210 protein-coding genes and 1 pseudogene (1 of these 211 cut by a window edge) are annotated in these 226870 nt (G+C 71.6%); 118 read left to right on the top strand and 93 right to left on the bottom strand.

The window, feature by feature from the left end:
• The 4 genes from ACLJQE_RS18690 to ACLJQE_RS18675 form a co-directional block, all read right to left on the bottom strand.
• Positions 1-590, bottom strand: partial view of a TetR/AcrR family transcriptional regulator gene (locus ACLJQE_RS18690; RefSeq protein WP_410640529.1) — the 5' portion only. The gene continues 100 nt to the left of window position 1, outside the view; only the first 590 of its 690 coding nucleotides appear in the window; it begins with the start codon at positions 588-590; its stop codon lies beyond the left edge, outside the window.
• A 63-nt stretch (positions 591-653) separates the two neighbouring features.
• Positions 654-1580 carry a phosphotransferase enzyme family protein gene (locus tag ACLJQE_RS18685; protein WP_410640528.1) on the bottom strand — a complete coding sequence of 309 codons (927 nt, stop codon included), beginning with the start codon at positions 1578-1580 and terminating at the stop codon, positions 654-656.
• 11 nt (positions 1581-1591) lie between these two features.
• Positions 1592-2785 carry a pyridoxal phosphate-dependent aminotransferase gene (locus ACLJQE_RS18680; protein ID WP_410640527.1) on the bottom strand — a complete coding sequence of 398 codons (1194 nt, stop codon included), beginning with the start codon at positions 2783-2785 and terminating at the stop codon, positions 1592-1594.
• Between the two features lie 20 nt (positions 2786-2805).
• Positions 2806-3714 (bottom strand): hypothetical protein, encoded by a 909-nt coding sequence (locus ACLJQE_RS18675; RefSeq protein ID WP_410640526.1) that lies wholly within the window; start codon positions 3712-3714, stop codon positions 2806-2808.
• A 212-nt stretch (positions 3715-3926) separates the two neighbouring features.
• Between ACLJQE_RS18675 and ACLJQE_RS18670 the strand changes: the two genes are divergently transcribed.
• The 3 genes from ACLJQE_RS18670 to ACLJQE_RS18660 all read left to right on the top strand — a co-directional run bounded on the left by ACLJQE_RS18670 (position 3927) and on the right by ACLJQE_RS18660 (position 5718).
• The gene (locus ACLJQE_RS18670; protein ID WP_410640525.1) at positions 3927-4226 is read left to right on the top strand and encodes a YciI family protein; all 300 of its coding nucleotides are present in this window, start codon (positions 3927-3929) and stop codon (positions 4224-4226) included.
• A gap of 179 nt (positions 4227-4405) precedes the next feature.
• A complete protein-coding gene (locus ACLJQE_RS18665; RefSeq protein WP_410640524.1) occupies positions 4406-4984 on the top strand; it encodes a dihydropteroate synthase in 579 nt (192 codons plus the stop codon).
• Positions 4981-5718 carry a dihydrofolate reductase family protein gene (locus tag ACLJQE_RS18660; protein WP_410640805.1) on the top strand — a complete coding sequence of 246 codons (738 nt, stop codon included), beginning with the start codon at positions 4981-4983 and terminating at the stop codon, positions 5716-5718. The genes ACLJQE_RS18665 and ACLJQE_RS18660 overlap by 4 nt, the downstream gene beginning before the upstream one ends.
• A 210-nt stretch (positions 5719-5928) precedes the next feature.
• Here the strand turns inward: ACLJQE_RS18660 and ACLJQE_RS18655 are convergent, their stop codons facing one another.
• The 4 genes from ACLJQE_RS18655 to ACLJQE_RS18640 all read right to left on the bottom strand — a co-directional run bounded on the left by ACLJQE_RS18655 (position 5929) and on the right by ACLJQE_RS18640 (position 8755).
• The gene (locus ACLJQE_RS18655) at positions 5929-6330 is read right to left on the bottom strand and encodes an NUDIX hydrolase (protein WP_410640523.1); all 402 of its coding nucleotides are present in this window, start codon (positions 6328-6330) and stop codon (positions 5929-5931) included.
• A gap of 15 nt (positions 6331-6345) precedes the next feature.
• Positions 6346-8016, bottom strand: a complete 1671-nt coding sequence (locus tag ACLJQE_RS18650; protein WP_410640522.1) for a hypothetical protein — start codon at positions 8014-8016, stop codon at positions 6346-6348.
• 76 nt (positions 8017-8092) lie between these two features.
• Positions 8093-8458 carry a VOC family protein gene (locus tag ACLJQE_RS18645; RefSeq protein WP_410640521.1) on the bottom strand — a complete coding sequence of 122 codons (366 nt, stop codon included), beginning with the start codon at positions 8456-8458 and terminating at the stop codon, positions 8093-8095.
• Between the two features lie 30 nt (positions 8459-8488).
• Positions 8489-8755 (bottom strand): hypothetical protein, encoded by a 267-nt coding sequence (locus tag ACLJQE_RS18640; protein WP_410640520.1) that lies wholly within the window; start codon positions 8753-8755, stop codon positions 8489-8491.
• Between the two features lie 267 nt (positions 8756-9022).
• Here ACLJQE_RS18640 and ACLJQE_RS18635 point away from each other — a divergent pair, with 267 nt between their 5' ends.
• The 3 genes from ACLJQE_RS18635 (at position 9023) to ACLJQE_RS18625 (ending at position 13377) form a co-directional block, all read left to right on the top strand.
• The gene (locus ACLJQE_RS18635) at positions 9023-10162 is read left to right on the top strand and encodes a serine hydrolase domain-containing protein (RefSeq protein WP_410640519.1); all 1140 of its coding nucleotides are present in this window, start codon (positions 9023-9025) and stop codon (positions 10160-10162) included.
• Positions 10163-10489: 327 nt separating this feature from the next.
• Positions 10490-10675 carry a hypothetical protein gene (locus ACLJQE_RS18630; protein ID WP_410640518.1) on the top strand — a complete coding sequence of 62 codons (186 nt, stop codon included), beginning with the start codon at positions 10490-10492 and terminating at the stop codon, positions 10673-10675.
• A 92-nt stretch (positions 10676-10767) separates the two neighbouring features.
• Entirely contained in the window at positions 10768-13377 is a 2610-nt protein-coding gene (locus tag ACLJQE_RS18625; protein ID WP_410640517.1) for a CHAT domain-containing protein, read from the top strand.
• A 23-nt stretch (positions 13378-13400) separates the two neighbouring features.
• Here ACLJQE_RS18625 and ACLJQE_RS18620 read toward each other — a convergent pair whose 3' ends face one another.
• Positions 13401-14366, bottom strand: a complete 966-nt coding sequence (locus ACLJQE_RS18620) for an aldo/keto reductase (protein ID WP_410640516.1) — start codon at positions 14364-14366, stop codon at positions 13401-13403.
• A gap of 1 nt (position 14367) precedes the next feature.
• Entirely contained in the window at positions 14368-15153 is a 786-nt protein-coding gene (locus ACLJQE_RS18615) for an SDR family oxidoreductase (RefSeq protein WP_410640515.1), read from the bottom strand.
• Positions 15154-15358: 205 nt separating this feature from the next.
• Between ACLJQE_RS18615 and ACLJQE_RS18610 the strand changes: the two genes are divergently transcribed.
• Genes ACLJQE_RS18610 through ACLJQE_RS18590 form a run of 5 tightly spaced genes read left to right on the top strand, consistent with a single transcriptional unit; the run spans position 15359 to position 27240 of the window.
• Positions 15359-21265: an SDR family NAD(P)-dependent oxidoreductase gene (locus ACLJQE_RS18610; RefSeq protein ID WP_410640514.1), complete on the top strand. Its 5907-nt coding sequence runs from the start codon at positions 15359-15361 to the stop codon at positions 21263-21265.
• Positions 21259-25086 (top strand): beta-ketoacyl synthase N-terminal-like domain-containing protein, encoded by a 3828-nt coding sequence (locus ACLJQE_RS18605; protein ID WP_410640513.1) that lies wholly within the window; start codon positions 21259-21261, stop codon positions 25084-25086. The genes ACLJQE_RS18610 and ACLJQE_RS18605 overlap by 7 nt, the downstream gene beginning before the upstream one ends.
• Positions 25083-25373 carry an acyl carrier protein gene (locus ACLJQE_RS18600; RefSeq protein ID WP_410640512.1) on the top strand — a complete coding sequence of 97 codons (291 nt, stop codon included), beginning with the start codon at positions 25083-25085 and terminating at the stop codon, positions 25371-25373. The genes ACLJQE_RS18605 and ACLJQE_RS18600 overlap by 4 nt, the downstream gene beginning before the upstream one ends.
• The gene (locus tag ACLJQE_RS18595; protein ID WP_410640511.1) at positions 25361-26137 is read left to right on the top strand and encodes an alpha/beta fold hydrolase; all 777 of its coding nucleotides are present in this window, start codon (positions 25361-25363) and stop codon (positions 26135-26137) included. The genes ACLJQE_RS18600 and ACLJQE_RS18595 overlap by 13 nt, the downstream gene beginning before the upstream one ends.
• The gene (locus ACLJQE_RS18590; RefSeq protein WP_410640510.1) at positions 26113-27240 is read left to right on the top strand and encodes a glycosyltransferase; all 1128 of its coding nucleotides are present in this window, start codon (positions 26113-26115) and stop codon (positions 27238-27240) included. The genes ACLJQE_RS18595 and ACLJQE_RS18590 overlap by 25 nt, the downstream gene beginning before the upstream one ends.
• 98 nt (positions 27241-27338) lie before the next feature.
• Here ACLJQE_RS18590 and ACLJQE_RS18585 read toward each other — a convergent pair whose 3' ends face one another.
• Together ACLJQE_RS18585 and ACLJQE_RS18580 are read right to left on the bottom strand one after the other, a co-directional pair.
• Complete coding sequence (locus ACLJQE_RS18585) at positions 27339-28172, bottom strand: ABC transporter permease (RefSeq protein ID WP_410640508.1); 834 nt, start codon at positions 28170-28172, stop codon at positions 27339-27341.
• Positions 28169-29101, bottom strand: coding sequence for an ATP-binding cassette domain-containing protein (locus ACLJQE_RS18580; protein ID WP_410640506.1), 933 nt, complete (start codon positions 29099-29101; stop codon positions 28169-28171). The genes ACLJQE_RS18585 and ACLJQE_RS18580 overlap by 4 nt, the downstream gene beginning before the upstream one ends.
• A 251-nt stretch (positions 29102-29352) precedes the next feature.
• Here ACLJQE_RS18580 and ACLJQE_RS18575 point away from each other — a divergent pair, with 251 nt between their 5' ends.
• The 12 genes from ACLJQE_RS18575 to ACLJQE_RS18520 all read left to right on the top strand — a co-directional run bounded on the left by ACLJQE_RS18575 (position 29353) and on the right by ACLJQE_RS18520 (position 41911).
• Positions 29353-31677, top strand: a complete 2325-nt coding sequence (locus tag ACLJQE_RS18575) for a DUF6801 domain-containing protein (protein ID WP_410640505.1) — start codon at positions 29353-29355, stop codon at positions 31675-31677.
• The gene (locus ACLJQE_RS18570) at positions 31674-32468 is read left to right on the top strand and encodes an MlaE family ABC transporter permease (protein WP_410640504.1); all 795 of its coding nucleotides are present in this window, start codon (positions 31674-31676) and stop codon (positions 32466-32468) included. Before ACLJQE_RS18575 ends, ACLJQE_RS18570 begins: the two co-directional genes overlap by 4 nt.
• Positions 32469-33284, top strand: a complete 816-nt coding sequence (locus ACLJQE_RS18565; RefSeq protein ID WP_410640502.1) for an MlaE family ABC transporter permease — start codon at positions 32469-32471, stop codon at positions 33282-33284.
• Positions 33281-34477 carry an MCE family protein gene (locus tag ACLJQE_RS18560; protein ID WP_410640501.1) on the top strand — a complete coding sequence of 399 codons (1197 nt, stop codon included), beginning with the start codon at positions 33281-33283 and terminating at the stop codon, positions 34475-34477. The genes ACLJQE_RS18565 and ACLJQE_RS18560 overlap by 4 nt, the downstream gene beginning before the upstream one ends.
• A complete protein-coding gene (locus tag ACLJQE_RS18555; protein ID WP_410640500.1) occupies positions 34474-35490 on the top strand; it encodes an MCE family protein in 1017 nt (338 codons plus the stop codon). The genes ACLJQE_RS18560 and ACLJQE_RS18555 overlap by 4 nt, the downstream gene beginning before the upstream one ends.
• Entirely contained in the window at positions 35487-36482 is a 996-nt protein-coding gene (locus tag ACLJQE_RS18550) for an MCE family protein (RefSeq protein WP_410640499.1), read from the top strand. The genes ACLJQE_RS18555 and ACLJQE_RS18550 overlap by 4 nt, the downstream gene beginning before the upstream one ends.
• Positions 36482-37522 carry an MCE family protein gene (locus tag ACLJQE_RS18545; RefSeq protein ID WP_410640498.1) on the top strand — a complete coding sequence of 347 codons (1041 nt, stop codon included), beginning with the start codon at positions 36482-36484 and terminating at the stop codon, positions 37520-37522. The genes ACLJQE_RS18550 and ACLJQE_RS18545 overlap by 1 nt, the downstream gene beginning before the upstream one ends.
• Positions 37519-38490 carry an MCE family protein gene (locus tag ACLJQE_RS18540; protein WP_410640497.1) on the top strand — a complete coding sequence of 324 codons (972 nt, stop codon included), beginning with the start codon at positions 37519-37521 and terminating at the stop codon, positions 38488-38490. The genes ACLJQE_RS18545 and ACLJQE_RS18540 overlap by 4 nt, the downstream gene beginning before the upstream one ends.
• Entirely contained in the window at positions 38490-39596 is a 1107-nt protein-coding gene (locus ACLJQE_RS18535) for an MCE family protein (RefSeq protein ID WP_410640496.1), read from the top strand. Before ACLJQE_RS18540 ends, ACLJQE_RS18535 begins: the two co-directional genes overlap by 1 nt.
• Complete coding sequence (locus tag ACLJQE_RS18530) at positions 39593-40090, top strand: hypothetical protein (protein ID WP_410640495.1); 498 nt, start codon at positions 39593-39595, stop codon at positions 40088-40090. The genes ACLJQE_RS18535 and ACLJQE_RS18530 overlap by 4 nt, the downstream gene beginning before the upstream one ends.
• On the top strand, positions 40087-40695 hold the full coding sequence (locus ACLJQE_RS18525; protein ID WP_410640494.1) for a hypothetical protein: 609 nt from the start codon (positions 40087-40089) through the stop codon (positions 40693-40695). The genes ACLJQE_RS18530 and ACLJQE_RS18525 overlap by 4 nt, the downstream gene beginning before the upstream one ends.
• 82 nt (positions 40696-40777) lie before the next feature.
• Positions 40778-41911: a KR domain-containing protein gene (locus ACLJQE_RS18520; protein WP_410640493.1), complete on the top strand. Its 1134-nt coding sequence runs from the start codon at positions 40778-40780 to the stop codon at positions 41909-41911.
• A 107-nt stretch (positions 41912-42018) separates the two neighbouring features.
• On the opposite strand, the gene ACLJQE_RS18515 is transcribed toward ACLJQE_RS18520, so the two are convergent.
• The 4 genes from ACLJQE_RS18515 to ACLJQE_RS18500 form a co-directional block, all read right to left on the bottom strand.
• Complete coding sequence (locus ACLJQE_RS18515) at positions 42019-43212, bottom strand: helix-turn-helix domain-containing protein (protein WP_410640492.1); 1194 nt, start codon at positions 43210-43212, stop codon at positions 42019-42021.
• A gap of 26 nt (positions 43213-43238) precedes the next feature.
• On the bottom strand, positions 43239-44594 hold the full coding sequence (locus tag ACLJQE_RS18510) for a helix-turn-helix domain-containing protein (protein WP_410640491.1): 1356 nt from the start codon (positions 44592-44594) through the stop codon (positions 43239-43241).
• A gap of 216 nt (positions 44595-44810) precedes the next feature.
• Positions 44811-45743, bottom strand: coding sequence for an alpha/beta fold hydrolase (locus ACLJQE_RS18505; RefSeq protein WP_410640490.1), 933 nt, complete (start codon positions 45741-45743; stop codon positions 44811-44813).
• 699 nt (positions 45744-46442) lie between these two features.
• The gene (locus tag ACLJQE_RS18500; RefSeq protein WP_410640489.1) at positions 46443-47687 is read right to left on the bottom strand and encodes a helix-turn-helix domain-containing protein; all 1245 of its coding nucleotides are present in this window, start codon (positions 47685-47687) and stop codon (positions 46443-46445) included.
• 147 nt (positions 47688-47834) lie between these two features.
• Between ACLJQE_RS18500 and ACLJQE_RS18495 the strand changes: the two genes are divergently transcribed.
• The 3 genes from ACLJQE_RS18495 to ACLJQE_RS18485 all read left to right on the top strand — a co-directional run bounded on the left by ACLJQE_RS18495 (position 47835) and on the right by ACLJQE_RS18485 (position 50633).
• A complete protein-coding gene (locus tag ACLJQE_RS18495; protein WP_410640488.1) occupies positions 47835-49031 on the top strand; it encodes a helix-turn-helix domain-containing protein in 1197 nt (398 codons plus the stop codon).
• Between the two features lie 127 nt (positions 49032-49158).
• Positions 49159-49869, top strand: coding sequence for a GNAT family N-acetyltransferase (locus tag ACLJQE_RS18490; protein ID WP_410640487.1), 711 nt, complete (start codon positions 49159-49161; stop codon positions 49867-49869).
• A 164-nt stretch (positions 49870-50033) separates the two neighbouring features.
• A complete protein-coding gene (locus ACLJQE_RS18485) occupies positions 50034-50633 on the top strand; it encodes a hypothetical protein (RefSeq protein ID WP_410640486.1) in 600 nt (199 codons plus the stop codon).
• On the opposite strand, the gene ACLJQE_RS18480 is transcribed toward ACLJQE_RS18485, so the two are convergent.
• Positions 50634-51818, bottom strand: a complete 1185-nt coding sequence (locus ACLJQE_RS18480) for a lipase family protein (protein ID WP_410640485.1) — start codon at positions 51816-51818, stop codon at positions 50634-50636.
• Entirely contained in the window at positions 51815-52378 is a 564-nt protein-coding gene (locus ACLJQE_RS18475) for a hypothetical protein (protein WP_410640484.1), read from the bottom strand. The genes ACLJQE_RS18480 and ACLJQE_RS18475 overlap by 4 nt, the downstream gene beginning before the upstream one ends.
• 334 nt (positions 52379-52712) lie before the next feature.
• Here ACLJQE_RS18475 and ACLJQE_RS18470 point away from each other — a divergent pair, with 334 nt between their 5' ends.
• The 3 genes from ACLJQE_RS18470 (at position 52713) to ACLJQE_RS18460 (ending at position 56420) form a co-directional block, all read left to right on the top strand.
• Positions 52713-53918 carry a DUF6801 domain-containing protein gene (locus ACLJQE_RS18470; protein WP_410640483.1) on the top strand — a complete coding sequence of 402 codons (1206 nt, stop codon included), beginning with the start codon at positions 52713-52715 and terminating at the stop codon, positions 53916-53918.
• A 63-nt stretch (positions 53919-53981) separates the two neighbouring features.
• Positions 53982-55049 carry a DUF6801 domain-containing protein gene (locus tag ACLJQE_RS18465; protein ID WP_410640482.1) on the top strand — a complete coding sequence of 356 codons (1068 nt, stop codon included), beginning with the start codon at positions 53982-53984 and terminating at the stop codon, positions 55047-55049.
• Positions 55050-55082: 33 nt separating this feature from the next.
• Positions 55083-56420, top strand: a complete 1338-nt coding sequence (locus ACLJQE_RS18460; protein ID WP_410640481.1) for a DUF2252 family protein — start codon at positions 55083-55085, stop codon at positions 56418-56420.
• A gap of 6 nt (positions 56421-56426) precedes the next feature.
• Here ACLJQE_RS18460 and ACLJQE_RS18455 read toward each other — a convergent pair whose 3' ends face one another.
• Complete coding sequence (locus ACLJQE_RS18455; RefSeq protein WP_410640480.1) at positions 56427-56783, bottom strand: hypothetical protein; 357 nt, start codon at positions 56781-56783, stop codon at positions 56427-56429.
• Positions 56784-56979: 196 nt separating this feature from the next.
• On the opposite strand from ACLJQE_RS18455, the gene ACLJQE_RS18450 reads away from it, so the two are divergent.
• From ACLJQE_RS18450 to ACLJQE_RS18430, 5 genes are read left to right on the top strand one after another with little or no spacing between them, the layout of a single operon-like run.
• Complete coding sequence (locus ACLJQE_RS18450) at positions 56980-58182, top strand: PP2C family protein-serine/threonine phosphatase (RefSeq protein WP_410640479.1); 1203 nt, start codon at positions 56980-56982, stop codon at positions 58180-58182.
• Positions 58172-59764, top strand: a complete 1593-nt coding sequence (locus ACLJQE_RS18445) for a sensor histidine kinase (RefSeq protein ID WP_410640478.1) — start codon at positions 58172-58174, stop codon at positions 59762-59764. Before ACLJQE_RS18450 ends, ACLJQE_RS18445 begins: the two co-directional genes overlap by 11 nt.
• Positions 59761-60201 carry a response regulator gene (locus tag ACLJQE_RS18440; protein WP_410640477.1) on the top strand — a complete coding sequence of 147 codons (441 nt, stop codon included), beginning with the start codon at positions 59761-59763 and terminating at the stop codon, positions 60199-60201. The genes ACLJQE_RS18445 and ACLJQE_RS18440 overlap by 4 nt, the downstream gene beginning before the upstream one ends.
• A gap of 34 nt (positions 60202-60235) precedes the next feature.
• On the top strand, positions 60236-60592 hold the full coding sequence (locus ACLJQE_RS18435) for an STAS domain-containing protein (RefSeq protein WP_410640476.1): 357 nt from the start codon (positions 60236-60238) through the stop codon (positions 60590-60592).
• On the top strand, positions 60589-61011 hold the full coding sequence (locus tag ACLJQE_RS18430) for an ATP-binding protein (RefSeq protein WP_410640475.1): 423 nt from the start codon (positions 60589-60591) through the stop codon (positions 61009-61011). Before ACLJQE_RS18435 ends, ACLJQE_RS18430 begins: the two co-directional genes overlap by 4 nt.
• Before the next feature lie 104 nt (positions 61012-61115).
• On the opposite strand, the gene ACLJQE_RS18425 is transcribed toward ACLJQE_RS18430, so the two are convergent.
• From ACLJQE_RS18425 to ACLJQE_RS18405, 5 genes are all read right to left on the bottom strand, one after another.
• Positions 61116-62738 (bottom strand): phospholipase C, encoded by a 1623-nt coding sequence (locus ACLJQE_RS18425; protein ID WP_410640474.1) that lies wholly within the window; start codon positions 62736-62738, stop codon positions 61116-61118.
• Between the two features lie 33 nt (positions 62739-62771).
• Complete coding sequence (locus ACLJQE_RS18420) at positions 62772-63965, bottom strand: Dyp-type peroxidase (RefSeq protein ID WP_410640473.1); 1194 nt, start codon at positions 63963-63965, stop codon at positions 62772-62774.
• On the bottom strand, positions 63962-65119 hold the full coding sequence (locus ACLJQE_RS18415) for an EfeM/EfeO family lipoprotein (RefSeq protein ID WP_410640804.1): 1158 nt from the start codon (positions 65117-65119) through the stop codon (positions 63962-63964). The genes ACLJQE_RS18420 and ACLJQE_RS18415 overlap by 4 nt, the downstream gene beginning before the upstream one ends.
• 232 nt (positions 65120-65351) lie before the next feature.
• Entirely contained in the window at positions 65352-66128 is a 777-nt protein-coding gene (locus ACLJQE_RS18410) for an ArsR/SmtB family transcription factor (protein WP_410640472.1), read from the bottom strand.
• A 43-nt stretch (positions 66129-66171) separates the two neighbouring features.
• Complete coding sequence (locus ACLJQE_RS18405) at positions 66172-66513, bottom strand: hypothetical protein (protein WP_410640470.1); 342 nt, start codon at positions 66511-66513, stop codon at positions 66172-66174.
• 1 nt (position 66514) lies between these two features.
• Here ACLJQE_RS18405 and ACLJQE_RS18400 point away from each other — a divergent pair, with 1 nt between their 5' ends.
• The 3 genes from ACLJQE_RS18400 to ACLJQE_RS18390 all read left to right on the top strand — a co-directional run bounded on the left by ACLJQE_RS18400 (position 66515) and on the right by ACLJQE_RS18390 (position 69675).
• Positions 66515-66784: a hypothetical protein gene (locus ACLJQE_RS18400; RefSeq protein WP_410640469.1), complete on the top strand. Its 270-nt coding sequence runs from the start codon at positions 66515-66517 to the stop codon at positions 66782-66784.
• A 354-nt stretch (positions 66785-67138) separates the two neighbouring features.
• Entirely contained in the window at positions 67139-67933 is a 795-nt protein-coding gene (locus ACLJQE_RS18395; RefSeq protein ID WP_410640468.1) for a hypothetical protein, read from the top strand.
• The gene (locus tag ACLJQE_RS18390) at positions 67930-69675 is read left to right on the top strand and encodes a serine/threonine-protein kinase (RefSeq protein WP_410640467.1); all 1746 of its coding nucleotides are present in this window, start codon (positions 67930-67932) and stop codon (positions 69673-69675) included. The genes ACLJQE_RS18395 and ACLJQE_RS18390 overlap by 4 nt, the downstream gene beginning before the upstream one ends.
• Here ACLJQE_RS18390 and ACLJQE_RS18385 read toward each other — a convergent pair.
• A complete protein-coding gene (locus ACLJQE_RS18385; RefSeq protein ID WP_410640466.1) occupies positions 69653-70075 on the bottom strand; it encodes a hypothetical protein in 423 nt (140 codons plus the stop codon). The genes ACLJQE_RS18390 and ACLJQE_RS18385 overlap by 23 nt on opposite strands.
• 272 nt (positions 70076-70347) lie before the next feature.
• Here ACLJQE_RS18385 and ACLJQE_RS18380 point away from each other — a divergent pair, with 272 nt between their 5' ends.
• The 4 genes from ACLJQE_RS18380 (at position 70348) to ACLJQE_RS18365 (ending at position 75161) form a co-directional block, all read left to right on the top strand.
• A complete protein-coding gene (locus tag ACLJQE_RS18380; RefSeq protein WP_410640465.1) occupies positions 70348-70905 on the top strand; it encodes an AAA family ATPase in 558 nt (185 codons plus the stop codon).
• Positions 70906-71365: 460 nt separating this feature from the next.
• A complete protein-coding gene (locus ACLJQE_RS18375) occupies positions 71366-73138 on the top strand; it encodes a chitinase (protein ID WP_410640464.1) in 1773 nt (590 codons plus the stop codon).
• 44 nt (positions 73139-73182) lie between these two features.
• Positions 73183-73938: an IclR family transcriptional regulator gene (locus tag ACLJQE_RS18370; RefSeq protein ID WP_410640463.1), complete on the top strand. Its 756-nt coding sequence runs from the start codon at positions 73183-73185 to the stop codon at positions 73936-73938.
• 71 nt (positions 73939-74009) lie between these two features.
• Positions 74010-75161 (top strand): 4-hydroxybenzoate 3-monooxygenase, encoded by a 1152-nt coding sequence (locus ACLJQE_RS18365; protein ID WP_410640462.1) that lies wholly within the window; start codon positions 74010-74012, stop codon positions 75159-75161.
• Here the strand turns inward: ACLJQE_RS18365 and ACLJQE_RS18360 are convergent.
• From ACLJQE_RS18360 to ACLJQE_RS18345, 4 genes are all read right to left on the bottom strand, one after another.
• Positions 75140-76903 (bottom strand): sensor histidine kinase, encoded by a 1764-nt coding sequence (locus ACLJQE_RS18360; protein ID WP_410640461.1) that lies wholly within the window; start codon positions 76901-76903, stop codon positions 75140-75142. The genes ACLJQE_RS18365 and ACLJQE_RS18360 overlap by 22 nt on opposite strands.
• Positions 76893-77588 (bottom strand): response regulator transcription factor, encoded by a 696-nt coding sequence (locus tag ACLJQE_RS18355; protein WP_410640460.1) that lies wholly within the window; start codon positions 77586-77588, stop codon positions 76893-76895. The genes ACLJQE_RS18360 and ACLJQE_RS18355 overlap by 11 nt, the downstream gene beginning before the upstream one ends.
• Positions 77589-77641: 53 nt before the next feature.
• A complete protein-coding gene (locus tag ACLJQE_RS18350; RefSeq protein WP_410640459.1) occupies positions 77642-79285 on the bottom strand; it encodes a DUF885 domain-containing protein in 1644 nt (547 codons plus the stop codon).
• Between the two features lie 61 nt (positions 79286-79346).
• Positions 79347-81938 (bottom strand): glycoside hydrolase family 3 protein, encoded by a 2592-nt coding sequence (locus ACLJQE_RS18345; protein WP_410640802.1) that lies wholly within the window; start codon positions 81936-81938, stop codon positions 79347-79349.
• Positions 81939-82854: 916 nt separating this feature from the next.
• On the opposite strand from ACLJQE_RS18345, the gene ACLJQE_RS18340 reads away from it, so the two are divergent.
• The 3 genes from ACLJQE_RS18340 (at position 82855) to ACLJQE_RS18330 (ending at position 84442) form a co-directional block, all read left to right on the top strand.
• The gene (locus ACLJQE_RS18340) at positions 82855-83595 is read left to right on the top strand and encodes a DddA-like double-stranded DNA deaminase toxin (protein ID WP_410640458.1); all 741 of its coding nucleotides are present in this window, start codon (positions 82855-82857) and stop codon (positions 83593-83595) included.
• On the top strand, positions 83589-84008 hold the full coding sequence (locus ACLJQE_RS18335) for an Imm1 family immunity protein (protein WP_410640456.1): 420 nt from the start codon (positions 83589-83591) through the stop codon (positions 84006-84008). Before ACLJQE_RS18340 ends, ACLJQE_RS18335 begins: the two co-directional genes overlap by 7 nt.
• A 269-nt stretch (positions 84009-84277) precedes the next feature.
• The gene (locus ACLJQE_RS18330) at positions 84278-84442 is read left to right on the top strand and encodes a hypothetical protein (protein ID WP_410640455.1); all 165 of its coding nucleotides are present in this window, start codon (positions 84278-84280) and stop codon (positions 84440-84442) included.
• 79 nt (positions 84443-84521) lie between these two features.
• On the opposite strand, the gene ACLJQE_RS18325 is transcribed toward ACLJQE_RS18330, so the two are convergent.
• Positions 84522-84998: an Lrp/AsnC family transcriptional regulator gene (locus ACLJQE_RS18325; RefSeq protein ID WP_410640800.1), complete on the bottom strand. Its 477-nt coding sequence runs from the start codon at positions 84996-84998 to the stop codon at positions 84522-84524.
• 134 nt (positions 84999-85132) lie between these two features.
• On the opposite strand from ACLJQE_RS18325, the gene pdhA reads away from it, so the two are divergent.
• The 5 genes from pdhA to ACLJQE_RS18300 all read left to right on the top strand — a co-directional run bounded on the left by pdhA (position 85133) and on the right by ACLJQE_RS18300 (position 90002).
• On the top strand, positions 85133-86209 hold the full coding sequence (gene pdhA, locus ACLJQE_RS18320) for a pyruvate dehydrogenase (acetyl-transferring) E1 component subunit alpha (RefSeq protein WP_410640454.1): 1077 nt from the start codon (positions 85133-85135) through the stop codon (positions 86207-86209).
• Entirely contained in the window at positions 86209-87204 is a 996-nt protein-coding gene (locus tag ACLJQE_RS18315) for an alpha-ketoacid dehydrogenase subunit beta (RefSeq protein ID WP_410640453.1), read from the top strand. Before pdhA ends, ACLJQE_RS18315 begins: the two co-directional genes overlap by 1 nt.
• On the top strand, positions 87197-88381 hold the full coding sequence (locus ACLJQE_RS18310; RefSeq protein ID WP_410640452.1) for a dihydrolipoamide acetyltransferase family protein: 1185 nt from the start codon (positions 87197-87199) through the stop codon (positions 88379-88381). Before ACLJQE_RS18315 ends, ACLJQE_RS18310 begins: the two co-directional genes overlap by 8 nt.
• A 65-nt stretch (positions 88382-88446) precedes the next feature.
• Positions 88447-88995 (top strand): hypothetical protein, encoded by a 549-nt coding sequence (locus ACLJQE_RS18305; RefSeq protein WP_410640451.1) that lies wholly within the window; start codon positions 88447-88449, stop codon positions 88993-88995.
• On the top strand, positions 88992-90002 hold the full coding sequence (locus ACLJQE_RS18300; RefSeq protein ID WP_410640450.1) for a hypothetical protein: 1011 nt from the start codon (positions 88992-88994) through the stop codon (positions 90000-90002). Before ACLJQE_RS18305 ends, ACLJQE_RS18300 begins: the two co-directional genes overlap by 4 nt.
• Here the strand turns inward: ACLJQE_RS18300 and ACLJQE_RS18295 are convergent, their stop codons facing one another.
• Entirely contained in the window at positions 90003-90305 is a 303-nt protein-coding gene (locus ACLJQE_RS18295) for a hypothetical protein (protein ID WP_410640449.1), read from the bottom strand. It abuts the gene before it with no gap.
• A 98-nt stretch (positions 90306-90403) separates the two neighbouring features.
• Between ACLJQE_RS18295 and ACLJQE_RS18290 the strand changes: the two genes are divergently transcribed.
• Positions 90404-90571 (top strand): hypothetical protein, encoded by a 168-nt coding sequence (locus tag ACLJQE_RS18290; RefSeq protein WP_410640448.1) that lies wholly within the window; start codon positions 90404-90406, stop codon positions 90569-90571.
• A gap of 62 nt (positions 90572-90633) precedes the next feature.
• On the opposite strand, the gene ACLJQE_RS18285 is transcribed toward ACLJQE_RS18290, so the two are convergent.
• The 6 genes from ACLJQE_RS18285 to ACLJQE_RS18260 all read right to left on the bottom strand — a co-directional run bounded on the left by ACLJQE_RS18285 (position 90634) and on the right by ACLJQE_RS18260 (position 97614).
• Positions 90634-91140 (bottom strand): putative immunity protein, encoded by a 507-nt coding sequence (locus tag ACLJQE_RS18285; protein ID WP_410640447.1) that lies wholly within the window; start codon positions 91138-91140, stop codon positions 90634-90636.
• 38 nt (positions 91141-91178) lie between these two features.
• Positions 91179-92312: an NAD(P)/FAD-dependent oxidoreductase gene (locus tag ACLJQE_RS18280; protein ID WP_410640446.1), complete on the bottom strand. Its 1134-nt coding sequence runs from the start codon at positions 92310-92312 to the stop codon at positions 91179-91181.
• Entirely contained in the window at positions 92309-92629 is a 321-nt protein-coding gene (locus ACLJQE_RS18275) for a bifunctional 3-phenylpropionate/cinnamic acid dioxygenase ferredoxin subunit (RefSeq protein WP_410640445.1), read from the bottom strand. The genes ACLJQE_RS18280 and ACLJQE_RS18275 overlap by 4 nt, the downstream gene beginning before the upstream one ends.
• 228 nt (positions 92630-92857) lie before the next feature.
• Positions 92858-94525 carry a choline dehydrogenase gene (gene betA, locus ACLJQE_RS18270; RefSeq protein ID WP_410640444.1) on the bottom strand — a complete coding sequence of 556 codons (1668 nt, stop codon included), beginning with the start codon at positions 94523-94525 and terminating at the stop codon, positions 92858-92860.
• Between the two features lie 8 nt (positions 94526-94533).
• On the bottom strand, positions 94534-96102 hold the full coding sequence (locus ACLJQE_RS18265; RefSeq protein WP_410640443.1) for an amino acid permease: 1569 nt from the start codon (positions 96100-96102) through the stop codon (positions 94534-94536).
• Between the two features lie 45 nt (positions 96103-96147).
• On the bottom strand, positions 96148-97614 hold the full coding sequence (locus tag ACLJQE_RS18260; protein ID WP_410640442.1) for an aldehyde dehydrogenase family protein: 1467 nt from the start codon (positions 97612-97614) through the stop codon (positions 96148-96150).
• Between the two features lie 92 nt (positions 97615-97706).
• On the opposite strand from ACLJQE_RS18260, the gene ACLJQE_RS18255 reads away from it, so the two are divergent.
• Complete coding sequence (locus ACLJQE_RS18255) at positions 97707-98285, top strand: TetR/AcrR family transcriptional regulator (protein ID WP_410640441.1); 579 nt, start codon at positions 97707-97709, stop codon at positions 98283-98285.
• A 131-nt stretch (positions 98286-98416) separates the two neighbouring features.
• Positions 98417-99538 (top strand): aromatic ring-hydroxylating oxygenase subunit alpha, encoded by a 1122-nt coding sequence (locus ACLJQE_RS18250; RefSeq protein WP_410640439.1) that lies wholly within the window; start codon positions 98417-98419, stop codon positions 99536-99538.
• A gap of 10 nt (positions 99539-99548) precedes the next feature.
• Here the strand turns inward: ACLJQE_RS18250 and ACLJQE_RS18245 are convergent, their stop codons facing one another.
• Positions 99549-100196, bottom strand: a complete 648-nt coding sequence (locus tag ACLJQE_RS18245) for a GntR family transcriptional regulator (RefSeq protein ID WP_410640438.1) — start codon at positions 100194-100196, stop codon at positions 99549-99551.
• 57 nt (positions 100197-100253) lie between these two features.
• On the opposite strand from ACLJQE_RS18245, the gene ACLJQE_RS18240 reads away from it, so the two are divergent.
• From ACLJQE_RS18240 to ACLJQE_RS18210, 7 genes are all read left to right on the top strand, one after another.
• A complete protein-coding gene (locus tag ACLJQE_RS18240; RefSeq protein ID WP_410640437.1) occupies positions 100254-101465 on the top strand; it encodes a sarcosine oxidase subunit beta family protein in 1212 nt (403 codons plus the stop codon).
• A 22-nt stretch (positions 101466-101487) separates the two neighbouring features.
• Entirely contained in the window at positions 101488-101766 is a 279-nt protein-coding gene (locus ACLJQE_RS18235; RefSeq protein ID WP_410640436.1) for a sarcosine oxidase subunit delta, read from the top strand.
• Complete coding sequence (locus ACLJQE_RS18230; protein WP_410640435.1) at positions 101763-104306, top strand: 2Fe-2S iron-sulfur cluster-binding protein; 2544 nt, start codon at positions 101763-101765, stop codon at positions 104304-104306. Before ACLJQE_RS18235 ends, ACLJQE_RS18230 begins: the two co-directional genes overlap by 4 nt.
• Positions 104296-104775: a sarcosine oxidase subunit gamma gene (locus ACLJQE_RS18225; protein WP_410640434.1), complete on the top strand. Its 480-nt coding sequence runs from the start codon at positions 104296-104298 to the stop codon at positions 104773-104775. Before ACLJQE_RS18230 ends, ACLJQE_RS18225 begins: the two co-directional genes overlap by 11 nt.
• Positions 104772-105614 (top strand): formyltetrahydrofolate deformylase, encoded by an 843-nt coding sequence (gene purU, locus ACLJQE_RS18220; RefSeq protein ID WP_410640433.1) that lies wholly within the window; start codon positions 104772-104774, stop codon positions 105612-105614. Before ACLJQE_RS18225 ends, purU begins: the two co-directional genes overlap by 4 nt.
• Positions 105615-105623: 9 nt before the next feature.
• The gene (locus tag ACLJQE_RS18215) at positions 105624-108098 is read left to right on the top strand and encodes a GcvT family protein (RefSeq protein WP_410640432.1); all 2475 of its coding nucleotides are present in this window, start codon (positions 105624-105626) and stop codon (positions 108096-108098) included.
• A gap of 144 nt (positions 108099-108242) precedes the next feature.
• A complete protein-coding gene (locus ACLJQE_RS18210; protein WP_410640431.1) occupies positions 108243-109565 on the top strand; it encodes a S1C family serine protease in 1323 nt (440 codons plus the stop codon).
• Here the strand turns inward: ACLJQE_RS18210 and ACLJQE_RS18205 are convergent.
• The gene (locus ACLJQE_RS18205; RefSeq protein WP_410640430.1) at positions 109562-109936 is read right to left on the bottom strand and encodes a MarR family winged helix-turn-helix transcriptional regulator; all 375 of its coding nucleotides are present in this window, start codon (positions 109934-109936) and stop codon (positions 109562-109564) included. The two genes, ACLJQE_RS18210 and ACLJQE_RS18205, sit on opposite strands and share 4 nt — an antisense overlap.
• Before the next feature lie 86 nt (positions 109937-110022).
• Here ACLJQE_RS18205 and ACLJQE_RS18200 point away from each other — a divergent pair, with 86 nt between their 5' ends.
• Positions 110023-111480: an MFS transporter gene (locus tag ACLJQE_RS18200; RefSeq protein ID WP_410640429.1), complete on the top strand. Its 1458-nt coding sequence runs from the start codon at positions 110023-110025 to the stop codon at positions 111478-111480.
• A 96-nt stretch (positions 111481-111576) separates the two neighbouring features.
• On the opposite strand, the gene ACLJQE_RS18195 is transcribed toward ACLJQE_RS18200, so the two are convergent.
• Positions 111577-112038, bottom strand: coding sequence for a carboxymuconolactone decarboxylase family protein (locus ACLJQE_RS18195; RefSeq protein ID WP_410640428.1), 462 nt, complete (start codon positions 112036-112038; stop codon positions 111577-111579).
• A gap of 47 nt (positions 112039-112085) precedes the next feature.
• Here ACLJQE_RS18195 and ACLJQE_RS18190 point away from each other — a divergent pair, with 47 nt between their 5' ends.
• Positions 112086-113486 carry a PLP-dependent aminotransferase family protein gene (locus tag ACLJQE_RS18190; protein WP_410640427.1) on the top strand — a complete coding sequence of 467 codons (1401 nt, stop codon included), beginning with the start codon at positions 112086-112088 and terminating at the stop codon, positions 113484-113486.
• Positions 113487-113489: 3 nt separating this feature from the next.
• On the opposite strand, the gene ACLJQE_RS18185 is transcribed toward ACLJQE_RS18190, so the two are convergent.
• Entirely contained in the window at positions 113490-114281 is a 792-nt protein-coding gene (locus ACLJQE_RS18185) for a hypothetical protein (protein WP_410640426.1), read from the bottom strand.
• Between the two features lie 259 nt (positions 114282-114540).
• Between ACLJQE_RS18185 and ACLJQE_RS18180 the strand changes: the two genes are divergently transcribed.
• The gene (locus ACLJQE_RS18180; RefSeq protein ID WP_410640425.1) at positions 114541-116121 is read left to right on the top strand and encodes a substrate-binding and VWA domain-containing protein; all 1581 of its coding nucleotides are present in this window, start codon (positions 114541-114543) and stop codon (positions 116119-116121) included.
• A gap of 11 nt (positions 116122-116132) precedes the next feature.
• Positions 116133-117875 carry a hypothetical protein gene (locus tag ACLJQE_RS18175; RefSeq protein WP_410640799.1) on the top strand — a complete coding sequence of 581 codons (1743 nt, stop codon included), beginning with the start codon at positions 116133-116135 and terminating at the stop codon, positions 117873-117875.
• Here ACLJQE_RS18175 and ACLJQE_RS18170 read toward each other — a convergent pair.
• Positions 117869-118519, bottom strand: coding sequence for a class I SAM-dependent methyltransferase (locus tag ACLJQE_RS18170; protein WP_410640424.1), 651 nt, complete (start codon positions 118517-118519; stop codon positions 117869-117871). The two genes, ACLJQE_RS18175 and ACLJQE_RS18170, sit on opposite strands and share 7 nt — an antisense overlap.
• A gap of 149 nt (positions 118520-118668) precedes the next feature.
• Here ACLJQE_RS18170 and ACLJQE_RS18165 point away from each other — a divergent pair, with 149 nt between their 5' ends.
• On the top strand, positions 118669-122685 hold the full coding sequence (locus ACLJQE_RS18165; RefSeq protein WP_410640423.1) for an alpha-(1->3)-arabinofuranosyltransferase family protein: 4017 nt from the start codon (positions 118669-118671) through the stop codon (positions 122683-122685).
• 193 nt (positions 122686-122878) lie between these two features.
• Here ACLJQE_RS18165 and ACLJQE_RS18160 read toward each other — a convergent pair whose 3' ends face one another.
• Positions 122879-124081, bottom strand: coding sequence for an oligosaccharide flippase family protein (locus ACLJQE_RS18160; RefSeq protein WP_410640422.1), 1203 nt, complete (start codon positions 124079-124081; stop codon positions 122879-122881).
• Between the two features lie 70 nt (positions 124082-124151).
• Between ACLJQE_RS18160 and ACLJQE_RS18155 the strand changes: the two genes are divergently transcribed.
• Together ACLJQE_RS18155 and ACLJQE_RS18150 are read left to right on the top strand one after the other, a co-directional pair.
• Positions 124152-125834 (top strand): hypothetical protein, encoded by a 1683-nt coding sequence (locus ACLJQE_RS18155; RefSeq protein WP_410640421.1) that lies wholly within the window; start codon positions 124152-124154, stop codon positions 125832-125834.
• 3 nt (positions 125835-125837) lie between these two features.
• Positions 125838-126020 carry a hypothetical protein gene (locus ACLJQE_RS18150; RefSeq protein WP_043782061.1) on the top strand — a complete coding sequence of 61 codons (183 nt, stop codon included), beginning with the start codon at positions 125838-125840 and terminating at the stop codon, positions 126018-126020.
• A gap of 906 nt (positions 126021-126926) precedes the next feature.
• Here the strand turns inward: ACLJQE_RS18150 and ACLJQE_RS18145 are convergent.
• Entirely contained in the window at positions 126927-128159 is a 1233-nt protein-coding gene (locus ACLJQE_RS18145; protein ID WP_410640797.1) for a glycosyltransferase family 4 protein, read from the bottom strand.
• 161 nt (positions 128160-128320) lie between these two features.
• On the opposite strand from ACLJQE_RS18145, the gene ACLJQE_RS18140 reads away from it, so the two are divergent.
• On the top strand, positions 128321-129016 hold the full coding sequence (locus ACLJQE_RS18140) for a class I SAM-dependent methyltransferase (protein WP_410640420.1): 696 nt from the start codon (positions 128321-128323) through the stop codon (positions 129014-129016).
• Between the two features lie 55 nt (positions 129017-129071).
• On the opposite strand, the gene ACLJQE_RS18135 is transcribed toward ACLJQE_RS18140, so the two are convergent.
• Positions 129072-130139: a DUF3068 domain-containing protein gene (locus tag ACLJQE_RS18135; RefSeq protein WP_410640419.1), complete on the bottom strand. Its 1068-nt coding sequence runs from the start codon at positions 130137-130139 to the stop codon at positions 129072-129074.
• A gap of 271 nt (positions 130140-130410) precedes the next feature.
• Here ACLJQE_RS18135 and ACLJQE_RS18130 point away from each other — a divergent pair, with 271 nt between their 5' ends.
• The gene (locus ACLJQE_RS18130; protein WP_410640418.1) at positions 130411-130908 is read left to right on the top strand and encodes a hypothetical protein; all 498 of its coding nucleotides are present in this window, start codon (positions 130411-130413) and stop codon (positions 130906-130908) included.
• A 395-nt stretch (positions 130909-131303) separates the two neighbouring features.
• Here ACLJQE_RS18130 and ACLJQE_RS18125 read toward each other — a convergent pair whose 3' ends face one another.
• Positions 131304-131711 (bottom strand): RidA family protein, encoded by a 408-nt coding sequence (locus tag ACLJQE_RS18125; RefSeq protein WP_410640417.1) that lies wholly within the window; start codon positions 131709-131711, stop codon positions 131304-131306.
• Positions 131712-131798: 87 nt separating this feature from the next.
• Here ACLJQE_RS18125 and ACLJQE_RS18120 point away from each other — a divergent pair, with 87 nt between their 5' ends.
• Positions 131799-132275 carry a MarR family winged helix-turn-helix transcriptional regulator gene (locus tag ACLJQE_RS18120; protein ID WP_410640416.1) on the top strand — a complete coding sequence of 159 codons (477 nt, stop codon included), beginning with the start codon at positions 131799-131801 and terminating at the stop codon, positions 132273-132275.
• Here the strand turns inward: ACLJQE_RS18120 and ACLJQE_RS18115 are convergent.
• From ACLJQE_RS18115 to ACLJQE_RS18095, 5 genes are all read right to left on the bottom strand, one after another.
• Positions 132272-132484, bottom strand: a complete 213-nt coding sequence (locus ACLJQE_RS18115) for a helix-turn-helix domain-containing protein (protein ID WP_410640415.1) — start codon at positions 132482-132484, stop codon at positions 132272-132274. The genes ACLJQE_RS18120 and ACLJQE_RS18115 overlap by 4 nt on opposite strands.
• Positions 132484-132963: a DUF2975 domain-containing protein gene (locus ACLJQE_RS18110; protein WP_410640414.1), complete on the bottom strand. Its 480-nt coding sequence runs from the start codon at positions 132961-132963 to the stop codon at positions 132484-132486. Before ACLJQE_RS18110 ends, ACLJQE_RS18115 begins: the two co-directional genes overlap by 1 nt.
• Positions 132964-133019: 56 nt before the next feature.
• The gene (locus ACLJQE_RS18105) at positions 133020-134198 is read right to left on the bottom strand and encodes a PucR family transcriptional regulator (protein ID WP_410640413.1); all 1179 of its coding nucleotides are present in this window, start codon (positions 134196-134198) and stop codon (positions 133020-133022) included.
• Positions 134199-134293: 95 nt separating this feature from the next.
• On the bottom strand, positions 134294-134923 hold the full coding sequence (locus tag ACLJQE_RS18100; RefSeq protein WP_410640412.1) for a class I SAM-dependent methyltransferase: 630 nt from the start codon (positions 134921-134923) through the stop codon (positions 134294-134296).
• A gap of 39 nt (positions 134924-134962) precedes the next feature.
• A complete protein-coding gene (locus ACLJQE_RS18095; protein WP_410640411.1) occupies positions 134963-135496 on the bottom strand; it encodes a GNAT family N-acetyltransferase in 534 nt (177 codons plus the stop codon).
• Positions 135497-135581: 85 nt separating this feature from the next.
• Here ACLJQE_RS18095 and ACLJQE_RS18090 point away from each other — a divergent pair, with 85 nt between their 5' ends.
• Positions 135582-136172 carry a YdeI/OmpD-associated family protein gene (locus tag ACLJQE_RS18090; protein WP_410640410.1) on the top strand — a complete coding sequence of 197 codons (591 nt, stop codon included), beginning with the start codon at positions 135582-135584 and terminating at the stop codon, positions 136170-136172.
• Positions 136173-136246: 74 nt separating this feature from the next.
• Entirely contained in the window at positions 136247-137599 is a 1353-nt protein-coding gene (locus ACLJQE_RS18085; protein WP_410640796.1) for a pyridoxal phosphate-dependent decarboxylase family protein, read from the top strand.
• Here the strand turns inward: ACLJQE_RS18085 and ACLJQE_RS18080 are convergent.
• Together ACLJQE_RS18080 and ACLJQE_RS18075 are read right to left on the bottom strand one after the other, a co-directional pair.
• Positions 137593-137985: a hypothetical protein gene (locus ACLJQE_RS18080; RefSeq protein ID WP_410640409.1), complete on the bottom strand. Its 393-nt coding sequence runs from the start codon at positions 137983-137985 to the stop codon at positions 137593-137595. The two genes, ACLJQE_RS18085 and ACLJQE_RS18080, sit on opposite strands and share 7 nt — an antisense overlap.
• Before the next feature lie 208 nt (positions 137986-138193).
• A complete protein-coding gene (locus tag ACLJQE_RS18075) occupies positions 138194-139357 on the bottom strand; it encodes an MFS transporter (protein WP_410640408.1) in 1164 nt (387 codons plus the stop codon).
• Between the two features lie 64 nt (positions 139358-139421).
• On the opposite strand from ACLJQE_RS18075, the gene ACLJQE_RS18070 reads away from it, so the two are divergent.
• Together ACLJQE_RS18070 and ACLJQE_RS18065 are read left to right on the top strand one after the other, a co-directional pair.
• Complete coding sequence (locus ACLJQE_RS18070) at positions 139422-139796, top strand: MerR family transcriptional regulator (protein WP_410640406.1); 375 nt, start codon at positions 139422-139424, stop codon at positions 139794-139796.
• Positions 139793-140254, top strand: a complete 462-nt coding sequence (locus ACLJQE_RS18065) for a hypothetical protein (RefSeq protein ID WP_410640405.1) — start codon at positions 139793-139795, stop codon at positions 140252-140254. The genes ACLJQE_RS18070 and ACLJQE_RS18065 overlap by 4 nt, the downstream gene beginning before the upstream one ends.
• A 102-nt stretch (positions 140255-140356) precedes the next feature.
• Here the strand turns inward: ACLJQE_RS18065 and ACLJQE_RS18060 are convergent, their stop codons facing one another.
• Positions 140357-140797: a DUF5709 domain-containing protein gene (locus ACLJQE_RS18060; RefSeq protein ID WP_410640404.1), complete on the bottom strand. Its 441-nt coding sequence runs from the start codon at positions 140795-140797 to the stop codon at positions 140357-140359.
• A gap of 100 nt (positions 140798-140897) precedes the next feature.
• Between ACLJQE_RS18060 and ACLJQE_RS18055 the strand changes: the two genes are divergently transcribed.
• Complete coding sequence (locus ACLJQE_RS18055) at positions 140898-141719, top strand: cyclase family protein (protein WP_410640403.1); 822 nt, start codon at positions 140898-140900, stop codon at positions 141717-141719.
• 164 nt (positions 141720-141883) lie between these two features.
• Here ACLJQE_RS18055 and ACLJQE_RS18050 read toward each other — a convergent pair whose 3' ends face one another.
• The 4 genes from ACLJQE_RS18050 to ACLJQE_RS18035 form a co-directional block, all read right to left on the bottom strand.
• Positions 141884-144187, bottom strand: a complete 2304-nt coding sequence (locus ACLJQE_RS18050) for a putative bifunctional diguanylate cyclase/phosphodiesterase (protein ID WP_410640402.1) — start codon at positions 144185-144187, stop codon at positions 141884-141886.
• An 88-nt stretch (positions 144188-144275) separates the two neighbouring features.
• Positions 144276-145094, bottom strand: a complete 819-nt coding sequence (locus ACLJQE_RS18045) for an ABC transporter permease (RefSeq protein ID WP_410640401.1) — start codon at positions 145092-145094, stop codon at positions 144276-144278.
• A complete protein-coding gene (locus ACLJQE_RS18040) occupies positions 145084-145983 on the bottom strand; it encodes an ABC transporter ATP-binding protein (protein WP_410640400.1) in 900 nt (299 codons plus the stop codon). The genes ACLJQE_RS18045 and ACLJQE_RS18040 overlap by 11 nt, the downstream gene beginning before the upstream one ends.
• Entirely contained in the window at positions 145892-146437 is a 546-nt protein-coding gene (locus tag ACLJQE_RS18035; RefSeq protein ID WP_410640399.1) for a hypothetical protein, read from the bottom strand. The genes ACLJQE_RS18040 and ACLJQE_RS18035 overlap by 92 nt, the downstream gene beginning before the upstream one ends.
• A 115-nt stretch (positions 146438-146552) precedes the next feature.
• On the opposite strand from ACLJQE_RS18035, the gene ACLJQE_RS18030 reads away from it, so the two are divergent.
• Positions 146553-146990 (top strand): hypothetical protein, encoded by a 438-nt coding sequence (locus tag ACLJQE_RS18030; RefSeq protein WP_410640398.1) that lies wholly within the window; start codon positions 146553-146555, stop codon positions 146988-146990.
• Here the strand turns inward: ACLJQE_RS18030 and ACLJQE_RS18025 are convergent.
• A complete protein-coding gene (locus ACLJQE_RS18025) occupies positions 146978-147457 on the bottom strand; it encodes a carboxymuconolactone decarboxylase family protein (RefSeq protein ID WP_410640397.1) in 480 nt (159 codons plus the stop codon). The genes ACLJQE_RS18030 and ACLJQE_RS18025 overlap by 13 nt on opposite strands.
• 94 nt (positions 147458-147551) lie before the next feature.
• On the opposite strand from ACLJQE_RS18025, the gene sigJ reads away from it, so the two are divergent.
• The gene (sigJ, locus tag ACLJQE_RS18020; RefSeq protein ID WP_410640396.1) at positions 147552-148415 is read left to right on the top strand and encodes an RNA polymerase sigma factor SigJ; all 864 of its coding nucleotides are present in this window, start codon (positions 147552-147554) and stop codon (positions 148413-148415) included.
• A 6-nt stretch (positions 148416-148421) separates the two neighbouring features.
• Here the strand turns inward: sigJ and ACLJQE_RS18015 are convergent, their stop codons facing one another.
• Positions 148422-148589 carry a hypothetical protein gene (locus ACLJQE_RS18015; RefSeq protein WP_410640395.1) on the bottom strand — a complete coding sequence of 56 codons (168 nt, stop codon included), beginning with the start codon at positions 148587-148589 and terminating at the stop codon, positions 148422-148424.
• Between the two features lie 509 nt (positions 148590-149098).
• Here ACLJQE_RS18015 and ACLJQE_RS18010 point away from each other — a divergent pair.
• Complete coding sequence (locus tag ACLJQE_RS18010) at positions 149099-149902, top strand: hypothetical protein (protein ID WP_410640794.1); 804 nt, start codon at positions 149099-149101, stop codon at positions 149900-149902.
• A gap of 225 nt (positions 149903-150127) precedes the next feature.
• Positions 150128-150757, top strand: a complete 630-nt coding sequence (shbA, locus tag ACLJQE_RS18005; RefSeq protein WP_410640792.1) for an RNA polymerase sigma factor ShbA — start codon at positions 150128-150130, stop codon at positions 150755-150757.
• A 3-nt stretch (positions 150758-150760) separates the two neighbouring features.
• Here shbA and ACLJQE_RS18000 read toward each other — a convergent pair whose 3' ends face one another.
• Together ACLJQE_RS18000 and ACLJQE_RS17995 are read right to left on the bottom strand one after the other, a co-directional pair.
• Positions 150761-151063, bottom strand: coding sequence for a cupin domain-containing protein (locus ACLJQE_RS18000; protein ID WP_410640394.1), 303 nt, complete (start codon positions 151061-151063; stop codon positions 150761-150763).
• 199 nt (positions 151064-151262) lie between these two features.
• Positions 151263-151979, bottom strand: coding sequence for an SDR family oxidoreductase (locus tag ACLJQE_RS17995; RefSeq protein ID WP_410640393.1), 717 nt, complete (start codon positions 151977-151979; stop codon positions 151263-151265).
• An 89-nt stretch (positions 151980-152068) separates the two neighbouring features.
• Between ACLJQE_RS17995 and ACLJQE_RS17990 the strand changes: the two genes are divergently transcribed.
• Complete coding sequence (locus tag ACLJQE_RS17990; RefSeq protein WP_410640790.1) at positions 152069-152602, top strand: TetR/AcrR family transcriptional regulator; 534 nt, start codon at positions 152069-152071, stop codon at positions 152600-152602.
• Between the two features lie 49 nt (positions 152603-152651).
• Here ACLJQE_RS17990 and ACLJQE_RS17985 read toward each other — a convergent pair whose 3' ends face one another.
• Entirely contained in the window at positions 152652-153020 is a 369-nt protein-coding gene (locus ACLJQE_RS17985; protein WP_410640392.1) for an RNA-binding S4 domain-containing protein, read from the bottom strand.
• Between the two features lie 223 nt (positions 153021-153243).
• Here ACLJQE_RS17985 and ACLJQE_RS17980 point away from each other — a divergent pair, with 223 nt between their 5' ends.
• On the top strand, positions 153244-154782 hold the full coding sequence (locus ACLJQE_RS17980; RefSeq protein WP_410640391.1) for a GMC oxidoreductase: 1539 nt from the start codon (positions 153244-153246) through the stop codon (positions 154780-154782).
• Between the two features lie 31 nt (positions 154783-154813).
• On the opposite strand, the gene ACLJQE_RS17975 is transcribed toward ACLJQE_RS17980, so the two are convergent.
• Both ACLJQE_RS17975 and ACLJQE_RS17970 read right to left on the bottom strand, forming a co-directional pair.
• A complete protein-coding gene (locus ACLJQE_RS17975; protein WP_410640390.1) occupies positions 154814-155299 on the bottom strand; it encodes a carboxymuconolactone decarboxylase family protein in 486 nt (161 codons plus the stop codon).
• The gene (locus tag ACLJQE_RS17970; protein WP_410640389.1) at positions 155296-156372 is read right to left on the bottom strand and encodes a dihydrodipicolinate reductase; all 1077 of its coding nucleotides are present in this window, start codon (positions 156370-156372) and stop codon (positions 155296-155298) included. Before ACLJQE_RS17970 ends, ACLJQE_RS17975 begins: the two co-directional genes overlap by 4 nt.
• A 115-nt stretch (positions 156373-156487) precedes the next feature.
• Here ACLJQE_RS17970 and ilvD point away from each other — a divergent pair, with 115 nt between their 5' ends.
• Positions 156488-158179 carry a dihydroxy-acid dehydratase gene (gene ilvD, locus ACLJQE_RS17965; protein ID WP_410640388.1) on the top strand — a complete coding sequence of 564 codons (1692 nt, stop codon included), beginning with the start codon at positions 156488-156490 and terminating at the stop codon, positions 158177-158179.
• On the opposite strand, the gene ACLJQE_RS17960 is transcribed toward ilvD, so the two are convergent.
• Both ACLJQE_RS17960 and ACLJQE_RS17955 read right to left on the bottom strand, forming a co-directional pair.
• Positions 158158-159522: a class I adenylate-forming enzyme family protein gene (locus tag ACLJQE_RS17960; RefSeq protein ID WP_410640387.1), complete on the bottom strand. Its 1365-nt coding sequence runs from the start codon at positions 159520-159522 to the stop codon at positions 158158-158160. The genes ilvD and ACLJQE_RS17960 overlap by 22 nt on opposite strands.
• A 13-nt stretch (positions 159523-159535) precedes the next feature.
• A complete protein-coding gene (locus tag ACLJQE_RS17955; RefSeq protein ID WP_410640386.1) occupies positions 159536-159949 on the bottom strand; it encodes an SsgA family sporulation/cell division regulator in 414 nt (137 codons plus the stop codon).
• Positions 159950-160312: 363 nt separating this feature from the next.
• Between ACLJQE_RS17955 and sigK the strand changes: the two genes are divergently transcribed.
• The 4 genes from sigK (at position 160313) to ACLJQE_RS17935 (ending at position 163919) form a co-directional block, all read left to right on the top strand.
• A complete protein-coding gene (gene sigK, locus ACLJQE_RS17950; protein ID WP_410640385.1) occupies positions 160313-160909 on the top strand; it encodes an ECF RNA polymerase sigma factor SigK in 597 nt (198 codons plus the stop codon).
• Positions 160906-161601: an anti-sigma factor domain-containing protein gene (locus tag ACLJQE_RS17945; protein ID WP_410640384.1), complete on the top strand. Its 696-nt coding sequence runs from the start codon at positions 160906-160908 to the stop codon at positions 161599-161601. Before sigK ends, ACLJQE_RS17945 begins: the two co-directional genes overlap by 4 nt.
• Before the next feature lie 24 nt (positions 161602-161625).
• The gene (locus ACLJQE_RS17940) at positions 161626-163158 is read left to right on the top strand and encodes a molybdopterin-dependent oxidoreductase (protein WP_410640383.1); all 1533 of its coding nucleotides are present in this window, start codon (positions 161626-161628) and stop codon (positions 163156-163158) included.
• Positions 163159-163250: 92 nt separating this feature from the next.
• Complete coding sequence (locus ACLJQE_RS17935) at positions 163251-163919, top strand: fasciclin domain-containing protein (RefSeq protein WP_410640382.1); 669 nt, start codon at positions 163251-163253, stop codon at positions 163917-163919.
• A gap of 1 nt (position 163920) precedes the next feature.
• Here the strand turns inward: ACLJQE_RS17935 and ACLJQE_RS17930 are convergent, their stop codons facing one another.
• Both ACLJQE_RS17930 and ACLJQE_RS17925 read right to left on the bottom strand, forming a co-directional pair.
• Positions 163921-164913, bottom strand: coding sequence for an LLM class flavin-dependent oxidoreductase (locus ACLJQE_RS17930; protein WP_410640381.1), 993 nt, complete (start codon positions 164911-164913; stop codon positions 163921-163923).
• Between the two features lie 44 nt (positions 164914-164957).
• Entirely contained in the window at positions 164958-165617 is a 660-nt protein-coding gene (locus tag ACLJQE_RS17925; RefSeq protein ID WP_410640380.1) for a TetR/AcrR family transcriptional regulator C-terminal domain-containing protein, read from the bottom strand.
• A gap of 91 nt (positions 165618-165708) precedes the next feature.
• Here ACLJQE_RS17925 and ACLJQE_RS17920 point away from each other — a divergent pair, with 91 nt between their 5' ends.
• Positions 165709-166689 carry an NAD(P)-dependent alcohol dehydrogenase gene (locus tag ACLJQE_RS17920; protein WP_410640379.1) on the top strand — a complete coding sequence of 327 codons (981 nt, stop codon included), beginning with the start codon at positions 165709-165711 and terminating at the stop codon, positions 166687-166689.
• Between the two features lie 4 nt (positions 166690-166693).
• Here ACLJQE_RS17920 and ACLJQE_RS17915 read toward each other — a convergent pair whose 3' ends face one another.
• The gene (locus tag ACLJQE_RS17915; protein ID WP_410640378.1) at positions 166694-167623 is read right to left on the bottom strand and encodes an alpha/beta hydrolase family protein; all 930 of its coding nucleotides are present in this window, start codon (positions 167621-167623) and stop codon (positions 166694-166696) included.
• A 198-nt stretch (positions 167624-167821) separates the two neighbouring features.
• A complete protein-coding gene (locus ACLJQE_RS17910; RefSeq protein ID WP_410640377.1) occupies positions 167822-168421 on the bottom strand; it encodes a QsdR family transcriptional regulator in 600 nt (199 codons plus the stop codon).
• 65 nt (positions 168422-168486) lie between these two features.
• Between ACLJQE_RS17910 and ACLJQE_RS17905 the strand changes: the two genes are divergently transcribed.
• Both ACLJQE_RS17905 and ACLJQE_RS17900 read left to right on the top strand, forming a co-directional pair.
• Positions 168487-168831, top strand: a complete 345-nt coding sequence (locus ACLJQE_RS17905; protein ID WP_410640376.1) for a hypothetical protein — start codon at positions 168487-168489, stop codon at positions 168829-168831.
• Between the two features lie 78 nt (positions 168832-168909).
• Positions 168910-169533: a DsbA family oxidoreductase gene (locus tag ACLJQE_RS17900; RefSeq protein WP_410640788.1), complete on the top strand. Its 624-nt coding sequence runs from the start codon at positions 168910-168912 to the stop codon at positions 169531-169533.
• Here the strand turns inward: ACLJQE_RS17900 and ACLJQE_RS17895 are convergent.
• Positions 169511-169693 carry a hypothetical protein gene (locus ACLJQE_RS17895; RefSeq protein ID WP_091317050.1) on the bottom strand — a complete coding sequence of 61 codons (183 nt, stop codon included), beginning with the start codon at positions 169691-169693 and terminating at the stop codon, positions 169511-169513. The two genes, ACLJQE_RS17900 and ACLJQE_RS17895, sit on opposite strands and share 23 nt — an antisense overlap.
• 392 nt (positions 169694-170085) lie before the next feature.
• A complete protein-coding gene (locus ACLJQE_RS17890; RefSeq protein ID WP_410640375.1) occupies positions 170086-171141 on the bottom strand; it encodes a LacI family DNA-binding transcriptional regulator in 1056 nt (351 codons plus the stop codon).
• A gap of 111 nt (positions 171142-171252) precedes the next feature.
• Here ACLJQE_RS17890 and ACLJQE_RS17885 point away from each other — a divergent pair, with 111 nt between their 5' ends.
• The 6 genes from ACLJQE_RS17885 (at position 171253) to ACLJQE_RS17860 (ending at position 179738) form a co-directional block, all read left to right on the top strand.
• Positions 171253-172179, top strand: coding sequence for a carbohydrate ABC transporter permease (locus tag ACLJQE_RS17885; RefSeq protein WP_410640374.1), 927 nt, complete (start codon positions 171253-171255; stop codon positions 172177-172179).
• Position 172180: 1 nt separating this feature from the next.
• A complete protein-coding gene (locus ACLJQE_RS17880; RefSeq protein WP_410640373.1) occupies positions 172181-173044 on the top strand; it encodes a carbohydrate ABC transporter permease in 864 nt (287 codons plus the stop codon).
• 32 nt (positions 173045-173076) lie between these two features.
• Complete coding sequence (locus tag ACLJQE_RS17875) at positions 173077-174420, top strand: ABC transporter substrate-binding protein (RefSeq protein WP_410640372.1); 1344 nt, start codon at positions 173077-173079, stop codon at positions 174418-174420.
• 5 nt (positions 174421-174425) lie between these two features.
• Entirely contained in the window at positions 174426-175970 is a 1545-nt protein-coding gene (locus ACLJQE_RS17870; RefSeq protein WP_410640786.1) for an alpha-N-arabinofuranosidase, read from the top strand.
• Positions 175963-177717 (top strand): glycoside hydrolase family 35 protein, encoded by a 1755-nt coding sequence (locus tag ACLJQE_RS17865; RefSeq protein WP_410640371.1) that lies wholly within the window; start codon positions 175963-175965, stop codon positions 177715-177717. The genes ACLJQE_RS17870 and ACLJQE_RS17865 overlap by 8 nt, the downstream gene beginning before the upstream one ends.
• Before the next feature lie 74 nt (positions 177718-177791).
• Positions 177792-179738, top strand: coding sequence for a glycoside hydrolase (locus ACLJQE_RS17860; RefSeq protein ID WP_410640370.1), 1947 nt, complete (start codon positions 177792-177794; stop codon positions 179736-179738).
• A 109-nt stretch (positions 179739-179847) separates the two neighbouring features.
• On the opposite strand, the gene ACLJQE_RS17855 is transcribed toward ACLJQE_RS17860, so the two are convergent.
• The gene (locus ACLJQE_RS17855; RefSeq protein WP_410640369.1) at positions 179848-180183 is read right to left on the bottom strand and encodes a DUF3140 domain-containing protein; all 336 of its coding nucleotides are present in this window, start codon (positions 180181-180183) and stop codon (positions 179848-179850) included.
• A 173-nt stretch (positions 180184-180356) separates the two neighbouring features.
• On the opposite strand from ACLJQE_RS17855, the gene ACLJQE_RS17850 reads away from it, so the two are divergent.
• Positions 180357-181082: an ANTAR domain-containing response regulator gene (locus tag ACLJQE_RS17850; protein WP_410640785.1), complete on the top strand. Its 726-nt coding sequence runs from the start codon at positions 180357-180359 to the stop codon at positions 181080-181082.
• A 153-nt stretch (positions 181083-181235) separates the two neighbouring features.
• Here the strand turns inward: ACLJQE_RS17850 and ACLJQE_RS17845 are convergent, their stop codons facing one another.
• On the bottom strand, positions 181236-181856 hold the full coding sequence (locus ACLJQE_RS17845; protein ID WP_410640368.1) for a hypothetical protein: 621 nt from the start codon (positions 181854-181856) through the stop codon (positions 181236-181238).
• Positions 181853-183079 (bottom strand): hypothetical protein, encoded by a 1227-nt coding sequence (locus ACLJQE_RS17840; protein ID WP_410640367.1) that lies wholly within the window; start codon positions 183077-183079, stop codon positions 181853-181855. Before ACLJQE_RS17840 ends, ACLJQE_RS17845 begins: the two co-directional genes overlap by 4 nt.
• Before the next feature lie 174 nt (positions 183080-183253).
• Between ACLJQE_RS17840 and ACLJQE_RS17835 the strand changes: the two genes are divergently transcribed.
• The 3 genes from ACLJQE_RS17835 to ACLJQE_RS17825 all read left to right on the top strand — a co-directional run bounded on the left by ACLJQE_RS17835 (position 183254) and on the right by ACLJQE_RS17825 (position 189029).
• Positions 183254-186349: a BTAD domain-containing putative transcriptional regulator gene (locus tag ACLJQE_RS17835; protein WP_410640366.1), complete on the top strand. Its 3096-nt coding sequence runs from the start codon at positions 183254-183256 to the stop codon at positions 186347-186349.
• A 483-nt stretch (positions 186350-186832) separates the two neighbouring features.
• Positions 186833-187183 (top strand): helix-turn-helix domain-containing protein, encoded by a 351-nt coding sequence (locus tag ACLJQE_RS17830; RefSeq protein WP_410640365.1) that lies wholly within the window; start codon positions 186833-186835, stop codon positions 187181-187183.
• A gap of 823 nt (positions 187184-188006) precedes the next feature.
• Positions 188007-189029 (top strand): NAD-dependent epimerase/dehydratase family protein, encoded by a 1023-nt coding sequence (locus ACLJQE_RS17825; RefSeq protein WP_410640364.1) that lies wholly within the window; start codon positions 188007-188009, stop codon positions 189027-189029.
• A 1-nt stretch (position 189030) separates the two neighbouring features.
• Here the strand turns inward: ACLJQE_RS17825 and ACLJQE_RS17820 are convergent, their stop codons facing one another.
• The 3 genes from ACLJQE_RS17820 to ACLJQE_RS17810 form a co-directional block, all read right to left on the bottom strand.
• On the bottom strand, positions 189031-189504 hold the full coding sequence (locus tag ACLJQE_RS17820; protein ID WP_410640363.1) for a DUF4383 domain-containing protein: 474 nt from the start codon (positions 189502-189504) through the stop codon (positions 189031-189033).
• A 37-nt stretch (positions 189505-189541) separates the two neighbouring features.
• Positions 189542-189811 carry a hypothetical protein gene (locus ACLJQE_RS17815; protein WP_410640362.1) on the bottom strand — a complete coding sequence of 90 codons (270 nt, stop codon included), beginning with the start codon at positions 189809-189811 and terminating at the stop codon, positions 189542-189544.
• A 246-nt stretch (positions 189812-190057) separates the two neighbouring features.
• Positions 190058-191017 (bottom strand): ArsR/SmtB family transcription factor, encoded by a 960-nt coding sequence (locus tag ACLJQE_RS17810; protein WP_410640361.1) that lies wholly within the window; start codon positions 191015-191017, stop codon positions 190058-190060.
• 398 nt (positions 191018-191415) lie between these two features.
• On the opposite strand from ACLJQE_RS17810, the gene ACLJQE_RS17805 reads away from it, so the two are divergent.
• The 5 genes from ACLJQE_RS17805 to ACLJQE_RS17785 all read left to right on the top strand — a co-directional run bounded on the left by ACLJQE_RS17805 (position 191416) and on the right by ACLJQE_RS17785 (position 195762).
• Positions 191416-193560: an ATP-binding protein gene (locus ACLJQE_RS17805; RefSeq protein ID WP_410640360.1), complete on the top strand. Its 2145-nt coding sequence runs from the start codon at positions 191416-191418 to the stop codon at positions 193558-193560.
• The gene (locus ACLJQE_RS17800) at positions 193557-193991 is read left to right on the top strand and encodes a roadblock/LC7 domain-containing protein (protein ID WP_043776520.1); all 435 of its coding nucleotides are present in this window, start codon (positions 193557-193559) and stop codon (positions 193989-193991) included. Before ACLJQE_RS17805 ends, ACLJQE_RS17800 begins: the two co-directional genes overlap by 4 nt.
• Entirely contained in the window at positions 193988-194365 is a 378-nt protein-coding gene (locus ACLJQE_RS17795; RefSeq protein WP_410640359.1) for a DUF742 domain-containing protein, read from the top strand. The genes ACLJQE_RS17800 and ACLJQE_RS17795 overlap by 4 nt, the downstream gene beginning before the upstream one ends.
• Before the next feature lie 85 nt (positions 194366-194450).
• Positions 194451-194984, top strand: coding sequence for a GTP-binding protein (locus ACLJQE_RS17790; protein ID WP_410640784.1), 534 nt, complete (start codon positions 194451-194453; stop codon positions 194982-194984).
• Positions 194985-195003: 19 nt separating this feature from the next.
• Positions 195004-195762, top strand: coding sequence for an MHYT domain-containing protein (locus ACLJQE_RS17785; protein WP_410640783.1), 759 nt, complete (start codon positions 195004-195006; stop codon positions 195760-195762).
• On the opposite strand, the gene ACLJQE_RS17780 is transcribed toward ACLJQE_RS17785, so the two are convergent.
• Together ACLJQE_RS17780 and ACLJQE_RS17775 are read right to left on the bottom strand one after the other, a co-directional pair.
• Positions 195759-196415, bottom strand: a complete 657-nt coding sequence (locus ACLJQE_RS17780) for a PaaI family thioesterase (protein ID WP_410640358.1) — start codon at positions 196413-196415, stop codon at positions 195759-195761. The genes ACLJQE_RS17785 and ACLJQE_RS17780 overlap by 4 nt on opposite strands.
• 97 nt (positions 196416-196512) lie before the next feature.
• On the bottom strand, positions 196513-197049 hold the full coding sequence (locus tag ACLJQE_RS17775; RefSeq protein ID WP_410640357.1) for a ferritin: 537 nt from the start codon (positions 197047-197049) through the stop codon (positions 196513-196515).
• 56 nt (positions 197050-197105) lie between these two features.
• Here ACLJQE_RS17775 and ACLJQE_RS17770 point away from each other — a divergent pair, with 56 nt between their 5' ends.
• Positions 197106-197855, top strand: coding sequence for an SDR family NAD(P)-dependent oxidoreductase (locus ACLJQE_RS17770; protein WP_410640782.1), 750 nt, complete (start codon positions 197106-197108; stop codon positions 197853-197855).
• On the opposite strand, the gene ACLJQE_RS17765 is transcribed toward ACLJQE_RS17770, so the two are convergent.
• A complete protein-coding gene (locus ACLJQE_RS17765; RefSeq protein ID WP_410640356.1) occupies positions 197833-198477 on the bottom strand; it encodes a helix-turn-helix domain-containing protein in 645 nt (214 codons plus the stop codon). The genes ACLJQE_RS17770 and ACLJQE_RS17765 overlap by 23 nt on opposite strands.
• Positions 198478-198535: 58 nt before the next feature.
• Here ACLJQE_RS17765 and ACLJQE_RS17760 point away from each other — a divergent pair, with 58 nt between their 5' ends.
• From ACLJQE_RS17760 to ACLJQE_RS17750, 3 genes are all read left to right on the top strand, one after another.
• Positions 198536-199159 (top strand): hypothetical protein, encoded by a 624-nt coding sequence (locus tag ACLJQE_RS17760; protein ID WP_410640355.1) that lies wholly within the window; start codon positions 198536-198538, stop codon positions 199157-199159.
• A gap of 231 nt (positions 199160-199390) precedes the next feature.
• Positions 199391-200107 (top strand): SGNH/GDSL hydrolase family protein, encoded by a 717-nt coding sequence (locus tag ACLJQE_RS17755; protein WP_410640354.1) that lies wholly within the window; start codon positions 199391-199393, stop codon positions 200105-200107.
• 11 nt (positions 200108-200118) lie between these two features.
• Positions 200119-201030, top strand: coding sequence for an alpha/beta hydrolase family esterase (locus tag ACLJQE_RS17750; protein WP_410640353.1), 912 nt, complete (start codon positions 200119-200121; stop codon positions 201028-201030).
• 46 nt (positions 201031-201076) lie between these two features.
• Here the strand turns inward: ACLJQE_RS17750 and ACLJQE_RS17745 are convergent, their stop codons facing one another.
• The 5 genes from ACLJQE_RS17745 to ACLJQE_RS17725 are packed head-to-tail and all read right to left on the bottom strand — an operon-like array spanning position 201077 to position 206583.
• A complete protein-coding gene (locus tag ACLJQE_RS17745; protein WP_410640352.1) occupies positions 201077-203200 on the bottom strand; it encodes an alpha/beta hydrolase family protein in 2124 nt (707 codons plus the stop codon).
• The gene (locus ACLJQE_RS17740) at positions 203197-204303 is read right to left on the bottom strand and encodes an alpha/beta hydrolase family protein (protein ID WP_410640351.1); all 1107 of its coding nucleotides are present in this window, start codon (positions 204301-204303) and stop codon (positions 203197-203199) included. Before ACLJQE_RS17740 ends, ACLJQE_RS17745 begins: the two co-directional genes overlap by 4 nt.
• A 20-nt stretch (positions 204304-204323) precedes the next feature.
• On the bottom strand, positions 204324-205313 hold the full coding sequence (locus ACLJQE_RS17735) for a transporter (protein WP_410640350.1): 990 nt from the start codon (positions 205311-205313) through the stop codon (positions 204324-204326).
• Complete coding sequence (locus ACLJQE_RS17730) at positions 205310-206191, bottom strand: ABC transporter ATP-binding protein (protein WP_410640349.1); 882 nt, start codon at positions 206189-206191, stop codon at positions 205310-205312. The genes ACLJQE_RS17735 and ACLJQE_RS17730 overlap by 4 nt, the downstream gene beginning before the upstream one ends.
• Positions 206188-206583, bottom strand: coding sequence for a GntR family transcriptional regulator (locus ACLJQE_RS17725; protein WP_410640348.1), 396 nt, complete (start codon positions 206581-206583; stop codon positions 206188-206190). Before ACLJQE_RS17725 ends, ACLJQE_RS17730 begins: the two co-directional genes overlap by 4 nt.
• Positions 206584-206758: 175 nt before the next feature.
• On the opposite strand from ACLJQE_RS17725, the gene ACLJQE_RS17720 reads away from it, so the two are divergent.
• The 3 genes from ACLJQE_RS17720 (at position 206759) to ACLJQE_RS17710 (ending at position 211043) form a co-directional block, all read left to right on the top strand.
• Entirely contained in the window at positions 206759-208285 is a 1527-nt protein-coding gene (locus tag ACLJQE_RS17720; RefSeq protein WP_410640347.1) for an alpha/beta hydrolase, read from the top strand.
• 246 nt (positions 208286-208531) lie between these two features.
• Entirely contained in the window at positions 208532-209224 is a 693-nt protein-coding gene (locus ACLJQE_RS17715; RefSeq protein ID WP_410640346.1) for a hypothetical protein, read from the top strand.
• Between the two features lie 241 nt (positions 209225-209465).
• Positions 209466-211043, top strand: a complete 1578-nt coding sequence (locus ACLJQE_RS17710; RefSeq protein WP_410640345.1) for a DNA polymerase Y family protein — start codon at positions 209466-209468, stop codon at positions 211041-211043.
• 49 nt (positions 211044-211092) lie between these two features.
• On the opposite strand, the gene ACLJQE_RS17705 is transcribed toward ACLJQE_RS17710, so the two are convergent.
• Positions 211093-213960 (bottom strand): BTAD domain-containing putative transcriptional regulator, encoded by a 2868-nt coding sequence (locus ACLJQE_RS17705; protein WP_410640344.1) that lies wholly within the window; start codon positions 213958-213960, stop codon positions 211093-211095.
• 238 nt (positions 213961-214198) lie between these two features.
• Between ACLJQE_RS17705 and ACLJQE_RS17700 the strand changes: the two genes are divergently transcribed.
• The 3 genes from ACLJQE_RS17700 to ACLJQE_RS17690 all read left to right on the top strand — a co-directional run bounded on the left by ACLJQE_RS17700 (position 214199) and on the right by ACLJQE_RS17690 (position 220019).
• Positions 214199-214540, top strand: coding sequence for a hypothetical protein (locus tag ACLJQE_RS17700; RefSeq protein ID WP_410640343.1), 342 nt, complete (start codon positions 214199-214201; stop codon positions 214538-214540).
• A 39-nt stretch (positions 214541-214579) separates the two neighbouring features.
• A complete protein-coding gene (locus ACLJQE_RS17695) occupies positions 214580-217906 on the top strand; it encodes an error-prone DNA polymerase (RefSeq protein WP_410640342.1) in 3327 nt (1108 codons plus the stop codon).
• Between the two features lie 82 nt (positions 217907-217988).
• Positions 217989-220019, top strand: a complete 2031-nt coding sequence (locus tag ACLJQE_RS17690) for a cellulose binding domain-containing protein (protein ID WP_410640341.1) — start codon at positions 217989-217991, stop codon at positions 220017-220019.
• Here the strand turns inward: ACLJQE_RS17690 and ACLJQE_RS17685 are convergent.
• Positions 220016-220426 carry an SRPBCC family protein gene (locus ACLJQE_RS17685; protein ID WP_410640340.1) on the bottom strand — a complete coding sequence of 137 codons (411 nt, stop codon included), beginning with the start codon at positions 220424-220426 and terminating at the stop codon, positions 220016-220018. The genes ACLJQE_RS17690 and ACLJQE_RS17685 overlap by 4 nt on opposite strands.
• Positions 220427-220479: 53 nt before the next feature.
• Here ACLJQE_RS17685 and ACLJQE_RS17680 point away from each other — a divergent pair, with 53 nt between their 5' ends.
• Entirely contained in the window at positions 220480-220896 is a 417-nt protein-coding gene (locus ACLJQE_RS17680) for a MarR family winged helix-turn-helix transcriptional regulator (protein WP_410640339.1), read from the top strand.
• A gap of 62 nt (positions 220897-220958) precedes the next feature.
• Here ACLJQE_RS17680 and ACLJQE_RS17675 read toward each other — a convergent pair whose 3' ends face one another.
• Both ACLJQE_RS17675 and ACLJQE_RS17670 read right to left on the bottom strand, forming a co-directional pair.
• Positions 220959-221813, bottom strand: coding sequence for an LLM class flavin-dependent oxidoreductase (locus tag ACLJQE_RS17675; protein WP_410640337.1), 855 nt, complete (start codon positions 221811-221813; stop codon positions 220959-220961).
• Positions 221810-222832: an aldo/keto reductase gene (locus ACLJQE_RS17670; RefSeq protein WP_410640336.1), complete on the bottom strand. Its 1023-nt coding sequence runs from the start codon at positions 222830-222832 to the stop codon at positions 221810-221812. Before ACLJQE_RS17670 ends, ACLJQE_RS17675 begins: the two co-directional genes overlap by 4 nt.
• Before the next feature lie 91 nt (positions 222833-222923).
• On the opposite strand from ACLJQE_RS17670, the gene ACLJQE_RS17665 reads away from it, so the two are divergent.
• The 4 genes and pseudogenes from ACLJQE_RS17665 to ACLJQE_RS17650 all read left to right on the top strand — a co-directional run bounded on the left by ACLJQE_RS17665 (position 222924) and on the right by ACLJQE_RS17650 (position 225109).
• Positions 222924-223499 (top strand): TetR/AcrR family transcriptional regulator, encoded by a 576-nt coding sequence (locus ACLJQE_RS17665; protein WP_410640335.1) that lies wholly within the window; start codon positions 222924-222926, stop codon positions 223497-223499.
• Positions 223496-223930 (top strand): pyridoxamine 5'-phosphate oxidase family protein, encoded by a 435-nt coding sequence (locus tag ACLJQE_RS17660; RefSeq protein WP_410640334.1) that lies wholly within the window; start codon positions 223496-223498, stop codon positions 223928-223930. The genes ACLJQE_RS17665 and ACLJQE_RS17660 overlap by 4 nt, the downstream gene beginning before the upstream one ends.
• A 231-nt stretch (positions 223931-224161) precedes the next feature.
• Positions 224162-224359, top strand: a pseudogene (locus ACLJQE_RS17655) (cold-shock protein); the annotation flags it as partial.
• A 30-nt stretch (positions 224360-224389) separates the two neighbouring features.
• Positions 224390-225109 (top strand): cold-shock protein, encoded by a 720-nt coding sequence (locus ACLJQE_RS17650; RefSeq protein ID WP_364015863.1) that lies wholly within the window; start codon positions 224390-224392, stop codon positions 225107-225109.
• 305 nt (positions 225110-225414) lie between these two features.
• On the opposite strand, the gene ACLJQE_RS17645 is transcribed toward ACLJQE_RS17650, so the two are convergent.
• Positions 225415-225741 carry a hypothetical protein gene (locus ACLJQE_RS17645; protein ID WP_410640333.1) on the bottom strand — a complete coding sequence of 109 codons (327 nt, stop codon included), beginning with the start codon at positions 225739-225741 and terminating at the stop codon, positions 225415-225417.
• Between the two features lie 45 nt (positions 225742-225786).
• Complete coding sequence (locus tag ACLJQE_RS17640) at positions 225787-226716, bottom strand: hypothetical protein (protein ID WP_410640332.1); 930 nt, start codon at positions 226714-226716, stop codon at positions 225787-225789.
• Positions 226717-226870 lie beyond the last annotated feature (154 nt).

Genomic DNA, 226870 nt, shown 5'->3' with positions numbered 1-226870 from the left:
AGGGCGCTCACGGACGACCCTTCCGCCGGGCGATCGGCGAGCAGCCCGGCCAGGACCGACTCCCTGACCTGCGTGGACATCGCCGGGTCCCGGCGGTCCTCGGGCTGGGCTATGAGACTGAGCGTCACGCCGCTGTTGGCCGCCGCGAACTGCCGCGCGGCCTCCGCCGCTTCGACGCGCAGGCGGCCGTCGCGAGCCAGTGGCGTGAACAGCTCCAGCAGCATCGCTTCGGCGCTCGACGTGAGGTTGCACGGGACACCCGGCTCGATCTGGCCGTAGAGCAGGACGTAGAACGCCGGGTGCTCCAGGCCGTACTCGACGTGCCGATCCCAGCCCGCGCGGATCCGGTCCACCGGGTCGCCGCCCGGCTCGGGAGCCTGCACGTACTGGGTGAAGCCGTAGTTGACGACCGCGTCGAGCAGGCCCTGCTTGCTGCCGAAGTGGTGGTACAGCGTGGGGGCCTGGACGCCGGCGCGCTCGCAGATCGCTCGCGTCGACACCGGTCCGTCGCCGGCTTCGTGCAGGAGCTGGCCGGCGGCCATGAGCAGGCGGTCGCGGGTGCTGGTGGCGTTGCTCGATCGTCCGGCCATGTAGCAATTGTAACGCCAGTCTGTAACAGGGCACTTTCACGGGAAAGTGCCCTCGGGCGGGGGTCAGCGAAGGCGGAGCTGGACGCGGCGGAGCGCGGCGAAGGCGGCCAGCACCCCCGGGTCCGTGGTGGCCTCGGCCGGGCGCACCGTCCGGTAGCCGTCCAGGAGCGCCTCCTTCAGCTCTTCGCGCTGAGGCAGGTGCGCGAGCGCGGAGCAGGCGACGGCGAGGTCATAGGCGTAGTGCCCGTACCCGCAGTCGTCGAAGTCGATCGCGTGCACGCGGCCGCGGTGCAGCAGGTAGTTCTCCTGGTGCAGGTCGCCGTGCACCAGGCCGAAGACGTCGGAGCCGTAGCCCAGCTCGGCCCGCACCGCGCGGGCGCGCGCCACCGCCTTGCGGATCCGTTCGTCGCCGTCCGCCGCCGCGACGGCCCGTTCGACGACCGCGGCGGAGAAGCCGTCCACCTGCGTGCGGCCGAACTCCGTCAGGTCGTCGACGCGGCCGCGGTCGAGGCCGTTCATCCGGCCGCCGTGCAGGTGCAGCCGCGCGGTGAACTCGCCCACCGCGTACAGCTGCGGCGCGCCGAGCCGCTCGTCGACGAACCGGCCCTCGACCCAGTGGTAGAGCACGCAGGTGCGCGGTTCGGGCACGGCCGGGTCGGCGACCACGGTGACCAGGTCCCGCGCCCGCGTCGGCACCGGCTGCGGGACGACCAGGCCGGTTTCGCGGCGCAGCGTGGCGAGCCAGGTCATCTCGGCCCGCACCTGCGCGACGCCGGGGCCGTCCGGCCGCTGCACCCGCAGCACGTACCGGTGGCCGTCCGCGCCGTCGACGCGGAACGACGTGTTGTGCCCGTGGGCCAGCGGGGTCAGGCGAGCCACCGGCACGGCGTAGGCCGTCAACGCCGCTTCGGCGAGCCGGCGCAGGCGCCGCGTCCGGCCGGCGCGGTCGAGCTCGGCGAACGGCCGGGTGTTCGCCTGGAAGTCGGCCATCGCCCAGGTGCTCAGCTGATCGACCGTTCCGGCTCGCGGGAGTGCGAGACCAGCTCGATGGTCGGCGTCGTGTGCCGCCCGCCGCCGAGCCGCTCCACGCCGCGCAGTCCCTCGACCAGCCGCTCGACCTCGGTGTCCGGTCGCACCCCGAAACGCATGAACTGGCTGGTCATGCCGATCTTGTTGCCGCACTGGCGCACCAGCAGGTGGTGCTCGGCGAGCAGGTAGTCGCACAGCTCGGCGCCGTCGACCGACGCGGGCAGCTTGACGAGCAGGAAGTTCGCCTGCGAGGGGAACACCGTCAGCTCCGGGAACTGCCCGAGCTGCGAATGCATCATGAACCGGTCGAGCGCGAGCTTCTTGAGGCTGTTTTCGTACTCCGCGCGGTGCTCGGCGAGCATGAAGATCACGGTCTCGGCGAGTGAGTTGAGATTCCACTTCGGCAGCGCGGCCGACAGCTTGCGCGTCAGGGCGGGGTTCGAAACCTGGTAGCCGAACCGGATGCCGTGCAGCCCGAAGTTCTTGCCGAGGCTCTTCAGCACGATCACGTTCGGCCGGACGACGGCTTCGGCGGCCACCGACGGGTTCCGCTCGACCTCGACGAAGTCGATGAACGACTCGTCGATCACCACCAGGTCGAGGTCCTCGAGAGCGTCCATGAACCGGATCACCTCCCGGCGCGGCAGGTACCCGCCGTCGGGGTTGTTCGGGTTGCACAGCACCGCGACCCGGGAGCCGCGGCGCTTGATGAAGTCGATGTACTCGTCCACCCGCAGCTCGAAGTTGTCCGCTTCCTTGAGCAGGAACATGTCGACGCGCTTGCCGGTCTCCATCGGCTGGTCGGTCCAGCGGCCGAACGTCGGGATCGGTACCGCGACGCTGGAACCGATCAGCAGCTGGTCGATCCAGGTGATCAGCTCGGTCGAGCCGTTGGCCAGCGAGATCGTCGACGGGTTGAGCCGCAGCACGCTCGCCAGCTGCGCGGTGATCGCCGCGGAGTCGCTCGGGTAGAACTTGAGGATCGTGCGGAGGTTCCGTTCGAGCTCACCGAACATCTCGTCGGTGGGGAAGTACGGGTTGCAGGGGATGCAGAAGTCCGCGAGGTCGTCCGCGTGCTGTCCCATCGCCCTGGCCACGGAGAAGAACGACGGGCTGTGGGCCTTGTTCTGCTGGAAAAGGCCGTGGGTGGTCATACCGTGCCGCACGCGTGATCTCCGTCCGCCGTTTACCGGCCCCTTGCCTTCCCGTTGAGGACACGTACGAATCGGACGGCCGGTTCAACGCCGGACAACGCGTGGATCCCGGTGCCCGCCAGCACGGCCGCGGCCAGCGCGGACACCAGCATGAGCGGCAGCGGCGCGGCCAGCGGGTCGAGGCCGGCGAAGGACTCGGCACCGATCACGGCGGTGAGCACGAGGTCGGCGGCGACCGCCGTCCGGACGATCCGCAGCCGGTGCGCTTCGGAATGGCCGGTGAAGCCCAGGACCCAGGCCAGCGCGGGCAGCACCAGGATCGCGTGCATGGCGACCGCGTGCAGCGGCTTGAGCGAGCCGGCCGTGGTGTAGGCCAGCCGGGGGTCGCCGCTGCGGGCCGCGACGACCCCGCGGCCGATCATCACCGCGCCGGTGGCCAGTGCGACCAGCAGCACGGCCAGGCCGGCGCGGACGGCCAGGCGCAGGCTCGGCGCCTCCGGGCCGGGTTCCACGAGCGCGGTGGCTGTGAAGCCGATGACGGTCAGGATGAGCACCCCGCCGCCCGCGGCCAGCGTCATCGACACGACGTTGTCGAACGGTGTCTCGAAGTTGAAGTGCGACGGCACCCCGCGCCAGGCCTGCATGCCGACCAGCGCGACCTCGATGACGCTCGCCGCGGTGAACGCGCCGAGCAGGACGCCGCGTAACCGGGGGCGCATGGTGAGGAACGACGCCGCCCAGGCGACCGACGCGAGCGTCAGCCCGAACGACAGGCCGAAGGTGACGGCCTTGCGCATCGACAGCGGCCCCAGCCACGAGCCGCCGGTGGCGATGAGCAGGAGAGCGTGCACGACGCCGCTGAGGAACAGCACCGCGCCGGCGGCGTAGGCGATGCGTTCGGCTCGGCGTCCGCCGGACCAGATCCGGGTCAGTGCGTTCATACCGGGGAGTCTCGCTCCGCGACGGGGGTCACCGCGTCGGCCCGGCGGCGACACCGCGTCGTACGACGACGAGCGTACGGAAATCGGTGAGTACGTCGAAAAAGTGCCGGTAAAGGAATTTCGTTGTTCTTGACGAAATATTGACGAAAGGCGTGTCCGGTACCACTCGCCAGGCGGATGCGGTGTCGGCAAAAGCGTTCTACGCTGCGAACATGTACATCGCACTGTTGACCTACACGGCGCCCGAAACAGAAGTCGACTACGCGCTTCCCGACCATTCGGACTGGGTGCGCAAACAATTTGCGAAAGGACTTTTCCTGGTTTGCGGAAAGGGTGACGGCGCGGCCGACCACGTGATACTGGTCCGCCCGGTGCTGCGCGGCAAGCTCGACGCCGTGCTCGCCAGCGACCCGTTCGTGGTCCGGCGGCTCGCCCGGTACGACGTCATCGAGTTCACCGCCACGCGCACCGCCCAGGAGCTGCTGGCGATCAACGAGGCCATCGCCTCCTGAGGAGCGGCTCTTCCGGGGGGCCGGGTGGCGGAGCCCCGGCTCGGGGCGAAGCCCCGGATGTCACAGCCGTCACCGCCGTCATGGTCGGGTGGCCCGGCGACGATGCCCCGCCACCTGACGGCGAAGAAAGCTCCCCTGCTGGCTTATGATCGCGAACGACGTCCAGCAGGGAGAGTGCGATGAAGACCCCCGACCTCGTCTTCCGGGGCCGCCGGTTGAGCAGTGACCGCGCGCTGGTGCTGGCCGCGGTCGCGTCGCTCCCCGCGGCCCGTGACGCCGTCGCCGACGGCGCCGATCTCGTGAGTTTCGCCGGAGCCGGCGCCGAGTCGCTGGTCGAGGCGGCGCGTGAGACCTTCCCCGGCCTCGTCATCGGGGTGGACACCGCGGACCCGTCGGTCGCCGCGGCCTGCTGCGAAGCGGGCGCCGACCTGATCGTGGCGCGCGAAGACCTGTCCGAGGTCGCGGCCCGGTACGGCGCGGGTTACGCCGCGCCCTCGATCCCTTCCGCGGCCGGCCTGCCCGCTTCGGGTGTGGTCCTGGACATCGGGGCATTCAGCACGCCTTTGCCGGACCTGCCGGTGCTGGCTTCGGTGGCCGGCGACGGAACGCCCGGCGGGCTGGCGCGCGCGGCACTGGCGGCGTCGGCCGGGGTGGCGATCCTTCGCACGAAGCACGTGCGCGAGATGCGGCACGTGGCGGAGATGGCGGCGAGCATCGCGGGCACGCGCCCGCCGGCGAAGGCGGTCCGGTGGGAGTGATCCGCGAGGTCTGGCCGTCCTCGCGCGACCTGGCCGAGGACGACCTCGAGCAGCTGTACCGCTACCCGGCGGACCCCCGCTGGCTGGCGGTGAACTTCGTGTCGAGCACGGACGGCGCGATCGCGGTCGAGGGCCGGTCGGGGGCGCTGTCGACCCCGGCGGACAGGATCGTCTACCGCCTCGGCAACGACCTGGCGGACGTCGTGCTGGTGGGCGCGGGAACGGCCATGGCGGAGGGCTTCGAGGGAATGCGCCCCGACACCGCAACGGCCGACCGCCGCCGCCGGTTCGGCCTGGCTCCGATCGCTCCGGTGGCGGTGGTGACGACGGGCCGGTCCCTGCCCGCGGACGCCCCGGTGATCACCAAGGCGGCGGTCCCGACGCTGGTCTTCACGTCCTCGGCGGCGCCCTCGGCGTTGCGTGACGCATGGGAGGCCCACGGCGCCCGGGTGTTCGTGGTGGGCGAGTTGTCGGTGTCGGCCGAACGGGTGGTGTCGACGCTGGTGGCGGAAGGACTGGGCCGCATCGACTGCGAGGGCGGGCCCCGGTTGTTCGGTTCGTTGATCGAGGCGGGCGTGGTCGACGAGTTCCGGTTGACGGTGGCGCCGTTCCTGGTGGCGGGAACGGCCGGCCGCGCCTCCCTCGGCGCACCGGTCGATCCGGCGGAGCTCGAACTGGCTTCCGTGCTCACCGACGGCGCCAGCATGCTGCTGAGGTACCTGGTGCCCCGCTAGTTTTGTCGGTCCCTTCCGGTAACGTGGAATTCGGGGGCTCCCTAGGCGGATTTGCCTTGTGGCGCAGGCAAAACCGCTGCTCGGCTCGCCGCCGGAGTTCACCCGTTCCAGCGATGATGTTCGCACATTTGTTCGGGTACCGTCGAAGACATGACCACGACCCGAAGACCTTCGCGGCGCCGCGAACCGGTGCTGCGCCAAGGAAAACCCCTACCGATCGAGCAACCGCCGGAAGTGGTCCGGCAGCGGCAGTTCCCGAGCCTGCGCCCGCGTCAGCCAGGCGAAGTCGTCGTGCTCCTCCGGGTTGAGCACGACCTCGCCGGCTCCCTCTTCTTCCACGGTGTAAACGAAAGCGTGGATGCGCAAGGCCCGCCCCGCCACGTCCGGCCACGCGTCGCGCGCCAGCTCGGCCGTGACGCGCACCGTCAACCCGGTTTCCTCCGCCGCTTCGCGCGTCGCTGTGTCCTCGAAGCGCTCGCCTGGTTCGGCCGTGCCGCCGGGCAGCTCCCACCCGCCCGCGAGGAACACCCCGGGACTGCGGCGGAGGAACAGCACCCGGTCGCCGCGGGCGATCCAGCAGTAGGCCAGGTGCTTGTGCGCGATCTCCGTCATGCGCGCGATTCTCGCTCAGTTGGTCTTCGACGTCGGCAAGTGGGCGCCGAGGTACCCGACGTACACCGTGCCCGTGCGGTCGGTGTCGTCGAGGAAGTGCAGGCGCGGTGCCGGCGACTTGAAGCGCTCCAAGGCGATGTGGGCGCCGAAGTAGTCGCGGCCCGCCGGGTTGGTCCGGGGATCGACGCGGAACGTGCGGGCCTGGCGCAGCCGCTCGTTCGTGGTCACCGTGTCCGATTCGGCCAGCGCGATGATGTTCGCGCTGATCAGCGAACCCGGCTGGCCGGTGCGGGCGAACGCGAGCACGTCCGACAGCTCGGGGCCCGGGTCCTGGCCCGCGTCGAGCAGGGCCGTCCGGGCACCCGCGTAGGCGTCGAGGGTGCGGAGCGCGTCCCACGCCTTGCGGCGCCAGGCGGCGGCCTTGGGGTGGTGGTCGAGGATCGCGGCGGGCCCCGGTTCGGCCGTGATCGCCAGGTACTTGAGAGAGGACTCCGCGGCGCCGATCAGCTCGGCGAAACTGGGGAAGTCCTCCGGCGGGCGCTCGGCGGCGGCGACCTCGTCGTCGGCATCGTGGTGGCGGGCGAGCCGGCCCGCCAGCAGCCCGTTGACGCGCCTGAGCTCGTCGCGCTCGGCCTCCGTCTCCTCGAACGCCCGCGCGTAGTCGTCCACCTCCGCCTGCAGCTGCGCGAGCTGCTCGCGCAGGCAGGCCACGTCGGTGGCACAGGCGTCCTCGAGGCGGCGGCGGAGCGTCTTCACTTCGCGGGCGCGCCGGTCCCGTTCGTCGGCGTGGGCCTTGGCCTTCTTCCGCAGGATCGTGATCACGCCGCGCGCCTCGGCCAGCTCCCGCTCGGCGCGGCCGAGCCGTTCGACCAGCTCGGCGTCGGGTTCGTGCTCCGGCGAAGCGAACGGATCGGTCTCGTACCAGGTCCGCACGCTGGGCACGTCCGCCCACCCCTCGGGCAGCGGCGTCCGGCCGCGGGTCTGGATGAGCCGGGTGATCGCGCCCTGCAGCGCCTCGCCGGACACCGGGCTTTCGGTGACGACGAAATCCGGGAGCTGGTCACACGGCGGCACGTACAGCCGAGCACCCTGCGGCACCGCGCAGCCGAGCGGCAGGTGCCGGTTGAGGGTGTGGCGGAAGCGGTCGTCGACGTCGAAGACGTTGACCAGGCCGGGCCAGCCCTCGACCGGCACCGTCGGCGGCTCGGTGAGCACCAGCACCGCCGAAGACCGCCACGGCGCCACCAGCGCCTCGCCCAGCAGGTCGGCGAGGTGGTCGCATTCCTTGCGCGACCAGCCGCGCATCGCGAGCACCGGCGTTTCGATCGGAATTTCGTCGCTGCCGCTGGCGCCGAGCTCCTCCAGCCCGATCCGCTCGGCCGGTGCTTCGTGGCAGCTGCGCCACGGCCGCGTGCAGGCCGCGGTCAGCAACCACGTCACCCGGTCTTCGCCGGCGCGGTAGCACAGCGAAAGCAATACCTGAACGGAGTAGCGGCCTTCGCTGCCCTCGTAGGCGAACTTGAGGTCGCACCGGCGCGAACCGCCGTCGTCGGACGAGCCGAGGTCGGTCACCGTGTAGTCGTCGTGCTGCCGCTGACGGCTGATCAGCCTGCTGCGCAGGGCGTCCAGGGGGCGTTTCCCCTCGGTGGGGACCAGTCCGTGGTGCCAGATCCGGTGCACCCCCACAGGACTCAACTCCGTTCGCCGGGGACAGGACCTCAGCCGAACATAGCGGATCCTGTGACCGCTCGAACGCGGGGCGTCACCCCGTGCGAGTCCAGAGGCAGAACGGGTGCCCGGCCGGATCGAAGCAGACGCGGACGTCGTCCTGCGGCTGGAACCCGGCGACCACCGCGCCCGCCGCGATCGCCGCCGCCGTCGCCTCCTCGAGGTCGTCGACCTCGATGTCCAGGTGCAGCTGCATCTGCTGGGCACCGTCGGCCGGCGGCCACACCGGCGGGACGTGCCCGGTCTCCAGCTGGAACGACAGGCCCGCGCTGCCGTCGTCCGGGCGGAGCGTCACCCACTCCGGTTCGTCGGTGCGGATCGGCCAGCCGAGGAGCTTCGAGTAGAACTCGGCCAGCGCACGGGGTTCCGGCGTGCCGAGCACGGTGGAGGTCAGCTTCATGATCGGACTGGTACCCGCGCGGCGGGTTCTCTACCGCGGTCCGGAGGTGCCCGTGTCGAAGTAGGCGATCGGCGGGCCGATCCGGCCCCACGACGTCGTCGCGAACACCGCGGCGCCCGACAACGCGAGCAGGGAGGTGATGACGGCCAGCGTGGCGCCGATGCGGGCGTAACCGGGCCGGGTGCGCGCGCCCGCGCAGACGCCGAAGACCAGCGCCAGCACGCTGATCGGCAGCAGCGCGAACCACAGCGCGCCGAGGACCAGCACGAACGCCTGCGCGAGCCAGGAAACGTCCACGCGGTCAGAAGCGGCGGCCGGACGATCAGCCAGGCCGCCCAGGTTGCGACGGCCAGCGTGAGGCCGGACGCGCCGATCGCGACCGACGCGATCGCCAGGCCGCGGCCTGACTGGCCGATGGTGGTGGTTTCCCCCGCTTCGGGCTCCGGTTCCCCCATGCCGGGAACATCCGCCCGGGCGGTCGTGCGTTACCGGAATACCTCGGCACCGCGTGAGTTGGTTCCTTCCGCAGGCGTTGAGCGCACGGGGATCACCGAGGGAGCTGCCATGTCGTCCGAGCACGTCCAGGGAACCGTCGCCGACGGGTTCGAGTCCGTCCGGGAGGAGTTCGCCGCCGTCGCGGCCGGAGAAGGCGGTGACTACGCCGCCCAGCTCGTCGCGCACGTCGACGGCGAGCGGGTCGTCGACCTGTGGACCGGGCCCGCCGTCACGGGCGACTCGCTGACCGGCGTGTTCTCCTCGACCAAGGGGGCCGCGTACCTGGTGATCGCGCTGCTCGTCCAGGACGGCGTGCTCGACCTCGACCAGCGGGTCGCCCACTACTGGCCGGAGTTCGGCGCCGCGGGCAAGAGCGGCGTCACCCTGCGGGAGCTGCTCGCGCACCGTGCCGGCGTCGTGGGCGCCGACGACGGGTTCGCCGCCGAAGAGATCGCCGACGACCGCGTCATCGCCGAGCGGCTCGCCCCGCAGCGGCCGTACTGGCGGCCCGGCACCGCGTTCGGCTACCACGCGCTGGTGATCGGCGGGCTGGCCGGCGAGGTGGTCCGGCGCGTCACCGGCCGCAGCATCCAGGAGCTTTTCGAGGAGCGTGTCCGGAAGCCGTTCGGCTTGGACTTCTACCTGGGGCTTCCCGAGGAGCTGGAGCCGTGCTTCCTGACCACACAGCCGATGCTGCCGACGCCGGAGCAGCTGGCGGAGCTGGAGGCGAACGCGACCGGGCCGGACAGCATCACGGGCATCGCCTTCAACCGCAACCACCCGAAGGCCCCCGAGCTCTGGGAGCTGCCGAACATCAAGCTGGTCCGGCGGCTCAGCCCGGCTTCGGTGGGCGGCGTCGCGTCGGCACGCGGGCTGGCCGGCATGTACGCGGCGGCGATCAGCGGCCCGGAGCCGCTCCTGCTTCCGGAGACCGCGGCGAAGTTCGCGCAGATCCACTCGGTCGGTGACGACCTCGTCACCCGCAACCACAACGCGTTCGGCGTAGGCTTCGCGATCGTCTCGGACGACTACCCGGTGCTGGGCCAGGGCGCCTTCGGCCACAGCGGCGCAGCCGGCTCCCAGGCCTTCGCCGACCCACGCAGCGGCCTCGCGTACGGCTACAACCGCCGCCGGTTCGCCTTCCCCGGCGGAGCGGCACCGGAGAACGTCCGCCTGGTCCGCGCCGTCCACGCGGCAGCGACGGCCTAGCCGTCCACACAGGACCATCCGGTCCGGACCGCCGCCCGTCGTTACGTTCCGTACCTGGAACAACACGTGCCGCCGGGCAGTCCCTGAGCTGCAGGAATGCACGTCCGTAGTGGACGTCGTTACAGACTTCACCCGTTAGGACGTTCCGATCGAGACATCGGCCCAGTTCACGCCCTTTGGACTGACTTTCCGTAGTGAAAACTCTCCCGATCATTGCTCCGATGTGAAACTATTGGGCCGTTCGCGGGGAGAGGGCCTCGCGACCGGGGGGACTCACCGTTACGGGCAGCCTCCCCATGAAGATCCCCAGGGGAGAGGAGATCGACCATGTCGACGCCCACGGAAGTCAAGCCCGAGGAAGCTCCGGAGCCGATCAACCAGGCCGGCCCGGTGGCCCCGGAGGCGGACGAGCACGGCTGGGTGCACATCGACCACGTCCCGGAGAAGCCGAAGGACGGCCCGGGCATGGTGCCGAACTGCGGCAACCCGTGCTACCAGACGGTCAAGCCCTGACCTTCACCGATTCGTGACCGCCCGCCTGCCGATCTTCGCCTGGCAGGCGGGCTTCTTTCTGCGACTTGCTGTGATGTCATAGGAGTGTGCCTGTGACGAACCTGGACCCGGCCGAAGTCATCGAGACGGTCCGCGGCCTCCAGAGACAAGCCGCCGAAGGGTCCTGCCTGAAGCACTACCGAGAGGGCGTCCGCCTGCTCCGTCGCGGCATGACGATGCTGGATTCGATTCACCCGGTCGCTCCGGAGTACCGCACCGACTGGCTGGTGGCCCGGATCCGGTTGTCGAGCCTCATGGCGGCACTGTCTTCGGAGATCAGCGGTGACCTCGCGGCGGGACTCGCCGGGCTCGATGATGTCCGGCTGCTCATCAACGCGGTGCCGGACGCTGTCTTGCAGGCCGAACTCAACGGTGCTCTCAACCACAACTATGCGGCCCGGTTGATGAGCGTCGGCCGCAACGAGGAAAGCCTGGTCTCGTTCGACATCTCTGTCGCGCACCAGGAGCACCGGCTGGCGAACGGCCCGGCTCCGGAGGCACGAATGGGTGCCTTCGTGCAGACGTTGTCCTCGCGTGCTTGGGTTCAGATCCGGCTGGGCAATGTGAGCGCCGCTCACAAGGATCTCAACCGTTCGCTGGAACTCGCGGAGAAGTACGAACTTCGCACAGTCGCCGCCGACATGCGGCGCACCATGGGCATGCTCGCCCTGCGTACCGGTGATGTCCCGGAAGCTCTCCGGTTCTACGAGGAAGCCGAGCGGACCTACCGCGCGCTGGAGCTGGGGGTGCCCGAAGGTCTCCGGTTCGAGCAGGCAGAAGCGCTGCTCGCTGCCGGGCTCGCCGAAGAAGCAGGTGCTCATCTGGATGAGGTGCTGCCGACGCTGGTGGCTCAGCAGAGCATCAGCCGCGAGGTGGCGCGGGCCGAGCTGTACCGGGCCGCCGCGGCATTGATGACCGACGAGATCGAACTCGCGCGGCAGATGGCCGACTCCGCACGGCGGAAAATGCTGCGTGTCGGTTGCCAGACCTGCATCGCCAACGCCACCCTGGCCGGCCTCCAGGCGGACGTTCGTGATGCCCTGCGCACTGCGGACATCCCGTCGGCTCTGCCGACACGCGCGCTCCGGCTCGCCGCGAAGATGCCGACCCCGCAGCTCACCGAGCAGGCCGCCACCGCGCGGATGCTCGCCGTGCGGTTGGACATCCGGCGGGGCAACCTCAAACGGGCCGTCGAGACGCTTCGGAAGGTTCCGCGGCCCGGGCAGCTCACCCCGATCGACTACCGGATGCTCCGGCGGCTCTGCCGGGCCGAACTCGCCGTTGCCCGGGGGGATCGGGCCAAGGCGCTCGGGGAAATCCGGTCCGGGCTCACCGAACTGGACGCCGTGCGGGATCGGATGGGTGGGCTGGATCTCGTCTCCGGGACCGCTCTGCACGGGCAGGAGCTTGCCGATCTCGCCGTCCGGCTCGTGCTTGATCGCCACGATGCGCGGCGGCTTTTCGTCTGGCTCGAACGGACGCGGGCGCAGACCTACCGCTACGAACCGCTCTCCGCCGGGACCGATCCGGAGCTCGCCGCGCGGGTGGCCGAGGTGCGGGGGCTCGGGCAGGCCATCCAGGAAGCCCAGCACGACGGGCACCCCATCGCCGGCCTGCGGGCGAAGTACAACGAACGGCTGCGGGAAGCCCAGCGGCTCGGGTGGCACACCGGGCGGTGGGGGCGGCCGCGGCCGGTTGCCGGGCTGGCCGAGGTTGTTGCGCGGCTCGGTGAGCGGGCCATGGTCAGCTTTGCCGCTTCCGGGGACGAGCTCGTCGCCGTCGTCGTTGCCGGGGGTGAGTGCCGGCTCGTGCGGCTGGGGTCCGCAGGGGCGGCCGCCGAGTCCGCGCGGGTGCTGAACGTCGACCTCGATGCCCTGGCGCCCGACAACCTGCCCGAGCGGCTGGCCGAGGTCGTCATGGTTTCGGCGCACAAGCAGGCCGACAAGCTCGACGCCCAGCTCATCCAGCCCCTGGCCGACGTCATCGGCGACCGGGAACTGGTGATCGTCCCGACCGGGCCGCTCTACGCCGTGCCGTGGGGGGTGCTGCCGGGTCTGCGGGGGCGGCCGACCGTCGTCGCGCCGTCGGCGACCGCCTGGCTCGCCGCGGAGCTGACCAAGTCGTCGCGGGCGCGCAAGATCGTGCTCGTCCGCGGGCCGGGGCTGGCCGGTGCCCGTGGTGAACTCGAGAAGCTCACCACGCACTACCGCACCGCGACGACGATGACCGGCGCCAAGGCCACCGTGAAGTCCGTGCTGCGGGCGATGGACGGCGCCAAGCTCGCGCACTTCGCCGCGCACGGCGCCCACGAGCCGGAGAACGCGCTGTTCTCCCGGCTCGAACTCGCCGACGGCGCCCTGTTCGGCCACGAGATGGCCGGGTTGCGGCAACCGCCGCGGCAGGTCGTGTTCGCCGCGTGCGAGCTCGCGATGAACCGGATCCGGCCCGGCGACGAGGCCCTCGGCTTCGCCAGCGCGCTGCTGGCCAGCGGTTCCCGGACGGTGATCGCGCCGCTGTCGCGCGTCGGCGATCTCGCCTCGGCGGCCGCGATGGACGACTACTACCGTGCGCTGGCCGTCCGGGACAGCCCGGCGCTCGCGCTGGCCGACGCGATCGCCGTCGACCCGTTCCGCCGCCCCTTCGTCTGCCTCGGCGCCGGTTGATCCGGTTGATCCGGTTGATCCGGTCAAGCCGGCCGGGCCGGGGGTGACCACACCAGCCGCGGGTCGGTCTGGACGAAACTGCCGAGCAGCTGGTCGATCCGGGTCAGCACGTCGAGGTCGAGCCGGACGCCGGCGGCCTTGGCGTTCTCCGTGACCTGCTCCGGTGTGCTCGCGCCGGTCACCGTCGCGGCGACCGTCTCGTGCTGCAACGTCCAGGCGAGCGCGAGCTGGGCCATCGTCAGGCCGGCGTCGTCCGCGACGCCGCGCAGCAGCGCCACCCGCTCCAGCAGCTCCGGCATGAGCAACGGCCGGGCGTGCGGTGGCCCGGCGGCCCGCGAACCCGCGGGGATCCGCCCGTCCCGGTACTTGCCGGTCAGCACCCCCTGGGCGAGCGGCACCGACGCGAACTGCCCGACGCCGATCCGCGCCCCCGCCGGCATCACCTGGGCCTCGGGCACCCGCCACAGCATCGAGTAGTGCGGCTGGTTGGCGATCAGCGGCACGTCGTGGCGCGCCGCGGCCTCGTGGGCCTGCAGCAGCTGCTCGGCCGTCCACTCGGACGTCCCGACGTACCGGATCTTCCCCTGCCGCACGAGGTCCGAGAGCGCGAGGAACGTCTCCGCGACGGGCGTGCGGTAGTCGAAGCGCAGCAGCTGGTAGACGTCGACGTAGTCGGTACGCAGCCGCCGCAGCGAGCCGTCCAGGGAGGCGATCACGTGCTTGCGGCTCAACCCCGCGTCGTTCGGGCCCGGGCCTTCCGGCCAGAACACGCCGGTGCACAGGACCAGGTCGTCGCGGCGCAGGCCGTCGAACGCCGCGCCGAAAGCGGCCTCCGCGGCGCCGCCGTCCCAGGCCGCCGCGGTGTGGAACGTCGTGATGCCGGCGTCCAGCGCCGCGGCGACGCAGCCGGGCGTGCCGTGCGTCAGCCAGTTGCCGTAGGCGATCTCGCTGACGGCGAGCCCGCTCGCGCCGACCCTGCGGTACTCCACTTCAGCCTCCCACGGCCATCTCGTCGATCCACGCGTCGACCGCGCCGGCCTTGCGGGCGAAGGACTCCCGCACCGATTCGTGCGGCAGGATCAGGAATTTCTCTTCGCCGAGTCCGCGCACGACGGCGTCGGCGACGTCCTCGGGGTCGATGAGCGGCGCCGCCGCGGCGATGGCCAGCGCGGCCGGGTGGCCGGCGGCGATGCCGGGCTCCAGCAACGCCGTCCGGACGCCGAGCGGGCACAGCGCGCTGACCCGCACCCCGCGCGGGCGGTAGGTGATCGCCAGCCACTCGGCGAGGCCGACGGCCGCGTGCTTGGTGACCGAGTAGGGCGCGTCGCCCGGGATGCCGAGCAACCCGGCGCCCGACGCCGTGATCAGCAGGTAGCCCTCGCCGCGCGCCAGCATCGCGGGCAGCACGACCTGCGCGGCGTGGACGTGCTGCATGACGTTGATCTCCCACGACCGCTGCCACTGCTCGTCGGCCGCGTGCACGCCGGTGCCGAACGCGGCGCCCGCGTTGGCGCAGAACAAGTCGACCGGGCCGAACTCGGCGCGCGCCGTCGCGACCAGCGCCTTCAAGTCCTTTTTGGACGTCGCGTCGGCGGTCACCGCGACGGCCCGGCCACCCGCGGCCGCGATCTCGCCGGCCACCCGGACGGCGCCCGCGGCGTCCACGTCGGACACCACCACCCCGGCCGCGCCTTCCGCGGCGAAGCGGCGGGCCATGGCGGCCCCGATTCCGTGTGCCGCGCCGGTCAGCGCGACCACGCGTCCAGTCAGTTCCACGCGGGCTCCAGGTATTTCAGAGTCGAATTGTCACGTGCGTGCGGGAAATGTATTTTCCGGTTGCGATGCGAGTGATAAAAGTGCTGGTCAGCGTCATGATAGTGGTTCGTTCCACAGTTTTGCACGTTAGCACGAGTATTGCGTTTACGGTGCCTTGTGCGTTATTCCTGAAGATCGCAACGCCCCGCGCACAGGAGGTCCGCCGATGGCCGAGCTCGTCCCGCCGTCGCACGCTCGCCGGCTGCGGTGCCTCGGGGCCGGTGATCCCGACGTGGTCGCCGCCGTCGCGCGCGCCGGCGGCCTCGGCATCCTCGACGGCGCCGATCCGGAAGACCTGCGGCTGGTCGCGGCCCGCGTCCGGGTGCCGTACGCCGTGCGGACCGACGGCCCGTTGCCCGGCGGCGCGGCCTTCGCCGTCCGCACGAAAGCGCCGTGGACCGGGGCGCTCGCCGAGGTCACGGACGTCGCCACGGCCGCCGAGGCGGTGCGCGGCGGCGCGCGGGGACTCGTCGCACGCGGTGGTGACTTGACCGATTTCGTTCTGCTGCAGCAGCTTTTGCGCACCTTCGACGTCCCGGTCTGGGGCAGTGTGGCCGGGCCGAGGACGGCCGTGGGTGCGCTCGCCGGAGGTGCGGCGGGCGTGGTCGTCAAGTCTGCTGTGGACGTGCGCCGGATCATCGGCGCGAAGGTGCCGGTGGCCGCGCTCGGCACCGGGTTGTGCCGGACGCTGGGCAGCGCGCTGCCGGTCGTCCAAGGGCCGATGACGCGGGTGAGCGACCAGCCGGGCTTCGCGGCCGCGGTCGCCGACGCGGGCGGGTTCCCGTTCATCGCGGTGGCCACGGCGAACGGTGCGCGCACCACCGAACTGCTCGCCCGGACCGCCGAGCGCCTCGGCGACCGGCCGTGGGGCGCGGGCATCCTCGGCTTCGTACCCGACGATCTGCGCGTCGCCCAGCTCGCCGCGATCCGGGCGGCGCGGCCGCGGTGCGTGCTGGTCGCCGGCGGGAAACCGGGGCAGGCCAAGGCGCTGGAGGCCGACGGGATCGCGACGTTCCTGCACGTACCCTCGCCGGTCCTGCTCCGCCAGTACCTCGACGCCGGGATCCGCCGGTTCGTCTTCGAGGGCGCCGAGTGCGGCGGGCACGTCGGCCCGCGGGCGAGTTTCGAGCTGTGGGAAGAACAACTGGCTGTCCTCGACGGCGCGAAGGACGTCGAGGTGCTGTTCGCGGGCGGGATCCACGACGCCCGCTCGGCCGCCGTGGTCGCCGCGATGGCCGAGCCGCTCGACGCCGCCGGCGTCCTGATGGGCACCGCGTACCTCTTCACCGAAGAAGCCGTGACGCACGGCGCGATCACCGGGCTGTTCCAGGAACGTGCGCTCGACGCGGACGCCACCGTGACGCTCGAAACCGCTCCCGGTCACCGCACGCGGTGCCTGCCCAGCCCGTACACGGCGGAGTTCACACAGGTCAAGGCCAGTTTGGGGGACACGCCCGAAGTGTGGCAGCGGCTGGAAGAGCTGAACACCGGACGGCTGCGGGTCGCCAGCAAGGGCGTCCGTCGCGACGGTGCGGCACTCGACGTCGCCACCCAGCTGGCCGAGGGGATGTTCATGGCGGGCCAGGTGGCCGTCCTGCGCGACCGCCGGACGACGATCGCCGAGCTCCACCGCGAGGTCACCGCCGGGAAGACGTTCGCGCGCGCCGAAGAACCCGTCGACGCGGCGGACTCGCACGACATCGCGATCATCGGCATGGCGTGCACGTTCCCCGGTGCCCGCGACCTGCCGGCGTTCTGGTCGAACATCCTCCGCGGCGAAGACGCCGTCACCGAAGTGCCCCGCGACCGCTGGGACCCGGACGTCTACTTCGGACAGTCGACGTCGAAGTGGGGTGGCTTCTTGCCCGCGCTGGACGTCGATCCTCTTGTGTTCGGCATCCCGCCGTCGGCGATGGGCAGCATCGACCCGGCGCAGCTGGTGTCCCTGGAAACCGCGCGCCGCGCGCTGGCCGACGCCGGGTACGCGAACCGGGACTTCGACCGCGAGCACACGAGCGTCGTGTTCGGCGCGGAGGCGGGCGGCGACCTGGCGAACGCGGGCACGCTGCGGTCGCTGCTCGACGGCTACCTCGGCGAAGTGCCGCCCGAGCTGCTCGCGCAGCTGCCGGAACCGACCGAAGACACGTTCCCGGGCACGCTGGCCAACGTCATTTCCGGCCGCATCGCGAACCGGCTCGACCTCGGCGGCGCGAACTACACGGTGGACGCGGCGTGCGGTTCGTCGCTGGCCGCGTTGGACCTCGCGGCGAAGGAGCTACGTGCGGGAACGAGCTCGCTGGTCCTGTGCGGCGCGGTCGACCTGCACAACGGCATCCACGACTACCTGATGTTCACCTCGGCGGGCGCGCTGTCCCCGACGGGCCGCTGCCGCCCGTTCGCCGCGGCGGCCGACGGCATCGCGCTCGGCGAGGGCGTGGCGTGCCTGGTGCTGAAGCGCCGGGCCGACGCCGAGCGCGACGGCGACCGGATCTACGCGCTGGTCAAAGGGGTCGGCGCGGCCAGCGACGGCAAGGCGCTCGGGCTGACGGCGCCCCGCCCGGAAGGCCAGCGCCGGGCGCTGGAGCGGGCGTACCGGGACGCGGCGGTGTCGCCGGCGGACGTGGGGCTGGTCGAGGCGCACGGCACGGGAACGGTGGTGGGCGACGCAACGGAGCTGCGGACGCTGACCGGCTTCTTCACCGAAGCCGGCGCGCGCCCGGGATCCTGCGTGCTGGGGTCGGTGAAGAGCCAGATCGGCCACACCAAGTGCGCGGCGGGCCTGGCGGGGCTGATCAAGGCGGCGCTGGCGCTGTGGCACGAGGTGGTCCCGCCGACGCTGCACTTGAGCACCCCGAACGAGGCCTGGGACCCAGCGGCGAGCCCCTTCACGTTCACGACGACGGCCCGGCCGTGGGCGGATCCGGCGCGGCTGGCGGGGGTCAGCGCCTTCGGGTTCGGGGGGACGAACTTCCACGCGGTGCTGGCCGCGGCCCCGGTGGCCCCGGACCGCCGACACGGCTTGCGCGACTGGGCACCGGAGGCGGAGCAGGCGCTGGCCGAGCTGGAAGGCGCGGTGGCCGAGAAGCGAACGGCCGCGGCAGGGCGACCCGGCCCGGGCGGCGGGCTCCGCGCGGGTGGGGCCGAAGCCGGCGAAGGCGGTGCGGGCTCAGCCGATCCCGGCAAGCTCCGCGCGGGCGGGCTTGAGCAGCCGATGTCCGCGGCGAAGCGCACCGCCGCGCCCGTGACCGGCAAGATCGCCTTCCTCTTCCCCGGTCAGGGCAGCCAGCGCATCGGCATGCTCGCCGAGCTCTTCGTCCACTTCCCCGAACTCGCCGAGCTCCTCCGTCTCGCGCCCGACATCGCCGCCACCGCCTTCCCACCGCGGGCCTTCGGCGCCGAGGCCGTCGGGGCTGTCGAGGCTGTCGAGGCCCAGGAAACCGCCCTCACCGATACCCGGGTCGCCCAACCCGCGCTCGGGCTTGTCGAGATCGCCGTTACCCGGCTTCTCGCCCAGCTCAACGTCCACCCCGACTTCCTAGCCGGGCACAGCTATGGCGAGCTCGTCGCCCTCTCCGTCGCCGGTGCCTTCGACACCGCAACCCTGCTGCGGCTCAGCCGGGCCCGCGCGCAAGCCATCGCCCAGGTCGCCCGGCCTGGGGCGATGGCTGCCGTCAAAGCGCAGCGGGACCTCCTCACCGCCACCCTCATCGGCCCGGACGTTGTCGTGGCCAACCACAACGCTCCCGAGCAGGTCGTCCTCTCCGGGCCCGTCGCCGCGATCGAACGCGCGGTCCGGCGGCTCCGGGAATCCGGCATCAGCGCCCAGCGGATCCCCGTCGCCTGCGCCTTCCACAGTCCGCTGGTCGCCGCCGCGGGTGCGGTCTTTGCCCGGGAACTCACCGAAGTCACCGTGAAACCGCCGCGGAAACCCGTCTGGGCCAACCGGACCGCCAAGCCGTACCAAGACGACGTCCGCGCCGAACTGGCCGCGCAGATCGCCGCCCCGGTGCGGTTTCTCGACCAGATCGAGGCCATGTACGCGGCCGGCGCGCGGATCTTCGTCGAGGCCGGACCCGGGCGGGTGCTGTCGCGGCTGGTCAAGGACATCCTCGGCAACCGGCCGCACACCGTCGTCGCCTGCGGGCCCGATCTCCCCGGTTTCCTGGCCGCGCTGCGGAAACTCGCCGAAGCCGGTGTCGACGTCCGCACCGAACGGCTGATCCGGCCGAAACCGCCGGAACCTTCCCCCCATGCCTGGGCCGTCGACGGGCGGTCCGCCCGCGCGCCCGGCTCGGGCACCCCCGCCCTGCCCCCGGCCCGACGAATCCGGAGTACCGCCATGACCCAGCCCGCGCCCGGCCGCGACCAGGCGATCGTGGACTTCCTGCGCACCACCCGCGAGCTCGTCGCGGCCCAGCGGGAGGTCATGCTCGGCTACCTCGGCCACGCACCCGGGCAACCGCCCGCCCCGGTTCCGGTGGTGATCGAAGAGCCACAGCCGGAACCCGAACCGGTGGCCGAAACCCCGGCCGACGTCCTCGGCACGGTGATCGGCGTGATCAGCGAGCGCACCGGCTACCCGGCCGAGATGATCGCCGGCGACCTCGACCTCGAAGCCGACCTGTCGATCGACTCGATCAAGCGCACGGAGATCGCGGGCACGCTGCTGGCGCGGCTGGGGCTCCCGGCCGACGACCGCACCGACCAGCTCAGCCGCGACCGGACGGCGAATGCGCTGACGTCGCACCTGGAGAGCTGGCTGAGCCCGGTGCCCCCGGCCACCGCGCCCACCCGGTACCGGCTCGACCGGATACCGGTGCCGCTCGAGCCGGACCCCGCGCGGCTGCGCGGGAAGTCCGTGGCCGCGCCGGACGACGCCGTGCGAGCCGCCTTCGCCGCGGCCGGGGCGGAGGTTGTCACCGGGGACGCGGACATCACCGTGCTGTTCGCCCGCGACCTCACGGAGGTGTTCACCCGGCTCAAAGCGCTGCCGGGGACCGTTCTCGTGGCGGCGGAGCCGGAGACCGTGCCCGGCCTCCGGGGCCTGGTGCGCTCGGTCGCGCTGGAGCGCGACGGCGTGACGCGGCTCGTCGAGGTCACGCAGGACGTGGCGAAAACACTGGTGGACGAGGCCCTCAGCGACGGGCCCCCGGTTGTCTGCCACGATGACACCGGCCGCTTCACGATCGAGCCGCGGCCCGCCGACCTGCCGTCGATCGCCTACGCCGGGGCCGGCCCGGGCGGTGGTGAGCTCGCCGCGCTCGGCCTCGGCCCGGAGTCGGTGGTGCTGCTGCTCGGCGGGGCCCGCGGGATCACCGCGCACGCCGCGGTCGCGTTCGCCGCGGCCGGCGGGCGGATCGAGCTCGCCGGCCGCACGCCGTGGCCCGGCGAACCGGACGACCTGCCCGCCGATCCCGCCGCGATGCGCGCGGTGCTCGCCGGTCGTGGCGGCTCGGTCGCCGGCATCGAACGCCGCGTGCGGACGGTGCTGGCCCAGCGCGAAATCGGCCGGACCCTCGACGAGGTCCGTGCCGCCGGCGGTGAGCCCACCTACCGGGCACTCGACGTGCGTGACGCCGATGCCGTGCACCAGCTGGTCAAGGACGTGCACGCCCGACACGGCCGGCTCGACGGTGTCGTCTTCGCCGCCGGTGTGCTCGACGACAAGCTGATGGCCGACAAGGACGAGTCGTCGTTCCGGACGGTGTTCGAGACCAAAGTGGAGGGTGCTCGAGCACTGCTGGCCGCGTTGGCGGACGTCGAGCCGCGATTCGTCGCGTTCTTCGGCAGCATCGCCGCGGTGCTCGGCAACCGTGGCCAGACCGACTACGCCGCCGCCAACGACGCGCTCGAAACGATCGGGACGGCCTGGCCGGGCCGCGCCGTGACCGTCCATTGGGGACCGTGGGCACCCGCCGCGGACCACTCCGGCATGGTGTCGGCGGAGCTGGCGCGCGAGTACGAACGCCGTGCCGTCGCCCTGCTCGACCCGGGCGAGGCCACCGCGGCCCTGCTGCGCGAACTGGCCTACGGCACGGACCGTTCGGTGCTGTACACGGCGTCGCTGTGGTGAACCAGGAGCCGGTGGCGATCGTCGGCATGGGCGTGTTCCTGCCCGGGGCGTCCACAGTGGACCAGTATTGGCGGAACCTGGTGGACGGCGCCGACGCCGTCACCGAAGTCCCGCCGCACCGCCGGGATCCGGAGTTCCACGGCCGCGCCGGCGCCGCGCCGGACCGCACCCACGGCCGACGCGGCGGGTTCACCCCGGACACCCTGGAGTTCGACCCGGTCGCCCACGGCGTCCCGCCGACGTCCCTCGACGGCATCGAACCGGACCAGCTGACGGCGCTGGCCGTCGCCGTGACCGCGGTCGGCGACGCCGGTGGCCTCGGCCGGCTCGGCAACCCCGAACGAATCGGGGTCGTGCTCGGCCGCGGCGGGTACCTCTCGCCCGGGCTGCGGGGCTTCGACCAGCGCGTCCGCACCGTCCGGCAGATCACCCGCACGGTCGGCGAGCTGATGCCGTCGGCCGGGCCCGCCGTGCTCGAGCGGCTGCGGACGGCCTTGCTGGAGCCCCTCGGCGAGTTCCGGCCCGAGACCGCGGCCGGGCTCGTGCCGAACCTCGCCGCGGCCCGCGTGGCGAACCGGCTCGACCTCGGCGGCCCGGCGTACACGGTGGACGTCGCCTGCGCGTCCTCGCTGGTCGCCGTCGACCAGGCGATCGGCGAGCTGGCCCGCGGCCGCTGCGACGTCGTCCTCGCGGGTGGCGCGCACCAGACGCAGGACGACACGCTGTGGTCGCTGTTCACCCAGCTCGGCGCGCTGTCGCCGAGCCAGCGGATCAGCCCGCTGTCCCGCGACGCGGACGGCATGCTCATCGGCGAGGGCACCGCGATCGTCGTGCTCAAGCGGCTGGCCGACGCCCGTCGCGACGGCGACCGGGTGTACGCCGTGATCCGCGGCAGCGGCACGTCGAGCGACGGGCGCGGCGCGAGCCTGCTCAGCCCGTCGGTCGCCGGGCAGACCCTCGCCCTGCGGCGGGCCTGGGCGGGCCGCGATCCCGCGGACATCGGCCTGCTGGAAGCGCACGGCACCGCCACCCCCGCCGGGGACGCCGCCGAGCTCACCACTGTCGCCGGCTTCTTCGGCCCGGCCGGTGGGCCGCGCGCGGTGGTCGGCTCGGTCAAGTCGATGATCGGGCACACGCTGCCGACCGCCGGGGTCGCCGGGCTGGTCAAGGTGGCCCTCGCCCTGCACCACGGGGTGCTGCCGCCGACGTTGCACTGCGCCGACCCGAACCCGCTGCTCGACAAGACCCGGTTCCGGGTGCTGGCCGAGGCGCAGCCGTGGGGTGCGCTGCCGCGGGTGGCCGCGGTCAACGCGTTCGGCTTCGGCGGGGTGAACGCCCACGTCGTGCTCGAAGCCGGGGACCCGGCACCGAAGCGGCGCGTGCGCGTCGAGGAGCCGGAACGCGTGCTGCGCCTGGCCGCGCGCACGCCCGCGGAACTGCTGGAGCAGCTCGACCGGCCCGGCCCGGGTGACGGTCCGTGCCGGCTCGGGATCGTCGGCCCGGACGAGCGCAAGCGGGCCACCGCCCGCCGGGTGCTCGCCAAGGTGGCGGCCGACGGCCGGTCCTGGCACGGTGCCGGCGACGTCTGGTGCAGCGTCGACCCCCTCCTGCCGGCCGGGAAGACCGTGTTCGTCCACCCGGGACTGGAAGCCGGCGGGGAACCGCGCCTCGCGGACGTCGCCGGACACTTCGGCCTCGACCGTCCACAGTGGTCGACGGCGAGCGTGCTCGACCACGCGGCGAGCGTGTCGGCGGCCGGGCTGCTGCTCGACGAGGCGCTGCACCGGCTGGAAATCCGGCCGGACGCGGTCGCCGGGCACAGCGTCGGGGAGTGGACGGCGATGCAGGCCGCGGGGATGTACACCGCGGCGCCGGACGCACTGGCGCGCTACTGGCCGGACGGCTTCGCGCTGCCCGAGGCGGACTACCTCGTGCTGGGCGCCCCGGCGGTCCGGGTGGCCGAGCTGCTCCCCGGTGACCTCGTCGTCTCACACGAGAACGCGGCCCGGCAGACGATCGTGTGCGGGCCGCCGGACGCCGTCGCGGACTTCGCGGCCACCTGCCGTGGTGCCGGGATCGTGGCCACGACGCTGCCGTTCCGCTCCGGCTTCCACACCCCGCTGATGCGGCCGCACCTCGCGCCCTTCGCCCGGCTCGTCGCGGAGCTGGACCTGCGCGCGCCGGCGCTGCCGGTGTGGTCGGCGACCACCGCGCGGCCGTACCCGGCGGCCCCGGACGACGTCCGCCGGCTCTACCTGGACCACCTGCTGCGCCCGGTCCGGTTCCGCGAGCTGACCGAAGCCGTGCACGACGCCGGGTTCCGGGTCTTCGTGCAGGTCGGCGCCGGTCAGCTCGGTTCGTTCGTCACCGACACGCTCGGCGAGCGGCGGCACCTGGTCGTCGCGGCCGCGTCCGCCACCCGGCCCGGGCTCGCGCAGCTGCGGCGGCTCGCGACCGCGTTGTGGACCGAGGGCGGCGACCCGGACTTCACGGCGCTGGAACCGCGGCGGATCCGGCTCGCCACCGGGAACTCCCTGCTCTCGCTCGGCGAACCGGCCCGCGGTCTGCTGGACGACGCCGCAATCCTGCCCGCCGGGGTGCCGGATCCGATCGTCGCCGAGTTCACCGCGTTGCTCACCGAAACCCGCCGGGCCGCGGCGGACGTCGTCGCGGCCGCGCGACGCCGGATCGAGTCCACTGTGGAGGTTTCCGCGGCGGCCATGCCGTACCTGCGCGACCACCGGTTCTTCCGGCAGCGTGACGGCTGGCCCGACGAGTCCGACTTCCGGCCGGTGGTCCCCGCGACGACCCTGGTCGACCTGGCCTGCCGGGCGGTCGAGCGCACCTGGCCGGGCACGACGGCGGTCGCGGTGCGGGACGCGGTGTTCTCGCGGTGGCTCATCGCGGCCCCGGCGCGGCGGGTGCCGCTGGTGATGAGCCGCGAGGACGACCAGGTGACCGTCGAGATCGGACCGTACGCGCTGATGACCGTCGAGCTGGGGGCGTTCGCCCCACCGCCGTCGCGGACCGCGGTGCCGGGGCCGGAGACCGCGCCGCCGTTGAGCGCGCCCGAGATCTACGCGCGGCGCGAGATGTTCCACGGCCCGGCCTACCAGGGCCTGGCCCGGCTGAGCGGCCTCGGCGAGCAGCACATCCGCGGCGAGCTCGTCGTCCCGGAAGCGCCCGGCGGGCTGCTCGACAACGTCGGCCAGCTGCTCGGCTGCTGGCTGATGGCCACCCGGTCCGACGACCTGCTCGCGTTCCCGCGCTCGATCGGCAAGCTCACCTGGCACGGCCCCGAACCGGCGCCCGGGACGCGGCTGGAGTGCCTGGTGCGCGTCCGGCTGCCGCGGCCGGACGTCCTGGAGATGGACGCCGAGCTGGTCCGGGACGGCGGGGTACTGGCGAGCATCGAAGGCTGGCGGGACGTCCGGTTCCCGTGTGACCGCGCGGCCCACCGCGTCTACGCGTTCCCGGCGGAAAACCTGCTGGCCGAACGGCGGGACGACGGCTCGGTCGCCGTCACCGACCGCTGGCCGACGGTCGCCGCGCGGGACATCTACGCCGGGATCTACCTCAGCGCTTCCGAACGCGCCGAGTTCGCCGCCGTCCCGCCGCGGCAGCAGCGCAGCTGGCTGCTGCGGCGGATCGCCGTCAAGGACGCCGTCCGCGCGCGGCTCGGCGAACCCGTCTACCCGGCGGAAATCCGCGTCCACGACGACGGCACGGTGTCGGGCCGGCACCGGGACCTGCCGCGCTTCGCCGTCACGGTCGAGCTGACCGGCGACACCGCCACCGCACACCTTGGGAGCACGCCATGACCACCGACCACGCGTCCGCCGTCTTCGACGTCGTCGCCGAGCTGCTCGCCGAGCTCGTCGGCGACGCCGAGGTGCTCGGCATCGAGCTCACCCCGGACACGACGTTCCACGAAGACCTGCAGCTGGAGAGCATCGACCTGGTGACCTTCGCGAGCATCCTCGCCGAGCACTTCGGCGCCGACGTCAACCTCGCCGAGTACCTGGCCGAGCAGGACCTCGACGACGTCATCGGACTGACCGTCGGCGACATCGCCCGGTTCGTGGGGGAGCGCACGTGCCCACGATGACCGTCAACGGGCTGCGCACCAACGTGCAGCTCGTGCCCGCCGGCGGCACCGAGACCGTGGTGTTCCTGCACGGGATGGGCACCGACAGCCTGGCGAGCTTCTACCTCACGCTGGCGCCGCCGGTCGCGGCCGCCGGCATCGACGTGATCAGCTACGACCTGCGCGGGCACGGCAAGACCGAGCGGCCGGAGCGCGGGTACACCCTCGGGGACTTCGTCGCCGACCTCGACGACCTGCTGCGGCAGCTCGGTGTCGGGCGTCCCGTTCACCTGGTGGGCAACAGCTTCGGTGGCACCCTCGCCTACAGCTACGCCGCCGCCTACCCCGACCGCGTGCGCAGCATCGTGTGCATCGAATCCGAGCCCGCGACCGAGGTGTGGGCGGAGAAGATGAGCGCGATCCTGGCGCACACCGTGCGGTTCCTGCAGGTGGAGGCGAGCTTCGAGTGGATCGAGGCGAACTTCAGCGCCCACCACCGGCGGCTGGCGCGGCTGGCGGCCGAGCGGATCACGTCGACGAAGATGGCCGAGGAGGTGCCGCTCGGGCCGTTGCTCACCTGGGAGCAGGTGGCGGCGATCGGCTGCCCGGTGCTGTCCATTTTGGGCAGTCACGGCTACCAGGCCGACGACCTCGAAGCGCTGACTTCGCTGCTGCCGAACGGCGAGCTGCACGTGTTCGAGGGGCAGGGGCATTCGGTGCTGGTGGAGCAGCACCGGGAGGTGCGCGCGCTGGTGCTCGAGTGGATCGAACGGCACGCGGCGTGAAGTTCCTGCTGGTCGTGCCGCCGCTGGCCGGGCACGTGGCGCCGTTGCGCGGGGTGGCATCGGTGCTTTCCGCGCGGGGCCATTCCGTGGCTTGGTGCGGCCCTTGCCCCGAACTGTCCACTTTGGTCTCCGGGCACGTGTTCCCGGCGGGGGATTCGGGTCCGTTCGCGGTGGCGCTGCGGCCGCCGGGGCTGCGCGGGTTCGCCGCGTTGAAGTACCTGTGGGAGTCGTACCTGGTCCCGCTGGCCGACGCGATGGTGCCCGGGGTGCTGGCCGCCGTCGCGGCTTTCTCGCCCGATGTGGTCGTCGTGGACCAGCAGGCGATGGCGGGGGCACTGGTGGCTTCGCGGTGCGGATTGCCGTGGGCGACGTCGGCGTCGACGTCCACCGAGCTGGCCGACCCGCTGGGGGCGCTGCCGAAGATCGCGTCCTGGGTGGGTGAGCTCCAATCGGGCCTGCGCGCTCGCCACGGCGTGCTGCTCGGGGACCTGCGGTTCTCGCCGCACCTGGTGCTGGCGTTCACGACCCGGGCACTGGCCGGGGCACCCCGCCTGGCGGTGCCGGTGGCGTACGTCGGGCCGGTTCTGCCCGCTTCCCCGGGCGAGTGGTCCCTTGGGGACGATCGTCCGCTGGTCGTGGTCACCTTGGGGACGTCGAACGCATCGGCGGGCTCCCGGTTCCTCGCCGAGAGCGTGGACGCGCTGGCCGGGATGCCGTCCGTCCAAGGGCTGGTGGTGGACCCTTCGGGTGCGCTGGTGAGCGAAAGTGTCGGGCTGGCGCGGCGGATCCCGCAGCCGGCGGTGTTCGCGCGCGCGTCGGTGGTGGTCTGCCACGGCGGCCACAACACGGTGTGCGAAGCCCTGGCGGCCGGGGTACCGCTGGTGGTCGCCCCGATCCGCGACGACCAGTCGATGCTGGCCCAGCAGGTGGTCACGGCCTCGGCCGGCGTCCGGCTCCGCTTCGACCGCGCCAAGGCAGCCGACATCCGCACGGCGATCGAGTCGGCCGGCCGGCACCGCCCCGGCGCGACCCGCATCCGGCAGTCGTTCGAAGCCGCCGGCGGCCCCGAAGAAGCAGCCACCCACCTCGAATCCCTGGCTTGACCCGTACCCGGACGGTCGGCTCGCGTACCTGGGCAGTCGGCTCGCGTACCTGGAGGGTCGGGTCACGAGCCGACCCTCTGGGTACGCCAACCGACCGGCTAGGCACGGGTGCGGAAGGTGTGGGCGGCGAGGGTGGCGCCGGCCACTGCGGCGAGTGCGGCGATCAGGAGGGCGATCGGGAGGGACCAGCCGAGGGGACGGGCCAGGGCCAGTGCGCGGGTCGCGTCGATCGCGTAGGTCAGGGGGTTGACGGTTGAGACCGCGCGGACCCACGTAGGCATCGTGTCCAGTGGCATGTACGCGCTCGAGGAGAACATCAGCGGGAACATCACCACGAACGACGCCGCCTGTAAGGTTTCCGCCTTCCGCAGCCACGTCGTGATCGCGACGAACACCCAGCTCAGGCACCAGCCGACGACCAGTGTCAAGAGCAGGGCCAGCCCCAGGCCCAGCACCCCGCCCGCCGGGCGGAAGCCCAGGAAGACCACGCTCGCCAGCGCCGTCACCAGCAGCTGGACGGCGAGCCGCGCCGAGTCGGCCAGGGTGCGGGCCACCAGGACCGAGAACAGCGAGATCGGCAGGCAGCGCAGCCGTCCGGTGAAGCCGCCGTAGATCTCCGCCAGCAGGCCCGCGCCCGAGCTCATCGCCGTCGTCATGGCGATGTTGACCAGCGTCGCGGGCACCAGGAAGTTCACGTAACCCTGGTACGCCGCCACGCCCGGCAGTGCCCCGACGCCGCTGAACACCTGGCTGAACAGCAACAGCAGCACCACCGGTTGCAGCAGGCCGAAGAAGACCAGCCGCCGGTCGCCGAACGCCGTCCGCAGCGAACGCGCCGTCAGCACCCGGACCTGCGTCCAGAAGCCGGGTTCCGGCCAGGCCCCGGGGTCGCCGAGCGCGGCGACGGCCGCGCGGTGCCGGGATTGCGTCACGACGCCGCCGTCCGGTGCAGTGAAAGGTAGACGTCGTCGAGCGTCGGCTCGGTCACCGTCAGGTCCCGCAGCGGTGCGCCCGCCGCGTCGAGGGCGCGCACCACCACCGGGATGTCACCCGGGCCGGACAGCGGCACGCTGAGCACCAGCCCGGCGCGGCCGGCCGCGAGACCGAGGCGGGTCAGGGCGTCGGCCGCGCGCCGCAACGCCAGTTCGGTGCCGAACGTGCACTTCGCGGTGCGGGTGCCGAGCCGGGCCTTCAGCTGCGCCGGCGTCCCCGACACGGTGATGTGCCCGAAGCCGAGGACGACGACGTGGTCGGCCAGCCGGTCCGCCTCCTCGAGGTACTGGGTGGTGAGCACGACGGTGGTGCCGCGTGCCGCGAGCCCTTCGACGATCGTCCACAACCCGGCCCGGCTCACCGGGTCCAGCCCGGTCGTCGGCTCGTCGAGGAAGAGCACCTGCGGCGCGCCGACCAGGCCCGCGGCCAGGTCGAGCCGCCGCCGCATGCCGCCGGAATACGTGCCGGCCGGGCGGTCGGCCGCGTCTTCGAGGCCGAAGGCCGCGATCAGCTCGGTGGCCCGCGCGAGTGCCTGCCGTGGTCTGGCGCCCAGCAGCCGGGCGATCAGCACGAGGTTCCCGCGGCCGGACAGGGCGTCGTCGACCGCGGCGAACTGCCCGGTCACGCCGATCCGCCGCCGGACCGCGCGGCCGCGCTGCACGACGTCGTACCCGCAGACCCGGGCGGTGCCGGCGCTCGGCCGGACGCGCGTGCTGAGGATGTCGATCAGGGTGGTCTTCCCGGCGCCGTTGTGGCCGAGGATCGCCAGCACCGCGCCGCGGGCGACGGTGAGGCTGATCCCGGCGAGCGCGGTGACTTCGCCGTACTGTTTCGCGAGATCCGTCACGGCAATGACCGGCTGGGGCATGGCCGCTCCTTTCCTGCCGGGGAAAAGGTATCGGGACTGGGCCGTGCCGAGCAAGAAGATCGCCGCCATTCGCCGGAAGCGTGACAGTTTTCGCGAAACCGGATAGCACCCGCGTGATAAGGCCTGACCTGCGTGACTCTTCCGGGCCGGGGCGATCTCCTGCGTGTGACAAAGAATCGGACGCGGCTTGTTCACCCGGAAACACGGAGGTAGCTTTGCCGAAATTCCCCCATTTCCCGAGGTGACGAGCCGTGAAGTTTTCGTGGAAGTCGAGAAAGCCCGCCTTCGGTCTGGCCGCCGTCACCGCCGCGGCGGTCGCGGCGACCGTCGCGCTCGTCGGGGCGGGCCCGACCCAGGCCGCGCCGGTGAGCTTGACGCTGAACTACAACTGCCCGTTCCCGCTGATCGGCGACCAGGTGCTGTCGGTGAAGATCGACACCAACCTGCCCGACAACGCCGTCGCGGGTGCCGCGTCCACCCCGATCACCTTCGACGTCGACGTCACCGTGCCGGAGACCGCCACCGAGGGCCTCGCCCTGGTCGGCGCCACTGCGCTGGACGGCTCGGCGAAGGCCGCGGCCGTGCTCAAGTACCCGGTCGACAAGACGCTGAACCTGAACCTGCCGCTGACGATCGCGTCGACACCGGTGCCGCCGTCGGGCGCGTTCCACGTCAAGAGCAGCGGCAAGGCGCCGGCGGTGACGTTCCCCAGCCCCGGCACCGCGTCGGTGACGGTCGGGAACTTCAGCACCACGATGACCCCGCGCACCGCGGACGGCCAGCCGACCGACCTCGGCACGTTCACCTCGGACTGCATTGCCGTCCCGGGCCAGAACCAGCAGCTCGGCACGTTCGAGATCAAGCCGGCGGGCGGCACGACGACGCCGGCCACGCCCACGACGCCGACCACCCCGACCACCCCGACCACCGAGCCCACGACTCCCACGACGGAGCCGACGACCCCGACGACTCCCACCACGGAGCCGACAACCCCCACCACGGAGCCGACAACCCCCACGACGGAGCCGACGACCCCGACCACCGAACCCACAACGCCGACGACGGAACCGACGACTCCGACCACCGAGCCGACGACCCCCACGACCGAGCCGACCACGCCGACGACGGAACCGACGACTCCCACCACGGAGCCGACGACCCCGACGACCGAGCCGACGACTCCCACGACGGAGCCGACGACCCCGACGACCCCGACGACGGAACCGACCACGCCGACCACGGAGCCGACGACCCCGACGACCGAGCCCACGACTCCGACCACCGAGCCCACGACCCCGACCACCCAGCCGACGAACCCGCCGGGCGGCATCGAGGTCAAGTACTCCGTGCAGGGCAAGTCGGTCCTCAAGCAGCTGCACGCCACGCTGCCCCTCGGCCCGGGCACCCTGGACGCGAAGCTCGACGCGGCTTCCGGCAAGTTCGGTGCCCAGCTCACGCTGCCGAAGTCGGACGTCCACTTCCGCGTCCTCGGCTTCATCCCGGCGTCCGCGACGGTCAGGCTGAACCAGGTCGGCGCGATCACCGGCACCCTCACCGCCGGTGCGGTCAAGGCGAACGCCCAGGTCGACGTCCAGCTCACCAAGGTCCGCGTGTTCGGCTTCCCGATCCTGTCGTCGAAGTCGTGCCACACGGTCAAGCCCGCGGACGTGCCGCTCGTTTCGGCGCCCGGGTTCGACCCGCTCAAGGGCGGCAAGCTGAGCGCGACCTACGGCATCCCGCGGTTCACCGGCTGCGGTTTCCTGACCGGCCTGATCACCGGCATCACCTCGGCCCCGGCAACAAGCTGGACGTCACCCTCACCAAGAAGTGAAGGAACCTCGCTCGATGAGGAATTTCGGATGCTGACCCGGTTGTCACTGGTGCTGGCACTGGCCGCGGTCTCGCCCGGCGCCGCGGAAGCGGCGCCGAGCGAAACCGCGGAACCAGCAGCGGCGGCCACGCAGATCCCCTTCGGCTTCACCCTCGGGGACGCGCAGCAGCCGACCACGAGCCACGTGGCCAAGCTCGGGTCCGACATCGCCTTCCCGCCGGGCACCTTCGACGGCGCGCTGGGCGGTCTCACGAACACCGTGCCGATCTCCGGCAAGCTGAACATCCCGCCCACGAACGGCTACTTCGTCGCGTTCCGGTTCATGGCCACCACTGGCCGGGTCGAAATCGTTCCGGACGGCGATGCCTCGGGGACGGCCACCGTGCGCACGGGCAAGGACAAGGACTGCAAGGCCACCCAAACCAACATCTGCGCCGACACGGACGTGACCGCGAAGGTGTTCATCAAGCTTTCGGACGTGCAGGTGGACGGCCGCGTCCTCGACGTCGGCCCCAACTGCCGGACGGCCCAGCCCTCGGCGGTCACCATCAAGGCACTGGTGCCGATTTCGCTGCCGGCCCCGCCGGTGAAGGTGACGTCGACCTTCACCACGCCCCCGTTCGCCGGGTGCGTCGGGCACGAGGACGTCAGCCGGCTGCTGACCGGCCTGGTTTCCGGGCCGGGCAACACCTTCGTCTCGAACCTCACGTTGCGCTGCTTCAGCACCGGGTGCAAGCAGCCATGACGACTTTCCTCGGCGATGCGCCGCAGAAGGCCGCGAACGGCCTGCGCGAGTTCGGCCGGATGTGCGCGATGGGCCTCGACGTCCTCGTCGCCATGGTCCGCCGCCCGTACCAGGTGCGGGAGTTCGTCCAGCAGTTCTGGTTCATCGCCAGCGTGTCCATCACCCCGGCGATCCTGGTCTCCATCCCGTTCGGCGCGGTCATCTCGCTGCAGCTCGGCTCGCTCACCAGCCAGATCGGCGCCCAGCAGTTCAACGGCGCGGCGAGCGTCCTGGCCGTCGTGCAGCAGGCCAGCCCGATCGTGACGACGCTGATCATCGCCGGTGCGGGCGGCAGCGCCATCTGCGCCGACCTCGGCGCCCGCAGCATCCGCGAGGAGATCGCCGCGATGGAGGTGCTCGGCGTCTCGCCGATCCACCGCCTGGTCGTGCCGCGCGTGCAGGCCGCCGTCGGGGTGTCCGTGCTGCTGAACGGCCTGGTCAGCGTGGTCGGCGTGGCCGGCGGCTACTTCTTCAACGTGATCGTCCAGGGCGGCACCCCCGGCGCGTACCTGGCCAGCTTCAACGCCCTCGCGCAGCTGCCCGACCTGGTCGTCAGCTCGATCAAGGCCGTCATCTTCGGCTACCTCGCCGGCGTCGTCGCGGCCTACCGCGGCCTGAACCCGAAGGGCGGCCCCAAGGGCGTCGGCGACGTCGTCAACCAGTCCGTCGTCATCACGTTCCTCCTGCTGTTCTTCGTCAACACCGTGCTGACCGCGCTGTACCTGCAGCTCGTCCCGGCGAAGGGAACCTGAGTGGCCATCCTCGGCAAACCCGGCGACCGGCTGTTCGACCTCGGCGACCAGCTGCTCTTCTACGTCCGCGCGCTCGCCGCCGTCCCGCTCGCCGTGACGCGGTACTTCCGCGAGGTCGTCCGGCTGCTGGCCGAAGTGACGTTCGGCAGCGGCGCCCTCGCGGTGATCGGCGGCACGATCGGCGTGATGGTCGGGCTGTGCGTGTTCACCGGCGTCACCGTGGGCCTGCAGGGCTTCAGCGCGCTGAACCAGATCAACATCTCGGCGATGACGGGCTTCCTGACGGCGTACTTCAACACCCGGGAGATCGCGCCGCTGGTGGCCGGGCTCGCACTGTCGTCCACTGTGGGCAGTGGGTTCACCGCGCAGCTCGGCGCGATGCGGATCTCCGAGGAGATCGACGCGCTGGAGGTGATGGCCGTGCGGAGCATGCCGTACCTGGTCACGACCCGGATCGTCGCCGGGTTCATCGCGATCGTCCCGCTGTACGTCGTCGGGTTGCTGATCTCCTACCTCGGCTCGCGGCTGACCACGGTCGTCTTCTTCGGCCAGTCCGGCGGCACCTACGACCACTACTTCACGCTGTTCCTGCCGCCCGGCGACGTGCTGTGGTCGTTCGGCAAGGTGCTCGTCTTCAGCGTCGGCGTGATCCTGACGCACTGCTTCTACGGCTACCGCGCGAGTGGCGGCCCGGCCGGGGTCGGCGTCGCGGTCGGCCGGGCCGTGCGGACGTCGATCGTGCTGATCAGCGTGCTCGACCTGTTCCTGTCCCTGGCCATCTGGGGCGCGACGACCACGGTGAAGGTGTCCGGATGAGCCGGTTGCCCACGCAGCTCGCCGGGGTCGCCTTCCTCGGCGTGCTCGTCCTGCTCGGCTGGCTCGCGGTGGCCGTCTACGACAAGGACTTCGACGACGCCGAGCTGGTGACGCTGCGGGCGGACCGCGTCGGCAACCAGCTCGCGCCGACCGCGGAGGTCAAGGTCAAGGGCGTTCCGTTCGGCGAGGTGCGGGCGGTGCGCAGCACGCGTGCGGGCGCCGAGATCGACCTCGCCCTCGACCCGGAGAAGCTCGGTCGGCTGCCCCGGAACGTCTCCGCGCGGCTGCTGCCGAAGACGGTTTTCGGCGAGCGGTACGTCAACCTGGTGCTGCCGGACAGTCCACAAGGGACGCTTCGGGCCGGGGACGTGATCGCCCAGGACCACTCCACCAACGCCATCGAGCTGGAACGCGTGCTCGGCGATCTGCTGCCGCTGCTGCGCGCGGTCCAGCCGCAGAAGCTCAACAGCTCCCTCGGTGCGATCTCCCAGGCCCTCGACAACCGCGGCAAGCCACTGGGCGAGAGCTTCGTGCAGCTGAAGGACCTCCTCGCGCAGCTGAACCCGCTGATGCCGCAGTTCAAGGCCGACGTCACCGGGCTGGCCGACGCCGCCGACGTCTACACGTCAGCCGCGCCGGACATCCTGCAGGCGCTGAGCGACCTGTCGACGACCGCGAAGACCATCGTGGACACCCGGGCCGACCTCGACCACCTCTACTCGAGCGTCACCGGCGCCACCGGGCACCTCAACGAGTTCCTGCGGAAGAACAAGGACAACCTCATCGGCGTTTCGGCGGCGAGCCGGCCGACGCTGGAGCTGCTGGCTCGCTACTCGCCGGAGTTCCCGTGCCTGTTCGACGCCGTCAACCGGCTGAAACCGCTGATGGAGAAGGCCCTCGGCAAGGGCACGAACGAGCCGGGCCTGCACGTGACGCTCACCGTGCAGGACCCGCGCGAGAAGTACGTCCCCGGCCGGGACACCCCGCGGTTCGACGCCACCGGCGGCCCGAAGTGCCACGGCGGCGGCGCGGCGGCCGCGAGTGCGACCGGCGGCGACCTCGGCCCGGCGAACTCGCCCGGCGAACGGCAGCTCGTCGCCGAGCTCCTGCGGCCGGCGCTGGGTGACGTGCCCGACTGGAGCAGCGTCCTCATCGGACCGGCGCTGCGCGGGACGGAGGTGACCGTCCGATGAGGAGCGTTGCCGGACCAGCCGTCAAGGGCCTGGTCTTCTTCCTGGTCACCGCGGCCGCCACCGCCGTGCTCGCGATCACGATCGCCAACTCCGGCGTCGGCGCGACGATCGGGTACACCGCCCGGTTCACCGATGCGACGTCGGTCAACCGCGGTGACGAAGTGCGGATGGCCGGGGTCCGGATCGGCCAGGTCGACTCGGTGCGGGTCGTCGAACACCGCCTCGCCGACGTCGAGTTCTCGGTCGGCCGCACGCACCGGCTCACCGCGTCGGCCTCGGTCACCATCCGCTACCGGAACCTCGTCGGGCAGCGGTACCTCTCGATCGACCCGGGCGCCACCGACACGTCGCCGACGCTCGCCGAAGGCGCGCAGATCCCGCTCGAGCGGACCAAACCGGCACTCGACCTCACCGCGTTGTTCAACGGCTTCAAGCCGCTCTTCCAGGCCCTGTCACCGAACGACGTCAACCAGCTGTCGTTCGAAATCATCCAGGTCCTGCAGGGGGAGGGCAGCACGATCGACAGCCTGCTGCGGCACACCGCGTCACTGACCTCGACACTGGCCGGAAAGGACGCCCTGATCGGCCAGGTGATCGGCAACCTCAACACCGTGCTCGACACGCTGAACAGCCAGGGCGACCAGTTCGACACGCTCGTCGACACGACCGCCCAGCTGGTCACCGGCCTCGCCGCGGACGCCCAGCCGATCGGACAGGCCATCGGCGGCCTCGGCGAACTGACCACGGCCACCGCCGGGCTGCTCGAACAGGGCCGCCGTCCGCTCAAGGACAGCATCACCGCCCTCGGCGACCTGTCGAAGAACCTGGCCGACAACACGCCGGTGTTCCAGCAGTTCCTCGACAACCTGCCGAAGAAGCTCGACCGGATCGGCACGCTCTTCTCCTACGGCTCCTGGGCGAACTTCTACCTGTGCGCGGTGGAGACCGACGCGAAACCGGCGCCGGGCGGTCCGCCACCGGGCATCCCCGTGACGGCTGCGAGGTGCCGGTGAAACCGTTCCGCAGCCGCGACCCGATCGCCGTCGGCGCGGTGACCGCGCTGGTCATGGCCCTGATCGGCGGGGCAACGTTCTTCTCCGACGACCTGCCGGTCATCGGCGGCGGCACGACGTACCGGGCCGAGTTCCACGAGGCCGCCGGCCTGAAGCCGAACGACGAGGTCCGCGTCGCCGGCGTGAAGGTCGGCGAGGTCACCGACGTGGTGCTGGCCGGCGACCACGTCGAGGTGGTGTTCCGGGTCCGTGACACCTGGGTGGGCAACCGGACCACGGCGGCGATCAAGATCAAGACACTGCTCGGCCAGAAGAACCTGGTGCTCGACCCGGTCGGCAACGCCGAGCTGGACCCCGGCCGGCCGATCCCCGCCGAGCGGACGAGCTCGCCCTACGACGTCACCGCGGTGTTCAACGACCTGGCGAGCACGGTCGGGGCGATCGACACCGAGCAGCTCGCGCAGGCGTTCCGCGTGCTGTCCGACACGCTCGGCGCGTCCGCTCCCAGCGACGTCAAGACGGCTTTCAACGGGATCGCCGCCCTGTCGCAAACGCTTGCTTCTCGCGACGAGGAACTGGTCAAGCTGTTCCAGAACACCAACCAGGTCTCGAAGACACTCGGCGAACGCTCCGACCAGATCCAGGCGCTGATCCGCGACGGCAACACGCTGCTCACCGAGCTCAACGCCCGCAAGGACGCCATCGCCAAGCTGTTCACCGGCATCAAGAACCTCTCGATCCAGCTGCGCGGCCTGGTCGCCGACAACCAGAAGACGCTCGGCCCGGCGCTCGACCAGCTCGACCGCGTGGCCACCGTCCTGCAGCGCAACCAGGGGAAGCTGGAGGACAGCCTGCGCCTGGCCGGCCCGTTCTACCGGCTGCTCGGCAACGCCGTCGGCAACGGCCGGTGGATCGACACCTACCTCTGCGGGCTGATCCCCACCGGCATCACACCGGGCAGCTGCCAGCCGCCGAAGAACGGAGGACGCTGATGGCCCACCAGGCTTCGAAAGGGGCACTTTCACGTGAAAGTGCCCCTTCCCCGCTCGCCGACCTCGGGACGCGGGCGAAGCGCCAGTCGCGGTTGCGGGCCCTCTCGGTCGGTGTGCTGCTGGCGCTCGTCGTCTCGGCCGCCTGGCCCCTGGTCACCGCGCCGCGTGACCGGACGCTGACCGCGTACTTCACCGCCGCCGTCGGTATTTACCCGAACTCGGACGTCCGCGTCCTCGGCGTCGCGATCGGCTCGGTCACCGAAGTGGAACCGAACGGCACGGACGTCAAGGTGACGATGACGCTGCGGCCCGGGGTGGCGCTGCCCGCGGACGCCGGCGCCGTCGTCATCACGCCCAGCCTGGTGGCCGACCGGTACGTCCAGCTCACGCCCGTCTACCGCGGCGGACCGCAGCTGGCCGACGGCGCGTCGATCCCCCGGGAGCGCACCGCGACGCCGGTCGAGGTCGACGACCTGCTGCACAGCCTCAACCAGCTGATGTCCGCGCTCGGCCCGCAGGGCGCCAACAAGGACGGCGCGGTGAGCGACGTCCTGACCCGCTCGGCGGACTACCTGAACGGCACCGGGCAGACCATCGGCCAGGCGATCAAGAACCTCGGCGAGTTCGCCCGCACCGCGAGCGACTCGAAGGACGACCTGTTCGGCTCGGTCGACAACATCAGCAAGTTCACCGCGATGCTCGCCGCCAACGACGGGCAGGTCAAGCAGGCGATCTCGCAGATCGCGTCGCTGAGCAAGGTGCTGGCCGGCCAGCGTGACCAGTTCTCCGGCGCGCTGACCGAGCTGACCCAGGCGCTGACCGTCGTGCAGGGGTTCGTCAAGGACAACCGCGGCAAAATTCAGTCCGATGTGGACAAACTGGCCGACGTCACGGAGGTGCTGGTGAACCAGAAGAACTCCCTCGCCGAGGCACTCGACGCGGCCCCGAACGCCCTGACGAACCTCCTGGGCGCCTACGACCAGGCGAACGGGACCATCGACGGACGCGGCAACCTCCTCGAATTCGCGGAGCCGAAATGAAGTCGCCGGTCAAGCTGGCCGCGGTGGTGATCCTCGCGCTGGTCACCACCGGCTGCGGCAACGGCGCGAGCGTCTACGACATCCCGCTGCCGGGCGGTGCCGCGCTCGGCGATCACCCGATCCACGTCACCGCGAGCTTCACGAACGTGCTGGACCTGGTGCCGCAGTCCGGGGTCAAGGTCAACGACGTCCCGGTCGGCCAGGTGGTCAAGGTCGAGCTCGCCCCGGACTCCCGCAGCGCGGTCGTCGAGCTGCTGCTCAACGGCGACGTCGACCTGCCGGGCAACGCCGTCGCCCGGCTGCGGCAGGCCGGTATCCTCGGCGAGAAGTTCGTCGAGCTCGCCCCGCCGGACGACGCGACGCCGTCGGGGCGGCTCCTCGACGGCGCGACCGTCCCGCTCGATCGCTCGACGTTGACGCCCGAGATCGAGGAGGTCTTCGGGGCGCTGTCGCTGCTGCTCAACGGCGGTGGCGTGGCGCAGGTCCAGAACATCAGCCGCGAGCTGAACGAAGCACTCGGCGGTCGCGAAACGGCAGCGCGTTCGCTTTTGGCCAATCTGGACACCTTCGTGCGGGGGCTCGACGAGCACCGGAACGAAATCACCAGGGCCATCGAGAGCGTCAACAAGCTCGCCGCGACGCTGAACGCGCACACCGACAAGATCACGACGACGCTCACCGGCCTGACACCCGGCATCGGCGTGCTCAACCAGCAGCGGGAAGCGCTGGTCGGGATGCTCAAGTCCCTGGACGGGCTGACCTCGGTCGCCGTCGACACGGTGAACCGCAGCAAGGACGATCTGGTCGCCGACTTGCGCGCGCTGGAGCCGCTGCTGCGGCGGTTGGCCGATTCCGGCGACAAGCTGCCCAAAGCCATGGAGATGATCTTCACCTTCCCGTTCCCGGACGCCGCGCTCGACACGATCCGCGGCGACTACCTCAACGGGTTCCTGAAGGCAGGCCACTGATGCTGACCCGGTTCGTGCGCGTCCAGGTGACGGTCTTCGTCGTCATCGCCGTCCTCGGCGTCGCCTACGTCGGGGCCACCTACGCGGGTCTCGACAAGGTGTTCTTCGACCGCGGCTACACCGTGACGGCGCAGTTCCCGACCGGCGGCGGCATCTTCACGAACGCCGAGGTCACCTACCGCGGGGTGCCGATCGGACGGGTCGGGCCGCTGCGGCTCACTCCGGCCGGGATGGAGGCCGACCTGGAGATCGACTCCGGCACCGCGCCGGTCCCGGCCGACACCGAAGCCGTCGTCGCGAACCGGTCGGCCGTCGGCGAGCAGTACGTCGACCTGCGGCCGCGCACCGACGGCGGCCCGAAGCTGCACGACGGCTCGGTGATCACCCAGGCGGACACGAAGATCCCGCTGCCGGTAGACGTCGTCTTGTCGACAGTGGACTCGTTCGCCAACTCGGTGCCCAAGCCCGCGCTGCGCACGGTCGTGGACGAGCTGTACAACGCGACGTCCGACGCCGGCCCGGCGCTGGACCAGCTGGTCGGCCGCGGCATCGAATTCGTGCAGGCGGCGAGCGCGCACGTCGGGCCGCTGACCCGGTTCGTCACCGACGCGCACACGGTGCTCGACACCCAGGTGCAGCAGGCCGGCGCGATCCGCGAGTTCGGGGCCAACGCGAAACTGCTGGCTTCGACGCTCAAGCAGGCCGACGGCGACCTGCGCACGCTGATCCCGGCGGTGCCCGCGGCCGCGAACGAGGTCGGCGCGCTGATCCGCGACTCCGGGCCGAGCCTGGGTGTGCTGCTGGCGAACCTGCTGACCACCGCGGACGTCCTGGAAACGCGTCAGGACGGGCTCCGGCAGCTGCTGATCACCGCGCCGCAGGCGGTCGCCGCGGGCCGCGCGATCGTGCGGCCGGATGGCGTCCACATCGGACTGTCGCTGACGTTCTTCGACCCGCCGCCGTGCACCACCGGGTACACGACGCCGTACCGCAACGGCCTCGACACGTCCGTCCGCCCGCTGAACACGGCCGCGCGCTGTGCGCTGCCGAAGGGTGACCCGACGAACGTGCGGGGCTCGCAGAACGCACCGGGAGGACGGCCGTGAGGATGTTCGCGTTGCCGGCCGCGGTCTTGGCGACCGTTGCGGCCGGGTGGTCGGGTTTCACCTGGTGGCAGGCGGCGCACGACGACGGCGTCGCGCGTGCGGTCGTCCGGGAAGAGGCCTTGCGGGCGGGCCGGACGGCGGTCGCCGGACTGACCACTTTGGACTACCGCCAGGCCGCCCCCGGGTACCAGCGCTGGCTGGACCTCTCCGGTGGCGCACTGCACGACGAGCTTTCCGCCGACCGGCAGGGCGGCCTCGACCGGATCGCCCAGGCGAAGACCGTCACCACCGGCAAGGTGACCGACGCCGCGGTGACCGAAGTGGACACCGGCGCGGGCACGGCGAAGCTGATCGCCTCGGTCGAGCTGGTCGTGACCCCGGACGGCGGCGACGCCGTGACCAAGCGCAACCGGTTCCAGGCCGATCTGACGCGCGGGCCGGACGGCTGGCGCGTCACCGGCCTCGGCCAGGTTCCCGTGGGGGAGGCACCATGAAGACAGCGGTGAAGAAGCGCACGGTGAAGGTCGCGGGGCGCCACCACGAGGACCCTCGTGAGGATTTTGACGGGGTGGAACCCGCGTTGTCACTCACGACCGGCGGGCCACGGCGGCGGGCGCGGGTGGTGCTCGCGGGGGTGGCCGTGCTCATGGCCGCGCTCGCGGTGTGGTTCACGCTCGAAGCGCGGAGCACGAACGCCGTCGTCGCGCACAACAGCGCGCTTTCCGACGTCGCCGGTACCGGGGAGGCCGCCAAGCAGATCAGCGCGGCGCTCGGCACGGTCTTTTCCTACCGCTACGACGATCCGGCCAAGAGCGAGCAGGCGGCGAAGGACGTCCTCACCGGACCCGCGCTCGCGCAGTACGAACAGCTCTTCGGCCAGGTCCGCAAGCAGGCCGAAGAGCAGCAGCTCGTGGTCACCTCCACCGCCGTAGCGTCGGGTGTGAAGCTCCTGGACGGGGACCGCGCGGCGCTGCTGGTGTTCCTCGACCAGACCGGAACGAGAGGCGACGGGCAACGCAGCACCGGCGCCGCCCAGCTGAGCGTCACGGCCGAGCGCGTCGCCGGGAAGTGGCGCGTCACCGGGATGGCTGCCGCCTGAGGATGCGCGAGGAACCCATGTTGACCAGTTCCGGAGCCAGGCCCTCGACGCCGGCTCGCCGTGGTGGCCGGGAGGGCCGGTGGTGACCGGGCCGGCGGAGCGGGCGCTGTCGCCCGGTCTCCCGTTCGCCACTTCGTCGTTCGAGGTGACCTGGCCCGAAGTGCCGTTGCCGCCGCCCGTGGCGCACGGGCCGGGTGCGTGGCTGCTGCTCACCGACGAGCACCCGGCGGCGCTCGGCCGGGCCGTCGCGCTGGCCCTGGCGCTGGCCGCGGAGGGGGACGACGCGCTTTCGCTGCCGCGCGACGACCTCGACGAGCTGCCCGGGTTCCTGGCCGAACGGCCGGTGCGCGGCGTCGTCTTCCTCACCGGTTCGCCGTACGCCTACCACGACCCGGAGGCCGCGCAGGAACTGCTGCTTTCGGTGCTGTCGGTGGTCGCGCGGCTCGGCTTCGGCGCCCGGTTCCACCTGGTCACGCAGGCGGCGGGCGAGCCGGGGCTGGCGTTCCTGCGCGGGCTGGTGCGGGTGCTCGCGGTCGACCGCCCGCAGCTGCGGGCGAGCCTGGTCGACGTCGACGCACGGTCCGATGTGGACGTGCTGGTGCGTGAGCTGCGGTCGGACGCGCCGGACGACGAAGTGCGGTGGCGCCACGACGTCCGGCACGCGGCACGGCTGGCCCGCGTGCCGTTCGCCGTCGACGTCCCGGCCGGGCCGGGTGCGTACGTGCTCACCGGCGGCCTCGGGCCCGCGACCGCGCGGTGGCTGGCGGACACCGGAGCCACCCGGATCGTCCTCTGTGGAGATCCCGGCGGTAATCTGTCCGATGTGGACGTCGTGGTGGTACCCGGCGACATCGCCGAGCCCGGCGTGGCGGAACGCCTCGTCGCGGCCGCCACCGCGGACGGCCTGCCGCTGCGGGGGATCGTGCACGCGGCGGGCGTCCGCACCGGCGACCCGTCGTCGGGCTGGCGGCACGGAGTGCTCGGCGCGCGACGGCTGCACGAGGCGACCGCGGACGTCCCACCGGACTGGTGGCTGCTGGGCACGTCGGCCACGGCGTTGTTCGGCGCCCCGGGCGGAACGTCCCGCGCAACGGCCGACGCCTGGCTGGAGTCCTTCGCGGCCTGGCGCCGCTCCCGCGGCCTCCCGGCGACGATCGTCCAGCTCGGCCCACCCCGCCTCCCCGACCTCCTCCGCCCCTACTTCTCCACCCTCTGACCGGTCGGTTCGCGTACCCAGAGCGTCGGCTCGCGTACCTGGAGGGTCGGATGGTGAGCCGACCCTCCAGGTACGCCATCCGACTGTCCGGGTACGCGAACCGACCGTCAGGGGAGGGAGGCGCGGAGGGCGAGGATCATCTCGAAGCGGTCGTCCGGGTTGCGGAGGTGGTCCGCGAACAGGGTCTCCAGTTCCTGGGCGCGGGCGCGGACCGTCTGCGGGTGGATCGCGAGGCGGTCGGCGACTTCGCGGACGTTGCCGCACGTCTCCAGCCACGCGAGCAGCGTGGGGGCCAGGCGGTTGTACTGCTTCGGGGTCAACGCCGTCAGCGGGGCGAGCCGGCGGCGGGACACCTCCGTCACCAGGAACGGCTCCTTGCGCAGCCACAGCGTCGCGAGGTGGTCTTCGCACCAGGTCAGCGGTTCGTCGGGGAGGACGTCGCCCGCCAGGTGCAGGGCTTCCTGCGCCGTCGCCAGTGAGCGGCCCGCCTGGCGCGGTGGCACCGGCGGCCCCACCACCGCCCGGTGCCCGGCCAGTGCCGCCGTCAGTACGCGGCGGTCGGCCGGTGCGGGGAGCAGCAGCCGCGGGGTTCCGTCTTCGAGGTCCTCCAGTGCGTTCAGCCCGGTGACGTCGGCGGGCCCGTCGAGCGCCACCGCGACGAGCCGGTGCGGCAACGGCCACTCCGCCGCCGTCGCGGCTTCCTGCACCGTCCGTGACGGCGACGGCGGGTCCGCCAGCAGCAGGTCCAGCAGCCGGCGCCGCCGCCGTTCGAGCGCGCCCGCCGCCCGCGCCTGTGCTGCCGCGTGCCCCTCGATCGACAGCGCGGACAGCTCGTCGATGTAGGCGAAGATCGCCTCGGCCAGCAGGCACAGCGTCGCCGACGGTACGCCGGCCCGCGTGCCCACCTCCGCCATCCGCCGCCAGGTCACCCGCGCGCCGACCCGGTAGGCGGCCTGCAGGACGTCGAGGTTGCGGCCCTGCGCGAGCTCGTGCACGCCGAGTCCGACGAACACCTTGCGCCGCTCCTCGGGCACCGGCCCCGACGCCGCGATCCGGTCGACGAACTGCAGGATCGCCGCCTGGACGCCGGCCCGCAGCGCCTTGCCGAACGCGCCGTCGAGGGGCCGCGCGTAGTCCGGGATGGTCCGCTGGATTTCGCGCAGCACCTCGTCGGCGACGTCCAGCAGCCGCGGCCGGAACACCGCGGCCAGCTCGCGCGGGAGCATGGCCCACAGCTGCCCCGGCCGTCCGTCGCCGCTCAGCATCGGCCCGAAGGCCGTTTCGACGGGCGATCCCGTCATTGACCCACCTCGTCTTCGAAGGGGACTCAGGAACCGAGCAGTGCCTCCGCCCGCAGCGCGATCTCCATGTCGAGCCGGTCGTCGGCGTTGTTGAGCCGGTCGCCGAACAGGTCGATGAGCTGGTGCATGCGGTACCGGACGGTCTGCGGGTGCACCTTGAGCTTCTTCGCGATCTCGGGAGCGCTGCCGCGGGACTGCAGCCAGATCAGCAGCGTCTCGCCGAGCCGCGCCCGCTGCTTCGGCGTGAGGTCCTTGAACGGCTGCAGGCTGCGCGTGCACAGTTCGCGGACGAGGAACTCGTCGGCGAGCAGCCACAGCGTGGACAGGTGGTCGGTGCAGCGCGTCACCGGCGTGTCCGGCAGGACGCCGCGCTGGAGCAGCTTCAGGGTGCGGCGCGCCCAGAGCAGCGAGCGCGGCGCGTCGGTGAGCCGCACGGTCGGGCCGATCACCGCCCGCCAGCCCGGCAGCCGCTCGGCGAGGTTCTTCAGGTGCTTCTCCGGGTCGCCGGTGACCAGGCACGGCTCGCTGCCCTCGAGGTCCACGAGGACGTCGGAGTGCAGGTCCGGCGCGGCCAAGCTGTGTTGATCGGCGCGGGGTTCGAGGGCGACGACCGTGACTTCGGCCGGCAGGGGCCACTGCGCCGTGGCGGCCTGCGCGGTGATGGTCTGCGGTGCGGACGGCGGGTCGGCGAGCAGCAGCTCCAGCAGCCGTCTCCGGCGGCGGGCGCGGGTGCCCGCGGCGCGGGTCTGCGCGGCCGTGTAGCCCTCGATCGACAGCGCGGAGATCTCGTCGACGTAGGCGAAGATGGCCTCCGCGGAAGTGCAGAGCGTGTCCGCCGGGAGGCCGGCGGCCTGCCCGAACTCGCTGATGTGCCGCCACGCGACCCGGCCGCCGACCCGGTAGGCGGTCTGCAGGCAGTCGAGGCTGCGGCCCTCGTTGAACTCGATCTTCCCGAGGTTGCGGAACACGGTCGTCCACGTCTCGAGCGGCACGGCACCGGGGGTGCCGACACTGTCGAGGCACTGGATGATCGACTGCCGGACACCCTGCGTGATGATGTGCCCGAACGCGCCCTCGAGCGGCTGGCGGTACTCGGGCACCGCCCGCTGCACCTCCTGCAGGATGGCGCGGGCGAGCGGGTCGACCCGCGGCTTGAAGCGGATCGCCAGCTCACGGGGCAAAGACGCCCACAGCCCGATCGCGCCGGAAGCACGGCCGGGCCGGGGATCCACCGGGGTGCGCGGAGCGGGTGGGTAGGCGGGCCGGGGCCGGTCGGCCGACACGGACTGCTGCCGGTAGGCCGGTCCGGGAGTGCGCTCGCCGGAGCTCGGCCGTCCGGCCCGCAGGGCGGGGGCGGCGAATCCGGTGTCCACGTCGGTCATGTGATTTATCCTTGCTGGCAACAAAATCGGCCTCGTCGGCGGGGACGCCGATCCGGTTTTTGTGGCTCAGGCAACATAATTTCGCGCCGACGGCACTGTCAACGGGTTCCCCGCTGACTTCGCGGTAACCCGTCCGGACTACACCCGAACGGGTGGAACGTCGCGAGAGGACGTGACACTTCCGGCATGGGCGAATGGTGCGCGCGTGACAACTTTTCAGCGCGGCCGCTGCTGAGGTGTCACAGTGCGGGTGGTCAGCCGCGTGACGACGTCGTCGAGAGTCAGCCGGGCGGGCGCGGTCTCGGCGAGGAACTCGTTCAGCAGCATGCAGAACCGGTCCGGGTCGGCCACGTGCGGAAAGTGTTTCACGTTTTTCAGCACGGTCAAGCGGCTGTCCGGCAGCAGTGCGGCCGTCCGGTGGCCGTGCGCCACCGGGATGAGCGGGTCACGCTCGCCCCAGATCAGCAGCACCGGCACGGCTTCGGCGAGGTAGAGCTTGTCCACGGCGCTCGCGCGCTGGCCGCGCAGGTCGATCAGGCTGCGGGCGATGAACAGGAACGCCCGCCGCCGCGCGGGGTCGGCCAGCGAGCCGAAATGCCGGGCCAGTTCCCGGGTTTCGGGCGGCAGCGACCCGCCGAGCCGCCGTCCGAGACGCGCCACGGCCCGCGCGAGGGCGAGCGTCACCCGGTTGACGGCCAAGGCCATTGTGGCCGGTGCGCCCGGCAAGGCGGCGGCGCGCAGCACCGGGCTCACCTCCGGCCCGAGGCCGGCGCTGCCCACCAGCACCAGCCGGTCGCACATTTCCGGGAACTGGTAGGCGAACTGCAGCGCGATGCCGCCGCCGAGCGAGTGCCCGACGACGGTCGCGTGCCGCACGCCGGACACCGCCAGCACGTCCCGCACGGTGCTCGCCATGGCGCCGAGGCCGTAGTCGGCGCGGGGTGCCTCGGACTCGCCGTGGCCGGGCAGATCGGGTGCCAGCACGCGGCGGCCGAGCGCGGCGCACCGGGCCAGCACCGGCGCCCAGGTCTCGGCGCTGCCGGCGATCCCGTGCAGCAGCACGACCGCTTCGTCGCAGGCGGCCGGGGACGGCAGGTGCTCGTGCAGCCGGATGCGCCTGCCGTGCAGGGTGAGGGTCTTGACGGTCATGGGCGGCCTTTCTCGCGGACCCGAAATTAGGGCATCCGACTGCTGCCGCGGATGTGGTGAAGGCCACGACGGGTGAATCACGGACGAGCGTGACAAGAAGGATTGCGGAAAGGCGGCGGCCCGTGCGGGTTTTCGCCGCGTCACCGGGAATGCGTATCGACATTCCGGTGGTATCCGGTAATCCTCGAAGGCATGGTCGCAATGACGCACCGGACGCGCTGATGTCCTGCCGCGCGAGTTTCCATTTCGTTCACCAGGGGCCGGGGCCGCGCCCGAGATGGCCGGGACGCCGGCCGTGGCGGCGGGTGCTGCCGATGCCGGTGCGCACGCTCGACCGGGTGGCGAGGCCCGCGGCGCACGGCTCGGCCGGGCTCACGTGGCTCGGTGAGCCCGGCGCCGTGGCGCAGCCGGGCTGAGCTGCGGGTACCCGGCCCGGTCCCCTCGGCAGCGGGCTACGCGAGCCGGGTCCCCAGCGCCCCAATGTGGCCTTCGGTGCGTTCAACGCACCCAATGTGGCCTTCGGTGCGTTGAGCGCACCCAATGTGGCCTTCGGTGCGTTGGACGCACCCAAGGTGGCCTTCGGTGCGTTGGACGCACCCAATGTGGCCTTCGGTGCGTTCAACGCAACCAAGGCCACCTTGGGGCGCTGGGGGCCGCTGGAGGTGCGGGCCGGGCAGTCCGGGCAGGTCGGGCAGTGTGTCAGGCCTCTGGGGGCCGGTGGGCGCGCATCAGCCGTTGTGCGCGCAGGGCCAGCTGCATACCCAGCCGGTCGTCGGCGTCCTTCAGCCGGTCTCCGAACAGCTCCTCCAGCTGACGCAGGCGGTTGCGGACCGTCTGCGGGTGGACGCCCAGCCGCTGCGCGATCTCCGGCGCGCCCCCGCGCGTCTCCAGCCAGGCGAGCAGGGTTTCGCTCAGCCGGTCGCGCTGCTTCTCGCTCAGCGATGCGAACGGGTCCAGGCTCTGCCGGGCCAGCTCGGCCGCGAGGAAGTCCTCGGCCAGGAGCCAGAGCGTCGCGAGGTGGTCGCGGCACCAGATGATCGGGCCGGGCACGTCCGGGCCGGACAGCAGCAGCGCCCGCCGTGCCGTGCGCAGGGCGGCCGGGGCGTCGGCCAGCGGGACCGTCGGGGAGACCGCCGCGCGCCAGCCGTCGAGCTTGGCCACCAACGGGGCCAGGTCGGCGTCCGGGTCGCGGGTCAGCAGGTACGGCTCGGGGCCGTCGAGATCGGCCAGGACGCCGTCGCCGAGCAGGTCGGCGGGGAAGTCCGCCGCGTCGGGGCCGCGTTCGAGCGCCACCATCGCGGCCGTCTCCGGCAGCGGCCAGCCCGCCCCGCCCGCCAGGCCCGCGATGCTGCTCGCCGCCCCTTCCGGCGCTCCGGCGATCAGCTCCAGCAGGCGCCGCCGCCGGACCGGGACGGCGCCCTCGGCCTCGGCCTGCGCCTGCTGGTACCCCTCGATCGCGGTCGCGCACAGCTCGTCGACGTAGGCGAAGATGGCCTCTGCGGCGACCGAGATGACGGCCGGGTCGACGCCGGCCGCGACCACCGCCGGGTGCATCGCGCGCCACGCCACCCTGGCCCCGACCGTGGCCGTGTCCTGCAGAGCGTCGAGGTTGCGGCCTTCGGTGAACTCGATCCGGCCGCGGCCGCGGTAGAACTCGATCCAGTGCTCGTGGCCCAGCGTCGGCTCGCCCATCGAATCGACGCAGTGCCGCACCGCGAACTCGACGCTCTTCACCAGGACCTTGCCGAACACGCCCTTGAGCGGCTGGCCGTAGGCCGGCACCGTGCGCTGCACCTCCTGGATCATCGAGGCCGCCGCGTGCCCGACGTGCGGGCGCAACCCCGCGCCCAGCGCGCGCGGCAACGAGGCCAGCAGGCGAAAGCTGCGGTACTCGACCACCAATCCCCCTTCGAGTGCGATGTGCGCCGAGCGTATCCGACGCATGTGTCACGGAAAAATCAACGAGCGGTTCCCGGAAAGGGTGACGCCGCCACGTCCTTTTGACACGGACGGGTGCGCGTTCTACGCTCCGTGTCAGCTGGCGGGGTTATTTCTCGAGGCGCCAATTCCCTGTGGAGGACTGAATTCCCCATGCGAGGTTCCGCTGCCTCGGACAGTTCCGTGTGGTCCCGGCTGCCGCACGAGCTCGGCGACGCGGTGCGCCCGCGGATCCCGGAGATCGCCCGGGCCTGCGTCGACGCGATCGCCGCCGAGATTCCGGAATATTCCGCGAGATTCGGCAGCGGCCCCGGCCGCGCGACCGCGATCGAGCTGGCGCGGCGCGGGATCGAGCGGGACGTCGACCGCGTCGGCACGCCCGCGCTGTGGCAGGCCGACCGGCTGGCCGGGTTCCGCGGCCACGGGCGCGACGCGTTCCACAATGGCCTCAGCCGCGAAGCCGTGCAGGCGGCCGTGCGCGTGTCGAGCCGGGTCACCTGGCGGTGGATCGCCGACATCGCGCGGGAAGCGGGCCTGTCCGGCGACGTCCTGTACGGCGCCGCCGAGGGGATGTTCGCCGACGTCGAGACGTCGATGGCGGCCGTCGCGGAGGGGTACAGCGCCGCGGAGGCCGCGGTGTCCGGCACCGGCGAACGGCACCGCCGCCTGCTGTGCGCGCTGCTCGGCGGACGGACGCCGGCTGAAGTGGACGGTCTGCTCGCCGCGTCCGGGCTGCCGGTGCCCGAGCGGGTCGCGGCGGTGGCGTTCCGGGCGCTGCCGGGTGCGCCGGAGTTCCCGCCCGGCCTGCTGCCGGAGCACGTCCCGGCCGACCCGGCGGGCGACCCGCCTGCCGCGCTGACCCCGGCCCCGGACGTGGACCTGATCGGCCTGACGGGCCTCCCCCCGGGCTGGACGGCGGCGGTCGGCCCGCTGGTCTCGCCGGCCGAGGCACCCGAGTCGTTCCGGATCGCCCGCCGCGCGGCCGACCTGGCCGCCCGCGGCCTCCTCGACGCACCCGGCCCGGTGATCTGGTGCCGCGACCACGTGACGACGCTGCTGCTGCTCGCGGACGAGTTCCTGGTCACCCAGCTGGCCTCGACGACGCTGGAGCCGCTGTCCGGGCTGTCCGGGCGCCGCCGCGAGCAGCTGGCCGAGACCCTGCTGGCACTGGTCCGGACCCGCGGCAGCGCGCCCGAGCTGGGGCGGTTGCTCGACCTGCACCCGCAGACGATCCGCGCACGGCTCAAGAAGCTCGGTGAGCTGTTCGGCGAGAAATTGGACGACCCGGCGGAGCGGCTGCGGCTCGAGCTGGCCTTGCTGGCCGAGCGAGCCCTGCCGGACCGCGACTGACGGACCGGCGCCTGGAGGGTCGGCTTGCGTGCCTGGGCGGTCGGCTCGTGTGCTTGGAGGGTCGGCTTGCGTGAGCGGAGGGTCGACACGTGCGGCAGGCGCCCGCTGCGGCTCTAGGCTGCCCGGCATGACCGGATTGCTCACCGAGCGCCTGCGGCAGGCCTCCGACAACGCCGCCGCCATGTGGACGACCCTTGCCCGCGTCCGTGGTGACCAGGTCCTCGACCACTCCGCCTTCACCGCCATCGACGGCCGCCGGTACCGGATCATGCTGCGGACCGCCACCCCCGGCGACGCCGTCGTCGAGGAGCTGACCGCACTCGCCGAACGGCGCCGGGAAGACGGGCGGACCGTCGTCGTCGAGGATCCCTTCCAGGTGCTGGACCTGACGGCGCTCGGGATGACCGCCGGGCAGCTGCCGGTGATGGCCCGTGAGCCCGGCCCGGTCCCCGAACCCGACGACGTCGAGCGCGTCGAAACCCCGGCCGAGCTGGCCGCGGCCGAAGACCTCGTCGTCCACGGCTTTCCGCTGGAGGAGTACCAGCCCTACCGTCCCGGCACCGTCTTCCCGCCCGGCCTCCTCGGCCAGGCCACCGCGTTCTTCCGCAAGGACGCCCAGGGTGCCTGCCTCACCATGGCCCACGGCGGTGTCGGCGGCGTCTACTGGGTGACCACTCACCCCGAGCACCGTTCGAAGGGTGTCGGGCGCGCGCTGATGCACGCGGTGCTGCGGCACTTCGACGCCCTGCCCGTCACGCTGACCGCCTCGCGGTCCGGGCGGCCGCTCTACGAGAAGCTCGGCTTCGTCACCCTCGGCGACGCCAACTGGTGGCGCTGACGGGAACACTCCGCCGGCTTCTCGCGGAACACGGTGCGCTTCGGGCCGTAGTCGCCCAGTAGGGTGACCCCGTACGCGGCCAGGCCGACGACGGCGAGGCGGAGCAGCTGTCGCGGCTCGGGCATGGTTCCTCCAGGTGACGCCGGACAGGGTGGAGGTTTTCGATGGCACGCACAGGCGGTGAGGGCGAACTCCCCTCCGTCGCCGAACTGGTGAACCTTTCGCAGACGAAGCCGCTGATGATCCGCGGTGAGCTCGACGCGAAGCTCGCCGAAGAGGCGACCGCCGAACCCGCCCCCGATCCGCTGGCCGTGCTCGACGCCGAGCTGGCGGCCGGGGAACCGGAGGGCGGCGGACGTCCCCAGGACGCCCCGCCCGCCGACCGGTCCCGCCGCGCGAAGCCGTACGTCCTCGCCGCGGGTGCGGCCGTCGGGCTGGGGCTGGCCGCCGTCGTGCTGCTCCAGCCGCACCAGGTGGGCGGGACCGCCGTGCCGCCACCCGGCGCGCCCGCCCCGATCGTGGCGCCGCCGACCTCCAGCGAAGCCGTGGAGACCATGAGCGCCTCCGCCGAGGCGCCGCCGCTCACCGCCGAGGTCCGGCACTCGACGCCCGAGACCACCGGCGCGCCGGCCGGTGCCGGGCGCAAGCCCGCGCGGGCCGAGCCGCCGTCGACTCCGGAGTCGCCGGAGGACCAGTGGCGCGAGTACGTCAGTTCGGTGCTCAGCTCGTGGCAGCAGCACCCCCACGGCGGCCGGAACCGCTGATCAGCAGTTCGCCGTCGACGGCTTCCCGGCGATCCGGTCCTTCACGAAGGCCAGGACGTCGGCGTTGCCGGTGTAGACCAGCGTGATGTGGTCGGTGTCGTAGGTCTTCCAGGTCACCGGTACCCCGGCCGCGCAGTGGGTCTTGTGCAGGCTGTCGGCCTGCGCGAACTGCACCAGCTGGTCGCCGGTCGCGTGGTAGAGGAACACCGGCACCCTCGGCGGGGCCCCGCCGAGCTTGTTCTCGTTCAGCCGCGCCACCCACGCCGGCTTGAGGTAGCCGGGGCCGGTCGTGTAGTCCGCGATCTTCTGGTTCGCGTACGTCGTGAGCAGCTCGAACGTGCACGCGCTCTGCTTCATCTCCGCCAGCTTCGCGCGGCCGTTGCCGCTCAGGAACGAGTCCAGCCGCAACTCGGGGTACGCCTGGTCGAGGCCGAGCAGCGCGTAGGCGAACACGCCGAAGCCGAACCTGCCGTCGAGCTGCAGCGTCACCTGGACCAGGTCGGCGGGCACGCCGCCGGCCGCCACGCCGACGAGGTTCAGCTCCGGCGCGTACGACGGCTGCAGTTCGCCCGCCCACACCGCGGCACCACCGCCCTGGGAATACCCGCGGAAGACGACCTTCGCCGACGCCGACAACCCGGCCGCGCCGAGCCGCTGGGCCGCGCGGACCGCGTCGATCACCGCGGGGCCTTCGGACCGGCCCACGACGTACGTCGTCTTCGGCGGGTCCTGGTACCCCTCGTAGTCCGGGACGGCGACGGCGTACCCCGCGTCGAGCAGGTCGTCGAGGCCGGGCTGCTCGTAGAAGGCGCCGATGTCGAGCATCTTCGACGGCGTGCACGCGAACGCCGGGCCGTGCGTGCCCGGGGCGAACGCGACGATCGGCGCCGTCGCGCGGTCGGCGTTCTTCGGCACCAGCACCGTGCCGGTGACGGCGCCGGGCTGCCCGAGCGCGTTCGTGGACAGGTACATCACCTGCCACGCGTCGACCGACGCCGAGCGCGGGCCGGCCTTCGACGGCCGCCACCGGAGCACGTCACCCGGCCGGCCCGCGGGCAGCGGCGACGGCGGCGTGTAGAACGAGTCGCCGGCGGGCCCCGGTACGGGTTCGGCAGCGGCCGCGGGGGCGAAGGCCGCGGCGAGGACCAGCGCCACCAGGGCGACGAGCACGCGGCGGGCGGTCACGCGCCGGTCCCGTAGACGCGCTTGCAGGTCGCGGACTCGCTGAAGGCCAGGTCGAGCTCCGGATTGGCCTTGAGGTCCTTGATCGGGCCTTCCGGGTCGGCCAGCTTGCCCATCGTCGCGTCGGCTTCGGAGATGACCTGGCGCAGGCTGGCCTGGTCGGTCACCTTCGCCTGCTCCATGCGGGTCTTCGTCTCGGCCAGCCGGGTCCTGGTCTCGGTCAGGTTGCCGGTGGCTTTGTCCACAACGGACTGTCCATCCGGGACAGGCGGGACGCCGGCGGCGCGCAGGCCGCCCGCCATGTCGTCCAGGGCCGAGCCGAGACGGCTCAGGAAGTCCACCATCGCGTCCCGGGTCTTCACCGGATCGGCGTTGTCGACGGCCGGCGGCTGCGACAGCTTCGCCGAGCCCGCGGCCACGCCGGTGCACACCTTGTCGACCCAGGCGAGTGCCGCGGGGTCGGCGTGCCGTCCCGGGTCGGGCGGGGCGTCCGAAGCGCACGCGGCGCACGACAGAAGCGCGGCCGCCGACATCACGAGCACCGCGCTGTGCATTCTTTTCATGGGTTTCGAAGCTACGCGCCGCGCTCGCGCGCGAGCAAGAAGGGAATGGCTGGTTGGCATGTGCGTCAACATTTCGGCGCCCGGATTTGTCACGCGTGTCAGCGGTTCGAAGGTGGCACTGTGCTGGGCAAACCTTCGCTGCCCTGCTAGGAATCCGGCCGGGGTGGCGTGCCGGTGTGACAATTTGCCGGGCCGATGTGACCTTTTTAAGGTAATCCCTTGATCGGTGCCAGTTGCGCTCGTTAGCTTACGGACAGGTCGCGATTCTCGAATAGCGGGCCGTTTCGTATCACTGTTGATACACGGAAGGACCATCGTGAGTCACCCAAGAGGCATGAAGAAGGCGGCCGTCGCCGCCGCGGCGGCGGCCGGGCTCGTCGCCACCGCGCTCGTCGCCGGGGCGCAGGCCGGCGCCGCCGACCCGGTTTCGCTGACGCTCAACTACCACTGCACCTTCCCGCTGGTGGGCTCGCAATCGCTGAAGGTGGTGATCAACACCGATCTGCCGACCACGGTGAACACCGGGCAGCCGACCGGTGCGTTCGACATCAAGGCCGTGTCCACCATCAACGCGGACACCGTCAGCGGCCTGAGCCTGATCGGCGCCACGACGCTCGAGGGCACCGCCACCGCGAGCGCGACGGTCGCCGCGCCGAGCCTCAACCTGCCGGTCAGCGTGCCGATCACGCTGGACAAGACGAACATCCCGGCCTCCGGCGAGATGAACATCAACGCCGCCGGCAAGACGCCGTCGCTGACGTTCACCCAGGCCGGCCAGGCGAAGATCACCGTGGGCGACCTGAACCTCAAGGTCACCCCGCGCAAGGCCGACGGCTCGGTCACCGGCATCACGCCGGACGGCACGATCGACGCGCCCTGCACGCAGGACAGCGGGCAGAACAACACCCTCGCCACGATCACCATCAACGGCGGTGGCGGGCCGACGACCCCGCCCACCACGACCCCGCCGGTCACCACCCCGCCGACGACCACGCCGCCGGTGACGACCCCGCCCACGACCACCCCGCCGGGCGGGGGCATCAAGTACTCCTTCGGCATCACCGGGCAGACCGCGCTGAAGTCGCTCGGCAGCACCGCGCCGATCACCGGCTCGTTCGACGCCGACGTCAACCTGTCGGCCAAGACGTTCACCGGGAACCTGCAGCTGAACCCGACGCACACCGACTTCAAGCTGTTCGGCTTCCTGCAGGGCAGCTCGGACGTCAAGGTCGTCCAGAACGGCCCGCAGACCGGTGAGCTGGTGGGCACCGGCTTCAAGGCGCACATCAAGTTCGACACGTTCCTCACCACGGTCAACCTGTTCGGCATCCCGATCAGCACCGACCCGAAGTGCGGCACGGTCAGCTCCTCGACCAGCGAGATGACCACCGGCCCCGACTTCGACCTGCTCAAGGGCGGCAAGCTGGCGGGCACCTACTCGCTGTCCGCGCTGCAGAACTGCGGCTCGTTCAACGACATCATCAGCGCCTTCGCGAAGAGCGACGGCAACTCGCTGGACCTCGTGCTCGCCAAGAAGTGACCGATCTGCCGGCCTCCGTCGCGCTGAGGCGGGGGCCGGCTCCACGCCCTGGAAGGAGAGCCCGTGCGGAAAACCCGGTCGTTGCTCGCGGCGGGCCTCGCCTGTCTGGCCCTGCCGCTCGCCGTCCCCGCCGCCGAGGCGTCGACGCCGGTGGTCAAGAGACTGAGCTACACCTGCCCGTTCCCGTTGATCGGGCTGCAGAAGCTGGACGTGGAGATCAAGGCGTCGTTCGACGTGCCGTCCGCGCCGGGCGGGACGTTCACGACGGCGGATCTCGCGGTCTCGGTGACCGTGCCGGACAAGTCCACCCGCGGCCTGGCCCTGGTCGGCGCGGCGAGCATCGAAGGGACGGCGTCCGCGGGGGTGATGCTGGCCAACGGTCCGCTCACGCTGCCGCTGAGCCTGCCGCTGACGGTGGCGAAGACGGCGGTGCCCGCCTCGGGGGCGTTCACCACGCAGGCGGCAGGCTCGGTCCCGCCGGTGCAGCTGCCGAACGCCGGCCGCACGACGTTGACGATCGGCGGCTTCAGCACCCGGCTGACGCCGAAGAAGGCGGACGGCTCGTACACCGGGCTCGGTTCGTTCACCTCGGACTGCACGCTCGACCCCGGCCAGGACCCGGTGCTGCTGAGCTTCGACCTCGCCGGCACGCAGACCGAATACCGCTACGCCGTGGCGGGATCGACGGCGCTGAAGGTGCTCGGCGCCACCGCCCCGCTCACCGGGTCGCTCACGGCAGGCCCGGTGTTCGCCACCGCGCTCGACGAGACCGCGGCGGACTTCAAGGCGTTCGGGTTCGTGCCCGGCCGCGCGGACCTGCGGTTCACCCCGGACGGCCCGCAGACCGGCGAAGCCGTCGACGGCGGGTTCGCCGCCCACTCGACCCTCGCACTGGCCCTGCCGCAGGTGACGCTCTTCGGGCTGCCGGTCGCCGACGCGGGCTGCCGGGCGAGTGCGCCCATCCCGGTCGACCTGCGGACCGGCCCCGGTTTCGCGATGGCGACGGGCGGTCCGGTCACCGGCACCTACGCCATCCCGCCGCTGACCGGCTGCGGTGCGTTCACCGCGTACCTGAGTTCGCTGGTCCAGGGCGGGGGGAACACGTTCGCCCTGACGTTGACCGCGCGCTGACCGCCGGTCACTTCAGCCGCGTATACGTGGGGAATGCGTCGAACCACGGTGGGGACTCTGGTCGTTTTCACGCTGCTCGCCACCGCCGCGCCCGGGGAGGCGGCCGGCCTGAGCCGCGACCCGGTGTCGGTGATCCACGACCGCGACCACGCGCTGCACGTCCTCAACGCCGGGGCGACCGACGACGAGCTGACGCTGCGGACGCAGGCACTGGCGTCGAGCGCGTGGGCCTTCTTCCGCGGCACTTCGCCGCTCTACTACCGCGATCTGGGAGAACTGCCCCCGTCGCAGTACGCGACCGCGGGCAGTGACGTGTGGCTGACCGGCGACGCGCACCTGGAGAACACCGGCGCCGACCGCGGTGCCGACGACGAAGAGCAGTTCGCGCTCACCGACACCGATGACGCCTGGCGGGGTTCGTGGACGTGGGAACTGCGCCGCGAAGCCGTGTCGATCGTCCTCGCCGGCCGGGCCGAGGGCCGCAGCGCGAGCCGGATCGGCACCGACGTCGACACGTTCGCCGCCGAGTACGCGCAGTGGATCGCGAAGTTCCACGGGACCGGCGACGAATCGAGCTGGCGGCTCACCTCGGGCAACACCTCCGATCTCGTCGGGGACCTGATCGACGACGCCGCCGGGGACGAGCGAGCCGACCTGCTCGCCAAGTGGACCACCGGTGGCCACTTCACGGCCGATCCGCAGCTGCCTGCCGTGTCCGAGACGACGCGCACCCAGCTCGCCGCCGCGATCGCGGCTTACCGGACCACCGCGGGCAAGCCGCTGAAGGCGTCCGAAGCCGTCGTCAAGGACGTCCGCCGCCGGACCGGCGCGGGCACCGGCAGCCTCGGCCGGTTCCGCTGGTACGTGCTCGTCGAGGGAGCCACGACCTCGGCGTCCGACGACCGGATCCTCGAACTCAAGCAGGAGGTCGACCCGGCACCGAAGCCGCTCGCGCCGAACGCCGCGACCCTCACCGGCGGGCAGCGCCCGGCCCTGGCCCTGCGCTGGCTGGCGAACGAGTCGGACCCGCTGGCCGGCTGGGCGAGCGTGGGCAGCACCCCGGTGCTGGTCAAGGAGAAGTCGCCGTTCGCCGAGGACCTGAAGATCGGCGATCTGACGACGCCGGCGATCTGGGACGACACCGTCCGGGACGTCGCCCGGCTCCTGGCCGCCGCCCACGCCCGCGCCGACCAGGACATCCCCGGCACCGGGCTCACGTACTCGGCGGACGCGGCGATCGACGGCGCCATCACGTCCGTCTCCGGCTTGCAGGCCGAGACGCGGGCCTTCGCGACGAGCTACGCCGACCAGGTCACCCGCGACTGGCAGGCCTACGTCACCGCGAAGAACAGCGGCCGCGCCCTGTTCTGACCGGCGTCAGCGGGACCGGAACATCAGCGTGCACCCGGCTCCCGCAAGGACCAGCGCGGCCAGGAACAACCCGCCGTGCACGAGGTCGCGCGCCATGACGTCGCCGGCGAGTTGCACCGCGACGTTCACGATGCCGAGCACGCCGGCGACCGCCAGTGCCGGACGGGCGCCCTTGACCCCTCGGTACGCCGCGTGGACGAGCGCCGCCCAGAGCCCGGCGCAGAGCGCGAACACGAGCACGGCGACCGGGAGCGGGACGGCTCCGGTGAGCGCGGTGTGGCGGCCGGTCAGGCGGCCGGCGAGGGTGCCGAGGAACCAGCACGCCGTCGCACCCCACCAGGCGAGCGCCGCGGACCGGGTCATCCGCGCAGCGTAGGTGCGGTGTGCCCGGTTCCGGCACGGCCGGCAGCCGAACCGTTATCGACCCGATGTCCCACCGGGGTGCTATAAAGCGCTACCCCGGTGGGACCGGTTACGCGGCCGTAGGCGCCGTCGCCGGTGCCGCTAGGGTTGATCGTCTGGATGTGCTGGCGCAAGAGCAGCCGAACGGGAGACGCCGGTGACCGCCGCGCTCGACTCATCGTGGGATCCCCGCACGCGCCTGCGGGTGCTGCTCATCGAGGACGACGACGGCGACGCGCTGCTGGTCGAGGAGATGCTGGCGGACACGGCCGTGCCGTACGCGCTCGAACGCGTCGAGACGCTCACCGCCGCGCTCAGCGGCCCGCTCACCGCCGACTGCGTGGTGCTCGACCTCCAGCTGCCCGACGCGATGGGCCTCAGCGGGCTGACCAAGCTCGGGCAGCACGCGCCGGGCGTCGCGGTGGTCGTGCTGACCGGGCAGCACGACCAGGCCACCGGGGTCGCCGCGGTCGCCGCCGGCGCGCAGGACTACCTCGTCAAGGACCAGGTCGACGGCCCGCTGCTGGTGAAGGCGCTGCGGTTCGCCCGCGAACGCAAGCGCGCCGAACAGGTCGAGCAGCAGTTCCTCCAGCAGCAGCTGCTCGCGCGGGAGAACGCCCGCCTCGAACGCGGCCTGCTGCCCAGCCCGCTGCTGCGCGACCCCCACGTCGACCTGGCCGCCCGCTACCGGCCCGGCCGCAACGGTTCCCTGCTGGGCGGCGACTTCTACGACGCGATCGAGCTCGCCGACGGCACCGTGCACATGATGATCGGCGACGTCTGCGGCCACGGCCCGGACGAGGCCGCGCTCGGGGTCGCGCTGCGGATCGCGTGGCGCTCGCTCGTGATGGCCGGCCTGCCGATGCCCGACGTGCTGAGCATGGTCGAGCGTGTCCTGGTGCACGAACGGATCGAGCCGCTGTTCGCCACCGTCTGCATGGTCGTCATCGCACCGGACCGAAGATCCCTGCGCCTGTCGCTGGCCGGGCACCTGCCGCCGCTGCTGCTCACCCCCGGCGACGGGCACCTGCTCTCCGGCGAGCGCCTCGGCGTCCCGCTCGGCGTGGTCGAGGGCGCCAAGTGGGACGCGCTGGAAGTGCCGCTGGAACCGGGCTGGTCGTTGCTGCTGTACACCGACGGGGTGTTCGAGGGCCGCGTCGGCGCCGGCTCCGAGCGGCTGGGCCACGAGCGGATGGCCGAACTGGTGCTCGACATCAAGCACGGGACCGGGCTCGACGGCCGGGCGCTGCTCGACGAGCTGATCGCCCGCGCCGAACGGCTCAACTCCGGCCCGCTCGACGACGACGTCGCCCTCGCCCTGCTCAGCCACGACCCGGGAGCCACCGCCGATGAGCGTTGAAGCACGCGGCTGGCCCATCCGCCGCCGGCTGGCGCTGCTCGCCGCCGTCGAGACCGTACTGCTGGTCGCCGCGTTGATCGCCGGCGGTGTTGCGCTGCACAGCCTCACCGCGGCCCGCACCCACCTGCTCGACGTGATCGCGCCGCAGCGGCTGGCCGCGATCCAGCTGTCCACCGCGCTGCTGAACCAGGAAAGCGGCGTCCGCGGCTACCAGCTCGGCCGGCAGCCGGCGTTCCTGGTGCCCTACACCGACGGCGTCCGGTCGCAGGGCGACGCGGTCACGCAGCTGCGGCAGCTCGGCGCGGCCCCCGGCACGCAAATCGGCGACGACCTCGACGCCGTGCTGCGGGCGGCCGCCGCCTGGCAGGACGCGGCCGCGCCGACGATCGCCCCCGCCGCGCCGCCGGTCACCGCGGCCCAGGTCGAGCGCGGGCGGACGTTGTTCGTCGACGTGCGCACGGCACTCGACACCCAGCTCGACCACCTGACCGCGATGCGCGACGCCGGCCGGAGCGAGCTGAACGCGGCGGCGCGCTTCCTCAACGCGATGTTCGTGGCCGTCGCCGTGCTCGTCCTGCTGCTGTTCGCGATGCTGTTCTTCGGCCTGCGGCAGGTCGTCACCCGGCCGATCCTGCGGCTCGCGGGGGAGGTCCGCCGCGTGGCCGACGCCGACGTCCGCCACCCGGTGCACGGCAGCGGGCCACGCGAGATCGCGCAGCTCGGCGCGGACGTCGAGGCGATGCGGCAGCGCATCCTCGACGAGGTCGCCGAGCTCGAGCGGGCGCACGCCATGCTGGACCGGCGCACGCAGGAGGCGGAGCAGTCGAACGCGATGCTCGACCGGCGCACGCGCGAGCTGGAGCGGTCCAACGCCGACCTGGAGCAGTTCGCGTACGTCGCCTCGCACGACCTGCAGGAGCCGCTGCGGAAGGTGGCCAGCTTCTGCCAACTGCTCCAGCGGCGCTACCAGGGCCTGCTCGACGAGCGCGGCGAGCAGTACATCGAGTACGCCGTCGACGGCGCGAAGCGGATGCAGGTCCTGATCAACGACCTGCTGGCGTTCTCGCGGGTCGGCCGGAAGCCGGGCGAGCACGTCGTGACCGACGCGGGCGCGCTGGTCGACGAGGCGACCGCGAACCTGGAGGTCGCGCTCTCGCTCAGCGGCGGCAAGGTCAGCCGCGGCGACCTGCCCGAGGTGCGCGTCGAGCCGGCGCTGATGACGGCGGTGTTCCAGAACCTCATCGGCAACGCGCTGAAGTTCAGGGGCGAGGCGCCGCCGGAGGTGCGGGTCACCGCCGAGCGTGACGGCGACGACTGGGTGTTCTCCGTGGTGGACAACGGGATCGGCATCGACGCGGAGTACGCCGAACGCGTGTTCGCGCTGTTCCAGCGGCTGCACACGCGTACCGCGTACCCGGGCACCGGGATCGGCCTGGCCCTGTGCCGCCGGATCGTCGAGTACCACGGCGGCCGGATCTGGCTCGACACCGAGGCCGCGGACACCACGTTCCGCTTCACCCTGCCGGCCCGCGAGGCGCCGGCTCACCTGGCTCCAGCTCACGACAACGAGGAAACCGCATGACGGAGGCGTCCGCCCCGATCGACATCCTCCTCGTCGAGGACGACCCCGGTGACGTGCTGATGACCCGGGAAGCGTTCGCGCACCACAAGATCCGCAACCCGCTGCACGTCGCGGAAGACGGCGTCGAAGCGCTGCGCTTCCTGAAGCGGGAAGGGCGGTTCGGGGCGGCGCCGCGGCCCGGGCTGATCCTGCTCGACCTCAACCTGCCCCGCAAGGACGGCCGGGAACTGCTCGGCGAGATCAAGCAGGACCCCGGGCTGCGCACGATCCCGGTGGTCGTGCTGACCACGTCCGAAGCGGACGAGGACATCCTGCGCAGCTACGAACTGCACGCCAACGCCTACGTGACGAAGCCGGTCGACTTCGAGAAGTTCGTCGAGGTGGTCCGGAAGATCGACGATTTCCGGGTCACCGTGGTGAAGCTCCCGCACCGGTAGCCGTTTGGCGGGGAGTGCGGCACGATGGGAGGCCGTGACCCCTTCGACACCGGATCTGCCCGCCACCGAACTGGCGGTGACGCTCGACTGGCGGGGCCGGTCCGCGGTGCTGGCCGTGGCGGGGGAGATCGACCTGGTCAGCGCGCCGGAGTTCGGGGAAGTCGTCGACGTGGTGCTGGCCCGCGGGCCGGAGAAGCTGGTGGTCGATCTGCGCGAGGTGACGTTCTTCTGTTCGGCTGGCCTGCAGGTGCTCGCGGCGGCCCACCGAAGACTGGCCGAGCGCGCGTTGTGCGTGGTGAGCGATTCCCCGGTGACGTCGGGCCCGTTGAAGACCACCGGGCTCGACACGTGGATCGGCATCCACCCGACCGTCGACGAAGCACTCCGATGAGGCGGGCGCGGATGCCGGCGCCGTTCCGCCGCCACGGCGTCCCCGCGGCGCCCGGCGCCCTCCGCCGCCTGCGTCACGACCTGATGGCGTGGGTACTGGCGGCGGGGATCGACGAGGACCGGGCCGGCGACATCGTGCTGGCCAGTTACGAGGCACTGGCGAACGTGGCCGACCACGCCTACGACGACGTGGAGCCCGGCGTGGTCGACGTCGACGCGGCGGTGCACCCCGGCCGGCTCGAAGTGGTGATCACCGACCACGGCCAGTGGCGCACCCCGGTGCCGGACCCCCGGCCGGTTTCGCCGCGTGGCCGCGGATTGCTGCTGCTGCGGGCGAGCGCCGACCGCGCGGACATCACCCCGGGCGATTCGGGAACCGTGGTAACCCTGACCTGGGACCTGAACACCCCCCATCCCTGACCAGCCCCAAGCGCCCCAATGTGGCCTTCGGTGCGTTCAACGCACCGAAGGCCACATTGGGTGCGTTCAACGCAACCAAGGCCACCTTGGGGCGCTGGGGGGTGCTACTTCCGGACCACGGCTCCGGTCTTCGGGTCGAGGGTGACCTTGCGGGCCTGGGGCCACCAGAAGTCGAACATGCCGGTGAGCGAGCCGGCGCGCGCGTCGAACGACGAGTCGCCGATCCGGCCGGTGAACCAGTTGTCCTCGATGAACTTCAGCACCGACGTCTGGTCCGTCAGCGTGTGGTCGACGTGGTTGACCTTGCTGTACGGCGAAACCACCAACAGCGGCAGGCGCGGGCCGTAGCCGCAGCGGTCCGCGTAGCCGCCCAGCGTCGCCGGCTTGCCCGTGCAGACCGCCTGGTCCTGGGCGGCGTCGTGGGAACCGTTGACGATCGGCGGCTTCTGGTGGTCGTACCAGCCGTCCGAGTCGTCGTAGGCCAGCACGATCGCCGTCGACTTCCAGTCCGGGGACTGCTGGATCTTGTTGATCTCACCGACCACGAACTGCTGCTCGTCCAGCGGGTCCGAGTAGCCCGCGTGGCCGTCCTGGTACTCCGGCGCCTTCAGGAAGCTCACCGCGGGCATCGAGCCGGCCTGCAGCGCGGCGTCGAAGTCGGAGATGTCGTACTGGTGGTTCGCGCGGTCGGTCTGGCCGATCGCCTGCACCGAGGACGGCGGGAGGTGCTTCGGGTTCGCCGTCGACGGGTAGTACTGGAACGGCTCGTGGTGCGGGCTGTAGTCGACGACCGCGTTGCCGCCGACGTTGGTGTGGGTCTGGCCGCACACCGCGTACCCGTTGGCCGTGCCCGTCGGGCGGAAGCCGCCCTGGAACCAGCCCCACGTCACGTGCCGCTGGTTGAGCAGGTCGCCGACGTTGCGGCCCTGCATCGTGGCCAGGTTGTCCTTGCTCGTGTGGTTCTTGCCCGAGCAGTCGTCCCACGCCGGGTCCGGGTCGTTGATGACCGTGCCGACGCCGTTCGCGTCCGGCGAGGACACCACGTAGGCGTCGCCGACCGGCTGGTGCGTCACCGGGTCGACCGCCTGGCCGCCGTGCGTCTGGCCGGAGACCAGGTTCAGCGCACCCGGCGTGGACGGGCCGAACGTCGTGTTGAACGAGTTGTCGCTCATCGCGTAGTGCTGGGCGTAGTTCCACATGCCCGTGACGGTGTTGCCGTCGTAGTAGTCCATGACCAGGCCGGGCTCGCCGAACAGGATCGGCTGCCCGGTGCACTTGTCGGTCTCGGTCTTCTCGACGAACTTGTCCATCTTGCCGCCGTTGAAGGCGGCCTGCTCGGCGCCGTAGTTGTGGTTCTGGTCGCAGGTCAGCGCCTGCTGGGGCGTCAGCCGCTTCGGGTCGTAGGCGTTGGGGTTGGCGGTCAGCAGCCGGTGGTCCAGGCCGTTGACCTTCGGGGTGCCGTGCGCGGCGGTGAACGGGGTGCCGTCGGTGCCGGCCGCGTCCGGGTAGGTGCCGAAGTAGTGGTCGAACGAGATGTTCTCGCCGAAGATGACGACGACGTGCTTGATCGGTGTCGACGTCGGGATCCCGTGCGCGGGGAACAGGTGCAGCGGCTGGGCGTCCGCGGTGGTCGCCGCGGAGCCGGTGACGACGGCCAGCGTGGCCACCGAGGCGAGTGCGCCGGCGCCGAGCAGGCCGCGGCGTCGCCGTCGGGTCGTTCTGTCCACAGTGGAGTCCTTTCGTGGTGGGGTGGGGTTCGCTCACTCGAGCAGGGTGCGCCCGAAGTGGTCGTCCGGGCCGGTGACGCCCGGCAGCGCGAAGAAGTAGCCGCCGCCGAACGGGGAGATGTAGTCGGTCAGCGGTTCGTCGGCCAGGCGCGTCTGGACGGCCTCGAACTGGCGCTCCAGGTCCTGCTGGTAGCAGACGAACAGCAGGCCCATGTCCAGGTTGCCGTTGCTGTCGACGCCGCGGTCGTAGTTCACCGCGCGGCGCAGGATCCGGCTGGCGTCCGTTTCCGGCGTGCGCGGGTTCGCCTTCCGGATGTGGCTGGTCAGCGGGATGACGGAGCCGATCGGGTCGTCGGCGTAGCGCGGGACGTCGGTCTCCCCGGTGCCGTCGAGCGGGGCACCGGTGTCGCGGCGGCGGCCGAACATGTTCTCCTGCTCGGCCAGGGAAACCCGGTCCCAGAACTCCACGAGCATCCGGATCAGCCGGATGACCTGGTAGCTGCCGCCGCCGGTCCACGCGGGCTCGCCCCGCGTCCACACCAGACTGTCCACTTCGGAGCCCGTGGGGTTCGCGGTGCCGTCCTTGAAGCCCATCAGGTTGCGCGGCGTGCCCTCCGGCCGCGGTGGCGAGCTGAAGCCGTTGAGCTTCCAGCGCAGCTGCATGCCGCCGCGGGTGGCCCGCGCGATGTCCCGCAGCGCGTGCAGGACGGTGTCGGTGTCGTTCGCGGAGAGGATCAGGCTGAGGTCACCGTGGCACTGGGCGGGGTCGAGGGCGTCGTTCGGGAACGTCGCCATGGGCTTCAGCTTGGCGGGCTTGAGTTTCGCGAGCCCGTACCGGTCGTCGAACAGGCTCGCGCCGACCCCGAGGACGACGCCGAGATCGCTGCCGGGCACGACCGGCCCGAGGACGCCGGAATCGGCGGGTGGCGCGGTGATGCCCAGCGCGGCGGGCGCGCCGCCGGCGGTGAGGAACCGGGCCCGGTCGGTGATGGCGCGGAAGAGCTCGGTGAGCTCGAATTTGGACTCGGCGACGGTGTCGAAGGAGGCGACGACGGTCTGGGACGGCGGCTTGCGGAGGATGGCGGCCTGGTGGGGGCCGTGGAAGGCCACCGGCGAGCTGCCGTCGGTGACGTTCGCGGACGCCCCGAGACCGGCCCCGGCGGCCACGGTGAGCCCGGCACCCATCGCGGCCCGGCGCAGGAAGGAACGGCGGGGGAGCCCGGTCACGAGACCCTCCTCGGCTCGGCGATCGCCGCGATCGGGGCCAGCAGTTCGGTCAGCTCGCCGACGTCCGCGTCGAGCTTCTGCCGCTGTTCGCGGCTCAGGTCCGCCAGCCGGATCCACGTGCCGTCCGGGCGGTGCGCCGCGTCGAGCGCCGCCTGCGTGCGGTTCAGCCACGTGTCCACTTTGGTCAGGTCGGGATACCGCGACGTCAGCAGCGACCGCAGGACGTCGAGGACCGCGCGGGTGCCGTCGAGGTTCGCGCGGGCCGTGGCCAGGTTCGTGCCGCTGCCGTAGTCGGTGCGGCCGGTCAGTTCGAACTGCAGGGTGTTCTCCATGATCTCGTGCGCGCGCAGCCCGAGGTCGTTCCCGTCGACCTGGCTGTCGGCGAAGGACGTCTGCAGCGCGCGGGCGTCGGTGTCGAGCCGGTCGGCGACGGCGACCAGTGCGCCCAGGTCCTCGCCGCGCCAAAGCCCCTGCTCCAGGCGGTGGAAGCCGGTGAAATCCGGGTCGGCCGAGCTGCCCGGGAGACCGTCGGCCGTGCCGTTGAGCACGCCGTCGGAGTCGCCGAACGCGTCGTAGGCCGCGCCCAGCCGCTCGTACGTCAGGTGGGCGGTCAGCCACGCCGTCTGGCTCGCCGCTCGATCGCCACTGTGGACGGTGGTCTTCAGCGTGCCGGTGTTCGCGACCAGCTCGCCGAGACCCGTCGTGACGTGCTGCTGGTAGGCCTTGAGCGGGCCGAGCAGGTCGTCGTGCGTCACCGGCGCGACACCCGGCCCGGTCCGCTCGGCCCCGCCGGTGATCCGCACCGGCGGCCCGACGATGGCGCCCGCGTCCTCGGGCAGGCAGCGGAACGCGTAGCTGCCGTTGCCCAGGTTCACCCGCAGCGGCCGGCTCGTCGCCGCGCCGAGGCCCTCGACCTCGCCGTAGATCACGCCGGTCGCCGGGTCGATCAGGTCGACCTCGGCCGTCACCGACCCGGTGTTGTGCAGGCGGAAGGTCTGCGGCCCCGGCTTCGGATCCGTCCAGCCGGTGCCGCACGCCGAGCGCGAGACCGCGATCTCGGGGTCGACGGCGGCCGCTCTGTCCGGCCAGAACGCCACGACGGCTCCCGCCGCGGCGGCCACGGCCACGGCCGCCACGATCCAGCGGGTACGCACTGACCCCGGCACGCCTTGTCTCCCGTCACTCGATCGGACCATCACCGGTCACGGATTATGCGAGCCTAACGCCCGGAAAACCGCATCGGATCGGATCGGACGAGCGAAATTCACCCGGACTTCAGCCGGGCGCCCACGAAACGGGGAGAATTCAGACATTTTTGTATCGCACAGCTCTGTGTCGGCTGCGCCAGAACTGTCGGGTTCGGGAAAATCGACCGATTGGTGCAGGTCAGGGCAGGGGTGCGCCGGTCTCCAGCAGCGTCTTCAGGCTGGACAGCAGCGCGGGCCAGCCCTGGCTGCACATCTCCAGCGCCGTGCTGCCGTCGTCGAAACCGTCGTGGAGGACGGTCAGCCTCACCATTTCCCCGTGCGGTTCGATGGTGAACGTGACTTTCGTCCGGCTCTCCCCCTGAAGTTTCGAAAGCGTTTCCTCGTCGACGCCGTTGGCTTTTGCCCACTCCGCCGTGAAAGTGTGCCAGGTGTAGGACAGTCGCCGGAAGGGTTCCGATTCGAGGACGACCTGTTCGGGATCGGTGGTTTTCGCCCCACTCTCGGCCCACGTCATCGGTGCGCCCTTTTTCCAGTCCGTTTCGAACGAGACGCCCCAATACCGGCTCGTGAAGGCCGGATCGGTAAGCGCTTGCCAGAGCTTCTCCGGTGTCGTGTTGATGTAGGTGGTGTACGCGAAATCGTTCATGGGTGCGGACTCCAGTGCTCGTTTGAGATCGGCCAGCGCGCCGGCCCGCCGCCGGTCGTAACGGGTCATCCAGCGCTCGGCGATCGCGTTGATCGGCGCGGCGTCGAGGTAGTGCAGCTTTTCGCGGCCGCGCCGGGCGGTGGTGATCAGCCCGGCCGCCTCGAGCACGGCCAGGTGCTTGCTCACCGACTGGCGGGCCATGTCCAGCCCCGCGCACAGCTCGCGCAGGGTCTGGCCGTTGCGCTCGTTGAGCACGTCCAGCAGCCGGCGGCGGCTGGGATCGGCCAGCGCTTTGAAGGCCTCGTCCATGACGCGACGATAGGCAGCCAGATGGCTGCATGTCAACCGGGGATCACCGGAAGCGGATCACCGTGATGCTCGCGAGGACGAAGAAGACGAGGATGACCAGCGTGCCGGTCTGCCCGCCGGAGGAGCGGGTCACGACCTGGTCGACGGCGCCGGTCAGCCGCACGCCGCACTCGGCGACCACGGTGTGCCGCCCGGCTTCGATGCGGGTGAACTCGACCGGCGCGGTGAAGGCGCCGGAGCTGTCGGTGAAAGCGGTGCCGACCTCGGCGCCGCCCGACATCAGCGTCACCATCCGGCTCGGACGGCAGCCCTGCCCGGACGCCGAGAGCGTTTCGCCGGGCTTGATGCTCGGCCGGTCGAGCACCAGCTCACCGGGCTTCGGCACGGTGCCGGTCGTCGTGGGGGTGCCGGGCGTGGCCGGCGGGGTCGTCGTCGTCGGCGGCGTGCTCGTGGTCGCCGGCGGGGTGGTGATCGTCGGCGTGGCCGGGGTCGTGGTGGTGCCCGGCCGGGTCGGGCGCGTGGTCACCGGCGGGGGCGGCGTGGTCGTCACCGGCGGCGGAGGTGTGGTGGTGGGGGTGGCGGTCACGGTGAAGCGGCTGCCCGCGCTCAGCGGGCCGCCGGTCCGGGCGTTCGTGCACGTGCCGGTGACCGGGTAGGTGCCGGGCTGGGCGCCGGCGGGCACGGTGGCCGCGACCGTGCCGCTCGTCTGCTGGAGGGTCGTGTTCGCCGACCACATCGGCGTGCTGTTCCAGGAAAAGGTGACCGGCCCTTTGCACGGGTAGAAATTCCAGGAAATGGTGAAGGAACTCCCCGCCTTGCCACTCGAAGGTTTCAAACCAACCGACGATGTGTATTGTGCATTGGCGGTGCCTGCCGCGGTGAGCAGAAGCAACGTTCCGGCCACAGTGCCTAAAAACAGCCGAACCACGAATCGCATTGGGACGTCCCTCGCCGGTGTGTGCTCGCTGTAGCATTCCAGGCCAGTCGATAACGCAAGTAGGGGATGCCCAATGGGACGTGTCATCGCGGCGGGGGTTGCGTTGGGTTTGTGCGCGGTGCTGCTGGGCGCCGCACCCGCCTCGGCCCAGCCGGAGTCCGCGTCGCTTCGGCTGCAGGTGTCGATCGACCAGCGGCCGATCGAGGACGCCACGGTCCCGATCGATCCGGCGAACCAGGTCGAACTGCAGGTCGTGGCGACCAACCCCGGCACCGCGCCGGTGAAGGTCCGCAGCGTGCGGCTGTCGGGCGTCGCGCTCGCGTTGACCTTCTTCGCCTACGACACGACCGCGCCCTTCGAGGTGCCGGCCCGCGGGTCGGTGTCCCGGACGTTCGTCCTCGACCTCGGTGACCTGGCGGGGCAGGCGACCGGGCTGCTGCCGTCGTCGGTCGAGCTGCTCGACGCCGGGCGCGCCACGCTCGGCGAGTCGACGACGGTCGCCGACATCCGCGGTTCCTTCTGGTCGGTCTACGGCGTCTTCGGACTGGCGATGCTCGTGCTGACGATCCTCGCCTGGGTGACCGCGCTGCTCGCGCTGGCCCGGCACCGGCTGGCGCCCAACCGCTGGCGCCGCGGCGGGCGGTTCCTGCCCGCCGGGTTCGGCACCGGGCTGGTCGCGGTGATCAGCCTTTCGGTGCTGCGCCTGGTCCCGCCCGAGCCGGCGATCGAGATCCCGGTGGTGCTCGGCGCCGCGGCGATCGCGTTCCTGCTCGGCTACCTGACCCCGCACCCGGCGCCGCCCGCGGTCACCGGGAGTGACGCCACCGTGCAGCTCCCGGTCCCGTCAACGCAGGAATTCACCCGATGAGCGCACCGGCCGAGCTGGTCGCCGCCCTGCCGCAGTACGACATCGGGGAGTCGATCGGCGAGGGCGGCATGGGTGTCGTGTTCGCCGGCGTGCACCGGACGCTGGGCCGCAGCGTGGCGATCAAGCAGCTGCCGTGGGACGTGCTCAACCACGCGGCGAGCAGCGAGCTGTTCGATCGCGAGGCGCGGGTGCTCGCCAGCCTGGACCACCCGCACATCGTCCCGGTGTACGACTACGTCCGCACCGGCCGCGAGCACCTGCTGGTGATGGAGCGGCTCGACGGCGGAACGGTGCACAGCCGCTTCCACGGCGGCGGGGTGAGCGGCGAGCAGGCGTGCGCGATCGGGCTGGCGATGCTGGCCGGGTTGCACGCGGCGCACCGGGCGGGCGTGCTGCACCTCGACGTCAAGCCGCGGAACCTGCTGTTCAGCACGCAGGGCGTGGTGAAGGTGGCGGACTTCGGCATCGCCAGGGTGATCAGCGAGGGCGCCACGTTGGTGACGCACGGTGGCGAGATCCTGGGCACGCCGGCGTACATCGCCCCGGAGCAGGCCATGGGCAACGCACTGAGCCCGGCGGCCGACGTGTACGCGGCCGGGACGGTGCTGTACGAGCTGCTGTCGGGCCGGCTGCCGTTCGACAACACCCGCGGCGCGATCAGCATGATGCGCCAGCACATGTTCACCGACCCCCAGCCGATTGCCGGGGTGCCGGCCCCGATCGCCGCGGTGGTGATGCGCAGCCTGGCCCGCGAGCTGGACGCGCGCTACCGCGAGGCGGAGTCGTTCGCGGCCGACCTGGCCGCGGCGGCGACGGTGGCGCACGGGCCGGGCTGGCTGGAGCGGTCCGGAGTGCCGGTGCTGCACCTGACACCGCGGGTGATCGCCGGCCTCAATTCGGCGACCGTGCCATCGCCGCCGGGGGAGGCCCGGACGCGGCCGGTGTCACGGCCGGGAGCCACACTGGTGGGGGCGACTGGTGGCCCGCCGGATCCGGCGCACGGTCTGACCCGGGGGCAGGACTCGACGAGCGGTCCCGCCGCGTCGTCGGCAGCCGCACGTTGGTTGCGGCTCGCCGCCGCGGTCGCGGCCGTCGTGCTCGTCGTGCTGGCGCTGCTCAACCCCGCGCAACTGCGGCACCAGGCCTCCTCGGCACTGGCCCTCGGCGGTTCGCCCGTGTCGGCGCCGGTCGAAGCCGACCTCAGCAAGCCGGTGGTCCTCACCGGGCCCGGCAACCCCGGACGGGTTGCCCTCGACCTGTCCGCCGCCGGGATTCCGCTCGGGTCGGCGTCGGGCGAGGCGGAACCCGGCGGCAACGGCTTCACCGCCGAACTCACCCTGCCGGGGATCGCCCGGTGGATCGTCGGCGGCGCCGTCACCGCCGATGTGCGCACCGGCTCGTCCACCCAGAGCTTCACCCTGGTCACCAGCCAGCACCCGCTGGCCAGCGCCATGGGCGCGGGCAGTCTCATCCTGGCGTTGTTCGCCCTCGCCTACCTCGAGTCGGGGCTGCGGACGATCCGCAACGGCCACCGCTGGCGGGGCGCGGCCGTCGGCGGGCCCGTGCTGGGCCTGCTGTTCGGCGCCGCGGTGTGGCTGTGCGTGTCGGTGCTGCGCCTGCACGAGCCGTCGCCCGGGTTCGGGGCCGGGTGTGCGGTGGCCGGCGCCCTCGCGGCCGGGCTGGTCGTCGCGGCCGCGCGGCGGCGGGCGTCCACAGTGGTCAGTCGACCATCCGGACGGTGACGTGCGGGCTGTAGCTCTTGCGCCGGCTCCACCCGTGTTCGGCGCACAGGCCCAGCTGGATGGCGCGGTCGGCGGGCGCCCAGTAGCCGGTGCGGACGAAGTAGCCCTCCATCGTGTTCAGCGCGCCGAGGCTCTTGCGCGACGAGCACATCTCCCACCCCCAGTGGCGTCCGGTCTTCTCGACGCCGTTGCGGCGCACGGAGATCCGCGGGTTGCCGACCGCGCGGATGTCCGCGTCGCCCTCGGTGACGTAGACGACGCCGTCGATCTTGTAGAACCGGTTGTTGTCCAGCAGGGACACCTGCCCGGAGAGGGTGATCCCGACCCGGGCGCCTTCGCCGGCCGTGAGCGTCCAATCGAGACAGAATTCCTGGAGCGGGAGTTCCAGCGACTGGGTCATGACGAGTTCCCCTGTTCTCACTGAGCGTCCCTTCCAGAAGATAGGGATTTTCCGGACGCCGGGAAGGCCTGCCCGCGATCTTCACCCGAAGCGGTTCCGGGCGTCGGATGCCTTGCCGTGCATGGGTTTTTCAGGCGATGGGGTGACGTGGTGCACGGCGGGTGACAACCGGGGCTCCGGCGGGGTGGTCTTCGCCGCACGGTGGTGGTCGTCACAGTGTGTGAGCCTGAAGTTAAAGGAACCATTACCTTCGCCGGGACGTTGGGCGGGGCATGAGCGAGCCCACTGTCATCGAGCTCGGCCCGCGTGACCTGCTCGTCGTGGCGGGGCTGCCCGGAGCGGGCAAGACGACCATGCTCCGCCACGCCGCCGTCGGGCTGCCGGTGCTGGACTCCGACCAGGTGCGGGAGAGATTGGGGGCGGTGGTCCCGCCGTCGGTGCCGTACCGGTGTTACCGGCCGGTGGTGCACACGTGGCACCGGCTGCGGATCGTCGGGCGCGCGATCGGCGAGGACGGCCCGATCGTGGTCCACGAGCCGTCGACGCGGGCCTCGACTCGGGCGCTGCTTGCGGTGGTCGGGGTGCTGAGCGGGCGATCGGTGCGGTTGCTGTTCCTGGACGTGCCGGCGGAGGTCGCCTTGGCGGGGCAGCGGAGCCGGGGGCGGGTGGTGCGGCCTCGGTCGTTTGCGCGGCATGTCCGGCGGGCGGGGAAGTGGCGGGAGGACCTGCTGGCGGATCAGGTGCCTGCCGGGTGGCGGAGTGTCCAGGTGATCGATCGGCCGCAGGCGGCGCGGACGCGGCTGGTGGCCAAGCTGCTGGTCGGGTGTTGAGCGATCCTGGGGCGAGGGCTTTCCTGATCCTGCTGCTGGTGGGGTGAGCCGGTGCTGGGTGGGTCGTCCTTGGTCTTTCGGACTGTTGGGCTTTCCGGCGACCCGGACTGTTGGGCTTCCGCTGACCCGGTCTGTTGGGCTTCCAGCGACCGGACTGGTGGGCTTTCGCCGACCGGACTGTTGGGCTTCCACCGACCCGAACGCCGGATTGTTCAACGGCCGCCACGCCGCGTCAAGGCGGGAAAGCGTGCCTTGACCCGGCGTGGCGGCCGCTGATGCGGCTGCGTATCGGGTCGGCAGGGGGGTGTGCTCGGGGGGCCTGTTTTGCTGCGGGTTGCGCCGGGCGGTGACCGTACCTCCGGTGTGGCTCGCTCGGCTGCAGCCGTAACCCCTCCTTTTGGTCTGGACAACTGTCGTATTGGTCCAGACAATTGGGTCTCCCCTTGACTGGAGGCCCTTGATGAGGCGTTCCCGACTGTTCGTCGCCCTTGCTGCCTTCCTGCTTGTCCTCTCCGGGGTGCTCGTCGTCCCTGCCAATGCGGCCAACCTGCTCGCGAATCCCGGGTTCGAAGCCGGCTCGCTGTCCGGGTGGAGCTGTTCCAACGCCGCCGCCGTCAGCGCGCCTGTGCATGGCGGGAGCCATGCTCTCGCCGGAACTGACTACGCTCAGTGCTCGCAGAACGTCTCCGTTCGGGCCAACACCACCTACACCGTCTCTGCCTGGGTGCGGGGGAACCCCGTCTACCTCGGCATTGCCGGTGGTCCCTCGACCTGGTCGGGGAACTCGAGTGCGTACAACCAGCTGCAGCTCACCTTCACCACCGGTAACCAGACCTCCGCCCAGCTCTACCTCCACGGCTGGTACGGCGCCGGCACCTACTACGCCGACGACGTCGTCCTCGACGGGCCGGGTGGCGACACCCCCGGTGCGCCCGGTGCTCCCGGCGCTCCCGGCGCTCCCGGCGCTCCGCAAATCGGCGCAGTCACCTCGACCTCCATCGGTCTGAGCTGGGGTGCGAGCGCCGGCGCCGTCGCCGGGTACCGCGTCTACGAAGGCGCCTCCGTCGTCGCCACCGTCGCCGGGACCAGTGCCACCATCGCCGGGCTCAAGGCCTGCGAAACCCACAGTTACTCCGTTGCCGCCTACAACGCGGTGGGGGAGTCGGCGAGGAGTGCGGCCGCCACCGGGAGCACCAGTGGCTGCGTCGACACCGGTCTGCCCAAGCACGCGCTCGTCGGCTACCTGCACGCCGGCTTCGCCAATGGCTCCGGCTACGTCCGGATGGCCGACGTGCCCGCCGCCTGGGACATCATCGACCTCGCCTTCGGGGAACCGACCTCCGTCACCTCCGGGGACATCCGCTTCACCCGGTGCCCGGTCACCGAATGCCCGAACGTCGAGAGTGACGCCGACTTCGTCGCCGCCATCAAGGCGAAGCAGGCGCAGGGCAAGAAGGTGCTGATCTCCATCGGGGGGCAGAACGGTCAGGTCCAGCTGACGACCACCGCCGCCCGCGACAGGTTCGTCAGCTCCGTCTCGGCGATCATCGACAAGTACGGCCTCAACGGGCTCGACGTCGACTTCGAGGGGCACTCGCTGTCGCTCAACGCCGGGGACACCGACTTCCGGAACCCGACCACGCCCGTCGTCGTCAACCTGATCTCCGCGCTGAAGACGCTCAAGGCGAAGTACGGCTCCGGGTTCGTGCTCACCATGGCGCCGGAGACCTTCTTCGTGCAGGTCGGCTACCAGTTCTACGGTGGCTCGGGCGGCGGTGACGCGCGGACCGGCGCCTACCTGCCGGTGATCCACGCACTGCGGGACTCGCTCACCGTGCTGCACGTCCAGGACTACAACTCCGGCCCGGTCATGGGGCTCGACAACCAGTACCACACCATGGGCGGCCCCGGGTTCCACATCGCCATGACCGACATGCTCAAAGCCGGCTTCAGCGTGGCGAACACCGGGCAGTTCTTCCCCGGCCTGCGGCCGGACCAGATCGCCATCGGCCTGCCCGCGGCCGTCAGTGCGGGCAACGGCCACACCTCGCCCGCCGACGTCCAGACCGCGGTGAACTGCCTGGTCAAGGGCAGTGGCTGTGGCTCGTACACGCTGCGCGGCGGGCCGTCGCCCGCCCTGCGCGGGCTGATGACGTGGTCGATCAACTGGGACCGGTACTACGGCTGGGAGTTCCAGAACAGCCACGAGCCGTTCCTGAACGCCCTGCCGTGAGCGTGGCGGTGTGCCCCGCCGGTCCGGTGGGGCACACTGCTGACGTGGGAAGACCTGCACAGGGCGAGTCCGTGCTCTCGCGCGTCGTCCGGATCTTCGAGACGTTCGGGCCGGACACGCCCGCCCTGCGCGTCACCGACATCGCGCGGCGGGCCGGGCTGCACGTCGCGACCGCGTCCCGGATCGTCGACGAGCTCGTCGGGCACGGCTGGCTGCGGCGGGATCCCGACCGGCGGATCCGCGTTGGGGTCCGGCTCTGGGAGCTGGCGTCACGCGCGTCGCCGACGCTCGGGTTGCGTGAAGCGGCGATGCCGTTCATGGAGGACCTGCACGCCGTCGTCGGGCACCACACCCAGCTCGCCGTGCTGGAGGACCGCGAGGTGCTGTTCGTCGAGCGGCTTTCGGCGCCCGGTGCGGTCCTCAACGTGACGCGGGTGGCCGGGCGGCTGCCGCTGCACGCGTCGTCGTCCGGGCTGGTGCTGCTCGCCCACGCACCCGCCGACCTGCAGGAACAGGTGCTGTCCGGCCCGCTCGAGGCCTTCCGGCGCACCACGCTGACCGAACCGGCGCGGCTGCGCCGGTTCCTCGCCGACGTCCGGCGCAACGGCTACGCGTTCTGCGCGGGCTTCATCGACGAAGGGACCACGGGCATCGCCGTCCCGCTGCGGGGACCGGGCGGCGACGTCGTCGCGGCGCTGTCGGTGATCGTGCCCAACGACCGGGCCGCGCGGACGCAGATCCCGGCGCTGCGGGCCGCGGCACGCGGGATTTCGCGGGCGATGGGGAATTCCTCTCACTGAATGAGAATTCCCTAGTGGCGGGCGGTGCCGCCGATCCATGCTCGGGCTCCGTCGCGGGAAAGGACATCGGAGTGCGCACCCAGGTCGTCATCGTCGGCGCCGGCCCGGCCGGGCTGCTGCTGTCCCACCTGCTCGGTCTCGAAGGCATCGACTCGGTGCTGCTCGAACGGCAGACCGCGGAGTACGTCCAGGCGCGCATCCGGGCCGGCATCCTCGAGGCGGGGACCGTGGAACTCCTGCGGGACGTCGGCCTCGGCGCCCGGCTCGACGTCGAGGGCATGGAACACCGCGGCATCCACCTGCAGTGGCCGGAGAACCGGCACCACGTCGACTTCACCGATCTCATCGGACGGTCGGTGACGGTCTACGGGCAGACCGAAGTGACCAAGGACCTGATGGTGGCGCGGGAAAAGGCCGGCCGCCAGGCGTACTACTCGGCCGCCGACGTCACGCTGCACGACGTCACCGGCAAGCCGTCGGTGACCTTCGTGGACGATTCCGGGACGGCGCGGCGGATCGAGGCGGACGTCGTCGTCGGCTGCGACGGCTTCCACGGGCCGAGCCGGGCGTCGGTCCCGGATCCGCGGGTCTGGGAACGGGCCTACCCGTTCGCGTGGCTGGGCGTGCTGGCCGACGTCGCGCCGTCGACCGACGAGCTGATCTACGCCTGGCACCCGGACGGGTTCGCGATGCACAGCATGCGCTCGCCGCGGGTGAGCCGGTTCTACCTGCAGGTCGCGCCGGACGAGGACCTCGCCCGGTGGAGCGACGACCGGATCTGGACGGCGCTGTCCGAACGGCTCGGCGTCCCGGGCTGGACGCTGGAGACCGGGACGATCACGGAGAAGGGCGTGCTCCCGATGCGCAGCTTCGTGACGACCCCGATGCGGCACGGGAACCTCTACCTGGCCGGGGACGCCGCGCACATCGTGCCGCCGACGGGCGCGAAGGGGCTGAACCTGGCGGTGGCGGACGTTTCGCTGCTGGCGCGGGCGTTGACGGCGTCGTTCCGCGGCGACGACCGGCTCGTGGACGCGTATTCGGAGACGGCGTTGCGGCGGGTCTGGCGGTGCACGCACTTCTCGTGGTGGATGACCTCGATGCTGCACCGCCACGGCGACGGCTTCGACGCCCAGCTCCAGCTCGCCCAGCTGCACCGCACGGTGACCTCGGCCGCGGCGATGACCGAGCTGGCCGAGAACTACGCGGGCTTGCCGTTGTAGCGCACGGGAAGCCGGACGGTGAACGTCGAGCCCTTGTCCACTTCGGACTCCGCGGTCACCGTCCCGCCGTGGGCCTGCACGAGGTGGCGCACGATGGCGAGGCCGAGCCCGCTGCCGCCGGTCTGGCGGCTGCGGGACTTCTCCGCCCGCCAGAACCGGTCGAACACGTGCGGCAGGTCCTCGGCGGCGATGCCGGTTCCGGTGTCCGCCACGGCGAGCGTCACCTCGTCCACAGTGGACGAGACGTGGATGGTCACCCGGCCGCCGGACGGCGTGTGGCGGATCGCGTTCGTCACCAGGTTGCCGACGACCTGGCGCAGCCGCACCGGATCGGCCGCCAGCGCGCAGTCGCCGGCGGTGTCGACGGCGAGCGCGACCCCGGCCGCGGCGGCGCGGTCGGCGTGCGCCGCGGCGACGTGACCGGCCAGCTCCGCCGCGTCGACCGGCTCCGGGTGCAGGCGCAGTTGTCCCGCGTCGGCCGCGGCGAGGTCCTGCAGGTCGTCGACGATGTGCTGCAGCAGCACGGTCTCCTCGAGCAGCGACGCGGTCAGGGCCCGGTCGAACGGCAGGTGCCCGTCTTCGGCGGCCTCCAGCCGGCCGCGGATGACGTTGAGCGGGTTGCGCAGCTCGTGGGCGATGTCGCCGACCATCGCCTTCCGCTGCTCCTCGATGCGCTCACGCCGCGCCGTGAGGTCGTTGAACGCGGCGGCGAGGTAGCCGACCTCGTCGCGGGACTTCACCGGCGCCGGCCGGTCCTGCTGCGCGGCTTCGGTCAGGGCCCGCAGCGGGCGGGACAGCCGCCGCGCGACCAGCGCGGTGAGCGCGACGGCCAGCACCAGCACGCCGCCGGTCACCGCGAGGATCCGGGTGAGGTTCTCCCGCGACAGCGTGAACGTCGGCAGCGGCGAGCCGCCCGGGCCGAGCGTGAACAGCAACGCGGGCGGCGCGACGTACGGCGTCAGCTGCTCACGGCGGGCCGCGTCGAGGCAGCCCTGCACCGGCCGCTGGTCGCCGACGTCGAGAACTTGCAGGTCAAGGCCCACTTTCACCTGCTCGCCGCCCTGGTTCTGCAGGCAGCGGTTGACGGCTTCGTTCAGGCTCGTGAGCGCGGCCTGCTCGGTCGGCGTCGGGATGGCCAGTTCGTAGAGCCCGCACTTGCCCGCGTAGTAGCGGGCGGAAAGCGGCTCGAGCCCGGTGAGCAGCGGCCGCCCGCTCGGCGAGTCGCGCACCTGGCTGGGGAGGCCGGCCGAGGCGAGGCAGGCGGCGGCCTTCGTGGCCAGCGCGGTGGTCTCCCTGCGTTCGGACGGCGGCAGCTTGAACGGGCCGGCCGCGCGCGGGTCGATGCCGCTCGTGCCGGCCTCGGGCAGCAGCACCGGGTCGACGTGCAGCGGGTCGACCGACGCGGTCGCCTTGACCGGCAGGGTGACCGGCGCGCCGCCGGAGTCGCCGAGGACGCGCCGGTCCAGGGTGGTCAGCACGACCCGGCGGCCAGTCTGCTCCGACAGTGCCCGCAGCCGGGGGCCGACCTGGTCCCAGGTGTGGTTCGCCGCGGCGAAGCCGAGCAGCTCGGTGTAGATCGTCGCGTCGCCGGAGAGGGCCTGGCCCTGCTCCTGCTGGATCGCGCGGGTGGTGGTCTGCACGGCCAGCCACGCGGTCGCGGCGATGGAGGCGAGCGCGATCAGCAGCGAGACGGCGGTCAGCCGGACGACCAGGCTGCGCCGGCGCGGGAAGCTACGTGTCATTTTCCGCCGTCAGCTTGTACCCCACGCCGAACACGGTCCGCAGGTAGACGGGGTGCTGCGGGTCGGGTTCGAGCTTCTTGCGCAGGTTGAGCACGTGCACGTCGATGATCCGGGTGCTGACGAACCGGTCGTTGCCGCGGGTCAGTTCGAGCAGCTGGCGGCGGGTGAACACCCGGCCCGGCTGCCGGATCAGCGTTTCCAGCAGCTGGAACTCGCCCGGCGTCGTCTCCACCGGGCGGCCGCCGACCGACACCTCGTGCCGCACCGGGTCGAGCCGCAGCCCGCCCGCCCGCAACGCGGTGTCGGGGGGTTCGCGACGGCCGGCGGTGCGCCGCAGCAGCGTCCGGACCCTGGCCATCAGCTCGCGCGGGCTGTACGGCTTGGTCAGGTAGTCGTCCGCGCCGAGGTCCAGGCCGAGCAGCAGGTCGTCCTCGGTGGCGCGGGCGGTCAGCATCAGCACGGCGACGTCGGACTCCTGCCGCAGGATCCGGCAGACGTCGAGGCCGTCGACCTTCGGCATCATCACGTCGAGGACCAGCAGGTCGGGCCGGTCGCGCCGGGCCTCGTCGAGCGCCGCCCGGCCGTCCGGGGCCAGCACCACGGTGTGGCCTTCGCTTTCGAGGTAGAGCCGGAGCACCTCGGCCTGCTTCTCGTCGTCCTCCGCGACCAGTACACGTGCGCACACGGCGTCGAGGGTAGGCGCCCTGACACCGTCGCCACCGCATCCTGACCGGATCTTCACACCTTGGCGCCCCGCTGTTCGACCCACGCCCGGACGACGTCGGCCAGCACGGTCAGCGGCAGCTTGCCGCCGCCCAGCACGACGCCGTGGAACTCCCTGATGTCGAAGGCGTCCCCGAGGGCTTCCTCGGCGAACCGGCGCAGGCGCTGGATCCCCCGCCGCCCGGTCAGGTAGGCCAGCGCCTGGCCGGGGGTTTCGATGTACCGGTCCGTTTCGGACTGCACCTCGACCTCGCTCAGGACGGTGTGGGCGCGCAGGAACTCGACGCACTGCCGCCGCGTCCAGCCCAGGGCATGCAGGCCGGTGTCGGCCACCAGCCGGGCCGCGCGGACCGAATCCTCGGCCACCATGCCGAGCCGCATCACGTCGTCGGAGAACAGGCCCATCTCGTCCGCGAGCCGCTCGGTGTAGAGCGCCCAGCCTTCGTCGTAGGCGGTGATCAGCGCGATCCGCCGCAGCTGCGGCAGCGTGGTCAGCTCCTGGGCCAGCGATTCGGCGAAGTGGTGACCCGGAACGGCTTCGTGGAACGCGACGGTCTCGGCGATGAACCGGTCGCGCGTGTGCACCTCGTGGGTGTTGGTGTAGTAGGTGCCGGGCCGCGAGCCGTCGAGCGCGGGCGGCAGGTAGTAGGCCGCCGCGGCGACCGGCGCTTCGGCGTCCGGCACGGCCCGCACGACGCACTCGGCGTCCGGCACCCGGGGAAACCAGTCCGGCGCGGCGGCGGTCGCGCGGGCGACGGCGTTCCGGGCGGTTTCGAGCATCTCCCCGGCGTCGCGCCACCGGAGGCTTTCGTCGCTCCGCAGCCGGCGGCGCACCTCGGCCGGGTCGGTCAGGCCGAACACACGGCCGCCGATTTCGGCGTACTCGGCGTCGAGCTCGGCGAGCACGTCGAGGCCCAGCCGGTGTAGTTCGGCGGGGGTGTGGCCGGTGGTCGTGTGCATGCGCACCAGGGCGGCGTAATGCGCTTCGCCGTCTTCGAGCCGGCAGAGGCCGGGCTCGTCGTCGGAACGGCCGTTCCCGGCGACTTCGGTGGCGAGGAACTCGCGGTAGCGGGCCAGCGCGGGGCGCACGACGTCGGCCACCAGTTCGTCCCGCCGCTTTCCACGGTCGCCGGCGAGCGGCTGGGGGAAGGGGGTGTCCTGGGCGAGGAACCGGTCGAGCACCCCGACCGCGTGGTGCGCCATCCGGTCCACCGGCGTCCGCCCGGCCCGCAACCCCGCCCGCTGGCGCTCGGCGATCGCCTCGTAGCAGGCGGGGAACGCGGCGAGCCGGCTCAGGAAGTCCTCCTCGGCCTGCTCGCCGACCGGCTCGAGCTGCGGCAGGAAGGCCAGCTGGACCATGGCGACCGCACACATCGGGGCGGCGAGGGTGAACTCCACGACGCGGGCGTCGATCTGGGTGACCACGGCCTCGGCCTGCTGGACGACGACCCCCAGCGTCACCCGGTCCGGATCGGCCGAGTTTCGTGCCCGGTCGAGGATGCCGGCGGCTCGCGCGCGGAGGCGTTCGTGGCCGGCTTCGCTGGGGTCGGGCAGGTCGGCGTCGTGCCCGGGGATGCCCACGAGGGTCGCTTCGAGCGGGTCCCAGGTGCCCAGGACGTGGAGGAGTTCGTCGGCGAGGGTGCTCGCTTCGGAGGTCATCTCCCCATCGTGCCGGAAAGGACCGGGCCGGGAGCGGACTGCGCTCCCGGCCCGGTCGCCGTCAGGTCAAGCTCGAACAGGATCTCGCGTCGGGATCCTGCGCCCCCTTCGGCACCCACCGCACGTTCGCGAACGACGCCTGGAACGCGCCGTCGGTGTAGACCAGGAACGGGGTGTTGATGTGCTCGAAGTCGAGCCCGTTGTCGAAGCAGGACAACGGGATCTTCACCGTCGTCTTCCCGCCGCCCGCCAGGTCGGTGAACAGCTTCGTCGCGTTCACCTCGGAGAGGCACGGGTAGACGCAGTGCATGCTGATCACCGCCCGGCCGGCCGGTGCCTGCTGGACGATCGTGTCGAACTCCAGTGCCGCGTCGGCGTTGAGGTAGCCGCGCAGGTCGTTCGTGCCCGCCGTGTTCTGCATGTACAGCTGGGCCGCACCCGCACCCGTCCAGGTCGCCTTCAGCCCGTCGCCCTGCACGTTGACGTCCGTCGGGACGACGTTGATCTCGCTGTGCGCCGCCGTGCCGTCCGGGCCGATCACCGTGCCGCTCCAGTTCTCCGCCGAGCCGATCTGGCTGGTGTACGGCGGGACGTCGGTGCGGTCGAAGATCGGCAGGTCCTCGGTCGCGGTCCCGCCGCCGCCGGTGGCGGTGCAGGACGCCGGCCCGGCCGTCTCGTCGAGCGGCCCGACCGTGACGCGCTGGCCGCTCTTCAGGCCGTAGCCGAGCTTGAACAGCGGGTCGTAGCCCGGCGACGACGGGTTGAGCGGCGTCTGGCACGCGCTCTTCGGCCACGAGTAGGGCAGCGTGCCCTGGTAGCCCGTGCCGTCCTTGCCCTTGACCAGCATGTCCGCGACGCCACCGCCCTCGGTGCCCGGCAGCCACGCCGCCACGAACGCGTCGGAGCGGTTGATCTCCTTGTTCATGTACAGCGGGCGGCCGCCGACGTACACGGTGACGACCGGGGTGCCCTTGCCGCTGACCTTGTCCAGCACGGCCAGGTCCTCGGGGTAGAGCCGTGCCGCTTCGAGCGACTTGCGGGTCAGGTCGCCGACACCCTCGGCGTACGGCGTCTCGCCGATGACCGCGATGACCGCGTCGAAGCCCTTCGGGTCGACGGTCCCGGTGGCGTCGAAGGTGACGTTGGCGTCGCCCAGGTTCTGCTTGATCCCGGTCAGGATCGAGGTGGCGTTGGGGAAGTCGGCGTTGGTGTTGCCGGTGCCCTGCCAGCTGAGCGTCCAGCCGCCGGTCTGGTTCGTGATGTTGTCGGCGCTCTTGCCGACGACCAGGACCTTCGACGCCGGCTTGAGCGGCAGCACGTTGCCGTTGTTCTTCAGCAGCGTCTGCGACCCGCGGACGGCGTCGCGGGCCAGCCAGTTGTCCTTCAGCGCCTCGTCGGAGTTGGCGTAGGAGCGGTCGGACGGCTTCTGCGACTCGAACAGGCCGCCACGCAGCTTGACGCGCAGGATGCGGGTGACGGCGTCGTCGATGCGCGCCATCGGGATCTGGCCGCTCTGCACCTGGGCGACGGTGTTGGTGATGAACGCCTTCCAGTCGTTCGGCACCATCACGATGTCGATGCCGGCGTTGATCGCCTGCGGGCACGAGGAGTTCGTGCAGCCGGTGACCTGGCCGATGCCGTTCCAGTCGGACACGACCAGGCCGTCGAAGCCCATCTTGCCCTTGAGGATCTGGTTCAGCGCCTTGTCGCTGCCGTGCAGCTTGCCCTCGTTGATGCCGAGGTCGGCGTTGGTCCAGCTGTTGAACGACACCATCACGGTCTGCGAGCCGGCGGCGAGCGCGCCGTAGTAGCCCTGGCCGTGGACGTTGATCATGTCGGCTTCGGACGCGGGGGTGACGCCCTGGTCCTGGCCGTTGATCGTGCCGCCGTCGCCGATGAAGTGCTTGGCGGTGGCGATCACGCCGTTGTAGCCGATGCGCTTGGTGGCGCCGTCCTGGAGGCCGTTGATGGCCTCGAAGCCGTAGGAGCGCGTGATGCGCGGGTCCTCGGAGAAGCCTTCGTAGGTGCGGCCCCAGCGGTCGTCCTGGACGACGGCGAGGGTGGGCGAGAAGGCCCAGTCCTGGCCGGTGGCGCGGATCTGCCGGGCGGTGGCGGCGGCGACGTCGCGGACCAGGCAGGGGTCGTGCGCGGCGCCGAGGCCGATGTTGTGCGGGTAGACGGTGGCGCCGTAGACGTTGTTGTTGCCGTGCACGGCGTCGATGCCCCAGATGACGGGGATCTTCGTGCGGCTGGTCTTCGAGGCGTTCCAGTAGGCGTCGGCGAGGTTCAGCCAGTCCTGCTGGGTGGCGCGCTTGTTCCCGCCGGGCCACGAGCCGCCGCCGTTGAGGACCGAGCCGATGGCGTACTGGCGGACCTCGTCGGGCGTGATGGCGGCGATCTCGGGCTGCGTCATCTGCCCGACTTTTTCCTCGAGGGTCATGCCCTTGAGGATTTCGGCGATCCGCTGCTCGTCGCCGGCCTTCCCCTTGAGCCTGCTCTCGACCTTCGGCCAGTCCGCGAGGGTCGGCAGGCTCTTCTCGATCCTGGCGCAGCCGTCCTTGTCCTTGGCGGGCTGGCCGATGACGGGTTGGGCCGGTTCGGCTGCTTGGGCAGGCGTCGCCTGCGCGACCCCGCCCAGCAGGCTCAGGCTCATCAGCGTGACGAGCGAACTTCGGCGCGCACGGGACCACGCGCGGGATCTACTGGCCATGGACAGTCCATTCTGCGATGAACGGCGGACCGGCCGATCCTCACCGGGCGACGGCGAGGCCGTCAAGGGTTTCGATTGTTTGGAGCGCCTGTTAATTCTCGACATAAACTAAGAGTCGCTCGGTGGCGGAGCCACGCTTAGCCGGTGCGGGGGTGAAGGTCAAGAGCACGGCGGGGCACGGCTTTTGCCCCATGGACATCCGCCGTGTGGCCTCCCTCGATCCGCTCCTGGCCGCCGGGCACCTGTTCGACGGTCCCCGCGCCGGGAGGCCGCCGAGCGCATCCTCGCCGCCGAAGGCCACCACTTGCTGGTCGCGTACGTGGGCGAAGTGCCGGCGGGCATGGTGACGGGGGTGGAGATGCCCATCCGGACAAGGGCACGGAGATGTTCCGGTACGAACTCGACACGAAGGTTCTCTCGTCCATCAGGTGCGTCGAGGCTGGCCAGACCGCCGGGTAAATCTGCACGAACAACCCGCAGAAGACGGACGGCCTGGTCCCGGCGACTCAGGCGGCCCCGCGGTGAAGTTCAACCGGGACGGCGCGGCCCAGCCCCATCACGGTCGGGGCGTACCTCGGTCGAGAGCTGCCCGGATGGTTGGGGCCCGTCTATGGGTTCATCATCGGTTGGCTTGCCGCAGCGTTCTCAGGCGAAGCTCGTACCCGTTCCGACCTTCTTCGTTGGGTCGCCTTCGGCGTTGCGTTCGTCGTCGCCGCGTTGAGCTGGTACCTCAGCCGGGTCGTCTCCCTGGATTGATCGAAGAGTTCCTGCGGCACCTGACCCGCGAGGGCTAAACAGGCTGTTCACACGCCGTCTGACCTGCTTGTATGTTTTCTGGCGATCTTTGCAAGGGGAGCGGATGTCGGTCGAGGACGTCGCGCGTGATGTGAACGCCGCGATCAACAAGCTCCCGACAGCTGCCCTTGAGCAAGCCGGTCAAGCCCTCCAGGACGCGCACACTGCCTTGGCGCAGGCCGTACAGGGCACTGGTGATCAGGAGGTCAGTCAGGCCGTCGGACTCCTTGCAGGCGCCATCGCCGACTTGGGACGCATCAACCAGACCCTGACGACCGCCGCCCAAGGACTCGCCGGCTATCTGGCGAAGGTCGGCAAGGTAGAACCGCCCCCTCCCAGCGGCAGCCGGCAGGAGCCGTCCGCGGCGAAGGATCAACCGGCGAGCCCGGGCAAGCTTGATCCCGACAAGCTGGAGGAGCTTCGCTCGAAGTTGCCCCCGTCGGTTCCGAAGCCGAACCCCGAGAACAAGAAGACCCACGGCCAGTGGGTAGATGCGCAAGGTAACGTGCACACGACGGTAAGTGGTGAGGATCAGGCGTCGGCGGCGGCGTGGGAGCAGCTTCAGCAAGCCGGAATGCCCGCCAATCGGAAGCCGGTCATCACTACGCACGTAGAGGTCAAGGTGGCGGCCGAGATGATCCAGAGCGGCCAGCGGCACACTGAACTGGTGTTGAATAATCGTCCATGCGTCGGTCCCTTGGGGTGCGACTCGCTGCTGCCTGTCCTGCTCCCGAAGGGGTACAGCGTCACCGTGTACGGTCCCGATGGGTATGAGGCGACGTTCGAGGGAGGCGAAGAGTGGTAGCGCTCGACATCTGGTACGACCAGACGCCGAAGGATGACGAGGGCAACGTCGTGATCTGCGTGAACACCGCCGCTGAACTGGACGAGCTGATTGACCGCATCATCGCCGAGACGGCCGACCACGCGGCTCCGTCGATGATCCAGGTGGCTCTCTCTGGTGTGAAGCGCTCACCTGCTCTTGAGGTCGGCCTCGGCAAACAGAAGGGCTTCATCGGGTACTCCTCCCGGACCGAAGGCGGCTGGACGGTCGGTGACGGCGATCCGAACGCCGTGGTCGACTACGTCTACATGGGCAACCACAGCGAGGTGCCGGCCAGCGTTGAAGTCCCGATGTCCACCGTGCGCCGCGGGCTGCATGAGTTCCTGGCTGCTGGGGCGCGGCCGAGTGTGGTTAAAAGCGACGAACTAAGTTGACACTTTCGTGTCACTGTCCGTATATGTATTTAGTAAAATGTCAAGAAAGCTAACCGCAAGAAGTTGTAGCCGTATACGTGCGTGTGGTGTCCTTGGTGAAGTATGCCTCTGCAAAAATGCACCCTGGTTGCGAAGTGGGCATCCGGCTTAGGGCGTACGGGATAGGACCAGCCTTCAAGTCGTCGTTCCAGACGACACGTGCCCAGATCGTGGAGCACAACGGCGAGCGCCGAAGCCGAAGAACGCCAACTTCCTTCCCCTCCGGCCCGATGACGGGCGGCGAGCTGGTCCCGTCGACCGGCTCACTGGGCGGCGGGTCGGCGCACCGGATGTCGGGACTCGGCCGGTCGTCGGTGACGGCGCTCGCGGAGCTGGCTCGCGAGCGCGGGTGTTACGGCATGTGGGTCGTCAATGAGGGGACAACGCCCCGGTGAAGGCGACCTGCCGCACGGCCGGTGGAGTCGCCGAGGAGGCCAGACGGTCCTGGTCCGGACGTTCGGCTGAGCGCGGGCCTCAGCTCAGCACCGACCCCGGAAGCTCCTCGAAGATCAGCCACGTCCGCGTCGAACGCACGCCTTCCAGTGCCTGCAGCCGCTCCAGGACCACGTCGCGCAGGGTCGAGTTGTCCGGGGTCCGGACCAGCAGCAGGATGTCGAAGTCGCCGCCGACGAGTGCCACGTGGTCGACGTACGGGATCTCGTGCAGGTCCGTCGCCATCGTGCGCCAGGACGTCTGCTCCACCGTCACCATGATGTACGCCGAGGTCCCCAGGCCCGCCCGGCGGGGATCGATCCGCGCGCCGAAGCCCGTGATCACCCCTTCGGCCAGCAACCGCTCCAGCCGCGCGTACGCGTTCGTGCGCGAAATGTGCAGGCGCTCCGCCAAAGCGCGCACCGCCAGGCGGCCGTCCGCCGACAGCTCGGCCAGCATCGCCCGGTCGACGTCGTCGAGTGCCGGGACCGTTCGTCCCGCCAGGGCGCCGTGAGCCAGGACATCCGTGGACGTTTGGTCCGCCGGGGCCGCCTCCGAAGGCCGTTTGTCGCTCATTTCCGCGAACCCTTGAACACAACACCGCCGAGAACCACCATTTCAGCATCATATGTCTGGGAGAGGTGGTGCGCGTCATGGTTGCGGAGACCCTGCTGCCGTCCGCTACCCCCGTGCGGTTCGTCGCCGAGGACGGGAGCCGTGCCAGCGAGCACGGCGGCTACGGCGAGCCCGCGGGAGACCGGCTCAAGGAGGCCTACCGGCTGATGGTCCTGGGCCGCCGGTTCGACGTGCAGGCGACCGCCCTCACCAAGCAGGGCCGCCTCGCCGTCTACCCCTCCAGCGCGGGCCAGGAGGCCTGCCAGGTCGCCGCGGCGCTCGCCCTGGAAACCCGGGACTGGCTCTTCCCGACCTACCGGGACTCCGTCGCGCTCGTCGCGCGCGGCCTGAAGCCCGGCGAAGTGCTGACGCTCCTTCGCGGCGACGCGCACTGCGGCTACAACCCGGTCGAGACGCGCGTAGCACCTCAGTGCACTCCGCTCGCGACGCAGACTCTGCACGCCGCCGGGCTGGCACACGCGATGCAGCGACGTGGTGAAGACGCCGTCGCGCTCGCGCTCATCGGAGACGGCGCCACCAGCGAAGGCGACTTCCACGAAGCGCTCAACTTCGCGGCCGTCTTCAAGGCGCCCGTCGTGTTCTTCGTGCAGAACAACCGCTTCGCCATCTCGGTGCCCTTCGAGAAGCAGAGCGCCGCCGCCGCGCTGGCGTACAAGGGCATCGGCTACGGCATGCGCTCGGAGCAGGTCGACGGCAATGACGCCGTCGCCGTCCTGGCCGTCCTCGGCGACGCGGTGCGGCACGCCCGCGAAGGCAAGGGACCGGTCCTCGTGGAGGCCCACACCTACCGCATCGACGCCCACACCAACGCCGACGACGCCACTCGCTACCGCGACGCCGAAGAAGTCGCGAAGTGGCGCGAAGCGGACCCGCTCAAGCGGCTCGAAACCTACCTCAAGGCCGAGAACCTCCTGCAGGACACCGAAATCGAGCGGTTCGCGGCCGACGCCGAGGTGTTCGCCCAGTCCGTCCGCGACACCCTGAACGCCGAGCCCGAGCTCGACCCGCTGTCGCTGTTCGACCACGTCTACGCCGAACCGACCCGCCAGCTCGAAGCCCAGCGGGCCGCCCTCGCCGCCGAACTGGAGGCCTGATGACGACCACCATGGCGCAGGCGCTCAACGCGGCCCTGCGTGACGCCCTCAAGGAGGACGACCGCGTCCTCGTGTTCGGCGAGGACGTCGGCACGCTCGGCGGCGTCTTCCGCGTCACCGACGGCATCACCGCGGACTTCGGCGAGGACCGCTGCTTCGACACCCCGCTCGCCGAAGCCGGCATCGTCGGGTTCGCCGTCGGGATGGCGATGGGCGGGTTCCGGCCGGTCGTCGAGATGCAGTTCGACGCCTTCGCCTACCCCGCGTTCGAGCAGATCACCTCGCACGTGGCGAAACTGCGCAACCGCACCCGCGGCGCGCTCTCGCTGCCGATGGTGATCCGCGTGCCCTACGCCGGCGGCATCGGCGGCGTCGAGCACCACTGCGACTCCAGCGAGGCCTACTACACGCACACGCCGGGCCTGCGCGTCGTCACGCCGGGCACCGCGCAGGACGCCTACGACCTGCTTCGCGACGCCATCGAATCGCCGGACCCGGTGATCTTCCTCGAACCGAAGTGCCGCTACTGGTCGAGCGAAGAGGTCACCTTCACCCGCACCGGCCCCGCCATGGACCGGGCCGTGGTCCGGCGGCACGGCAAGGACGTCACGCTGATCGCGTACGGCCCGATGGTCGCCACCGCACTGGAAACCGCCGAAGCGGCGAAGGCCGAGGGCTGGGACGTCGAGGTCGTCGACCTGCGTTCGCTGTCGCCGTTCGACGACGAGACCGTCACGGCTTCGGTCCGCCGCACCGGGCGGGCGGTGGTGGTCCACGAGGCCGCCGGCTTCGGCGGCTACGGCGCCGAGGTCGTTGCGCGCGTCACGGAGCAGTGCTTCCACCAGCTCCACGCGCCGGTGCTCCGCGTGACCGGCCTCGACATCCCGTACCCGGCGCCGAAGCTCGAGCGCCACCAGCTGCCGGACGTCGACCGGATCCTCGACACGATCGCGCGCCTGCAGTGGGACGACACGCCGGTGGTGGCCGGTGCCTGACTTCCTGCTGCCGGACCTCGGCGAAGGCCTGACCGAGGCGGCGATCGTGGACTGGCGGGTCAAGGTCGGCGACACCGTCGACGTCGACCAGGTCGTCGTCGAGGTCGAGACGGCGAAGGCGGCGGTCGAGGTGCCGGTGCCGTTCGCAGGCGTGGTGTCCGCGCTGCACGGCGAACCGGGGCAGCTGCTGCCGGTCGGCGCGCCGCTGCTGAGCGTCGGCGGGTTCGCCGAGCCCGGCGTCACGACCTCTTCCGGCAGCGGCAACGTCCTCATCGGCTACGGCACCGCGCCTGCCACGCGGCGCAAGCGCGCGCGGCGCCCGGTGAGCACCACCGCGCCCGCGCGGCCGACGCAGGCACCCGGCGTGATCTCGCCGTTCGTCCGGAAACTGGCGTGGGACAACGGGATCGACCTCGCGAAGATCACCGCCGCCGGCCCGGACGGCATCATCCGGCGCGCGGACGTCGAAGCGGCGTTGAGGAAGCCGGTCCTGAAGGGCAAGCGCATTCCGCTGACCGGCGTGCGCAAAGCCGTCGCCGACAAGCTGGCGACGTCCCGGCGCGAGATCCCCGAGGCCACGGTCTGGGTGGACGTCGACGCGACCGGGCTGGTCGCCGCGCGCGCCGCGCTGAACGCCAAGACCGACCGGCCGGTCAGCCTGCTCGGGCTGATCGCGCGGTTCGCCGTCGCGGGCCTCCGCAAGTTCCCCGAACTGAACTCGCGCGTCGAAGGCGACGAGATCGTCCTGCTGGACGACATCCACCTGGGCTTCGCCGCGCAGACCGACCGCGGCCTGGTGGTCCCGGTGGTGCGGAACGCGGGCGAACTGTCCACTCGCGAGCTGTCGGCGGCGATCGGCGAGCGCGCCCGCACCGCCCGGGACGGCAAGCTCGCGCCCGCGGACCTCACCGGCGGCACCTTCACGGTGAACAACTACGGCGTCTTCGGCGTCGACGGCTCGGCCGCGATCATCAACCACCCCGAGGCGGCCATCCTCGGCATCGGCCGGATCATCGACCGGCCGTGGGCCGTCGACGGCGCACTGGCGGTCCGGAAGATCTGCGAGCTGACGCTGGCCTTCGACCACCGCGTCTGCGACGGCGGCACGGCGGGCGGGTTCCTGCGGTTCGTCGCCGACTGCGTGGAGTCGCCGGTCACCGCCCTCGGAGAGCTCTGACGAGCTCTGACGACTCACCGGCCGCGTTGGCCGGTGGTGCCGGTGGTGGCACTTAAAGTGGTTGCGTGACGACACCGGCCCAGCACGACCGCGACCTGGCGGAAGGGCGCGTCGCCCGGCTCAAGCAGGACCTGCGGGACGGGCTCGCGACGCCGCCCGAAGGCGTCGAGGCGATGGACGAGCTCGTGGCGGCGGCCCACCGGCTGCTCGACGCCGAGCTGGCGTTCGACGAGGCGAAGCGGCGGCTCGCCGACGCCGAGCTCGAATCCCGGCACGCGGCGACGCAGCGTGCGGTCGTCTGGTTCGCGGCCGCGCCGGTGCTGGTGCCGCTGGCCGCCGCGGCACTGGTGCTGTTCGAGGTGCTTTCCCCGGGCTGGCTGGCGCTCCTGGTGCCGCTGTTCGGCGCGGGGCTGTGGATCGGCTTCGCGCCGGTCCGCCGGGCCGGGGCCGTGATCCGCGAGCGGACGAGGGCGGCCTGGGCGGGCAGTGCCACGGCGTTCCTGCTGGCCGGGGCCCTGCTGCCGTGGCCGGCGGCCGTCGTCCTCACGATCCTGGCGGTGCTCGGCGTCGCGGGCACGGTCGCGCTGCTGTGGCGGGAAAGCCGGATCCCGTGAGCCACGGCTACGCGACCTACGGCGATGATCCCGAGTTCTCGCCGGAGTACGCGGACTATCCCGAAGCCGCCGACCCGACGCGCCGCGACCTCGACGAGCTGTTCGCGGCGGTCGACGGGCTCCGCGCGGCCGTCGAGGAGACCGACGGCCGCTTGCGCCAGGACGTCGCCGAGCTGACCGAGCGGCTCGAAGCCGGCGGCGCGCACCGCCAGGAGGACCGGCTCGACCTGCTCGGACGGCGGCTGGACCGGCTGCAGCAGCAGGTCAAGGCCCTGGAGCGCGCGGTTCGCGTGTCCGACGGGGTCCCGCAGGTGAACCTCGACGACGTCGGCCCGGAAACGCGGGCACTCGCGGCGGAAGCTGCGCGCTGGGACGACCTGCACAAGGAACTGGTCACGAAGGAGCAGCGCGCGCGGTACGAGGAGGAGATCTCGCGCCTGGACTCGGTGCGCGAAGCACAGTCCCGCTGCGACGCCGACCTGCTGGACGTCATCGGGGTCCTCGTGTCGACGGACCGGTCGTCCCGCGCCCGGGGTGACGCGGAGTCGTCGTTGCGGGCGTTGTCGACGCGGCGCCGGACGTTGCTGGACGAGGAAGTCCCGGCGGCTTCGGCCGCGGCGGAGAAGGCGCGGCTGGCGTTGCGCGAGGCGGACGCGGTCGAGGCGCGGGTGGTCCCGCAGCTGGAGCGGGCCGAGCGTGCGTGGCACGACCTGCAGGTACGCCTCCGGACCCGGATCACCGACGCGCTGGGCTCGAACGCGCTGCTGCCGGCGTGGTTCGGCCACGCACTGGGGGTGGCCCCGCCGTCCGGCACGTCGGGTGACGCGTGGATCCGGACGGCGGCGTCGGTGCTGGCGTACCGGGTGACGTTCGGGGTGACCGATCCGGCGCTGCCGCTGGGCCCGCCGGCGCCGGAAGCGGACACTGTGGACACTGTGGACATCACCGGACGCCGCTGGACCTGGCGGGCGCGGTTGGAATCGGACCTGGACGACCTCTCGCTGTAGTCAGCCGTGCGGCACGCCGGCTGCCGGTTTGCCGTCGAGGAAGTCCAGCAGGGTCTCGGCGACCAGTGCGCCGCTGTACCGCGCGCCGCCGACGGCGAGCACCGGCAGTGCCAGCCGGGTCTTCCTGCGCTGCTCGTTCTGCGCGATCGTTTCGTCCAGTGCCCGGTAGTACCCGAAGCTCGCCCGCAGCCCGCGAGGATCCGCGACGATCGCATCGACGTAGACGTAGATGGCATACGCGGGGATCGCGTCCGGGGTGGCGAACTGGTGGCCGAAGAAGAGCCGCTCCCGGCCCCGGACCAATTGCTCGTTGAGGTCGGTGAGCCGGTTGAAGCCGAAGTGCCAGAGTCGTTGGTTGACCGCGGCCGGGCCCGAGCGCCCTCGACGCCGAGGGCCAGGCGGTGGTCCGCGAACTGATCGACGGTTTGCGGGCGGTGCTGGAGCAGGCGTTGTGCACGCTGGCAACGAACAAATCCCTGGCGGTGCTGAGCCGCGCCGGCTTCTCGAGCGAAGACCTGGCCACCGTCGCCGTGGCCGCCGCCCGTACCCCCGGGAGACCACTGCCTTGAGCAGTGCGGGGCTTGCCGTCGACCGCGATCGCTCGGTTCGTGGCCGGCTCCGCTGTGGCCGGTCACCGATCGCCGCGGAGGGCCGACTCCAGATGGCGGTGGAGGTCGCCGAGGCGGGATTTGCCCGGCTTGCCCGGCGGGAACTTCCGCAGGGTTTCGCGCACCTCCGGCGGTGCCTGCGAGAGGGCCCACTCGATCTCCGCCTCCGCGGAACCCCCGGCCAGTTCGCACGCCAACGCCGCCTGCTGGGCCGGGCCCACGATGTGCTTCACCTGGTGCGGAGACTCCAGCGGGTGGAGGTACGCCGCTCCGGCCGCGCCGACCGCGGCGCGGGCGGCGGCCGAGGCGGCGGCGTCGGAGGTCTCACCGGCCGCCGACAGGGCGGCCCAGGCCGCCGTGCGAAGCAGCTTCGTGCGCGGAGCGCCCGAAGCGAACTCCTGAGCCGCGGCGATCGCCGAGCGAGGGCGAGCATCGGCGGCGACACGGGATTCGTACAGCGGCAGGACCCGGGCGGCACAGGCCGCGGCCCAGCCCGTCAAAGCCCGGAGTTCGTCGAGAGCCAGTTCCATGTGGGTGAAGCGTATCTTTGAAAGCCCGGTTGAGACTTTCAGACGGTGGCCGGGCGGCGCAGGGCCTGCCGGCGCAGGCGGTTGAACAGCTTCGCGTTGTTCAACGCGAAGACGCCAACGGTGGCACCGTCGCGTTGCCAGGTCGCCACGAACGACGCCGACGAAGGATCGCCGTCCACGAACGAAAGCGAGTCGTCCGGCCGCGGGTGCCCGGCCAGCTGCAGCGTCCCGGAATACTGGTCCGACCAGACGTATCCGCTCGGTGTGCAGGTCCGCGAAGTGTGCCCGGCCAGCAGGTTGGCCACCGCGACCGGTGCCTGCTCCGACGCGTTCGTCCAGTGCTCGTGCCGCCGTCCCCCGTACCGGGCCACGTCGCCGACCGCCACCACCTGCGGCAGGTCCGTGACCAGACCCGCGTCCGTGTGGACGCCGTCGCCGACCTTCAAACCCGAGCCCGCCAGCCACTCGGTCGACGGCGTCATCCCGACGCCGACGACGACCACGTCGGCCGGGACGAGCGAGCCGTCGGCCAGGTGGACGCCCGTCGCGTCCATGCCCGTCGCCGACACACCGCAGCGCAGGTCCGTGCCGTGGTCGGCGTGCAGCCGGGCGCACACCGCGGCCAGCTCGGGGCCCAGCGCGCCGGCGAGGGGAAACGGCAACGACTCCAGGACGACCACGTCGAGACCCAGCGACCGGCAGGTCGAGGCCACCTCGGCCCCGATGAACCCGGCGCCGGTGACGACCACGCGGGCCCCGGGCACCAGGGAAGCCCGCAGCGCCAGTGCGTCGTCGACGGTCCGAAGCGTGTGAGCGCCCTCGAAGCCCGGCAGCGTGCGCGCGCGGCCGCCGGTGGCGATCACGACGCCGTCCGCGTGCACCGACGTGCCGTCCGACAGCAGCACGCGCCGGTTGCCCGGTTCCAGCGCCGTCGCCCGGACGCCGAGCCGGAAGTCCAGCGCCAGGGACGCCAGGTCACCGGCGTCGAGCAGGTCCAGCGACTCGCGCGAAGCCGTCCCGGCCAGGAAGGCCTTCGACAGCGGCGGCCGGTCGTAGGGCAGGTGCGGCTCGTCGCCGATCAGCACGACGCTGCCGTCGTACCCCTGCGCGCGCAGCTCCTGCGCCGCGCGGACCCCAGCGAGCGAAGCGCCGACGACCGCGACGCGCTTCATGCGGCATCCTCATCGGCCACGCCCTGGACGTAGATGACGCCTTCGTCGACGACCACGGTGTACGTGCGCACCGGGTCCTTCGCCGGCAGGCAGGTCGGCATGCCGGTGCGCAGGTCGAACAGCGCCGCGTGCAGCGGGCACTCGACGAAGCAGCCTTCGAGCCAGCCGTCGGCCAGGGAGGCGTCCTGGTGCGTGCACGTGTCGCCGATGGCGTACAGCTCGCCGTCCTCGGTGTGGAACACCGCGATGGCGGGCGGTCCGGGAAGCCGGACCGACTCACCGGGGGGCAGCTCGTCCACCGGGCACGCGCGAATCATGACGCCTCCGAGGTAGTTGCGCACTGGGGAACATCGACTGCGATACGCAACAAGTCTGAAGGCCGCTCCCGAGCCGAGTCAAGGGGCTACGGCTCGGTAGTTTCCGTTGGCGGGCACCACACTTCCCGGGCACACCAAACCCCCGAGCCGGAGCTTTCACGTGAAAGCTCCGGCTCGGGGGAAGGGAGAAGGGGGCGGGGCACTTTCACGTGAAAGTGCCCCGCTCGGTTAGTGGGTGGCGGGTTCGCCGTGGCGGTAGAAGGGGAGCTTGAGCGGGGCGAGGGGGGTGTTGCCGAGGATCAGGTCGGCGGCCTTCTCGGCGGTCATCATCACCGGGGCGTAGATGTTGCCGTTGGTGATGTAGGGCATCACCGACGCGTCGACCACGCGCAGGCCCTCCGTGCCGTGCACGCGCATGCTCTCCGGATCGACGACGGACATGTCGTCCACGCCCATCTTCGTCGTGCACGACGGGTGCAGGGCCGTCTCGGCGTCCTTGGCGACCCAGTCCAGGATTTCCTCGTCGGTGTCGACGGACGGACCCGGCGAGATCTCCCCGCCGTTGTACGGCTCCAGCGCGGGCTGGTTGAGGATCTTCCGCGCCACCCGCACGGCCTCGACCCATTCGCGGCGGTCGTTTTCGGTCGACAGGTAGTTGAACTTGATCGCCGGGTGCTGCCGCGGGTCGGTGGAGGTGATCTTCACCGAGCCGCGGGTGTCGGCGTACATCGGGCCGACGTGCACCTGGTACCCGTGCCCTTCCGTGGGCGCGGAACCGTCGTAGCGGATCGCCACCGGCAGGAAGTGGAACATCAGGTTCGGGTACTTCACCTCGTCGTTGGACCGGACGAACCCGCCGCCCTCGAAGTGGTTCGTCGCGGCCGGGCCGGACCGCAGGAACAGCCACTGAGCGCCGATGTAGGGCCGCTTCCACTTCGCCAGCGACGGCTGCATCGACACCGGCTGCTTGCAGGCGTACTGGATGTACACCTCCAGGTGGTCCTGCAGGTTCTCGCCGACACCCGGCAGGTCCTTCACGACGTCGATGCCGAGCTTCTCCAGCTCGGCGGCGTTGCCGACGCCGGAGAGCTGCAGCAGCTGCGGGGTGTTGATCGCGCCGCCGCAGAGGATGATCTCCTTGCCGTACACCTCGCCGGGCACACCCCGGCCCTGCGCGTATTCGACGCCGATCGCGCGCGTGCCGTCGAAGAGGATCTGCGACACGAACGCGCTGGTCTTCACCGTCAGGTTGGGCCGGTTCAGCACCGGGTGCAGGTACGCGCCGGCGGCGGACAGCCGCCGTCCTTTTCGGACATTCCGGTCGAACGCCGCGAAACCCTCCTGCCGGTAGCCGTTGACGTCGTCGGTGCGCGGGTAGCCCGCTTCCTCGGCGGCGTCGAAGAAGGCGGTGAACAACGGGTTCGACGCCGGGCCGCGTTCCAGTTCCAGGGGGCCGTCGTGGCCGCGCCACTGGCCGTCCGGCGGGTCGGCCAGACAGTTTTCCATGCGGTTGAAGTAGGGCAGGCAGTGCGCGTAGTCCCAAGTGGACATCCCGGGATCGCTCGCCCAGCGCTCGTAGTCCATCGGGTTGCCGCGCTGGAAGATCATCCCGTTGATGCTGGACGACCCGCCGAGCACCTTGCCGCGCGCGTGGTAGACGCGCCGCCGGTTCAGGTGCGGCTCGGGTTCGCTGCGGTAGCCCCAGTCGTAGAACTTCGACCCGATCGGGAAGGTCAGCGCGGCCGGCATGTGGATGAAGACGTCCCACTTCCAGTCCGACCGGCCTGCTTCCAGGACCAGGACCTTGTTCGCGGGGTCGGCCGAAAGCCGGTTCGCCAGCGCGCAGCCTGCCGAGCCACCGCCGACGATGACGAAGTCGTAGGTACCGGTACTCATGCGTCCTCCTAGCCGGGCAGGGAATCCGGGGTCGCGTCGGGCATGTGCTCGGGGCTCGTGTGGGCCGAGCCCCACGTGCGCCGCCGGACGTACAGCATGATCGCACCGATGATCACGATCAGCGCGGTGACGATCACCGCGCCCCACTGGAAGTACCAGTGGTCGTCGCCGTACACCTCGGCCCGCGGCCAGATCAGGTTGACCGTCATCGCGGCGCCGTAGACGACCGCGACCAGGTTCACCAGCGTGCCCCAGCGGCCCAGCTTGAAGTACGGGCCGTGCCCGGGGCGCGGCCACTGCCCGCGCAGCCGGCGCAGCAGCATCGGGCCGGTGACCATCAGGTAGGGGATGTAGAACAGGATGATCGCCGTCGAGGTCAGGATGAAGAACGCGCGCTGGTTGCCGAGGTTGATCAGCAGCACCACGACGGTCAGGCCGCCGGTGAGCAGGGCGGGCAGGACGGGTGTCTTCGAGCGCGGCGACACCTTCGCCATCGCCTTGCTGAACGGCAGCCGCCCGTCGCGGGCCATCGCCCACGCCATCCGGATCGCCGCGGTCTGCACGGCCAGGCAGCACACGGTGATCGCGATCGCCGAGCAGATCAGGAACGCGTTGCCCAGCCACGGGCCGAGCGTGCTCTTCAGCAGGTAGGGCATGCCGGACGTGCTCAGCTCTTCGGCGTTGATGTCGCCCACGGCCATCATGCCGACCAGCATCACCAGGCCGCCGACGAGGAACGACGCCGTGATCGCCCGCAGGATCGCGCGGGGCGCGTGCTTGCGCGGCTGGGTCGTCTCCTCCGCGAGCGAGCCGGCGGTGTCGAAGCCGTAGAAGACGTACGCGCTCATCAGCGACGCCACGAGGAACGCCCCGAGGTACCCGAGTGAGTGACCGTCGCCCGTGGCGTGCGTCTCGAAGACGACCTGCGGGCCGCGCTTGATGTGGACCGCCAGCGCGATGATCAGCAGGATGACCGCGGACAGCTCGACCGCGACCCCGAAGTTGTTGATCTTCGCCATCAGCTTGACGCCGATGATGTTCACGATCGTGGCGAACACGACCAGCACCAGGGCCAGGATGATGGCGTTCTGCGCACCGCCCGGGGTCGACGTCAGCCCGGCGTCGGCGTCGCTGCCGACGATCTGGAACGCGGTCGAGACCTGCGGCAGGATGATCTGGTAGGCCACCGCGACCGCGCCGGCGGTGACGATGGCGCCGATGATCATGATCCAGCCGGCCAGCCACGACGTCGCGGGTTTCGCGATCTGCTTGGCCCACTGGTAGACCGACCCGGCGAGCGGGAACTGGCCGGCGAGCTCGGCGAAGCACAGCGCGACCGCGAGCTGGCCGAGGAAGACCAGCGGCCAGGTCCAGATGAACGCCGGCCCGCCGGCGCCGAAGCCGAAGAAGAACAGCTGGAACACGCCGGTCATGATCGAGATGTAGGAGAACCCGGCGGCGAAGCTGGAGAAGGAGCCGAGGGAACGTTCGAGTTCCTGGCGGTAGCCGAACTTTTCGAGGTCGGAGCTGTCGTCCGGGGCAGGCCCCCCGCCCGCCGGCATTTCTTGCGTGGTCATGGCAGCGTCCTTAATGTGACGGTCTCACGTGGTGGGGGAGACGGCTCAGCCTTTGAACCAGTGCTGCGGAACGGGATCGATGTTCTGGTAGATGTGCTTGCTCTCCTGGTACTCGGCCAGCCCGGACGGCCCGAGTTCGCGGCCGATGCCCGATTTGCCGAACCCGCCCCACTCCGCCTGGGGCAGGTAGGGGTGGTAGTCGTTGATCCACACGGTGCCGTGGCGCAGTGCCCCGGCGACGCGCTGGGCGCGGGACGCGTCCGACGTCCACACGGCTCCGGCGAGCCCGTACTCGGTGTCGTTGGCCAGCGCGATCGCGTCGGCCTCGTGCGTGAAGCGTTCCACGGTGACGACCGGGCCGAAGACCTCCTCCCGGACGATCGCCATGTCCCGCGTGCATTCGGAAAAAACGGTCGGACGCAGGAAGAAACCGCTTTCGTACGCCGGTCCGGCGGGCCGCTTGCCGCCCGCACGCAGCGTGGCGCCCGCCTCGATGGCGCCCTGGATGTAGCCCTCGACCTTGGCACGGTGCTGTGCCGAGACGAGCGGGCCCGTCTCGGTCGCGGGATCGAGACCGTCGCCGACGCGGATCCGCTCGGCGCGTGCGGCGAGGTCCGCCACGAAGCGGTCATGGATTCCATCTTGGACGATCAGCCGCGCGCCCGCTGAACAGACCTGTCCGGAATGGACGAACGCGGCCATCAGGGCGTAGTCGAGCGCCGTGTCGTAGCCGGCGTCGTCGAAGACCACGTTCGGGTTCTTGCCGCCGAGTTCGAGAGCGACCCGGCGGACGCCCTTGGCGGCGGCCGTCATGATCTTCTCGCCGGTCGCGTAGCCGCCGGTGAAGGAGACGAGGTCCACTGCCGGGTGCTCGACCATCGCCGCGCCGACCCGGCCGTCGCCGAGCAGCAGGTTGACGACCCCGGGTGGGGTGCCCGCCTCCTCGAGCAGGGCGACCAGCTTGATCGTGGTCAGCGGGGTGACCTCGCTGGGCTTGAGCACCACGGTGTTGCCCGCGGCGAGGGCGGGCGCGACCTTCCAGGACATCTGGAGCAGGGGGTAGTTCCACGGTGCGATGAGGGCGCAGACGCCGACCGGTTCGTGCACGATCCGGCTGACGACGGCCGCGCTGCCGGCGTCGACCAGGCGGCCGGCGTCCTTGCCGGCGAGGTCGGCGTAGTAGCGGAAGACGTTCGTCACATCGTCGATGTCGATGCGGCCTTCGCCCAGTGTCTTGCCCGTGTCGAGGCTCTCGGTGCGGGCGAGTTCTTCGCGGTCGCGGACCAGGAGGCCGGCCACCGTGCGGAGCAGGGCGCCGCGTTCGGTGGCGGTCGTCTGCCGCCACGGACCCTCGTCGAACGCCCTCCGTGCGGCTCTGACCGCGGCATCGACCTCCTCGCGGCCCGCTTCGGCGACGGTCTCGATGACCTGGCCGGTGGCGGGGTTCAGCACGTCGGAGTGCGTTCCGGCGGACGCGTCCGCCCAGTTGCCGTCGATGTAGAGGTCCTTCACGGGCGCCCTTCCCGGATCGGTAGTGGCAGCTCGGTGGCTGGAGTGCGTACATTTGTACGCGAAGTGTGTACAGATGTCCACAAGGGGGCTCGATGGTGAAGAGCGAACCCGGCGCGACGCGGCGCCGCGGTCCGAACGACCCCGAGCGGCGCGCGCGGATCGCCAAGGCGGCGATCGAGGTGGTCGCCCAGCGGGGGATCGGCGGGGTCACGCACCGGTCGGTGGCGGCGGCGGCGGGCGTCCCGCTCGGCTCGACGACCTACCACTTCGCGACCCTGGACGACCTCTTGGAGGTCGCCCTGCACGGGGCGGCGGAGAAGAACGTCCACGCCCTGAAGGAGTGGGAGTCCGCGCTCCCGCCGGACGCCGACTTCGCCGCGGCACTGGCCGACCTGGTCATGGGCTACATCAACGAGCAGTACCGGGCCACGGTCGTCGAGTACGACCTGTACGTCGCCGCCCTGCACCGGCCGGCACTGCGCAAGGCGAGCGCGGCCTGGGACGACGCCCTGATCGCGTTCTTCGGTTCCCGTACCGACCCGCTCACCGGCCGGCTGCTGGCCGGCCTGTTCTGCGGCCTCCTGATGCAGGCGGCCCTGGCCGACCCCCGCCCGACGCGCGGGGAGATCGAAACACTGTTCCGGCGGGCGATCGACGGCCCGGCGGCCTGAATCCACCTGCGGTCACGGAAAAAGCCGGGTTGACAGGCGGTTGGGGCGGCAGTCACTCTGGTGCGGAGTGAGCAACAAGGCGCGTTCTGCGCAACTACTCCCGTACTGGATCCGCGGAGAGGACCACGCCGGTGACCACAACCGATCTGCCGCCAAGCCTGCTCGCCACGTTGCCCGGCAGCTCCTACACCGATCCGGCGGTCTTCGCGCTGGAGCAGGCGAAGATCTTCGAGGCGGACTGGTTCTGCGCCGTGCGCAGCGCCGACCTCGCCGGACCGGGGGCGTTCGAGACCGTCCAGATCGGCAAGGAGAGCGTGCTCGTCTCGCGGGGACGGGACGGGAAGCTGGCCGCGTTCCTCAACGTCTGCCGCCACCGCGGTGCCCGGCTGTGCACGGCGGAGAGCGGCACGGTCAAGCGCGCCTTCCAGTGCCCGTACCACGCCTGGACGTACGGACTCGACGGCAAGTTGATCGCCGCCCCGAACCTCACCGGGATGCCGGACGTCGACCGCACCGCGTTCGGCCTCACCCGGCTGCACCTGCGCGAGTGGCTCGGCTACGCCTGGGTCTGCCTGGCCGATGAGCCGCCGTCGTTCGACGAGACCGTGGTCGGGGCCGTCACCGAACGCCTCGGCGGCCCCACCGAGATCGACGCCTACGGCATCGAGGGTCTCGCGCTCGGCAAGCGCATCGAGTACGACGTGAAGGCGAACTGGAAGCAGATCATCGAGAACTTCATGGAGTGCTACCACTGCGCGACGATCCACCCGGAGCTCACCGAAGTCCTCCCGGAGTTCGCCGACGGCTACGCCGCGCAGTACTACGTCGGCCACGGCGCCGAGTTCGGCGGCGAGATCAAGGGCTTCACCGTCGACGGCAGCGAAGGCGTCGACCGCCTCCCGGGGGTCACCGAGGCGCAGGACCGCCGCTACTACGCCATCACGATCAAGCCGCAGGTGTTCGTCAACCTCGTCCCCGACCACGTGATCGTGCACCGGATGTTCCCGCTGGCCCCGGACCGGACGCTGGTGCGCTGCGACTGGCTCTACCTGCCCGGGGTCGTCGAATCCGGCCGGGACCTGACGCGGTCGGTGGAGCTGTTCCACCGCGTCAACCTGCAGGACTTCGAGGCGTGTGAACGCTGCCAGCTCGCGATGGACTCGCGCTCCTACGCCAACGGCGGGGTGCTCGTGCCCAGCGAGCACCACATCGGGGCCTTCCACGACTGGGTGCGGACCCGGCTGAGTCTCTGAACGGCGCGGGCTAGATCAAGGCGCGGATGGCGGTCTCGAAGCCGGTGACGTGCTCCAGCGTCAGCGCGGCCGCCTTCTCGGCGTCACCCTCGATGATCGCGGTGAGGAGCGGGACGTGCTCGTCGACGTGGCCGGCCATCCCGGACAGCCGGGGCACGAACACGCACCAGATCCGGGTCGCCAGGTTGTCGTACCGGATCAGCGTGTCCTCGAGGAACGGGTTGTGCACGCACCGGTAGATCGCCCGGTGCAGGGCGAGGTCGGTGCGCAGCAGTCCGGCGTTGTCACCGTCCGGGACGCCGGCGTCGAGCTGCGCGCGCAGCTCGGTCAGCGTCGTCCGGTCGGCCGTGGTCGCCCGCTCGGCCGCGGCGGCCGTCGCCATCGGCTCGAGCGTGCGGCGGACCTCGGAGATGTGCGCGAGGTCGGAGATGTTGACGTCGGTGGCGAACGTCCCGCGCCGCGGGTAGGCGACGACCAGGCGTTCGGACTCCAGCCGCTTCAGCGCTTCGCGGATCGGTGTCCGGCCCATGCCGAGCGCGGTGCCGAGCTCCTCCTCGTTGAGCGGGGAGCCCGGCGGGATGTCCAGCATGACCAGGCGGTCGCGGATGAAGAGGTACGCCTGTTCCGCCAGCGACGGGGGATTGACCTGGGGATGCACGCCGCTTAGCCTACATCGACGATTGATATATCAGAAGTCGACCACGAAGGGTGCGCAATGACCGACCTGCCGGAGCACCCGGACTTCCTCTGGGCCAACCCCGAGCCGAAGAAGGCCTACGACGTGCTCGTGGTCGGCGGCGGCGGGCACGGCCTCGCCACCGCGTACTACCTGGCCAAACAGGGCATCACGGACGTGGCCGTGCTGGAGAAGGGCTGGCTCGCCGGCGGCAACATGGCCCGCAACACCACGATCATCCGCTCCAACTACCTCTGGGACGAGAGCTCCGGCATCTACGAGCACTCCCTCAAGCTGTGGGAAGGCCTCGAAGAGGACCTCGGCTACCCCATCCTGTTCAGCCAGCGCGGGGTGCTCAACCTGGCGCACAGCCTGCAGGACGTCCGCGACAGCGTCCGCCGCGTCGAGGCCAACAAGCTCAACGGCATCGACGCCGAGTGGGTGGACGCCGACGGCGTCAAGGAGCTCTGCCCGATCGTCAACACCTCCCCGGACGTCCGCTACCCGGTGCTCGGCGCCACCTTCCAGCCGCGCGCGGGCATCGCGAAACACGACTACGTGGCGTGGGGCTTCGCCCGCGCCGCGCACGCGCTGGGCGTCGACCTCATCCAGAACTGCGAGGTCACCGGAATCTCCACAGTGGACGGACGGGTCACCGGCGTCGAGACGTCGCGGGGCCGGATCGCCGCGGGCAAGGTGGCGCTGTGCACGGCCGGGCACACGTCGGTGCTGGCCCGCATGGTGGGCCTCGACCTGCCGCTGACGTCGCACCCGCTGCAGGCGCTGGTGTCGGAGCTGCTCGAACCGGTCCACCCGACGGTCGTGATGTCGAACGCCGTGCACGTCTACGTTTCCCAGGCGCACAAGGGCGAGCTCGTGATGGGCGCCGGGATCGACAGCTACCACGGCTACGGCCAGCGTGGTTCGTTCCACATCATCGAGCAGCAGATGGCCGCCGCGCTGGAGCTGTTCCCGGTGTTCGCGCGGGCGCACCTGCTGCGGACGTGGGCCGGGATCGTCGACACCAGCCCGGACGCGTCGCCGATCATCGGACTGACGCCGGTGGAGAACCTGTTCCTCAACTGCGGCTGGGGGACCGGCGGGTTCAAGGCCACCCCGGGTGTCGGGGACGTCTTCGCGGCCACCATCGCGCGCGGCAAGCCGCACCGGTACGCCGAGCCCTTCGCCCTCGACCGGTTCACCACCGGTGCCCTCGTCGACGAGCACGGCGCCGCCGCCGTCGCCCACTGAGCCGTTCAACGCAGGAGTTCCCGTGCAACTGATTCCCTGCCCGTGGTGCGGGCCGCGTGAGGAAGCCGAATTCCACTACGGCGGCCAGGCGCACATCGCCTACCCGCCGGACCCCTCGGCGTTGTCCGACGAGGAGTGGGCCAAGTTCGTCTTCTTCCGCGACAACCCGAGCGGACCCCATCCCGAGCGCTGGAGCCACGTCGCGGGCTGCCGCCGGTGGTTCAACGCCGTCCGCGACACCCGCACCCACGACCTCCTGGCGGTCTACCGCCTCGACGAACCCCGGCCGGTGATCTCATGACCCGGCTGTCCGGCGTCCCGCTCAAGTTCACCTTCGACGGCCGCGAGCTGACCGGTTTCCTCGGCGACACCCTCGCTTCCGCGTTGCTGGCCAACGGCATCCACCGGGTCGCGACCAGCATCACCTACGGTCGGCCGCGCGGAATCGTGGCCGCCGGCGTCGAAGACTCGAACGCCCTGGTGCAGATCGAAGCGCCGTTCCCGGAACCGATGCAGCCGGCCACCACCGTCGAGCTGTACGACGGCTTGGCGGCCCGTGGCCTGCGCGGGCGGGGACGGCTCGCCACCGAACCGGACCCGGCGCGGTACGACGCCAAGCACGCCCACTGTGACGTCCTGGTCATCGGCGCCGGCCCCGCCGGGCTCGCCGCCGCCCGCGCCGCCTCCGGCCGGGTCCTGCTCGTGGACGACCAGCCCGGTGGCGAAGCTCCGGAGGGTGTCCGGTTCCTCTCGCGCACCACGGCGTTCGGCGTCTACGACGACGGGTTCGTGCTCGCCCTGGAGCGCCGGGGTGAACCCGCGGCCCCGGAGCGCAGCTCGCGGCAGCGCGTGTGGCGGATCCGGGCGAAGCGGATCGTCATCGCGACCGGCGCCCACGAGCGGCCGATCGTGTTCCCGGACAACGACCGCCCGGGCATCATGCTCGCTTCGGCCGCCCGCACCTACTTGAACCGCTACGGCGTCTTGGCCGGACGGCGCGTGGTCGTGTTCACCACCAACGACTCCGCGTTCGCCGCCGCCTCCGATCTGGCCGGCGCCGGGGCGGAGATCGTGCGGATCGTCGACGCCCGCGAGGGCTACGGCGTGATCGGCACCGATGGCGGCGCCGACGGGCACATCACCGCCGCGCACATCGCTGAACTCGGAGAGATGCGGGGCGAGCGGGTCGAGTGCGACCTGCTGCTCGTGTCCGGCGGCTGGAACCCGGTCGTGCACCTGTTCAGCCAGGCCCGCGGCAAGCTGAAGTACGCGCCCGAGCTGGGCGCGTACGTCCCGGACGGGGACCTGCCGAACGTGCGCGTCGTCGGCGCGGCCGCGGGGGACGGGCTGCCGGAGACCAAGGTGCTCTGGCAGGTGCCCGCTCCGGTGTCCGAAGTGGACACCCGGTTCGTGGACCAGCAGCGCGACGCGACCGTGTCGGACATCCTGCGCGCGACCGGCGCCGGGCTTCGCTCGCTGGAGCACATCAAGCGCTACACGACGATCGGCACCGCGCACGACCAGGGCCGGACGTCCGGGATGCTCGCCGCCGGCATCACCGCCGAAGCCCTCGGCACCGACCTCGCCGCCCAGCGCCCGACGACGTTCCGGCCGCCGTACACGCCGGTTGCGTTCGCCGCGCTGGCCGGGCGGAACCGCGGCGCGCTGCACGATCCCGTGCGCGTCACCACGATCCACCCGTGGCACGTCGAGCACGGCGCCGAGTTCGAGAACGTCGGCCAGTGGAAGCGGCCGTGGTACTACCCGCGGCCGGGCGAGACGATGGCCGACGCCGTCCGGCGCGAATGCCGCGCGGCGCGCACCGACGTCGCCGTCATGGACGGGTCCACGCTGGGCAAGATCGACGTCCAGGGCCCGGACGCCGGCTGGTTCCTCGACATGCTCTACACGAACGTGATGAGCACCCTCAAGGTCGGCCGGATCCGCTACGGCGTGATGTGCGGCGTCGACGGCATGGTGCTCGACGACGGCACGGTCATCCGCGTCGCCGAGAACCGGTTCCTGGTCACCACCACGACCGGCAACGCGGCGAAGGTCCTCGACTGGATGGAGGAGTGGCTGCAGACGGAGTGGCCGCACCGAGGAGTCTTCGCCACGTCGGTCACCGAGCACTGGGCCACCATCCCGCTGGTCGGCCCGCGTTCCCGGGAAGTCCTCGGCCGCTTGGCGCCGGGGCTGGACGTCTCAGGCGAGGCGTTCGGGTTCATGACCTGGCAGGACGCCGAGGTGGCCGGGATCCCGGCCAGGGTCTGCCGGATCAGCTTCTCCGGTGAGCTGGCCTACGAGATCAACGTCCGGTCGTGGCACGGGCTCGCGCTCTGGCAGTCCATAGTGGACCAGGGAGCGACGCCGTACGGCACCGAGACCATGCACGTCCTGCGCGCCGAAAAGGGGTACCCGATCATCGGCCAGGACACCGACGGCACGGTCACCCCGCAGGACCTCGGCATGTCCTGGGCGGTGTCGAAGAAGAAAGCCGACTTCATCGGCAAACGCTCCTTCGCCCGCGCCGAGAACAACCGGCCGGACCGCAAGCAGCTGGTCGGTTTGCTGCCGGTGGATCCGGCGGTACTGCTGCCCGAAGGCTCGCAGATCATCGAATCCGAAGCCGTCCCCGAGCCGCCGGTGCGGATGCTCGGCCACGTCACCTCCAGCTACGACAGCGTCGCTCTCGGCCGCACCTTCGCGCTCGCGCTGGTGCGCTCGGGGCGCGAGCGGATCGGCGAAACGCTGTACGTGCCGGTCGGGGACCAGGTGGTGCCGGTGACCGTGACCGAATCCGTGCTCTTCGACAAGGAAGGAGCCCGCCGTGACGGTTGACGCGGTCCACGAACCGTTCCGCACCCAGTTCACCGTCCGCGTCCGGGAGGGGCACTCCCTGCTCGGCGTCGACCTGGCCGCCCCGTGCCGGTACACCAGCGGCAACGGCGTCGACATCCTCTGGATGGGCCCCGACGAGTACCTCGTCCTAGGACCGGCCCTTTCACGTGAAAGTGCCGACCTGGAGAGGGCACTTTCACGTGAAAGTGCCGTTTTGGCCGTGGTGGACGTGTCGGCGCAGCGCAACGTCGTGCGGCTGAGTGGTGCGCATGCGGCCGATGTGCTGGCGCACGGGTGCTCGATCGACTTGGCGGGGTCGCCGCCGGGTACGTGCGTGCAGACCCTGCTGGCCCGGACCGGGATCGTGCTGATGGTCCGGGAAGACGGCTTCACGATCCTCGTCCGGCAGTCGTTCACGGACTACTTCACGGCCTGGCTGGCCGACGCGAGCTTGGAGTACGTCTCGTGACCTTCACCTTGACGCTCATGTGCCCGGAACGCTCGGGGATCGTGCACGCCGTCACGACGTTCCTGGTCGGGCAGGGCTGCGACATCGTCGAGCACCAGCAGTTCGACGACGACGTCCGCGGCTCGCTGTTCCTGCGCACGTCGTTCACCTGCACCGAAGAGACCACTGTGGACGACCTGACCCGCGCGTTCGCCCCGGTGGCCGGGGACTTCGGCATGGAGTTCGGCTTCTCCGACGGCACGCCGCCGCGAATCCTCGTGCTGGTCTCGAAGTTCGGGCACTGCCTCAACGACCTGCTGTTCCGCTGGCGTGCGGGCGGCCTGGGCGCCGAGATCGCCGTGGTCGTGTCCAACCACGACGACCTGCGGCCGATGGCCGAGGCGGCCGGGGTGCCGTTCGTGCACGTCCCGGTCACCCCGGAGACCAAGCCGGAGGCGGAGCAGCGGCTGCTCGACCTGGTCGGGGAGTACTCCGCGGATCTGGTGGTGCTCGCGCGGTACATGCAGGTGCTGTCCAACGAGCTGTGCCAGAAGCTCGAAGGCCGCGCGATCAACATCCACCATTCGTTCCTGCCCGGCTTCAAGGGCGCCAAGCCCTACCACCAGGCCTACGACCGCGGCGTCAAGTACGTCGGCGCGACCGCGCACTACGTCACCCCCGACCTCGACGAGGGCCCGATCATCGAGCAGGAGGTCCAGCGCGTCGACCACACGTACTCGCCGCGCGAGCTGGTGACCGTCGGCCGTGACGCCGAGGCCCTCGCCCTCTCCCGCGCGGTGCGCTGGCACTGCGAACGCCGCGTCCTGCTCAACGGCAACAGCACCGTCGTATTTCGTTAGGAGCCCGCCATGACCGCACCGCGAGTAGTGATCATCGGCGCCGGCATCGTCGGCGCGAACCTCGCCGACGAGCTGACCGCCCGCGGCTGGACCGACGTCACCGTGCTCGACCGGGGCCCGCTGCCGCGCACCGGCGGGTCCACCTCGCACGCGCCCGGCCTGGTCTTCCAGACCAACGCGTCCAAGGCGATGACGGACTTCGCCCGCTACACCGTCGAAAAGTTCCTGGCGCTGGACTGCTTCCTCCAGGTCGGCGGCATGGAGGTGGCGACCACCCCGGCGCGCTGGGAGGACCTCAAGCGCAAGCACGGCTGGGCGACGTCGTGGGGCGTGTCCGGCGAGCTGATCGACTCCGGCGAATGCGTCAAGCGGTGGCCGCTGCTCGACGGTTCGCGGATCCTCGGGGCGCTGCACGTCCCGACCGACGGGCTCGCGCGGGCGGCCAAGGCCGTCGAGGTGCTGGCCGAGCGGGCGGGTTCGCGTGGTGCGCGGTTCATCGGCTTGGCCCGCGTCACCGATGTCCTGCAGGAAGGCGGGCGCGTCACCGGCGTCCGGAGCGACCAGGGCGACTTCCCGGCCGACGTCGTCGTGTCGTGCGCCGGGTTCTGGGGCCGCGAGATCGGCGCGATGGCCGGCATGGACGTGCCGCTGCTGCCGCTGGCGCACCAGTACGCGAAGACCGGGCCGGTCGCGGAACTCGCCGGGCGCAACAGTACCGATGGGTTCTCGGCGGGAAAGAGTGCCTCGAACCGCGAAGAGGCCGAGGCGAGCCTGCCGATCCTGCGCCACCAGGACCAGGACCTGTACTTCCGGGAGCACGTCGACCGGCTCGGCATCGGCTCCTACGCCCACCGCCCGATGCCGGTCGACGAATCCACATTAGACCCTACGGTGACCGCGACGGCCATGCCGTCCATGCTGCCCTTCACCGAGGACGACTTCGCGCCGTCGTGGGAGGAGAGCAAGCTCCTGCTGCCCGCGCTGCGGCAGACCAAGGTCGAGGAGGGCTTCAACGGCATCTTCTCCTTCACGCCGGACGGCCAGTCGCTGGTCGGCGAGTCGGCCGACGTCCGCGGGTTCTGGCTGGCCGAGGCGATCTGGGTGACGCACTCCGCGGGCATCGCGAAGGCGGTCGCCGAGCTGCTCGTGCACGGCCACTCCGAAGTGGACGTGCACGACATCGACGTCCACCGCTTCGAAGAGGTCCAGCTCGCGCCGTCGTACGTGCGCGAGACGGCGCAGCAGAACTTCGTCGAGGTCTACGACATCCTGCACCCGTTGCAGCCCAAGCTGTCCCCCCGTGACCTGCGGGTGACGCCGTTCCACCCGCGGCAGCGCGAACTGGGTGCGGTGTTCCTGGAGGCGGGCGGCTGGGAGCGGCCGCACTGGTTCGAGGCCAACGCACCGCTGCTGAAGCAGCTGCCTCACGACTGGCTGCCGCCGGCTCGGGATTCGTGGTCGGCGCAGTTCCACTCGCCGATCGCGGCGGCCGAGGCGTGGCACACGCGCAACGGCGTCGCGCTGTACGACATGACGCCGTTGAAGCGCGTGGAGGTCAGCGGGCCGGGGTCACTGGAGTTCCTGCAGTCGCTGACCACCAACCAGCTGGACAAGTCGGTGGGCTCGGTGACCTACACGCTGATGCTCGATGTCGCCGGTGGCGTGCGGAGTGACGTCACGGTCGCGCGGCTCGAACCCGAGGTGTTCCAGGTCGGCATCAACGGCAACATCGACGTCGACCACTTCGTCAAGCACGCGCCCGCCGGGGTGCGGGTCCGGGACACCACCGGCGGGACCTGCTGCCTCGGCGTCTGGGGTCCGCTGGCCCGTGACCTGGTGCAGCCGCTGTCGGACGAGGACTTTTCGCACCAGGGCCTGAAGTACTTCCGGGCGCGGAAGGCGCGGATCGCCGGGGTGCCGGTCGTCGCGATGCGACTGTCCTATGTGGGCGAACTCGGCTGGGAGATCTACGCGAGCGCGGACAACGGCCTGCGGCTGTGGGACGCGCTGTGGGCGGCCGGGCAGTCACTGGGCGTCATCGCGGCCGGGCGGGCGGCGTTCAACAGCCTGCGGCTGGAGAAGGGCTACCGGCTGTGGGGCACCGACCTGACCACCGAGCACGACCCGTACGAGGCCGGGCTGGCGTTCGCGGTGCGGCCGGCGAAGGGGGACTTCCTGGGGCGTGCGGCCATCGAGGGCCGGAGCGAGGAAACGGCGTCGCGACGGCTGCGCTGCCTGACGATCGACGACGGCCGCACGGTCGTGCTGGGCAAGGAGCCGGTGTTCGTCGACGGCGTGGCTTCGGGGTACGTCACGAGCGCCGCGTACGGGTACACCGTGGGGCGGCCGATCGCCTACGCGTGGCTCCCGGCATCGGCGGAGATCGGCAGCGGCGTGGAGATCGAGTACTTCGGCCACCGGGTCGCGGCCACCGTGGCCGCGGAACCACTGGTCGACCCCGGCATGGCACGGATCCGGCGGTGAGCCCGGCGTAACGCCGGTCACGTCGGGTCGGCCCCGGCTCTCGATGGGTAATCCACAGCAAGTCCATGGAAGCGCACCAGGAAATTCTCAGGAACGGGGCGTTTCCTGGACGGGCCGGAGGCTTGTCGAGAGCTGGAGCTGTGCATGAGCGAGTACGACCGAGGACGCCCGCGCGGCGGCGAGTACCCGTACGGCCACGGCCAGGGCGGGTACCCGCCGGAGTACTACGGCCGGAACGGGTATCCGCAAGGCCATTACCAGCAGCAGGACCCGGCCCATGACCAGTGGGAACGCCCGTATTCGCCGTATACGCAACCGATCTACGCCTACCCGCAGCAGCCCGCCTACCAGCCGCCGCCGCGGCGGCGGCACCCGCTGCGCGCGCTGACCGTCGCGGTCGTCGCGATCGCGCTGGCCGTGGTCGCCGGGCTCGGGATCGGGCACCTGATCTCCGGGGCGAACACGCCCACCGCGGGCGGCAACCAGAACTTCGGCTTCTCCGGGCAGCCCAGCGCGGCCAAGACGGTGCTCGACGTGGACGCCGTGTCGGCGAAGGTCAACCCGGCCATCGTGAACATCAACACCGAGCTCGGGCTGCAGGGCGGGGCCGCGGCGGGCACCGGCATCGTGCTCACCGCCGACGGCGGGATCCTGACCAACAACCACGTCGTCGCCGGCGCGACCAGCATCAAGGTCACCAGCATCGGCACCGGTGACACCTACCAGGCCGAAGTCGTCGGCTACGACCGCACCGAGGACATCGCGGTCCTGCAGCTGAAAGGCGCGTCCGGGCTGCCCACCGCGTCGATCGGCGACTCGTCCACGACCAAGGTCGGCGACCAGATCCTCGGCCTCGGCAACGCCGGCGGCCGCGGTGGCGACCCGGTGCCCGCGCCGGGCACGGTGACGGCGCTGGACCAGTCGATCACCGCCTCGGACGAGTCCAGCGGGTCGTCCGAGCAGCTCACCGGGCTCATCCAGGTCCGGGCGAACATCGAATCGGGTGACTCCGGTGGCCCGCTCGTCAACGCGGACGCCCAGGTCATCGGGGTCAACACCGCCGCGTCCACCGGCTACCAGCTGAACGGGCGCCGCAGCGGCGGCGCCGGCCAGGGGTTCGCCATCCCGATCAACCAGGCCGTCGACATCGCGCACAAGATCGTCGCGGGGCAGGCGTCGGACAAGATCCACATCGGCAAGACGGCGTTCATCGGGGTCTCGGTGTCCGACGGCCAGGGCGGTGCCAAGGTCCGCGAGGTCGTCCAGCGCGGGCCGGCGCAGAAGGCGGGCCTCGTCGCCGGGGACGTGATCACGGCCATCGACGGCAGGCCGGTCGACTCGGCGACGACGTTGACGAACGTGATGGACACCCACCACCCGGGTGACCTGCTGACACTGACGGTGACCGGCGCCGACGGCGGTCAGCGCCGGCTCCAGGTCAAGGCCATCGAGGGGCCGGTGGGCTAGCGGAGGGTTTCCGCGAGCACTTCGCGGTGCGTCTGCTTCGCCGCGAAGTACTTCTCCCGGCCGGCTTCGGTGATCGTGACGAAGATGCCGCGCCGGTCCACCTCGCACAGTGCGCGCTCGACCAGGCCCTCCTTCTCCAGGCGGGCGACCAGCCGGGACGTGGCGCTCTGGCTGAGGTGGATGGCGCCGGTCAGGTCGGCCGAACGGCACTTGAAGTCGCAGGTCGCGAGCCGTTCAAGGGCCTCGAACTCGTTCGCGCCGATGCCGTGGCGCTCCTGCAGCCGGCACTCGAGCGTGCTGAACACGGCCGAGTAGCGGGCCAGCAGCTCGTGCCACTCCTGGACCAGTTCCTTCTCGGCGACGTCGCTCACGGCGACCAACTTAGCATGCACAGGCATCTGATGCAAACACATTAAATGCTTGGACATTAGATGCGCGTGCATGTAATGTCGCCGCCATGAGTTCTTCCGTGTCCTTGTCCACCACCTCGACCCGGTGGGACGCACGTCTCTGGGGTGTCCTGCTCACCGTTTCGATCGTCATCGGCCTCGACGCGCTCGACGTGTCGATGGTCGGCGTCGCGCTCCCGGCCATCCAGGCCGACCTCGGCCTGTCCACCAACGCGCTGCAATGGGTCGTCAGCGGGTACGTGCTCGGCTACGGCGGCTTGCTGCTGCTCGGCGGCCGCACCGCCGACCTGCTCGGCCGCCGCCGCGTGTTCCTCGTCGCCGTCGCCGTGTTCGCGCTGGCTTCGCTGCTCGGCGGCCTCGTCGACGACGGCGCGCTGCTCATCGCGAGCCGGTTCATCAAGGGCCTGGCGGCCGCGTTCACGGCACCGGCCGCGTTGTCCATCGTCACCACGACGTTCCAGGAGGGCCCGGCCCGCAACAAGGCGATCGGCATCTTCGCCGTGTTCGGCGCGAGCGGCTACTCGGCCGGGCTGGTGTTCTCCGGCCTGCTGACGGAGGTCGGCTGGCGCTGGACGTTCTTGCTGCCCGCCCCGATCGCACTGGTCGCGCTGGTGGCGGCGTGGAAGCTGATCCCGTCGTACCGCGCCGAAACCGGCGGCGGCTACGACTTCCCGGGCGCCATCACCGGCGCCGCCGGTTCGCTGCTGCTGGTGTTCGGCGTGGTCGAGGCGCCGGAGATCGGCTGGGCCGCCCCGCGCACGCTGATCACCTTCGCTGTGGCGCTGGCGTTGCTGGTGACGTTCGTGGTCATCGAGAAGCGCAGCCGCCACCCGTTGCTGCGGCTGGGCATCCTGCGTTCGGGTCCGCTGGCCAGGGCCAACCTCGGCGGGGCGCTGTTCTTCGGCGCGTACATCGGCTTCCAGTTCGTCGTGATGCTGTACCTGCAGCGGGTGCTGGGCTGGTCCGCGCTGCAGACGGCGCTCGGCTTCCTGCCGGCGGCGCTGATCGTGGCGTTCGGTTCCCCGCGCATCGAGCCGCTGATCGACCGGGTGGGCACGCCCCGCACGATCTTCGCGGGCGTGGTCGCGCACGTCATCGGCTACGCGCTGTTCCTGCGCATCGACGAGCACTCGGGGTACGCGGCCTACGTGCTGCCCAGCATGATCCTGCTCGGCATCGGCTTCACACTGGCGTTCTCGTCGCTCAACATCCAGGCCACGGCAGGCATCGCGGACGACGAGCAGGGCTTGGCCGGCGGCCTGCTGAACACGTCACTGCAGGTGGGCGGCGCCATCGGCCTCGCGGTGGTGACGGCGGTCCTGACCGCCAACGGCGGCGGCGAAGCTTCACCGGCGGCGCTGCTGACCGGGCTGACACCGGCGTTGACCGTGGTCACGGGCATCGCGGTGCTGGGCCTGCTGATCGCGATCAGCGGCCTGGTGGCCCGGAAGCGGCCGGCCGAGGAGCCGGTGGTGGAGGAGAACCTGCTGGCCCTCGCGGACTGACCACCGCCCAAGCGCCCCAAGGTGGCCTTGGGTGCGTTGGACGCACCGAAGGCCACCTTGGGTGCGTTGGACGCACCGAAGGCCACCTTGGGGCGGTTACCGGGTCACCCGCTCGTCCGTGCCCGGCACCTTCGCCGTCGCGATGGCGATGCGGTTCCACGTGTTGATGGTGAAGATCAGCGCGAGCAGCTGGGCCAGTTCCGCCTCGCCGAACTCCTCGAGCGCCCGGGCGTAGACGTCGTCGGGGACGCCACCCTCCGAGACGAGCGTGACGGCTTCGGTCAGCGCCAGCGCGGCCCGCTCCTTCTCGCTGAAGAACCGGCCGGCCTCGTGCCACACCGCGACCATGTGCAGCCGCTCCTCGCTTTCGCCTGCCTTGCGGGCGTCCGAGGTGTGCATGTGCAGGCAGTACGCGCAGCGGTTGAGCTGCGACGCGCGGATCTGGACCAGCTCGACCAGTGCGGGGTCGAGCCCGGCGCGGGCGGCGGCGTCGAAGCCGATCAGGGCCTTGAAGGCCTTCGGGGCGGTCTTGGCGAAGTTGATGCGGGAGTTCGTCATGACCAGAAATCTAGGGCCCGGTTGACCCTTGTGTAGGGTGCATTTCCGTGGCGAAAGAGTGGGTCAATTCGGGGGAGCGGCTCGGCGCCGACCTGCACCTCGAGCTGGCGGGCCCCGGCGGCAAGCGGGCCGCGCTGATCGCCGCCCTGCGGGACGCCGTCCGCGCCGGACGGCTCGCCCCGGGCACCCGGCTGCCGCCCTACCGGTCGCTGGCCGCCGATCTCGGGCTGGCCCGCAACACCGTCGCCGACGCCTACGCCGAACTGGTCGCCGAGGGGTGGCTCGCCGCCGTCCAGGGCTCCGGTACCCGCGTCGCCGAGCGTGCCGAGCCGCTGAAACCGGTCCGGACGCCGAAACCGGCGCCGGGTGCGCCGAAACCGGCCTACCACCTCCGGCAGGGACAGCCGGACGCGACGTCGTTCCCGCGCACCGAATGGCTCGCCGCCGCCCGTCGCGCCCTGAACGTGGCCCCGCACGACGCCTTCGGCCCGGGCGACCCGCGCGGCCGCCCGGAACTGCGGGAGGCCCTCGCCCAGTACCTCGCGCGGGCCCGTGGCGTGCGGACGTCGCCGGAGCGGATCGTCGTGTGCTCGGGGTTCGCGCACGCACTGCGGCTGCTGTTCCCGGCCGTGCTGCGGGGGCCGCTCGCCGTCGAGTCCTACGGCCTCGCGTTCCACCGCTCGATCTTCGCCGCCGCCGGCGTGCGGACGCTCCCACTGGCCCTGGACGAACGCGGCGCGCGTGTCGAAGACCTCGACGTCCCGGCCGTGCTGCTGACGCCCGCGCACCAGTTCCCGACCGGCGGGCCGCTGCACCACGACCGCCGCACCGCGGTGGTCGGGCACGTCCGCGCGACCGGCGGCGTGCTCATCGAAGACGACTACGACGGCGAATTCCGCTACGACCGCAAGCCGGTCGGCGCGGTACAGGGCCTCGATCCCGAGCACGTCGTCTACGCCGGTTCGGTCAGCAAGAGCCTCTCGCCCGCGCTGCGCCTCGGCTGGCTGGTGCTGCCCGGGCACCTCGTCGACCCCGTGCTCGCGGTGAAGGGCGAGCGCGAAGCCTGGGCGAGCGTGCTCGACCAGCTCACCCTGGCCGAGTTCTTGACCTCGGGAGCGTACGACCGGCACATCCGCCGCATGCGCCAGCGCTACCGCCGACGGCGCGACCAGCTCGTGACGGCGCTCGCCGAGAGGGCACCGCACGTGACGCCGACCGGGATCGCCGCCGGCCTGCACGCCGTGCTGCGTCTCCCGCCGGGTACCGAAAAGGCGGCGCTGAAGGCCGCGGCCTGGCAGGGACTGGCGCTCGACGGCCTGGCCGCGTTCCGCCACCCGGACAGCACGATGTCCACAATGGACGGATTGGTCGTCGGTTACGCGACGCCGCCCGAGCACGCCTACCCGGCGGCGCTCGACGCGCTGTGCCGGGCACTGCCGCCCGCGTGAGGCCTAGCCGACGATGTCGATCTCGAACGGCTCGGCCGCGCTGTAGTTGATGTCGGCCCACACCGCGCCCGGCAGGTCGTAGCGCCGGTGCGACGTCAGCTTCGAGTTGTACCCGGGGGTCTTGGTGGGGTTGTGGCCGACGCCCTGGTGGTCGCTGCCCCAGGCGTAGATGTCGCCGACCCACATCGGCTTCGCGAAGCCGTCGCCGCCGAGCCGCGGGCGGATGACGACCGCCGCGCCGGGGCTGCCGGACAGGAACACCCGCACCGCGTTCTCCGCGGCGTTCGGCGGGGTGACGGTGATGCGCTCCATGATTTCCACTCCACTCGAAGGGTCGTCCACTCCGGGCCAGTAGTCGGCGACGGACGACACGTCGTAGCCCGGGGCGACGTTCCCGCGGTACTGCTTGGCGACCGCGCCGGCCGGGATGGCGGGATCGCCGTTGTAGTGGGCGATCCAGTAGTGCGGTTGGGCGACGCCGGCGGCGGAGAACGCCGCCCGCACCGACGGCCAGGTCGACAAGTTGCAGTAGACCGACGGGTCCGCGCCCGCCGCGCGGCGCATCCGGACCCAGCCCGGCGCCTCGGCCGGGGTGGCGTTGCCGGGCTCGACGTCGAGGACGTGCCCGTCGTTCGTCACCGCCTTCTTGACGATGGTGACCTTGACCGCGTTCGGGAACCGCGCCCAGTCCGCCGGCGTCCAGGGCGGGATCTGGATCCGGTCGATGTAGCCCGCGACCATCCGGGCGTCGGCGGGGATGTTCGCGGCCGTCACCGCGTCGTACATCGTGCGCACGGGCTCGGCCTCCGTTCGGTGCCGCATCGCCGTTCGGGGGACGGCGAAACCGTTTTACGGTCCGCCATCGTGCAATTACCCGCGTGAGCCGGTCGTCAAGCGGAAAGCGCGGCACTGCACGGTGAATCACCAAAACGGCCGCACCCGGCCCGTCCTTGACCGCCGGCTCACGCGCCGATGGTGACGTTCCGCTTCCGGTACTGGCTTCCCGCTCACCCGGCTGGCAAGCTGCCAGCACCTGACGAGGGAAGGACGTGCATTGGCGGCACACCCGGCGCGGGCCCGGCGGATCGACGCTCGGGTCGTCGTCCTGAGCGCGCTGCTGGTGGTCGCCCTGCTCGCCTGGGCCGGCGTCGACTACCTGAAGGACCGGCTGGCCGGCAGCGGCTGCGACACCACCACCCCGGTGCGCGTCACGGCCGCGCCGGACATCGCGCCGGTGCTGACCGAGCTCGCCCGGACCGTCCCGGAGCGGGACTGCTACTCCGTCGAGGTCACCGCGAGCCCGTCGGCGGCCACCGCGACCGCCCTTGAGTCCAACGGCGCGAGCGGTCCCGACGTCTGGGTGCCGGAGTCGAGCACGTGGCTGCTGCAGGCCCGCGACGGCGGGGCGTGGAACCTGCCCGAGACCGGCCAGCCGGTGGCGAGCTCGCCGGTGGTGCTGGCGCTGACCGACGACGTCGCGAAGCGGGCCGGCTGGCCGGGGAAGTCGCCGTCCTGGGCGGACGTCCTCGCGGGGAGCCCGGTCGGGCTGCCCGACCCCGGCCGGGACCCGGCCGCCATCGGCGCGCTGCTCGGCCTGCAGCAGCTGACCAAGAACGCCCCCGACCCTGGCGCGGCGTTCACCGAGGAGATCCGCAAGCTCTCGGCGGTGAAGCAGCCGTACACCGCTTGGCCGGCGTCGGAACAGTCCGTGCTGGCCCGCAAGCTCGTTGCCGCCTACCCCGCCGCCGGCGTGCCCGGCTTCGACTACCCGTACGTCGTGCTGCCGCGGGCTTCGGAGGCCTCGCGCTCGGCGGCCGAGCGGTTCCTGCGGCTGCTGCTCGACCAGACCGCCACCAAGACCTTCGCCGACGGCGGGTTCCGGACGCCGTCCGGGCAGCTGCTCGGCGACCGGCAACGGGACACCCGCACGGACGCCGCACCGCGCCCGGCCGGACCGCCCGCCCCCGAAGCCGTGTACGGCGTGCTCCAGGCGTGGGCCGGCGCGAACCTCAGCGCCCGCGTCCAGGTGCTGCTCGACGTGTCCGGCTCGATGGCCGCCACCGTGCCCGGCAGCGGCCGCAGCCGGATGTCGCTGACGCTCGAAGCCGCGACGCAGGGGCTCGGGCTGTTCAAGCCGACGACCGAGATCGGCCTCTGGCTGTTCTCGACCAAGCTGGCCGGCACCAAGGACTACCAGGAACTGCTGCCGATGCGGTCGATCTCCGAGCAGCTGGCCGCGGGCGCGGTGGCGACGCTGCAGGCGGTCAAGCCGAAGCCGGGCGGCGCGACCGGGCTGTACGACTCGATCCTCGCCGCGTACCAGAACGCCCGGCAGAGCTGGCAGCTCGGCCGGATCAACGTCGTCGTCGTGCTCACGGACGGCCGCAACGAGGACGACGACTCGATCGGGTTGCCCGGCCTGCTCGCCGAGCTGGAGCGGCTGCAGGACCCGCGGAAACCGCTGCCCGTGATCGGGATCGGCATCGGCCCGGACATCGACGCGAGCGAGCTGCGGCAGGTCTCGGCCGCGACCGGCGGCGAGTCCTTCACCACGCCGGACCCGCGCAAGATCTCCGACGTCTTCTACCAGGCACTGAGCAAGCTCATGTGCCAGCCGCCCGCCTGCAAGAAGTGAGGACGCCCGTGTTGGTGGAGATCGAGAAGCCCGCACCACGGGTCGTGCGAAGACCGTCCGCGCTGGTCCTGGCCGCGTTCGTGGCCGGGGTGGTCCCGTTCGCGCTGCACACGTGGGCGGCCCTGCACGGCAGCTTCGCCCAGGACGACTTCGTCATGACCTACCGGGCCGCCGTGGCCGGGCCGTTCGACCCCGGCTACCTCTTCCAGGACTACCACGGGCACCTGACGCCCGGCGGGTTCTTCCTCGCGGCGGTGATGACCTGGTGGGCGCCGCTGAACTTCCCGCTCATGGTGCTGCCGCTGCTGCTGATGCGGGCCGCGGCGACGGTGCTGTTCTGGTGCCTGCTGGTGCGCTGCTTCGGACGGCGCTGGGCGATCCTGGTGCCGTTCACCGTGTTCACCGCGTCGACGTTGCTGCTGGTCCCGACGCTGTGGTGGGCGTACGGCGTCCAGATCGTGCCGGTGGTGCTCGCGGCCGTCGGCGCCCTGTACTGGCACGTCCGCTACCTGCGCGACGGTGGCCGGTGGTGGATCGGCGCGTTCGCGTGGACGCTCTTCGGGCTCGCGTTCTACGAGAAGGCCGTGGTGGTCCCGGTGCTGCTGGCCGGGGTGACCGTCCTGCTCGGACAGTCCTTCCGGGACCGGTGGCGCTACTGGGCGGGGCACGCGGCGCTGCTCGCCGCGTTCGTCGCCGGCTACCTCGCGCTGACGTCGAGCCAGGTCGCTCCCGGCGGCCCGCCGATGACCGCGGGGACGGTCGCCGACCTGACCGGCCGGATGCTCGGCGACACCCTCCTGCCCGGGCTGGCCGGCGGGCCGTGGTCCGGGCCCGGCCCGGGGGCGACCTGGGCGCCGTCGCCGTTCGCGGTCGTGGTCCTGCTGTTCGCCGCGGCACTGGCACTGGTGGTGGCCGGTGCGCGCGTCGGCGGGCGCCGGGCCTGGCGGGCGTGGGCCCTGCTCGGGCTGCTGTTCGCCGTGGACGTCGGGCTGCTGGCGTTGACGCGGCTGCGCGAAGTCGGCCCGGCCGCCGGTGACGACCCGCGGTACCTCGCCGAACTGGCGTTCGTGGCCGCCCTTTGCGGAGCGTTCGCGTTCCTGCCGCCGGACGGAACTGAGCCGTCCGGCGGAAAACGTGAACGGCCGATCGCGCTAGCGGTGTGCGTGCTTTTGCTCGTCAGTTCCGCGGTGGGCTTTTCGCGGCTCGCCCCGGCGATGCGGTTCGACCATTCCGGGCAGTACCTCGGAAACGTGCGGGCGGCCGTGGCGGAGGACCCGCACCTCGTCTTCTACGACACCTTCGTGCCGTCCGATGTCGTCCACGAGTGGTTCGGCGCGGACTCGCAGGCGTCCCGGGTGGCCGGACTGGTGCCCGGAACGCACTTCGACCAGCCGACGAACCGGATGCACCTGCTCGACGCCACCGGCACGCCCCACCTGATCACCGGCGTGGCCGCGGAGTCCCGCGGCGTGCCGGGGCCGGTGCCGGACTGCGGGTACACGGTCGGCGAAACGCCGGTGCGCGTGCCGCTCGACACGCCGGTGCTCGGCCGGCGCCTGCTGAAGATCGACTACTTCACCTCCGCCGGCGGTGAAGGGCTGGTCGAGCGGACGCCGGTGTGGTTCCAGGCCGGGCTGCACTCGCTGTACCTGCCGGTGGACGGCCTCTTCGACCACATCGGCGTGCGGCTGTCCAGCCCGGGCGCGCCGGTGTGCGTCGCGAAGATCGAGGTCGGGAAGCCGGTGACTCAGTAGGGGTCGTACGGGCTGTCGTGGCCGAACAGCCGGGCCAGTGGCCGCAACCGCAGCCGCAGCAGCACCTTGATCCCGACGTTGCGCACGAACCACGGCAGCTGCGCCAGTACGCGCAGCCGGTCCGCCGTGGACGGTGGCGCCAGCCGGAACCGGGCCAGCGAGGTGGCGCGGTCCACATAGGTGTAGCGCCGTCCGAAGAGGACCTTCGCGATCGTGCCGAGCGTGACGCCGATGGAGGAAAAACAGTCGTGCACCAGGATCTCTGCGCCCGGCGGCAGGTGCGCCGACCACCGCAGGTCGTCGGTGTAGGTCCAGTAGTCGTGCTTGCCGTCGATGTAAAGCAGCTGTATGGGCCGAGCCCAGTCAGGGCGCAGTTTCGTGCTGTAACCGGCGACGAGCTCGACGACGTCGTCCAGCCCGGCCCGGCGGATGTTGCGCTCGAACAGCTGCCGCGTCGGAGATCCGCCGAACAGCCGGCCGTCCACGAAGGGGTCCACGGCGATCACCGTGGCCCCGACCGTGCGGGCCGCGGCGCCGAGCACGATCGTCGATCGGCCCTGGTGGCTGCCGATTTCCAGGACGACGTCGCCCTTTTCGAGGCGGCACGCGGCCTGCCACAGCGCCTCGCCCTGCGCGCGCGTCATCCAGCCCTTGACCGGCTCGGCCAGTGCCCACGCGTCGGCGAAGCCGGCGGGCGTCAGTTCGGTAGTGATGGCGTACCTGCCCAGGGAAGTCGGGGAGCCGGGGAAATCGTCGGCACATGGTAGCCAGGTTTCGGCCTAGTATCTACCGGATGGTAACCGCCACCCGCGAACGGAACCGGGACGACGCCCCGCCCTCCGGCGGCGCCCGGAAGTTCTCGGTGGGCGCGTTCTTCCGCCGCCCGAGCACCTGGATCGTGCTGGCCCTGACCACGTTGTCATTCCTGCAGATGCCGGGGAAGACGACGTTCGACACCAAGCTCGACCTCGCCGTCGACCCACTGGCCTTCCTCGGCCGCGCCCTGCACCTGTGGAACCCCCAGGCGACCGCGGGAGAGCTGCAGAACCAGGCGTACGGCTACCTCTTCCCGATGGGCCCGTTCTTCGCGCTGTGCCAGGCCGCGGGCGTGCCCGCGTGGATCGCGCAACGGCTGTGGGGCGCGGTCCTGCTGTCGGCCGCGTTCGCCGGCGCACTGGTGCTGGCGCGGGCGATGAAGATCGGCACCGAGCGCACCCGGCTGATCGGCGCGCTCGGGTACGCGCTCGCGCCGCGCATGCTGACCGAAATCGGCGGCCTGTCCGCGGAAATGCTGCCCGCGGTGCTGCTGCCGTGGGTGCTGGTGCCGCTCGTGCGGGCCGGGGCGATCGGCTCGCCGCGGCGGGCGGCCGGGCTGTCGGCGCTGGCCGTGTTGTGCATGGGCGGGGTCAACGGCGCCATGGTCGTGATGGCCCTCGTGCTGCCGGGACTGTGGCTGCTGACCCGCCGCTGGACGCGGGCGCACGTCGAGCTCGTGCTGTGGTGGTTCGTCTTCGTCGTCGGCGCGACGCTGTGGTGGATCCTGCCGCTGCTGCTGCTCGGCGAGTACAGCCTGCCGTTCCTCGACTACATCGAGTCCGCGACGAACACGACCGCGCCGATGTCGCTGTTCGAGGTGCTGCGCGGGACCAACCAGTGGGTGGCCTACGTCGTGCAGGGCACGCCGTGGTGGCCGGGCGGCTGGTCGCTGATCGACAACCCGGTGCTGATGCTCGCGACCGGGCTCGTCGCCGGCGTCGGCCTCTTCGGGCTGACCCGCCGCGGCCTGCCGGACCGGCGGTTCCTCGTGCTCGGCGTGGTCACCGGGCTGACCCTGCTGACCATCGGCTACGTCGGCACGCTCGACAGCCCGCTGGCCGAGCAGGTCCGGCACCTGCTCGACGGGCCGCTCGCGCCGCTGCGCAACGTGCACAAGTTCGAACCGGTGCTGCGGCTGCCGCTGATGCTGGCGTTCGTGCACGGCATCGCCGCCCCGGTCCGGGTGCGGTCCGCGCGCCGGTTCCTGCGGCCCGCGCTGGGCCTGCTGCTGGTGCTCGTGATGGCCGCGCCGGCGTGGCTGCTGAACCTGCGCTCCGGCCCGGGCTGGGACGCGGTGCCCGGCTACTGGTACGACGCCCTCGGGTACGTCGCCAAGGCCGATCCGAACGCGCGGACGCTGCTGCTGCCGGCCACCGGGTTCGGCGAATACGACTGGGGCCGCACGGTCGACGAGCCCGCGCAGGCGATCGCACGCAGTCCGTGGGCGGTCCGCAACCAGGTGCCGCTGGGTTCCGAAGGGAACACGCGGCTGATGGACTCCGTGGACGCGGCACTCGCCGACGGCCGCGGCGACCCCGGGCTCGCCGCGCTGCTCGCGCGCTCCGGCTACCGGTTCCTCCTGCTGCGCAACGACATCGACCGCGAGCGGACGGCGGCCCCGCCCATCGCGACCCTGCGTGCCGGGCTGGCGGGCTCGCCGGGCATCGCCAAGGCGGCCGCGTTCGGCCCGCTCGAGGTCTACGAGGTGCAGCAGCCGGTGCCGCTCGCCACGGCGACGTCCACAAGGGACGTCCCGACGGTGAGCGGTGGCCCGGAGAACCTGCTGCCGCTGATCGAATCGGGTCAGCTCGATCCGGCGACGCCGACCGTGCTCACCGGCGACGGCGGCTCGCCCGGCGGCCCGCGGCTGGTGACCGACGGCCTGCGCCGGGCCGAGCGGAACGTCGGCGGCGTCCGCGACAACCTCAGCCAGACCCTGACCGCGGGCGAGGCCTACCGCCAGCAGCGCGCGGCAGGCGACCTGCTGCCGTTCCCGGGCCAGGAACACCAGACCGTGGCCGCCTACCGGGGCATCCGCTCGGTGACGGCGTCGACGGCGGCGTCGTTCGCGGACGCCTTCGGCGGGTCCGACCCGGGACACCAGCCGTTCGCCGCCATCGACGGCGACCCGCGCACGGCGTGGCACTCGTCGTCGTTCACCGGGCCGATCGGCCAGTGGCTCGAGGTGGAGCTGGACACCCCGCGGCTGGTGAACGCCATCGAGCTGCAGCTGGTGGACGACCTGCGGGTGGGCTGGCCGCCGACGCGGATCCGGATCACGACCGACAACGGCTCGGTCGACCAGCCGGTGATCCGCGGCGCCGGGCCGCACGAGTACTCCGTCGCCGGCGGCCTCACCCGCAAGGTGCGGATCACACTGCTGTCGCTGGTGGTGGGGCGGCAGGACGGGAACGTCGGCATCGCGGAGCTGAAGATCCCCGGTACCGAGCCGCAGCGGGCCCTGGAAGTGCCCGCCGACCTGCCGACCGGGCCGGCGCCCGGGTTCGTGTTCACGCGCGGCCCGCAGCCGCGGTACGCGTGCCTGCCGGTGGACGACACCGTCCGGTGCGACGCCGCGGCGGCCCGCGACGGCGAGGAGCCCGACGGGATCCGGCGGTTGTTCAGCACGTCGGCCGAGCAGACGTACCTGGTCGGCGGCTCGGTGCTGCCGGCGGGCGGCGGTCGCAACCCGGTGTCGCTGCCCGGGGTCACCGTGGCGTCGACGTCCCAGCTGGGTGGTGACCCGGCGGCCGCCGGTTTCGCGGCCGTGGACGGCGATCCGGGCACGACGTGGCGCCCCGACGTCACCGATCTGCGGCCGGCGCTGACGCTCGGGTGGCCGGCACCGAAGCGGATTTCGGGGCTGCACATCGAGGTGGCGCCGTCCAGCGGGGCCCGCGCGCCGCGGCGGGTGGAGCTGGCCGGCCGGTCGGGGACGCGGTCGGTGGAGCTCGACGCGGGCGGGTCGGCGTCCTTCGAGCCGCTGGACACCGACCAGCTGCAGCTCTCGCTGCCGGGCGACGACGACGATCCCGCGGCGCGCGCGGTGGTGGGCATCGGCAGCCTTGCGCTGTCCGGGAGCGACAACCTGCTGCCGGGACCGGACCCGGCGTTCACGGTGCCGTGCGGCTCGGGGCCGAACGTCCACCTGGACGGGCTCGACTACCGGACGTCGGTGCAGGGCAAGCTGTCCGACATCACCGCCCACCGGTCGCTGGCGCTGGGCATGTGCCGGGACTCGGAGGGCGGCATCGCGCTGCCGGCCGGCGGGCACGAGCTGCGGACGGACCGGTCGGAGTCGTTCGTCGTCCAGGACCTGTGGCTGCGTCCGGCCGGTGCTGCCGCTTCGCCGCCGGTGCACCGCGCGGTGCAGGTCGGCGACTGGGGCGCGGCGTCGAGGTCGGTGACGGTGGGGCCGGGCGTGGAGGCGGTGCTGGCGGTCCCGGAGAACGCGAACGCGGGCTGGACGGCCACCATGGACGGACAGCAGCTGACGCGCACCCGGGTCGACGGCTGGCAGCAGGCGTGGATCGTCCCGGCGGGCGCGGGGGGCGTGGTGTCACTGTCGTTCACGCCGGACGAGCACTACCGCTTGAGCCTGCTGATCGGCGCGGCGGCGGTGCTGGCGTTGCTGGTGGGCGTGGCGTGGCCGGCCCACCGGCGCCGGTTCACGATCCCGGCGGGCGGCGGGACACTGGTGCCGGTGGCGCTGATCGGGCTGCTGGTGGTGCTGGGCGGGATGCTGCCGGTGGTGCTGCTGATCGCCTGCCTGCTGGCCCGCCAGTTCTCGGAGCGGGCCCCGAGGTTCCTGGCGTTCGGCGGCATGGCCGTGGCGGCGGCGGTATCGGTGACGGGCCGGGTACTGGGCCACGGCCAGGAGTGGGCGTACGGCCCGGTGACCCAGGCGGCGCTGCTGCTGGCCGCGGCCGCCACGGTGGCAACGTGCGTGGACTGGTTCACCCGCAAGGAAAACCCCACCAACCCCATCCCCTGACCCCACCCCTGACCCGCCTCCTCCAGCGCCCCAATGTGGCCTTCGGTGCGTTGAACGCACCGAAGGCCACATTGGGTGCGTTCAACGCAACCAAGGCCACATTGGGTGCGTTGGACGCACCGAAGGCCACATTGGGTGCGTTGGGCGCACGGAAGTGTCGGTGGCTGCCGGTAGCGTGGAAAACGGGGGCTGCTCAGGCCGGATTGCGGGGGCGGAACTCCAGGAGGGCGCCTGCCGCGGCCAACGCTCCGGCGGTGCACGCCGCGGCCGTGACCACCTGGGTGGGTGAGCCGTGCAGCCAGGTCGTGATCAGCAGCGTCTCCACGGCGACCGCCGACCACATCAACACCGTCACGCGGCGGTCGCCGTCCGCCAGGCGGGCGTACAGCAGGATCTGGACCAGGGCCAGCAGCGAGCCCGCCAGCGCGAACGGCCACACCGACGTGGTGCTCCCCGCGTACCGGGCGCCGCCGATCACCTCGAGCAGCGATGGGCCCATGACCAGCGACACCAGCAGCACCACCGCGTCCAGGCCGCCGCACACCAGCAGCGCCACCGGCAGCACCCGGCGGCGGCGGTCGGAAACCGCGAACCGCGGCAGGACCAGCACGCCCACCGCCTGCGGCAGCCAGTACGCGATCTTCGTGACGATCGCCCCGAGCGCGTACTCGCCCACCTCCGAAGACGGCAGCGTGTGCCGGGCCAGTACCAGGTCCAGGTTCACCAGCAGCACCAGCGCCAGCATCGCCTGCGCGGTGTGGAAGACCTCGCCGCCGTGGCGGTCGGCCCAGCGGGGCCGCGGGCGGCCGCAGAGCTGCCAGCCCGCCACCACCACCGCCAGCGAACCGATCGCCGCCCCGGCGAGCGCTCCGGTCGGGGACCCCGAGACGACCAGGCCCAGCAGCGAACCGCCGACCTTGGCCACACCCTCCAGCGCGATCAGGCCGGACAGCACCGCGAACCGGTGGCTGCCCTGCAGGAGCCCGTGGAACACGCCCAGCAGCGTCAACGGCCCGAGCGCCGCCGTCACCAGCAGCGCCGGGGCCAGCGATCCCAGGTGCAGCAACAGCACCAGCAACGGGCTCAGCGTCAACGCCGTCGTCGCGACGATCGCGCTCGTCACCAGGCCGAGCGCGAACAACGACCCTTGGGACAGCGAAGGCGATCGCGCCACCCGCAGGGCCACCACCGTCTGCAGGCCCATCGCCGGCACGACGCCGATCACCAGCACCGCGAGCAGCGAGCTCAGCTCCCCGAACGCGGCGGGCGCGAGGATCCGCGCGGCGGCCAGGCTCAGCACGTAGCTGGCCGCGTTGTTGCCCGCGAGCGCGAGCGAGACGAGGATCGCCGCGACCCGGTTGCCGGTCCGGGCCGGCACTTCGGTGTCTACGCTCAACGGCGGGCTCCCGTTACCGGTGGGTAATGACCAGCGACCATAACCGCGCACGCAACGGAAAGGAAGGGCCGTGAACGCACCGAGCAGGCGGGCGGCCCTCCCCGTGCTGTCCGCCGCGCTGGCGTTCGCCGTCTGCGCGCCGCTGCTCGGCCGCGGGTTCGTCCTGAGCTACGACATGGTGTTCGCGCCACGGCAGTACTTCGTGCCGGACGCCTTCGGGGTCGGCAGCACGCTGCCGCGCTCGGTCCCCGCCGACGCCGCTGTCGCGCTCGCCACCACCGTGCTGCCCGGCGACATCGTCCAGAAGCTCGTTCTGCTCCTGGCCATCTTCTTCGCCGCACTCGGCGCGGGGCGGCTCGTGCCCACCGAGCACCTGGGCACCCGGCTCGTCGCGGCGACGGCCTACGCCTGGACGCCGTACCTCGCGGAACGGCTGTTCATCGGGCACTGGCCGCTGCTGCTGACGTACGCGTCCCTGCCGTGGATCGTCGGCGCCGGGCTCGCCGCGCGCCACCACGAACCCCGGTCCCTGCCGAAGCTGGTGATCGCCTGCGCCCCGGCCGTGCTGACCCCGCCGGGCGGTGTCCTCGCGGCCGCCGTCATGGTCGTGGCCGCCGGCTCGCGGCGGCTCTGGCAGACGATCCCGCTCGCCATCGTGCTCAACCTGCCCTGGCTGGTCCCGACGTTCCTCAACGCCGGCGGCACGTTTTCCGACCCGGACGGCGTCACGGCGTTCAGCGCCCGCGCCGAAAGCTGGGGCCCCGCCCTGCTGAGCGTGCTGGGGCTCGGGGGCATCTGGAACGCCGAAACCGTGCCCGGCAGCCGGGCGGTGCCGCTGGTTCCCGTGTTGACGCTCATCGTCGTCGCCCTCGCGGTCGCCGGGTTGTGGCCGCTCGCGCAGCGGTGGGGGAAGGCGCCGGTCCGTTCCTTGACCGCGCTCGGCGTCCTGGGCGTGTTCCTGGCTTCGCTGGCGACGTTGCCGGGCGGCGAAACGCTGCTCACCGCCGCAACGCGGTACCTGCCCGGCGCCGGACTGCTGCGTGACGCCCAGAAATGGGTGGCGTGGTGGGCCCTGCCGCTCGCCTTGGGCTTCGCGCTGGCCGTCGAAGCCGCCGCGGCGAAGCTGAAAACCGGGCAGGGACGCGTCGCCCTGGTGGCGGCGGCGGTCGTCTTCCCGCTGCTCACCATGCCGGACCTGGCGTGGGGTGGCTGGGGGCGGCTCGCCACCGCGCAGTACCCGGCCGACTGGGCGGCAGTGTCCGAAAAGCTCGACGACCGGCCCGGTGACGTGCTGGCGCTGCCGCTCTCGGCGTTCCGCGGGTTCGCCTGGAACGACGGCCGCACCCAGCTCGACCCGGCGCCGCGCGTGCTGCCGAAACCGGTGCTGATGGACGACACCCTGCAGGTCGGCGCCGAACGCATCGCCGGTGAGGATCCGAGGATCGGCGACGTCCGCGCCGCGACGTCCGCGCGGGAGCTCACCGCCGCCGGCATCGGCTGGATCCTCGTCGAACACGGAACGCCCGGTTACGTCGACCCGCGGTTGCTCGCCGACGCCACGCGGGTGTGGTCGGGTGACTGGCTGACGCTGTACCGGACGCCGGGTGTGCCTGCGGTGAAAGCGATCTCGTGGACGCCCGCCTTGCTGGCGAACGGAGTAGCGCTCGCGTTGCTGTGCGTCGCAGTGTTGTGCCGCATGTTACCGATGCGTACATTGGGCCGCGGCAGGATTTTCCCGCCGCGGAAGGAGTGACTCGTGGGCACGGTCATCGGCGCGATCGTCGCCGTCATCATCGGCGGCGGAGCGGCGACAGCGGGGGGTTTCGCCCTCATCACGTCCGCTGACCCGGACACCGCCGCTCCGGTGCAGCAGAAGCTCAACGCGCAGGTGAAGTACAACCCTGCCGACCACCCGCTCAAGCTCTACGGGGACCGCTGACGCGTGACCCGGCTCGCCTCCGACCACGCCCACCGCGTCGTCGGGCTCTACGGCGACCCCACCGTTTCCTGGAGCATCCTCCTCGAAGCGGAATTCGGCGCGGCCGCACCGGAACCGGAGAAGCTCCGGGCCCGGCTGGCGGCCGCGGTCCAGCAGTACCCGCACCTCGGTGCCGTGCCGGAAATCGAGCGGATCGACGACCTGGCGGCCGTCCGGGATCGCTTCGCTTCGGCGCCCTACGAACGCGGCGCGCCTCTGGTGCGCGTCGCCGTCCGTGACTCCACTCTGCTCATCGCCGCGCACCACGGCGCCCTCGACGGCCTCGGCCTGCTTTCCCTGCTCGGCATCCTCCTCGACGTCCCGGTTTCCTCGGGGGCGCGGGGGATCGGCGAGCGGACGGGCGGCAAACCCTTTGCCGTTTCGGCCCTCCAGCGGCTCGCTGAGGCGCTTTTCGCGCCGCCAGGTCGGATCACGCCCGATCGTGGGCATGAGGCCATCGGAGACGTCTTCGTGGCCTGCCACGAGCCGGGCCTGCGGCTCGGGGCCGCGGGGTTCGTCGCGGCGGCCGTGAGCGCCACCGAACGCTGGAACCGCGCGCACGGGGCCCGGACCGCCCGCGTCGTGGCCGCACTGGGCGCGTCGCGGAGGCCCGGTGCCGCGCCGGAACCGGTGCACGACAGCGCGTTCTTCCGGCTGCGGCTGGGCCGCGGCGCGGACGTCGCCGCGGTGCTGGCGGCCCAGCCGCCGGAGCCCGATTTCCCGGCCCGCAGCAGCCGCCTCGCCCGGCTGGGCACCCGGCTGCTGGCGAGCAGGCTCGGTTCGACGTTCCTGGTGTCGAACCTCGGCGTGGTGTCCACCGGGGACACCGTGCGGTCGCTGGCGTTCTACCCGGCGGCGAGCGGCCGCTCAGGCGTGGCGTTCGGCGCGGCGACCACCGGCGGCAAGACCACGGTCACCGTGCGGGCCCGCCGCAAGGACTTCGACGCGGCCGCGGCCGCTCGGCTCCTGGGCGAGTTCCGGGACGCGGTACGGGACCAGGGTGCGGGGGCGGGGAACCGGCCGTCCGGAGACGTCCCGCACCAGTGACGCGAACTGGCCGACACTCGCGTCCCAGCTGTACCGCCCGGCCCGCTCGGCGCCGGCCAGTCCCATCTCCGCGCGCCGCAGGCCGTCGGCGAGCAGGCCGTCGACCCGGTCCGTGAAATCGTCGAAGTCGTCGGCCAGCAGCCCGGTCCGGCCTTCCACAATGGACTCCGTGACGCCGCCGGCGGCGCGGTAGGCGACCGAGGGCACGCCGTGCGCCGCGGCCTCCATGATCACGATGCCCCAGCCCTCCTTGACCGAGGGGCACAGGTGCAGCCACGAACGCGCGAGGATCTCGTGCTTCGCCTGCTCGTCGACCCAGCCGTGCAGGACCACCCGGTCGGCGACCCCGCGCGAAGCCGCGTGCGCGCGCAGCACTTCGTCCCACGGCCCCTGGCCGACGACCTCCAGCCGCAGGGACGGCCACCGCCGCGCGAGCCGCGCGACGACGTCGATGGCGTGCTCGATCCGCTTGTGCGGCACCAGCCTGCTCACCGCGACCAGCGTGGGCTCGCTGTCCCGCTCGGACGCGCACGGCGGGGGTGCGTCGAGGCCGTTCGGGACCACCGTGACGCGCTCGCGCCCGATGCCCAGTTCCGCCAGCTCCGCCTTGGTGACCTCGGAAACCGTGACGTACCGGCACCGCCGGAACAGCCACGGCGCCAGCCGCGACTCGATCCACCAGCCGATCCGGCCCAGCGTCTCGCCGAGCGCGCTGATCCACTGTTCCTTGTGGACGTGGTGCACGAGCACCAGCACCGGGCAGTCGGCGACCAGCCGGGCGAAGAACGGCATGCCGTTCTGCACGTCCACCACGAGATCGGCGCGGGCCCGGCGGATTGCGCGCAGTGCGTGCGCGTAGACCCCGAACTTGTTGCCGCGCCGCCGGTAGCGGACGCCGTCGCGCCACTCGCCCGCCGACGCGCCCGGGTAGGCGGCGCACTGGATTTCGACCCGGTACCCCGCTCTGGCCAGGCCTTCGGCCATGCGCTCGACGTACCGCTCCGAACCGCCGCCTTCGGGGTGGCCGGTGTCGCGCCAGTTGAGGAGGAGCACACGAGGACGTTCCATCGGGGTTATCCAAACTTTGGCGACGGTGCTAGGTTACCGGTGCGTACACCTTAGATGAACGTATTCGGGAAAGCGACGGTTCAATGGTAGGTAATCCGGTTCTCGTCGCGACGGCGCAGCCGCATCGCGCCACACTCCGTCGTTCCGTGACCCTGTTCCGGACATTCCTCACTGAGCAGAGCGACCCGGACGGCTTCTATTCCGCGCTCGCCGCGGACTCCGTGCGGCAATTGGCGGCGCACGCTCCGCTGTCCGGGTGCACGGTGCTCGACGTCGGTGGCGGACCGGGCTATTTCTCCGACGCCTTCCGGGCGGCGGGCGCGGTCTACCTCGGCCTGGACCCGGACGTCGGCGAGCTGTCCGCCCGCGGCGAGCCGGGGGAGAACATGATCCGCGCCAGCGGCACGGAACTGCCGGTACGCAGCGGATCCGTGGACATCTGCTACTCGTCGAACGTGCTGGAGCACGTCTCCGAGCCGTGGGTCATGCTCGACGAGATGTGCCGGGTGACCAAGCCCGGCGGCACGGTCTTCGCGTCGTTCACGCCGTGGTATTCGCCGTGGGGCGGCCACGAGACCGCGCCCTGGCATTTCCTCGGCGGTCATTACGCCCGGCGGCGTTACGTGGAGAAATTCGGGAAGCAGCCGAAGAACAAATTCGGCGAAAGCCTGTTCCCGGTTTCGGTCGGCGCCGCGCTCCGGTGGGCGAAGGCGACGCCGCTCGCCGATCTGGTGGCCGGGTATCCGCGGTACCACCCGAGCTGGGCGATGTGGATCGTGCGGATTCCCGGCCTCCGTGAAATAGCCTCTTGGAATCTGGTCCTGGTGCTTAGAAAGCGGTGACAACCGGGGCTTCGCCCCGGGCCGGGGGCGCTGCCACCCGGACCCCCTCGGGAAGTCAGCGCCCGGCTCCCACCGGTTCCCGTCGCCGCCGCGGCGGGGCCGGCGGGGCGGCCGGACGCCGGCGGAGCAGCAGGTACCCCGCCACGACGATCAGCACGCCGCCGCCGATGCCCAGCCACAGCGGGCCGGTGCTCGACAGGAACTGCAGCTTGCCCTTGTTCTCGTTGATCTGGTCGACCATCTGCGCGATCGTCTTGGCGTTGTAGGCCAGCGTCCCGTCGAACACGACGGTCGGGTTGCCGGTGGCGGGGCGCAGTTCCTGGTGCTGCTGTTGCTGCTGCTTCACCTGGACGCCGGTGACCGGCTCCACCCACATCGTGTTGATGCCGCGGTAGTACAGGTCCGCGTCGATGCTCGAGTCGGCGGCGCCGACGAGCGAGCCGGGCACCGACTTCGTCTCGAGCTTGGTGTCGGGGATGTTCTGGACGAACTTGTAGGTCTCGATCCCGTTCACCTCCTCGGTCCCGGTGAACTTGGCGGTGACGGCCTTGCCGGTGTTGTCGTCGTAGACCTGGTAGTCCTGCTGCTCGGTGCCGAAGGGGAACTTGAAGTTCAGGCCGGGCTGGGCCTGGTAGATGTTCTGCTCCGGCGGCTTCTCGCCGTCCTTGTCGGCCTTGTCCTTCAGCTGGGTGACGTAACTGCTTTCCCTGGTGCACTTCGGGTCGGCGTCCCCGCGCGGGTCGTACCCCTCGGAGGTGCGCCGGTCGAAGCAGACCTGCCGCTTGCTCGCGCTGACCACTGTGCCGTCGAGGTCGTCCTTGACCTGCACCGCGAGCAGCCAGACCGCGTAGTCGGTGCCCTCGCGCATCTCGGGCCGGGCGAAGTTCGCCTGGACGCGGGCGGTCGCGGTCAGCTTCGCGTTTTCACGGATCTCGGTGACCGGGCCGGTGCCCTTGTCGGTCACGGCGAGGACCTTGCTCGCGGTGCCTTCCAGCACCGACGTCGAATCCTGGTCCAGCGGCACCTTCGCGAGCTTCGGGTAGACGTAGGTCGGCAGCAGCACCGACCCGGCGACCGCGAAGACCCCCAGTGCCAGCAAGATCAGGCCCAAAGCTCGTCGCAACGGTCCTCCTGGGTCGTACTTCGGACAGCCAAATTACCCGGCGGTAATCAGGTGCACGGATAGTGGCCCCCGCCACGTCGCGCGTCAAAGTGTGACCGGCGGTCACAGGTATCCGGTGCGACCGGAAGGCGGCACGGGCACGCCCGTTCGGACCAAGCGGCCAAACATGTTTGTTCCCGGGCACAACGGGCGCGGGCTCACCATCGGACCATCCCCACGCCGCCGCGCCGGACCGCGAAGGAGAGCTCCCCTTTTGCTGCAGGACCCATCGATGGTCGCCATCGCGGCGACCGCGCGCTGGCGGGCCCGCATCGTGGCGGCCGCCGCGAGCGCGGGGATCAGCCTGACCGACCCCCAGGCGGGCGTGCCCGGCATCCGGGTGCTGACGTGCGCCTCGGGCGACCTCGGCGCCATCGTGCCCCGCCTCGCCCGCGACACCGGCCCGGCCCGGCCGGCCATCGGCGCCCACTCCGACTCGATCGCCGACCGCGAGCTGCGTGACGCGGTGGCGGACGTGGCGGCCTTGCTGTCGTTGCACGGAAACGTGGTGCTCGACCTCGACGCAGGCGGCCGCCGGCACCGCCCGCCCCGGCCGGACGTGGTCGTTTCGGCCGCGGTGGACCGTCCCCAGTGGACAGAACCGGCGGTGGCACTGCCGGTGGGCCGCGACCGCCGCGGCGGCCCCCTGACGGTGGCGCTCACGGCAGGCCCGGGCTTCGAAGGAGCATTGCTGGAGCTGGCCAGCTTGGTCGAGGCCGACGCGGCTTAGCCCCACCGTCCGGCCCCCAGCCCAGCCCGACCCGCCTCCTCCAGCGCCCCAATGTGGCCTTGGGTGCGTTGAGCGCACCGAAGGCCACATTGGGTGCGTTGGGCGCACCGAAGGCCACCTTGGGTGCGTTGAGCGCACCGAAGGCCACATTGGGTGCGTTGAACGCACCGAAGGCCACATTGGGGCGCTGGAGGGGCGCCGCCGCGCTGGGCGGGGCCGAGTGGGGCCGTGTCGAGGAGGGGTGCGTTGGGCTGGCCGGGCCGGGCCGCGGCGCTGGGGCGGGCAGGGCCGCGCTGGGCTCGGGAAGCCGGACTCTGCGAGGCGGGGCGGGGCGAGCGGGGCGGGTGGGGCGAGCCGGGTGGGGCGAGCCGGGCGGGGCGAGCGGGGCGGGTGGGTCAGGGCTGGCCGACGACCGCCGTTGCGCGGATCTCCACTCGCATGCCCGGTGCTCCCAGTGCGGCCACTCCGATCTGGGTCCAGATGGGCGCGCGGTCGCCCATTCGCTTGCGGAACTGCTCCACCATCACGCGGGTGTGGTCGTCGCCGATGGTGTCCGGTGCCGTGGGGATGTGGAACGAATCCACCGCCACCACGTCGGCCCAGGTGGCGCCCGCCGTGGCCAGTGTGCGCTCCACGTTGTCGAAGGCCCGGACGATCTCCTCCTCCAGGTCGGCCGGGAACACCGTGTCGTCGTCCCAGCCGCCCTGGCCCGAGATCTCCACCCGGTCGCCGATGCGGACCGCCTGGCTGTAGTGCAGGGCGGCGAGGTGGCGGGGGCCGTAGCCGGGGGTTACGTAGAACATGGGGATCCCTTCGATTCACTTCATGCTTGAAGTCAACGTAGCATGACTTCAAGCATGAAGTCACCCGGAGGTGGATAGGGTGCCACCATGGCCACGGATCACGGAGGCGAAGGCCCGCGCTGGCTCAGCCCGGCCGAAAAGGAAGCCTGGACCGGGCTGGTCTCGCTCATCCTGCTGCTCCCGGGACGGCTGGAGGCGCCGTTGCAGCACGAAGCGGGCCTGACGCTCTTCGAGTACCTCGCGCTCAGCCACGTCTCGGAAGCGCCGGAACGCCGTCTGCGGATGAGCGAGCTGGCCTTCCTCGCCAACGGTTCCCTGTCCCGGCTGTCCAATGTGGTCAAACGGTTCGAGCAGCGGGGCTGGGTGCGGCGCTCGCCCGACCCGGACGACGGCCGGTACACCCTGGTCACCCTCACCGACGCGGGCTTCGACGTGGTCGAGCGGGCCGCGCCGACGCACGTGCGCAGTGTCCTGGACGTGCTCGACCCGCTCACCGCGGCCGATCGGCAGGCGCTCGCCCGGATCGCCGCCAAACTGCGCGTGCGGCCCGCCGACCTGGGCTAAGTCTCGTCTTCGACCCACTCGAGCAGGTCGCCGGGCTGGCAGCCGAGCACCCGGCACATGGCCTCCAGGGTGCTGAAGCGCACCGCCTTGGCCCGGCCGTTCTTCAGGACGGCGACGTTCGCCGGGGTCAGCCCGACCTTCTCGGCGAACTCCCCGACGCTCATCTTGCGCTTGGCCAGTTCGACGTCGATGCGCACGACGATCGGCATCAGATGACCGCTTCCATGTCGGACCGGAGCGTGGTGGCCTGCCGCAGCAGGGCGCGCATGACCACCATCAGCAGGCCGAGCACGGTGATCGCCACGGTCACCAGGAACAGCAGCATCGGCATCCCCGGGTCGTCGGCGTTGAAGCCGACGAAGAGCAGCATGCCGGCGACCACGAGCCACGCGGCGGCGATGGCCCAGACGATCGCGTCGACCCACTTCAGGGACGCGGTCGTGAAGATCCGGTCCTTCTTGACCAGCGTCAGCAGCTTCCAGGTCGCGACGACCACCACCTGGACGCACAGCACCAGGAACACCGCGATGGCGGTCAGCGGCCAGCGCAGCGGCGCGTCGTGCGGGTTCTGCTGGGCGTGGTAGGCGATGCCGCCCGGTAGCGACATCGTCTGGAACACGACGAGGACGCCGAACAGCACCACGAGGAAGAATCTGAGCGCGGCAACGGCCCATTTCTCGGTAACCATGCGCTGACTATCGCGCGCTTCCTATCGAAAGTCAATCGGTAGTGATCGAAAGACGATCAATCCGGCTCGGGGTCCAGGCGCACCGACTCCAGCGCGACGTACAGCTCGCCGATGTCCACCGGGTCGGTGAGGTCGCGTTTGGTCAGCTCCTGCACGCGGCGCAACCGGTAGCGGACCGTGTTGGGGTGCACGAACAACCGGTCCGCGGCTTCCTTCGCCGAGCCGTGGCCGGCGAACCACGCCAGCAGCGTGTCGAGCAGGACCTTGCGTTCCGCGCCGGGCAGGGCGAGCACGCCGGCCAGCGCCGACCGGACGACGTCACGGGCCATCCCGGGCGCGGCCGCGACCAGCGTCGTCACCGGGGAATCGCCGAACACCACCACGCCCGCGGTCGCCGCCGGCAGCGAGCGGCGGGCGATCCGGGCCCGGTGCAGGGCGTCCGGGACGTCGGGGAAGCCGCTGAACGGCTTGCTCATCCCGGCCGCGACGGGCAGGGAACCCAGCACTTCACGCAGCCGCCGGACGTCCTCGATCCGGTCGATCGCGACCAGGCCCGCCTCGCCGCCGGGCCGCCACGCCGACCGCCAGCGCCGCGCCCGCAGCAGCGCCTCGACGGAGTCCTGCTCGTCCGGCTCGACGCGCTCGGTGACCACGACGACGAACATGCCCGCGGTCGGCAGGCCCAGGTCGCGGGCCGCGGCTTCCATGTCCGCCTGGCCGGCGAGCCGGCCGCGCAGCAGGTCGTCCAGCAGCCGCGCGTTCGCGTGCGACGGCTCGGCCGCGACCTCCTCGTACGCCGTGGTCAGCGCGTCGGAGTAGAGGTCGATCGCCTTCCAGACGTAGGAGTTGATCTCGATCGTCCGGGTCGGGCTCAGGAACTCCGGGCCGGCGAGTTCGAGGAGCCCTTCGTAGACGAAGGTGCCGCCGATCCGGAACGCGCGCAGCACGGCGGGCAGCGGGATGCCCCGGCGCGCCTGGGCCAGCCCGGTCTTGCGGGCGGCGTCGAGGGCGAGGCCGCGGCCTTCGGCCAGCGCCGTCAGGGCGCGTTCGAGATTGGCCCGGCACACCTGCCGCAGTTCGCCGGGGGCGACGGCCTCGATCTGCCGGTAGAACTCGTCCTGCTCGCTGAGCAGCCGGGCCAGGCGATCGGCGAACTCGGGGAGCCGGGCCAGCATCTCGCGCACGAGCTCGCGGTGTTCGCGAGGTACCGGTCTGGCCAGAGCTTCGATGCCCATCCCTCACCTTAGCTCGGGTGCGCCGCCCGGGATATGCACGAAGTTGAGCAAAATTCATGTCCTTCGGGTGATCGACGTCGCCGGGGCTTGACGGCTCAGCCCGGTTTGCGGGCGGTCAGGTAGACGTGCGGCTCCGGGGTGGCGCCCGGGTGGTCGGGCACGAATTCGGCCTCGTCCGCGCGGACGATCTCGAGGCCCGCCGCCGCCAGCCGCTCCTTGAGCGGGCCGGCGGCGAAGCTGTACGCGCGGACCGGGTGGCCCATGAAGACGATGTCCACCCCGTCGACGTCGGCGGGCACGGTGGCGAAGACGAGCAGGCCGCCGGGCTTCAGCCAGGCCGCGAGGCGGCCGATCATGGTTTCCTGCTCGGCCCGCGGGAGCTGCAGCATCGAGAAGAAGGCCGTGATGGCGTCCCAGGTGGCGTCCTCGAAGGACAGTTCGCGCATGTCCCCGAGTTCGAACCGCGCGGCGGGCACCTGGCTCCGGGCGATCTCGACCATCTTCGGGGCGACGTCGTAGCCGGTGACGTCGTGCCCGGCGGCGGCCAGCAGTTCCGCGGTCGGCCGCCCGGTGCCGGCACCGACGTCGAGCACCTTCGCCCCCGGCGGCAGGGCGGCGAGCAGATCGGTGATGGCGGCTCGCTGCCCGGTGGCGGTGCGGAAGGCGTGTTCGTAGCCGGTGCCGAGCGCGTCGAAGACCTCGGCGGCGGTTTCGGGGCGGGTCATGCTCGCCCACCTTGCCAGACTCCGGATCTCCGGCGCCGGTCAGTCGATGAGGTCGGTGTGCCGGATCCGGTACACCTGCAGCCGCAGGTTGTAGTACTTGTCGGTCTCGCCGACCCACTGCATGCCGAGCCGCTTGGCGACCGCGATCGCGCGCGTGTTGTTCGGCCGCGCGACGGCGAACAGCTCTTCGGTGTCCTGGGTGAAGGCCCACTCGATGAGCGCGGTCGCCGCCTCGGACGCGTAGCCCTTGCCCCAGGCGCCCGGGGCCAGCTGCCAGCTCAGCTCGAGGTCCTCTTCGAACGGCGGCAGCAGCCGGATGCCGAGGCCGCCGATCACCGCGCCGTCTTCCTCGCGTTCGACGGCCCACCGGCCACGCGGCGGCGGCAGGTTCGGCTGGGCTTCCTGCCAGGCGTGCAGCACCGCGCGCATCGCGCCGATGTCGCCGACGCGGTCCATGGCCGGGGTCAGCCAGTGCGTGACGTCTTCCGCGCCGTAGATGGCGAACGCGGCTTCGGCGTCGGCAGGCGTCCAGTCTCGGATCACGAGCCGGTCGGTGCTCAACGGGGTTTCCATACCAGGACGCTACGCCGGGAGACCGTCGATTGTTCCCGCGCTTAAGTGCTCAGAAGGTGAGCACTTAAGCGCGGATGATGAGGACATGGACAAGATCGAAGGTGTCGCGGTGCTCGAGGTCACATCGGCCGCGGAGTGGCGGTCGTGGCTGGCGGCGTCGGGTGCGACGCAGGAGTCGGTGTGGCTGGTGATCCGGCGCAAGGCGAGTGCGGTGCCGGGCGTGCGGATCCACGAGGCGATGGAGCAGGCGCTGTGCTTCGGGTGGATCGACAGCAAGGCGTTGCGGCGTGACGCGGAGAGCACTTACCTCTGTTTCACGCCGCGGAAGCCGGCGAGCACGTGGAGCCGGGTGAACCGGGAGCGGGTGGCGCGGCTGACGGCCGCCGGGTTGATGACCCCGGCGGGACAGGCGGTGATCGAGCTGGCGCGGCGGACCGGGACGTGGGACGTGCTGGCCGAGGCGCAGGACGGGGTGGTGCCGGCGGATCTGCGGAGTGCGCTCGAGGAGGATGCGGTGGCCCTGCGGTGTTTCGAGGGGTTCCCGCCTTCGTCGCGGCGGATGATCCTGGAGTGGATCGCGCGGGCCAAGCGCCCGGAGACCCGGCAGCGCCGGATCGCGGAGACGGTGGAGCTGGCGCGGGAGAACCGCCGAGCGGCTCACCCGAAGGCCGCCTAGCAGGTCGCCAGGCGCCGGCCACGAATTCCACCGCCCGCTCGCCGAACGCGGCCTAGAGTCGGCTCGTGGACGAGATGCACGCCCTCCTGGCCCGCGCCGCCGAGCTCGCCGCCGGCTACCGGGCCACCCTCGCGGACCGGCCCGTCGCCCCGCCCGTCGACCCCGCCGCCCTGCGGTCCGCCTTCGGCGGCCCGCTCCCGGCGCGCCCGGCCCCACCGTCCGAAGTGCTCGAACACCTCGCCCGCGCCGCCGAACCCGGGCTCGTCGCCACCGCCGGGCCACGGTTCTTCGGCTTCGTCATCGGTGGCGCGCTCCCCGCCGCCACCGCCGCCGATGTTCTTGCCGCCGGCTGGGACCAGAACGGCTTCAACGCCGTCCTCTCACCCGCCGCGGCCGCCGCCGAAGCCGTCGCCGGCTCCTGGCTCAAGGACCTGCTCGGCCTCCCCGCGCACGCCTCCACGGGGTTCGTCACCGGCGGCCAGGCCGCGAACACCGCCGGCCTCGCCGCGGCCCGGCACCACGTGCTCGCCGAAGCCGGCTGGGACGTGGAACGCGACGGGCTCGCCGGTGGCCCGCGCGTCCGCGTCGTCGCGAGCGAAGAACGGCACGCGACCGTCGACCGCGCCGTGCGGCTGCTGGGCTTCGGCACCCGCGCCGTCGAACCGGTCGCCGCCCGCCCGCAAGGCGCGATCGACGTCGGAGACCTCGCGCGGGTCTGCGCCGCCGGCACCGGGCCGCTGATCGTTTGCCTGCAGGCGGGGAACGTCAACACCGGCGCGTGCGACGACCTGCGCGCCGCCTGCGAAACCGCGCACCGGCACGGCGCCTGGGTGCACGTCGACGGCGCGTTCGGGCTCTGGGCCGCGGCCAACCCGGGAACCCGGGCGCTCCTCGACGGCGTCGAACTCGCCGATTCCTGGGCGTGTGACGGGCACAAGTGGCTGAACGTCCCGTACGACTCGGGTTTCGTCTTCTGCGCCCGCCCGGACGTCCACGCCGCGGCGATCGCCTACCGGGCCGCGTACCTCACCGGCGCCGGTGAGGTGTCCGGCATGGGCGATCTGACCTTGGAGTCGTCGCGCCGCGCCCGCGGTTTCGCGGTCTGGGCGGCGCTGCGCGAGCTGGGCCGCGACGGCGTCGCCGAACTCGTCGACCGGTGCTGCCGGCTGACGCGCCGCTTCGCGCGGGCCCTCGCCGACGGCGGGGCTGAAATCGCCAACGACGTCGTCCTCAACCAGGTCCTGGTGTCCTTCGGCGGTGACACCGACGCCCTGATCCGGGCGGTCCAGGACGACGGCACGTGCTGGCTGGGCGGCACCACCTGGCGCGGCCGCCGGTACCTGCGGATCTCGGTGTCCGGCTGGGCGACGACGGAAGCCGACGTCGACCGCAGTGCCGCGGCGATCCTCCGCCTGGCAGGTCAGTGACCCTCGCGCACCGAAAGGGGATCCGTCCGCCAGGCGATCTCCTTCTCGCCGCCCGTCGGCCAGCTCGAGGACAGCCGGCGGCGGACGCTGCCCAGCGCGCCCAGCTCGGCGAGGTCGACGCGGGAACCCTGCGCGGCCAGCGTTGACACCTCGGCGGTGGTGAGCGGGACGAAGTCGAAGTACTGCGCGGCTTCGCCGCCCGCCCAGTCGACGAACTCGGTGAAGATCGTGGCGAACGACTGCCCGCATTCCGGGCACCGGCGCAGCGAGACGCTGAAGTGCGACCGCTCGACCAGGCGATGGGTCTTGTTCAGCCGGGTCGTGCAGAACGCCAGCGCGGTCAGGGCGTCTTCGCCGGAGCAGCGGGCGCAGCCGAACTCGGTCATCGGCCGATCATCGCACGCGTGAATCCGGACCCGGTTGCGGAGGTGCACCGAAACCCGCTGACCAGCCCGATTCACTCTGGTCCGCAGTGGTCTGGACCGGCGAAGGTGTTGCTGGGCCTCGGGTTCTACGGTCGCGGCTGGGGCGGCGTGACGCAGCGGCAGCCGGGCGCGAGCGCGTCCGGGCCCGCCGTCGACTTGGTTCGTCCCATCAGGATCGAGCGGGGAACCCGTGCCGCCGGGCGCCGAGCACCACGGCGAGCACCGGCAGCAGGAGCACGAGCAGCGTCCACGGGAAGGACGCGGGCCCGGCGTCGTCGAGCAGAACCCCGCCGGCCAGCCCGCCCGCGGCCATCGCGGCGTTCCACAGCGTGACGAGCATGGCCTGCGCGTTGTCCGCCGCTTCGCCGCCGGCGTTCCCGGCCGCCGTCTGCAACAGCGTCGGGACGCCGCCCCAGCCGAGCCCCCACAGCGCCACGGCGACGTAGACCAGCGCCGGGGCGGCCGTGAACACCGCCAGCAGCGTCGCCGCCACCGCGACGCCGACCGTGCTGAGCACCATCAGCGTCCGCAGCGCGCGGTCGATCCGGGCGCCGACGACCCCGATGCCCGCCATCGACGCGATCCCGAACACCAGCAGGACGACGTCCACGGAACCGCCGAGGCCGGCGTGGCCGAGGAAGGTGGCGATGTAGGTGTAGAGCACGGTGTGCGCCAGCACGAACACGAGCGTCACGGCGAGCACGGGGACGACGCCGGGAACGGCGAGCGTGCGCAGGACCGGCGTCCGGCCGCCGACCTGTCCCGGCTGGCCGGGCACCGCCGCGGCGATCCACGCGAGCAGCACCACCGCGATCGCCGACATGACACCGAAGGCCGAACGCCAGCCGAGCAGGCCGCCGAGGAACGTCCCGGCCGGGATGCCGAGCGACAGGGCCAGCGGGATGCCGGCCATCACGATCGCGATGGCCTTGCCCTGGTTGCCGGGGACGAGCCGGCGTGCGTAGCCGGCGAGCAGCGCCCAGACGACGCCCGCGGCCACCCCGGCGACGAAGCGCGCCACCATCGTCAGCGCGTAGTCCGACGAGAGCGTCGTGACGGTGTTGGCCACGGCGAACCCGGCGACCCCGGTGAGCAGCAAGCGTTTGCGGGGCCAGGTCGCGGTGGCGGCGGACAGCGGGATCGCGGTGAGCGCCGTGCCGAGCGCGTAGATCGTCACGGCCTGGCCGGCCGCGGATTCGCCGACGCCGAGGCCGGCGCTCATCCCGGGCAGCACGCCGGCGGGCAGCGCCTCGGTGAGCACGGTGACGAACGCGGCGGTGGTGAGGGCGAGCAGGGCGGTCAGCGGGAGAGCGGGGGTGCGGAGGTTCGTCATGCCGCTATGCTCGAACCCTCACATAGATGTGAAGGTCTACTCCGGCGGGTGTGAGGTGGCGCACATGCGGATCGGCGAACTCTCGGAGCGCACCGGCACGTCCCGCCGGTTGCTCCGGTACTACGAAGAGCAGGGCCTGATCATCGCAGGCCGCGGCCCGAACGGCTACCGCGACTACGACGAGCCGACGGTCGACCGGGTGATCCAGGTCCGCGGCCTCCTCGACGCCGGCCTGCCGACCCGGATCATCAAGCAGATCCTGCCCTGCCTCGACAAGCCACGGGCCATCTACTTCCCGGACGCGACACCGGAGATGATCGCGACGCTGGAGGCGGAGCGCGACCGCATGACCCGCCGGGCGGAATGCCTGCTGCGCAACCGCGACGCGATCGGGGAGTACCTGGCCGCGGTCCGCGAATACGACTCCGTCGGCCGATGACGGACGACGGGTTCGGCGACGACTGGATCCTCGAGCCGGTGCCGTGGCGGGAACTGTCCCGCCCGGTGGCCGCCCCGGACGATCCGCTGATCGGCGCGGGCCGCGTTCTTCCCCACCGCGGACCGTCACGCGCAGGTCGTGGACGTCCCGGCCACCCTCGACGCCGAGGGGTCACCGGGCTGCTGCCGCGGACGGCCCTGGTCGTCAAGAACTGCGCGGGGAATCCAGCTGGGGAAAGGGAATTCGCAGACGAACATCCACAAATTCCGGGTCGAGGACGTGCGGATCTCCCTGGACAAGACGCTCGCGAGCGGGACGCGGCCGCGCTCTACGCGGTGCTCGACGTGACGTGCAACGAGAACGAGCCGGTACCGCCCGAAGTGCTGGCGGAAACGATCACCTCGGCGTATGGCGAGGGCAACGAGCCCTCGGCGAGTCCGAGCCGCGCGGGGCGTTGAAGGAGCTGCCGGAAGAGCCGGTTGAGATCCGGCTGCCACCACCTTCGCCGTCGGCCGTCAAGCCGCCGGCGGCCGACGGTCCGTTCCGGGGCTGGTTCTAGGTCACCAGCGGCGGGACGGGTCGATCACGTGGACGGCCGCTTCCTCCGCCGAAGCCGCTCCACCGTCGATGCCGGCGTCCGAGGCGTACAGCTCTTCGTCGGTGTCTTCGCCGTAGCCTTCGTCCGTCGCGACCAGGCGGCCCGCGCGGACGTCGCCGACCTCGTCGTCGATCAGCTCGCCGTCGGTGTCTTCGGTGTCGCCCAGTCCGTCGTCATCGGCGTCGTCGGCCAGGTCGGGGACCTCGCGGGCGAGCCGGCCCGCCCAGCTCTCGCCCTCGGCCGTTTCGTGTGCGGTGGTGCCCCAGCCTTCGGTCGCCTGCGCCCGTTCCGGCGGTGAATAGCCCTCCGCCAGCTCGTCGCGGTCGTCCAAAGTGTCCTCGGGGTCGAGGATGCCGTTGTCGGCGTTGTCTTCGTTGTCGCGGTCTTCGATGTCGTTGTCCACGGCCACCATCTTCGCGCAACTCGTTGGCCGCGCCCAGCCCGGGTGATATGACGGTGTCGTGTCCGGGGGCCTGCCCCGCGCCGGGGAAAGGTGATCTTCCATGCCGATGAGACGCAGGGTGCTGGCCGCGGGGCTGGCCGGGGTGTTCGGCGCCGCGCTGTCCGGGCGGACGGCCCAGGCCGCGGAAGCCACGCCGCCGGTGCGGCTGGACCAGCTGAACCTGGTCAACCTGTCGCACGTCAACGACCCCGCCACGACCAACGTCTTCCCCGGGGACCCGGCCTTCGAGCTGGAGACCATCGCCACCATCCCCGAAGACGGCTACTACCTGCAGTTCGTCCGCGAAGGCGAGCACACCGGGACGCACTGGGGCGCGCCAGGGCACTTCAACACCGGGGAACCGCTCGCCGACGACATGGACCCGGCGGACCTGTTCCGGCCCGCCGTGAAGATCGACGTGCGGGCGAAGGCCGCGGCGAACCCCGACTACGCGGTCACGGTCGACGACCTCAAGGCGTGGGAGAAGCGCCACGGCCGGATCCCGGCCGAGTCGGTCGTGGTGCTGTGGACCGGCTGGGACGCCAAGTGGGGCACGCCGGCCTTCCCGAACACCGGCGCGGACGGCGTGCTGCACCAGCCGGGGTTCTCGATCCCCGCGGTGCAGTGGCTGATCGACACCGGACGCCTGGGCCGCCGCGGTGGCACGGGCACCGACACGTTCAGCCCGGACGTCGGCACCGACGAGACGTACACGGTGTCCAAGCTGGTCTACCGGCGCCACCGGATCAGCCTGGAGATCCTCGCGAACCTCAAGGCCCTGCCCACAACGGGCGCCTGGGTACTGGCGGGCGGCCCGATCCACCGCAACGGCTCCGGCTCGACCGCAACGATCTTCGGCGTGCTGCCACCAGGCGTGCGCTAGCGCCCCAAGGTGGCCTTGGTTGCGTCCAACGCACCGAAGGCCACATTGGGTGCGTTGGGCGCACCGAAGGCCACATTGGGTGCGTTGGGCGCACCGAAGGCCACATTGGGTGCGTTGAGCGCACCGAAGGCCACATTGGGGCGCATGGGGCAGGGCCCGGCGGGCTAGCCGGCTGAGAGCGTTGACAGCCGTAGTGAGGAGAGTGCGGCCGGGTGGCCGAAGCGGTAGCCCTGGGCCGTCGTGCAGCCCGCGCGGGTGACCAGTTCGGCCTGCTCGGCCGTCTCGATGCCCTCGGCGACCACGGCCACCTCCAGGTCGGCGCACAGGCCGACCAGCGATCGGCACAGGGCCGCGTCGCGGTCCGGGCGGATGCCGGTCGTCAGCGCGCGGTCCAGCTTGATCAGGTCGACCGGCAGCGCGTGCAGGACCGTCAGGGAGCTGTACCCCGCGCCGAAGTCGTCGAGTGCCACCCGGACGCCCAGGTCCTGCAGGCGGCGGATCGCGGCGGCGCCCGCCGCCAGGTCCGGCACCGGCACCGTCTCGGTGATCTCCACGATCAGGCGTTCGGCAGGCAGGCCGTACCGGTCCAGCGCGGAGCCGACGCTCTGCTCCAGCGTGTCGGCTCCGAGCCGGCTCGCGCACACGTTGACGTGCACCGTCAGGTCGATCCCGGCCGCGGTGATCTCGCGGCAGGCCAGGTCCAGTACCAGTGCGTCCAGTTCCGCGCCGAGGCCGGCGCCTTCGGCGGCGCGGACGAACGTCTCGGGCGACACCGCGGTGCCGTCCCGCGTGGTCCAGCGGGCCAGCGCCTCCACCGCCACCGGCTGTTCGTCGGCCAGCCGGACGATCGGCTGGAACACCAGCGCGAAACCCTCCGGAAGACCGCCGTCCGCGCGGCGCAACGCCGAGGGGAAGTCCGGCGGCCCGTCCGGCGACGGGTGGTACACGACCGTGGTGTCCTTGCCGAGCCGTTTGCCCGCGTACATCGACGTGTCCGCGCGGCCCAGCAGCACGTCCGACGTCACCGCCGGTTCGGCCGGGTCCGGTACCACCAGGCCCATGCTCGCGCGGATCGGCACCAGCGTGCCGTGCACGGCGAACGGCCGCCGCAGCGCGCTCTGGATCCGGTCGGCGACGGCCTGCGGCGCGTCGACCTCGCCTTCCAGCAGGATCGCGAACTCGTCGCCGCCGAGGCGCGCGACGGTGTCGCCCACGCGGACGCAGCTCAGCAGCCGCTGGGCGACCGCGTGCAGCAGGACGTCCCCGCCGGCGTGCCCGAACCGGTCGTTGACCTCCTTGAAGTCGTCCAGGTCGACGAAGATCAGCACGAGCGGCCCGCGTTCGCCGTCCGCGCCCTGCTCGACGGCCCGGTCCAGCCGGTCGGCGAACAGCGCGCGGTTGGCCAGCCCGGTCAGCGGGTCGTGGTAGGCCTGGTGGGTCAGCTGCTGCTGGCCCTCGTACACCCGGCGCAGCAGCAACCTGTTGTCCAGCAACGAAAGCAGCTGCCGGGCGAGCACCAGGAACACCACGAGCGCGCCGACGAACACCTCGACGCCGTCCGGGCCGGCCCCGGCCACGATCTGCACGGTGATCAGCAGCGCGACCGCGGTGACCGGCAGGTACGGCAGCGCCACCTGCCACCAGTCGACGCCGACCGGCTGGTCCGCGTCGGCACGACGGCGGGTGCCGGGCGTGGCCAGCAAGGCGAAGGCGATGAACATCGGGCCGAGCACGAATCCCGCGTCGGCCCAGGGCTTCATGCTCTGCGCGCCGATGCTGACCAGGTAGGCGAACACGCTGTCGGAGCAGGCCAGCGCGACGATCCCGACGGCGGTCAGCAGCAGGTTCGCGCGGTAGGGGCGGTCCACCCGGTCGAACACCACCAGCAGCACCGCGACGACCACGACCACCAGGTCCGACAGCGGGTAGGCGATGGCGACGGCCCAGGTCAGCGCGTCCGGCCCGGTGGCCCGGACCACCTGCCCGAGCGCCGCGGTCCAGGTGAGGATGAACAGCGAGGCGGTGACGACCAGCCCGTCGAGCACCACCGCGACGCCGAACCACTGGGCCGGCTGCCAGCGTTCGCGTTCCGGCCGGGAGCGCGCGTGCGCGAGGACGAACAGTGCCGCGAGCGCGAACACCGGGAAGCTCAGGTACCCGACGTCGGCCAGCGACGGCGACGGCAGCCCGCGGCCGTCGATCAGCTGGTACCACGACCAGACGCACTGGCCGAGCGACCAGCCGGTCATGCCGAGCGCGACCAGCACCCGCCACCAGCGCTGGTGCCCGCGGACCCGCCGGGCGACGACGACGCCGCAGACGACCGCGGTGATCCCGGCGCCGAGCTGCATGGCGTCGTCGACCCAGAGGGCGAAGGTGTCGCCCCAGAAGGCGAACCCGTTGACCACGATCAGGGCCGCCGTGACGAAGACGAGCACGATGGCCACTGGGTACCGCCGCACTGTCATGGCACCTCACGCGGTCACGCACGCCGGTCGGACCGGCAAACACTACACCGGGCGTGATCGCGCACGAGCGCACCGGCACCGGCGCCGGTCAGGCGATGTCGCGGCGCTGCAGCAACCAGCCGCCGAGGACGCCGAACGCGATCAGGTACGCGGCCAGCACGGCGGTCGCCTGCCCGGCCCCGACGACCTGCTCGACGCCCGGTGCGGCCGCCCCGAACGCGGCGGCCAGCGCCCCGGCGTTCGGCCCGGGCAGCGCCTTCTGCAGCTGCGCGACCCAGTCCAGCAGCGGTGCGGCGACCGACGCCAGGAGGTTCTGCACCGCGAGCAGCCACACCAGGCCCAGCCCGATCGGCAGCGCCACCGAGCGCAGGCCGATCGCCAGCAGCACGCCGAGCGCGCCCCACATCGTCGTGACCAGCCAGCCGGCGCCGAGGCCCAGCAGGACGTCGGACACCGCGGGCCAGCCGGCGGCCCGGCCTTCGAGCGACGCGACGAGCGCGCTCGCCCCCGCCGTCGTCGCGAACAACGTGAGCACGGCGGCGAGGGCGGCCAGCGCGACGGTGACGAGCTTCGCGCCGTACACCGCGGCGCGCGACGGGTGCTGCACGAGCACGGTTTTCCAGGTGCCGTAACCGTATTCGCTGCCGGCGACCAGGACGCCGAAGATCAGCGCGAGCCCACCGACGAAGATCGGCAGCCCGCCCAGTGCGCTGCCGACGAAGGCGTCCGGCAACATCACGGCCAGTCCGCGGCCGCTGCCCGGCGGCCCGGCCACCGTCCCGCTCAATCCCGCGTACGGGACGGCGTAGCCGAAGGTCAGCGTCAGGACGACGGCGACGGCCAGGAGCAGCCAGGTCGCCGGACGGCGGGACTGCTTGGTCAGTTCGGCGCGGATGTCACGCAGCATCGGGGGTACCTCCGGTCAGTGCGAAGAAGGTCTGTTCCAGATCGGGTTCGCGCCAGCGCAGCTCGGTGACGACGAACCCGGCGCCGACCAGTTCGGCGTTGACCCGCCCGGCCTGCTCCGGTGCGACGTCGAGTTCGAGGGCGGTTTCGCCGGCGCGGACGCGATCCGGGCCGAAGAGGCGTTCGAGGTGCTCGCGGGCCTGCCCGAGCGGATCGGCGACGACACGCAGTGCCCCACCCGCGCGGAGGTCCTCGACCGTGGTCTCGGTGACGAGCCGGCCGTGGTCGAGGACGCCGACGCGGTCGCAGATCTGCTCGACCTCGGCCAGCAGGTGGCTGGACAGCAGCACGGTGCAGCCGCCGGCGGCCAGCTTGCGGATGGTCACCCGCATGTCGGCCATGCCGGCCGGGTCGAGGCCGTTGGTCGGCTCGTCGAGCACCACCAGCTCGGGGTCCTTCAGCAGCGCCGCGGCCAGGCCGAGCCGCTGCTTCATGCCGAGCGAGTAGGTCGCGTACCGGTCCTTGGCGCGATCGGTGAGGCTGACGACCTCGAGCACGGCGTCGACGCGCGTCCGGCGCACCCCGGCGTGGTCGGCGAGGACCCGCAGGTTGGCCCGGCCCGAGAGGTACGGGTAGAAGGCGGGGCCTTCGATCAGCGCGCCGACGCGGGCGAGGCTGCCCGGTCCCGGCTCGGCACCGAGCAGCCGGACGCGGCCGGACGTCGGCCGGATCAGGCCGAGCAGCATCCGCAGCGTCGTCGTCTTGCCGGCGCCGTTGGGGCCGAGGAACCCGTACACCTCACCGGCGGGCACCGACAGGTCCAGGTCCTCGACCGCGGCGGCCGGTCCGTAGCGCTTGGTCAGCGCGGTCGTTTCCACGGGCAGGGTCATGGGTTTCCTTCCGGATACGGCCCCACGGCTTGAAGACCGAGAGCACGGTGGCGAACAGCAGGAGGGTGGGGGCGACGATCACCGGGTAGAGCAGGCCGTCGGGAGCAGCGGCGGCTTCGTCGATCCCCGGCCGCAACGCGACGAGGATCAGCACCGCCATCAGGACGTTGACCGCCAGCTTCGCGGCCACCCACCAGTAGCGGACGAGGCCGTACTTGGTGCCGAGGCCTAGCACGACGCCGGTGCCCAGCGTGAGGACGGCGGCGATCAGCATCGGCCAGACGGCGAACAGGCCGAGCGCCTGCAGGCTGGTGGCGCGGACGGCGGTGTCGTCGGAGATCAGCGCGGTGCAGACGAGGATGCCGAGGACCGCGTCCATGCCGATCCACGCGCCGGCCAAGACGATGTGCGCGACGAGGTAACTCTTGCGGGCCCGGCCGCTCAGCCTGGTCATGGTCGCCCCCTTTCTTCGGTGCGTCCCATGGTCGGGCCGGGCGCCGCCGTGGGCGTCCGCCGCAGGACGGCACTTGCGCCTACGCCGGGCTGCGTACGCGCGTACGGTCGGCGTGGTGATCACGCGCATCCGGGGGTACGCGCTGCCGAGCGGCGAGTACGTCGACCTCTACGGCGACGGCGACCGCTGGACGACCGATCCGGTGCCCGGCGCCACCCGGGTGGGCGAGGGCTGGCTGGTTCCCGGCCTGGTCGACGCGCACACCCACCCCGGCGCCGCGCAACCCGGGCAGCCGATGGACGACGAACTGCTCCGGGAGCAGCTGCACCAGCACGTCGACGCCGGGGTCACGCTGATCCGCTCGCCCGCGTGCGCGTGCTGGCGGGCACGGATTCCCTGCCGCACGGCGGGATCGTCGCGGAGATCCGGGCACTGGTGGCCGCGGGAGTCCGGCCGCACGGCTCGCCGACCCGGCGGCCGTGGTGCTGCGCGGCCGGTGCGTGCGGCGCCGCGGGTGAGCACGGCGCCGCACGACAGGCCCTACTTGCTGTAGTTCTTCCCCAACGGCTTTCCCGGGATCGGCTTCGCGATGAGCGCCACCGGCACGAAGTAGCACATCTGGCTGAGCGCGAGGGCGAGCGTCCAGAGCGCTTTGTCGTCGTAGCAGGCGGAGGCGCGGGCGAACAGCTCGTCGGGCACGCGCTCGCCCCGGGGGCTCGCCGTGAAGACCGCCTCGGCGAGCTCCAGCGCGACGCGTTCGGCTTCGCTGAAGTACGGCGAAGCCGGCCAGGACGCCACCGAGGTGACCTGCTCCTCCGTCGCTCCGGACTTGCGGAAGAGCTCGGCTTGGCGGACCACGTGGTACGTGCTGCCGACCAGCTGGCCGATGCGCAGCTGCACCAGGTGGATGGTGCTCCGGGGGATCGACCCGTTCATGGTGACCCTGGTCAGCGCGCCGGCGATCTCGCCGAGCTCGGGGAAGAACCGCGCGGGGTCGGGCAGGCGGGACCTGTCGGACATCGGGTTTTCCTTTCGTCGTTTCGTGTCCCGACGAAACAGCCCGTCCGGATGTGAGGCGGCGTCACAAATCGGCGTCCGGGTGCGTCAGGGGGGTGTGACTGATCTTCTGCACGAGCGGCGGCAGCTGACCGGGCTCGCCTACCGGCTCCTGGGCTCGTTGAGCGACGCCGAGGACGTCGTCCAGGAGGCGTACGGCCGGTGGTACGCCCTGACCGGGCCGCAACGGGACGCGATCGCATCGCCCGGTGCCTGGCTGACGACCGTCGCGAGCCGCATCTGCCTCGACCAGCTCGGCTCGGCCCGCGTGCGGCGGGAGCGTTACGTCGGCGAGTGGATCCCGGAGCCGCTGCCCGGCGAGACCGGGTGGAGCACCGATCCGGCCGACCGCGTCACGCTGGACGAGTCGATCACGATGGCGTTCCTCGTCGTGCTGGAGTCGATGACGCCGGCCGAGCGCGTGGCCTTCGTCCTCCACGACGTCTTCGGCTACCCCTTCGCGGAGGTGGGAGCGGTCCTCGGCCGGTCCTCCGCCGCGTGCCGCCAGCTGGCCGGCTCCGCACGGCGGCGCGTCCGGGCCGTCCGCGCTCCGGCGCCGGCCCGGGGGAGCGCCGAGGTGGTCCGCGCCTTCAAGCTGGCCCGGGAGGCGGGGGACGTCCAGGGGCTGGTGGGCATCCTCGATCCGGGGGCCACGGTCGTCGCGGACGGCGGCGGGCTGGCGAGGGCGCTCCGCCACCCGATCGAGGGCGCCGAGCGGGTCGCGCGCTACGCCGTGGACCTCACCGGCCGGATCCCGGCGCTGGCGATCGAGGAGACGACCGTCAACGGGCAGCCCGGCCTGGCCGCGTGGCGGGACGGCGCCATCGTGGCCGTCATGGCGTTCGAGGTGGCCGGCGCGTCGATCCGGCGGATCTGGGCGGTGCGCAACCCCGAAAAGCTCCGCCGGTGGCAGGCGGCGTAGGAGTCGCTAGCCGACGCGATCGTCGTGCCGGCTGTGCGGGGCCGGCACGATGAACGCGATCACCGCCGCCGCCAGTCCGGCGAGCACGGACAGGTGCGCGGCGGCCGGTACGGCGCTGAGAAGGAACAGCCGCAGCGACCCCGAGATCAGCAGGCGCCACATCCTCGGGCTCATGATCAACAAGTACCCGCGGCGAGCCCTCGTCAACCGGTGCCGAGGCAACGGCCTGGTCACGTTCACCCACGGGGGTGGTGCGCCGCCCGGGTGAACGTGTCCCGGCCGGGAAGCGTGGTGCGGCGGCGAACGCGTGCCGGACGTTTCGACACCTTCGACAGCGGCGGCCGCGGGGGTTTCCGCCGCGGAATCGTTGCGGCGCAATGCTGCCGCCGTCAACGGCAACGCCAATGAGTTTCGGCGTTTCCGTGTTGGCCGGAAAGGAAACCGCGGGATAACGATCCGTTTGCCGGAGCGTGATCGACTGGACATCGGCGGTGGCGCTGACGAACATTGACCTCCGTGCGTGGAAGGGGAGGGGAACGGTGAGCCTCAGTGCGGCGGACGTGGTCGGCGAACTCAAGGCCCTGCGCAAAGGGAGGGCAATTTTCACGACACCGCTCGCGGACCGGATCGGCCCCGCATTGCGCTCCACTTGCGGCATTCTCGAAGATGACGGAACCGTGGAGATGCGGCGTAAGCTGTCGGATCGATTGCGGCCGCTGGTCGAGTCGTTGCCGGACGATCTGAAGATCGCGCTGCTCGCCGCATTCGCGCTCGACGAGCGGGCGCGGAAACCGTTCTACCAGGAACGGGTGCACTGGGCGGCGATCACCCTCGACCGGGACGACCGGACGGTCCGGCGGCGGATCGACGAGGGAATCGAGCAGATCGCCGCGCTGGCCGTCGCGGCGGCCGAGCCGGAGCCCCGGCGCTCTTCGGGCCGCGGCTGGCACACCGAAGAACTGCGCGTCACGCTGGCGCTCGACCAGCCGGTGCCGGAGGCGTTCGAATTCCGGCGGGTGATCGCCGACGCCGACGAAATCGCCGTGCTCGACCTCGCGCTGACGTTGCCGCTCAGCGGTGAATCGGGCGATTCGGTCCGCGAGTCCGATCTCGGTGTCGACGTGTTCCACGGCGGTGTGCTCGCCGGCCGGGTGATGGAATCGAGTGACCGGATCGGGCTGGCGCTGCGGCTGCCGGAGCCGTTGCGCCGCGGCGCGCGGCACGAGGTCGGCCTGCGATTCCGGGCAAACCTGCGAGAACCGCGTTACGTCTGCGTGCCGCGGCACCCGTGCGATCTTTTCGATCTGCACGTGCGGTTCGGTGAACGCGTGCCGAAGCGGATCGTGCGGCAGGAAAAGGTTTCCCCGGCCGGCGTGGACGACCGGTCGCGAACCGGCTTCGCGCTGGCCGCCGACGACGCGGGCGAGGTGCACGTCCGGTTCCGGAACCTCGATCCCGGCTTCGCGTACGGAATCCGCTGGGCTTGATCTGTCCACTATTTGTCCAGTGTTCCGCGGGTGTCCGGCAGCCGTTCCGCACGGATGGTGAACGATTAACGGACAATAGCTGGACAACCCCCACCGCGCTGCAACGTTGCTGGTCAGCGTGTCGATAGTCCGGATGTCGGACCGGGAACCGTCCAGGCCGCGTAGTGTCCGATGTGGACGGACGGGCGCCCGGTTGGCGGACACGAGGAGGGCGGCGTGGAAACCATGATCGCGGAGGCGGCGGCGGCCGTCGACGGCTACACCGTGCTGGCGGCTTCGCCGCGGCCGGAGGGCGGCCTGACGAAGGAGCGGCTCGACCCGGTGGTGGCGGCGGCGCGCGACGGCGACCCGGACGCCGTCCAGGCGCTGCTGCGGCTCATCAAGCCGACGGTCGTGCGGTACTGCCGGGCGCGGATCGGCGGGCGGGACCTGTCGTACCTTTCGGCCGACGACGTCGCCCAGGAGGTGTGCCTGGCGGTGCTGAAGGTGCTGCCGAACTACCAGGACCGCGGGGGATCGTTCCTGTACCTGGTGCGCGCGATCGCGGCGAACAAGGTCGCCGACGCGTTCCGCTCGGTGGCCAGGGACCGGTCGAAGCCGGTGTCCGAGCTGCCGGACCGGCCGCTGGGCGGCAACGAGCCGGAGAACCACGTCCTCGAGCTGGACCTCGGCGCCCGGCTGGGCCGGCTGCTGGCGGCGCTGCCGCCGCTGCACCAGGACATCCTGTCGCTGCGGATCGTCGCGGGCCTGTCGGCGAACGAGACGGCGGAGGCGCTGGGCATCTCCGCCGGCAACGTCCGCATCACGCAGTTCCGCGCGCTGACGAAGCTGCGCGGCATGATCGGCGAGCGTTAGCCGTCACTCCAGCCATTCGGTGATGAAGCGGTCGCTTTCGTGGATGTGCACGGCCTCGTAGACGCCGGGGCCCAGCACGGCGAACTTGTGCGGCGTCCCGGCCGGGACGACGAGCACGTCCCCGGCGCCGCCGTCACGCTGCTCGTCGCCGACGGTGAACCGCGCCTGCCCGCGGATGATGACGAACGTTTCGGGGTAGGGATGCCGGTGCAGCCGCGGCCCGGAGCCGACGACGTCCGTGCGTTCGCGGATGACGGAGACTCCGGACCCGACGTCGCGTCCTTCGAAATTCTCGCTGTCGCTCACCTGGGCAGGGTAACCCCGCTTCCGCCTCGCAAGTCGTTTGCTGGGTCTGGGCTGCTGGGGGCGCCCAGACGGGTGCGCCCCAATGTGGCCTTCGGTGCGTTCAACGCACCCAAGGCGGCCTTGGGTGCGTTCAACGCAACCAAGGCCACATTGGGGCGCTTGAGCGAGGCCGCCGGCAACGCACCTCGGACGCGCGGCACTAGGCCTGCGCGGTCGGCCGGACGACGATCTCGTTGACGTCCACCTCGGCCGGCTGGTCGATGGCGAACGCGATGGCGCGGGCGATCGCCTCCGGGGGGATGGCCACCGTGTCGCGGGTCTCGGTGAGCCGGTCGCGGACGGCTGCCTCCGGGATGCCGTCGATGAAGTCGGTGGCGATCACGCCCGGGGACACGAGCGTGACCCGCAGGTCCGGGCCCGCCTCCTGGCGCAGGCCTTCGGAGATCGTGCGGACCGCCGTCTTCGTGGCCGCGTACACCGCCATCGTCGGCACCGTGCGGTAGGCCGCCGTCGAGGCCGTGTGCACGAACTGGCCGGAGCCCTGCTCGCGGAACACCGGCAGGGCCGCCGCGATGCCGTGCAGCACTCCCTTGACGTTGACGTCGATCATCGCGTCCCAGTCGTCGACGCGCAGGGAGTCGATCGGGGAGATCGGCCCGACGCCGGCGTTGCCGACCAGGACGTCCAGCCGGCCGTGGGTCTCGCGGGCCAGCCGGACCAGCGCGGCGACGTCTTCCGGACGCCGGACGTCCGTCGGCAGGCTGACCGCGCCCAGCCGCTCGGCCAGCGCGTCGAGCCGGTCCTTGCGCCGCGCGCCCAGCACGACCTTCGCGCCGCGCTCGGCCAGCAGGGTGGCCGTCGCCGCGCCGATCCCGCTGCTCGCCCCGGTGATCACGACGACCTTGTGCTCGATCATGGACACTCCTTCGGCAGTTAAGTGGACACATGTCCGCTTCGACGGTAGCGGACAGGTGTCCGGTTGGCTAGGGTGACGGGGTGACACCGATGCGAGCCGACGCCGAGCAGAACCGCGAGCGCATCCTGGAGGTCGCGCGGACGGCGCTGAAGGCGTCCAGCGCCGCCTCGCTGCAGTCGATCGCGAAGGCGGCCGGGGTCGGCCAGGGCACGCTCTACCGGCACTTCCCCAGCCGGGAAGCGCTCCTGATCGCGGTGTACCGCCACGACCTCGACGAGCTCGTCGACGCGGCCCCCGAGCTGCTACGCGAGCACGCGCCCGAGGAAGCACTCCGGCAGTGGTTCGAGCGCCTGGCGGCGTACGGCCGCATCAAGCACGGCGCGGCCCAAGCCGTCGAAGCGGCCACGCGCGCCGACCTGTCCGGGGAGTACTACGAACCGGTCTGCGCGGCCATCACCCTGCTGCTCGACGCCGGGAAGGCGGCGGGCACCCTGCGCGAAGACGTCGACGCCGAGGACGTCCTGCTGCTGGTGGGTTTCCTGTGGCGCAACGACTTCGGCGCCGAGCGGGCGGCGCGCACGCGCCACCTGCTGTCGGTGGTCCTGGACGGCTTGCGGCCTTAGGCCTCGAAGCCGGGCGAGCTGTGCGACGAGGTCGGTGCCGCTCGGCCGCTCAGGGGTCCTGCCGGGACCGGAACGCGTCCAGCACCCGGCGCTCCCGTTTGGTCGGCCGGCCGGCGCCGCGGTCGCGGCGGGCCACCGGGATCGCCGTTTCCGGTGGTGGCTTCGGTGTCCGGTCCACGTAACACGTTGCCGCGTCCGGGGCGCCCACGCGCTTCTGGATCACGCGGACCACGTCGAAGATCTTCGTCACCCCGCCGATGCGCAGGCGCACCTCGTCGCCCGGGACGACCGTGGTTGCCGGTTTGGCCGGTTTGTCGTTGACGCGCACGTGGCCGCCGCGGCAGGCCGCCGCCGCGTCCGGGCGGGTCTTCGTCAGCCGGACCGCCCAGAGCCAGCGGTCCACTCGGGTGGACTCCACAGTCGTCCATCATGGCCCATTCAGCGGCACGGCCCCGCAACCCCGCCAGGTTACTCGTGGGTATATGTCGACTTGTCTGTACCATCGAGCTATAACTTGTTCTAAATACCTCAACGGTGAGGAACAACACATGAGTGTCGAACCCGTGTGGAGAACAACTTCTGGCTCCGTATCCCGTCGTCTCTTCATCGCTGGAACTGGTTCTATCTTGGCGAGTGCCGCGATGGCCGGCCGAGCCGCGGCTGCACCGTCGCAGCCGGCCGCGATTTCCGACGGTGCCCGCGTGTCCGCGCTGGTGATCGGGTCGGGCTACGGCGGTTCGGTCGCCGCGCTGCGGCTCGCCCAGGCCAGCGTCGACGTGCAGCTGGTCGAGATGGGCATGGCCTGGGACACCCCGGGCGCCGACGGCAAGATCTTCGCCGCCACGACCAGCCCGGACCAGCGCTCGTACTGGCTGCGCACCAGGACGAAGCAGCCGTTGTCCAACTTCCTCGGGTTCCCCATCGACAAGGACATCCCGCGCTACACCGGCATCCTCGACGCCGAGGAGTTCGGCGGGATCACCGTGTACCAGGGCCGCGGCGTCGGCGGCGGCTCGCTCGTCAACGGCGGCATGGCCGTCACGCCGAGGCGGGAGAACTTCGGCGCGATCCTCCCCACGGTCGACGCGAACGAGATGTACAACGTCTACTACCCGCGCGCCAACGCCGGCCTCGGGGTCGCCAACGTCCGCCCGGCCTGGTTCGACACCACCGACTGCTACCAGTTCGCCCGCGTCGGCCGGAAACAGGCCCAGCGGTCCGGTTTCCCGTTCGTGTTCGTCCCGGACGTGTACGACTGGGCCTACATGGAGCGGGAGGCGGCGGGCACCGTCCCGAAGTCGGCGCTGGCCGGGGAAATCCTGTACGGCAACAACTACGGCAAGAAGTCGCTGCAGAAGACCTACCTGCCGCAGATCGCCGCGACCGGGCGGGTCACCATCTCGCCGCTGCACCGCGTGACGCAGGTGCTGCCGGCCTCCGGCGGCGGCTACACGGTGACGATCGAGCAGCTCACCACCGCCGGTGCGGTGTCCACGATCAAGACCGTCACGGCGGACACGGTGTTCTTCGCCGCGGGCAGCGTCGGGACGAGCAAGCTGCTGGTGAAGCTGAAGGCGACCGGCGCGCTGCCGAACCTGAACGGCGAGATCGGCAAGGGCTGGGGCGACAACGGGAACGTGATGTGCGGGCGCGCCAACCACATCTGGGACCCGACCGGGGCCCTCCAGTCGACCATCCCGTGCGGTGGCATCGACAACTGGGCCGCCGGTGGCGCTTTCGCGGAGGTCGCGCCGCTGCCGACCGGGATCGAGACGTGGGCGTCGTTCTACCTGTCGATCACGAAGAACCCGAACCGGGCGCAGTTCACCTGGAACCCGGCCACGCGCGCGGTGGAGCTGAACTGGCAGACGGCCTGGAAGCAGCCGTCGATCGACATGGCGAAGACCATCTTCGACAAGATCAACGCGACGGAGGGCACGATCTACCGGACCGACCTGTTCGGCACCTACAAGATCTGGGGCGACCACCTCACCTACCACCCGCTCGGCGGCGCGGTGCTCGGCAAGGCGACCGACAACTACGGCAGGCTCACCGGCTACCCGGGCCTGTACGCGATCGACGGCTCGCTGATCCCGGGCAACACCAGCGTCAACCCGTTCGTCACCATCACCGCACTGGCGGAACGCAACATCGAGAAGATCATCGCGACGGACTTCTGAGCCCGCGGTTGTGAGGGGCGGGTCACGCCCCTCACAACCGGTGGGAGGGCAGCACGCAGACGGTGTCCAGGCCGAGGACGTGGTTGAGCCGTCCGAAGGCCAGCCACGCGCCGAGGCTCATGCTCAGCTCGACGATCTCCCGCTGCGAGTAGTGCGCGGACATCCGCTTCCAGAACTCGTCGTCCAGGTTGTGGTGGTCCAGGGTGTACCGCTCGGCGTACTCCGCCGCGAGCCGCGTCCGGTCGTCGAAGCGGTCCGTCGTGCGCCAGTCGAGCACCGCGTCGGCGAACTCCGCCTCGACCTTCTGCCCGTCGCGTTCGGTGCGCCAGTCGAGGCAGAAGACGCAGCCGTTGAGCTGCGCGATCCGCAGCCGTGCGGCCTCGAACTCCCGCAGCCCCAGCGTGGTGTGCTCGTACACCGCCAGCGAGAACTTCGACGCGGCGATCCCGATGCCGGGCACCATCTCGCCCCAGACGTACCCGATCGGGTCCTTGCCTTCGGGGATGTCGATGTTCACGAGCGCCTCCTTCCGAGCTTGCCGGCTGCCGGGCGCAGCGGGACGTCGAGTGCGTCGTAGAGGCCGGGTTCCGCCGCGGCCAGCCAGTCGATGGCGCCGACCAGGCGGCCGACGGCGGTGGCGTTCCCACCCGCCGACCGGTTCTCGCCTTCGTCGGTCGCCTCGACGGTGACTTCGATGCGCGGCCGGCCTTCGACGATCACGCGGTGCGCGCCGTCGCCGCTGGGCGGTACCGGCCAGTCGGGCGCGCACGCGGAGTGGATGCGCGTGACGTGCTCGATGACGATCCGCGGCTCGCCGTCGACGATGCCCTGCACCTCGAACCGCACCGCGCCCTGCGTGCCCTCTTCGAACTCGCCCATGGTCCGCGTGGTCACGGTTTTCTCGAGCGGACGCCGGTCGAGGGTCTCGCGCAGCTCGGTCACTTCGACGCCGAGGCCGCGCGCGATGAGCCGGACCTGCCCGCCCCACACCATCGACGGCACGCCGGGCATCAGCATCGGCGGGTCGTAGTCCATCGGCTGGCCCATCCCGACCAGGTACCGGACGGAGTCGGGCTGCTCGTACGTCGAGTAGTCGAAGATCTCCTGGCAGCGGACGACGTCGACGTCGGTGCCGAGCCCGCTGATCAGCAGCGGCAGCACGTCGTTGCCCCAGCCGGGGTCGACGCCGGAGACGAACAGCGAGCCGCCGCCCTCCTTGATCGCCGCGAGCACCGGGTCCCGCAGCTCGGGCGGCGCGTTGCGCTGGTCGTAGAGGGGGTACAGGGCCGGCGTCACGACGACCGCGCCCGTCCCGACCGCGCGGACGATGTCGGCGAGCGCGTCGTCGAACCGGACGTCGCCCGAAGCGGCGTACACGATCGCGCGCGGACTCGCGGCCAGGACGGCGTCGATGTCGTCCGTCGCGGCGACACCCAGCGCGCCGACGCCGGCCAGCTCGCCCGCGTCCTTGCCGACCTTCGCCGGGTCGTGGACGAGCACCGCGGTGAGCTCCAGCGCCGGGTGGGCGTCGACGGCCCGGATTGCCGCACGGCCGACGTTGCCCGTGCCCCACACCACTGTGGTGACCATTCGCCGAGTTTTCGCCGGTTCGCCCGGGCCCGGAAAGGAAACCGTTCCGGTCAGCGGACCGCGTGGACGCGGGTAACATGCAGTCCGTCCGAACGTCGTATCGGAGGCCTGTGAGATGACGACCGACCCGAAGCCCCGCAGCCGCACGGTGACCGACGGGATCGAGGCCGCGCCCGCCAGAGGCATGCTGCGCGCGGTCGGGATGGGCGACGGCGACTGGGGCAAGCCGATCATCGGCGTCGCCAGCTCGTGGAACGAGATCACGCCGTGCAACCTGTCGCTGGACCGGCTCGCCCAGGCGTCGAAGGAGGGCGTGCACGCGGCCGGCGGCTACCCGTTGCAGTTCGGCACGATCTCGGTGTCCGACGGCATCTCCATGGGCCACGACGGCATGCACTTCTCGCTGGTCTCCCGCGAGGTCATCGCCGACTCGGTCGAGACGGTGATGCAGGCCGAGCGGCTCGACGGCTCGATCCTGCTGGCCGGCTGCGACAAGTCGCTGCCGGGCATGCTGATGGCCGCCGCGCGCCTCGACCTGGCGTCGGTGTTCCTCTACGCGGGCACGATCGCCCCCGGCTGGGTGAAGCTCACCGACGGCACCGAGAAGGACGTCACGCTCATCGACGCCTTCGAGGCGGTCGGCGCCTGCCGGGCCGGGCGGATGAAGACCGCCGACCTGGACCGCATCGAACGCGCCATCTGCCCCGGTGAAGGCGCCTGCGGCGGCATGTACACGGCGAACACGATGGCGTCGGCGGCGGAGGCCATGGGGATGAGCATGCCGGGCTCGGCCGCGCCGCCGTCCGCGGACCGCCGCCGCGACCACTACGCCCACCTTTCCGGGGAAGCCGTCGTCGGCCTGCTCGAACGCGGCATCACGGCACGGGACATCCTCACGCGGGAGGCGTTCGAGAACGCCATCACCGTCGTCATGGCCCTCGGTGGTTCGACCAATGCCGTGCTGCACCTGCTGGCCATCGCGCACGAGGCCAAGGTCGAGCTGACCCTCGACGACTTCAACCGGGTCGGCGACCGCGTGCCGCACCTGGGCGACCTGAAGCCGTTCGGCAAGTACGTCATGAACGACATCGACCGCCACGGCGGCATCCCGGTGCTGATGAAGGCGCTGCTGGACGAGGGGCTGATCCACGGCGACGCGCTGACCGTCACCGGGCGCACGGTGGCCGAGAACCTCGCCGAGCTCGACCCGGACCCGATCGACGGCGAGGTCCTGCGCCGCCCGGACAACCCGCTGCACCCGACCGGCGGCATCACCATCCTGCGCGGCTCGCTCGCCCCCGAGGGCGCGGTCGTGAAGTCCGCGGGCTTCGACACCGCCAACTTCGAAGGCCCGGCGCGGGTGTTCGAGCGCGAGCAGGAGGCGATGGCGGCGCTGAACGAAGGCCGCATCGAGGCCGGTGACGTCGTCGTCATCCGCTACGAAGGTCCCAAGGGCGGCCCGGGGATGCGGGAAATGCTGGCGATCACCGCGGCGATCAAGGGCGCCGGGCTGGGCAAGGACGTCCTGCTGCTGACCGACGGCCGGTTCTCCGGCGGCACCACCGGCCTGTGCATCGGCCACGTCGCGCCGGAGGCGGCCGACGGCGGGCCGATCGCCTTCGTCCGCACCGGCGACCGGATCGCCGTCGACATCAAGGCACGCAGCATCGACCTGCTGGTCGACGCCGCCGAGCTGGCGCGGCGCCGGGAAGGCTGGGAGCCGTTGCCGAACAAGTTCCCGGAAGGCGTGCTCGGCAAGTACGTCAAGCTGGTGCGGTCGTCGTCCTACGGGGCCGTCACGAGCTGAACGAGGGCGCGCTTGTCCACCTTGCCCACGTCGGTGAGCGGCAGCGCGGCCACGAAGTCCACGGCCGCCGGGACGTAGTGCTCCTGGCCGAAGGCGTCGCGCGCGTGCTGCCGGAGCTCTTCGGAGCTCACTTCGCCGCACGTGACCACGACCGCGTGCAGCAGCCGGCCGTCGATCCCGGGGACGCCGAAGACGGCGGCGCTGCGCACGGCCGGGTGGGCCGCGAGAGCGTGTTCGACGACGGTGGTGGGGACCTTCGTGCCGTGCTCGCCGACCACGACGACGTCGTCCGCGCGGTCGAGCAGGTAGAGGTAGCCCTCGTCGTCGAAGCGGCCGAGGTCGCCGGTGCGCAGCCAGCCCGCGCCGATGTCCGGGCCGCCGACGTAACCGTCCATCATGGACAGTCCGCGCACCTCGACCTCGCCGTCGGTGATGCGGGCCTCCATGCCCGGCACGATCCGGCCGACCGAGCCCAGCCGCTCCGGCCGGTCGGCCAGCTCGGCGGCGGAGATGCTCGCGATCATCGGCGCCTCGGTGAGGCCGTAGCCCTGGCCGACGACCGGGCCGAAGACGTCGAGGGCCTGCGCCAGGCGGTGCGGTGGCAGCGGCGCGGCACCGAGGGAGAGCGAGCGGACGCTGGCGAGGTCGGTTTCCGGGCGCTTCGGGTGGTCCAGGACGGCGGCCAGCCGCGGCGGCGTCAGCGAGAGCGTGCCGATGCGGTGTTCCTGGATCGCGTCGAGGACCGCTTCCGCGTCGAAGCCGTCGTGGACGACGACGGTGTCGTGCCGCAGCAGCGCGCCGAGCACGGTGGCGTTGCCGGTCATGTGCGTCATCGGGGCGACCAGCAGCGTCCGGCCCGGGCCGTCCGGTGCCGGCGCGAAGATGTGCGCCATGCCGTCGTAGATGCCGCTGTGGCGGATCAGCTTCGGGGTGCCGGTGGTGCCGCCGGTGGGGAAGAGCAGGCGCACGGTTTCCGGCGGGTCGAGCGGCTCGGGTTCGCCGTCGAGGTCGTCGAGGGTGCGGACGTCGCCCGCGGGCCAGGCGTGCGGGCGGTCGGTGACGACGGTGGCGCCGCTCGCCGCGGCGACCCGGCCGCGGGCCGTCGCCGAGGCCGGGACCAGGAGCACGGTCGCCCCGCGCAGGAGGGCCGCGAGCTGGACGAGGACCGTCTCGGGCCGGTTGCGCAGGTCGACGGCGAGCGTGGCGACGTCGCCGAGCCCGCCGTGCAGGCGGCGCAGCCGGTCGCGGGCCTGGTGGTAGGTGGTGACGCCGTCCTGGACGAACAGGGGGCGATCACCGCCGTCGTCGAGCGCGGCGAGGACCTTCGTCAGGAAGAAGCTCACCCTCGGACGGTACTCAGTCCTGGTAGGAGAGCTTCGCGAGTTCCTCGTCGAAGTCGAACCAGTCGGACTCGCTGCCGGCCGGGATCACGTCGTAGGTGCGGTCGAGGAAGGCCGCGATCTCCTTCGCGGGCGCTTCGAGCACCGCGGCGCCGTCGGGGGAGCTCAGCTCCACGACGACCAGCGCGGGGTCGCCGGCCGGCCCGATCCGCACGTCGCCGTCGCCGCAGCGGGCGAGCAGGCCGTCGACGAGCAGGTCGCGGCCGAAGAGCCACCGGACCGCACTCGGGCCGGCGTGCAGCACCACGGCGACCGCGTACGGGTCTCGGGTGTCGTACTCCAGCTCGGCAGGCACCGGTCGCGGTCCGGCCCCGAAGGTGCGGAGGGCGAAGTCGATGCGGGCGCTGGTCACGGTGTTCGGGTCGGCCATGGATGGCCCCTTTGCTACTCGTCGGTCGGGTTGTTCTCTGTCCAGGGATAACCCATGGTGAGTTCAACGCCCAGCGATCCGAAAAACTTTCACACGCTGGGGTGATCAAGAAGTGTCCGAGGTCACCTCCCGCGTGGCCGAACGGGCAACTCCGGCACACAGCGTGACCAACGGTGACTGAGCTCCCGTGTCGCGACGTTCCGCCCGGCCCTGGCCCGTGAATTTCGGAGCCGCGCCGCCGCCGGATGGGTTCCGGTGCCGGATTTGCGCCGTCCGGGTGGGAAGGGCCACCCGGCACCAGTCCGGACGGGCGGCCGGCCGCGAACCCCGAGTGGGAAACGGGATGACGTGGAGGGTGCCGGCATGGGTGAGCGTGGGCGGTTGCGGCTGCAACCGGACGGGGCGCCGGCACCCCCGCCGGGCGCCGAAGAGCTGCTCCGGCGGGTGGCGGCGGGCGACGAGACGGCGTTCGCGTCGCTGTACGACCTCGTCGCCGGGCCGGTGCTCGGCCTCGCGACGCGCGTGCTGCGCAGCCACGCACAGGCCGAAGAGGTGGCGCAGGAAGTGCTGGTGGAGGTGTGGCGCAAGGCCACGAGGTACGAGCCGGAGCGCGGCAGCGCGCTGTCGTGGGTGCTGACCATCGCCCACCGCCGGGCGGTGGACCGCGTGCGCTCGCACCAGGCCGGCGTCGACCGCGAGGAGCGGGCGGGCCAGATGGACGTGCGGCGGCCGTTCGACGAGGTCACCGAGTCCGCGTTGGCCGGCCTGGAGCAGCAGCGGGTGCGGCAGTGCCTGTCCGCGCTGACCGGCCTGCAGCGCGAGTCGATCGTGCTGGCCTACTACAACGGCTACACCTACCCCGAGGTCGCCGAGGTGCTGAAGGTCGCGCCGGGCACCGTGAAGACCCGCATCCGCGACGGCCTGATCCGGCTGCGCGACTGCCTGGGGGTGGACCGGTGACCGCCGAACTGCACACGCTGACCGGGGCGTACGCCCTGGACGCGGTGTCCGATGTGGACCGTGCCGGATTCGAACACCACCTCGGCGAGTGCGCGGCCTGCCGCCAGGAGGTGGCGGAGCTGCGGGCGACCGGCGCACGGCTCGCCGTGGCCGACGCGGTGGACCCGCCGCCGTCGCTGAAGCTGCTGGTGCTCGCCGACGTGGCCCGCACCCGCCAGCTGCCGCCGAAGGTGCCGGTGGTCCGGCGTCTGAGCCGGGCCAAGACGTGGCAGGTGCGCTTCGCGCTGTTCGGTGCCGCCGCGGCGGCCGTGGTGGCGGTCGCGGTCGGCCTGCAGACCACGACCGCGCCGCCGGGCCCGGCCGACTCGGTGCTGGCCGCCCCGGACGCTTCGGCGATCCAGGGCGTCGGGCGGGGCAACGCGACGCTCGTGGTTTCCCGCGGCCGCAACCAGGCGGTCCTGCTCGCTTCCGGCCTGCCCGATCTCGACGCGGCGCACGCCTACCAGGTGTGGCTGATCGGCCCGGACGGCGCGCACTCGGCCGGGCTGATGCAGCCGGAGTCGCCGGGCCGGATGCGTCCCATGCTCGCCGACCTGCCGGCGGGCGTCGACCGGATCGGGATCACCGTCGAGCCCGCAGGCGGTTCTCCCGGCCCGACGACGCCGGCCGTCGCCCGGATCGACCTCGCCTGACCTCCGACCTCTGACAGGAGTGCGATGAGCACCTCAACGGCCGAACCCCGCCTGCGTCGTCCTGCGGCGGCCCTGTTCGGTGTCCTGGCGCTCGCCGTGGCACTGGCGGCAGGCCACCTCGCCGCCGGGTTCGCCGGCGTCAACGCCTCGCCGTACCTGGCCGTCGGCAACGGCGCCATCGATCTGACCCCGGTGTGGCTCAAGGACTTCGCGGTCCGCACCTTCGGCACCTACGACAAGCTCGTGCTGCTGTCCGGGATGGCCGTGGTCATGCTGGCCGTGGCGGCGGGGGCGGGCCTGCTGTCCCGGCGCACGCCGGTGCCGGGGCTGGTGGTGATCACCGGGTTCGGGCTCGTCGGTCTCGTCGCGGTGTACGCGCGGCCCGACCTCGACGCGGTCGCGCTGCTCGCGCCGCTGACGAGCCTGGTCGCCGGGGTGGCCACGTTCGCCGTCCTGCACCGGCTGGGCCGGCGCGAAGCCGTCGCGGACGGCTCGCGCCGGACGGTGCTGCTGGCGGGCGCCGGAGCCGTCGCCGCGGCCGGGCTCGCGGGCCTCGGCGGGCAGCTGCTCGCCGGCCGCCGGGACGCGGCGTCGTCGCGCGAAGCGGTCGGGCGGCTCGTCCCGGCCCGGACCGCGCCGATGATCCCGGCCGACGCCGATTTCGCGAAGCTGGGCACCCCGGCGTTCCTGACGCGCAATGACGGCTTCTACCGCGTGGACACCGCGTTGACCGTGCCGCAGGTGCGCGCCGAGGACTGGAGCCTGCGGCTGCACGGCCTGGTCGAGCGCGAAGTCCGGTACCGCTACGGCGACATCCGGAACCGGCCGCTGGTGGAACGCACCATCACGATGACCTGCGTCTCCAACGAGGTCGGCGGCACCTACGTGTCCACCGCGAACTTCGTCGGCGTCGACCTGGCCGACCTGCTCGACGAGGCCGGCGTGCGGCCGGGCGCCGAGCAGCTCCTTTCGTCCAGTGTGGACGGGTGGACGGCCGGCACCCCGGTGGCGGCGGCGCTGGACCGGACGCGCGGGGCCATGCTCGCGATCGGCATGAACGGCGAGCCGCTGCCGATCGAGCACGGGTTCCCGGCCCGGCTCGTCATTCCCGGGTTGTATGGGTACGTCTCGGCCACGAAATGGGTGACCGATCTCGAAGTCACGACCTGGGGAGCACGGCAGGCGTATTGGCTGAAGCGCGGCTGGGGCCAGGAGGCGCCGATCAAGACACAATCGCGCATCGATACGCCGAAGGGGTTTGAAACCGTTTCTTCGGGGAAGGTTCGCGTCGCCGGGATCGCCTGGGCGCAGCACACCGGCATTGCCAAAGTCGAATTGCGCATGGACAACGGCCCCTGGCGCGAAGCCATGCTCTCGCACGAGGTGAACCTCGACACCTGGCGCATGTGGTGGGCGGAGTTCGAGCTCGCGCCCGGCGGTCACCAGGTCTTTTGCCGGGCGATCGACAAAAGTGGGTACACGCAGACCGAAATGCGCGCCGGAACCGTCCCCGACGGCGCGACGGGGTGGCACAGCATCGCCTTCACGGCCCGGTGACCCGTGTCACCCGAATGGCGGCAATCCGGTTTTCCCGCAGGTTCGAATCAAGGGCAAGAAGTAGTTCTCAGCCGCTAATTGGAGTGATTTTCGTGACCAAGCTTCGTGTCGCCGGAATCGGCGTCACCGCCGTTGCCGCGCTTTCGCTGACCGCGTGCAGCGGCAGCGACACCGCTTCGTCGGGCAGTTCCAGCAGCTCGCCGTCGTCGTCGGTGCCGGCCCCGACGTCCAGCATGGCGTCCGGTGCCGGCAACGGCGTGACCACCAACGCCGACGTCTTCGGCCCGGCGTGTTCGCAGCTGCCGCAGGGGACCGAGCCCGGTTCGCTGGACTCGATGGGCCCGCAGCCGGTCGCCTCGGCCGCGTCGACCAACCCGCTGCTGACCAAGCTGGTGGCGGCGGTCAAGGCCACCAACCTGGTCGACACGCTGAACAGCCAGGAGGCCATCACGGTGTTCGCGCCGGCCGACCCGGCGTTCGCCGCGCTCGGCGACGCCAAGTTCACCGAGCTCGCGGGCAAGCCCGCCGAGCTGGCGCCGATCCTGCAGTACCACGTCGTCGGCAAGCGCTACGACGGCAAGGGTCTCGCCTCGGCCGCTTCGGTCGACACGCTCAACACCGCCGGTGGCCCGGTGAAGATCGAGGGCTCCGGCGACACCATGACGATCAACGGCGCGAAGATCCTGTGCGGCAACATCCCCACGAAGAACGCCACGGTTTTCGTGATCGACAAGGTGCTGACCCCGGGCACCAACAAGTAGGTCAACGCCCCAGCAGCGGGCCCAGGCGTTCCGCGATGTCGGTGAGGATCTGCACGTAATCTTCGTGCTCGAAGGTGAACGGCAGGGCGAAAGCCACCTCGTCGACCTCGCGGAACGCCGCGTGGTCGTGCAACCGCCCGGCGATTTCCGCGGACGTGCCGACGAAGTCGGGGGAGAACAGCATCCGCGCGGGGCCCTGGGGTTCCGCGGTGCGGGGCAGCCGCTTTTCGGCGTAGGCCTCGTACTTGGCTCGCTGTTCCGGCGTGGCGCTGTCGGTGGGGATCACCACCAGGCCCTGGGAGATGCGCCCGGCGGGGTGGTGCTCGCGGAACGTCCGGATGTGCGAGAGCTGGATCCCGGCGAAGTCGGTGCTCTCGCCTTCGGCCTTGACCACGCTGCTGGTCAGGAAGTTCATCGCGTGCTTGCCCGCCCACTCCGCCGAGCGCAGGCTCGCGCCGCCGTACCAGAGGCGCTCGCCGAGCCCGGGCGCCTGCGGCTGGACCCGGTCCGAGAACACCTCGAACCCCTGGGTGCCGCTGAACCCGGTGGCCGGTTCGCCGCGCACGAAGCCGAGCAGCCGCCGCACGCGGTCGTAGGAGAAGTCCTCGACGTCGGCGGTGTCCGGGTAGAGGGCGTGCTTGACCTCGTCCCAGCGCATCGGCGGGCCGACGCTGAGGCCCGGGTTGAGCCGTCCGCCGGAGAGCAGGTCGACGGTGGCGAGGTCCTCGGCCAGCCGCAGCGGGTTCTCCCAGCCGAGCGGGATCACCGCGGTGCCGAGCTCGATCCGGCTGGTCCGCTGCGACGCGGCGGCCAGCACGGCGACCGGCGACGAGATGCCGTACTGGAGGTGCCGGTGGCGCACCCAGGCGCTGTCGAACCCGAGCCGTTCACCTCGTTCGATGATCTCCAGCGTCGACTCGTGGCCGCGGCGCGGGTCGGCCGCGTCGAACAGGCCGATGGTCAGGAAGCCGAGCTTCCGCAGTGGTCGTGACACGGTGCCGATTCTGCCCCGCCCGCGGCGGTGTCCCAGCTGGTGGACTACCGCTCCCGCAGCCGGTCCAGGCCGTCGAGGATGAGGTCCAGGCCGAACTCGAACTCCGCCTGGTCGTCACACCACCCCAGGGTCGAGTCCGGGTCGTCGTGGGCGATTTCGGCCAGCATCCCGGTCAGGTTCGGCAGCCGGGCGGCCAGTTCCGGCGGCACCTCCGCCGACGCACCGGCGTTCGGGTCGAACAGCTCCTGGCTGAACCCCAGCGCGCGGCTGCCCAGCGCGTGCAGCGCGTGGTGGATGTGGTCGTGCGAGAAGCCGCCTTCGCGCATCAGGCCGACCAGGTTGTCGTAGTACTCCAGCACCGCGATGCTCGTCGACGAGCGCGTGCCGAACAGGCCCGGGGCCCAGCGGTGCCGGAGGAACACCTGCCGCGCCGCGAGGATGCGGCGCCGGGCGGTCTGCTTCCAGTCCGGGCCGGCGGCCACGCGGGCCACCGCGTCGTTGATCTCCCCGGCCACGACCTCGACGATCCCGTCGAGCACGTCTTCCTTCTTGGCCACGTGGTAGTAGAGCGACATCGCCTCGGCGCCGAGCTCCTCGGCGAGCCGGCGCATCGTCACCGCCCGCAGCCCGTGCTCGTCGGCGAGCGCGACGGCCGCCCGCAGCACGCGTTCCCGGCTCAGCGGGATCCGGGCTTCGGTCGTCACGCCGAAGATCGTACAACGTAAGACGTCCTTGACCACGGGTGCGGCGCGCGGCTACCTTACGGCGTAAGACTTACAACGTAAGGGAGTGGTCATGAAGGCTTTGGTTCAGCGCGCGTACGGTCCGCCGGACACCTTGACCTGGGAAGACGTGCCCGAGCCGGTACCCCGCGACGGCGAGGTGCTCGTCCGCGTCCACGCCACTTCGGTCAACCCGTACGACTGGCACTTCCTGAGAGGCGAGCCGTACGTGGCCCGCCTGATGACCGGCGGCTTCGGCCTGCGCCGCCCACCGGTGGGTGTCCTCGGCTGCGATCTGGCCGGCCGGGTCGAGACGGCCGGGACCCGGTTCGCGCCGGGCGACGACGTCTACGCGCTCCTGCCGCGGGGTGCCCACGCCGAGTACGTCTGCGTGCGCGAGGACCTGCTGGCGCCGATGCCGGCGAACCTCACGCACGAGCAGGCGGCGGCGATGCCGATGGCCGCCGTCACCGCGCTGGTCGCCTTGCGCGGTGCCGAAGCCGGGCACCGGGTGCTGGTGAACGGCGCTTCCGGCGGGGTCGGGACGTTCGCCGTCCAGCTGGCCAAGGCGCTCGGCGCCGAGGTCGACGCCGTGTGCGGTGCCGCCAACGCCGGACTCGCCCGCTCACTCGGCGCCGGGCACGTCTTCGACCACCGGGCGGAGGACTTCACCCGCGGTGGCCGCCGCTACGACGTCGTGCTGGACATCGCCGGCAGCCGATCGGTGTTCGCCTGCCGCCGGATCCTCGCCCGCGGCGGCACGTTCGTCGCGGTCGGCGGCCCGGCCGGACGCTGGGTGCAGCCCGCCGGGCACGTCTTCGCGGCACTGGCCTCGGGGCTGTTGGCGCGCCGGCGCGTCGTGCTCGCGGACGCGGTGGCGTGCCGCGACAAGGCGGCGATCCTCGGCGAGCTGGCCGGGTTGGTGGAGGGTGGGGCGGTCACGCCGGTGATCGACCGGAGCTATCCGTTCGACGACCTGCGCGCCGCGTTCGCCTACTCGGAAGCCGGGCACGCCAAGGGCAAGGTCGTCGTCACCCTCGGCGTGCCCGGCTGAGCCGTCAGCCGTTGTGCGGGCAGTTGCCGCGGTAGTCCGAAATGGACAGGCTGGTGCCCGGGATCGGGCAGAGGAACTGTTCGTAGCGGGTGTCGTCGTCGATGAACCGCTTGAGCCAGGACAGCGTGTACTTCGCGATCGTCGTGTTCGACGTGTTCGGGGCGAAGTGGCTGGCGCCGCGCAGTTCCAGGTAGGCCTTGTCCAGAGTGGACGGCAGGCTGTTGTAGAACGGGATCGAGTGCGACGACACCGGCGCGATGGTGTCCGACTGCGCCCCGACGACGAGCGTCGGCACCCGCAGCGTCGACCAGTTCTTGGTCAGGTTCCAGCCGGTCAGCGGCACCGCGGCCTGCAGCGACGGCCGTGAGCGCGCCGCCTCGAGGGTGCCGCCGCCGCCCATGGAGTGGCCGATGACGCCGAGCCGGCTGCTGTCGATCCGCGACCGCACCGAGCTCTGCTGCGTCAGGTAGTCCAAGGAGGCGAGCAGCTGCCTGCCGCGGCTGTCGGGCTGGTCGCTGGTGGTCACGGTGTCGATGGTGAACACCACGAAGCCCTGAGACGCCAGACGCGGGCCCAGCCACGCCATGCTCGACTGGCTGGCGGTGAAGCCGGGGGCGATCGAGACGGCGCCGAACGTGCCGGCGGTCGTCGTCGTCGGGTAGTAGATCGTGCCGCCGCCGAAGCCGGAAACGGCCAGCCGCGACACCGTGATGGTGCTCGTCGCGAACGAACCGCGGCTGGCTTCGATGCTGGCGGTGGTGGGGTCGGGGCCCCGCTCGTAGGGGTTCGCGGCGGCGGGCGCCGGCGTGGCGGCACCGGTGGTCAGCGCCAGGGCGGCCACCACCACGCCGGCGGCCTTGGCGCGCCAGCCACGGTGGCGGGAGATTTTCTCACCCAGGCCGGACGTCGTCGGCGGGCTGGTGAGTGCGGACATGGATCGCTCTCTTTCCCCGGGCAGGCGGAAGCGCGCCCGGACACAGACGGGCGGATCGGTGGAACTGGCGCACGGCAATGAAGAGGGGTGCCGCGGGCGGGGTGCGGGGTAACCGCTTTCCCGTGGCCTATGAAACACCTTGGCGAAATGTTCCACATCCTCCGAATGGGGGAGTGGTCTGACGAACTGTGCGGTCGCTTAGTGAACGCGGACCGGCTCCATCGCCCCGCGGACCAAGGTGTCGACCAGCGTCGTCGCCACGGCCAGGTCCACCGAGCGGGCGGCCAGGACGTCGGAGTAGAGGAACGACTCGCCGAGCCGGACCACCGCGAACGCCAGGTCCGGGAGCCCGACCAGCGGGGCCAGCCCGGCCGCGTCGGCGTCGGCCCGGAAGAGCTCGACGTGCGCGTCGACCAGTACGGGCTGGACGGCGCCGCGCGGATCGGTCAGCACGCGGAGGGCGACCGCCGACTCCGCCTCGATCAGCTTGCGCATGCCGTCGCTGCCGGCGACTTCGCGGCGGTACTCCTCCATGACCCAGAGGCAGCGCAGCCGGCCGTCCGGCGTGCGGACCGCGTCGCCGTGCCCGGCGCGCCAGCCGTCGAGCGCCCGCCGCCAGGTCCGGTCGGACAGCATGCGCAGCCCGGCGCCCATCAGGTCGTCGCGGTTGCCGACGCGCCGGAAGAAGGTGGTGCGCGAAATCCCGAGCTCGGCCGCCATCCGGCCGAGGTCGAGGCGCGTCCCCGCCATCAGCAGCCGGGCCGCGTGCCGGACGATGTCGTCGGTCGAGACGGTCACCGGGCCAACCCTAGTGCCGCGTCCGTGGACGGCGGCCGGGCCGACGCCTCCGGCATGATGAGCGGGTGCCCCGTCGACAGCTCCGTCCGGATCAGGTGTGGCTGATCGGCGTCCCGCTCAACCTGCTGCTGGCCATTCCGTGCGCCTACCCGGTCGCGTTCGCGATGCTGGGGGCGCAGGTCCTCGCGGGTGAGCTCGGGTGGGGCTCGGTCGACCCCACGGTGGTCGACGACGGCGCGGGCATCGTGATCGGGCTCGGCCTGGTCTCCCTGGTGTTCGCCGGGCTGGTCGTGGCCGGCCTGAACGCCCTGTTCGCCTCCCGCGCGCCGCAGCTCAAGGCGAGCCGTTACGGGATCGCGGTGGCGCTGCTGATCGTGGTTCCCGACGTTGTCTACTGGCTCACCCGCTAGTGCGCTGTCCAGGTGGGCGCCGGTTACCTTGAAGTGCGCGGCGCCCCTTCGGTTAGCGTGGCCGATGTGCGTGTAGACATCTGGTCCGATCTGGTCTGTCCCTGGTGCTATCTCGGCAAACGCCGCTTCGAGCGGGCGGTGGCCGACGTGGGTGTCGACGTCGAGGTGGTGCACCACTCGTTCCAGCTCGACCCGTCGTTCCCGCGCGGGACTTCGCGGCCGACGCGCGAGGTGCTGGCCGAGAAGTACGGCCGGACGCTGGAAGAAGCGGACGCGATGGAAGCCGAGATGGAGGAGCGCGCGGCCGCCGACGGCCTCGAATACCACCTCGGCGGCGTCCACATGGGCAACACGGTCGACGGCCACCGCCTGGTGCACCTCGCGGCGGACCGCGGGCTGGCCGACGCCGTCGTCGATCGGTTCTACCAGGCGCACTTCACCGAACGGCGCTCGCTGTTCGACCACGATTCCCTGGTGGAGCTGGCGGCCGAAGCGGGTCTGGACGCCGACGAGGCGCGAGCCGTGCTCGAGTCCGACGCCTACGAAGCGGAAGTGGCGGCGGACGGCGAGCAGGCCCGCGCACTCGGCGCGTCCGGCGTCCCGTTCTTCGTGATCGACCAGCGGTTCGGCGTGGCGGGAGCCCAGTCGCCGGAGGTGTTCGCCCAGGTGCTGAGGCGAGTCAGCGACGCCGCCGCCGGCTGAACCGCGACCGGTCGGTGGCGACGCCGGCCAGGTGCAGGGCAACGCACAGCAGCCCGGCGGTGGTGAGCGTCCCGGTGGTGATCACCGGGCCGAGCCCGAACCCGGCCAGCTCCATGAGCAGGGCGAGCCCGAAGAGCACGGCGGCGAGAATGGCGAGCATGACGGCCTCGTTTCCGCGGGCGGGGCCGAATGGTCCACGCCACTGCGACGTTCGCGTTACCGGGGGTTTCCGGCTTGGTGGCCGGTAATTCCCCCGCCCCGCCCGTCTGAAACGACCCGGTTTGCGTCCGCCTCGCGTGCCTGGAGGGTCGGCCTGTGTACTTGGAGGGTCGACACGCGTGCTTGGAGGGTCGGCCTGTGTACTTGGACGGCCGGTTCGCGTGCTTGGAGGGTCATCTCGTGTGATTGAAGGGTCATCACTCGTGATTGGGGGGTCGACACTCGTGATTGGGGGGACGACACGGGTGATGCCTGGTGGATCACGGGTGTGCGCTTGGCCCGCGGGGGCGCCCCCCGTTTTCCACGCTACCGGAGGGGACCGACAGTTTCGGGTCAGGCCGGGGGTGCGGCGGTGCTGGAGCGGATGATCAGTTCCGTCGGGAGCAGGACCGGCTCGCCGGCCTCCGTGCCCGTTTCGATCTCCGTCAGCAGGGCCTTCACCGCGTGGTGGCCGACCGCCTCGAACGACTGGCGGATCGTGGTGAGCGGGGGCCAGAAGTGGGCCGATTCCTCCATGTTGTCGAAGCCGACCACGCTCACCTCGGCCGGCACGCGGCGGCCCGCCTCGTGCAACGCTCGCAGCAGCCCCAGTGCCATCTGGTCGTTGGCCGCGAACACCGCCGTCACCGCCGGGTCCGCCGCCAAGCGCACTCCGGCCCGGTAGCCCGACTCCGGGGACCAGTCCCCGACCAGCACCGGCGGCACCGCGCGGCCCGCCCGCTCCAAAGTGGCCTGCCACGACTTCCGGCGGCGCTCGGCCGAGTAGGACTGCGGCGGGCCCGCGATGTGCCAGACCGTTTCGTGGCCCAGTGAAAGCAGGTGCCGGGTCGCGCAGGCCGCGCCGTCGGCCTGGTCGTTGTCGACCACCGGGTAGTCGTAGCGGGCGCTCGAGTCGATCACCACCACCGGCAGCCCGTGCGGCAGCTCGATCTCGCTCTGGTCGAGCTGGTGCTGCTCGATGAGGATGATGACGCCGTCGACGGCCTGCTCGTTCAACGTGCTGAACGCCCCCGTCACCTCGCCCTGCGTCGGCCGTGTCACCGGCATCAGGATGATCGAAAACCCCTCCGGGACGACCGCCGCCGCGATGGCGTCGAGGGTCCGGCTGTTGCCGAACGTGGGGAGGGCCGAGATGATCACGCCGATGCTGCGGAACTGGCCGTTGCGCAGGGCGCGGGCGGCACTGTTGGGCCGGTAGCCGACCCGCCGCATCGCGGCGAGGACCCGCTCGCGCGTCGCGTCGTCGACGTTCGTCTTTCCGTTGGCCACCCGGGAAACCGTCTGGCCCGACACGCCCGCCTCGCGAGCCACGTCCGCCATCGACGGCCCCCGGCGCCGGGCGGCGTGGCCGGATGCGGACGAGGTCGCTGTCTGGCGCGGCACGGTCACTCCTTGGTGTTCTGGACATGTTTACGTCAACAAGTTACTCTGCGGCCGTCCATGTTGACGTAAACATCTCGCCGGGTCCAGGCCCGGCGCACACGATCACTCGGAGAGACGATGACGTCCACAGCGGCTCCGCCCGCGCCGGTGCCGGCGCGCCGGGCACCCGCGGCCCGCCGGCCGCGGCGGAAATGGCGGGGCTGGCTGTTCGTCGCCCCGTTCATGCTGGTGTTCGCGCTGACCTTCATCGCGCCGGTCGTGTACGCGTTCGTGCTCAGCCTCTTCCGCGACCAGGCCTTCTTCGGCGGCACGGTGTTCGTGGGCGTCGACAACTACGTCCAGGTGTTCGCCGACCCGAAGTTCTGGGAGTCCTTCCGGCGGGTGCTGGTGTTCCTCGCCGTGCAGGTGCCGATCATGCTGGTGCTCGCGCTGATCGCGGCGCTGGCGATCGACAGCGCCCGGCTGCACGCCGCCGGGTTCTTCCGGATCGTGATCTTCCTGCCGTACGCGGTCCCCGCCGTGGTCGCCGCGCTGATGTGGGGCTTCATCTACGGTGACCACTTCGGACTCGCCGCCGACCTGAACGACCTGCTGGGCACCGCGGTCAAGCCGTTGTCGCCGAGCTGGCTGCTCACGTCGATCGGGAACATCGTCACCTGGGAGTTCGTGGGCTACAACATGCTCATCTTCTACTCCGCGCTGAAGGTGATCCCCAAGGAGCTGTTCGAGGCGGCCGCGATCGACGGCGCCGGCACGTTCCGCACGATCCGGTCGGTCAAGCTCCCCGCGATCCGGGGCGCCATCGTGGTCGCGACGATCTTCTCGATCATCGGCAGCTTCCAGCTGTTCAACGAGCCGAACATCATGCGCAACCTGGTGCCGAACACGATCGGCACCTTCTACACGCCGAACATGTACGCCTACAACCTTTCCTTCAACGGGCAGCAGTACAACTACTCCGCCACCGTCGCGATCGTGATGGGCGTGATCACCGCGGTCATCGCCTACGTCGTGCAGCTGCGCGGCTCCCGGAAGGAGATGTGACGTGGCCACGTTTTCGGTGACCAACCCCCGCAAGTCGCGTGTCCTCACCGGCTTCATGGCGCTGTACCTGCTCTACACCCTGGTTCCCCTGGTGTGGCTGGTGATCAACGCGACCAAGACCCAGCCGTCGCTGTTCTCGACCTCGGGTCTGTCCTTCGGCGATTCGTTCGCGCTGTTCGACAACATCGGCCAGACGTTCACCTACAACGACGGGATCTTCTTCCGCTGGCTCGGGAACACGCTGCTGTACGTCGTGGTCGGCGCCGGCGGCGCGACGATCCTCGCCACGGCGGCGGGGTACGGGCTGGCCAAGTACCGCTTCCCCGGCCGCCGCGCGGTGTTCGCCGTCGTCCTCGGGGCCGTGGCCGTGCCGCCGACGGCGCTCGCCGTGCCGACGTTCCTGATGTTCAGCAAGCTCGGGCTGACGAACACGCCGCTGGCGGTCATCATCCCGTCGCTGATCAGCCCGTTCGGCCTGTACCTGATCTGGGTCTACGCCGCCGACGCGATCCCCGACGAGCTGCTGGAGGCGGCGCGGATCGACGGCGCGGGCGAAGTGCGGATCTTCCTCACCGTGACGCTGCGCCAGCTGGTCCCCGGGATCATCACGGTCACGCTGTTCACGGTGGTGCAGACGTGGAACAACTACTTCCTGCCACTGATCATGCTCAGCGAGCCGAAGTGGTACCCGCTGACCGTCGGGCTCAACCAGTGGAGCGCGCAGGCCAACGGCGCCGGCGCCCAGCCGATCTTCAACCTGGTCCTCACCGGGTCGTTGCTCACGATCATCCCCCTAGTCGTCGCTTTCCTGCTCATGCAACGGTTCTGGCAGTCCGGGCTGAGCGCCGGCAGCGTCAAGCAGTAACCCGCCGTCACACCGCCGTGAAGGGACATTCGATGTCAAGATTCCGCACCCGCGCCAAGGCGGCCGCCGCCATCGCGCTGGCCGCCGCACTCGCGGTCGGCTGCTCGTCCGGGGGCACGTCCACCGCCCCCGCCGCCGCCACCGGCAACCAGGACTCCGTCGACGCCGCGCTCAAGGCCGGCGGCGAGATCACCTACTGGAGCTGGACCCCGTCGGCCAAGGACCAGGTGGCCGCGTTCCAGAAGGAATACCCGAACGTCAAGGTCAACTACGTCAACGCGGGCACCAACAAGGAGGAGTACACCAAGCTCCAGAACGTGATCAAGGCCGGCTCGGGTGCCCCCGACGTCGCGCAGATCGAGTACTACGCCCTCCCGCAGTTCGCGCTGACCGATTCACTGGCCGACCTGAACCAGTTCGGCTTCGGCTCGTTCGAAAAGGACTACAGCGCCTCGACGTGGGCGCAGGTGAAGAACGGCAACGGGCTCTACGGCCTGCCGCAGGACTCCGGCCCGATGGCGCTGTTCTACAACAAGGAAGTCTTCGACAAGAACGGCATCGCCGTGCCGAAGACGTGGGACGAGTACATCGCCGCGGGGAAGAAGCTGCACGCCGCCGACCCCACCAAGTACATCACCTCGGACACCGGTGACCCCGGGTTCGTGCTGAGCATGATCTGGCAGGCCGGTGGGCACCCGTTCACCGTCGACGGCCGGAACGTGAAGGTCAACCTGGCCGACGCGGGCACCAAGAAGTGGACCGCGATGTGGGACCAGCTGATCCAGGGCAAGCTGCTCGCCCCGGTCAAGGAGTGGTCCGACGACTGGTTCCGCGCCCTCGGTGACGGCACCGTTTCCTCCCTGGTCACCGGTGCCTGGATGCCGGGCAACTTCATCTCCTCGGTGGCCGGTGCCAGCGGGAAGTGGGCCGTGGCGCCGATGCCGACCTACGACGGGCAGAAGGCGGTCACCGCGGAGAACGGCGGCAGCACCCAGTCCGTGCTCAAGCAGAGCAAGAACCCGGCGCTGGCCGCGGCGTTCGTGCGCTGGCTGAACCACGGCGGCGGCGTCCAGCCGTTCATCAAGAGCGGTGGCTTCCCGTCCACCACGGCCGACCTGACCTCGCCCGCGTTCGTCGACCAGGCCGTGCCGTACTTCGCCGGCCAGAAGATCAACCAGGTGCTGACCCAGGCGTCGAAGGACGTCGCCCCGGGCTGGACCTACCTGCCGTACCAGACCTACGCCAACAGCGTCTTCAGCGACACCGCGGGCAAGGCCTACCTGAACGGCACGCCGCTCGACGCCGGGCTGGCGGCCTGGCAGCAGTCGATCATCGACTACGGCAACCAGCAGGGCTTCACGGTCAGCGCGGGATGACCGGGGTGACCGTCCACATCGAAGGCGACGCGGGCCAGGTCATCGGCCCGGTCCCGCGTCGCCTCTTCGGCTCGTTCGTCGAGCACATGGGCCGGTCCGTGTACACCGGGATCTACGAGCCCGGCCACGCCACCTCGGACGACCGCGGCTTCCGCGGCGACGTGCTGGAGCTGGTCCGGGAACTCGGCCCGACCGTGCTCCGCTACCCCGGTGGCAACTTCGTCTCCGGCTACCGCTGGGAAGACGGTGTCGGACCGGCCGAAACCCGGCCGGTCCGGCTGGATCCGGCGTGGCACAGCGTGGAATCCAACCGCTTCGGCCTGCACGAATTCGTCGCGTGGGCCGAAGCCGCGGGTGCCGAGGTGATGTACGCCGTCAACCTCGGCACCCGCGGCATCCAGGAGGCCGCCGACGTCCTGGAGTACTGCAACCACGCCGGCGGCACGGAACTGAGCGAGCGGCGGCGCGCCAACGGCGCCGACCGCCCGTTCGGCTTCAAGCTGTGGTGCCTGGGCAACGAGATGGACGGCCCGTGGCAGATCGGCCACAAGACGGCCGACGAGTACGGGCGCCTGGCCGCGGAGACCGCGCGGCTGATGCGGATGATCGACCCGGACGTCGAGCTGGTCGTCGCGGGCAGTTCGCACGCCGACATGCCGACGTTCGGCTCGTGGGAGCGCACGGTGCTGCGCCACACCGCCGAGCTGGTCGACCACATCTCGCTGCACGCCTACTACCAGGAACTGCACGGCGACACCGACAGCTACCTGGCCAGCGCGGCCGCGCTGGACCGCTACATCGCCACGACGGCAGGCGTCATCGACGAAACCCTCGCCGAGCTGGGACTCGACAAGAAGATCGGGATCAGCGTAGACGAGTGGAACGTCTGGGACCTGCGCCGCTGGAACGAGGTCGACCAGGCCAAGCTCGCCGAGGACGGCTGGCGGCAGCACCCGCGGATCATCGAGGACACCTACACCGTCACCGACGCGGTCGTCGTCGGCTCGCTGCTCAGTTCGCTGCTGCGCAACGTCGACCGCGTCACCATGGCGAACCAGGCGCAGCTGGTCAACGTCATCGCGCCGATCCGCTCCGAGCCCGGCGGCCCGGCGTGGCGGCAGACGACGTTCCACCCGTTCCGGCAGGTCGCCGCGCTGGCCGGCGGGGCGAGCCTGCGCCTGGCCGTCGAAGGCGAGCCGCTCCGCACCGCGCAGCACGGCGAAGTCGATCTCGTCGACGCCGCCGCGACGGTCGAGGAGTCCGGGCGCGGAGCGGTGTTCCTGACCAACCGCGCCACGGCGTCGCCGACCGAGGTGCGCATCCGCCTGCGCGGCACCCGGTTCGGGTTGTACGCCGCCGAAACCCTGACCACGCCGGACGGCCAGACACGCCACACCGTCAACACCGCCGACGCACAACCGGTCCGGCCGGTGCCGCTACCCGGCGCCGCCGCGACGTCCGATTCCGGGGGGACCACCATCACCGTGACACTGCCACCCTTGTCCTGGACCGTGCTCCAGCTGACCCCGCAGGCGGGCCCGGATGCCTGAGTTCGCCATCGGGGAGCACGACTTCCTGCTCGACGGCCGCCCGTTCCGCATCCTGTCCGGGGCCCTGCACTACTTCCGGGTGCACCCGGACCTGTGGGCCGACCGGATCGACAAGGCCCGGCGGATGGGGCTCAACACCATCGAGACGTACGTGGCGTGGAACGCGCACGCCCCCGGGCCCGGCACGTTCGACCTGTCGGGCGGGCTCGACCTCGACCGCTTCCTGCGGCTCGTCGCCGACGCCGGGATGTACGCGATCGTGCGGCCCGGTCCGTACATCTGCGCCGAGTGGGACAACGGCGGGCTGCCGGCCTGGCTGTTCCGCGACCCGTCGGTCGGGGTGCGCCGGTACGAGCCGAAGTACCTGGACGCGGTGCGCGAGTACCTGACGAAGGTGTACGAGGTCGTCGTCCCGCACCAGGTCGACCGCGGCGGCCCGGTGCTGCTGGTCCAGGTGGAGAACGAATACGGCGCGTTCGGCGACGACAAGCGCTACCTGAAAGCGCTTGCCGAGCACACGCGCGAATCCGGCGTCACCGTGCCACTGACCACAGTGGACCAGCCGACGCCGGAGATGCTGGAAGCGGGCAGCCTCGACGGGCTGCACCGCACCGCGTCGTTCGGCTCCGGCGCCGAAGCGCGGCTCGCGATCCTGCGCGCGCACCAGCCGACCGGGCCGTTGATGTGCAGCGAGTTCTGGAACGGCTGGTTCGACCACTGGGGCGCCCACCACCACACGACCTCGGCCGCGGACTCGGCGGCGGAGCTCGACGCGCTGCTCGCCGCGGGCGCGTCGGTCAACCTGTACATGTTCCACGGCGGCACCAACTTCGGCCTCACCAACGGCGCCAACGACAAGGGCGTCTACCAGCCGCTGATCACGTCCTACGACTACGACGCGCCGCTGGACGAAGCCGGCGACCCGACGCCGAAGTACCACGCCTTCCGCGACGTGATCGCCCGCTACCACAAGGTGCCCGACACGGTTCCGCCGCCGTCCCGCCCCGCGCCGACGCCGAGCGGGATCCTGCGCGACCCCGTCCGGCTGCTCGACGCCCCGGAACGCTGGGGCACCTGGGAGTTCCACGAGGAGCTGCCGGCGTTCGACGAGCTGACGCCGATGCCGCAGCTCGCGCTGCTGCGCACCACCGTCGAGGGCGAGCGCCCCGGCGTGCTGACCTTCGGCGAAGTCCGCGACCGCGCCACGGTGTTCTTCGACGGCGACCCGGTGGGCACGCTCAGCCGGGACCACCACGAGCGCGCGATCCCGCTGCCGCGTGCCCGGGGCGAGCTGCTGGTGCTGGTCGAGGACCAGGGCCGCGTCGACTACGGCCCGCGCATCGGCGAGGCGAAGGGCATCATCGGCGGGGCGTCGCTGCACGGCGAGCCGCTGACCGGCTGGGACGTGCTGCCGCTCGACCTGGCCGCGCTGCCTTCACTGCGGTCGTCGCACCCGGCGGCCGTGGCGGGTCCGGTGGCCGGTCCGGTGGTGCTGCGCGCCGAGATCGACGTCGACGAGCCCGCCGACCTGTTCCTCGACACCGGGGAGTGGGGCAAGGGCGTCGCGTGGCTCAACGGGTTCGCGCTCGGCCGGTACTGGCGGCGCGGTCCGCAACGGACGTTGTACGTGCCGCGCCCGGTGGTCCGGGCCGGCACCAACGAACTGGTCGTGTTCGAACTCGGCACGATGCTCGACCCCGCGGCCCGGTTCGTGCCGCGGCCGCTGCTCGGCCACACCGAAGCCTGAGAAAGTTCCCACCGCACCGAAGGGCAGTTTCGACGATGAACCTGCGGCGTTTGCTCACCGTCCTTTGTGTACCGTTGATCGGGGGCGCGGTCGTCGCCGCGCCCGCCGAAGCAGCCACCGCCGTCACGGTGAAGCCGGACCCGACGTACCGGCAGCAGCCGTTCGACGGCTGGGGCGCCAGCCTGGCCTGGATGGCCGAGGCGACCGGCGGCTACCCCGACGCCATCCGGAACAAGCTGGCGGACCTGGTCTTCGGTCCCGACGGGCTGAACCTGAACATCGCCCGGTTCAACGTCGGCGGCGGCAACGCGCCCGACGTCCCGCCGTACCTGCGCGCGGGCGGCGCGATTCCGGGCTGGTGGAAGGCACCCGCCGGCACCACCCGCGCCGACAAGGACTGGTGGACCCCCGGCGACCCGGCCGAATTCGACCCGAAGGCCGACCCGAACCAGCGCTGGTGGGTCGACAAGATCAAGAACCGCGTCACGAAGTGGGAGGCGTTCAGCAACTCGCCGCCGTACTTCCAGACCGTGTCCGGCTACGTCTCCGGCGGCTTCAACGCCACCGACGAGCAGCTGCGGTCCGACAAGATCGGCGACTTCACGGCGTACATGACGCAGGTGGTGCGCACCCTCGAGCGTGCGCACGGCATCAAGTTCGCGTCCGTGAACCCGCTGAACGAGCCGAACACGAACTACTGGAAGACCACGCTCGGCGCCGACGGCAACCCGACCGGCGGGCGGCAGGAAGGCGCGCACATCGGCCCGGCGGTCCAGTCGCAGCTGATCCCGGCGATGGCCGGCGCCCTCAAGGCGGCCGGCTCGCGGTCGATCGTCTCGGCGCCCGACGAGACGAACCCGGACATCTTCGCCGCGGACTGGGCCGGCTGGTCGGCCGACGCCCGCGCGGCGGCGGGCCGGCTCAACGTGCACACCTACGGCACCGGCAACCGGCCGGTCGCGCGGGACCTGGCCAAGGGCGCGGCGAAGCCGCTGTGGATGAGCGAGGTCGGCGGCAGCTGGCTGGACCGGCAGGACTTCACGGACATGGATCCCGGCCTCGGCATGGCCAAGCAGATCACCGACGACCTGCGGCTGCTCGAGCCGAGCGCGTGGGTCAGCTGGCAGCCGATCGAGGACTACAACAACATGAAGCCGGGCGGGGAGTCCGCGGCCGGGATGAACTGGGGCGAGATCCAGGTCCCGTTCGACTGCCCGAAGAACGCCACGCTGCAGACCTGCCAGATCAAGACGAACACCAAGTACAACACGATGCGCAACTTCACCCACTACATCCGGCCGGGTGACCGGCTGGTCGGGGTGAACGACACCGCGTCGACGGCCGCGATGCGCGGCGAGGACCTGGCGACGGTCGTGCACACCAACGCCGACGCCGCCGACCAGGACGTCACCCTGGACCTGACGGGCTTCCGGAACGTCCGTCCGGGCGCGTCGGTGACGCCGGTCGTCACCGACGTCACCGGGGCGCTGAAGCGGGGCAAGCCGGTGCGGGTGACCGCGGGCAAGGCGACACTGCGGGTGCCGGCGCGCTCGGTGACCAGCTTCCTCGTCGACGGCGTCTCCTCGACGGCGGCCGGAACGGGCATCGGCTCGGGCAAGCCGGTCACCTTCACCGGCGTGCAGAGCGGCAAGTCGCTGTCGGCGGAGAACGGCACGCTGGTTCAGCGCACGACGGACGCTTCGGCGGCGGCGCAGCGCTGGACGCTCACCGACCGCACGGGCCGCTACGGCAACCGCGACCGGTTCACCATCACCAACACCGGCACGGGCCAGGTGCTCAGCACGGCGGGCGGCGCGGTGACACTGGCCGCGGCGGGCACGTGCGACGCGGCGGCGCAGTGGACGCTGTCCACGACGGGTGACGGCACCTGGACGTTCGTCAACGCGGCGAGCGGCCAGCTGCTCGACGTCCCCGGCGAGTCCCGTGAGGACGGCGCCCGGATCGGCCTGTACAAGCCGACGAACGGCCCCAACCAGCGCTGGCAGGCCATCACCGGCTGACGCCTGCCCCCGGTTTCAAGCGCCCCAATGTGGCCTTCGGTGCGTTCAACGCACCGAAGGCCACCTTGGGTGCGTTGAACGCAACCAAGGCCACCTTGGGGCGCTCTGGTCAGGCGGGTTTGAGCGGGTCGTGGCCGATCGACATCAGGCGGTGGCGCCAGTGCGCCTCGCCCGCCGTCGGCTCGAGGTCGTCGCGGCGTTCGGAGTGCACCCGGTCGACCACCTCGCGCATCACGTCCGCGTCGCGGCCGTCCACGTCGGACCGCCGTTTGCGCAGGACGCCCAGCACCTGGTGGCCCGTCGGCGGGCCCGCCTCGTCGGGGAGCGGCTCGGTCTCCGGGCCCGCGTCGCGCGTGCGCAGCCAGTCCTCCAGCTCGCGCGAAGTCATGTTCACCACCCGGTGGAACTCCGTCCACAACTCGTCGTCAACAGCCGGATTGTCCATGCTCACGGGCTACCCGGCGCGGCCGACGTCAAACCGGGTCCGGTGGCCGGTAGAATTCGTCCGGACCCGTTGAAACGCCAGCGGTGGTCTCTGTTGACGCTGCTGGCGAGCTCATCCTGTGCTCGCCGCTTGACGCATGGGAGGGGTGGGCCTTGCCGACCACTGGCGACGGCATGGCGGAGCGGGTCGACGAGCTGAACGCCGTCCTGGCCGATCTCGTCGGGGTCCTCGAATCGATGTCCGACACACCCGGTCTGCTCGACGCGGTCTGCGGCGAGGCGGTCCGGGTGGTCCCGGACGCGGACCTGGCCAGCATCATGGTCGTCCGCGACGGCGTGACGCAGACCGCGGCCGTCACCGACGAGCGAGCCCGGCGCATCGACGACGTCCAGTACGCGGCGGGCGACGGTCCGGGCCTGCTCGCCGCGCTGACGGGCGAGGTGGTGCGGGTGGCGGTCGCCGAGACGGGTGATCAGTGGCCCGAGTTCGTGGCCGCGGCCAAGGAACACGGCGTGGGCAGCTACCTGGCGGTCCCGCTGCGGGTGGACGACACCCTGGTGGGCGCGATCACGCTGTTCGGCTTCGAGACGCACGGCTACCACGAGTTCGACACGAAGGTGCTGCGGCTGTTCACCTTGTGTGTGGAGACGGTGCTGCGGCTCACCCGCCGGTACCGCGAGGCCCGGAGGCTGGCGGACGAGCTGCGGAACGCGATGGAGACACGCGCGGTGATCGAGCAGGCCAAGGGCATGCTGATGCTGATCCACCGGGTCACCGAGGACGCGGCGATGCACCGGCTGATCGTGGAGTCCCAGCACACGAACATCAAGCTCCGCGACGTGGCGGCCCGCTTCACCCAGCGAATGAGCTCGGCAGAGGGCGGCCCGCCCCGGCGGTGAACAGCGCCCCGATCGCGGCCCCACGGTCACCGCGGGGGGCTTCCAAAGCGGGTGTTCCCGCCCGGCGAGCGGCGGCGTGGTGCAGGGCGGTCTCGGGGAACGAGCACGGCTTCGGCGTGCTCGCGGGGCCGCCCGCGGCGGCGTCCGGCCGGTTTACGGCACGAACCTCCTCGGCGGCAGGCACCGCCACCGGAAACGCGAGTTCCGCCTGAGCGCCGAAGTCCAGTCCCCGCTGGAGGGCCTCCGCTCGGCAACGTCCACGGCGGCGGAGCTGCTGAACCTCATGGTGGGCGCACTCGCCGATCTCCCGGTAGTGGACCGCAACTCGCCATCGGGCGCCGGCGTACTGCCCGTACCACCGAGTTCGCCCGCGACGAGAAACAGCAGGGGAGCGTCCGCGTGCATCCGATCGGGGTGGCACGCCATGCCGCTGATTGCCGTGAGGGCGTTCAACGGCCGTCCGGTGGTCAGCCACACGCACGCGGCGACCGCGGCCGCCTCCGCCTCTCCGTAACCGGCGAGGATGGTGTCGCCACGGCGGTCGCCGAGCAGCAGCCCGGTCGAGCGGATCGGGACGACGGCCAAGGTGAGCCCGGGAAGCCGGTCGAAGGCCCCGGCCACTGCCGCTCGTCCGTCGGCTTCGCACCGGCAGCCCGGGGAGATCACCGCGTCGGCGAGTGCGGCTCGGTCCCCATGGGTGCCGGTGACCATCGTGCCCTCGCGGTGGCCGCAGGTGTAGTGCCACGTCGTCAGGTCAGAGGCGGGAAAAGTCATGCTGTCACCGGATTCGGTAGCGGCACCGGGGCGACCGGGACGGCGTGCGCGGGCTCGGGAATGTTCAGCAGCCGGTACAAGGTACGGCGCAGGATGAGCCCGGCTTCGCCGGGACGTGAGGTCAGGAGGCCTTGGACGAGGCCGGGCAGTCCGGCGGCGTCACGTGCCTCGGTGGCCGCGCGCAGCTGGGGTTCCAGTGGCCGGCCGGGTCGCCAGAGGGGTGCGTGCCGCGCGAGAACCTCGGCCGGGGTGCCGCACAGGAGCGGCTGGCCGGGGTTGTCGTCGAGGAGGATCGACGCGCCCGCCGCGGCGCCGTAAGCGGTCACGGATCCGTAGTCCCCGATCAGGTGGTCAGCAGCGACCAAGGCCGCACGCCACCCTTCTTCGGGTGGCAGCAGGACGAGTCCCGCACGGAGGGAGGCCGCGAGCCAGGAGCGAATCTGCCAGCTCCCGTGGTGGGACCAGATTGCGGGGTGCAGGGCACCGACGACGCGGTAGCCGTCCCGGGGGAGCGCGGCCAGGACACGGTCGAACAAATCAGGGTGACGACCGAACGCGGACCGGGGCGACCAGGTCGAGGTGACCACGACGACCTGCTGGTCGCCGGTGGCGCCGAGGGCATGCCGATATCGGTCGCGGTAAAGCAGGCTGGCGGCGATGCGGTCGAGGGCGATGTCACCCGCGACGACCGCGGCGGGAACGGCCCGTGGGCAGATCTCGGCGAGGAGGTCGCGCTCTTGGTCGTGAACGAGGACGATCGCGTCGGCGCGGACCCGTCCTTCGCGGATCAGCTGGTCGGGGCCGAGACCGAGCTGGGGGTCGTGCGGCCGGGCGGTGGCGGGGGGAGGGCGCCAGGCCCGGTACTGCCCGAGCCCGCCACCGTGCGGAACCAGCAGGGCCGGCGCGGTCAGATCGTCGAGGCCGCGGGTACTGCCGGCGAGCACGAGGTCGACGTCGCTGTGGCGGGCTTGAGCCCACGGCAGCACCGTGCCGCCCTGTGCGCGCAGGAAATCATGCGTGGCCTGCCAGTTTTCGCCGGCTTCGGGATCGGTGAACGCGACCTGGACGCGGTGGTCGGCTTCGAGCAGGGGCAGCAGGTCCAGCAGGCGCGTACCGGCGACGATGTGCGGCACGAGCACCAGGATGGATTTCGTTCCGCACCGGGTGGCCCAGTGCACGTCGGCGCGTCCGATGGGGCTGCGTAGCCAGGTGACGGCGGCCATCGCGGGTCCTCCTCGTGTTTGTCCAGTTGTTGTCACGAAGATGGAGGAGTGTGTTCACAAAAGGCTTTCGGCCTGCGGTTTCGTCGGTTGACAATTGATCAACAATCGCTCTTGCTCGGGCTGTTGCATTGGCTCTGACCTGGTCATTCCGAGTCGACAATGGAAAAATGACCGGTGGTCGACCGGTTGATCGGGTTGGCGGGTGGCCGAAGCAGGAGCGAAGGGGGGAGCATGGAAATCGCGCTGGGAATTCTCGGGCAAACGGCCATGCTGCTGCACGGGAAAGTGGATGTGAAGTGGGCTCACCCTCGATCGAGGCAGGTGCTTGCCGCTCTGCTGACGTTCCCGAACCAGCGGTTCCCGGTCGACGTGGTTGTGGACTGGGTGTGGGCCGAGCACGAGAACACGCCGCGAGGAGCGCTGGCCACTCTGCACCAGAACGCCGTACACCTGCGGCAAGCGCTGCAGAAGAGCGGAATCCCGGCCCGTCTCGGAGTCGGGAAGAACGGCTGCGTGGTGGAAATCGACGAGGCCCTGGTCGATCACCGCGTATTCGCCCGGGCGATGGCGCGGGCGCGCGAGCTGCGTGATCGCGGCGACCACCGACGCGCCCAGATTGAGGCGCAGGCGGCGGTGCGGCTGTGGCGGGACGATCCGCTCGCCGACTTGCAGACGCAGCGGGCCGACGACTGGCGTGCGCAGTGGGCACGCAGCCATTGGCTGCCCGCCAATGCTTTCCTCGTCGCCGAACTGCTCGCCGTCGGTCATGCCGACGTGGCGCTCGGCAGGCTGCTGGAGCTGGAACACGCACATCCGCTGGAACTCAGCCTGGCGAAACTGCGCTTGCGTGCCCTGGCCGCGACGGACCGTCCGGACGAGGTGACCGAGTTCTACTTCGCCAAGCGCCGCCAGTACCTCGACGTCGGCGAGCTACGCGCGGCGGACGAACTGCGAGCGGTGCACGACGAGGTGATCTCCGGCGATGGCGGCTTCCCTCGTCAGGTCGTGCGGACGCGAGCCGTGGACGCCGAGGAAGAGCCGGCCAGTCGGGTGGTCTGGCACGTTCCCCCGGACTGCGATGGCGTCGAAGGACGGACCGAGCTGCTGGCGGAACTGGACGCGTTCACCTCCGATTCGAGCGGCGCGTCGCGGCGAGGGGTGGTCGTGGTGACCGGGGGGCCGGGCGTGGGCAAGTCCACCGCGGTCGTGCGATGGGCCCACCAGGCCCGGCGCCGGTTTCCACACGGCGCCGTTCTGCTCGACCTGCGAGGGGATGGTCAAGCGACCTCCGCGAACAGCGGCGAGGTCGTGGACACACTGTTGTCACTGCTGGATTTCCCGGTCGACCAGGTGGTGAGTCCCGTGGCGAGGGCGGCGAAGCTCTCGGCGCTCCTGCACCGGCGGTCGATGCTGGTGATCCTCGACAACGTCGACAGCCGCGAGCAGGTCGCCCCGCTGCTGGGCGTGCTCGACGCCTGCATGGTGCTGGTGGTTTCGCGGTGGCGGCTGCCTTCGCTGGCCGCGACGGTGTCCCCGCCGGTGGTGACCGTACCGCCGCTCACCGACCAGGACGCGACTGCGCTGCTCGACCGCAGGATCGGCAGGCGCGCCAGGGAAGATCGCGACGGGGTGGCCGAACTGGTGCGAGTGTGCCAGGGAAATCCCCTGGCGCTCACGTTGGTGGCCGACCGCGTCGCGGCGCGCACCGGCCTGCTCCTGTCGACCCTGGCCGGGCAGCTGCTGCGCGACGCGGACATGCTGCTGGACCTCGGGTACGAGGGAGATGCGCTCCAGCGGAGCCTGCGCGCGGCATTCACGGCGTCCTACCAGGTGCTGGGGCCGGGCGAACGACGCGCCCTCGCGGTGATCGGGGTGCACCCGGGAGCGGAGGTGACGACCGAAGCGGTGGCGGCGGGGGACGGGCGCCCGTTGCCGGTCGTGCGTCGTTCGCTCGACGTCCTGGTGACGGCGCACCTGCTCGAGCACCCGAGCGATCTGGACCGTTACCGCGTTCACGACCTTTTGCACGCCTACGCAGCCTCGGTGGCCGAGCAACTGGCTGACGTTGCGGCAGTGCGGCGCCGGTTGTTCGACTTCCACCTGCAGATGGCCTATGTGGCCCATCGCCTGGTTTTCCCGCACAAACCACCGCCACAGCTGCCGGAGACGACCCTGGCGCGGCCGGAGGCCGGCTTCGGCAGTGCTGCACTGGCCCGGCAGTGGGTGGTCAGGGAAAAGAACGTACTGCTGGAAATCGCCGCTGCCGGTGGCGCTGAAAGCGCTTACCTGCCGGCGTTGTTCGCCGAGCTGATCACCGAGATGGGTTTCTACGCCGACGCGGTCAGCTGCCTCACCGCGGCGATCCGCAGCGTCGAGGAGGTGCTCGCCGAACGGGGTGACTCCGTGCCGCAGCTGCGTCAGGTACTCGGGTCGCACCTGAACGACCTCGCGGTCGTGTTGATGCACATGGGAGAGGAGCCGCGGGCGGAACACCACCTCCGGCGGGCGTTGGCTCTCGCCGAAGCCGACAGGTTTCCGCTGGGCCGGATCGCTTCGACGCTGAACCTGGCCCGGTGGCACCTGAGGGTCGGCCGGGCACCCGAGGCCGCGGTGCTGTGCCGGTTGGCGCTGCAGCTGGCTGAGGAGCTGAACGAGCCGTCGTTGTGCGCGGCCGCGGCTCATCGGCTGGCGAACGCGCTGGTCGCGGCCGGTGGATTCGAGCAGGAGGCGCTGGACCTCTACGCCGAGGCGCTGGCACACCTGTGGGAATCCGGCGACCGGACGGCGCGGTTGCAGATCCACACCGCGCTGGGTGCGCTGCTGACCGACCTGGGGCGCGTGGAGGAGGCGGATGAGCAGTGCCGGCGAGCTTCGGAGCTGGCCCCGGCCTGCCTCAACCTGCCGGCGGTGATGAAGCTGAAAACCGTGCTGGCCCGATTGCGGCACCAGCAGGGCAATGCCCGGGCGGCGTTGTGGTACGCGCACCGCGCGGTCGAGCTGGCTGACCGGATCCGCCACGCCACCGGCCAGGCCAGGGCGTTGTCGACGCTGGCGATGATCCTGCGTGATCATGGAAATCGGGAAGACGCGCGGGCGTTGTGGGTACAGGCAGCCGACCTCTACCGGGGGCGGGCCCGGACCACGCGTGCGGCGGAGATCGAGGGGCTGATCGCCGAGCTCGATGGCTCGGAGCCAGTCATCCCGGCGGCCCGCGACGGTGAGCGGGATACGGTGGCGATGCTGCCACCACGGTTGCGGCGAAACCGTTAGAGCTCACCCGAACCGGCGTTTTCGTAGGCGCCGCTGGTGCGAGTTTGCTACCGAGAAAGCCGTGGATCCCTTGGCGGAACTCGTGTTCGGAGGCGGGATTGTCCGCGGCGGGGGACACGTGAGCCAACCGTGCAAGTTTTCCGCTGGTGTGCTGGGAGAGCGACAACCATGCTCGGTGCGTGCGCCCGATTCGCCTGCTCCGACAACTCGGCTTTTTCCGGCGTATCGCGTGTAACGGCCGTTACAGCTGCCCGTACCGGCGTCATGACCGCCGGGCGAGGTGCTCACACTCGGGGACAGGCAAACCGCAGGGGGAGCGGAACCAGCCATGAGCGTACGTGACGATCGACCGCCACCCGGTTGGCGGTGTACCCGCCGACATCGATGTCGTTGGCTGGGATGTGGACCGCGTGACTCGCGAGCCAGCGACCTCGGCCGCGTTCCCACGCACACGGATCAGCTGGTCGGGGCGGCGAGGATCTGGTGAGCGACGATCACAGAGACACGCGTGCTCCCGGATCGGTCCCCGCCGAAATCCCGGCTGAGCTCGTCCGGCACCTCGTGGACCGCTACACCGCCGGGGAAACGATCGAAAGCCTGGTCGCGGGGCACCCCTACAGCTACCGCAAGATCCGTGTCGCCCTGCTCGACGCAGGCGTCACGCTCCGACCTCCCCGTATTCCGCTGCCACCCACCCCGCCCGGGCTGATCAACGCCTACCGCGAAGGGCGGTCGATCCGCCAGCTCGCCACGACTTACGGTATGTCTTACAACCAGACTCGCAACATCCTCCTGGCGGAGGGCGTCGAACTCCGTCGCCGGGGTCAACCGTGACACCGGTTGCGCCGGGCTTCGCAGTGTTTCGCTGACGAGATCCGGCGCAACTCGGCTTGCTGCTTGCCCCCAGCCGGGTGGTTTCAGGCGTTCAGGCCGCCATGATGATCCACCACAGCGGCATCAAGTGCATCAACGAATTCTCCTTTCGTCGATTGGGACCGTGAGCCACTCGCTTGGTGGGCGGATGAGGTACCATCTTCGCTCTCCTGCGTGGTTCTGCGCCGAGGGGTGAGTCTCGTTCGGTCGTAATTCGGTCGGGGTTGTGCGAACCATACACAGGGCTGGATGAGGTGCAATCGCGGGGTGTGTCATCCGACCGTGCGTCACCTTCGAGCAAAAATCACCCCATCGTTGACCAGGAGCGTTCGCTGCGAATTCGACGGGCGGCGGCATTTTCGGCAGTCCGCTGTAGAGCTTTGGCGGGGGCCGCTTCTTGTCCGCGGCAACGGAATTCGATGAGGGCCTTCGGCGGCTGCCGGGTTACATCGCTTCCTGACCTGCAACGCAGAAATAGAATAAATTTCACTCGAAAGAGTGGTGGAAGGTTCGGCTACCAGTTCCGCAGCGCGGTGCGCCGTCGTCGGAGGTCACGCGGCTACCGTTGCGGGCCTCCACGGGTGGAGGTGGCAACGGCGGTGTAGGTCACTTCGGGCAAGTTGTGTTCCTTTCAGCGGGTGACTTCACCACGCCAGGAATCCCGGGCAGCCGGCGGCGACCGTCACACGAGGTCACCCGTGTACGTCACCGAGCCGGCGAAGAAGGCGGCGGCGTCCGGCCAGGCGGCAGGATTGGCGGGCCGGCTCCCGGGTAACCGGCCCGGATGCGCATCGTGGTGACCGGAGCGACAGGCAACATCGGGACCGGGGTTGTGCGCGCGTTGCGTGCGGACCCGCAGGTCGAAACCATCGTCGGGCTGGCCCGGCGCCCCGCGGACGGCGTCGTCACGGCCGACGTCGAACGTGACGACCTCGTGCCGCACTTCCGCGGGGCCGATGCGGTCGTGCACCTGGCGTGGCTCTTCCAGCCCACCCGGCGTCCCGAACGCACGTGGCGTGCGAACGTCCTCGGTTCGATGCGGGTGTTCGACGCGGTGGCGGCGGCGGGCGTGCCGAAGCTCGTCTACACCTCCTCGATCGGGGCGTACTCGCCGCGGGAGGACGACCGGCCGGTGACGGAGGACTGGCCGACGCACGGCTGGCCCGGCGCCGCCTACACGCGGGAAAAGGCCTATCTGGAGCGGTACCTCGACGCGTTCGAGGTGCGGCACCCGGAGCTCGACGTCGTCCGGATGCGACCGGGGTTCGTCTTCCAGCGCAGTGCCGCGACGGAACAGCGGCGCCTGTTCGCCGGGCCGTTCGTGCCGGGTTCGCTGGTGCGGCCGGGCCTGGTTCCGGTGGTGCCGGACGTCCGCGGGCTGCGCTGCCAGATCGTGCACACGGCCGACTTGGCCGACGCCGTGCGCCGCGCGGTGATGCGGCCGGTGCAGGGGGCGTTCAACATCGCGACCGGCCCGGTCGTGGACCCGCGGTTCGCGGCGGACCTGCTGGGCGCCCGCACGATCCCGGTGCCGGCGGCCGTGGTCCGCGCGGCGGTGGACGCGGCCTGGCGCCTGCACGCGATCCCGGCGTCACCGGGTTTGTTCGACGCGGTCATGCGGCTGCCGGTCATGGACACGAGCCGCGCGGAGTCCGAATTGGACTGGCGGCCGGCTCGGGACGCCGCGGCCACGCTGAAGGAGTTCCTGGCGGGGCTGCGGGAGGGCGCCGGCGCGGACACGGCACCGCTGGCGCCGGACCGGCACCGGCTGCACGAGATCTCGACGGGCGTGGGGCGCGAGCCCTGAGTCAGTGGCCCTGCTTCTCCGGCTCCGGGTACTGGCCGCGGGCCCGGTCGGCCGCCGCCGTCGCGATGCCCGCGGCGATCATCGCCACGCCGAGGCCGAGGTGCAGCCAGTCGTCGGCGTTGTCGAGCGGGAGGAAGTTGGCCGGGCTGTCGTGGTCCATCGCGAGGCCGAACACCCACAGCAGCACGTAGATCCCGCCGCCGATCATCAGGAAGGCCCGCGAGCTCCCGTTGGCGCGGCCGGCCAGGACGCCGAGCACGCCGAACAGCAGGTGGACCAGGTTGTGCAGCACCGACACGGTGAACACGCCGAACAGCTGCGCGCCCGACCCGTGCCCGGCGAACTCCAGCGCGTCGTAGTCCGCGGTGATCCCCGGCACGAACCCGGCCACGCCGACGAGCAGGAACGCGGCACCGAACAACAGGGCAGCGGCCCGGGCGGTGCTCCGCCGGGGCCGGGCATGGACGTCCGTCATGGCGCCGGGCTACCCGGCGCGGGACCGGGCAAACGCGCTAGGCGAGTTCCGCCGAAACGACCGACGGCAGCTCGCGCAACCGGTCGAGCAGGGTGCCGGTCTCCTCGGCCGCCAGCAGGACGGCGCAGACCATGCTGCTCTCGCGGACACCGTCCTTGATGTCGACGGAGAGCTCGTGGACGAGCCGGCCCGCGAGGGCGCCGACCAGCGCCGGGATCTCTTCGGCACCGCCGACGAAGTAGGTGGCGATGCGGCGGCGCAGCAGCATGGCCGAGCGGGGTGCGGGAACGGCGAAGGAAGTGGACATGGCGGATCTCCCGGGTGGGTGGAATGAGATCGGGGCCAGGTCCCGGAAAAGAGCGATCGCCGACGCAGCGCGCCGGCGACCTGGGTTCAGCCGGCGCGCCGGGTTACGAGCCGCAAGAACGGCAGGGGGCGCAGCACGGCGACAGGCTAACACGACCCCGGCGCGGTCGGCAGCAGAGCTGAGCAGGCAGCCGGGCCGTCCCGATCGACCCGTGCCGGGCATGCGTCGATCAGGACACCCCGCCGGTCAGCTTGCCCGGATGATCCCCAGGCCGAGCGGCGTGATCTCGTGGATCTGGGACTTGCCCGACCGGTTGCTGCTGATCAGCCCGCTCGCCCGCAGCACCGAGGCGTGCTGGCTGGCCGTCGCCGGGGAGATGCCCGTCAGGTCCGCCAGCTCGCTCGTGTTGCACCTCGTCGTCGCGATCGTCACCAGGACCCTGGCCCGGGTCTGGCCGAGCAGGGCCGCCAACGAGGGGCCCGGCTCCGCGTCGCTGTCGAACCTCGGGTGGCTGATCGAATAGACCAGCACCGGTGGAAGGGCCGGGTCCTTGTACGTCGTCGGCATGCCGTGGGCGAAGAACGCCGGGATCAACCTGAGCCCGCGGCCGTTGAGGTGCAGCTCCTGGTCGATCGGGAAGCGCACGCGCAGCACCGGCGGGGACCAAGTCACCTCCGGGTGCAACGTCGAGAGCAGCAGCTGCGGCCCGCCGCGGTCCAGGTTGGCCTGCAGCCGGTGGCGGTCGCGGGCCACCGCCCGGCGCACCGTCGCCCAGTCCGGGGCCACGCACTGGCGGTAGTAGTCGTGCAGGGCCGTGCCCAGGCGCCGCAGCTCGCGGGGCTCGCCGTCGCCGATCCGGCGCAGCCACGCCGGGACGTGGGTGCCCTGGGCCGCCAGCTCTCCGACGTCGGTGGCCAGCGTGCTCCCCGGCGTCTCGAGCACCGCCGAGACGCCCTCGCCGACCGTGCGGGCGCCCGCCGGGGTGAGGAAGTCGGGGCAGTAGCCGTACGGCGGGACGGCGGACATCAGCAGCCGGCCGGACTGGGGGACCGCGGAGCGTGATCCCCGCCGCCAGCGGCCGAAGAACGGCTCACCTTCCGGCCGCCGGATGCGGTAACTGCTCATCAGCAGTTCCCACATCGGGTCGGCGTCCTCGGCGATGGTCACTTTCGCCAGGTCCGCTTCCGTGAAGTGAACTTTCAACATCGACGGCGGCACCCCCTTGTTCCCGGCCGAGGGTAACGGGCACCGCCGGGCCCCCCGACACGGGTCACGAGCCGCCGGAAAATCACGCACCCGGGCCGGAATCCCCCACGGTCCGGCGAACGGCCTTCACCCTCCGCAAGGGTAAAAAGCCGTCGCGTGGCACTTCACGCTGTGTGATTGGTGCGTACGGGGGAAACGAACGGCATTCCTTGACAACACCGCGGTCGCCGGGGTTACGTCGTCGGCTGAATTCCGAGGAAAAGGAACCGGAAATCGTTATTCGGGCCACCGGTACGAATCGAGCCACGCCACCGATGAAAGAAGATGAACCTCCGTCGCGTCGTTCCGTCGCCTCCTGGAATCCCGGCAGCTGGCGGTTGCGCACCAAGATCTCCGTTGTGCTGTTGCTGCCCGTGCTGGTCGCCCTGCTGCTGGCGGGCGGCCGGGTGCAGGCCGAGCTCGACCGGGCCGGCGGGCTCAGTGCCGTTCGCGACCAAATGCCGGTCGTGCAAGGGATTTCCGAACTCGCCGGGCTGGCCGACGACGAGATGATCCACGACGGCGGAGCCACCCAGACGGCGGCGGTCGACGAGAAAGCCGCCGTCGTCCGCCGCGACGCCGCCTTTTCGCAGCTCAAGCCGGAGTTGTCGCGATCATTGGAAGATCAGCTGGGTAAATTGGCCGACCTGCGGCAGCAGACCGGTTCGACCGCCGCGAAAACCGCGGCTTACCACGACTTCACGGTCGCGCTGAGCGAAGTGATCGCCGGGATCGTCGAGCAGGCCGGAAATGGTGATCTCGACGCGTTGGCCGCGACCGCCGAATCACTGGTGCAGCTGCGGACCAGCCTCGCCGGTCAACAGGCATTGGCCGGCCGGTCCGAAGGCACGTCCGCGGCGGCCGCCGGGCGCGCCGCGGCCGAGGAAACCGTACTCACCGGGCAGATCCGGCGCGCGCTGCCCGCCGGTGCCGCGGCCGCCCGGTTCGCCGCGGCGACCAGTACCGGCGCCGGGGGCGCCGAGGCGAAGCGCGCGATGCTCGGCACCATCCTCGCCGAGCAGGTGAAAACGCTTTCGGACGCGGTCGGCGCGCAGACCAACACCGCCCGCTCCGACGCGCTGCGCGACACCGCGCTGGTGATCGCCGCGCTCCTCGGCGCCCTCGCCATCGCCCTCGCCGTGGCCCGGTCGGTGGTCGCCCCGATCCGGCGGCTGCACGCCGCCGCGCTCGACACCGCGCGCCGCCGCCTGCCCGGCACGGTCGAACGCATCCGCGAGGGCGAGGACGTCGACTGGCGGGCGACCGCGCCGATCCCGGTGGACTCCGAAGAGGAGATCGGGCAGCTCGCGCGGGCCTTCGACGACATGCACCGGCAGGCGGTGCGCCTGGCCGTCGGCGAGCAGGCCGAGATGCGGATCCAGGTCAGCGAGATGTTCATGACGCTGTCCCGGCGCAGCCAGTCGCTGGTGGAGCTGCAGCTGTCGGTGATCGAGGACCTGGAAGCCGACGAGCAGGACCCGCAGCGGCTGGCCGAGCTGTTCCAGATCGACCACATCGCCACCCGGCTGCGGCGCAACGGCGAGAACCTGCAGGTCCTCGCGGGCGGCAAGCCGGTGCGCCGCGACGTCGGGCCGGTCGCGACGGTCGAGCTGCTGCGGGCCGCGACGTCGGAGGTCAAGGACTACCAGCGCGTCTCGCTCGGCAACGCGCCGCGCGGGTCGGTGCAGTCCGAGGCCGCGGCCGACGTCGTGCACATCCTCGCCGAGCTGCTGGAGAACGCCATCCGGTCGTCCCCGCCGGAGGAGCAGGTCGTGCTCACCGCCGACCGGGGTTTCGACGGCGGCCTGCTGATCGAGGTCGTCGACGTCGGGCTCGGCATGACCCGCGAAGACCTCGATGCGGCGAACGCCCGGCTGGCCGCCGGGGCCGCGGTCAGCCCGGAGACCACCCGCCGGATGGGCTTGTTCGTGGTCAGCAGGCTGGCCGCGTCGCACGGGATCACCGTCCGGCTGCGGCCGACGACCACGCGGACCGCGAGTGCCGGCATCACCGCCAGCGTGCACGTCCCCGGCGTGCTGATCCTGGTCGACCTGCCGGCCCGGACGGTCCCGCCCGTGCCGCCGGTCAACGGCACCGCCCGGCACGAGCTCGAACCGCGGTGGCCCGCCGAAGAACCGCCGCCGGTGGCCGTGGCGGACCCGCCGACGCCGATCTTCGACCAGATGCTGTCGCACTGGTTCGCGGAAACCCCGGCGACCCCGGCCCGGCCCGGTGCCTGGGCGACGCCGTCCGACCAGGTCCGCCAGGCCGCGGAAGCCGCGGTCGGCACCCTCGACGACGCCGAGTTCACCGACTCGGGGCTGCCGGCCAGGACGCCGGGTGCGCAGCTCGCGCCCGGTTCGGTCGCCCCGCGGGCGACCGAACCGCCGGACACGTCCTTCCGCGACCCGGCCGCGGTGCGGAGCAACCTTTCCCGGCACTACAGCGGCATGCGCGCGGCCCGGCACCGGGTCGCGGGCGAACCGGAGGCGGAGCAGCGATGAGCACCCGGCAGGAAGGAGCGGAAGTGGCCGAGAGGTCCCGGAACTGGCTGGTTTCGGCGTTCACCCAGGAGGTTCCCGGTGTCGCGCACGCCGCACTGGTCTCGGCGGACGGGCTGCTCGTGGCGGCGAACGAAACCCTGCCGCGCGACCGCGCCGACCAGCTCTCGGCGATCGCGTCCGGCCTCTCCAGCCTCGCGCTCGGCACCGCCGACCTGTTCACCGCGGGGCGGGTGGTGCAGTCGGTGATCGAGATGGAGCAGGGCTTCCTGCTGCTGATGAACGTCGGCGACGGCTCGAACCTGGTGGTGCTGGCCAACCCGGGCTGCGACATCGGGCTGGTGGGCTACGAGATGACGTTGCTGGTGGACCGGGTCGGGAAGGTGGTCGAGACCCCGGCTCGGCCGGCGGCCGCCCCGGGGGCGGCCCGGTGACCGAAGGCCGGCGACGCGAGGGCGGGCGGCACACGGCGTCGCTGGCCCGGCCCTACGCCTGGACCGCCGGTCGCACCCGGCCGACGGTCGACCTGGCGGTGGAAGCCCTCGTGGAGACGACGGCGGAGGGCCGTGCGGCGCCCTTCAGCCCGACCAACCCCCTGGCGGTGGTGACGCAGCTGTGCCTGCACCAGCGGTCGGTGGCCGAGGTCGCCGCCCACCTGGGTGTGCCACTCGGCGTGGCCAGAGTGCTCATCGGCGACCTGCTCATCGCCGGCCAGGTGTCGATCCGCGACACGCTCACCGCGGACGCCTCCTGGGACGAACGGAACGACCTGCTCGAAAGGGTCCTCAGTGGACTACGTGCGCTCTGACAGTGTTGCCCAAAGCGGTGTTGCCGACAGCAACGGCTCCCAAGGCCGTGCCTCGAAAAGCCGGATCACCTCGGCGAAGATCGTCGTGGCCGGCGGGTTCGGGGCCGGCAAGACGACCTTCGTCGGTGCCGTCTCGGAGATCGCCCCGCTGCGGACCGAGGCCCTCATGACGTCCGCGGGAGTCGGCGTCGACCGGACCGAAGCGGTGCCGGGGAAGGTCGCCACCACGGTCGCGATGGACTTCGGCAGGCTCACCCTGGCCGAAGACCTGGTGCTCTACGTGTTCGGCACGCCCGGCCAGCACCGGTTCTGGTTCATGTGGGACGACCTCGTCTGCGGCGCGGTGGCGGCGATCGTCCTGGTGGACACGCGCCGGCTGGCGGATTGCTTCGCCTCGATCGACTTCTTCGAATCGCGCGGCCTGCCGTTCCTGGTCGCCATCAACCAGTTCCAGGACACCCGCCAGCACGGGCCCGAGCAGGTGCGCGAGGCCCTCAAGATCCCGCCCGCGGTGGAGGTCGTCACCTGCGACGCGCGCTCGCCGGAGTCGACCAAGCGGACCCTCATCGCCGCGGCCGAGCACGCGCTCGCCGAGCACCACGCCCCCAGAAAAGCTTGAAGGAGCCCGGAAAATGCCCATGGACCACGAAGACTTCGCGATGGGCAACTGGCTCGTCGTCCTCGCCTACCTGACCTCGGTGGTGGGCTGCGCCCTCGGCTTGGCCTGCACGCTGCAGGCGCGGTCCACCGACAGCCCGCGGGCCCGGCTGACCTGGCTGGTGCTCGCGGCGGTGTCCATCGGCGGCGTCGGCATCTGGGTCATGCACTTCATCGCGATGCTCGGGTTCGCCACGCCGGGACTGCCGGTGCGGTACGACATCCTGCGCACCGCGCTGTCGGCCCTCCTGTCGGTGGTGGCGGTGTTCTGCGGGCTGCTGGTGTTCGGCGTCCGCAACCGGTTCGCGTGGCGGCGGCTGCTGCTCGGCGGGCTGCTGACCGGGCTCGCGGTGGCCGTCATGCACTACACGGGGATGTGGGCGGTCCAGGTCAAGGGCACGATCGGCTACGACCCGACGCTGGTGGTGCTGTCGGTGGTCATCGCCGTCGTCGCGGCCACGGCGGCGCTGTGGTTCACGGTCGGGCTGGACAAGCTCCTGCCCCGGCTGGCGGCGGGCCTGGTGATGGGCGCGGCGGTGACCGGCATGCACTACACGGGCATGGCGGCGGTGCGCCTGCACCTGGACCCGGGGGCGCCCGACCCGGCGGGCACGGAGGTGTTCTCGTTCCTGTTCCCGGTGTTCGTACTGGCCGCGCTGGCGATGGCGATCCCGATCTGCGCGGTCCTGATGGCGACGTCGAGTTCGGAGGCGCCCCGGCACACGACGGTCGCGTCCTAGTCTTTCGGGGACTTCGGGGACTTCGGGGACTTCGTGGCGACGGGGAACCGGCCGGCGTCGAAGTGGACGAGGACGGCCGTCGCCGTGGCGCAGACGACGTCGCCCGCCTTGAGCTCGCCGGTGGCGTGGAGCTTGCGGCCGTCGCGGCGGACGAGCCGCCCTTCGGCGGTGAGCGGCACGGCGTACGGCGTCCCGTGGTGGTAGTCGACGGTCAGTGACGCCGTCATGCCCGGGAAGCCGGCCGCGGCGGTGGCGCGGCCGAGCACGTGGTCCAGGACCGCGGCGACCCAGCCGCCGTGCACCCGCCCGGGCGGTCCTTCGTGCGCGGCACCAAGGAGGACGTCGGCGCAGACCGATTCCGGTCCCACCCGCACCCACGACAGCGGCGGCGCCAGGGGGTTCCCCGGTCCTTCCAAGGGGTTGTTGATGCTCAGGTGACCCCCGCCGTCGAGGGCGGCGAGCAGCAACGGCCGCGCGCCGCCGGCCGCGCGAAGCGCCTCGGTGACGGCTTCGACCCGGCGAGCCGCGGCGGCGAGATCGGCTTCGTCGTCGCGCACGCAGACGGAGGCTTCGATCAGCTCGCGGATCCGGGAACCGAGCAGCGCCCGCCCGGGCGGTACGCCGTCGACGATCGGAAACGGGTTTTCGGACATCGCGCTCCCCGGGCCCGGAACTAGAACACGTTTCACCCTAGCAGCAGCACCCGGAGGGCACTTTCACGTGAAAGCTCAGCGTCGGCGGACGCCGGGGTCACAGCTTGCCGCCCGCGACCGGGGGCATGTCCGGGGCGTCCTCGACCTCCGTGGCTGCCTCGCGGAACAGGTGGTTCTCCACCTCGAACAGGTTGCCGCCCGCCCGCTCGACCACGGTGAGCAGCGTGGACATCTGCGCCACCTCCTCCACCTGCTCCTTGAGGAACCAGTGCACGAACTGCTCGCCGGGGTAGTCCTCCGCCGCCCGCGCGGCCTTGGCCATCGCTTCGATGGCGGCGGTGACCGTGCGTTCCTGCGTCACGGCCAGCTCGATCGCTTCGTGCACGCTCGAAAAGTCGTTCCGCACTTCGTCGCTGCCCGGGATGGCCACCGGCTCGTCGCGGTCGAGCAGGTAGCGCACCATCGCCAGCGCGTGGTTGCGTTCCTCGATCGCCTGCCGGTAGAAGCGCTTGGCCAGCCGGGGCAGGTCGCGCGCGTCGAACCAGACGGCCAGGGCGATGTACTGCTGGGCGGCGGTGAACTCGTGGCGGATCTGCGTCTGCAGCAGTTCGGCGAACTTCCGGGTTTTGGCCATGCCCCACAACCTACGACGGATCCGGCGCGCGCAGCTACGATCGGCGCGTGACCACCCTGCCCGACCTGTCCGGCACGATCGCCTGCGTCACCGGCGCTTCCGGGGTGATCGGCCGCGGGATCGCGCTCCGGTTCGCCGAAGCGGGCGCGGCCGTGGCGGTGCACCACCGCCGTCCCGGCTCGGCGGACGAGGTCGTCGAGGCGATCGAAGCCGCGGGTGGCCGGGCCCGTGCGTTCACCGCCGAGCTGACCGACGACCACGCGTGCCACACGCTGCTCGACGCCGTCGCGGACTGGGGCGGCCGGCTCGACGCGCTGGTGAACAACGCCGGCATCCAGCCGGTCGAAGCCCTCGGCGAGCTGACGACGCAGCGCTGGCGAGCGATGCTCGACGCGACCCTGACGAGCGCGTTCTCCTGTACCCAGGCCGCGGCCCGGCTGATGGGCGACGGCGGGAGCGTCACGCACATCGCCTCGATCGAGGCCCGGCAGCCCGCACCCGGGCACGTCCACTACAGCGCGGCCAAGGCGGCGCTGGTGATGCACGCCCGCGGCGCGGCGCTGGAGTACGGGCCGCGCGGGATCCGCGTCAACACGGTGTCGCCCGGCCTCATTTCACGCCCGGACCTGGCGGAGGACTGGCCGGAGGGCGTCGAGCGGTGGCAGCGGACGGCCCCGCTGGGCCGGCTGGGCACCCCGGCCGACGTCGGCAACGCGTGCGTGTTCCTGGCCTCGCCGCTGGCGTCCTGGATCACCGGCCACGACCTCGTCGTCGACGGCGGTGTCACCGCGCACCCGACCTGGTGACCCGGTTCCCCGGCCGCTCGTCGAGCAGGGTCCGGACCAGCACTTCGGCCCACCAGCGCTCGACCTGCGCCGGCGACCAGCCGCGTTCGACGGTGAACGTGGTGTAGACGTCGATGTTGCACAGGCCCGCGTAGCTGTCCACCGCGGTCGGCAGGTCCGGCCGCAGCGTGCCCTCCGGCCAGGAGGTGAACACCTGGACGCGTGTCTGGTCGGCCGTCTTCCGGGCTTCCCGGTAGACGGCCGCCAGCTCGGGCTCGGTGCGGCCCGCTTCGCGGACCAGCGCGATGAGGTCGCCCGCCCGCTCGAACAGGCGCCGGTCGAAGGCGGCCATCGCCGCCAGCTGGGCGGCGGGTGCCGAGGTGGCCTCCAGTTCGCCGAGCAGGCGCGGCAGGTCGGCGGTCAGGTCCGCCGCGTCGGCCAGTGCCCGGACCAGGCCCGTCTTGTTCCGGTACGCCGCGTAGACGGTCGGGACCGAGACCCCGGCCTCCCGCGCCACGTCCCGGACCGTCGTGGCCGCCCAGCCCTGGGCGACGAACAGCCGGCGGGCCGCTTCGGCGATGTCCGCGCGGGTTCGCTGCGCCTGCTCCAGCCGGCGCAGTGAGTCGTAACGCCGCTCTCCCACAGCCTCCCCTTCGCTGGTTATATTGAATATAGCATCCGTAAAGTCAAAGGGGACGATCATGGGTTTCACCGTGCCGGCCGGTCTGGGTGGCCTCGGGTTCGTGCTGCTGGCCGTCGTGGTCAACGTCATTTACCTCCGGGCCCGGCTCCCGATGCCGGGTGCGAACTCCGGCGACGCCGCCCGGGCCTTCGTGGCGTCGGGCGACGTGCTCAAGCAGGCTTCGGTGCTGGTGCCGGCGACCTGGCTGGGCACGACGGTCTTCGCGGCCGGGCTGCTTTCGGTCCTGCCGGGCCCGTGGGCGCTGACCGGGTTCGCGGGCGTGCTGCTGCAGAACGCCACGTTCGCGGTCGTGGAGGCCCTGCGGTTCGGGGTGGCCGCGGCGGCGCGCGACGGCGGCCCGGTGGCGGGACTGTGGGGGTTCAGTGCCGTGCTCTTCGGGTTCAACCAGCTGTTCCTGGCCATCGCGCTGCTCGGCTTCTCCGTGGCGGGGGCGCAGGCGGGGTTCTTCGCCGGCTGGCACGTCTGGCTCGGGTACGTCAGCGCCGCGCTGTTGTTCGTCTCCGCGTCGGCGGCGCCGTACCACGTCGACGGCACCAACCGGCTCGCCCCCATCGGGCTGGCCGGCTGGCTGGGCTGGGCGACCTGGGTCGTCGCCGGTGGCGTCACCCTGCTGGCGCACTGAGGCGACCAACTCGTCCACAATGGACCGAATACATCGCCGGGCGTGACCGGTCCGTCATCGACCGTTGTCCTTGGGCGGCGCGCGGGTTTAAGCTGTGTCAAGAATCGAATGTTATCGCTAACAGAACAACGAAAGTTTCGAGAATTCTTCGAATTTCGGATTCGATGGCGAAAGTTTCGGGCGCCACCGGCTCACTTCTGCCTGTCCCCAGGAGGTTCTGTGAAATCCCCGATGAAGAGGTTACTGGCCGCCGCGGCGGCTTTGGCGATCGCGTTCACCGGCCTGACCGGGGTCGCCGCCGCCGAGTCGAACGGCGGTGTGCGGATCATGCCGCTCGGCGACTCCATCACCCACGGCACCGGCGTGCCCGGCGGGTACCGGATCGGCCTGTGGCAGCGCCTGGCCGCGGGCCGCTACACCAACGACTTCGTCGGCTCGCAGTTCAACGGCCCCGGCAGTCTTTGGGACCACGACCACGAAGGGCACCCCGGCTGGCGCATCGACCAGATCGACGCGAACGTCGCCGGCTGGATGCGGACCTACAACCCGCGCTCGGTGCTGCTGCACATCGGCACCAACGACGTGCTGCAGAACTACAACGTCGCCGGTGCGCCCGGACGGCTGTCGGCGCTGATCGACCACCTCACCGCGGCCGCCCCGAACGCCGACGTGTTCGTCGCGCAGCTGATCCCGATCGGGTGGGCGAGCGGGGACGCCGCCGTGCGGACGTTCAACAACGCGCTGCCGGGGATCGTGCGGAGCAAGGTCAACGCCGGCAAGCGCGTGCACCTGGTGAACATGCACAGCGCGGTGTCCACCGCCGACCTCCCCGACGGCGTCCACCCGAACGCCGCCGGCTACGACAAGATGGCGGCCGTCTGGTACAACGCGCTGCGGTCGGTCCCGGGCAGCATCGGCAACCCGCGCACGGCGGTCGGTGCGGCGTGAGGGGAGGCGCGGTGAAACGCCTGCTCGGGGTCCTGCTGGCCCTGGTGGTCATGGTCACCGGCCTGGCTGCGCCCGCCCAGGCGGCGGCACTGACCCGGGTGACGAACTTCGGCAGCAACCCGACGAACCTGAACATGTACGTCTACGTCCCCGACCGGGTGGCGGCCAGGCCGGCCCTGCTGGTGCTGGTGCACTACTGCGGCGGCTCGGCGAGCTCGGTGTTCGGCTGGAACGGCAAGGACTACGTCACCGCGGCCGACCGGTACGGGTACGTCATGGTGCTGCCGGAAGCGACCCGCAGCGAGAAGTGCTTCGACGTCTCGACGCCGAACGCGCTGCGGCGGGGTGGTGGCGGCGACTCGACCGGGATCATGTCCATGGTCGCCTACGCGAAGTCCCGCTACAACGTCGATCCGGCGCGGGTCGTCGTCAGCGGGTTCTCGTCCGGGGCGATGATGACGAACGTGCTGGCCGCCCAGTACCCCGACGTGTTCGCCGCGGGCTCGGCGTTCTCCGGCGTGCCCGCCGGGTGTTTCGCCACCACGAACGGCTCGCTGTGGAACAGCACCTGCTCGGGCGGGCGGTCGATCAAGACCGCGCAGCAGTGGGGTGACCTGGCCCGCTCGATGTACCCGGGCTACACCGGCCGCTACCCGCGGATGCAGCTGTGGCACGGCACCACCGACACGACGCTGGCGTACCCGAACTTCGGGGAAGAGCTCAAGCAGTGGACGAACCTGAACCGGTTGAGCCAGACCCCGGCGTTCACCGACCACCCGCAGCCGTCGTGGACGCGCACCCGGTACGGCAACACCGGCACCCAGGCCACGGTGGAGGGTGTCAGCATCGCCGGCGTCGGGCACTCCCTGCCGATGACCGGCCAGCTGGCGTACGCGATTTCGTTCCTCGGCCTCGACCGCTGACGGCGGCGGGAAGCGGCACCCCCAGTGCCGCTTCCCGCCACTCCGTTCACCGGCAGAAGGAAACTTCCGGGTAGCCCGGCTGGTCGAGCACCGGCCGCGGCTCACCCCGCAGGTGCTGGTCGAAGAACGCGTTCACGTACGTCCGCGTGATCTCCTGGGCCCGCACGGCCGTGCCCTTCGCGCCGAAGTCGACGCCGAATTCGTCCCCGACCAGCCCGACGTCGGTGAACGACGCGTGCTGCGTGCCCGCCACCTCGACCCAGCGCTTCCACCCGGTCATCTGCGCGTAGTCCCGCTCCCACTCCACGTTCCCCGGCGCGCACTTCGGCACCTGTTCGTGGTTGACGAACATGAACGGCCGCGACAGCCCCGGTGCGGTGAGCGGGAGCTCGGTCTTCCCGTCGATGTCGATCCCGGCTTTGATCCGGTGGTCGGCGACCATGGCGGGGATGGTGCTCGCGCCACCCATGGAGTGCCCGGCCATGCCGATCCGGGAACCGTCGATCAGCGGGCCCCACTTCTTCGACCGCGTCAGCGAGTCCAGGACGAACGAAACGTCCTTCGCCCGGCCCAGCTCCAGCTTCTGCCAGAACGCGCTCTGGTGCGGGACTTCGCAGGACGCGCATCCGGCGAAGTGCCCGTCCGGGAAGCTCTGCCCGGCGTTCTCGTAGGTGTGGCCGACCACCGCGACGGCGTACCCGTGGCTCGCCAGGTCCTCGGCCAGCGCGGAGAGCGTGGCGCGGGGTTTGGTGTAGCCGGGGGACAGCACGACCAGCGGCAGGCCGCGGCCCGCCGGCCGCGCGTCGGCGACCGAGTTGGTCACCATCCCGGCGAGCGTGCCGGACGGCAGGCCGCTGCCGTCGAGCAGCGCCGCCGACTCCGCCGGCGTCAGGTACCGCGTCTTCGGCCCGCTCGCCGAAGCGGCCGGGTAGAAGAGGGAAACCATCAGCTCGCGGTAGGGCACCGACGGCACCCACGGGTCCGGGCGCGAAGTGTCCTTGAGGTGCACCGATGTGCTGCCCACCGGCCGATCGCCGGTCGGGGCGGGCAGGTACGGCGTCGACGTCCGGGCGAAGGCGACCTCCGGGTACCGCGGGGACGGCTGATCCAGCAGCGGCTGCGGCTTGCCGCGCAGGTGCTGGTCGAAGAACACCCGGACGTACGCCGCGGTGATCGCCTGGCCGCGCACGGCCGGGGTGGTCGCGCCGAAGTCGAGGCCGAGCTGCTCACCCACCAGGCCGATGTCGGTGAACGACGGGTGCACCACGCCGGCCACGGTGAGCCAGCGCTTCCAGCCCGTCAGCTGTTTCCAGTCGGCGTCCCAGGTGGCGGACTCGTCGCCGGTGCCGGGGGCGTACAGGCTCTGGCGGCCGAGGAAGAGGAACGGCCGGTCGAGGCCGGGGGCGAGCAGGGGATCGCTCTGCGTGCCGTCCACGTCGATCCCGGCCTTGATCCGGGGATCGGTCACCATCGTGTTCACCGTGCTCGTGCCGCCGACGGAGTGCCCGGCCATGCCGATCCGGGCACTGTCGATCAGCGGCCCCCACTTCTTCGACTGCGTCAGCGAGTCCAGCACGAACGACACGTCCTTCGCCCGGCCGCGCTGCAGTTTCTGCCAGAACTCGACGGTGTAGCTGCCGCAGGCCGCGCAGCCGGTGACCCGGCCGTCGGGGAAGGTGGTGGCCACGTTCTCGTAGGTGTGGTCGACCAGGACGACCAGGTAGCCGTGGCTCGCCAGGTCTTCGGACAGCGAGGTCAGCTCGGCGCGCGGCCGCTTGAAGCCGGGGGACAGGACGACGGCGGGCAGGCCACGCCCGGCCGGCCGCGCGTCGACGACGGCGTCGGTGCGGACCGTCGTCAGCACCGAAGGCGGGATGCCCTCGATGCCGGCCTCGTCGAAGACGGCCTTCGCTTCGGCTTCGGACATGAACTGCTTCTTCGGCCCGGTGGCGGAACTCGCCGGGTAGAAGAGGGAAACCATCAGTTCGCGGTAGGGCACCGACGGCACCCACGGATCGGGCCGCGAGGTGTCCTTGAGGTGCAGGGCGGTCGTGCCGACCGGCCGGTCGCCGGTCGGTTCGGCCAGCGCGAGGGCCGGGTCCGCCGAAGCGGACGGCGCGGTCAACCCGAGGGTGAGCGCGGTGACGACCACGAGGCTCTTGATGCTCATCCGATGAAGGTCACTTCCGGGTAGGCGGGCGAGGGCGCGGCCATCAGCGGCTGCGGGCGGCAGCGCAGGTGCAGGTCGAAGAAAGCGCTTACGTAGTTCCGTGTGACGGCCAGCGCGCGGTACGGGTCGATCGCATCGCCGAGGTCCACCCCCAGCTGGGTGGCGAGCACGCCGAGGTCGGTGAACGACTGGTGCACGGTGCCGGACACCATCAGCCAGCGCTTCCAGCCGGTGAGGTGCGTCCAGTCGGTTTCCCAGTCGTCGTACGGGCCCGGCGCGCCCGGCGTGTAGTAGTCCATGCTGCCCAGGAACAGGAAGGGCCGCGAGAGCCCCGAAGCCGGGATCGGGACGTGGACGCTCCCGTCGATGTCGGCCCCGGCGCGGATGCGCGGGTCGGCCAGCATCGCCTGGGTGGTGACCGCGCCGCCCGCGGAGTGGCCGGTCATGCCGATCCGCTGCGGGTCGATCAGCGCACCCCAGTTCGAGCGCAGCAGCTCGTCGAGCACGAACGACGTGTCCTTCGACCGGACCTGCGCGAACTTCTCCCAGAACCCGGGCAGGTCGTCGACCTCGCAGGCGGCGCAGCCGGTGACGTGGCCGTCGGGGAAGGTGGTGGCGCGGTTTTCGTAGGTGTGGTCGATCGCCGCGACGGCGTACCCGCGGCTGGCGAGGTCCTCGGCCAGTGCGGTGAGCGTCGCCCGGGGCTGGGTCCAGCCCGGGGACAGCACGACCAGCGGCAGGCCGTGCCACCGCCCGGCCGGCTTCGCGTCGACGACGGCGTTCGTCCGTACCGTGCTGAAGACCTCCAGCGGCAGGCCGGGGATGTTCTGCCGCTCGAGGTTGAGCCTCGATTCGAGCGGGGTCATGTACTGCTTCTGCGGCCCGTTCGCCGAGGCCGCCGGGTAGAAGACGGAGACCATCAGCTCCCGGTAGGGCACCGAAGGCACCCACGGATCGGGCCGCGAAGTGTCCTTGAGGGACAGTGCGGTGACGCCGACGGGCTGGTGCCCGGTCGGGCGGGGCAGGTAGGGCGTCGTGGCCGCCGAGGCGGGTGACGCGGACAGGGTGAGTGACAAGGCGGTGGCTACCGCGAGAGTGCGCATGATTCCCCCAGCCGGAATCGTCAGGACAGGTGGCGGAGACGGCGGAAGCAGAACCAGGTGAGCAAGGTCGTCATGGCGAGGTAGAGCGCCAGTTCGAGCCACTGCAGCGGCCAGAACCGGGAACCCGGCTGGAAGGTCAGCCGCTGCTGGTAGCCGTGGGTGCCCAGCTGCGCCATGCAGACTTCGAGGCTGCCGCGCGACGGCGGGCCCGCCTCGCGGTTCGGTCGCGGAACGCAGGTCTGCACGAAGTCGGGCAACGGGGAGATCACCGTCCCGGCCGGGTCCACGGTTTCGTTCGTCAGCACCCAGGCGCCGGCCGGGTTCCGCACCCCGATCTCCAGGACGGCACCGGTGTCGTCGCCGGTGATGTTCGTGATGTTCTTCCCGGTGATCGCGACCAGCTCGGTCTGCGGCGGGAGCAGGTACGGGCGCACGAAGGCCGGGACCAGCAGCAGCACGGCGGCGAGCGTGACGAGCGTGACGGCCATCGCGGCCACCGTCCGCCGCAGCAGCATCCCCACCGCGACGCCGAGGACGAGCGCGAAAGCCGCGTAGCCGATCGGGACGAGGCCGCGGGCACCGAACACCACCGGCGCCATGCGGGACAGCATGCCGCGGTCGGTCTGCAGCGCGGCCAGCGCGTCGATCGGGCTCGCCCACCAGCTGACCGCCAGGCTCAGTACCCCGGCGGCGAACATTGCGGCGAGGATCCCGAACCCGAGCTTGGTCGTGAGCCACCGCTTGCGCGTGACGGTCTGGTTCCACACGAGGCTGTGCGTGCCGCTCTCCAGTTCACGCGTGACCATCGGGACGCCCCAGAACACGCCGATCACCGCGGGCAGCAGGTACAGCACCAGGATGGTCCCGCCGAAGAGGGTGTCCTGGTCGGAGAAGTTCGTGCGGCCCACCAGATCCGGCCCGGTGATCGCGAGCACGACGGCGAGCGCGATCAGAGCGGCGAACACCGACAGCGCGGGCATGCGGAACTGGCGCCAGGTCAGCCAGGTCATCGGAGGACCTCCAGGGCGGGGCGGGCGGCGGTGGGGTTGCTCATGTACTCGAGGACGAGGTCCTCCAGGCCGAGCTGCCCGACCGTCCACGAGGGATCGAGGATCGGTGCCTCGGTGCGGATCAGGACGGTGGTCTGGCGGTCGGTGTGCTTCGCCGAGACGACGTGCTGGTCCGACGGCAGCGTGTCGAGGTCGCGGCGCGGGCCGGAGAGCCGGTGGTGCGTCGCGAGCAGCGTCTCCACCTCGCCGATCACCCGGACCTGGGAGTCCACCAGCACGACGAGGTGGTCGCAGACCCGCTCGAGGTCGTTGATCAGGTGCGAGGACATCACCACGGACAGCCCGTGCTCGGCGACGGCCTCCATGAGGTCCTGCAGGAACTCCCGGCGGGCCAGCGGGTCCAGCGCCGCGACCGGCTCGTCGAGCAGCAGCAGTTCGGGACGCTTGGCGATGCCGATCGTGAGCGCCAGCTGGGCGCGCTGGCCGCCCGACAGCTTGCCGGCGTGCTGCTTCGGGTCCAGCCCGAGCCGTTCGATGCGCTTTTCGGCCAGCGAAGCGTCCCAGCCCGGGTTGAGGTGGGCGCCGAGCCGCAGGTGCTCCTCGATGGACAGTCCACTGTAGACAGGCGTGTTCTGTGCGACGTACCCGACCTTGGCCAGCTGCTCCGGGCCGCTGCCCGGCACCCCGCCGCACACCTCGATCGTGCCGGTCGTCGGCTCCAGCATGCCGGCCGCGATGTTCAGCAGCGTCGACTTGCCCGCGCCGTTGGGCCCGACGAGCCCGGTGACGTGGCCGGGCTCGATCTCCAGCGTGCAGCCGGAAAGCGCCTGCTTGCGCTTGTACTTCTTGCCCAGTCCCTGGGCGCGGAGGACGGTCACGCTATTCCCTCTCTGGCGGAGTCGCGAAACGTGGACATCAGCAGGGCCTCGATGCTCTCTTCGTCGAGACCGGCCCTGCGGGCCTTGCCCAGCCAGCGGCGCAGGTCCTGCCGCAGCGGCCCGAGCACGGCGAACGAGGCGCCGCCGTTCAAGGTCGCCGTCACGAACGTGCCGACGCCGGGGCGGGCCGAGACCAGGCCGTCGTGCTCCAGTTCGCGGTAGGCCTTCAGCACGGTGTTCGGGTTGATCGCGAGGCTCGCGACCACGTCCTTGACCTTCGGGAGCTGGTCTCCCTCGGACAGCAGGCCGAGGCGCAGCGCGTGCCGCACCTGCTGGACCAGCTGCTGGTACGGCGACAGGCCGGACCTCGCGTCCAGGTGGAACTCGATCATCGGCAACTCCATTTATCTAGTTACCTAGCACTATAGCTAAGTAGCGTCAGTGCGGCCAGTGATCTTTTCCGGCAGCCGGAGCCAACCGGACCACGGCTGCGACGTCTGTGGAGGCGAAGTGATCGTTTCCTCTCCGAAGGGACTTTTCGTGCGTCGATTTTCTGGGGGAGGCATCGTGCGCGGCGTGGTCGCCGCACTCGGTGTCTCGATGGCCGTTGCCGCGGCACCGGCCGTCGCATCCGCGGCACCGGCCGCCATCGACAGCGTGCCGACGCCGCAGCTGAGCTGGACCGGCTGCGCCGACGGGTTCCAGTGCGCCAAAGCCTCGGTGCCGCTGGACTACGACCGGCCGTCCGGCGCGAAGATCGATCTCGCGCTCATCAAACTGCCCGCCACCGATCCCCAGCACAGGATCGGCTCCCTCTTCGTCAACTTCGGCGGCCCGGGCGCATCCGGCCTGCAGCGGCTGCGGGAACGCGGCAAGTGGCCTTGGTTGTTCTCCGACGAGCTGCGCGCACGGTTCGACCTGGTCTCCTGGGACCCGCGCGGCATCGCCAACAGCACGGCGGTCCGCTGCTTCGACTCGCTGGCCGAACAGCAGGCCTTCTTCGGGTCGTTCCCGGAAATGCCGGGTGACCCGAGCGGCAACGCGGCCTTCTACGCCAAGTCGAAGGAACTCGCCGACCGCTGCTCGGCCAAGGCGGGCCCGATCCTCGAGCACGTCTCGACCGCCAACACCGCCCGCGACCTGGAAATGCTGCGCCGCGCCGTCGGCGACCCGAAGCTGAACTACCACGGCATTTCCTACGGGACACAGCTCGGAGCGACCTACGCGAACCTGTTCCCGAACCGCATCCGGGCCATGGTGTTCGACGGCACCATGGACTTCATCGGCAACTCGACCGGCCAGAACGGCAACGGCAAGAGCGTGCCGCTGGACACCCGGCAGGACGTCGCGACCGGCATCGCCCAGACCTTCGAACAGTTCCTGCGGCTGTGCACCGAAGCGGGCCCGAAGTGCGCGTTCTCTTCGGGCGACCCGAAAGCGAAGTGGGCGGCCCTCGCGGCGCGCGCCAAGCAGGCCCCGATCGTCAGCGACGGCGAGACGTGGACCTACTCGGGCATCATCAACACGGCGGCCGACCTGTCCGACCCGCGGGGCTGGGCGGACATCGCCGCACTGCTGCAGCGGCTCTACGACGCCCCGGCCACCCCGCCCCTGCGTACCGCCACCGCGGTGGCCGGCGAGCAGTACACCTCGAACCGGACCGAGTCGTTCAACGCCATCCAGTGCTCCGACAGCGACGTGCCCACCGACCCGGCGATCTACAGCCGCTACGCCGAGTCCGAGGACCGGCGCGTGCCGTACTTCGGCCGGATCGCGGTGCTGGACATGATGAGCTGCGCGTTCTGGAAGGCGAAGGACGCCGACCGCTACACCGGCCCGTGGAACCGCCCGACGTCGGCGGAGATCCTCGTGCTGAACAACCGCTACGACCCGTCCACCCCGCTGCACGGCGCCCGCGACGGCGCCGCGGAACTGGCGCGGGCCCGCGTGTTCGTGACCGAGGGCTACGGCCACTCGTCGATGTACGTGGCGAGCACGTGCACCGAAAAGGTCAAGCGGGACTACCTCGTTTCGGGGACCTTCCCGGCCGCGGGCCAGACCTGCGGCATCGACGCCGGCCCGTTCGCGGGCTGATCGGCGCGGGCCTCACCGGCGACGGTGAGGCCCGCGGCCCACGGCCTCGCGCCGCTGGGCGACGACCCTGCGCACAGGCGACGTGCGGTACCTCACGGCGTCCTCCCCCGGCGGTGGCTCCCGGCTTGACAGCGGGCCGCCACGTCTCGCACTATGCGAACAAGTGTTCGATGATTGTTCTGGGTTCGCCCGCGGGTCCGCGCGGGTGTCTCCGGTACGAGTACGTGGTGCTGGAGGTGAGCGGCGGTGGCGGTGCCGGAGGCGCTGGCCGGGCTCACGGCCATCCCGGGCGTCCGCACGGCCGCGCAGCTGCGTGAACCGGCGCCGGACGCGGGCCACGGGGAACTGCTGGCGGTGCTGCCGGAGCTGGCCGGCCTGCTCCCCGGCGGCGGGCTGCGGCGCGGCAGCACGGTCGCGGTGCGCGGAGCGACCTCGCTGGTACTGGCCCTCCTCGCGGCGGCGACCCGCAACGGTTCCTGGGCGGCGGTGACGGGCCTGCCGGAGCTGGGCCTGGCCGCGGCGGCGGAACTCGGCGTCGACCTGGAGCGCCTCGCGCTGGTGCCGAACCCGGGCGCGGAGCTGGTGGCGGTGCTGTCGGCCCTGGTCGACGGGTTCGACCTGGTGGTCCTCGGCCCGGCACCGGTGCCGCCGCAGACGGCCCGCCGGCTGGCGGGCCGGGTCCGGAACCGGGGAACGGTCCTGCTGACGGCGGGCTCGTGGCCGGGAGCGGACCTGGAGCTGACGGTGTCGGGCCGCCGCTGGCACGGCCTCACCCAGGACGGCCACGGCCACTTGAGAGCCCGCGACGTGGTGGCAACGAGCCGGGGCCGCGGAGCAGCGGCACGGCCATCGACGGTGGGACTCCAGCTGCCGGGCCCAGAAGGGGCGACGACGGCCGGTGGAGCGCCGGGGCGGCAGTTGGCTGGGGTGGCTGGGTGAGCCGCGGCGGGTGGGGTGTCGTGCGGGGTTGCCGGTCGGCGGTTGGCCGGGTATGCCCCGGCGGGTGGCTGGCCGGGGCACCGGTCGGGGTGGCCGGTGAGCTCGGCGTGGCATTGGATGCCGGGCCGGCGGGGTCGGGGCGCGTGGTGAGCGCGGTGCCGAACCGGTTCGAGCGCACCCCGGATCGGGACTTTCCCGCGAGGTTCCCGGGTGCGCACCGGCGGCAGGCGCAGGCTGCCGGATGACCGATGCGCCACGGTTGCTCGTGCTGTGGTGTCCGGACTGGCCGGTCGTCGCCGCCGGGGCGGCTGCCGGTACTCCGGCCACCTCGCCCGCCGCCGTTTTCTCCGGGAATCGGGTGGTGGCCTGCTCCGCTTCCGCGCGGCACCACGGCGTCGGACGGGGGATGCGGCGCCGGGACGCCCAATCCCGGTGTCCGGGACTCGTTGTGCACCAGCACGATCCCGATCGCGATGCCCGGCTGTTCGAACCCGTGGCCGCCGCCGTCGAAGGGCAGGCCGTCGGGGTTGAGGTCGTGCGGCCCGGGCTGGTCGCCGTGCCCGTCGACGGGGCCGCCGGGTACTTCGGCGGGGAGGCCGCCCTCGCCGAACTGCTCATCGACGAAGTGGCCGCGCGGGCCGGGGTCGAGTGCCAGGTCGGGGTCGCCGACGGGCTGTTCGCCGCCACCCTCGCCGCCCGGCGGGCCGCGCTCGTCCCGCGTGGCCGGACCGGGGAGTTCCTCGCGCCGCTCTCGATTGCCGAGCTGAACCAGCCGGGGGACGACCGCGGGGAGCTCGTCGACCTGCTCCACCGGCTCGGGCTGCGCACCCTCGGCGCGTTCGCCGCGCTGGCCGAACGCGACGTCGCCGGCCGCTTCCCGAAAGCCGCCGTCGCCGCCCACCGGCTCGCCAGGGGCCACTCCGAACGCCCGCCGCTGCGCCGCGCCCTCCCGCCGGACCTGGCGGTCACCGAAACCTTCGAAGAACCACTGCAAAGAATCGACGAAGCCGCCTTCGTCGCGAAGACCCTCGGCGAACGCTTCTTCGCCGGGCTCGCGAACCACGGCCTTGCCTGCACCCGCCTGGCCATCGTCGCCGTCACCGAAGCCGGCGAAGAACGCGTGCGCGTCTGGCGGTGCGCCGAACCCCTCACCGCCCGTTCGACGGCCGACCGCGTGCGGTGGCAGTGCGAAGGCTGGCTCACCACGCGGGACCGGCCCACCGCCGGCATCGTCCGGCTGCGCCTCGACCCCGAAGAGGTCGTCGGCGGCCAGGCCCTGCAGCTGCAGCTCGGCTCGGTGGGCCGGGACGCCGACGCCGCCGAACGCGCCGGCCGCGCCCTGGTCCGCATCCAGGGCCTGCTCGGCCCGGACGCGGTCGTCACCCCCCTGCTCGACGGCGGCCGCGGCCCGGCCGAACGCGTCCGGCTCATCCCGTGGGGCGAGCCGCGCCGTCCGCTCGCCGCGGACCGGCCGTGGCCGGGACGGCTGCCCGCGCCGTCGCCGGCGCTCGTGCCGCCCCGGCCGGTGCCGGCCGAGGTGCGCGACGCGGTCGGCGACGTCGTCCGCTGCACCGCGCGCGGCGAGCTCGGCTACCCGCCGTCGACGGTCGCCGTCGACGGGGGACCGCCACGCCGGGTCATCGGCTCGGCAGGCCCGTGGGTGGTGCACCCGGCCCTGCCCGGCCGCCGCGGCGAGCGGCCCCTCGCCAGGGTCCAGGTGGTCCTGGAAGGCGACACCGCGGACGGCGACATCGCACTGCTGCTCAGCGCCACCGTCGGTGATAATCCACAGTGGACTGTCGAGGGCTGCTACGACTAGACGTGGACGGCTCTTTCATGTCGTCGGACCAGCCGCCGCCAGGAGACCGTCAGCCGCCTGCTGCTTCGAGGGCGGTCTGGACCTCTTCGGCACGGTCGGGGAGACCGACGGCTCGCCACAGCTCGACCGCCAGGCTCAGGTGGTGCCGGGCCGCGGCCGGGCTGCCGTGTTCGCTCTCCAGCTCGCCCAGCTGCTGACGGCACGCCGCCTCGTTGCTGCGGTCGCCGTTGAGGCCGAACACGTGCGCCGCGCGCTGGAGGGCCGACTCCGCGCGGGACCGGTCGCCGAGCTCCGCGTAGATCGCGCCGAGGCGCTGGTCGGTGTAGGCGCCGCAGCGCTCGTCGCTGATTTCGTTGAAGATCGTCAGCGCTTCGGTGAGGTCGCGCAGCGCGGCCGGGGTGTCGCCGGTGCCCAGGTGGTACCGGCTGAGCGTGCGGAGGATCACCGCCTGCCGGTGCCGGTCGCCGAGGTGCCGGGCGATCCGCAGGCCGTCCTCGATCCACCGGCCCGCGTCCTCGGCGCCCTGTTCGAAGCCGATGATGCCGATGGCCGCCCGGATCTGGGCTTCCGCGTGCCGGTGCCCGGCGGCCACCAGGTGGGTCAGCGCCTCCTTGTCGACGGTCAGCGCCGCGTCGAGTTCGCCGCGGACGCGGTGCACCGTGCCCAGGCTCGCCAGCGCGAGCCCTTCGCCGCGCCGGTCGCCGATGGCCTGGTACAGCTTCGCGCACCGGTACAGGTCTTGCCGGGCTTCGGTCATTTCGTCGAGGTAGATGTGCACCTGGCCGAGTCCCTGCAGCAACGCCGCTTCGCCGTGGGTGTTGCCGGCCGCGACGACGGCTTCCCACGCGACCTGGTGGCTGCGGTTCCAGTCCTGGTAGAGGCTGCGGTGGTCGTAGTACGGCACCGCGGCGACCGCCAGCTCCCAGGCCAGTTCGTCCAGGCCCCATTCGGCCGCGAGCCCGATCGCCCGCAGCAGCGTCCCGCGTTCGGCGTCGAACCAGGTGATGGGGTCGACGACCGGGTAGTCCGGGGCCCGGCGCGGTGCGTGGCCCGGCGTCGGCCGGAAGAGGCTGGGGTAGCACAGGTCACGGGCTTGCTCGGCGAGGGCGAGCCAGGCGGCGAGGACCCGCTCCACCGCCGCCCGGCGCTCCTCGACCGGGTAGCACTCCTGCGCGCCTTCCAATGCGTAGGCACGCAACAGGTCGTGCAGCCGGTACCGCGGCTGGCCGGCCCGGTCGGTCGTCACCAGGCGCACGAGGTAGGCGTCGACCAGTGCGTCGAGCACGTCGTCGCCGGCCGGGCGGCCGAGGAGCGGGCCGATCACCCATGCGGGGAGCGTTTCCGCGCCCAGCAGGCCCAGCAGCCGGAACGCCCGGACGGCTTCTTCGGGCAGCAGGCGCAGGCTCAGGTCGAAGTTGGCCCGCACGTCGAGGTCGCCGACCCGCAGCTCGCGCAGCCGCCGGGACTCGTCCTCCAGCCGGTCGCGCAGCACCTGCAGCGTCCACGCCCGCCGCCCGGCGAGCTTCGCCCCGGTGATCCGGATGGCCAGCGGAAGCCGTCCGCACAGCCGGACGATCGCGTCGGCAGGCTCCGGTTCCCGCTCGACGCGCTCCGCCCCGGCGATGCGGGCCAGCAGGCTGCGCGCGTCTTCCGCGGACAGCACGTCCAGTTCGACGTGCTCGGCACCGGCCAGGTCCGCCAGCCGGTGCCTGCTCGTGATCACCACCGCACAGCCGCCGGACGGCGGCAGCAGCGGCCGCACCTGCTGGGCGCCGGCGGCGTCGTCGAGCAGCACCAGCATGCGGCGCTCGGCCAGCCGCGACCGGTACAGGGCGGCTCGTTCGTGCAGGCCGGGCGGCATGACCGCGTCCGTGACGCCGAGCGCGCGCAGCAGTTCGGCCAGCATCATCGCCGGGTCGCGGGGCACGTCGGAGGTGCCGGCGAGGTCGAGGTAGAGCTGGCCGTCGGGGAAGGAGTCGCGTGCGTCGTGGAGTGCTCGCACGGCGAGCGCCGACTTCCCGGTCCCGGGCGCGCCGGCGACGACCACCACCCGGCGCTCGGCCAGCAGGTCCAGCAGCTCGCCCAGCGGCCCGGCCCGGCCGGTGAAGTCCGGGATGTCCGCGGGCAGCTGGGCGATCGGCCGTGGCTCCCCGGTCGCGGTGACCAGGTCGAGCGCGGGATCGGCGCGCAGGATCTGCGCGTGCACGCGCTGCAGGCCGTGCCCGGGGTTGGCGCCGAGCTCCTCGGCCAGCAGGCGCTGGATGCCGTGGAACACGGCGAGCGCGTCGCCTTGGCGGCCGCTGCGGTAGAGCGCGAGCATCAGCAGCTCCCGCGCGCGTTCGCGGTACGGGTGCTCGTCGGCGAGCCGGGACAGCTCGGGGATGGCCAGCGCGTGCTCCCCGCGCAGCAGATCGAGCTCGGCGAGGTCCTCCAGCGCGCCGAGGCGGTACTCGTCCAGCCGGGCGCGCTCGGTGGCGGCCGCGGGGGTGTCGATGCCGCTGAAGGCGGGCCCCCGCCACAGCGTCATCGCCGCGGCGAGGTGCTGCCGGGCGGCGGTCAGGTCGCCGTCGCCGCGGGTTTCCCGCGCCCGGGCGAGCCGGGACGCGAACTGCGCGCTGTCGAGCTGGCCGGGGGCCACCCGCAGCAGGTACCCGGTCCCCACGGTCTGCAGCGAGCCGTCGTCGAGGTCGAGCGACCGGCGCACCTCGCCGACGTACTTCTGGACGAGGTTGACCGCGCTCCTCGGCGGCTTCCCGCCCCAGGCGCCTTCGATGATCTGTTCGCGGTCCACCTGCTGGTTCGCGTGCAGCAGCAGCACCCCGAGCACCCGCCGGCACTTGCCGGAACCCACCTCGACTTCAGCCGCGCCGTGCCAGGCCGCGACCGGCCCGAGCACGCCGAACCGAACACCAGGCATGCGAACGCCCCCTCCCGTCGGCGAGCGTACCTCCGACCGGCCACGTTCCGTAAGACTGCAGCGTGGCTGCAGTGAACGCTGCCAGGCTCGCCGTCGTCGGCCGGGCACGTGCCGGCGGGAGGGGGAGCCACGATGGGAGATCGCACGCAGGTGCGCCGTGCCGGGGCGGGAGCCGGCACGTGGTCATCGAGCCGCCCGGCGTGATCCCCGACGTGGGCACCCGGCGGACCGGATCCGCGTGCCGCGGCCGGCCTTGCTGGTGAAACCCCTGCGCCGAGCCGTGGCCGCGGTCGTCGCCGCGCTGCTGCCGAGCGCCGTGGTCGTGGTCACGACCGCGCCACCCGCCGCGGCGGCGGCCCCGGCCGACGTGCGCGAGGTCGTCACCACCACCAGGTGGACGTCGATCGCGGTGATCGGCGCGGACCTCCGGCAGCGGCGGAAGCCGGTGCGGCTGACCCAGGCGTTCGGGATCGAGCGCGTCGCTGTGACCGACCCGACTCCGGTCCGTCCACAGTTGACACCGGCGGTGCCCGCGCCGCAGGATCGGACCGCAGTATTCGTCCGTGTGTTCGAACAGTAGCCGCTGGCTTCCCCACAGCGAAATCGGTGGGAGCTGGCGTTGGCGTTCAACAACCCGAGCGTGCCGTGGTCCGAAGTGGAGCGGATCGCGTCCGGACGCGATCCCGTCCCCGGCGACGGCAACGACGCCCCGGCGTGGTCGCGCAGGCGCGAAGGCTATGCCGGGGCACCCGAAGACCTGCGGAACCGGCGGGGCCGGGACGACGGCGGGGACCGGATCCGGGCGCCCTACGCCGAGCTGCACGTCCACTCCAACTTCAGCTTCCTCGACGGCGCGAGCCACCCCGAGACGCTCGTCGAGGAGGCCGCGCGGCTCGAGCTCGACGCGCTCGTCCTCACCGACCACGACGGCATGTACGGCGCCGTGCGGTTCAACGACGCCGCGCGGGAGCTCGGGGTGCGGGTCGGGTTCGGGGCCGAACTCTCGCTCGGGCTGCCCGCGCCGCAGGCCGGTGCGCCGGATCCGGCCGGGTCGCACCTGCTCGTGATCGCCCGGCAGCAGACCGGTTACCACCGGCTGTGCCGCGTCATTTCCCGGGCCCAGCTCGACGGCGGGGAGAAGGGACGGCCCGTCTACGACGTCGACGACCTGGCCGACGAGCTGGCCGGGCACGTCGTCGTGCTCACCGGGTGCCGCAAGGGTGCCGTCCGCCAGGCGCTCGCGCAGAAGGGCCCGGCCGCCGCGCACGCCGAGCTGGCGCGGCTGGTGGACCGGTTCGGGCGGTCGCACGTCGCCGTCGAGCTGATCGACCACCGGCAGCCGCGGGACGACGCCGCCAACGACCTGCTCGCCGCGATGGCCGAGGAGCTCCGCCTGCCCACGGTCGTGTCCGGCAACGTGCACTACGCGCGCCCCGAAGACGCCGTCGTGGCGGACCTGGTCGCCGCCGTCCGGGCCCGGCGATCGGCCGGAGACCTCGACGGGTGGCGGCCGCCGTCGGGGCAGGCGTTCCTGCGGTCCGGGATGGAGCAGCGGCGCCGCTTCGAGCGCCGGTACCCCGGCGCCGTCGGCCGGGCCGCCGTCCTGGGCGTCGAAGTGGCGTTCGACCTCAACCTCGTCGCGCCGGACCTGCCGCCGTTCCCGGTCCCGGCGGGGCACGACGAGATGTCCTTCCTGACCGAGCTGACCCGGCGGGGCGCGGCGAAGCGCTACGGGCCGCGGGAGGAGAACCCGAAGGCCTACGCCCAGCTCGACCACGAACTCGCCGTCATCGAAAAGCTCGGCTTCCCCGGCTACTTCCTCGTCGTCTGGGACATCGTCCGGTTCTGCCGGGAAGCGGACATCCTCTGCCAGGGCCGGGGTTCGGCCGCGAACTCCGCCGTCTGCTACGCGCTCGAGATCTGCCACGCCGACCCGGTGAAGTGGAACCTGCTGTTCGAGCGGTTCCTCGCGCCGGAGCGGGACGGGCCGCCGGACATCGACGTCGACATCGAGTCCGGCCGCCGCGAGGAAGCCATCCAGTACGTCTACGAAAAGCACGGCCGGTTCCACGCCGCGCAGGTCGCCAACGTCATCACCTACCGGGCCGCGTCGGCGATCCGCGACGCCGCGAAGGCGCTCGGCCACAGCCCCGGGCAGCAGGACGCCTACGGCAAGCTCGTCGACCGCTGGGGCGGGGTCGCCGCCACCAGGCAGCAGGCGGCCGGGGCGATCCCGGACGACGTGCTCGACCTCGCGGCGCGGATCGAGGACTTCCCGCGCCACCTCGGCATCCACTCCGGCGGCATGGTGATCTCGAAGCAGCCGGTGTCCGAAGTGGTCCCGGTCGAATGGGCCACCATGGCCGATCGCAGCGTCCTGCAGTGGGACAAGGACGACTGCGCCGCCGTCGGGCTGGTCAAGTTCGACCTGCTCGGGCTCGGCATGCTGTCGGCGCTGCACCACATGATCGACCTCGTCGCCGAGCACCACGGATCCACAGTGGACCTCGGGCGGCTCGACCTCGCCGACCCGGCGGTCTACGACATGCTGTGCGAAGCGGACGCCGTCGGGGTCTTCCAGGTGGAAAGCCGCGCCCAGCTGGCCACGCTCCCGCGGCTGCGGCCCCGGGAGTTCTACGACCTCGTCGTCGAAGTCGCGCTGATCCGGCCCGGCCCGATCCAGGGCGGGTCGGTGCACCCCTACATCCGCCGTCGCCGCGGTGACGAAGAATGGCAGCACGCGCACCCGCTGCTGGCGTCCAGTCTGGACCGGACGCTCGGGGTGCCGCTGTTCCAGGAGCAGGTGATGCAGATGGCGGTCGACGTCGCGGGTTTCACCCCGGCCGAGGCCGACCAGCTGCGCCGCGCGATGGGCGCCAAGCGGTCCAGCGCCAAGATGAAGGCCCTGATGGCGCGGTTCTTCGCCGGCTGCGAAGCCAACGGCCTCGACCGCGAGCTCGCCACCCGGATCTTCGAGCAGATCCACGCCTTCTCCGGTTACGGCTTCCCCGAAGCGCATTCGATGTCCTTCGCGCTGCTGGTGTACGCGTCCGCGTGGTTCAAGCGCTACTACCCGGCCGCGTTCTGCGCCGGGCTGCTGCGTGCCCAGCCGATGGGCTTCTACAGCCCGCAGTCCCTGGTCGCCGACGCCCGCCGCCACGGCGTGCACATCCGCCAACCGGACCTCAACGCCAGCCTGGCCGGTGCCACGCTCGAGCCGGACGCCGGGAGCACCGGCGGCGTCGCGCTCCGGCTCGGCCTCGCCGCGGTCCGCCACCTCGGCGAAGACCTCGCCGAGGCGATCGTCGCCGAACGCGAGGCCCACGGCCCGTACCGGAGCATCGGCGACCTGGCCCGCCGGGTGCGGCTGAAGAAGAACGCCGCCGAAGCACTTGCCACGGCCGGGGCCTTCGGCGGGTTCGGCGGCGACCGGCGCCAGGACCTGTGGGCCGCCGGCGCGGCCGCGGCGACCCGGCCCGGTCACCTGCCCGGCCTCGCCCCGGGGCTCGACGCGCCGGCGCTGCCCGGGATGACGCGGCTGGAGGTGACGGCGGCGGACCTGTGGGCCACGAGCGTCTCCCCGGACGGCCACCCCGTGGAGTACTTGCGCGAACTGCTCACCGCGCGTGGGGCGATCACCGTCGCCGAGCTCGCGCGGACCGAGGACGGGACGCGGGTGCTGGCCGGGGGAGCGGTCACCCACCGGCAGCGCCCGGCGACCGCCGGCGGGATCACCTTCCTCAACCTCGAAGACGAGACCGGCATGGCCAACGTCGTCGTCTCCCAAGGCCTGTGGCACCGGCAGCGGCTCGTCGCCCGCACGAGCGCCGCGCTGCTCGTCCGCGGCCGGGTGCAAGCCGCCGAAGGAGTCGTCACCCTCGTCGCCGACCGGCTCGAACGCCTCGAACTCCCGATGCGGACCGGGCCCTCCCGCGACTTTCGTTGACTTCCGGGCCGGGCAATGGTTCTCTCTGCTCTGAGAGCGCTCTCAGCCATCCTTCGTGCCCGACGACTGAGGATGGACCTTCATGACAGTTAGACGTCTGCGCTGGGCGGCGTGGCCGGTGATCGCCGTGCTCGCCGCGGCGGTGCCGGCAGCCGGAACCGCCGGGGCGGCGACCACGTCCGCGGCGACGGTCACCGTCAACGCCCGTGCCGGCTTGGCGACCGTGCCGGACACCGGGATCGGTGCCAACCACGCGGTGTGGGACAGCCAGCTGGGGACCGACGAAGTGGCCGATCTGCTCGGGGGAGCCGGTGTCCGCACGATGCGGTACCCCGGCGGTTCCTACGGTGACATCTACCACTGGAAGGACAACACCGCGCCGGGCGGGTACGTGGCGCCCAACACCGATTTCGACACTTTCATGGGCGGGGTCCGGCGAGCCGGGGCCCAGCCGGTCATCATCGCCAACTACGGCACCGGCACGCCGGAGGAAGCCGCGGACTGGGTGCGGTACGCCAACGTCACCAAGGGCTACGGCGTCAAGTACTGGGAGATCGGCAACGAGCTCTACGGCAACGGCCACTACGGGGCGAACTGGGAAGCCGACAACCACGAAGACAAGAGCCCGGCCGGCTACGCCCGCAACGTCGTCGCCTACGCCGACGCGATGAAGGCCGTCGATCCGGGCATCAAGATCGGCGCCGTGCTGACGACCCCCGCGAACTGGCCGGACGGCATCGTCGGCGCCGGTGACACGGCGACCTGGAACCAGACCGTGCTGTCGATCGCCGGCCCGCACATCGACTTCGCCATCCTGCACTGGTACCCCAGCGGTTCGACGGCCGCCGAAGCGCTCAGCCGGACCGAGCAGGTGGAGGACATGATCTACCTGGCGCGCGACCAGATCACGCGGTACGCGGGCGCGAACTCCGGCCGGATCGGCATCGCGATGACCGAGATGAACACGCCGGTCGGCATGAACACCCAGCCCGGCGCGTTGTTCGCCGCCGACGCCTACAGCGCGTTGCTGGCCAACGGCGTGTTCAACATCGACTGGTGGAACGTGCACAACGGGGCGACCAAACTGTCCACTGTGGCCGGTCAACCCGACTACGGCGACTACGGCCTGCTCTCCAGCGCGACCTGCCTGGACGGCGGCTGCGAGCCCGCGCTCAACACCCCGTTCGCGCCCTACTACGGCTTGAAGATGCTGAGCACCTTCGCGCGGCCCGGCGACCAGTTCGTGCGGGCCGGCGCGGACGACCCGCTCGTCGGCGCGCACGCCGTCCGGTGGCCGAACGGCGACCTCGCCGTGCTGCTGCTCAACAAGGACCCGGACCAGGCCAGGACGGTGACCCTGGACTACGCGGGCTACACCCCGGCCGCGGGCGCGCCGCAGGTGTTCACCTTCACCAACGGTGCCACCGCGATCTCGAGCGCCACGACCGGCACGAGCACGTCCCAGACGCTGCCGCCGTACTCGCTCACCACCGTGGTGCTGCACCCCGCGGCCGCCGCGTCCGCCGGACCCGGGGCGCCCGGGCAGCCGGCTGGGAGCGCGACCGACCGGACCGCGACGATCAGCTGGCCCGCGGCCGCGCCGGGCGCCCACCCGATCGCGAAGTACGAGGTCCACCGGCAGGTGGGCACGGTGAGCGAACAGTGGGGCGAGACCACCGGCACGTCGCTCGACGTCGGGAACCTCGTGCCGGGCAGCCGGTACACGGTCAACGTGCTGGCGCGGGACACGGCCGGGAACGTGTCCGCGGCTTCCCCGCCGCTGACGCTCACCACCGGCGCACCGGCGGCGAGCAGCTGCACGGTCCGGATGACCGACGTCACCGACTGGGCGAGCGGCTTCGTCGGCGGCATCCGCGTCACCGGCACCGGAGTGGTGGGGAACTGGACGCTGACGTTCGACTGGCCGACCGCGCGTCAGCGGCTCACCGGCGGCTGGAACGGCACCTGGGCGCAGAACGGGAAGACGGTGACGGTCTCGTCGTCGGCCCCGACGGCGGCGAGCGTGGACGTCGGCTTCACCGCCGACTACAGCGGGCCGAACATCCTGCCGACGGCGTTCACCCTCAACGGGGTGCTCTGCGCGGCGGGCTAGCGTCCGGACTCGACGCGATCGCGCACAGCCCGCAGTTCTTCCCCGACGACCACCATCTGCGCGTCGACCGCCGCCGGGTCGGTGCCGTCGGGGAAGAACAGGCTGAAGATCAGCTCGGCGCCGGTCAGGTTCGGCACCACCCGGGTGAACAGGCCGAGGTTCGGGGCGTCGGCGCTGACGACGTCGACGACACCGTGCTCGGCCGCGACCCGCACGGCGACCCGCTGCGGGCCGCTTTCGGTGTGGACGCGCCAGATGTCGTCGTGCTCGTGGTCGACGGCGCTGGCGAAGCCCGGCGCCCATTCGGGGAGATGGTGAGGATCGGCCAGATATTCGACGACCCGCTCCGGCGGGGTGGCGATGGAGATGGTGCGGGTTTCGGCGCGTCCGGGTGTCGTGGGTGTCATAGCCGAAACGATACGCAGCTGCGTACGGTTTGTCGACGCGTAAAATCCCGCCGGTGAACGAGGACGACGATCTCGGAGCCCTCTGCGCCGGAGCGGGCCGCAGCCTGGCCGAAGCCGAGCGGCCGGTGCTGGAGCGGCACGGCCTCTCGATGTGGCAGTACGTCGTGCTGTCGGCGCTGGCCCAGGGGTCGGCGCCCAGCCAGCTGGTGCTGGCCCAGCAGATCCGCTACGACAAGACCCGGTTGATCGCCCTCCTCGACGCGCTCGAAGCGGAGGGCCTGGTGGCCCGCGCGCCCGACCCGGCCGACCGCCGCGCGCGGGTGGCCCGGCTGACCCCGGAGGGAGTCCGTCGGCATGCGGCGGTCCGTGCCGCGATCCGGGAAGTGGAGGAGCGGAAGCTGGCTGGTGTGGCACCGGAAGCCCGGCGGGTGCTGCGGTTGGCGCTGGCTCAGCTGGCGAACTCGGACTGAGCGCAGTGGCCGCCCGGAACTGTCGGTGCCGGCCGGTACGCTGGAAACCGGGGGCCGGAGGCCTACCGGCGGATCAGCTCGTCCGCCACCCAGTGCGCCACTCCCTCGGGGTACGGGTTCGGCAAGCCGAGCACGATGTGCCCGAATCCCGCGTCCGCCGCCTCGGCGATCTTCCCCCGGGTCAGCCCCGGCCGTTCGTAGTCCGCCGGGAGGAAGATCGACCGCGTGATCTCCGCCGGGTCGCGGCCGATCTCCGTGCAGTACCTGTCCAGCAGCCTGCTGCGGGCCGCCAGGTCCTCGATGTCGCCGCCGCCCGGGATGTTCCACAGGTTTGCGTGCTCGGCCACCACTCGCAGGGTTGCGCTTGCCCGGCCGCCGATCATGATCGGGGGGTGTGGCCGCTGTACCGGCCGCGGATTTCCGAACGCTCCGGTCAGCCGGACGTGCGCACCCGTGAAGTCGAACGGGGTCTCGGCTGTCCACAAGCGACGGATCACCGTGCACGCCTCGGCCAGTGCCGCCACCGCGTCCGCCTGGTCGTGGTACGGCAGGCCGTGTGCGTCGTACTCGCGCCGGGCCAGCGGGTGGCTCGGGCGGGAGCCCGCGCCGATGCCGAAGTCGAGCCGTCCGCCCGAGACGATGTCGACCGTCGTGGCGATCTTCGCCAGCATGGCCGGTGGCCGGAAGCGGTTGCTCGTCACCAGCAGGCCGATGCGCAGCCGGGACGTCCGGGCCGCCAGCGCCGAAAGCAGCGTCCAGCCTTCGAAGATCGGGCCGTCCGGGTCGCCGGCGATCGGCATCAGGTGGTCGAACAGCCACGCGTGCGCGATCTCCGGCACGGTATCGGCTTCCCGCCAGACTCGCCGGATCTCGTCGTACCCCACCTGCATCGGTGCGGTCATGATGCCGAACCTCATCGGCGCCGCCGCAGCGACGGGTCGAGCAGTGCGGGCGGGGTGTCGAACTTCTCGTCCGGGGCCAGGTCGGTCCCGGGCGCGACGATGGTGTCGATCTCGTCGAGGACGTCGGCGGGCAGCACGGTATCGGCGGCTTCGAGCTGCGAGCGCAGGTGGTCCGGGGTCCGCGGGCCGATGAGCGCGCTCGTCACCCCGGGGTGCGCGGTGACGAAGCCGAGCGCGAGCTGAATCAGGGAAAGATCGGCCTGCTCGGCGAGCTTGGCCAGCTTCTCGACGGCGTCGAGGCGGGCCCGGTTGGCGGGGAGGTCGAGGTCGAAGCGCTGCGGCACGACCTTCGCGCGGCTGGTGGTGATCTCCCGGCCCGCGCGGACCGCGCCCGACAGCCAGCCCGAAGCCAGCGGGCTCCAGGCCAGCACGCCCATTCCGTACTCCTCGGTCACCGGCAGCACGTGGGCTTCGATGCCGCGCTGCAGGATCGAGTAGCTGGGCTGCTCGGTGACGTACCGGCGCAGGTGGTGTTCGCGGGCCGCCCACTGCGCCTGCACGATGCGGTACGCGGGGAACGTCGAGGACCCGAAGTACCGGATCTTGCCCGCGCGCTGCAGGTCGGTCAGTGCGGAAAGCGCTTCCTCGTCGCTCGTGGCGGGGTCCCAGCGGTGGATCTGGTAGAGGTCGACGTGATCGACGCCGAGGCGGCGCAGGCTGTCGTCGAGCGCGGTGACCAGCCAGCGGCGCGAGTTGCCGCGGTGGTTGCGCTCTTCGCCCATGGGCATGGTCGCCTTCGTGGCCAGCACGAGGTCGTCGCGACGGCCGGCGATCGCCGTGCCGACCAGCACCTCCGACTCGCCCTGCCCGTACATGTCGGCGGTGTCGATCAGGTTGATGCCCGCTTCGAGCGCGGCGTCGACGATGGCGGTGGCCTCGTCCTGGGTGGTGTTCCCGATGGCGCCGAAGTTCATCGCGCCGAGCGCGAGGGTGCTGACCTGGACGCCGGTGCGGCCCAAGGTGCGGTACTGCATGGGGAGTGCCTCCGTGGCAGGATGAGCAAACGGAACGTTGCTCCGCTAACGATACGGAACACGGTTCCGCTTAGCAACCCCGGGAGGATCGGTGGGCGAACGCAAGCCCAAGCGGGCGGATGCCCGGCGCAACGAAAAGACGTTGCTGGACGCGGCGGCCGCCGTCTTCGTCGCCTCCGGCGTCGACGCGCCGGTGCGCGACATCGCGGCGAAGGCCGGCGTCGGGATGGGCACCATCTACCGGCACTTCCCGACCCGGGCGGACCTGATCATCGCGGTCTTCCGGCACCAGGTGGACGCCTGCGCGGAGGCGGGGCCGGCGCTGCTGGCTTCGAACGAGTCGCCGTACGCCGCGCTGACGCAGTGGATCGACCTGTTCGTGGACTTCCTGGCGACCAAGCACGGGCTCGCCGGGGCGCTGCAGTCCGACAACGCCGGCTTCGAGTCGCTGCACGCCTACTTCATCGACCGGCTGGTGCCGGTGTGCGCCGAGCTGCTCGACGCCGCCGCCGCGGCCGGCGAGATCCGGGCCGAGGTGCGGCCGCTGGAGCTCATGCGCGGCGTCGGCAACCTCTGCGTCGGCGCGGACACCGATCCGCGGTACGACGCGCGCCGGCTGGTCGGCATCCTCCTCGCGGGGCTGCGGTGCGGCACCATGGGCGCATGACGGCGTGGCGGGAGTTCGAAGCGGCGGAACCGGAGTTCGCGCGGCGCGTGCGGGCGTTGTTCGACGCGCACAAGCACAAGACGATCGCGACCCTGCGGGCGGACGGCTCGCCGCGGATCTCGGGGATCGAAACGGTCTTCGAGGACGGTGAGCTCGTCTTCGGGTCGATGCCGAACGCGCGCAAGGGCGCGGACCTGCGGCGGGATCCGCGGTTCGCGCTGCACAGCGCGACGGTCGACCCGGTGGACGGCGCGGAAGCGCAGTGGCCGGGTGAGGCGAAGATCGCCGGACGGGTGCGCACCGAGGACGGCGAGCGGTTCGTGGCCGACGTCGCCGAGGTCGTGCACACCCACCTGAACGAGGCCGCGACGCTGCTGGTCGTCGAGTGGTGGACGCCCGGGGGCGGGCTGCGCAAGGTCGAGCGCGAATAACTCCGGCGAGGGCGCACGGTGACTCGAAGACGGCTTGTGTCCGCCTGGAGGGAGGTCAGGACGCGCCGACCGGGGGGCTTAGACCTGGTCTCAAAACTCGGCGTGTCGCTAGGTGAACCAACGGCCCGCCCGTGGCTCCGCACCGCCCGCCTGTGGGACCCGGCCCGACGGACCGGAGGTCTGTCAGAGAGACTGGGGGCCATTGCCCGCCCTCTCGACCTGGAGTCTTTGATGCCGCAAGGGACCGTCCGTTGGTTCGACGCCGAACGGGGTTTCGGCTTCCTCGCGCCCGAGGACGGCTCGCCGGACGTGTTCGTGCACGCCTCCGAGATCGTCGGGGACGGCGGCGCGAAACTGCTCCGCGAGGGTCAGGCCGTCGTGTTCGAGGTCGGCGAGAACGACCGCGGGCCCCAGGCGCTGCGCGTTCGCGTCACCGCCGATGCGGCCACCGGCAGCGCCGTGGGCCTGCTCGGCACCATCAACTGGTACGAGCCGGGCAAGGGGTACGGCTTCGCGTCGCCGGACGGCGGCGGCGCCGACATCTTCGTGCACAGCTCCGCCATCGTGACCGGCGGCGTGGTCACCGAGGGGCAGCGGGTGGCCTTCCTGATCGTCGAAGGCGAGCGCGGCCCGCAGGCCGGGCACGTGATCCCGCTGGGAGCAGGGGCCGGCTCACCCGCTGCGGCTGGTATCGCGGACGGTGCCGACGGCACGGTGGCCTGGTACGACGAGGACAAGGGCTTCGGCTTCATCAACCCCGACTCCGGCGCCGGGGACGTCTTCGTTCACGCCCGGGCCCTGGCCGAGGGGCTGACGTGGCTCGCGGAGGGCGACCGCGTCGCCTACGAGGTGGCTAGTGGAGACAAGGGCCCGCAGGCCCGCGACGTGCACCTGGTCCGGGGCGCCGAGCCCCAGACGGCGCCGCAGCGGTCGGCACCTGCCGCGGCCGCAGGGCCGGCGGCGCGGGACGTGCCCGTACGAGGCGGCGAGGGCGTCGTCGCGCGCTACGACGGCGACCGCGGCTTCGGCTTCATCACCCCGGACGCAGGCGGCGACGATCTCTTCGCCCACGCGTCCGTGATCATGGGGTCGGAGCCGCTGCAGAAGGGTGACCGGGTCCGGTACGCGGTGCGTCAGAGCGACCGGGGCCCGCAGGCGGACCGCATCGAACGCCTCTGAAGAGGCGGCCCCACCGATGGCTGATCACTTCCCGACGAGAGTGCTCGTTCATCCCCGTCGATGGTGCCGTCAGCAACGCGGCTCACCAGTCACCCCCACCCAACGACACAGAGCTACCGATGTATCCCAAACGAGTGAATGGATGCGTTGGACCTGGTCGCAGAGCTCGATCTTTATGAGCCGGCGGACGTTGATCACGGTGCAGGCCAGCGTGAGTAGCGCCAGCGTGGTGCGGGGTCAGCAGCTCGACCGTCACGCTTCCGATCTTGGAGCTGACCTTCGAGAGGGCGGCGAGCAACTCGCGATCACGAGCGTGCATGCGGCGCCTCGATCCGCCGGCGCTCGTTCTGGGCCGCGCAGACCGGGCACGCTCGGCCCGGCTTCGGGATGATCCGGCGGCGGCTGATGCTGGGCCGGTCGTGCTCCAGCGGGAACCGGACGCCCGTCAGGCACCAGGGCAACAGCATGAACAGCCGCGGGTTGGCCATCTCCGAGCGCAGGTACAGGTGCGGGGTGGCGTCGAGTTCGATCTCGTTCAGCCGCTGGCCGCCGGTGTTGAACAGCGAGCCGCCACACCGGAACGTCGGCCGGTCATTGCCCACGGCCGAATCGCCGGCATCTCGCGCTGTCACACCAGAGACGCTAAGAGTGATCTTGGCTCAGGCGTTCACAACCTGTTAACCCACTTGAAGACGTGCCTTCAGGCTGTCCAGCTCCCATGCGCGTCTCCGGGCGCGTGTGTCCAGTTCGGCGACCACTTCCCGCGCGATTGGGTCATGGCGTATGCGTAGTGGCGCCACTCGATCGGCGAGGTCGAGATGTCGGATGGCTTCACCGTCGCGCGCGCCTTCGGCTTGCATGTATGCCCGTGCGAGGTCGAAGTGGAGCGCCGCCTTGCGTTCAGCCGAGGTGAGTCCGGCGTCGTAGTTCTCTCGACGAGTGATCTGCTCGGCGCGCTCTGGACCGGTGCCGAGTTCCACGGCCAGGGACAAGCTCCACGCTTGGACGTTCGCAGGTCCGAAGTCGTAATGCAGGGTGCTGCGTTCACCCGTGCGCGCTGCCAGTTCGGTCGCAACATCGAGGTGGGTCTGTGCAGCGTCAGCGTCCTGATCCTTCGCCGCCAATTGCGCGGACGCGAGGTGCAGCATGCCGGCCGCTTCCGCCGGGGCGCTGTCCTCAGCCCCGGGATCTGCGGTCTTCACCGCTTCCAGGGCTACGCCAGTGACACGCTGCGCCCGGTAGCGGGCGCCCATGCGGCCGAGAACCACGGAGGCCGACATGGCAGCGAACCCGCCGAGCGCGGGGTCTTCAAGTCGGGCAGCAGCGTCTTGAGCGCGGCGAGCGGCTGTCGCAGCGAGGTCGTTGTTGCCGAGCGTGCGCGCCGCACCGATGGCGACGATGCACGCTTCCGTCAGCGCTCGCAGCGCCGCGCGGCGGGTGTCCGTATCCCCGGTGACCGCGTGTACGTGCAGTTCGGTCAGAAGGTCGCCGAGGGCGTGTCCGGCCAGGCCGTAACGTGAGTCTGCCGAAGCCGCGTTGGCACGGGCTGCCAGCCGGGCGAGTTCGCCGACCGGTCGGACGCGGATGTCCTGCGGTACGTCGTCCAACGTCGAGTCGAAGAGGGCAACTGAGATGGGGGGTGTCCCTATGTGGTTGTCAAGCCGCGGCTGGGACGGGAGCTGGTTCGGGGTGGCGGTAGTGGGTGCCGTTGCGGAGCATCGCGTAGAGGACGTCGCAGCGGCGGCGGGCCAGGCAGATCAG

It is taken from the genome of Amycolatopsis sp. lyj-346 (assembly GCF_046548975.1).
In the GTDB taxonomy this organism is placed as follows: Bacteria; Actinomycetota; Actinomycetes; order Mycobacteriales; family Pseudonocardiaceae; genus Amycolatopsis.
The sequence above is the reverse complement of the archived record's forward strand: the minus strand, read 5'-3'. Positions and strand labels throughout refer to the sequence as shown.

Bases quoted from the DNA above. Each gene is read 5' to 3' on its own strand.
- ACLJQE_RS17675 (WP_410640337.1), bottom strand. From the start codon at position 221,813: ATGAGGTTCGGCATCATGACCGCACCGATGCAGGTGGGGTACGACGAG.
- ACLJQE_RS17705 (WP_410640344.1), bottom strand. From the start codon at position 213,960: ATGCCTGGTGTTCGGTTCGGCGTGCTCGGGCCGGTCGCGGCCTGGCAC.
- ACLJQE_RS18455 (WP_410640480.1), bottom strand. From the start codon at position 56,783: ATGACCCGGTCCGCGGCGCTCGCCTGGTGGGGTGCGACGGCGTGCTGG.
- ACLJQE_RS17980 (WP_410640391.1), top strand. From the start codon at position 153,244: ATGGCCGGCCGAGCCGCGGCTGCACCGTCGCAGCCGGCCGCGATTTCC.
- ACLJQE_RS18015 (WP_410640395.1), bottom strand. From the start codon at position 148,589: ATGAGCCCGAGGATGTGGCGCCTGCTGATCTCGGGGTCGCTGCGGCTG.
- ACLJQE_RS17745 (WP_410640352.1), bottom strand. From the start codon at position 203,200: ATGAGCATCAAGAGCCTCGTGGTCGTCACCGCGCTCACCCTCGGGTTG.
- ACLJQE_RS18280 (WP_410640446.1), bottom strand. From the start codon at position 92,312: ATGAAGCGCGTCGCGGTCGTCGGCGCTTCGCTCGCTGGGGTCCGCGCG.
- ACLJQE_RS18200 (WP_410640429.1), top strand. From the start codon at position 110,023: ATGAGTTCTTCCGTGTCCTTGTCCACCACCTCGACCCGGTGGGACGCA.
- ACLJQE_RS17855 (WP_410640369.1), bottom strand. From the start codon at position 180,183: ATGGACAATCCGGCTGTTGACGACGAGTTGTGGACGGAGTTCCACCGG.
- ACLJQE_RS18385 (WP_410640466.1), bottom strand. From the start codon at position 70,075: ATGACCCAGTCGCTGGAACTCCCGCTCCAGGAATTCTGTCTCGATTGG.
- ACLJQE_RS18440 (WP_410640477.1), top strand. From the start codon at position 59,761: ATGACGGAGGCGTCCGCCCCGATCGACATCCTCCTCGTCGAGGACGAC.
- ACLJQE_RS18470 (WP_410640483.1), top strand. From the start codon at position 52,713: ATGAAGAAGGCGGCCGTCGCCGCCGCGGCGGCGGCCGGGCTCGTCGCC.
- ACLJQE_RS17940 (WP_410640383.1), top strand. From the start codon at position 161,626: ATGAGCACCTCAACGGCCGAACCCCGCCTGCGTCGTCCTGCGGCGGCC.
- ACLJQE_RS18315 (WP_410640453.1), top strand. From the start codon at position 86,209: ATGACGACCACCATGGCGCAGGCGCTCAACGCGGCCCTGCGTGACGCC.
- ACLJQE_RS18350 (WP_410640459.1), bottom strand. From the start codon at position 79,285: ATGACCTCCGAAGCGAGCACCCTCGCCGACGAACTCCTCCACGTCCTG.
- ACLJQE_RS18045 (WP_410640401.1), bottom strand. From the start codon at position 145,094: ATGCTGCGTGACATCCGCGCCGAACTGACCAAGCAGTCCCGCCGTCCG.
- ACLJQE_RS18645 (WP_410640521.1), bottom strand. From the start codon at position 8,458: ATGAAGCTGACCTCCACCGTGCTCGGCACGCCGGAACCCCGTGCGCTG.
- ACLJQE_RS18100 (WP_410640412.1), bottom strand. From the start codon at position 134,923: ATGACCCGCCCCGAAACCGCCGCCGAGGTCTTCGACGCGCTCGGCACC.
- ACLJQE_RS17955 (WP_410640386.1), bottom strand. From the start codon at position 159,949: ATGGCCGACCCGAACACCGTGACCAGCGCCCGCATCGACTTCGCCCTC.
- ACLJQE_RS17895 (WP_091317050.1), bottom strand. From the start codon at position 169,693: ATGCTCGCCATTCTCGCCGCCGTGCTCTTCGGGCTCGCCCTGCTCATG.
- betA (WP_410640444.1), bottom strand. From the start codon at position 94,525: ATGAGTACCGGTACCTACGACTTCGTCATCGTCGGCGGTGGCTCGGCA.
- ACLJQE_RS18120 (WP_410640416.1), top strand. From the start codon at position 131,799: ATGGCCACGGATCACGGAGGCGAAGGCCCGCGCTGGCTCAGCCCGGCC.
- ACLJQE_RS18070 (WP_410640406.1), top strand. From the start codon at position 139,422: ATGCGGATCGGCGAACTCTCGGAGCGCACCGGCACGTCCCGCCGGTTG.
- ACLJQE_RS18525 (WP_410640494.1), top strand. From the start codon at position 40,087: ATGAAGACAGCGGTGAAGAAGCGCACGGTGAAGGTCGCGGGGCGCCAC.
- ACLJQE_RS18080 (WP_410640409.1), bottom strand. From the start codon at position 137,985: ATGACCGAGTTCGGCTGCGCCCGCTGCTCCGGCGAAGACGCCCTGACC.
- ACLJQE_RS18555 (WP_410640500.1), top strand. From the start codon at position 34,474: ATGAGGAGCGTTGCCGGACCAGCCGTCAAGGGCCTGGTCTTCTTCCTG.
- ACLJQE_RS17815 (WP_410640362.1), bottom strand. From the start codon at position 189,811: ATGTCCACTTCCTTCGCCGTTCCCGCACCCCGCTCGGCCATGCTGCTG.
- ACLJQE_RS18610 (WP_410640514.1), top strand. From the start codon at position 15,359: ATGGCCGAGCTCGTCCCGCCGTCGCACGCTCGCCGGCTGCGGTGCCTC.
- ACLJQE_RS18105 (WP_410640413.1), bottom strand. From the start codon at position 134,198: ATGGGCATCGAAGCTCTGGCCAGACCGGTACCTCGCGAACACCGCGAG.
- ilvD (WP_410640388.1), top strand. From the start codon at position 156,488: ATGACGACCGACCCGAAGCCCCGCAGCCGCACGGTGACCGACGGGATC.
- ACLJQE_RS17920 (WP_410640379.1), top strand. From the start codon at position 165,709: ATGAAGGCTTTGGTTCAGCGCGCGTACGGTCCGCCGGACACCTTGACC.
- ACLJQE_RS17660 (WP_410640334.1), top strand. From the start codon at position 223,496: ATGACGGCGTGGCGGGAGTTCGAAGCGGCGGAACCGGAGTTCGCGCGG.
- ACLJQE_RS18125 (WP_410640417.1), bottom strand. From the start codon at position 131,711: ATGTTCTACGTAACCCCCGGCTACGGCCCCCGCCACCTCGCCGCCCTG.
- ACLJQE_RS18515 (WP_410640492.1), bottom strand. From the start codon at position 43,212: ATGACGGGATCGCCCGTCGAAACGGCCTTCGGGCCGATGCTGAGCGGC.
- ACLJQE_RS17990 (WP_410640790.1), top strand. From the start codon at position 152,069: ATGCGAGCCGACGCCGAGCAGAACCGCGAGCGCATCCTGGAGGTCGCG.
- ACLJQE_RS17810 (WP_410640361.1), bottom strand. From the start codon at position 191,017: ATGTTGAAAGTTCACTTCACGGAAGCGGACCTGGCGAAAGTGACCATC.
- ACLJQE_RS18635 (WP_410640519.1), top strand. From the start codon at position 9,023: ATGTCGTCCGAGCACGTCCAGGGAACCGTCGCCGACGGGTTCGAGTCC.
- ACLJQE_RS18505 (WP_410640490.1), bottom strand. From the start codon at position 45,743: ATGACCGTCAAGACCCTCACCCTGCACGGCAGGCGCATCCGGCTGCAC.
- ACLJQE_RS18025 (WP_410640397.1), bottom strand. From the start codon at position 147,457: ATGTCCGACAGGTCCCGCCTGCCCGACCCCGCGCGGTTCTTCCCCGAG.
- ACLJQE_RS18630 (WP_410640518.1), top strand. From the start codon at position 10,490: ATGTCGACGCCCACGGAAGTCAAGCCCGAGGAAGCTCCGGAGCCGATC.
- ACLJQE_RS18110 (WP_410640414.1), bottom strand. From the start codon at position 132,963: ATGGTTACCGAGAAATGGGCCGTTGCCGCGCTCAGATTCTTCCTCGTG.
- ACLJQE_RS18375 (WP_410640464.1), top strand. From the start codon at position 71,366: ATGAGGCGTTCCCGACTGTTCGTCGCCCTTGCTGCCTTCCTGCTTGTC.
- ACLJQE_RS17885 (WP_410640374.1), top strand. From the start codon at position 171,253: ATGACGTCCACAGCGGCTCCGCCCGCGCCGGTGCCGGCGCGCCGGGCA.
- ACLJQE_RS18230 (WP_410640435.1), top strand. From the start codon at position 101,763: ATGACCCGGCTGTCCGGCGTCCCGCTCAAGTTCACCTTCGACGGCCGC.
- ACLJQE_RS18360 (WP_410640461.1), bottom strand. From the start codon at position 76,903: ATGACACGTAGCTTCCCGCGCCGGCGCAGCCTGGTCGTCCGGCTGACC.
- ACLJQE_RS18600 (WP_410640512.1), top strand. From the start codon at position 25,083: ATGACCACCGACCACGCGTCCGCCGTCTTCGACGTCGTCGCCGAGCTG.
- ACLJQE_RS18570 (WP_410640504.1), top strand. From the start codon at position 31,674: ATGACGACTTTCCTCGGCGATGCGCCGCAGAAGGCCGCGAACGGCCTG.
- ACLJQE_RS18210 (WP_410640431.1), top strand. From the start codon at position 108,243: ATGAGCGAGTACGACCGAGGACGCCCGCGCGGCGGCGAGTACCCGTAC.
- ACLJQE_RS17760 (WP_410640355.1), top strand. From the start codon at position 198,536: ATGGGTTTCACCGTGCCGGCCGGTCTGGGTGGCCTCGGGTTCGTGCTG.
- ACLJQE_RS18265 (WP_410640443.1), bottom strand. From the start codon at position 96,102: ATGACCACGCAAGAAATGCCGGCGGGCGGGGGGCCTGCCCCGGACGAC.
- ACLJQE_RS17755 (WP_410640354.1), top strand. From the start codon at position 199,391: ATGAAGAGGTTACTGGCCGCCGCGGCGGCTTTGGCGATCGCGTTCACC.
- ACLJQE_RS18500 (WP_410640489.1), bottom strand. From the start codon at position 47,687: ATGCGTCGGATACGCTCGGCGCACATCGCACTCGAAGGGGGATTGGTG.
- ACLJQE_RS18010 (WP_410640794.1), top strand. From the start codon at position 149,099: ATGCGGCGTAAGCTGTCGGATCGATTGCGGCCGCTGGTCGAGTCGTTG.
- ACLJQE_RS17850 (WP_410640785.1), top strand. From the start codon at position 180,357: ATGGCGGAGCGGGTCGACGAGCTGAACGCCGTCCTGGCCGATCTCGTC.
- ACLJQE_RS18475 (WP_410640484.1), bottom strand. From the start codon at position 52,378: ATGAAAAGAATGCACAGCGCGGTGCTCGTGATGTCGGCGGCCGCGCTT.
- ACLJQE_RS17670 (WP_410640336.1), bottom strand. From the start codon at position 222,832: ATGCAGTACCGCACCTTGGGCCGCACCGGCGTCCAGGTCAGCACCCTC.
- ACLJQE_RS18255 (WP_410640441.1), top strand. From the start codon at position 97,707: ATGGTGAAGAGCGAACCCGGCGCGACGCGGCGCCGCGGTCCGAACGAC.
- ACLJQE_RS18380 (WP_410640465.1), top strand. From the start codon at position 70,348: ATGAGCGAGCCCACTGTCATCGAGCTCGGCCCGCGTGACCTGCTCGTC.
- ACLJQE_RS17995 (WP_410640393.1), bottom strand. From the start codon at position 151,979: ATGATCGAGCACAAGGTCGTCGTGATCACCGGGGCGAGCAGCGGGATC.
- ACLJQE_RS18485 (WP_410640486.1), top strand. From the start codon at position 50,034: ATGGCACGCACAGGCGGTGAGGGCGAACTCCCCTCCGTCGCCGAACTG.
- ACLJQE_RS18050 (WP_410640402.1), bottom strand. From the start codon at position 144,187: ATGACAGTGCGGCGGTACCCAGTGGCCATCGTGCTCGTCTTCGTCACG.
- sigK (WP_410640385.1), top strand. From the start codon at position 160,313: ATGGGTGAGCGTGGGCGGTTGCGGCTGCAACCGGACGGGGCGCCGGCA.
- ACLJQE_RS18345 (WP_410640802.1), bottom strand. From the start codon at position 81,938: ATGAGCCTGAGCCTGCTGGGCGGGGTCGCGCAGGCGACGCCTGCCCAA.
- ACLJQE_RS18095 (WP_410640411.1), bottom strand. From the start codon at position 135,496: ATGGAAACCCCGTTGAGCACCGACCGGCTCGTGATCCGAGACTGGACG.
- ACLJQE_RS17725 (WP_410640348.1), bottom strand. From the start codon at position 206,583: ATGATCGAGTTCCACCTGGACGCGAGGTCCGGCCTGTCGCCGTACCAG.
- ACLJQE_RS17735 (WP_410640350.1), bottom strand. From the start codon at position 205,313: ATGACCTGGCTGACCTGGCGCCAGTTCCGCATGCCCGCGCTGTCGGTG.
- ACLJQE_RS18495 (WP_410640488.1), top strand. From the start codon at position 47,835: ATGCGAGGTTCCGCTGCCTCGGACAGTTCCGTGTGGTCCCGGCTGCCG.
- ACLJQE_RS18395 (WP_410640468.1), top strand. From the start codon at position 67,139: ATGGGACGTGTCATCGCGGCGGGGGTTGCGTTGGGTTTGTGCGCGGTG.
- ACLJQE_RS18340 (WP_410640458.1), top strand. From the start codon at position 82,855: ATGTCGGTCGAGGACGTCGCGCGTGATGTGAACGCCGCGATCAACAAG.
- ACLJQE_RS18545 (WP_410640498.1), top strand. From the start codon at position 36,482: ATGGCCCACCAGGCTTCGAAAGGGGCACTTTCACGTGAAAGTGCCCCT.
- ACLJQE_RS17690 (WP_410640341.1), top strand. From the start codon at position 217,989: ATGACAGTTAGACGTCTGCGCTGGGCGGCGTGGCCGGTGATCGCCGTG.
- ACLJQE_RS18170 (WP_410640424.1), bottom strand. From the start codon at position 118,519: ATGACGCGCGCGCAGGGCGAGGCGCTGTGGCAGGCCGCGTGCCGCCTC.
- ACLJQE_RS18195 (WP_410640428.1), bottom strand. From the start codon at position 112,038: ATGACGAACTCCCGCATCAACTTCGCCAAGACCGCCCCGAAGGCCTTC.
- ACLJQE_RS18490 (WP_410640487.1), top strand. From the start codon at position 49,159: ATGACCGGATTGCTCACCGAGCGCCTGCGGCAGGCCTCCGACAACGCC.
- ACLJQE_RS18040 (WP_410640400.1), bottom strand. From the start codon at position 145,983: ATGACCCTGCCCGTGGAAACGACCGCGCTGACCAAGCGCTACGGACCG.
- ACLJQE_RS18535 (WP_410640496.1), top strand. From the start codon at position 38,490: ATGCTGACCCGGTTCGTGCGCGTCCAGGTGACGGTCTTCGTCGTCATC.
- ACLJQE_RS18430 (WP_410640475.1), top strand. From the start codon at position 60,589: ATGAGGCGGGCGCGGATGCCGGCGCCGTTCCGCCGCCACGGCGTCCCC.
- ACLJQE_RS18215 (WP_410640432.1), top strand. From the start codon at position 105,624: ATGACCGCACCGCGAGTAGTGATCATCGGCGCCGGCATCGTCGGCGCG.
- ACLJQE_RS18165 (WP_410640423.1), top strand. From the start codon at position 118,669: ATGGTAACCGCCACCCGCGAACGGAACCGGGACGACGCCCCGCCCTCC.
- ACLJQE_RS18445 (WP_410640478.1), top strand. From the start codon at position 58,172: ATGAGCGTTGAAGCACGCGGCTGGCCCATCCGCCGCCGGCTGGCGCTG.
- ACLJQE_RS18075 (WP_410640408.1), bottom strand. From the start codon at position 139,357: ATGACGAACCTCCGCACCCCCGCTCTCCCGCTGACCGCCCTGCTCGCC.
- ACLJQE_RS17845 (WP_410640368.1), bottom strand. From the start codon at position 181,856: ATGACTTTTCCCGCCTCTGACCTGACGACGTGGCACTACACCTGCGGC.
- ACLJQE_RS18035 (WP_410640399.1), bottom strand. From the start codon at position 146,437: ATGACCAGGCTGAGCGGCCGGGCCCGCAAGAGTTACCTCGTCGCGCAC.
- ACLJQE_RS18670 (WP_410640525.1), top strand. From the start codon at position 3,927: ATGTACATCGCACTGTTGACCTACACGGCGCCCGAAACAGAAGTCGAC.
- pdhA (WP_410640454.1), top strand. From the start codon at position 85,133: ATGGTTGCGGAGACCCTGCTGCCGTCCGCTACCCCCGTGCGGTTCGTC.
- ACLJQE_RS18510 (WP_410640491.1), bottom strand. From the start codon at position 44,594: ATGACCGACGTGGACACCGGATTCGCCGCCCCCGCCCTGCGGGCCGGA.
- ACLJQE_RS18130 (WP_410640418.1), top strand. From the start codon at position 130,411: ATGGTCGCCATCGCGGCGACCGCGCGCTGGCGGGCCCGCATCGTGGCG.
- ACLJQE_RS17780 (WP_410640358.1), bottom strand. From the start codon at position 196,415: ATGTCCGAAAACCCGTTTCCGATCGTCGACGGCGTACCGCCCGGGCGG.
- ACLJQE_RS17865 (WP_410640371.1), top strand. From the start codon at position 175,963: ATGCCTGAGTTCGCCATCGGGGAGCACGACTTCCTGCTCGACGGCCGC.
- ACLJQE_RS18065 (WP_410640405.1), top strand. From the start codon at position 139,793: ATGACGGACGACGGGTTCGGCGACGACTGGATCCTCGAGCCGGTGCCG.
- ACLJQE_RS17775 (WP_410640357.1), bottom strand. From the start codon at position 197,049: ATGGCCAAAACCCGGAAGTTCGCCGAACTGCTGCAGACGCAGATCCGC.
- ACLJQE_RS17915 (WP_410640378.1), bottom strand. From the start codon at position 167,623: ATGTCCGCACTCACCAGCCCGCCGACGACGTCCGGCCTGGGTGAGAAA.
- ACLJQE_RS18240 (WP_410640437.1), top strand. From the start codon at position 100,254: ATGACCGACCTGCCGGAGCACCCGGACTTCCTCTGGGCCAACCCCGAG.
- ACLJQE_RS17685 (WP_410640340.1), bottom strand. From the start codon at position 220,426: ATGACACCCACGACACCCGGACGCGCCGAAACCCGCACCATCTCCATC.
- ACLJQE_RS18285 (WP_410640447.1), bottom strand. From the start codon at position 91,140: ATGGAACTGGCTCTCGACGAACTCCGGGCTTTGACGGGCTGGGCCGCG.
- ACLJQE_RS18460 (WP_410640481.1), top strand. From the start codon at position 55,083: ATGCGTCGAACCACGGTGGGGACTCTGGTCGTTTTCACGCTGCTCGCC.
- ACLJQE_RS18115 (WP_410640415.1), bottom strand. From the start codon at position 132,484: ATGCCGATCGTCGTGCGCATCGACGTCGAACTGGCCAAGCGCAAGATG.
- ACLJQE_RS17875 (WP_410640372.1), top strand. From the start codon at position 173,077: ATGTCAAGATTCCGCACCCGCGCCAAGGCGGCCGCCGCCATCGCGCTG.
- ACLJQE_RS17825 (WP_410640364.1), top strand. From the start codon at position 188,007: ATGCGCATCGTGGTGACCGGAGCGACAGGCAACATCGGGACCGGGGTT.
- ACLJQE_RS18410 (WP_410640472.1), bottom strand. From the start codon at position 66,128: ATGGACGAGGCCTTCAAAGCGCTGGCCGATCCCAGCCGCCGCCGGCTG.
- shbA (WP_410640792.1), top strand. From the start codon at position 150,128: ATGATCGCGGAGGCGGCGGCGGCCGTCGACGGCTACACCGTGCTGGCG.
- ACLJQE_RS18685 (WP_410640528.1), bottom strand. From the start codon at position 1,580: ATGGCCGACTTCCAGGCGAACACCCGGCCGTTCGCCGAGCTCGACCGC.
- ACLJQE_RS18055 (WP_410640403.1), top strand. From the start codon at position 140,898: ATGCCGATGAGACGCAGGGTGCTGGCCGCGGGGCTGGCCGGGGTGTTC.
- ACLJQE_RS18090 (WP_410640410.1), top strand. From the start codon at position 135,582: ATGGACAAGATCGAAGGTGTCGCGGTGCTCGAGGTCACATCGGCCGCG.
- ACLJQE_RS17840 (WP_410640367.1), bottom strand. From the start codon at position 183,079: ATGGCCGCCGTCACCTGGCTACGCAGCCCCATCGGACGCGCCGACGTG.
- ACLJQE_RS17800 (WP_043776520.1), top strand. From the start codon at position 193,557: ATGAGCACCCGGCAGGAAGGAGCGGAAGTGGCCGAGAGGTCCCGGAAC.
- ACLJQE_RS18665 (WP_410640524.1), top strand. From the start codon at position 4,406: ATGAAGACCCCCGACCTCGTCTTCCGGGGCCGCCGGTTGAGCAGTGAC.
- ACLJQE_RS18580 (WP_410640506.1), bottom strand. From the start codon at position 29,101: ATGCCCCAGCCGGTCATTGCCGTGACGGATCTCGCGAAACAGTACGGC.
- ACLJQE_RS17710 (WP_410640345.1), top strand. From the start codon at position 209,466: ATGACCGATGCGCCACGGTTGCTCGTGCTGTGGTGTCCGGACTGGCCG.
- ACLJQE_RS18085 (WP_410640796.1), top strand. From the start codon at position 136,247: ATGCACGCCCTCCTGGCCCGCGCCGCCGAGCTCGCCGCCGGCTACCGG.
- ACLJQE_RS18390 (WP_410640467.1), top strand. From the start codon at position 67,930: ATGAGCGCACCGGCCGAGCTGGTCGCCGCCCTGCCGCAGTACGACATC.
- ACLJQE_RS18330 (WP_410640455.1), top strand. From the start codon at position 84,278: ATGACGGGCGGCGAGCTGGTCCCGTCGACCGGCTCACTGGGCGGCGGG.
- ACLJQE_RS17970 (WP_410640389.1), bottom strand. From the start codon at position 156,372: ATGGTCACCACAGTGGTGTGGGGCACGGGCAACGTCGGCCGTGCGGCA.
- ACLJQE_RS17740 (WP_410640351.1), bottom strand. From the start codon at position 204,303: ATGCGCACTCTCGCGGTAGCCACCGCCTTGTCACTCACCCTGTCCGCG.
- ACLJQE_RS18655 (WP_410640523.1), bottom strand. From the start codon at position 6,330: ATGACGGAGATCGCGCACAAGCACCTGGCCTACTGCTGGATCGCCCGC.
- ACLJQE_RS17785 (WP_410640783.1), top strand. From the start codon at position 195,004: ATGGACCACGAAGACTTCGCGATGGGCAACTGGCTCGTCGTCCTCGCC.
- ACLJQE_RS17820 (WP_410640363.1), bottom strand. From the start codon at position 189,504: ATGACGGACGTCCATGCCCGGCCCCGGCGGAGCACCGCCCGGGCCGCT.
- ACLJQE_RS18675 (WP_410640526.1), bottom strand. From the start codon at position 3,714: ATGAACGCACTGACCCGGATCTGGTCCGGCGGACGCCGAGCCGAACGC.
- ACLJQE_RS18275 (WP_410640445.1), bottom strand. From the start codon at position 92,629: ATGATTCGCGCGTGCCCGGTGGACGAGCTGCCCCCCGGTGAGTCGGTC.
- ACLJQE_RS18540 (WP_410640497.1), top strand. From the start codon at position 37,519: ATGAAGTCGCCGGTCAAGCTGGCCGCGGTGGTGATCCTCGCGCTGGTC.
- ACLJQE_RS18560 (WP_410640501.1), top strand. From the start codon at position 33,281: ATGAGCCGGTTGCCCACGCAGCTCGCCGGGGTCGCCTTCCTCGGCGTG.